This window comes from Solirhodobacter olei, from assembly GCF_004010155.1.
Lineage (GTDB): Bacteria > Pseudomonadota > Alphaproteobacteria > Rhodobacterales > Rhodobacteraceae > Solirhodobacter > Solirhodobacter olei.
In genome coordinates this window covers 1-223,241 of sequence record NZ_RRYH01000005.1, presented here as the reverse complement: position 1 = coordinate 223,241, position 223,241 = coordinate 1, and the positions used below count along the sequence as shown (strand labels likewise).

Below are 223,241 nucleotides of genomic sequence, written 5' to 3'. Positions count from 1 at the left end.
TCCCGGCCCTGGAGTGATCGCGCACGGCGATGATGAAGGGAAAGCCGAACTTCTCCGTATACTCGGCGTTGAGCGTCTCGAACCGCGCGCGTTCGGCATCGGTCAGCGCGTCGAGCCCGGCGGAGGCCTGTTCGGATGTCGAGGCATCAGTCAGCCGCTTCGCCTGGGCGAGTTTGCCGGCGAGATCGGGGTGGGCGGTGAGCACGCCAAGCCGCTCCTCGGGCGTGGCCGAGCGGAAGGCGCGGGCGAGAACGGAATGGACCCCGATCGCGGTGTCGTGCGCCGGGCTGAGCTCCAGCTCCCAGGCGCGTTCGGCAATCCAGGGGGAATGTTCGAAAACGCCGCCGAAACGCTCGACGAAGCGCTCGCGGGTCATCCGGGAGGGACGCTCGAAGCGCTGCGGCGGATGGGTTTCGGCCCAGTGCCGGGCGATGTCGATGCGGCGGGCGAACCAGACGCCCTCCTGCGCCTTGGCGTATTCGAGGAAGCGCTTGAGACCCGCCATCTTGCCCGGTCGGCCGATCAGCCGGCAGTGCAGGCCCACCGACATCATCCGCTTCTCGCCGGCCTCGCCCTCGGCCATCAGCGTGTCGAAGGCGTCCTTCAGATACTGGAAGAACTGCTCGCCGGTGATGTAGCCGGGTGCGGTGGCGAAGCGCATGTCATTGGCTTCAAGCGTGTAGGGGATGATCAGCTGGTCACGCTCTCCGACCTCGATCCAGTAGGGCAGGTCGTCGTCATAGGTGTCGGAGATATAGTCGAAGCCGCCCTCCTCGGCGACGAGCCGCACCGTGTTGGCCGAGCATCGCCCGGTGTACCAGCCGGTCGGGCGGGTGCCTGTGACCTCGGTATGAAGCCGCACGGCCTCGGCGATCGCAGCGCGCTCCTCGGCCTCGGGCATGTCCTTGTGCTCGACCCATTTCAGCCCGTGGGAGGCGATCTCCCATCCCGCGTCCTGCATCGCGGCGACCTGTTCCGGGGCGCGGGCCAGCGCCGTTGCGACGCCGTAGATCGTCACCGGCACGTCCATTGCGGTGAAGAGCCGGTGCAGCCGCCAGAACCCGGCGCGCGCGCCGTATTCGTAAATCGATTCCATGTTCCAGTGCCGTTGGCCTGGCCATTGGGCGGCTCCGGCGATGTCGGAGAGGAACGCCTCGGAAGCGGCATCGCCATGCAGTATGCAGTTCTCGCCGCCTTCCTCGTAGTTCAGCACGATCTGCACGGCCACTTTCGCGTCGCCGGGCCAGCGCGGGTCGGGGGCCTTCGGGCCGTAGCCCAGCATGTTGCGCGGATAGCGGTTCATGGTCCCTCCGGTTCTGCTGTCCTGTCCTTGATAGGGCAGGAGAAAGCCCGGGAGTTTCAAGTTTTTCCTGAAAGACCTGTCTCGACGATCGGCCATCGCTTTGCCGCGCGGCTTTCGGCACTATCGGGGCTGCAGACCGAGACCGGAGGAACGGACAGTGACGCAAGGTGCAGGATACCTGTCGACGCATGTGCTCGATACGGCGCGCGGGGTGCCGGCGGAGGGGCTGCGGATCGACCTCTTCCGGATCGAGGGCGCGGGGCGGGCGCATCTTCACTCGACGATCACCAATGCCGACGGGCGCACCGATGCGCCGATCCTGCCGCAGGGGCAGTTCGCGCCCGGGATCTACGAGCTGGTCTTCCACGCCGGCGCCTACCTGGACGCGACCGGTGCCGCGCCGGAGGCGCCGCGGTTCCTCGACGTGATCCCGATCCGCTTCGGCATCTCCGACGGCGAGAGCCATTACCACGTGCCGTTGCTCCTCTCGCCCTTCGGGTACTCGACTTACCGGGGGAGCTGAGGCTCAGGCGTCGGTCACCGCGGCCTTGCAGCGGGCGATCATGAAATCGACGAAGAGCCGGGTCTTCGGGTCGCGAAGCCTGCGGTGCGGCGTCAGGCAGGAGAGCTGGACGGGCAGCGGCGGCGTCGCCTCCGCCACGGGGACGAGGCGGCCCGTCTTCAGATGCTCGGCCACCTCGAAGCGGGGCTTCAGCACGATGCCGCGACCGTCGAGCGCCCAGAGCGTCAGCACGTCGCCATCGTCCGATTCGAACGGGCCGGTGATCTCGAACCGACGCGGGCCTTCCGGTGTCTCCAGCGTCCACTGGAATTCCTTGGCGCCGGGGAAGCGCAGGTTCAGGCAATCGTGGTTGTCGCGCAGCAGCGCCTCGCCATCAGCCGGCATCCCCCGCCGCTCGATATAGGAGGGCGCCGCGCAGAGGAGGCGCGGGCAATCCGCGATGGCGCGGATCTTCAGCCCGCTGTCCTCGAGGATGCCAAGGTGGAAGGCAACATCCAGCCCCTCGGCCGTCACGTCGATGATCCGGTCTGAAAGCCGCAGACGCACGTCGATCTGCGGGTATTCGTCCTTGAAAACAGGGACCTGTGGCGCGATCAGCCGACGCCCGATCCCCAGTGGGGCAGCGACGAAAATCGTGCCGCGCGGGTTGTGGGTGGCGTCGATCACCGTCGCCTCGGCCTCGTCGATCGCCTCGAGGATCTTGCGCGCACCCTCGTAGAACAGCCGCCCGTTCTCCGTCGCCTTGAGCGAGCGCGTGGTGCGGTTGAAGAGCCGCACGCCAAGATGCTTCTCCAGTTCCAGAACGCGCGCCGAGGCAACGGCTGGAGAGGTGCGCTGGTCCCGCGCGGCCGCACTCATGCTGCCCAATTCATAGACACGCACGAACATCTTGATGTTGTTCACATAGGCCATTCGATTATCCGGCAGGCTTTGAAAGTCCTCAGCTATTTGACGGATTAACAAAAAGGTGTGAGCCAGTATAGCGTCGAGACGTCAGCTGGAGAGGCAAGATGTACGACTGGACGGTGATCGGATCCTGGATTGAATTCGCGGTGCGCTGGACGCATGTGATCACCGCCATCGCCTGGATCGGGTCTTCCTTCTACTTCATCGCTCTGGACCTTGGCCTGCACCGGGATCGCAATCTCGAGAGCGGGGCGGATGGCGAGGAGTGGCAGGTCCACGGGGGCGGCTTCTACCATATCCAGAAATACCTCGTGGCGCCGGAGCGGATGCCCGAGGACCTGATCTGGTTCAAGTTCGAGAGCTATTTCACATGGCTGTCCGGCTTCGCCCTGCTGATCCTGGTCTATTACACCGGGGCGCATCTCTTCCTGATCGACCCGGCGGTGATGAAACTCACAGTGCCCGAGGCGATCGCGATCTCCGCGGGATCGCTGATCTTCGGCTGGATCGCCTACGATTTCATCTGCAAGACCAAGTTCGGCGACGACAACACGCGGCTGATGATCCTCCTCTACGTGCTGCTGGTCTGCATGGCCTGGGGCTATACCCATGTCTTCTCGGGGCGGGCGGCGCTGCTGCACCTCGGCGCGTTCACCGGCACGATCATGGTCGGCAACGTCTTCTTCGTCATCATCCCGAACCAGAAGATCGTGGTGGCGGACCTGATCGCGGGCCGCGTGCCGGACCCGAAATACGGCAAGATCGCCAAGCAGCGGTCGACGCATAACAACTACCTGACGCTGCCCGTCCTGTTCCTGATGCTGTCGAACCACTACCCGCTGGCCTTCGCCACGAAGTACAACTGGATCATTGCCAGCCTCGTCTTCCTGATGGGCGTGACGATCCGGCACTACTTCAACTCCCGCCACTCCCGGAAGGGCAACCCGACCTGGACCTGGCTCGTCACCGCGCTGATCTTCGTCGTCATCGCCTGGCTCTCGACCGCGCCCTTGTTCTTCCGAAACATCAAGACCGGCGACATCGTGCCCGCCAAGGCCGAGCAGCGCTTTGCCCAGGCACCGGGGTTCAAGGATGTGGTGGAGATCGTGCAGGCCCGCTGCTCGATGTGCCATGCGGCCGAGCCCGGCTACCCGGGCATCCTCTGGCCGCCGAAGGGCGTGCGGCTGGAAACGCCGGCCGAGGTCGCCCATGAGGCGAAGATGATCTACCTCGAGGCCGGAGTGACTGATGCGATGCCGCCGGCCAATGTCTCCATGGTCGAGGCTTCCGAGCGGGCCAAGATCGTCGCCTGGTACCGCGCGGCGGTGGGCGAGGGGCCGAAGACGGGCTCCTGATCCCGCGCTCCCCCGGGGCGACCGATTGCGCACTCGCCCGGGCTGTCCGTTCGTGTTAGCACGAATCTGACGGTCTAGGAGACGCATATGGATCCGCACGCGAGGCCCTGGCGCTCGGTTCTCTACATCCCGGCCTCGCGACAGCGCGCGCTCGAAAAGGCGCAGATGCTGGCCTGCGACGGGATCATCTTCGACCTGGAAGATGCCGTGGCGCCGGAGGAGAAGGCCTCTGCCCGCGCCTTTCTCGCCGATGCGCTGCCGCAGATGGATTTCGGCCGCCGCGCGCGGATCGTGCGGATCAACGGCTTCGACACCGAGTGGGGCGCGGCGGATGCAGCGTTGATGGCCCGCGCCGCGCCCGACGCGGTGCTGATCCCCAAGGTCGGCTCCGCGGCCGATGTTCAGGCGGTGGCCGAGGTTCTGCCGAAGGTCCCGCTCTGGGCGATGATCGAGACCCCGAAGGGCGTTCTGAACGCGGCCGAGATCGCCGCCCATCCCCGGATGCAGGGCTTTGTGCTTGGCACCAACGACCTGACCAAGGACCTCGGCTGTCGCGCTCGGCCCGACCGGATGCCCCTGATGACCAGCCTGCAACTGGCGCTTCTTGCCGCGCGGGCGGAGGGGCGGATCTGCCTCGATGGGGTCTACAACGCCTTCAAGGACGACGCCGGCACCGCGGCCGAATGCGCTCAAGGGCGCGACATGGGCTTCGACGGCAAGACCGTGATCCACCCGCGCCAGATCGAGATCGCCAACCGCGCCTTCGCGCCCGGCGCGGAGGAGCTGGACCTCGCCCGCCGCCAGATCGCAGCCTTCGAGGCGGCCCGGGCGGCGGGTCAGGGCGTTGCGGTGCTTGACGGGCGGATCGTGGAAAATCTCCATGTCGCAACGGCCGAGCGGCTTCTGGCCCGGGCCGAGGCGATCGCCGCGATGGAGGCGGCGGTGGCGGAACAGGTACTCAAGGCATCCTGAGGGAGGGATAATGGAGCTTCTCATTCTCGGCGTGGCACTCTGGTGGCTCGCGCATCTCTTCAAGCGGTTCGCGCCGGGGGCGCGGGCGGCGATGGGCGGGGCCGGGCGCGGCGTGGTGGCGCTCGCGCTTCTGGTCGCACTGGTGCTGATGGTGCTGGGCTACTGGCAGACCGGGGGCATGGCGAGCCTCGTCGTGATCCCGGGTGGGGGACATCTGAACAACCTGATCATGCTGATCGCCGTCGTGGTCTTCGGCGCGGGCATGTCGAAGGGGGTTCTGTGGACGAAGATCCGCCATCCGATGCTCTGGGGCACGGTGCTCTGGGCGGTCGCGCATCTGATCGTGCATAACGACTGGGCCTCAATCGTGCTTTTCGGCGGTATCGGCCTCTGGGCCGTGGTCGAGATGGCGTCGATCAACCGCGCCGGGCCCTGGGTTCGGCCGGCCCCCGGCGGGATCAAGCGGGATCTCGTCCTCGTCGTGATCGCGCTGGTGATGTACGGGCTGATCACCAAGATCCACATGATGCTGGGCCTCAACCCGTTCACCGGAACTTATGGGTGACACGATGAAGACCGGCGCGGGCCGTTTCTTCGAGGACTACCGCCTGGGCGAGGTGATCGCCCATGCCGTGCCGCGCACCGTCTCGGGCGGGGAAAGGGCACTTTACCACGCGCTCTACCCTGCGCGGGGGGCACTTTATTCCTCCGACGAATTCGCGCGGGCCTGTGGTCTCAAGGCCTCGCCGATCGACGATCTCGCGGCCTTCCACCTGGTCTTCGGCAAGACTGTTCCGGACATCTCGCTGAACGCGGTGGCCAATCTCGGCTATGCCGAGGGCCGCTGGCTGCACCCGGTCTGGCCGGGTGACACGCTGCGCGCAAGGTCCGAGGTGATCGGGCTCAGGGAGACCTCCGGCGGCGCGGCCGGTGTGGTCTGGGTGCGCACGACCGGGCTGAACCAGCACGGCGAGGCGGTGCTGGAATACGTCCGCTGGGTGCTGGTGAAAAAGCGCGGCAGCGGACCCGCGGCCGAGCCGGTGGTGCCTGAACTGGCGAAAGCGGTCCCGGCGGAGGCGCTGGTGGTGTCCGAGGGGCTGCGTTTCGAGGGCTACGACTTCTCGCTTGCGGGCGAGCCGCACCGCTGGGGCGATTATGCCGTGGGCGAGACCATCGACCATGTCGACGGCGTGACGGTGGAGGAGGCCGAGCACATGCTCGCCACCCGCCTCTGGCAGAACACGGCCAAGGTGCATTTCGACGCCACCCGGCGGCCCGACGGGCGGCGGCTGATCTACGGCGGCCATGTCATCAGCCTTGCCCGCGCGCTGAGCTTCAACGGGCTCGCAAACGCCCAGATGATCGTGGCGCTTAACGGCGGCACCCACGCCAATCCCTGTTTCGCGGGCGACACGGTGCGTGCCTGGTCGGAGGTGCTCGACAAGGCCGAGACCGGGGTGCCGAGCGTCGGTGCGCTGCGGCTGCGGCTGGTGGCGGTGAAGGAGGGCGCGGCGCCCTTCGCGCTCAGGGGGGCGGAGGGCAAATACTTGCCCGAGGTGCTGCTGGACCTCGACTACTGGGTCCTGATCCCGCGGTAGCCGGGTTTTCTGCGATCTTGTGATCACAACGATCCGGCGCGTGATCACGTCCGGTGATTTTTCTGCATTTGCAGCCTCAATTTGGCGTTCCGTCCCGCCTCGGGACGTGACTTGGGCGAAAAAACCTCTATTGATCGGGTCGGAGACCTCGACCGGGCGCCGCTCCCGGCCGGTTGCAAGAGAGAGGAATCGCCATGGCAGAGGCAAAAGCGCCGCAACGGCCGTTGTCGCCGTTCATGCTCGGGCCGTATTACAGGCCTCAGATCACGTCCGTCACCTCGATCATCACTCGAATCACAGGCAATGCGCTGATCGTGGCCGCGGTGCTGATCGTCTGGTGGCTTCTGGCCGCGGCGACTTCGCAGTCGTACTTCAATGTTGCCAACTTTGTGATCACAAGCTGGATCGGCCAGCTCGTCATGTTCCTGTCGCTCTGGGCCGTCTGGTACCATTTCCTCGCCGGGCTGCGGCACCTGTGGTGGGACTCGGGCCGCGGGCTGGAGATCGAGATGGCGACGAAGCTCGGCTGGGGCGTCATAATCGGCTCGGTCGTGCTGACGATCCTGACCGCGATCGTGATCTGAGGGGGCGAGCGATGCAATATCTGACCGACCGCAAGCGCGCGACGGGCCTCGGGGCCGCCCATACCGGGACGCATCACCACTGGTCGATGCAGGTGAGCGCGGTGGCGCTTGTGATCCTGGTGCCGCTCTTCATCTTCACCTTCGGCCATATCCTCGGCCACAGCTACGCCGAGGTCACCGCCTATTACGCCCGGCCCTTCCCGGCGATAGTGGCGGGGCTGACGGTCATCACCGCCCTGCATCACCTGAAGATGGGCGCGCAGATGATGATCGAGGACTACTGGCACGGCGTGACGCGCAAGGCGCTGATCATCGCGGTGACCTGCATAACCTATGCCGCGATGGCGACGGGCATCCTGGCCCTCGTCCGCCTCGCGCTGAGCCACGGAGCCTGACGCATGGCAGCCTACGAATATGAAACCCATGACTATGACGTCGTCGTGGTGGGCGCCGGTGGCGCGGGGCTGCGCGCGACGCTGGGCATGGCCGAGCAGGGGCTGCGCACAGCCTGCGTGACCAAGGTCTTCCCGACTCGCTCGCACACGGTCGCGGCGCAGGGCGGCATCGCCGCGAGCCTTTCGAACATGGGGCCCGACAACTGGCAGTGGCACCTCTACGACACGATCAAGGGCTCTGACTGGCTCGGCGACACCGACGCGATGGAATACATGGTCCGCGCCGCCCCGGCCGCGGTCTACGAGCTGGAACATTACGGCGTGCCCTTCTCGCGCACAGAAGAGGGCAAGATCTACCAGCGCCCCTTCGGCGGCCACACCACCGAGTTCGGCGAGGGCCCGCCCGTGCAGCGCACCTGCGCCGCGGCCGACCGGACCGGCCACGCGATCCTGCACACGCTCTACGGCCAGTCTCTGAAGCAAAAGGCCGAGTTCTTCATCGAATATTTCGCCATCGACCTGGTCATCACCGATGGCGCCTGCACCGGCATCGTGGCCTGGAAGCTCGATGACGGCACGATCCATGTCTTCAACGCCAAGACCGTGGTGCTGGCCACCGGCGGCTATGGCCGGGCCTATTTCTCCGCCACCTCGGCGCATACCTGCACCGGCGACGGCGGCGGCATGGTGGCGCGCGCGGGCCTCGCGCTGCAGGACATGGAATTCGTGCAGTTCCACCCCACCGGGATCTACGGCTCCGGCTGCCTGATCACGGAAGGCGCGCGTGGCGAGGGCGGGTATCTGACGAACTCCGAGGGCGAGCGGTTCATGGAACGCTACGCGCCCCACTACAAGGATCTCGCCAGCCGCGACGTCGTCTCGCGCTGCATGACGATGGAGATCCGCGAGGGCCGCGGCGTGGGCGAGGAGAAGGACCACATCTTCCTCAACCTTTCCCACATCCCGGCCGAGACGCTGCAGGAACGACTGCCGGGCATCTCGGAAAGCGCCCGCATCTTCGCCGGTGTCGATGTGACCAAGCAGCCGATCCCGGTCCTGCCGACGGTGCATTACAACATGGGCGGCATCCCGACGAACTACTGGGGCGAGGTGCTGAACCCGACGACCGAGAGTCCGGACCAGATCTTCCCCGGCCTGATGGCGGTGGGCGAGGCGGGCTGCGCCTCGGTTCATGGCGCGAACCGGCTTGGCTCCAACTCGCTGATCGACCTTGTGGTCTTCGGCCGCGCGGCGGCGATCCGGGCAGGGCAGGTGATCGACAAGGACGCATCGGTTCCGGCGACGAACAAAGCGGCGGTGGACGATATCCTCGCCCGGTTCGACGGGCTGCGCTACGCCAAGGGCGCGGTGCCGACGGCGAATCTGCGGCTCGAGATGCAGCGCACCATGCAGGCCGATGCAGCCGTCTTCCGTACCGACAAGACGCTCGCCGAGGGCGTCAAGAAGATGGACGCGGTGGCGGCGAAGCTTTCCGACATCTCGGTGACCGACCGGTCGCTGTTCTGGAACTCCGACCTGATGGAGACGCTGGAGCTGACGAACCTCATGCCCAACGCGCTGGCCACGATCACTGGCGCCGAGGCGCGCAAGGAAAGCCGCGGCGCCCATGCGCACGAGGATTACCCCGAGCGCGACGACACCAACTGGCGCAAGCACACGCTGGCGAAGATCGACGGTACCAAGGTGACGCTCGACTACCGCCCGGTGCATGTAGATCCGCTGACTGCCGAGGCCGATGGCGGGATCGAGCTGAAGCGGATCGCGCCGAAGAAGCGGGTCTATTGATCATGCGTCCGGCCCCGGCCTGCGCCCTGTCGCTGGCGGCCCTTGCGGCCGCCTGCGGCCCGGTGCCGGTCGAACAGGCCGAGGCCGACTGCTTCCGCCAGGCGCAGCTTGCCAGCCATCCGCGCGGCACCCTGGGCTTCGGCTTCGGCACCGGCGGGGCGCGCTTCGCCCAGGGCGATGTCGAGATCAGCTCCGATTGGCTGACGGGTCGCGACCCGTCGCAAGTCTATGCCTCCTGCGTTCAGCGGGAATCCGGCCAGCCCCCGCGGCGGCCGCTTTATGACCGACCCGACTGGAAGGGATGACAGATGGTCCAGCTCACACTTCCCAAGAACTCGAAGATCCGCACCGGCAAGACCTGGCCTAAGCCGGAAGGTGCGAAGAACGTCCGCAAGTTTCTGATCTACCGCTGGACGCCGGATGACGGCGAGAACCCGCGGGTCGACACCTATTTCGTCGACATGGACAAATGCGGGCCCATGGTTCTCGACGCGCTGATCAAGATCAAGAACGAGATCGATCCGACGCTGACCTTCCGGCGCTCCTGCCGCGAGGGGATCTGCGGCTCCTGCGCGATGAACATCGACGGGGCGAACCACCTTGCCTGCATTTACGGTCTCGACGAGATCAAAGGCGATGTCCGCATCTACCCGCTGCCGCATATGGCGGTCGTGCGCGATCTGGTGCCGGATCTGACGCATTTCTACGCCCAGCACGCCTCGATCATGCCCTGGCTCGAGACCAAGACGAACGCGCCGCAGAAGGAATGGCGCCAGTCGATCGAGGATCGCAAGAAGCTCGACGGGCTCTATGAATGCGTCATGTGCGCGTCCTGCTCCACCGCTTGCCCGAGCTACTGGTGGAACTCGGACCGCTACCTTGGCCCGGCGGCTCTGCTTCATGCCTACCGCTGGATCATTGACTCGCGCGACGAGGCGACGGGTGAGCGGCTGGACGATCTGGAGGATCCGTTCAAGCTCTACCGCTGCCATACGATCATGAACTGCGCCAAGACCTGCCCGAAGGGGCTGAACCCGGCCAAGGCGATCGCGGAGATCAAGCACATGATGGTGGAGCGGGTGGTCTGAGGGCAAAAGCGTGGCCCTCTTCCCGATCGTCATCATCGCCATCTTCTTCGGCATGTGGTGGATGCGGCGCGGTTCGACTCTCACCCGCGCCTGCCGCTGGCGCGAGGATCGTTCCGTCGCGCCGGGGCATTTCCGCTGCGCCGCCTGCGGGGCAGAGATGGACCTCGACCCCGGCAAGCGGCCCCGCGACTGCCTGCGTGACCGGGCGGCTTGACGCTGGCGGGCGGCACCCCCATCGTGCCGCCAAAAGCCCGAGGAGCCGCGATGAAACTCTCCCACCCGGAAACCGCCGCCCCCGCTGATGCGGCCACCCGCCGGGCCATCGCGCCCGTCGTGGCCTATCCGCCGGAAACCCTGCCCGCGCCCGATCTCGCCCTTTACCGCGCCGCCCGCGGGGGGGCAGAAAAGGTGGCCGAAATCGTGATCGCCCCGCGCGACGCCGGATGTTTCGAGGTGCCGGCCGGCAGCTTCTTCCGTATAACCTGCATCGAGGGGCCCCAGGTGGGCGACCTCAACCTCTGGAACGCCGCGAACCTGTCCGAGCGGTTCTACTCCGGAAAGACCCGCGCACTGCACGGCACGCATCTGTCGACGGGGGATCGAATGTGGTCCTCCTTACCCTGGATGCGGCCTATTGCGACGATTACGGCCGATACGCTCGACTGGTACGGCTTCGACAGCTTCGGGGGATCGGTTCATGACGTGATCGGCACCCGCTGCGACCCCTACACGAACCGGCTTCTGGCGGGTGGCACCTACCATCACTGCTGCCATTCCAACCTCACCCGCGCCCTGGCCGAGGCCCGCAACCTCGCCCCGGCGGAGGCCGAGGCGCTGGTGCATGACGTCCTGAACGTCTTCATGTGTACGGGTTTCGTGCCCGAGACCGGGCAGTACTTCATGAAGGCCTCGCCAGTCCGCCCCGGCGATTACCTGGAGATGTTCGCCGAGATCGACCTTCTGGGCAGCCTCTCTGCCTGTCCGGGCGGCGACTGCTCGACCGAGCATTCAAGCGACACGGCCGCCTGCCATCCGATGCTGGTGGAGGTCTTCCGTCCCGCCGCGGGTGCCCTCGCCGGCTGGCACAGCCCCGAGCCGAACTCTTACGACCGGAGCCACGGCCTCTAGCCGGCCTCACCCGCTTCACCCTGGTCCGGGTATTCCCGCCAGACGCGCCTCACGGTCAGGCCGCGCGCCTCCGGCGGGAGTATTTCGGCCAGGAAAAAATCAGCCGTAGACCTCGACGCCGAAGTACTGCGCGTAGCTGTAGCGCGGGCCGTGGGCGAAGCCGAGCGGCAGGAGGCGGGCGATTTCGGCGCGGTCATCGTCGGTGAAGGAGATGTCGTCGGCGGTGGCGAGTTCGCGCAGGTGGGCCGCGCTGCGGGTGCCGGGGATCGGGATCACGTGCGGACCCTGGTCAAGGGTCCAGGCGAGCGCCGCGGCGGGAACCGACCAGCCGCGGGAGCGGGCGAAGGTCTTGAAACCCTCGATTGCGGCGCAGTTGGCGCTGAAGTTCGGTTCCATGAAACGCGGGTTGCTGCGGCGGAAGTCGGCCTCGCCGAAGCGCGTGGGGTCGGGGAATGTCTCGCCGAAGATGCCGCGTCCGAGGGGGGAGAAGGGCACGAAGGCCACGCCCAGCTCGGCGCAGGCCTGCACCATCCCGAGATCGGGCTGGCGGGTCCAGAGCGAGTATTCATTCTGCACCGCCCGGCAGGGATGTTCCGCATGGGCCCGGCGGAGCGTCGTGGGCGCGACCTCGGACAGGCCATAGCCGCCGATCTTGCCCTCGTCGATCAGCGCCTTCAGCGTGCCCACGACCTCCTCGATCGGGCGGTCGGCCTCGCGCCGGTGGACGTAGAAGAGATCGACGTGATCCACGCCAAGCCGCTTCAGCGAGCCTTCGAGCTCGCTCCGCAGGTGCTGTTCGGAATTGTCGAAGCGGCGCTCCGGACGGGGCACGATCCCGGCCTTGGTGGCGATCACCACATTTGGTTTACGCGTGGCGAGCCAGCTGCCGATCACGTTCTCCGAACGGCCCATTCCGTAGATGTTGGAGGTGTCGAGGAAATCGACCCCAAGCTCTACGGCGGCATCGAGGCAGGCATGGCCCTCCGCCTCGTCGGTTTCGCCGTAGAAGCCCGCGAAGCTCATGCAGCCGAGGCCGACCGCGCCCACCAGAGGGCCGCCCGCCCCGAGTTGCCGTTTCTTCATTGTATTGTCCCTGTCCTGTGCCCGGGGAAACTTGTCCCCCCGGGCCGGAAGGTCAAGGGCGCTCAGGCGAAGGCGGCCTCAAGCGCGATCTCCACCATGTCCCCGAAGCTCCGCTCGCGGTCCGAGGCGGGGAGTGCCTCATGCGTCAGCAGGTGGTCGGAGATCGTCAGAACCGAAAGCGCCCGGGCGCCGTGGCGGGCGGCAAGCGTGTAGAGCTCGGCTGTCTCCATCTCGACGCAGAGCACGCCGTGGCGGGTCATCTGCTCGTTCAGGTCGGGCCGCTCGTCGTAGAAGACGTCGGAGGAATAGATCCCGCCAGCATGGATCGGGATCCCCTTCTCCTTTGCGGCGGCATGGGCGGCGGCGAGCAGCGCGTAATCCGCGGTGGGGGCGAAGTTCAGTTCGCGGAAGATTCCGCGCGAGGGGGTGGAAAGAGTAGAGGCGCTCATCGCCAGCACCACGTCGCGCACCTTCACCTGCGGCTGCATGGCGCCGGCAGACCCGATGCGGATCAGGGTCTTGGCACCGAAGTCGCGGATCATCTCGTTCACGTAGATCGAGAGCGAGGGCATCCCCATGCCGGTGCCGTGGATCGTCACGTCATGCCCGCGCCAGGTGCCGGTGAAGCCCAGCATCCCGCGCACCTCGTTGATGAGACGCGGGTTCTCAAGAAAGTTCTCCGCCGCCCAGCGGGCACGGTAGGGATCACCTGGCAGAAGCACTGTTTCGGCGATCTCGCCAGATTTCGCGCCGATATGGGTGGTCATGGGGCCTCCGGAATAACGATCCGCCCAGCCTAGCCGGGCGGGCTGTGGCGTCCAGAGGCATTCGGCCGGATCAGTCCTCGCGGAGGGCGAGGTAATCGGCGTGGTTCGGGCAGAAGCCGGCCGCCGTGGGTCCGCGGCTCTCGTCGGCGAGATACTCGGCGCATTTCCCGGCGGCATCGCAATGCGCGCAGACGTCGAGGAGATGGACATAGTCCTGCCTCAGGTCCTCCAGCCGGGTCCGGTCGAGGCCGTGGCGTGCCGCCATCGCCGCCATGCGCTCGCGGACCTCGGCGGAGACGGTGATGACCTCCCGCAGCTCTGCACGGGTTAGGCCGAGCTCCTCGATGTCGCGATCATCGAGCGCGTCGATTTCCTGCAATTGGCGGCGCCGGTCATGGGCCGCCTTCAGGTGGTCATGGACATCTTTCAGGGCGTGCAACATGGCTCAATCCCTCCAATCGGGTGAGCGGAGATTACAGCGGCGCGGAGCCCTGCGGATTGATCTGGCGCAAATGGCGAAGGGGTCGGGGTGCCTTTGTGGCCGTTGCACCGGCGAGGGCGACGATCTCCAGCATGATGCGGTTCAGCTCGAAATCCTTCGGCGTGTAGACCGCTGCCACGCCGAGGGCGCGGAGGCTGGCGATGTCGCTCTCCGGGATGATGCCGCCGACGATGACGGGCACATGGGCGAGGCCCGCCGCCGCAAGCCGCGCCATAACATCGGCAACCAGGGGCAGGTGGCTGCCGGAGAGGATGGAGAGGCCGATGACATGGGCGGACTTCTCCTCCGCCGCGGCGACGATCTCGGCCGGGGTAAGGCGGATGCCGTCGTAGCTGATCTCCATGCCGCAGTCGCGGGCGCGGGCGGCGATCTGCTCGGCGCCATTGGAGTGGCCATCGAGCCCCGGCTTGCCGAGGAGAAGCGAGAGCCTGCGGCCAAGCCGGGCGGAGAGCACGTCGACCGCCTCCCGGATCTCCTCCAGCCCCTCGGTGCGGTTGGAGGGGGCGGGGGAGACGCCGGTCGGCGCGCGGTATTCGCCGAAGGCCTGGCGCAGAACGCCAGCCCATTCGCCCGTGGTCGCGCCAGCCTTTGCTGCGGCGATCGAGGGCGGCATGATGTTCGCTCCCGAAAGGGCCGCCTCGCGGAGTGCTGCGAGGCTGGCGAGCACCTCCACGGGATCGCGCGCGGCGCGCCAGGCCTTCAACCGTGCGACCTGGTCGCGCTCGGCCGTCGGGTCGACCACGAGGAAGGCGCCGTCGCCGGCGGTGAGCGGGCCTCCCTCCGTCTCCCGCCAGCGGTTGACGCCGACGACCGTGGTCTCGCCGCTCTCGATCCGGGCAAGGCGCTCGGCGTTGGCTTCGACCAGACGACCCTTCATGTAGGCGATGGCAGAGACCGCGCCGCCCATGCCGTCGATCTGCGCAAGCTCGGCCAGCGCGCCTTCCTTCAGCGCCGCGACCTTGGCGGCAATGGCCGGGTTGCCGTCGAAAAGATCCTCGTATTCCAGCAGGTCCGTCTCATAGGCCAGAATCTGCTGCATGCGGAGGGACCATTGCTGGTCCCAGGGGCGGGGCAGTCCCAGCGCCTCGTTCCAGGCGGGAAGCTGCACCGCCCGGGCGCGGGCGGATTTGGACAGCGTCACCGCCAGCATCTCGATCAGGATGCGGTGGGTGTTGTTCTCCGGCTGCTGCTCGGTCAGGCCGAGCGAGTTCACCTGCACACCGTAGCGGAAACGGCGGTGGCGGGCGTCGTCGATCCCGTATCGCGTCTGGCAGAGCTCGTCCCATAGCTCGGTGAACGCGCGCATCTTGCAGAGTTCGGTGACGAAGCGGATGCCCGCGTTCACGAAGAAGGAGATGCGGCCGACCATGGCGGGGAAGGCCTCTGCCGCGACCTTGGTGCGCAGGTCGTCGAGCACGGCGCATGCGGTGGCGAGTGCAAAGGCCAGTTCCTGATCCGGCGTCGCGCCCGCCTCCTGCAGGTGGTAGGAACAGACGTTCATCGGGTTCCATTTCGGCATCGCCTTGGCGGTGAACGCAGCCACGTCGGTGATCATCCGCAGCGAGGGCGCGGGCGGGTAGATATAGGTGCCGCGGGAGAGGTATTCCTTGATGATGTCGTTCTGCACCGTGCCTTGGAGGCCGGCGACGTCCGCTCCCTGTTCTTCCGCCACCGCGATGTAGAGCGCCAGCAGCCAGGGCGCGGTGGCGTTGATCGTCATCGAGGTGTTCATCTGCCCAAGCGGGATTCCCTCGAAGAGCGCGCGCATGTCGCCGAGATGGCAGACCGGCACGCCCACCTTTCCAACCTCGCCCCGGGCGCGTTGATCGTCGGCGTCGTAACCGGTCTGGGTCGGCAGGTCGAAGGCCACGGAAAGACCGGTCTGCCCCTTGGCGAGATTGGCCCGGAAGAGCGCATTCGAGGCCGCAGCCGTGGAATGGCCGGCATAGGTGCGGAACAGCCAGGGTTTGTCCTTCGAGGGCATGCTCAGACCTTATGGTAACTTTATGTCATAAAAGTATTCGTAGATGGAAGAATGTATCTCTGTCAATTGCCGCGTTGCGGCGCCGGAGCGGTTCGGAAAATGTCAATGATTTCAACGGATGAAAATTATATGAGACACAAAATTACAAATTTGTTATGAATTATATTGCAAAGTTACTCACTCTTTTGCCATCCTGACCCACAGCTAGACTGCGATTCTGCGATGCGGCGTGATGATGGAGACGAGAATGGCCCTCGATACCGCCCCGGGCATCATCCCCTACGAGGCCCCGGTGAAGGACCTTTACGAGCTGGGCGAAATGCCGCCCCTCGGCCATGTGCCGGCCAAGATGTACGCCTGGGCGATCCGGCGCGAGCGGCATGGAGAGCCGGAGACTGCGATGCAGGTCGAGGTGGTCGACACCTGGACCATCGACAGTCACGAGGTCCTGGTTCTCGTCATGGCGGCGGGGGTGAATTACAACGGCGTCTGGGCCGCGCTCGGCCTGCCGATCAGCCCCTTCGACGGACATCGCATGCCCTATCACATCGCGGGCTCCGACGCCTCGGGCATCGTCTGGGCGGTCGGCAGCAAGGTGACGCGCTGGAAGGTGGGGGACGAGGTCGTCGTCCACTGCAACCAGGACGACGGGGACGACGAGGAATGCAACGGCGGCGACCCGATGTTCTCGCCCTCCCAGCGGATCTGGGGCTACGAGACGCCTGACGGCTCCTTTGCGCAGTTCACGCGCGTGCAGGCGCAGCAGCTGATGCCGCGCCCGCGCCACCTGACCTGGGAGGAGAGCGCCTGTTACACGTTGACGCTCGCCACCGCCTACCGGATGCTGTTTGGCCACAAGCCGCATGTCCTGAACCCGGGCGACAACGTGCTGATCTGGGGCGCTTCGGGCGGCCTCGGCTCCTACGCGATCCAGCTGGTGAATACCGGGGGCGGCAATGCGATCGGCGTGATCTCGGAAGAGGACAAGCGCGACTTCGTCCTTGGCCTCGGGGCGAAGGGCGTGATCAACCGCAAGGAGTTCGACTGCTGGGGCCAGATGCCCAAGGTCAACACGCCGGAGTACAAGGCCTGGTTCGCCGAGGCGCGGAAGTTCGGCAAGGCCATCTGGGACATCACCGGCAAGGGCGTGAATGTCGACATGGTCTTCGAGCATCCGGGCGAGGCGACCTTCCCCGTCTCGGTTTTCCTGGTGAAGCGGGGGGGCATGGTGGTGATCTGCGCCGGGACCACCGGTTACAATCTCACCCTCGATGCTCGCTACCTCTGGATGCATCAGAAGCGGGTGCAGGGCAGCCATTTCGCCAACCTCAAGCAGGCGAGCGCGGCCAACAAGCTGATGATCGAACGCCGGCTCGATCCGGCGATGTCGGAGGTGTTTCCCTGGGCGGAGATTCCGGCGGCGCATATGAAGATGCGCCGGAACCAGCACAAGCCGGGCAACATGGCGGTGCTGGTGCAGGCGCCGCGCCCAGGGCTTCGGACCTTCGAGGATACACTGGAAGCGGCCCGCGCCTGAGGTCGCGCCGCATCGCCATGGTCCGATTTAATGCTTCCGACCGCCGAATTAGGCATTTGTTAATGAAACTGGCCTGTCCTGCAGGCGTAACGCGGGGCGGGCCATGGCATATGAGTGGATCATAGACGTGCTGACGGACCTGGGCACCTTTGCCCGGGTGAACGGCCTGGCCGAGCTGGCCGGCAAGGCGGATGAGGCGCTGGACGCGGCCCGCCGCGACATCGGCGAGCGGCGCGGGCGCGAAGCCGCCCCCCTTCACCACCACCCGCCGGCCGATCGGCATTGAGCGGCCGGCCTTGCCGCTGGCGTCCCGCCGCGGGCTCGACTAGGGTCCGCGCATGGCTCTGCCCGCAATAGAATTTTCTGAAGATCAGGCAGAGGCCTGGGACCGGCTCGCCGAGGTGCTGCGCGCCGCCGGCGTCGATCCGGACGAGGGCAGCCTCAGCCCCGAGGCGCCCGGCAAACCGAGCGTTCTGGCCGTGGTCGGCAAGGCCGGATCGGGCAAGACGATGCTGCTCGCCAGCCTCTACAAGGCCCTGGTCGAGGCGGGGGTGGAGGTCGTGTCCGGAGATTACGAGGGTCGCAAGCGCAAGGACCGGCGCACCCTGGCGATCCTCGCGCCCACCAACAAGGCGGCGAGCGTGCTGCGCAACCGCGGCGTGCCGGCGACGACGATCCACCGCATCCTCTACACCCCGGTCTACGACCCGCAATACGAGCGCATCGCCGAATGGCTGGCCGGCCAGGGCGAGCGGCCGGAGGTCGAGGGGCTGACCGACACCGCTCTCGACCGTGCCAAGGCCTTCTACGACGTGGTGAAATCGATCCCCGGGGCGCTGGCCGCGGCGGGGCTGCGCGGCTCGGATTTCATCAAGGGCTGGAAGCGTCGGGAGGAGCCGCTGGACATCGGCTTCGTCGACGAAAGCTCCATGCTCGACGAACGCCAGTTCGAGGATCTGAAGGAGATATTCCCGACGCTGGTCATGTTCGGCGATCCGGCACAGCTGGCCCCCGTGGGGCAGTCGGGAGAGATGGTCTTCGACAAGCTATCCGAAGGCCGGCGGCTGGTGCTGCACCGCATCCACCGGCAGGCGGATGACAACCCGATCCTCGACCTCGCCCATGCGCTGGCCGATCCCGATCTGACCTTCCCGGATTTCGAGCGGATGGTGGAAGACGCCGCGCGGCGCGACGACCGGGTGCAGATGGCGCAGCGGGTGGAGGCCGGGCTGATGGCCCGCAGCCCCGTCCTCGTCTGGCGCAACGTCACGCGGATCAAGCTGATCCAGGCCTTCCGTTCTGCCTATGGCGCGCCGCCCGATGCGCTGCTGCCGGGGGAGCCGCTGATCTGCGACGGGATCGAGCTGCCGCTGAAGCATCGCAAGAAGCGCATCGACCTGGAGGCGCGGGGCCTGATCAAGGGCGCGCAGGTGATCTACCTCGGCCCCGGAAACAAGCCCGGGTTTTCAAAGCTCTATGTCATCGGGGCGGAAGAGCCGAGGCTTTCCGCCGCCTCGATCATCAAGATCGAGATGCCGGGCGAAGAGGAGCCCTTCATCCCCTCCGCCGCGCGCATGGGGGCGGCTTTCCTGCATGGCGCGGCCGTGACTATCCACAAGGCGCAGGGCTCCCAATGGCCGACGGTGCAGGTCTTCGCCCCAGACCTCTGGGTGGCGGCGCAGATGGGTCGGATGGAGGCGGGGCTGCCGCTCTGGAAACGTCTCGCCTATGTCGCGATCACCCGGGCCGAGCACCGGCTGCTCTGGGTGGTCCGCAACCGCCTTGGCCGCCCGACGGAGCCGCTGGGCGTGGAGGACCTTTCCACCGGCACGGCGCCGCTTGCGCTCGAGGCTGAGTAGGTCCCCCCCTTTTCATCCTGTTGAAGGTAGCCCGGGGGCATGGGGGGCATGGCCCCCGTTTCCATTGCCGGAAAACCGCTCTAGTCTCGGCCGCAACGAAAAGGGAGGCCCCGCATGCAATGCGTCTTCGTCCAGTTCCGCTGCACCCCCGGCAAGACCTATGAGGTGGCCGACGCGATCTACGACCGCGAGGTGGTCAGCGAGCTTTACTCGACATCCGGCGATTACGACCTGATCGCCAAGGTCTATATCCCCGACGATGCCGATGTCGGGCATTTTCTGGCGGAAAACCTGTTCGAGATCCCGGGGATACAGCGGACGCTGACCACCATGACTTTCAAGGCGTTCTGAGATGACCAAGGTCATTCTGGTCACCGGCGCAAGCTCTGGCATCGGCCGGGCGACGGCGCAGAGGTTCCTCGAGGCGGGCTGGCGGGTCGGGCTAATCGCGCGGCGGGCGGAGCCGCTGGAGGAGGTCGCGGCGGCGCATCCGGGGGCGGCGGCCTTGCCCTGCGACGTGGCGGATCCGGCGGCGGTGGAGACCACTTTCGCTGCGGCGGCGGAGCGGTTCGGACGGATCGACGCGCTGTTCAACAACGCGGGCATCTTCCGGCCGGCGGCGCTGATCGACGAGATGCCGGTACAGGACTGGCTCGACACCGTGCAGGTGAACCTCAACGGCATGTTCTTCTGCGCCCGCGCGGCCTTCGGCCATATGCGGCGGCAGTCGCCTCAGGGCGGGCGGATCATCAACAACGGGTCGATCTCCGCCCATGCGCCGCGGCCGGGCTCGGTCGGATATACCGCGACAAAACATGCGGTTACGGGGCTGACCAAGACGCTGTCGCTTGACGGGCGGCCGTTCGACATCGCCTGCGGGCAGATCGATATTGGCAATGCGGCGACCGAGATGGCGGCGCCACAGGCCAAGGGTGTGCCGCAGGCCGACGGCTCGATCAGGCCGGAGGCGATGATGGGCGTGGGCGAGGTCGCCGACGCGGTGCTGCATATGGCGAGCCTGCCCCTGTCGACCAACGTGCAGTTCATGACGATCATGGCGACGAAGATGCCCTTCGTCGGGCGCGGGTGAGGGGCGCCCGGGCAAGGGGCTGAAAAGGCTGGTAAATCGGGGTACCGATTCAACACAGCTTTAGCACCGCTTTCGCACCGTACCGTACCGTATTTCGGGACGGTGGGCGAACGCCGCGTTAAGGGCTTCCCGCGGGTCCGGGGCGGGGCAGGGCGGGGGGATGGTGCGCAATGAATGCGCACCCTACGGGCCTACCGCCGGAAGGCGCGGAAGGCGGCGGAGGCGAGCCAGCCGGCCACGATGGCGATCACCAGCGACAGGAGGCCGTAAAGCGCCGGCTGGTTCTGGGCGAGCTGGTAGAGCCAGCGCTCCACCCCGGTCTTGCGCACGCGGACGTCGGTCTTCTGGCTTGCCACCACCTTGCCGTCGCGCGTCAGGAACATCCGCGCGGTATAAAGCCCCTCGGTCAGGTTCGCGGGCAGGTTCAGCCGGGCGCGGAACAGGGTCGACTGGTCGATGGTCACCGCGCCCTCGTCGAGCTTGTAGAGCCCGTCGCGCTCGCGGATGCGGATCAGCGCGTCGAGGAAGGCGCGCGGCTCGCTCACCTGGCTCGCCACGCCGGTCTCGCGGATCGCAAGCGGGATCGAGATGCGGTAGCGCAGGTCGTCGGTGTGCGACAGGATCTGGGCGAGCGGCGCCGAGGTGGCGATGGCGTAATAGGCCGGGGCCTCGGTCACCTTGGCGGAGGCGGTGTTGATCCAGAGCCCGAAGACATCGCCCTTGCGGCTGACCTGCACCGGCGTGCGCGGCCCCTGGAGGGTGACGATCACCTGAAGGGGCGGCTGCGCCGGCGGCGCATCGCGCTTGACCGCGCCGAAGATCAGGATCGAGGAGCCCGAGAAGCTCGCCGTGATGGAGATCTGTTCCTGCGAGAGGCCGGCGACGATCTGCTCGGACGGGGCGGCCGCATCGGCCGCCGGCGCGGCAAGGGGCGTGAGCATCGCCAGGCAGAGCGCGAGGAGGGGGAGAAGCCGCCTCATCATGGATGGCCTATCGAGCGCACGGAGTAGAGCTCGGCCGGGCGGATCACCAGGTCGAGGCCGATCTTCACCGCCACGGCAAGGACGAGGAGGGCGAGCAGGATCCGCAGCTGCTCTGCCTTCAGCCGCATGCCGATCATCGTTCCGATCTGCGCGCCGACGACGCCGCCGACGATGAGCAGGACCGCCAGCGCCATGTCGACCGACTGGCTGGCGATGGCATGGGCCATCACCGCGTAGGCCGTCACGAAGATCACCTGAAAGAGCGAGGTGCCGACAACGACGCGGGTGTTCATGCCGAGGATGTAGATCATCGCCGGGACGACGATGAAGCCGCCGCCGATGCCCATCGCGGCGGAGAGCACGCCAACGCAGACGCCGATCAGGAAGGGCGGGATGACGCTGATGTAAAGGCCCGAGGTGCGGAACTTCATCTTCAGCGGCCAGCGCTGCACCCAGTTGTGGCGGTGCATCTGCGGCCGCCGTGGCGCGGCGCCGGGCCCGGCCCTGGCGGCGCCGCGGGCGCGGCGGATGGCGCGGAAGCTTTCCTGGAACATCATCAGGCCGATGGTGCCCATCAGGAAGACGTAGGAGAACTGCACGAAGAGCTCGGTCTGACCGGCGCGCTTCATCAGCTCGAAAACCAGGATGCCGATGTTCGAGCCGAAGAAGCCCCCGACCAGAAGCACCGTGCCCATCTTGAAATCGACCGTCCGCCGGCGGATGTGGACCATCAGGCCGGAGACCGAGGCCGCCACCACCTGGTTCGCGCCGGTGGCCACTGCGACGCCGGGCGGAATGCCGATGAACATCAGAAGCGGCGTGATCAGGAAGCCGCCCCCGACGCCGAAGATGCCCGAAAGCAGCCCGACCCCGCCGCCGATCCCCAGCAGCAGGAAGGCGTTTACGGAAACCTCGGCGATGGGCAGGTAAATCTGCAAGACGGGCGATCCGGGCGTCTGGCCTTGCTCCGGGGGCGGGCGCCGCGGGTTCAGGCGGGGTGGTTCCCAGAGCTAACACATATTCCAATTCCTGCAAATATGCTCTGCCCGGGTGGGCCGACTTTGCCGCAGGTCCATGGCGGGATGTGCCGGCTTTGCCATAGCGCCGGCCCGGAAAGGGCCGGCGCGGCGGGGGTCAGCGTTCCTTCACGTAGGGCTCGCCGCCCGCGCGCGGCGGGATCGCCTTTCCGACGAAGCCGGCGAGGATGACGACGGTCAGGATGAAGGGCACGGCGCTCATGAACTGGTTCGGGATGTGCAGCATGCCGATGTCGATGGTCTGGTAGCGGTTCGACACCGCGTCGAGCAGGCCGAAGAGCATGGTCGCGCCAAGCGCGTACCAGGGCCGCCACTTGGCGAAGATCAGCGCCGCCAGCGCGATGTAGCCGCGCCCCGCCGTCATCTCGCGCCCGAAGCCGGCGGCGAGCGAGCAGGACAGGTACGTCCCCGCGATGCCGCAGAGGATACCGGCGATGGCGATGGCCGAATAGCGGAGCGCCACGACCGAGACGCCAGCGGTGTCGACGGCGGCCGGGTTCTCGCCCACCGCGCGCAGGCGCAGGCCGAAGCGGGTCTTGAAGAGCACCCACCAGGTGGCCGGCACGCAGAGGAAGCCGACGTAGACCAGCACCGAATGGCCGGAGATCAGCTGGTCGTAGACGAGGCCGAGATAGGGCACGCCCTTCAGCGCCTGCGCGAAGGGCAGGGCCACGTCCTGGAACCGCGCACCGCCCGACAGCGCCGGGGTGATGCCGCCGAGGTGGAACCAGTGCTGGCCGATCAGCACGGTGATGCCGGAGGCCAGCATGTTGATCGCCACCCCCGAGATCAGCTGGTTGCCCCGGAAGGTGATCGAGGCCAGCCCGTGGATGAAGGCGAAGACCATCGACGAGGCGATCCCCGCCAGAAGCCCCAGCCAGGCGTTGCCGGTGACATAGGCGACCGCGGCCGAAAAGAAGGCCGCGACCAGCATCTTGCCCTCGAGCCCGATGTCGAAGATCCCCGAGCGTTCCGAGAAGAGCCCGGCGAGGCAGGCCAGCAGCAGCGGCGTGCCGAGGCGGATGGTGCTGTCGAGGATGGAGACGATGGTGTCGAAGCTCATCGGTCAGCCCCTCCGCTTGCCGAGACGGTGGAACACGGCCTCGACCGGCATTCGCACCATGTTGTCGAGCGCGCCGGTGAAGAGGATCACCAGCGCCTGGATGACGAGGATCAGCTGCGGCGGGATCGTGGTCCACATCGCGAGCTCCGCGCCGCCCTGGTAGAGGAAGCCGAAGAGGATCGAGGCGAGCAGGATCCCCAGCGGGTGCGAGCGGCCCATCAGCGCCACGGCGATGCCGATGAAGCCCGCGCCTTCCGAGGAGTTCAGCACCAGTCTGCCGCTTTCACCCATCACGTTGTTGATCGACATCAGGCCCGCGAGCGCGCCGGAGATCAGCATGGCGTACATGGTGATCTTCACTGGGCTGATCCCGGCGTAGCGGGCGGCGGGTTCGGACTTGCCGAAGGCGCGCAGTGCGAAGCCGAAGCGGGTATGCCAGATCAAGAGCCACACCAGGAGGCAGGCGAGCAGCGCGATCAGGAAGGTCACGTTCGCCGGCGTCTGGTTCGAGAACGGGATGCCGACGAGGCCGAGGATGCTCGACAGGTTCGGCAGAGTGGTGGCCTTGGGGAAGTTCGCCGTCGCCGGGTCCATCGACCCCACCGGGCGGAACACGTTCACCAGCAGGTAGTTCAGGAGGGCCGAACCGATGAAGTTGAACATGATCGTGGTGATGACGATATGGCTGCCGCGCTTGGCCTGCAGCCAGGCCGGGATCGCCGCCCAGGCCGCGCCGAAGAGCGCGGCCGCCGCCGAGGCCCCGAAGAGCGCCAGCCACCAGTTCGGCCAGGGGATGTAGAGCGCGGCCATCGCGACGCCGAGCCCCCCGAGCTGGGCCTGCCCGTCGCCGCCGATGTTGAAGAGCGTCGCGTGGAAGGCCACGGCCACCGCGAGGCCGGTGAACATGAAATTCGTCGCGTAATAGAGCGTGTAGCCCCAGCCGTAGGTGGAGCCGAGGCCGCCGCTGATCATGATCCCCATCGCGTTGATCGGGTTTTCGCCGATGCCGAGGATGACGATGGCCGAGATGGCAAAGGCGATGACGATGGAAAGGACGGGCACGAGGATCGCGTCGGCCCAGGTCGGAAGTCTGTCCATTACGCGGCCTTTCCCTTCATGCCGGCCATCAGCAGGCCCAGCTCGCGTTCGTCTGTCTCTTCCGGCAGACGTTCGCCCATGATGCGGCCGTCGAACATCACCGCGATGCGGTCGGCGAGCGACATGATCTCGTCCAGCTCCACCGACACGAGCAGGATCGCCTTGCCGGCGTCGCGCAGGCGGACGATCTGCTGGTGGATGAACTCGATCGCGCCGATATCGACCCCGCGCGTCGGCTGGCCGATGAGCAGCAGGTCGGGGTTACGCTCGATCTCGCGGGCGAGGACCAGCTTCTGCTGGTTGCCGCCGGAGAAGTTCTTGGCCGCGAGCTTCGGGTCCGGCGGGCGCACGTCGAAGCGCTGCATCTTCGCGGCCGTCTCGCGGACCAGCGCGGCATTGTCCATCAGGAAGCCGTTGCGCTGGTAGGCGGGATCGTTGTGATAGCCGAAGGCGACGTTCTCCCAGGCCGCGAAATCCATGATGAGGCCGAGGTGCTGGCGGTCCTCCGGCACGTGGGAGATGCCGTCATGCCGCCGGGTCTGGCCGTCGGAATGGCGGCCCGACACGTCGAGTTCCCGCCCGTTCATGCGCAGATGACCGGTGGCCGCGGTGAAACCGCCGAGGACCTCCAGCAGCTCCGACTGGCCGTTGCCAGCGACGCCGGCGATGCCGACGATCTCGCCCGCCTTCACATTCAGCGAGACGCCCTTCAGGCGCTCGACGCCGAAGCGGTCGACCACCTTGAGGTTCTCGACCTCCAGCACGGTCTTGCCGGGTGTCGCGGGCTTCTTCTCGACCCGCAGGAGGACCTTGCGGCCGACCATCAGCTCGGCCAGCTGCTCGGGGCTGGTCTCTGACGTCTTCACCGTTGCGGTCATCTGGCCGCGGCGCATCACGCTCACCGTGTCGGTGATCTCCATGATCTCCCTGAGCTTGTGGGTGATCAGGATGATCGTCTTCCCCTCGCGCTTCAGGTTGGCGAGGATGCGGAAGAGGTGATCGGCCTCGGCCGGGGTCAGCACGCCCGTCGGCTCGTCCAGGATCAGGATGTCGGCCTGGCGGTAGAGCGCCTTGAGGATCTCGACCCGCTGCTGGTGGCCGACGGAGAGGTTCTCGATTGTCTGGTCGGGGTCGACGTTCAGCTCGTATTCCTCGGCGAGGCTCTTCAGAAGCTTGCGCGCCTTGGAGAGCGACGGGCCGAGCAGCGCGCCGTCCTCGGCGCCCAGCACGATGTTCTCGAGGACCGTGAAATTGTGGACCAGCTTGAAATGCTGGAAGACCATGCCGATGCCCGCGCGGATCGCGGCCTGGCTGTCATGGATCGGGGTCGGCTGGCCGCCGACGAGAATCTCGCCCTCGTCGGCCTTGTAGAAGCCGTAGAGGATCGACATCAGGGTGGACTTGCCGGCGCCGTTCTCGCCGATGATGCCGTGGATCGTGCCGCGCTTCACGGCGAGCGAGATGTCCTTGTTGGCCTGCACGGGCCCGAAGGCCTTGGAGATGCCGCGAAGCTCGATCGCCGGCGCGGAGCCGGATGCGGTGGGGGCGGCAGTTGCCTGCCGCCCCGAGGTTTCAGCCGTGGCCATCCCTGTGGCTCACTCGACCGGGCACTTGTTGTCGGTCGTGTAGTCGTGGACCTTGATGGAGCCGTCTTCGATGCCCTTGGTCGCCTTGTCGACGGCGGCCTTCATCGCCGGGGTGACGAGCTTGGCGTTGTACTTGTCCATCGCCGGGGCGACGCCGCCGGCCTTGAGGTCCATCACCTTCACGCCCGGCTTCAGGTTCGCGCCGGCCTTGAAGACGTTGTAGATCGCGTTGTCGACGCGCTTGGTCATCGAGGTCAGGACCTGGCCCGGGTGCAGGTAGTTCTGGTCGCTGTCGACGCCGATCGACAGGATCTTGCCGTCGGCGGCCGCCTGCAGCACGCCCACGCCGGTGCCGCCAGCGGCGGCGTAGATCACGTCGGCGCCCTGGCTGATCTGGCCCTTGGCGAGCTCGGAGCCCTTCACCGGGTCATTCCAGGCGGCCGGGGTGGTGCCGGTGTAGTTGACGATCACCTTGTCCTTCGCGTTCACCGACTTCACGCCCTGGGCGTAGCCGCACTCGAACTTGTGAATGAGCGGAATGTCCATGCCGCCGATGAAGCCCACGGTGCCGGTCTTCGAGGCCATCGCGGCCATGATGCCGACGAGGTAGGAGCCCTGCTCCTCTGTGAAGACGATGGACTGGACGTTGGGCTGCTTCACGACCGAGTCGACGATGGCGAACTTGGTCTTCGGGAATTCCGGGGCGACCTTGTTCAGCACGTCGGCGAAGGCGAAGCCGGTCATCGCGATCGGGTTGGCGCCGGATTGCGCGAGCCGCTTGAGGACCTGCTCGCGCTGCGCTTCGGACTGGATTTCGACCTCGCGGAACTTCTTGCCGCTTTCCTTGGCCCAGCGCTGCGCGCCGTGCCAGGCGGCCTCGTTGAAGGATTTGTCGTACTTGCCGCCGAGGTCGTAGATGATGGCGGGTTCGGCCGCGGCGACGCCGGCGGTGAACGCCAGCACGGCGCCAGCGCCGAGGAATTTCGTGATGCAGCTCATGGAATGGCTCTCCCGGTTGTGGTTGTGGCCCGCCGCCGCAGCGGCATCCGGGCCGGGTTACGTGCCGATCTCTCGCGGATCATTGGCGAATAAGGCCGCAGGGCGAGGAAGGGGTCAAGCGCGATCTTGCATGGCCGGGGTGATCTATTGACCATTTGATAAAAATCCGGGTGCCGCGCCGGGGCTTTGCCCGTCAGAGCGGCTTGGCCAGGATCAGTGCATCGATTCGCCCCCCCTCCGGGGCGCGGTAATAGCCCGGGCGGCGGCCGGTTTGAAGCCAGCCTGCGCCCTGGTAGAGCGCCCGGGCCGCGACGTTTTCGGCCGACACTTCGAGGAAGGCGCGGGTGGCGCCGCGGGCGCGGGCTTCGGCCTCGAATGCCGCCAGGAGCCGGCTGCCGAGACCCTGCCGGCGGGCCCCCGGCGCAACCGCGATGGTCAGCAGTTCCGCCTCGTCAAGCGTGGTCTGGCCAAGGGCGAACCCCGTGGCGTCGCCGGTCAGGAAGGTGCCGGGAAGGGCAAGGAGGGTGGTGATCTCTGCCGCGGTCCAGGGGCGGGGCGTTGTGAAGGTCGCGGCGTGGAGCGCGGCGAGCGCGGCGGGGTCGGGGGGCGGACCGGCGCTCACGGCAGCAGGACCGGCGGCGGATCGGAGGGCGGCGCGGCATCGGCCGCGCGCAGGTAGAGCGGCGCGGGCCGAGGCTGCGGCGTGCCGGTGCGGCGGGCAGCGATGCGGGCGATGGCCTCGGCCAGCGGCATGGCCGGGGTGAGGACGGGCCCGCCGGGCACGAGCGAGGCGGCGGAGCCGGTGCGGGCGATGGTGCGGAGATCGGGCAGGGCGCCGGGCTGGACAAGCTCGGGCGGCCCGTCGGGGCCGAAAAGCTGCAGGTAGACAGCGCCGCGTCGGGCATCCTCGATCACGGCGAGGGGGCGGGGCAGGCCCTCGGCCAGCGCCTCCAGCCGGGAGACCCCGATGGCCGGACGGCCCAAGGACAGGGCCAGCCCGCGCGCGGCGGAGACGGAGAGCCGGGTGCCGGTGAAATTGCCCGGGCCGATGCCGCAGGCGAGCGCGTCGAGGTCGCGCCAGCCGAGGCCGGCCTCAGCGAGGAGTTCCTCAAGCAGTGGAAACAGCCGTTCGGCCTGGCCGGTCGCCATCGGCTCCTCGGCGCGTGCGAGAATCCGGTCCCCGGAAAGCACCGCGGCCGCGCAGGCGGCGGCCGAGGTGTCGAAGGCGATGAGGGTCGTCACGCGAGGAGCGTCAGGCGGCGACCGCCCGCACCTCGGTCACTTCCGGGATGTAGTGGCGCAGCAGGTTCTCGATCCCCATGCGCAGCGTCATGGTGGAGGAGGGGCAGCCCGCGCAGGCGCCCTTCATGTAGAGATAGACGATGCCGCGCTCGAAGCCGCGGAAGGTGATGTCGCCGCCGTCATTGGCGACCGCCGGGCGGACGCGGGTGTCCAGCAGTTCCTTGATCTGGGCGACGATCTCGGCATCCGGGCCGTCCTGCTCGTCATGGGCCGCGGCCACGGGGCCTTCGATCGCGGCCTCGCCGGACTGGAAATGCTCCATGATTGCGCCGAGGATCGCGGGCTTCACATGCGCCCATTCGAGCCCCTCTTCCTTCGTCACGGAAACGAAGTCGCGCCCCAGGAACACGCCCGCGACGCCACCGGCGGCGAAGACGCGGCGGGCGAGGGGCGAGGCGCCGGCGGTGTCGGGCGAGGGGAAGTCGGCGGTGCCGGTCTCCATCACCGCCTGACCGGGCAGGAACATCAGCGTCGCCGGGTTCGGCGTGGATTCGGTCTGGATGAACATGGGCAGCCTCCGGGGGAAGATCTCTGACTGTTATGGTCGGATATGCGCTTCGCCCGGGGCGAAGTCAACATTTGGAACCGTTCCAAAGCGCGTCACGTCCGCGCGGCCCGGGCTTTTTCCTGGCCAAAATACTCCCCCGCAGGAGGCGCGCCGCGTCTGCCACGAGGCACCGCCGTCAGGTGATCGACTCAAGCCGTTCCTTCGACATCTCGCCCGGAACGATGGTGATCGGGATCGGCAGGGTGCCGGAGGTCTTCGAAAGCTGCGAGACCAGCGTGCCCGGCCCGCTCTTGTCCGTGCCCGCGCCCAGCACCAGCACCCCGATCTCCGGGTCCGCCCTGATCTGGGCGAGGATCTCTGCCACCGGCTCCCCCTCGCGGATCACCAGCTCCGGATCCACCTTGTGGCCGGTGCGCATCCATTTGGCGAAGACCTCGAAATGCGCCTCGATCCGCTCCTGCGCTTCGGCGCGCATGATGTCGGCCACACCGCCCCAATAGGTGAATTCCTCGGGCGGGATGACGGCGAGAATCTCGACCCCGCCCTGGGTCTTTGCAGCCCTGAGCGCGGCGAAGCGCATGGCGTTCAGGCATTCGCGGCTGTCGTCCAGAACGACCAGGAATTTGCGCATATCGCTCCCCAAGGCAATCGCGGGATCATCGCCGATCCGGGCCGGATTCGGCAAGCCCGCGTGGCGGGGAGGGGAAATCCCGCCGGTTCGGCGAGCGCCGCCTGCCGCCACCCGGGTGGTCAGGCCCCTGCGGAGAGCGCCCAGTCCCAGTACATCTCGCGGATGCGGCGGGTCATGGGGCCGTGCTGGTAGCGGGCCTCCTCGAACGCCGTGACCGGGGTGACCTTCGACATGTTGCCGGAGAGGAAGACCTCATCGGCGGCGCGGACATCGTCGAAGCTCAGCACGGTCTCGTGGACCGGCACGCCCTCGGCCCTGAGGTTCGAGATATGGCGGGCGCGGGTGATGCCGGAGAGGAAGCAGCCGTTGGCGATGGGAGTGAAGACCTCGCCATCCTTCACGATGAAGACATTTGCGGTGGCGCTTTCGGCGACATTGCCGACGGCATCGGCGACCAGCGCATTGGCGAAGCCGCGGGCGCGGGCCTCGGCCAGCATGCGGGCGTTGTTGGGGTAGAGGCAGCCGGCCTTGGCGTTCACCACGTTGTCGGCCAGTACCGGGCGGCGGAAGGAGGTGAGGCCGAGCGTCGTCGTCTTCTCTGCCGGGGCCATCGGGATCTCTTCCAGGCAGATGGCGAAGCCGGTGGCCTCCGGCAGGGGCACGATCCCGGTCTCGTCGCCGTTGATGCCCCAGTACATCGGGCGGATGTAGACGGGTGTGCCCTTGGGGTAGCGGGCGAGGCCCTCCTTGACGATCTCGACCATCTTCTCGGCGGCAACGGTGGGGGTGAGCATCAGCGCCCTGGCCGAGCGGTTGATGCGGGCGCAATGGGCTTCGAGGTCCGGGGTGACGCCCTCGAAGAGCCGGGCGCCGTCGAAGACGGTGGTGCCGAGCCATGCGCCATGATCGGCGGCGCGGATGACGGGGACGTCGCCCTCGTGCCAGGTGCCGTCGAAATAGGTTCGGATGTTGGTTCCGGTCGTCATGAGCCCCTCCCGTCGTCGCCGGCGGCACTTAAGCACCGCCGGCGGGGAGGGTCCAGAGCGGGCGGGGGGCGGTGCGGTGAGATGCGCAATGAATGCGCACCCTACGGGTTTCGTGGTGTGGAGGGGCAGGGACCGTCCGCCGTCACGCCGGAGGCGTGCCGATGTTTAGTGGCGCACCTAAGGTGCGACGGGGCGGACGGGCGCTGGCCCGGCGGGCCGCGCCCGCTGTTTCGGGCCGGGGGCGAGGGCAGGGGGGTTCGTTTCCGGAACCGGCCGCGCGGCAAAAAAGAACCCCCGGCGCGGGGGCCGGGGGCGGGCGGGACCTCGCCGGGGTCGGGCGGGCCCGCCTCGGCGGGGCATGCGGGGCGCAGCGGGACGATGCGCCGCCGGCGGGGAAGGACGGCTTCACGACGCCCCGCCTGGCGAATGGATACACCAGTCCCGAGGATAGCGGGCCGAAGACTCCGCAAGGTGACGGTTCTGAATCCGGAACATGACAATTCGCCCCGACAGCGGCGTGCGGGTGCTGCAGGTGCAAGAAGGTGTGACTTGCGTTCCGCCGCGAGCCGGGCGACTGTCGACGGTAAAACATGCCAGACGGAGAATATATTATGGCGGGCAGGACAATCGGGCGGCGCGGGTTTCTGAGCCTCGGTGCGGCGGCAGCCGGCCTCGCGGTTCCGGCGATCGCGCGGGCGGCGGAGACCGGGGCAAGCGCGGCGGCAGGCGCGGCGGCGGGCGCCCCGCCGGTGAACGCGGAGGTTCGCCACAACATCTCCAGCTTCGTGGCGCTGGACTGGCAGCCTTATTTCCCGAACCTGAAGAACGGCGCGATCCTGGCCGACACGACCTCGCGCTGCGTGCGCTTCTGGTCCGAGGACCAGAGCGTGAAGCTGCTCTATCCCTGCTCGGTCCCGACGGCGCCCGAGCTGACCCGCAAGGGCATGACCCGCGTGGTGGAGAAGGTGGTGGGGCCGACCTGGCACCCGACGCCCTCGATGCTGAAGCGCATGCCCTGGCTGCCCCATGTCGTGGGTCCCGGGCCGGAAAACCCCTTGGGTCCCTATGCGCTCTACCTCTCCTGGCAGTACTACCGGGTGCATGGGACGCAGGACACCCGCAAGATCGGCCGCCGCTCGTCGGACGGCTGCATCGGGCTTTACAACGAGGATATCACCGTGCTGTTCCACCATGCGAAGGTGGGGACGCAGGTGCGGATCATCTGAGGGGAAGGGCGGGGGCGCTTCCCTCCCCGCCCGGCGCATTCGTGCGACACTGAGATGGAGGAGGGGGCCACTGCGGCCCCCTTCGTCTTTCAGCGGCGCGAGCGCAGCATGCCGACGATGTCGAAGGTCCTGTCAAGGATCGGCTGGGCGATGGCCGCCGCCTTGTCGGCGCCCTGGCCGAGGATGCGGTCGATCTCGGCCGGGTCGGACATCAGCCGCGTCATCTCGGCCGAGATCGGCGAGAGCTTTTCCACCGCCAGCTCCGCCAGGGCGGGCTTGAAGGTGCCGAACCCCTTGCCGGCGTAATCGGCCAGAACCTCCTCCACCGTCCGGTCCGCCAGGGCGGCGAAGATGTTGACGAGGTTGCGCGCCTCGGGGCGGTCCTTCAGACCCTCGGGCGTGTCGGGCAGAAGCTCGGCATCGGTGCGCGCCTTGCGGAACTTCGAGGCGATGGTGTCGGCGTCGTCGGTCAGGTTGATCCGGCTCTGGTCCGACGGGTCCGACTTCGACATCTTCTTCGAGCCGTCGCGGAGCGACATGACGCGGGTCGCCGTGCCCTCGATCACCGGCTCGGTCAGCGGGAAGAAGTCCTGCTTGTAGTCATGGTTGAACTTCGCCGCGATGTCGCGGGTCAGCTCCACATGCTGCTTCTGGTCCTCGCCCACGGGCACATGGGTGGCGTGGTAGACGAGGATGTCCGCCGCCATCAGCGCCGGGTAGGCGAAGAGGCCGAGCGAGGAGTTCTCGGCGTTCTTGCCCGCCGTCTTGTCCTTCCACTGCGTCATCCGGTTCATCCAGCCCATGCGCGCCACGCAGTTGAAGATCCACGCCAACTCGGCGTGGGCGGCGACCTGGGACTGGTTGAAGAGGATCGAGCTTGCGGGATCGATGCCGGCGGCCATGAAGCCCGCGGCCGCCTCGCGCGTCTGCTGGCGCAGGCGCTCGGGGTCCTGCCACTTGTCGGTGATCGCGTGGAGGTCGACGAGGCAGTAGATCGTCTCCATCCGGCCCTGCATCTCGGCGAAACGCTTCAGCGCGCCGAGGTAGTTGCCTAGCGTCAGGCCGCCCGAGGGCTGGATGCCCGAAAAGACGCGCGGGGTGAATTTCGCGTGACCCGGGTGGAGCGTCTGGACCGCCTCCGCCATGTTCTTCTCCGACTGGAAATTACCGACACTTGCGCTTATCGCTGGCGTCGGGAGCCGTCAACCGAAGGGGATGGAATGGATCTCGATCACAATGCGCACCCGCTGCAGCCGATCCCGGGCGTGGTCTGGCTGCTGGCGCTTCCGATCGCACTGGTCGAGATCGGGCTGAGCCTTGGGGGTTACGGGCTGATCGGCGGTCCGGAGGCGGTGGGATGGCGGCTGCAGGCGTTGCAGAACTTCGCCTTCTCGGGGCCGGTCTTCCAGTGGATGGTGGCCAATTCCTACTATCCGCCGATGCAGCTGATCCGCTTCGTCAGCTACATGTTCATCCATTTCAACGCCACCCACGCGATCTTCGTCGTGGTCTTCATCCTCGCGCTCGGCAAATACGTCAGCGAGGTGTTCCGGCCCTGGGCGGTGGTGGTGATCTTCTTCGTTTCCGGGATCTTCGGGGCGCTGTGCTACGGGACGCTGGCGCGGACCGGGATGCCGCTGGTCGGGGGCTATCCGCCCGTCTACGGGCTGATCGGTGCGTTCTCCTTCATCCTGTGGACGCGGCTGGGCGAGAAGGGAGAGAACCGGATGGGGGCCTTCAGCCTGATCGGCTTCTTCCTGGGCTTCCAGCTGATCTTCGCGCTGGTCTTCGGCGGCAGCCAGGAATGGATCGCCGATCTGGGCGGGTTCATCGCCGGTTTCGCGATGTCCTTCCTCGTCTGCCCCGGTGGCGTGACCCGGGCGATCGGGGCCTTCCGGCGGCGCTAGGGCGCCCGGGCGCTGCGGTGGCGGTCCCCTGATCCGCCGCCGCCCGATCCGCGGTCGAATCCCCCCTTGCGCCGGGGCGGAAAACTTGCAGGATGCCCGCGTTCTCAGGGCGGGGCGAAATTCCCCACCGGCGGTATGCGGAAGATCCGCGAGCCCGCGAGCGCCTTCCCTGCGGGAAGGGTCAGCAGATCAGGTGAGAGGCCTGAGCCGACGGTCACAGTCCGGATGGAAGAGAACGTGCGTCGTGCCGCCGGACCCCGGGGGCGCGGGCGCATGTGATCGCCTTGGGTGACGTGTCGTTGCAAAAGGGAGATCACAGATGACACCCACCCGTTATGCCTTCATCAAGGCGAACTGGCATGCCGAGGTCGTGAGCCAGGCGCTCGCCGGCTTCCTGCAGGCCGTCCCCGAGGAGGCGGTCGATGTCTTCGACGTGCCGGGGGCCTTCGAGATGCCGCTTCTGGCCAAGAAGCTCGCCCGCACCGGGCGTTATGCCGCCGTCGCGGCGGCGGCGCTGGTCGTCGATGGTGGGATCTACCGGCATGACTTCGTCGCGCAGGCCGTGGTCGACGGGCTGATGCGCGCGGGGATGGAGACCGATGTGCCGGTGCTCTCGGTCTCGCTGACGCCGCATCACTACCAGGAGGGCGAGCATCACCGCCGGATCTTCGAGGCGCATTTCGTGCAGAAGGGCCGCGAGGCGGGCGAGGCGGCGCTGGCGGCGGCACGGCTGCATGCGGAGATCGCCTGAGGGGGCGGCGGGTGGGGTGCGCGATGAATGCGCACCCTACACTTGGAAGCTGAGCCAGGCTCGGTTTCGCCCGGTGCGCGCTGAAAGCGCAGGGCGGGCGCTGGCCCGGCCGGCTACGCCGGCTGTTTCGGGCCTGGGGCTACCTGCCCAGCGAGGACTTGAGGTCCTTCAGGCGCACGCCTCCGGTCAGAACCGCGGCGAGCGCGTAGCTTGCGCCGCCGATCAGCACGAGCAGGGCTAGGGCGGCGTAGCGCTGGAGGGGTTCGTGGAGCATCGGGCCGAGCGCCCGTGCGGCGAACCAGAGGACCACGCCCATCAGCACCGCGGAGAGCAGGAGCCGGGGGACGCGGTTCTTCAGGCGCTCGTCGAAGGTCGCGGCCTCGCCCATGTGGTGCTTGCCCCACCAGAGCTGCGTCGTCATCGTCCAGCCGGCGAGCGTTGTGCCGAGGGCCGCCGCGATGAAGCCGATGACGGGGGCGAGCAGGATCGCCACGCCCGCGTTCACCGCCATCGCGTGAAGCGCGTAGCGGAAGGGCGTGCGCGTATCCTCGCGCGCGAAATAGAGGGGTTGCAGCACCTTCTGCAGCACGAAGGCCGGCAGCCCCGCTCCGTAGACGGCGAGCGTCAGCGCGGTGTTCATCGTGTCGGTGTGCGAGAAGGCCCCGCGCTGGAACAGGACCGAGATCAGCGGGACCGGGATCACCATCAACGCCACCGCGGCGGGCAGCGTGAGCAGAAGCGAGAACTCGGTGGCGCGGTTATAGGCGTAGCGGCCGCCGACCGTGTCGTTCGCCTTCAGCCGGCGCGAGATGTCGGGCAGCAGGACCACGCCGATGGCGATGCCGACGACGCCGAGCGGCAGCTGGTAGAGCCGGTCGGCGTAGGAGAGCCAGGCGATCGCGCCGTCGAAGAAGGACCCCACCTGGCGGCCGACGAGCAGGTTCACCTGCACCACGCCCGCCGCCATCACGGCGGGAAAGGCAATGCGCACCAGACGCCGCATCTCCGGCGTCAGCCGGGGGCGGCGGATGCGGAGGGGATAGCCCATCCGGGCGCAGGCGATCCAGACCAGCGACATCTGCAGAAAGCCGGTGATCGGCGTCGCCCAGGCCAGCGTCAGCCCCATCCGCCAGCCGAGGTGATGCGCCACCAGCATCGCGCCCACAAAGACCACGTTCAGGATAACCGGCGCCGCCGCCGCCGCGATGAAGCGTCCGGCGGCGTTCAGCACGCCCGAAAAGAGCGCCGCGGCTGACATGAAGAGGATATAGGGGAAGGTGATCCGCCCGAAGCTGACCGCGAGGCCGAAGCGCTCGTCGCCCGCGAAGCCGGAGGCCATGGCATAGACCAGGACCGGCATGGCGACGATCGACACGACCGAGGTCGCCAGCACCGTGAAGGCGAGGCCGGAGAGCGCATCCTCGGCGAAGCCCTTCGCGTCCTCCCCGGCCTCCAGCTTCTTCGAGAAGAGCGGCACGAAGGCGGTGTTGAAGGCGCCCTCGGCGAAGAAGCGACGGAAGGTGTTGGGCAGCGAGAAGGCGATCAGGAACGCCTGCGCCACCGGCCCCGAGCCGAGATAGGCGGCGATCAGCACGTCACGGGCGAAGCCCACCACGCGCGACAGCAGCGTCCAGGAGCCGACGGTCAGGAAGCCGCGGACGAGGCGGATCGGTTTCATGCGCGCCCCTCCGCCGCCCTAGCCCTGCGCCCGCTGGGCACCGGCCTCGATTGCCTGGCGCAGCTTCTTCTCCAGCGCCTCCTGCTTGCCCTTGGCGTGGAGCTTCAGGCCGAACATGTCCTTTACATAGAAGCTGTCGACGACCTGCGCGCCATAGGTCGCGATCAGCGCCGAGGCGATGTAGATATTCGCGTTCGCCAGCGTCCGGGTCAGATCGTAAAGCAGGCCCGGGCGGTCGCGGGTGTCGACCTCGATGATTGTGTAGATGTCGGAGCCCTCGTTGTTGAAGCTGATCGAGGTCGGGAAGTTGAACCGCCGCTCGCGCTTCTTCAGCTTGTCGCGGTCGCGGTCGGCCAGCGCGTCGCGGGCGACGACCTCTCCCTTCAGTGTCTTGCCGATCATCTGCTTTAGGCGGGGCAGGCGGGAGGCCTCGTAGGGGTGGCCCTCGCCGTCCTGGATCCAGAAGACGGCCGTGGCGTAGCCGTCCTTGGAGGTATAGGTGCGTGCGTCCACCACGTTGGCGCCGACCAGCGCGAGCGCCCCGGCAAGCCGCGAGAAGATGCCCGGGTGGTCGACCAGCGCGAAGCAGGCGCGGGTCGCGTCGTGATCGGTGTCGGGGTGCAGGTCGACGCGGATCTCGTCATCGGCGAGGCCGCGCAGGAGGCCGGCGAAGACGGCATGGGTCTCGGCCGAGAGGCCCTGCCAGTAGGGGCCGTAATGGCGCGCGGTCTCGGCCCTGAGCTCGGCCTTGTCCCAGTCGGAGAGCGTGGCGCGGAGGTGGCGCTTGGCCTCGGCCTCGCGGCGCTCGCGGTTGATGTCCTCAAGCCCCGTCTCCAGCGCCGTCGCCGTGTCGCGGTGGAGCTGGCGCAGCAGCATGGCCTTCCAGTTGTTCCAGGTGTTCGGGCCGACGCCGCGGATGTCGCAGACCGTCAGCACGGTCAGGAGGTCCAGCCGCTTGCGGGTCTTCACCAGCTTGGCGAAGTCCCGCACCGTGCGGGGGTCGGAGATGTCGCGCTTCTGCGCCATATCGGACATCAGCAGGTGATAGCGGACGAGCCATTCGACCGTCTCGCTGTCCTCCGCGCTCAGCCCGAAACGGGGCGCGAGCCTGCGGGCGATCCGGGCGCCGATGACGGAGTGATCCTCCGGCCGGCCCTTGCCGAGGTCATGGAGCAGCAGCGCGACATAGAGGACCCGGCGGTTGATGCCCTCCTTCAGGATCGAGGAGGAGATCGGCAGCGCCTCGACCAGCTCTCCGCGCTCGATCTGGGCGAGGACGGAGATGCATTGGATCGTGTGCTCGTCCACCGTGTAATGGTGGTAGACGTTGAACTGCATCATCGCCACGACGCGCCCGAATTCGGGGATGAAGGCGCCGAGAACGCCCAGCTCGTTCATCAGGCGGAGCGCGCGTTCCGGGTTGCCGTGCTTCAAGAGCAGGTCGAGGAAGATGCGGTTCGCCTCGGGGCTTTCGCGGACCTCGTCGTCGATCATGTCGAGATGGGCGGCGATGAGGCGCATCGCGTCGGGGTGGAAGTAGTGGCCGGTGCGCAGGCCCTCCTCGAAGATCCGCAGCAGGTTCAGGTTGTCGGCGAGGAAGGCCTTGGGATCGGCCACGGTGATCCGGTTCTGCGCGATCACCATGCCGTCGTGAAGCTTGGTGCGCCGGCGCAGGAGCCGGGTCAGCGCCGGTTCCTTCTTGACGTGCTGCGCCTCAAGCGCGGTGAGGAAGATCCGCGTCAGCTCCCCGACGGTCGTGGCGTGGCGGAAGTAGTCCTGCATGAACTTCTCGACCCCGCGGCGGCCGGCGGTATCGGCATAGCCCATGCGTTCTGCCACCTCGACCTGCAGGTCGAAGGCGAGCTGGTCGGTGGCGCGGCCTGTGATGTAATGGAGGTGGCAGCGCGCGGCCCAGAGGAAGGTCTCCGCCGCGCGGAAGGCCTCGTATTCGTCGCGGGAGAAGACGCCGAGGGCGACGAGCTCTTCCGCCTTCTCGACCCGGTGGATGTATTTCGCGATCCAGTAGAGGGTCTGCAGGTCGCGAAGGCCGCCCTTCGCCTCCTTCACGTTGGGTTCCAGCACGTAGCGCTGGCCGCCCTGGCGCTTGTGGCGCTCGACACGCTCGACGAGCTTGGCCTCGATGAATTCGGCCTCGGTGCCGCGGAACAGATCGCTCCAGAGCTTTTCCTTGAGCTCGGCGGCCAGCGCGGCATCCCCGGCGAGGTAGCGATGCTCCAGAAGCGCGGTGCGGATGGTGATGTCCTTGCGCCCCAGCCGGATGCAATCGGCTACAGTCCGGGTGGCGTGGCCCACCTTCAGCCGCAGGTCCCAGAGCATGTAGAGCATGGATTCGACCACGCTCTCGGCCCAGGCGGTGGTCTTCCACGGGGTGAGGAAGAGAAGGTCCACGTCCGAGAACGGCGCCATCTCGGCCCGGCCGTAGCCGCCGACGGCGACCAGCGCGATGCGCTCGGCCTCGGTCGGCAGCGCCAGCGGGTGCAGCGCCTCGGTCGCGGTGCGGAAGACGGCGTTGACGAGGCCGTCGGTCAGGAAGGCCTGGCTTGCCACCAGCTCGCGCGCGGCATGGGGGCGGGCGGTGAAGGCGGCCTCCAGCGCGGCATTGCCGCGGCGGCGGGCCTCGGCCAGAACCTCCACCGCGGCTGAGCGGCGTTCACGGGCGTCCGGCACCGCTGCCATGGCGTCGGCAAGCGCCATCTCCACGGCGGAGGCGTCGAAGATCGCCTCGTCCGGGCAGATCAGGCCGCCCGGGGGGGCTGCGGGAAGGTCGGGTTGGGGCGGCGGCTCAGAAGCCGGCGCCGCCGAAGCTTGTCGGGGCGGGGTCAATCACGGATACCTGCTTGTCGAGGATCTGGGCGATCGCCAGGCCCCTCTCGGTCGTGCCGTCGGCCCGGAAGCGGAAGATGCCGTCGACGCCCACGAAGCCGGAGGGCTGGGTGAGGGAGGAGGCGCTCAGCGGTGCGGGGCCGCCGCGTTTCACCAGCGCGCCGATGGCGGCGATGCCGTCATAGGCGAGGCTGGCGATCGGCAGCGGGTTGGTGCCGTAGGCGGTGTTGTAGCGGGCGGAGAACTGCTGCGCGAGCGCCGGGTCGGGCAGCGCGAACCAGCCATGCTGGACCCCGGGCAGCGCCAGCGTGGTCGACGGGATGTCCCAGCGGGTGAGGCCGATGTACTGGGTCACTGCCGGGTCGACGCCGTTCTCGCTCATCAGCTGGGTGGTCAGCGGCAGGGCGCCGGCCGTGTTGGCAGTGAAGATCACCGCCTGGGCACCCGAGGAGGTCACCTGCTTGGCGATGTCGGGGATCGCCTGGACGATGCCCTGCTGCGAGAACGGGTAGGTCGCGTCGGTCGCCAGCGTCGCGCCGGAGGACTGGATCGCGGCGGTGGCGGCGGCGTTGCCCAGCATACCCTCGGCATTCTGGCTGTGGACCACGGCGATGGAGCCCTTGCCCTGCGAGACGGCATAGCTGACCAGCCGCCGTGCGGTGTCGGCGAAGGTCTGGCCGAGGATGAAGACGTTGCCGCCGGCGACCGCGGGCGTGTTCGAGAAGGCGAGCACGTTGACGCCGCGGCCCGCGACGGCGGCGCCCGCCGCCTTGGCGGAGGCGGCGAAGACCGGGCCGAGGATCACCTGCGCCCCCTCGTTCACCGCTTGCGAGGCGACCTGCGAGGCGGTCTGCGCGTTGCCCTGGGTGGAATAGACCTTGAGGTTCACCTTCACCCCGTCGAGATCCGAGATCGCGAGCCGGGCGGCGTTTTCGAGGTTCTGGGCCAGGAGGTCGTCGCCCGAGCGTGGCGAGCCCGAGGGCACCAGCAGCGCCACGTTCACCGTGCCGCCAGAGCCGCCGCTGATCGGGGCTGCGCCGCAGCCTGCGAGGGCAAGGAGACCGGCCAAAGCGAGGGCGCGGGCCGCCGTGAGGCGCGCGCGTGACAGAATCGGCAACATGAAAAAATCCTCGCTCCCGGAAAGGCATGCGTGTAGGCGGAGCCTATGCGTTTCATTCTGCATTGGCAACTTGTGCCGGGGGGGCGGGGGGATGGCCGGAGCTGAGGCGAGGCTGGGCCCGGGGCTCTATTTCGTCGCGACCCCGATCGGGGCGGCGCGCGACATCACGCTGCGCACGCTGGACATCCTGGGCCAGGCCGAGGTGCTGGCGGCGGAGGACACCCGCAGCCTCCGTCACCTGATGGAGATACATGGCGTGGCGCTGGGCGGGCGGCCTCTCCTGGCCTATCACGACCACAACGGCGCCGCGATGCGGCCGCGGATCCTGCGCGCCCTGGAGGAGGGCCGCTCGGTCGCCTATGCCTCCGAGGCCGGCACGCCGCTGGTCGCCGATCCCGGCTACCAGCTCGCGCGCGCCGCGATCGGGGCGGGCCACAAGGTGATCTCCGCCCCCGGCCCCTCGGCGGTGCTTGCGGCGCTCACCGTCTCCGGCCTGCCGACCGACCGTTTCCTGTTTGCCGGCTTCCCGCCCGCCGCCGCAGGCGCCCGCAAACGGTTCTGGGCGGAGCTCGCCGCAGTGCCGGCGACGCTGGTGATCTACGAATCGCCCAAGCGCATTAGCCGAACATTAATCGAACTGTGCGAGTCTCTGGGGGCTTTGCGTCAGGCGGCCGTGTGCCGGGAGCTGACCAAGCGGTTCGAGGAGGTCTCTCGCGGGACGCTGGCGGAACTGGCCGAAGCCTTCGCCGCGCGCGACGTCAAGGGCGAGATCGTGCTGGTCGTTGACCGCGCGGGAGAGGTGGTGCCCGAGGCGGGCGCGCTGGAGGCCGCGCTGCGCGAGGCGCTCGGCCGGGCCTCGGTGAAGGATGCGGCGGCCGAGGTCGCCGCGGCGCTGGGCCTGCCCCGGCGGGAGGTCTACCAGGCCGCGCTGAAGCTCGGCGAGGCGGAGTGACGCGGAGGGCCATGAGGGGCCGCTGCGGTGTGTTTGAAGCGCGGGAGGTTGCGATGGCGGGTTCGGTGATGGCGGGTTCGGCGAACGTGGGGCCTACGGTGGCGGGACCGGCGTTGACGGGACCGGTGATGGCGGGCCTGGCGAAGGCGGCGGCGCCCTGGTTCGGGGGCAGCAGGGATGTCGCAGAGACCGGCGCGCTCCGGGCGCGGCGGCGGCGCGGGGCGCGGGCCTATCTTTCGGGGCTTTCGGCCGAGGAGGCTGCAGCGCGGCATTACGAGCGGTCCGGGCATCCGGTCGCGGCGCGGCGCTGGCGGGGCCAGGGCGGCGAGGTCGACCTGATCGCGCGCGAAGGCGAAGCCGTCATTTTCATCGAGGTGAAGCAGGCGCGGAGCTTCGAGGTCGCCGCCGAACGGCTGTCGGCGCAGCAGATGGGCCGGATTTCCGCTGCGGCGGCGGAGTTCCTCGCCGGAGAGCCGCGCGGACAGGCAACCGAGGCGCGCTTTGACGTGGCGCTGGTCGACGGTGCCGGCCGGATCCGGATCCTCGAGAATGCCTTCGAGGACTGCGCCTGCGCCGCCTGAAGCCGGGCCGGCGCCGGGGGCGGCGGGGTGATCGGGCCGAGGGGCTGGCGTGCCCTGATCGGCGATTGCATCCGCCTTGTGGCTGCGCCATCTAGGGCTTCTTAGCACGGGAGAAGCGGATGGGCCTCAAAGTCGCCTTGCAGATGGACCCGATCGGGGCCGTGAACATCGATGCGGACAGCACGTTCCGCGTCGCGCTGGAGGCCCAGGCGCGGGGGCATGAGCTGTTCTATTACCCGCCCGAGCAGCTTTCGTTCCGTGAGGGGCGGGTGATGGCGCGGGGCCGGCCGGTGGAACTGCGCGCGGTCAAGGGCGATCATGTGAGCTACGGGCCGGAGACCGAGCTGGACCTGGCGGAGTTCGATGTCGTCTGGCTGCGCCAGGATCCGCCCTTCGACATGTTCTACATCACCACGACGCATCTGCTGGACATGATCCACCCGAAGGTGCTGGTGGTGAACGACCCGTTCTGGGTCCGGAATTCGCCCGAAAAACTGCTGGTTCTGCAATTCCCCGAGCTGATCCCGCCGACCTTGATCGCGCGCGATCTCGCCTCGATCCGGGCCTTCAAGGCCGAGCATGGCGACATCATCCTCAAGCCGCTCTACGGCAACGGCGGCGCCGGGGTGTTCCGGCTCGATCCGAACGACCGCAACCTGTCGTCGCTGCACGAACTCTTCACCTCCTTCAGCCGCGAGCCGCTGATCGCGCAGAAATTCCTGCCCGACGTCGCCAAGGGCGACAAGCGCGTCATCCTCGTCGACGGCGAGCCGGTGGGCGCGATCAACCGGGTGCCGCAGGCGGGCGAGACCCGCTCGAACATGCACGTCGGCGGGCGGCCGGAGCCGGTCGGCCTGACCGCGAGGGACCGCGAGATCTGCGCCGCCATCGGCCCGGTCCTGAAGGAGAAGGGCCAGGTCTTCGTCGGCATCGACGTGATCGGCGACTACCTGACAGAGATCAACGTGACCTCCCCCACCGGCATCCAGGAGCTGGAGCGGTTCGACGGGGTGAACGCTGCCGAGCGCATCTGGCAGGTGATCGAAGCCAAGCGGCGCGCTGCGGCGGGCTGAGACCCCAATACGCGCGAATCGGCCCGGGACCGGGGCCGGACGGGACCCGGCAGGGCGCCCGGCCGGAGGCGCGTCCCGCGCCGCCCGGGGCACCCGCCGCGCGCGCCTGTCCGCTCGGCGCGGGCCGAGCGGTGCCGCGCGCGTGCGGGCAGTGGTCAATTCGGGGGCAGGCGCGTCTCAGAGCGACGGAATTCCAAGCACTCCGACAAAATTGGTAAAGTATCGTTCAATCAAAGTGTTGCAGCGCCCACACTGACAAGTCGGTTGCAATTCTGAAAGCGTTCCGATTTACTCTTGCTCAACAACTGCGGCCTGACCGTGGAGCGAAGAAGACGGGGAGATAACGTGGACGCACCATCCAAAGGTAGCGGATTCGTCGAATTCGATCGCGTGCAGAAGAGTTACGACGGGGAAAGCCTCGTCGTGAAGGATCTGAACCTCTCGATCGGCAAGGGCGAGTTCCTGACCATGCTGGGGCCGTCGGGCTCCGGCAAGACCACCTGCCTGATGATGCTGGCCGGTTTCGAGACCGCCACCCATGGCGACATCCGGCTCGAGGGGAGCCCGATCAACGCCGTGCCGCCGCACAAGCGCGGCATCGGCATGGTCTTCCAGAACTACGCGCTGTTCCCGCACATGACGGTGGCGGAGAACCTCTCCTTCCCGCTCGAAGTGCGCGGCATGGGCAAGTCGGAGCGCGAGGGCAAGATCAAGCGCGCGCTCGACATGGTCCAGATGGGCGCCTTCGGCAACCGCCGCCCGGCGCAGCTTTCGGGCGGCCAGCAGCAGCGGATCGCGCTGGCCCGCGCGCTGGTGTTCGAGCCGAAGCTGGTCCTGATGGACGAACCGCTCGGCGCGCTCGACAAGCAGCTGCGCGAGCACATGCAGTTCGAGATCAAGGCGCTGCACGAGGCGCTGGGCATCACCGTGGTCTACGTCACCCACGACCAGGGCGAGGCGCTGACCATGTCGGACCGCATCGCCGTCTTCAACGATGGCCGGATCCAGCAGCTGGCCTCGCCCTCCGAGCTTTACGAGGCGCCGGAGAACAGCTTCGTCGCCCAGTTCATCGGCGAGAACAACAAGCTGGCCGGTACGGTCGAGGAAATCGCCGACGGCCGCGCCATGGTGCGCCTGCCCACCGGCGAGATCATCGACGCGACGCCGGTCAACGTCGGCGGCAAGGGCGAGAAGACGCTTGTCTCGATCCGGCCGGAGCGTGTCGAGTACCGCGCCGAGATGCTGCCCGAAGGGGCGCATACGATCGAGGCGGAAGTGCTGGAATTCATCTACATGGGCGACATTTTCCGTACCCGGCTGCGTGTGGCCGGAACGGACGATTTCGTGATCAAGAACCGCAACACGCTCGACCAGCGCCGCCTGGCGCCGGGTGAGAAAGTGCGGATCGGCTGGGCGCCGCAGGATGCGCGAGCGCTCGATCCGCTCTGAGCTCCGGCCCTCCGGGACCGGATATCGGAGTACGTAACGGGCGCTGAAGACGCCCCTTAACACGGAGGATTAGCAACATGAAAAAGGACGATGAAAACGGGAGCGTCCCGGTTTCCCGGCGCGACCTGCTCGCCCTCGGCGCCTCGACCGCCGGCCTGGTCTCTCTCTCGGCGCTCGGTTCGCTGGTGGGGGCCCGCCGCGCGATGGCCGCTGGCACCAAGATGAACCTCACCTCCTGGGGTGGCGCCTATCAGATGAGCCAGATCGAGGCTTACGAGAAGCCCTACACCAAGAAGACCGGCATCGACTTCAACAACATCGAGAAGTCCGGCAACGGCCCGGCGCTGCTGACCGCTCAAGAGCAGAGCGGCAACATCAGCTGGGACATCGTCGACATGCTGCAGGCCGACGCCGACCGTCTCTACCAGCAGGGCATGCTGCAGGAGATCGTCTGGAACAAGGACCTTGACAACGCCCCCGACGGCACCCCCGCCTGGGACGACTTTACCCGGGGCTCGCTTTCGGGCGGTGACGACAAGTCGGGTGGCTACGTCTCGACGATCTCGTACAACACCATGTTCGGCTACAACAAGAAGGCCTTCCCGAACGGCGGCCCGCAGACGATCAAGGACGTCTACGACTTCGAGAAGTTCCCGGGCAAGCGCGGGCTGGAGAAGATCCCGGCCGGCAACCTGGAGTGGGCGCTTTATGCCGACGGCGTGGCCAAGGACAAGATCTATGACGTGCTGGCGACCCCGGCCGGCGTGGATCAGGCGTTCAAGAAGCTCGACACGATGAAGCCGCATGCGCTGTGGTGGAGTGCCGGCGCGCAGCCGCCGCAGATGCTGGCGCAGGGCGACGTGACCATCGCCTCGGCCTATAACGGGCGGATCTTCAACGCGATCGCGGCCGACGGCCAGCCCTTCGACTTCGTCTGGGACGGCGGTCTTTACGAATGGGACGGCTGGGTCGTTCCGGCGGGCCTGCCGGCCGACCGGCTGAAGACCGCGATGGACTTCCTGCGCTTCTCGACCTCGACCAAGAGCCTTGTCGAGCAAGCGCGCTACATCGCCTACTCGCCGGCGCGGAAGTCGTCCTTCGCGCAGATGGGCAATCTGACCTACTACAAGAACGACAAGATCAAGATGATGCCGTACATGCCGACATCGCCGGATCACCTGAAGGACTCGATCGCCAAGAGCGCATCCTTCTGGACCAACTACGGCCCGCAGCTGAGCCAGCGCTTCGCCGCCTGGCTTGCGAGCTGACGTCAGCGCATGTGTGCTGAGGTGACAACATCAGCCAAAGGGGTGCCGGCCGAAGCCGGCACCCCGGGCCTGAAAGCGAGCCTGCGCCGTGCCGAACGCCGGAAGCGCCGAGGCGCGTTCCTGCTGACGCTGCCGCTTTTGCTATTCATAACCGTGATGTTTCTCATTCCGCTCTGCGGGATGATCTGGTTGAGCGTCGCGAACACGACCGTTCCCACCTACATGCCGAAGACCGTGGCCGCGCTGTCGCATTGGAACGGCAAGGACCTGCCGTCCGAGGATGCCTATGCCGCCGTCGCAGCGGACCTGGGCGTGGCCTTCAAGAACCATACCTTCGGCCGGATCGCCAAGCGGCTGAACGAGGAGATGCCCGGCAGCTTCGGGCTGATCAACAAGACCACTTTCCGTTCGGCACGGGTCAAGGAAGCGCCGGCGTCCTGGAAGGCGGAGCTGGAGAAGATCGACGGGGCCTGGGGCAAGCGGCCGATCTGGACGCTGCTGAAGCGTGAAAGCTCTCCCGTCACGGCGGACTTCTACATCGCCGCGATCGACATGCAGTATTCTGCGCAGGGCGTGCTGGAGCGGGTGCCGAGCTACGAGCGGATCTATCTGCCACTGTTCTGGCGTACCGGCTGGATGAGTATCCTGATCACCGTGCTGACGCTGGTGCTGGGGTATCCGCTGGCCTACTGGATCTCGCGGCTGCCGGAATCCAAGGCGAACCTGATGATGATCGCCGTGCTGCTGCCGTTCTGGACATCGCTTCTGGTGCGGATCACGGCCTGGATCGTGCTGCTGCAGTCGCATGGCGTGGTGAACTCGATCCTGGTCGGAAGCGGGGCCGTGTCGGATAACGCGCGACCTATGCTGATGAACAACGCCTTCGGCACGGTCGTCGTGATGACGCAGGTGCTGCTGCCCTTCATGGTGCTGCCGCTCTATTCGGTGATGAAGGCGATCCCCGACAGCTATGTCCGGGCCGCCGTCTCGATGGGCGCGCATCCCTGGCGGGCGTTCTGGCGGGTCTTCGCGCCGCTGACCCTGCCCGGCGTGGGGGCTGGTGTGCTCCTCGTCTTCATCCTGTCGATCGGCTACTACATCACGCCGGAACTCGTCGGCGGGCAGAACGGCCAGTTCATCTCCAACCGGATCGCCTACAACGTTCAGGAATCGCTGAACTGGGGCCTGGCTGCCGCGCTGGGGACCATCCTGACCGTGGTGACCATGATCCTGTTCGTGCTCTACGGCTACATCTCGGGCAACAAGAAGGTGTCGATCGCATGAGGCGGAGAAAGCTTCCCGGATACCTCAGCCCGGCCGAGCGCGGATGGTTCTACGTCTTCCGCTTCTACGGGCTGGTGGTGCTGTTCTTCCTGGTGGTGCCGCTGGTGGTCATCGTGCCGCTGTCGTTCAACGCATCGCCCTACTTCACCTTCACGCGGAAGATGCTGGAGCTGCAGCCGTCGGGCTATTCGCTGAGCTGGTACAAGCAGTTCTTCACCGATCCGGCCTGGACCCATGCGCTGAAGAACAGCTTCATCATCGCGCCGATCGCCACGATCTGCGCGACGGTGCTGGGCACCCTGGCCTCGCTGGGGCTGACGCGGCCGCACATGCCGTACCGCTCTGCGATCACGGCGGTCCTGGTGCTGCCGATGATCGTGCCACTGATCATCACCGCGACGGCGCTGTTCTTCTACTTCTCCTATCTGCATATCGTCGACAGCTACCTGGGCGTGGTCATCGCCCACACCATCCTGGGCACGCCCTTCGTGGTGATCACGGTGACGGCGACGCTGGAGGGGCTGGACCCGCAGTTCTACCGTGCGGCGCTGAGCCTCGGGGCCTCGCCCAGCCGGTCGTTCTTCAAGGTGGTGATGCCGCTGGTGCTGCCGGGGATCATCTCGGGCGCGCTGTTCGCCTTCATGACCTCGTTCGACGAGGTGGTGATCGTGCTGTTCATCGCCGGGCCGCAGCAGAAGACGCTGCCGCTGCAGATGTGGACGAACCTGCGATATACGATCGACCCGACGATCCTCGCCGTGGCCACGCTGATCCTGCTGCTGGCGGTGGTGCTGCTGGGCGGGCTGGAACTGTTCCGGCGCAGGTCGGAGAAGCTGCGCGGCATCAAGGTCTGACCCGCCCCCGCGGCGGATGGAATTGGGCCCGGGCCGGGGGATCGGCCCGGGCCTTTTCATTAGCTCATGCCCCGGCCCGAAACAGCGGCACGCAGTGCCGCCGGGCCAGCGCCCGTCCGCCCCCAAAGGCGGGCGCTTCTGGTGAGCTTTGTTCTCGGCGCGGCGAAGGGGGCCATGAAACCATAAACGGACAGATCTCATCTGCCGCCAGCGCCCACCCGCGGACAGGCGCTGACCCTCCTCCGTCCTCAGGGCCCTCAGGGCAGGATGGTGAGCCAGAGCCAGGCGGTGATGATGAGCGAGCCAGTGGCGATCAGCACAGTCGAGGCGGTCACGCGCTTGCCGACACCGTACATGTCGGCGAAGAGATAGGCGTTGACGCCGGGCGCCATGGCCGCCGTCAGCACCGCCGAGCGGAAGCCGGCCTTCGGAAGGTGGAAGGCGGTGCCGAGTCCGTAGGTGATCGCCGGATGCAGAACCAGCGAGATCGCGCAGAGCATGGCGATGATTCTGAAGTCCCCGTCCGGCCGGTAACGGAAGAGCGTGGCGCCGAGCCCGAACAGCGCCGCCGGCAGTGCCGCGCGCACCATCAGGTCGACCGCGTCGGTGAAGACCTTGGGCAGGGGGATGTGGCCGAGGTTCACCAGGAAGCCTAGGCCAATGCCCAGCACCAGCGAGTTGCGGAACATGGCGAGGACCACCCGGCGCAGCGTCGATCCCCAGCCGCCGCCGCGATGGCGTGCGACCTCCATTATAGTGATCCCGAAGCCGTAGCAGAACGGCGCGTGGAAGGCGATGATCGCGTAGTTCCCGGCCAGCGCGCCCGTGCCATAGGCGCGTTCGGTGATCGGCAGGCCCAGCAGGAGCGTGTTGGAGAAGAGGCCGACGAAGCCGAAGGCCACGCTGTCCTCCAGCGGCCGGCCGAAGGCGTAGCGGGCACCGAGGAAGGCGACAAGGAAGCAGGTCACTGCGCCGGTATAGAAGCTCGCCAGCAGCCAGGGATTGAAGTCCTGCGCGAGGTTCAGCGTCGAGATGGCGCGGAACAGCAGGCAGGGCAGGGCGAAGCCCTGGGTGAACTTCATCAGGCCTGCCACGTGGTCGTCGGTGAGCAGCCGCCGCCAGCGCGCGACATAGCCGAAGCCGAGGACGAAGAAGATCGGCAGGATGACCTCGACCAGGGCTTCCATCCGGTCAGACCGCGTAGTGCAGGGTCATGCCGTCATAAGCCGGGGTGACGTGGTCGGGTGTCTCGGCCTCGAGCGTGTCGTAGTCGAGGTCGATATGCATGTTGGTCAGTACCGCGCGGCGGGGGCGGAGCCGTTCGATCCACTCCAGCGCCTGCGCCAGGTGGGCATGGGTCGGGTGCGGCTTGCGTCTGAGCGCGTCGATCACGAGGCAGTCGAGGCCCTCGAGCACGGGCCAGCTCTGGTCGTCGATGGTCAGCACGTCGGGCAGATAGGCCAGCCCCCCGACGCGGTAGCCGAGCGCGTCGATCGCGCCGTGGTTCACCCGGAACGGCGTCAGTGCGATCTCTCCGCCCGGGCCGGAGACGGCGAAGGGTCCCTTGATCGTGTGCAGGTCCAGGATTGGGGGATAAGGGCTGTCCTCCGGCTGGACAAAGGCGTAGCCGAAGCGGGAGAGCAGCGCCTCCTGCGTGTCGCCATCGGCCCAGACCGGCAGGCGGCGACGGATATTGAAGACGATCTGGCGCAAGTCGTCGATGCCGTGGACGTGGTCGGCGTGGGCATGGGTATAGACGACGGCGTCCAGTTCCCCCACGCCGGCGTCGAGAAGCTGGTCGCGCATGTCGGGCGTGGTGTCCACGAGGACGCGGGTGGTGCCTTCAGCCCCCTCGCGCTCGATCAGAAGCGAGCAGCGGCGGCGGCGGTTCTTCGGGTTGGCCGGATCGCAGTCGCCCCAATGGCCGCCGAGGCGCGGGACGCCCCCGGAGGAGCCGCAGCCGAGGATGGTGAAGCGGAGCCGCGCCATTAGGCGGCCCCGCCCGGCGCGCCGCCCGGCACCCAGGCGGCGGCCTTGGCGAAGAGCCGGTCGAAATTGGCGGAGGTCGCGCGGGCGAAATCCTCGTAGGAGAGGCCGAAGACCTCTGCGCCCACCGTCGCGGTGTGGGCGGTATAGGCGGGTTCGTTCCGCTTGCCGCGATGCGGCGGCGGGGCGAGGTAGGGGCTGTCGGTCTCGACCAGGATCCGCTCGAGCGGGGCCTGAGCGAAGATCGCGCGCAGGTCGCCCGATTTCGGGAAGGCGGCGATGCCGGACATCGAAAGGAAGAAGCCGAGGTCGAGCGCGGCCTCTGCCAGCGCGGCGCTGGACGAGAAGCAGTGCATGACGCAGGAATAGGCGCCGGCGCGATGCTCCTCGGCAAGGATACGGGCCATGTCGGCGTCGGCGTCGCGGGAATGGATGATCAGGGGCAGGCCGGTGCGGCGGCAGGCCTCGATATGTAGCCGCAGGCTTTCCTGCTGCTGGTCCTTGCTTTCGGCGGAGTAGTGGTAGTCCAGCCCGGTCTCGCCGATGCCGACGAATTTCGGGTGGCGGGCGAGGGCTTCCAGCGCCTCGACCGCGACGAGGGGCTCCTCTCCCGCGCGCATCGGGTGGGTGCCGGCGGCCCAGAAGACCCCCTCATGCGCCTCGGCGATGGCCTGGACGCGGGGGGCGGTGGCAAGCCGGGTGCAGATCGTGACCATACGGGTGACGCCGGCGTCCCGCGCGCGGGCGATGACGGCATCTTCCTCGCCCTCGAAATCGGGGAAGTCGAGGTGGCAGTGGCTGTCTACGATCTCGGCTGTCATGGTCTCGCCGTCGGGCCTTAGCGGGGGGCGAGCGCGCCCGCCGTTTCGTCGATCCTGAGAACCATATCAAGGAGAAGCGCGGCAGGGTCAAGGTTGACCGCCCGGCCCTGACGGGCGCGGGCGCCGAGGCTTTGGGCGAGGTCGGCCCAGCCCCGCCCGGCGCGGGCGTCGGGCGAGAGGCGGGCGAGAAGCTGGGCCTCGTCGGGCACCGCCTCGGGCGGCGGCGCTCCGGTGGCGCCGGTGCGGGCGAGGCGGGCGAGGAAGGCGTCGAAGAGTGTGAGCGTCAGGTCGAAGCGTGTCTCCGCCCCGCGCTGGCCGGCGGTTTCGGCGAGCGCGATGGCCTTGACGCGGTCGAGGCGGGGCAGGCCCGAGAAGAGCCCGATCATCGCGGCGTAGGTGGCGGTGCCGTCGAGATTGGCGAGACGGATCGCCTCGCCCACCGAGCCGCCGGCAAGCTCTGCCAGCGCCGCGGCCTCGGCGCCTTCTGTCCCGGCGGCGGCCAGCGCCGTGGCTATGTCTTCGGGCCCCAGCGGGGTCAGGCGCAGCTCGCGGCAGCGCGACCGGATCGTGGGCAGAAGCCGCCAGGGCTGGTGCGCCACCAGCAGGATCGTCGCGCCCTTCGGCGGCTCCTCCAGCTCCTTCAGGAGCGCGTTGGCGGCGGAGGGGTTCATATCGTCAGCGGCATCGACGATGACGACGCGGCGGCCGCCGTCGGCGGCGGAGAGGTGGAAGAAGCTCTTGAGGTCGCGCACGTCCTCGACCGAGATGACCGAGCGCAGGCGGCCGGTATCGCCCAGCGAGCGGCGGATCAGCTTCAGCCGCGGTTCGGAGAGGGCGGCGATGCGGCGGGCGCTGGGGTCATCGGGCGAAACGTCGAGCGTTTCGGGCGGGGGCGGGGCACCGAAGAGGCCGGCGTCGGCGGGCTGTTCGGCCAGAAGGAACCGGGCGATGCGCCAGGCCAGCGTCGCCTTGCCGGTGCCGCGCGGGCCGGTGATGAGCCAGCCGTGGTGCAGGCGCCCGGCGTTGAAGGCGTCGAGAAAGGCGGCCTCGGCGGCGCCCTGGCCCAGAAGCCGGGCGGTGGCGCGCGGATGGGGCGCGCCTTCGACGCGGTCGGGTTCGGGGGTCTCGCTCATGGCCCTGGCCCTTCGGCGTGGTGGTTCTGGGCGAGACGCGTCTGGGCGAGGGCGGCAATGTCGGCCGCGACGGCCTCTACCGGGCGGGCGCCGTCGATGACCACGCAGCGGCCTGCGTATTCCTTCGCGAGGTCAAGGAAGCCCTGCCGCATGCGGGCCTGCAGCTCTTCGCCGAAGCTTTCGAATCGCTCCTCGGTTCCCTTCCGGGAGAGCGCGCGGGCAAGGCCGATGGCCGGGTCCATGTCGACGACAAAGGTCAGGTCCGGTTCCGTCCCGATCATCAGGGCATGAAGGCTGTCGACGGTCTCGCGCAGCCCCTCGGCGCGCGCGCCCTGGTAGAGCCGGGTGCTGTCGGCGAAGCGGTCGGTGATGACGATCTTTCCGGCGGCGAGCGCGGGGCGGATGGTCTTTTCAAGGTGGTCGCGGCGGGCGGCGGTGAAGAGGAGGATCTCCGTCTCTGCCGACCAGCGGTCCTTGTGGCCTTCGAGGACGAGGCGGCGGATCTCCTCCGCGCCGGGCGAGCCGCCGGGTTCGCGGGTCAGCACGACGTCGCGGCCGGCGGCCCGGAGCGTTTCGGCCAGCAGACGGGCCTGGGTGGATTTGCCCGAGCCGTCGATGCCCTCGAAACTGATGAAGCTGCCGCGGCCGGCGCCGGTCACGAGCCCTGCGCCCCCTTGAAGTCGCGGTAAAGCACGCGCGCCGCCGTCATCACCCGGCCAAGGAAGCCGCCGCGCGGGACCGCCGTGGCGGTGACGAGCGGGATCCGGGCGGGGGCGAGTTCAGGCCGGTCGATGACCAGCTCGCCCACCTTCTGGCCGGCCTTCAGGGGCGCCTTCAGCGGCCCGGTGTAGACCACCTTGGCGTCGAGCTTGTTGCCGGCGGTCACCGGCAGCAGAATGCGGGCGTCTCCCTCCGGCACAAGCGCGACCTTGCTCTTGGCGCCGAGCCAGACCGGCGCCTCGGCCACCACGGTGCCCTTGGTCACGGCGGTCTTCTCGATGAACTGGCGCAGGCCCCAGTTGATCAGCTTCTGGCCCTCGCTCGCCCGGGCGGCGGAGGAGGGCAGGCCGTTCATCACTACCAGCACCCGCCGGCCGGCCTGCTTGGCGGTGCCGACGAGGCCGTAGCCCGAGGCCTCGGTATGGCCGGTCTTCATCCCGTCCGCGCCGGGCACGACGCCAAGGAGCGGGTCGCGGTTGTTCTCGTTCGCGGGCGCCCGGCCGTCGTAGGCGAAGGTCTGTTCCGAGAAGAAATGGTAGTATTCCGGGTAGGTCTTGATGAGGTGCATGGCCAGCGTGGCGAGGTCATGCATGCTCATCAGCTGGCCCGGGTTGGGCCAGCCGGAAGCGTTCGCGTAATGCGAATGGGTCAGGCCCAGCTTCTTCGCCTCGGCGTTCATCTGGGCGACGAAGGCGTCCTGGGTTCCGGCCAGCCCCTCGGCCACCGTCACGCAGGCGTCGTTGCCCGAAAGCACGATGATGCCCTGGATCAGCTGGCGCACCGTCGGATGGTCGCGGGTGTTGAGGAACATCGTCGAGCCGCCCATCGCCTGCGCCTCGGGCGAGACGGAGAACTTGGTGTCGAGCGTCACCCGCCCGTCCTTCAGCGCCTGGAACAACAGGTCGATGGTCATCAGCTTCGACATCGAAGCCGGCGGCATCGGCGTGTCGCCGTCCTTGTTCATCAGCACCGTGCCGGAGCCGACGTCGACGACATAGGCGGCGGTGGCGATCGTGTCGAAGGCCTGCGCCGCCGGGGCGGCGAGCAGGGCCATGACGGCGAGGGGGGCGATCAGGCGTTTCATGGGGTCTGGGGGTCCGGTCCTCGGTTATCTCTCAACAACATAGGCATCCTCGAAGCCAAGCGACTTCATCTTGGCGAGCATCTTGTCGCGGTTGGCAGAGGTCACCGGGCCGACGAGAACGCGCGAATAGGTCTTGCCGTGGCTTTCCTCCTTCAGGACTGCCACCGGGACATGCTTGGACTGCATCAGCCTGGAGGCGCGCTGCGCGTTGGCCTCGACCGCGAAGATGCCGATCTGCACGTAGTCGCGGCCGAGCAGCGCCTGCTTCGGCTTCGCCGCATGGGTCGCGGCAGGGGTATGGGTGGCAGCGGCCGTGTGAGTGGTGGAGGCGGGCGCGGCCTTCGGGCGCGGCACCGGCTTCACCCGCGCCTCGGCCGCGGCTGATTTGGCCGTGGCGTTCATGGCTGTCTTGGCGGTGGACTTGGCCGTCGTCCTGGCTGCCGCCTTGTCGATCGCGGCGGCGGCGGAGGCGCGGATATCCGCGATCGGCTTGGTCTTGATCGCCTCGTTGCTGGAGAGCGCCGGCTCCTTCGGATTGGTCTTGGGCGCAGGGGCGGGCTGCTCGACCCGCTTCAGCGCGGTCACGTCCACCGTCGCGGGCTGGCCGGCCAGCATGCCGAGCGCCTCGGCCGCGTCGGAGGACAGCTGCAGCTTCGGCCCCGGCGCGCCCTGCTCGCGGTGGAACAGCGCGCCGATGACGAATTTGCCGTTCTTCGGGTTGCGGATGATGACGCGCTGCGGCTCCTTCACGTTCACCGCCGCGATCCAGACCCCGCCGAGCGAGGGACGCCCGTCCCAGAGCGCCTTTGCCTTGGCGTGGTAGATGTCGGGCGCCTCGACGTCGCGGTCGACCAGCTTCACCGAGCTTGCGTCAGCCGGGGCGGCAGTGCTTGCCGCAGCCGTGCCGGCGGCGGCCGGTTTGGCCTTCAGAAAGGCGAAGGGCTGGTCCGCCTGGCAGCCCGCCAGGCCCAGCCCCAGAGTCATCGCCAGGGAAATTCTGCCGATCGTCGGTCCCGTCATACTTGCCCCCATCCCGCGCGATCGTCCTGCCGCGCTCTGCCGGTGCTGCCACCGGCCCTGCCCCATGTCGTCGCCGCACTGCTCGGCCCGGCGTATCGCGGTCGCATCCTAGCCCGGGTTGGCGTGCAAGAAAAGTCCGCCGGCCGGTTTCGGCGGTTTTCGCGCGAGACATTGCGGAAGCGTGATTTGGCGCCGTCAGCAGCTTGTCAGTGGCCCGTCAGCCTGCGGGCAAAGGCGCGGGCATCGGCCTTGAACGCGGGCAGGGTGAGCCGGCCGCGGACCTCGGACAGGCGGAAGACATGGTAGAGCGCCCAGCCGGTGTAGGCGCTCAGAAGCGCGCCGAAGATCACGTCGGAGAGGAAGTGCCGCCCCATGGCGACGCGCAGACCCGCCGTGGCGATCACGAAGGCCGCGAGCAGCGCGACCATCCCGCCCCGTCCGCGCCGCGTCAGCCCGGGCCAGAGCAGCACGCCGATCACGATGGCCGCGCCCATCGCGCCCGCCGCCTCGCCCGAGACGAAAGAGCAGCCCCAGCTGCATTGGTCGGCGATCCGGAACACCGGGGTGAAGTGATGCGCGCCGCCGAAGAGCGCGTCATTGGCCGGCCGCGCCCGGCCCCAGAGCGGCTTCAGGATCAGGTTCACCGCCACCCCGGGGCCAAGCGCCATCGTGGCGAAGCCGTAGCCCCAGAGCCGCGCGGGGACCTGCCGCCCCGGCCCGATCGCCAGCGAGGCCAGCAGCAGAAGGCCCGAGGCATAGCCCACGGCGTTGGCCGAATGTCGGAAAAGCTGCCGGAGGTTCTGGAAGTCGGGCTGCCCCGCCATCCAGAAGCCGTGGCCGGGCAGGTAGAACGTGCGCGAGACAAGCAGGTCCAGGTGCGGCGCCAGCAGGAACAGCACGACGGCGGCGGCGAAGCTCAGATGGATCAGGGACGCGTGACGCATGAGGGCCGCGTAGCTTCGCTCGCGCGCCCTGTCCAGTACGAAGCGCGGCTCAACGCTTCCGAGCCTCGAAGTGGCGGCGCAGAAGCCGCCATTCGTGCCAGACGAGCACCATGACGAAAAGGTCGAAGGCAGTAAGCACCAGAAGCCCCGGCGCGTGGGTGAAGCTGTAGCGGTAGAGCTGGTAGAGGATGAAGAGCCCGAGCGCGGCGAGCGACAGCGGATAGGCAAGGATCTTCTCCCGCAGCAGCCCCGCCACGAGCACGACCTTTATCACCCCGTGCAGGAGCAGGTAGAGCGCGTAGAAATGCTGCGCGCCCGGGCTCAGCTGCTGCGCCGCATGGTAAAGGGCGGTGGCGATCCGGTCGCGCGGATCCTCGGCCAGCTCGCCCTGCGTGGCGAGGTTCACCCAATGGACCAGCGTCGCGGAACTGACCACCCAGAGAAGCAGCCCGCCCGCGCATTCGACAAGCGCGTGCAGGCCCTTTAGGATCACGCTGACGCGGAAGATCTGGTGGATGCGGTGTTCGTTGATCTGCATGGCGGGCCGGTCATGGGGCTTTCCCTGCAGATAACCCCTGCGCCGCCCGGCCGGTACCCCCACCGCCCCGCGAAGGCGGAGTTGAAATCGGCCGGCGAAGCGGTGATATCGGCTCAAAGCGAAGGAGATGACCTTGCCCGCCCAGAACCAGCCTGCCGCCAACCAGCCCGCCCTCGATTTCCTCCTCGGCCGCCGGTCGCATCCGGCAAGGACGCTGCGGGGCCCGGCGCCCGACCGTGCTGCGCTGGCGCCGATACTGGAGGCCGGGCTGCGGGTGCCCGACCACGGCAAGCTGGAGCCCTGGCGGCTGATCGTGCTGGAGCGCGCGGCGCTCGACCGGCTCGCCGGCGTTGCCGAGGCGCGCGCCGAGGCGCTGGGGATGGCGCCCGAGGCCGCCGCCAAGGCGATCTCGCAGTTTCGCGAGGCGCCGCTCTGCATCGCCGTGATCTCCGCGCCCGTGCCGTCGGAAAAGGCGCCGGCGCAGGAACAGCTTCTGTCCGCGGGGGCCGTGGCGCTTTCGCTGGTCAATGCCGCGCTGGCGGCAGGCTGGGGCGCGGCCTGGCTGACCGGCTGGCCGGCCTATGACCGTGGCTTCATGGCCGAAGGGCTGGGCCTTGCCGAGGGTGAGAGCGTGGTGGGCTTCGTCCATGTCGGCACGCCCTCCGGCCAGCCGCCGGAGCGGCCGCGCCCGGATCCTGCGGCACGGGTCGCCTGGGTTTCCGCGTGATCGCGGGCGACCTCTGGAAGGCGCTGGCGCAGTTCGGCGACCGGCGCTTCCAGTGGGTGCTCTGGCGCGGGATCGGGCTGACGCTGATCCTGTTCGCCGCGCTTACGGTGCTTGCGGTCTGGGGTGTCGACCGGCTGGTGCCAGGCCACCTGACCCTGCCGGTCTTCGGTGCGGTGGGTGGTGTTCACTGGCTGGCCGGCGGGATGGCGGCGCTGGGGGTGCTGCTGCTCTCCGGCTTCCTGATGGTGCCGGTGGCGGCGCTTTTCACCGGGCTTTTCCTCGACGAGGTGGCCGAGGCGGTTGAGGCGCGGCATTACCCCGGCCTGCCGCCCGCCCGCCCGCAGGGCCTTGGAGAGCTCGCCGGCGAGGGGTTGCGGCTGGCCGGGCTGAGCCTGGTCGTCAACCTCTTGGCGCTGGTCTTCTACCTGCTCTCAGGGCCCTTCGCGCCGTTCCTGTTCTGGGCGGTAAACGGCTTCCTTCTGGGGCGCGAATATGCGCAGGGCGCGGCCGCGCGGCGGCTGGCGGGGCGCGAGGCGCGGGCGATGGTGCGCGCCAATATCGGCCAGGTCTGGCTGCTCGGCACGCTGCTGGCCGTACCGCTGACGATCCCGCTGGTGAACCTCGCCGTGCCGGTGCTTGCCGCGGCGGCCTTCAGCCACCTGACGGTTCGGTTGCCGGCACCGTCACGTCGCCCGTCATCGGGCCGTGGGTGAGGTCGAGCTCGATCACCGCCCAGGTGCACAGGAACAGCACCGCGGCCACGGCGGTGGTGAAGCGCGCGCGCCGTGCGAGGTTCACCCGAGCGGGCGCGGAACTGGGCGTGCCGGGCACGACGTCGCCGCTTTCGCCCTGGGTCGGGAAGGGGATCGCCAGCGCGACCATGAAGACCAGCGCCCAGATCATCAGGAACAGGAGGAGGCCATCGGCCAGCGTCATCACTGCTCCTCCAGCTCGATGAGGCAGCCGTTGAAATCCTTCGGATGCAGGAACAGGACCGGCTTGCCATGCGCACCGGTCTTGGGTTCGCCATCGCCGAGCACGCGCGCGCCCTCGGCCTTCAGCCGGTCGCGGGCGGCGCGGATGTCCGCGACCTCGTAGCAGAGGTGGTGGATGCCGCCGGCGGGGTTCTTCGCCAGGAAAGCCGTGATGGGGGAGGCGTCGCCCAGCGGGTGCAGCAGCTCGATCTTGGTGTTCGGCAGGTCGATGAAGACAACCGTGACGCCGTGGTCGGGCTCGTCCTGCGGATCGCCGACGCTGGCGCCGAGCGTGTCGCGATACTGCGCAGCGGCCCTCGCGAGGTCCGGTACGGCAATGGCGACATGGTTCAAGCGGCCGATCATTTTGACACACTCCTCACGATCTCGTTATCCGCTCGGGTGTGGAGGCGCAAGGGGGCGTTGGGGCGGTGCGATCACATCCGCGCGTTTACCGGCCGTTAGCCACTCTGGCGCTTCAATGGGAGTCGGGCGGCCGGGCGAAGCCCCGGCGCCTGCCCTGCGCCCGATCGGGGCCCCGCTGGAGGATCAGCCCAAAGGAGGACCTGCCATGCCCGACACGATTGCCTTCCCCCCGCTGCAGCGCCCGACCGCGGAGCATCCGCTGGCCGGGCTGACGGTTCTGGTGGTGGAGGACAGCCGCTATGCCTGCGAGGCGATGCGGCTGCTCTGCCAGCACAGCGGCGCCCGGCTGAGGCGGGCGGACAGCCTGGCCGCGGCCGCGCGGCACCTGCGGGTCTACCGGCCGGACGTGCTGATCGTCGATCTGGGTCTGCCGGACGGGCCGGGCGAGGCGCTGATCGCGGATCTGGTGCAGCATTCGGCGCGGCCGGCGGTGATCCTCGGCACCTCGGGGGACCCGCTGCTGGCGCCGGCCGCGCTCGCTGCCGGGGCGGACGGTTTCCTTGACAAGCCCTTGCCGGGGCTCGCCGGGTTCCAGGCCGCGCTTCTGGCCTATCTGCCGGAGCAGGCGCGGCTGGTCGGCCCGGTGGAGGAGCCGCGCGAGGAGCCACCGCTGGCGCCCGACCCGATCGCGCTCAGGGACGATCTCGCGCTGGCCGAGGACATCCTTGCCAGCGGACCGGACGGGCCTGCGGGCGACTACGTCTCGCGCTTCCTGTCGGGCCTGGCGCGGAGCGCGCATGACCGCCAGCTTGAACATGCCGCCGTGCGGCTGGCGCACGACCTGCGGGCGGAGCGCGGCGCGGGCGCCGGGCCGCCCGCGACCCGGCGCGAGGCGGCGCTGCGCCGGGTGGCCGGGCTGCTGCGCGACCGCCTTGCCGCTGGCGCCCCGCTCTGGACCGAAAGCCCGCATCCGGGCTCCGGCCCCTGAGGGCGCAGTGGCGGCGCGGCACCCGTCAGCCCGGGAAGGCCGGGTCGGTCGCGGCGAGATGCGGGCGGGTGAGCGTGGAAAGGCTCTGGCGCTGGCGGCCATCGGCGTCGAAGTTCTCCGGCGCGAGCCAGGTCTCGAAAGCGGTGCGGAGGCCCGGCCATTCCTTGTCGATCGCCGCGAACCAGGCTGTGTCGCGGTTGCGGCCCTTGTAGACCGTCGCCTGGCGGAAGATCCCCTCGTAGGACAGGCCGAGGCGCTGCGCGGCCCGGCGCGATGGCATGTTCAGCGAGTCGCATTTCCATTCGTAGCGACGGTAGCCCGCCTCGAAGGCCCAGCCCATCATCAGGTACATCGCCTCGGTGGCGGCGGGCGTGCGCTGCAGGGCCGGCGAGAAGTTGATATGGCCGACCTCGATCGAGCCCGAGGCGGGCGCGATGCGCAGGAAGCTTGCCACCCCGCAGGCCCGCCCGCTGGCGCGATCGCGGATGGCGTAGAAATACGGGTCTGCCAGCTGGGCCATCTCGCGGGCCCAGGCCTCGTATTCGGCGACGGTGGTGAAGGGGCCGTAGGGCAGGTAATCCCAGATCGCGTCGGAGGCGGCGTTGGCGGCGTGGAGATCGGCCGCATGGGCCGCGGGGTCGAGCCGTTCGAGCCGGACGTAGCGGCCCTCGATCACGGACGGGCCGGGGGCGGGGGGCGGCGTCCAATTCACAACCGGCGCGCCGTATTCGCGTTGCTCTGTCATGGTCCGTCCTCCCGATCCGCTCTTTGCGCCCGCTCCTTGTCGACTGCCGCGCGGGTCCTGTCCAGCCCGAGCGGCGCTGGCCCTCTTCAGGGGGTAATGGGGCAAAGGCGCAGGGGGAGGGGGCGCGCGGCCCCCGCCGGGATCACTCGCGTGGGACGACGCGGAGGCCGAGTTCGCGCAGCTGGGTGTTGGTGGGTTCGGAGGGGGCGCCCATCAGCAGGTCCTCGGCGCGCTGGTTCATCGGGAACATGATGACCTCGCGAATGTTCATCTCGTCGGCGAGGAGCATCACGATCCGGTCGATCCCGGCCGCGCAGCCGCCGTGCGGAGGCGCGCCATAGCGGAACGCCTTCACCATGCCGCCGAAGCGCTTCTCTACTTCCGACTTCGGGTAGCCCGCGATCTCGAAGGCCTTGAACATGATTTCCGGCCGGTGGTTCCGGATCGCGCCCGAGATGATCTCGTAGCCGTTGCAGGCGAGGTCGTACTGGTAGCCCTTCACCGACAGCGGGTCGCCCGAGAGCGCCTCTAGCCCGCCCTGCGGCATCGAGAACGGGTTGTGGGAGAAGTCGATCCCGCCCTCGTCCGTCTTCTCGTACATCGGGAAATCGACGATCCAGGCGAAGCGGAAGCAGTTTTCCTCGGTCAGGCCCAGCTCGCGGCCGATCTCGTTGCGGGCCTTGGCGGCGACCGACTCGAAGGTTTCGGGCTTGCCGGCGAGGAAGAAGGCGGCGTCGCCGGCTTTCAGGCCGAGCTGGGCGCGGATCGCCTCGGTCCTTTCCGGGCCGATGTTCTTGGCGATCGGGCCGGCGCCGGTCGTTTCGCCGTTTTCCTCGCGCCAGAAGATATAGCCCATGCCGGGCAGGCCCTGGGCTTGGGCGAAGGCGTTCATCCGGTCGCAGAAGGCGCGGCTGCCGCCGGTGGGCGCCGGGATGGCGCGGATCTGGGTGCCGTCCTGCTCCAGGAGCTTGGCGAAAAGGCCGAAGCCGCCGCCGCGGAAGTGGTCGGAGACCACCTGCATCTCGATCGGGTTGCGGAGGTCCGGCTTGTCGGAGCCGTATTTCAGCATCGCCTCTGCGAAGGGAATGCGCGGCCAATCGGCGTGGACGGTCTTGCCCTGGCCGAATTCCTCGAAGAGGCCCTGGAGGACCGGCTGGACCGTGGCGAAGACGTCCTCCTGCTCGACGAAGCTCATCTCGAGGTCGAGCTGGTAGAAGTCGGTTGGGCTACGGTCGGCGCGCGGGTCTTCGTCGCGAAAGCAGGGGGCGATCTGGAAGTAGCGGTCGAAGCCAGCCACCATGATCAGCTGCTTGAACTGCTGAGGCGCCTGCGGCAGCGCGTAGAACTTGCCGGGGTGGAGCCGCGAGGGCACCAGGAAGTCGCGCGCGCCCTCGGGCGAGGAGGCGGTGATGATCGGGGTCTGGAACTCGTTGAAGCCGGCGTCCCACATCCGGTTGCGGATGGAGCGGACGACGTTCGAGCGCAGGATCATCTTGTCGTGCAGCCCCTCGCGGCGGAGGTCGAGGAAGCGGTAGGTGAGGCGCGTTTCCTCCGGGTATTCGGTCTCGCCGAAGACGGGGAGCGGCAGTTCGTCGGCCGGGCCGAGCACGTCGAGCGCGCGGATGTAGACCTCGATCTCGCCCGTCGGCAGCTTCGGGTTGACGAGCGAGGCGTCGCGGGCCTTCACCTCGCCCTCGATCCGGATGACCCATTCGGCGCGGACCTTCTCGACATCCTTGAAGGCGGGGCTGTCGGGGTCGGCGAGGACCTGGGTGATGCCGTAGTGGTCGCGCAGGTCGACGAACAGGATGCCGCCGTGGTCGCGCACGCGGTGGACCCAGCCGGACAGGCGCACGGACTGGCCGACGTGGCTGGTGTTGAGATCCGCGCAGGTGTGGCTGCGGTAGGCGTTCATAATCGTCCCCTTCGGGCGGCACATGTTTTCGCGCCGATACACACGTGGCGGGCGGGGAAGTCAAGCCGCGCGGGCGCCGCGGACCCCGGGGCCGCGCGCGGATGGCCCGGCCTACTTGGCCGGACGAAGCCGGTAGACGCCCTCGGGCAGGTTGAGCGCGGCGCGCAGGTCGCGCAGCTGAGTCATCGAGAAGGTGAGCTTGACCACCTCGTCTCGCCGGGCGTCGTATTGCTCCACCGTCACGCAATCCTCGAAGGCCTGCACGATGATGTCTTCCTGCAGCGGCAGGCTGCCCTCGTCGACGAGGGTGATGACGGTCGCGTCGAAATCGTGTTCGATGGTAAACATAACTGCAGTCTAGCGCGGCCCGCCCGCGCGCGGAAGCGGGCGCGGGAGGGTGAATGTTCTCGGTCTGGAAATGGCGGCTTGTGGCCTTCTCCCGGAAACTCTGGGTGCGGGCCTCGCTCTACGCGCTTCTCGGCGTGGTGACGGCGCTGGTCGCGGCCGGGGTGCAGGGCTTTCTGCCGAGTGGCGCGGGCAAGAGCTTCGGCGCGGGGTCGGTGGATGCGATCCTGACCATCCTCGCCTCCTCGATGCTGGCGGTAACGACGTTCTCGCTGGGGATCATGGTCTCTGCCCTTTCGGGCGCCGCGCAGGCGGCGACGCCGCGGGCGGTGGTGCTGCTAATGCAGGACGGCACGACCCAGAACGTGCTGGCGACCTTCCTCGGCACCTTCCTGTTCAGCCTGGTCGGGATCATCGCGCTGAAGGCGGGGCTTTACGGCGCGGGCGGGCGGCTCGTTCTGTTCATCGTGACGCTGGTGATGGTGGCGGTGATCGTTCTGACCATGCTGCGATGGATCGCGCATCTGAGCGAATTCGGCCGGATGCGCGACGTGCTGAGCCGGGTGGAGCGGGCGGCGGAGGCGGCACTGGCCGCACGGCTGGCGGCGCCCTACCTCGGCGGCCATCCCCGCCGCGGCCCGCTGCCCGACGGGGCGCATCCGGTCTTTCCTGATCGGATCGGCTATGTCCAGCACCTCGACACCGGCGCGCTGGAGTCGGTGGCCGAGGGTGCCGGCGTGCAGGTCCATGTCGCGGCCCTTCCCGGCGCCTTCGTGGACCCGTCCCGCCCGCTCGCCCATGTCGTGGGGCCCGCCGAGACGGGGGTGAAGGATCGCATCGCGGCGGCCTTTACCATCGGCCAGGCGCGCAGTTTCGAGCAGGATCCCCGCTTCGGGCTGCAGGTGCTGGCCGAAGTCGCCTCGCGTGCGCTGTCGCCGGCCGTGAACGATCCCGGCACGGCGATCGACGTGCTGGGGCGCGCGGTCCGGCTGATCGCGCTTTGGGGGGCACCCGGGGAAGCGCTGCTGAAACATCCGCATATCTGGGTGCCGGAGATTGCGGCGCGAGAGCTGTTCGAGGATGTCTTCCGCCCGATCGCCCGCGACGGCGCGAGCCTGGTCGAGGTGCAGATCCGCCTGCAGAAGGCGCTCGCGACGCTGGCCCGGCTCGATCGTGCCGATTTCGGGCACGCGGCGGCGCGCCAGTCGGATGACGCGCTGGCGCGGGCCGAGGCGGCGCTTGCGGTGGAGGCGGACCGCGAGATCCTGCGCGATCTCAACGTCGCGGTGCGCACGGCCGCCGGCGTGCCGGACGAGGCTTGATCTGGGTCATGGCCGGCGCGGTCCCCGGGGTCGAAGCTGGGGGTCCCACCGGGCCGGTCGGAGTGGCCCGGACGCGACGGAGGCGGGGATGAGAGACGATGGCGATCTGACCGTGATCCGGCCCTTCTGGCTGGCGCGTGGCATGGCACGGGCGCTGGGGTTTAGCCTTGCCGAGGCCCTTTCCACCGGTGCGCTCAGCCGCGAGGGGCTGGAGGCCATGATGCGCGATTGCGGCGCCTGTCCGCGGCAGGCGGAGTGCCTCGACTGGCTGGGCCGCACCACCGGGCGGGCCGAGCATCTGCCGGAGTTCTGCGCCTGCCGCGCGCCGCTGGAGGGCGCGCGGAAACGGATGCCGCGGCGCTCCAGACTGATGCCGGCGACGGCCTTCTGACGCGCGCTCCGGGGCGCCGGTCGGGGATCGGAGGCCTCAGAGGCCCTTGTGGGTGCCGTCGCAGAACGGCGCGTTGGCCGAATGCTTGCAGCCGCAGAGCCAGGCGGACTTGCCCTCCTCCGCCTGCAGCTTCACGGGGGTGAAGCCCGTGCCCTTGTGGCTGCCGTCGCAGAAGGGCTGGTTCTTGCTTTGCCCGCAGGCGCACCAGAAATAGGTCTTGCCGGCTTCCAGCTCGACCCTGAAGGGGGCCTTCTGGGCGATGGTCGGGGCGGACGTATCGGTCATGGAATCCTCCTTGTGGTTGTGGCGATGCTGGCGCGGGCCGGGGCGTGCGGTCAAGCCGGCGGCTCGGGCCGCGGTGCAGGGCCGCTGTGCGTTGACGCGGCATCACGTCTGGGAGAGGGGCGCCCGAATCGCGCCGTGCAAGGCGTTGCCGCGGTGCCGGATCGGCAGGCTTCCGCTTGCGGCCGAATCAGCGATGCCGTACAATAGGCAGCGCCCGCAGAGGCGACAACGACAAGAAATTGAGGTTCGAGCAATGATCTCCTTCGCCCGCGCGGCGCTGCCGCTGGCCCTTGCCGCATCGCTTCTGGCGCCGCTGCCGGCGCTTGCGACCGGCAAGACGAGTCTGGTTCTTGGCATCGGCATGAGCTTCGGCCACCGCGTGACGCCGGAGCTTTACACCGGCCTCGAGCATTCCAACACCAATGCCGACGGCAAGGTGAGCGGCGCGAAGGCGCTGTTCTACTGGGATTTCGCCCAAAGCCTCGCGCCATCGAAGTTCAAGGTGATGGGGATCATCGGCGGCAAGACGAACTGGCAGCCGGAGATCGGCGCCGGCTACTCGTTCGAGAATCGCAACGGCCTGTTCTCGGCCGGTGTGAACAGCCATCACGTGGCCGGAGGGGTCGACTTCAGCCCGACGACGGGCCTTGCCCCCTACGTCCAGATCCATACCGGCGGGGATTACTGAACCGACGGGATGACGGGGCCATAAGACCTGGCCCTGACCGGCCGCGCGGATCGTGCGCCCCCGCGCGGCCGGATACACGAGAAAAAAAGGGGCCCGTCCGGCGGGCCCCTTTTTCGTTTCTTCCGGGATGTTCGCCAAGTCGCCCCGGAGGGCGCGCGCGTCAGTCCTTCGCGCGCTCGACGTAGGTGTTCTCGGCGATGTTGATGACGATCCGGGTGCCGGCGTCGATATGCGGCGGCACCATGACGCGTACACCGATATCCGTCATCGCGGGCTTGTAGGATGAGGAGGCCGTCTGCCCCTTCACGACCGGCTCGGTCTCGGTGATCTCCACGGTCATCTTCTGCGGCAGCTCGATCGCGATGGCGACGTTGTTGTGGATCTGCAGGAAGACCTTCATGCCGTCCTGAAGATAGGCCTTCTGATCGCCGATCACGTCGGGCGAGACGGTGACCTGTTCATAGGTTTCCGGCTCCATGAAGTGGTAGCCTTCGCCGTCCTCGTAGAGGAAATCGTATTCCCGCTCGTCGACATGGGCGCGCTCGACCTGGTCGGTGGTCTTCCAGCGTTCCGACACCTTCACGCCGTCGGAGATGCGGCGCATGTCGACCGAGGTCGTGGGCGTGCCCTTGCCGGGGTGGAAGTTGGTGGCCTGGAGGACGACGTAGAGCCGCTCGTCGATCTCGACGACATTGCCCTTGCGAAGGCTGGATGCGATGACTTTCATTGTCTTTCCTTGTGACTGCGGGGCGCCTTGCGCTATCAGGCGCGCGATCTGACGCCCGCCCCTAGCGCATCTTTGTCCCTTTCGCCAGAGTCTAGCCGCGATGAGCCCTGCCGAGACCCCCTGGTGGTCCCCCGACCGCCACGCCGACCGCCGCCCGCTTCTGCTGGCGCGGAACCGCATCCAGGCCGCGCTTCGGGACCGGCTGGCCGGCGAGGGCTTCACCGAGGTCGACGTGGCCGCCCTGCAGGTCTCGCCCGGGAACGAGGCGCATCTGCACGGCTTCGCCACCGAGGCGGTGGGCAACGATGGCACGGGCCGGCGGATGTACCTGCACACCTCGCCCGAATTCGCGATGAAGAAGCTGCTGGCGGCGGGCGAGCGCCGGATCGCCACCTTCGCCCATGTCTGGCGGAACCGCGAGCGGGGCGTGCTGCACGAGCCGGAATTCACCATGCTCGAATGGTATCGCGCGGGCGAGGGTTACGAAGTGCTGATGGCCGATTGCGCTGCGATGCTGCGGTTGGCGGCGGAGGCGGCCGGGGCGACCCTCCTGCGCTTCCGCGACGCGACCTGCGATCCCTTCGCGGAGCCGGAGCGGCTTTCCGTGGCGGAGGCCTTTGCGCGCCATGCCGGGATCGACCTTCTGGCCAGCGTCGACGCCGAGGGGCGACCGGATCTCACCCGCCTCGCGCCGCAGGTTGCGGCGGCGGGCATCGCGGTCAGGGAGGGCGACAGCTGGTCGGATCTTGTGAGCCGGGTGCTGGTCGCGAAGGTGGAGCCGCATCTGGGCCATGGCCGCGCGACGATCCTCGACCGATACCCGGCGGCGGAGGCGGCGCTGGCGCGGCGCGCGCCGGACGACCGGCGGGTGGCGGAGCGGTTCGAGCTTTATGCCTGCGGGGTGGAGCTGGCCAACGGGTTCGGCGAGCTGACCGACCCGACGGAGCAGCGCGCGCGCTTCGAGGCGGAGATGGACGAGAAGGCCCGCGTCTACGGCGAGCGCTATCCGCTGGATGAGGATTTCCTCGCCGCCCTCGCCGCCATGCCGGAGGCAAGCGGTATCGCGTTGGGCTTCGACCGGCTGGTGATGCTGGCAACGGCCGCGCCGAGGATCAGCGATGTGATGTGGGTGCCGGCGGGCTGACCCGCCGGCGCCGTCCGGCGGCCCTCAGCCGTTCCGGAGGAGGTTCCAGCCGAAGCAGAGGATGCCGAGCAGGATCATCAGCTCTGCGATCGGGGCGATGGGGACCATTCCGGCTTCGGTGATCCGTGCCGAAAGAAGCAGGAAGAGCATCACCAGAAGCACGGCCGCGCCCAATGCGTGAAGCCAGAAATGCACCCGCGCGAGGTTGCTTTCGGCCATGTCCGGGACGACCCGATAGACCAAGCCGAAGACCGTCATCAGAACGAAGCCCAGAAGGTTCAGGTGGGCATGCAGCGGCGCCAGCGCGACATTGCCGGAGGCGCTCATGTACATGCCGATCGGAATGCCGACCAGCAGGAACAGCAAGCCCACGATCATGAAATTCCGCGAAACGTTTGTCATTTTGCTTCCCCTTTTTACCGCGCGTTCTTCGCGCGTTCCCGTAGGGCAAGAATACACGGGTTTGTGTTTGCTCCGTGATGGATTTGGCGGGTGCTGAAATTTTGGGCGCGGCTGGGGTTTTGGCGCACCGGGGTCGTCGGTCCCCGGGGCCGACCTTACCCGCGAACCGGAACGCCCCACAGATCGTACTCACCCGCTTCATCCACGTCGACGGTGTGAAGATCGCTGGGCTTCAGGTTCCGAAGTCCGCGGTCAGGAGAACGCGATCTCGTCGAGCTTCGATGAATTGGTGATGCAGATGCTCCGTGGGTCTTCGGTGAGACGGATATGTCGGTGGCAGCGTCCTTGCGGTGTTAAGTGCGTAACATGCATACGCGTCAGTCGTCGGCTCAATCCCCAAATTCACGCTGGATTGTCGCCAAAACGTCACCGAACGTCTCTTTGATATTCCCCTTGGAGAACCTTATTTGTTGGATTCCAAATAGGTTAGAGAACTCTTGGCAGCCCTCCTCAAGTAGAACGATTGCCCGAGCGAATCCTAATGTCCCTTGAAATAGACCAGTCTCATGAATAACGTTTGGTCGCGCCTGAAAATCACCTGTGGTGAGCTCGTCTTCTGCCGTTAGCACCAAGAAGGCGATATCGCTGCTCTCGGACATATCTCCAATAATATCGCGAATTGTATGGCCGGCTCGTGCGCCGGTTTCGTAGGCTTCTATTTTATAATGATGTTGATCAGATAGATGGTCTTTTAGATCGCGCCATATGTTATTGCGGCCGTGCCCGATGAATATCCTGGGTTTTTGCTCTCTGGCCGGCCTTTGTATCGTATACTTTTCCTTTTCCGACTCCAGTGTGTCAAATATTTCTTGCGTAAGAGCCAGGTCGTTCGCCTCGACTTCGACTGTCGTTTCATGAGCCCCAGGGAAGAAGGTGATATTCAAAATTAATTCTTTTAATGCTCGCGCGGGGTCGCGAAATTTCCAGCGGCAATTATAATACCCATCCGAGTCTTTTGATAGATAGTCAAAAAATTCTGCTTCATCGTGATCAAGGCCGTCAAATCTATATTCGCGCGCCCCAATACGGATATTTCCGTGAAAGAATACCGAATTTTGGCTTTTGGAGGTCTTGGAGTAATCAATGATTTTCGATCGAGCCCTTCGCAAGGCTGCCGGCCCAAAACGAACGCTGTCAAAAGTCTCTTTGATCGAGGTAACCATTGCCTACACCCTCCGCCCCCACAAATCATACTCACCCGCTTCATCCACCTCGACGGTGACGAGATCGCCGGGTTTCAGCCCTTCGAAACCCTCGTCGATGAAGAGGTTGCCGTCGATCTCGGGGGCGTCGGCCTTCGTGCGGCAGGTGGCGCCCTCCTCGTCGACCTCGTCGACAAGCACCTCGATCCGGCTGCCGACGCGGGCGGCGAGCTTGGCCTCGGAAATCGCCTGAGCCTTCTCCATGAAGCGTTCCCAGCGGTCCTGCTTCACCTCCTCTGGCACCTGGCCGGGCAGGGCGTTGGCGCGGGCGCCGGCGACGTTTTCGTATTTGAAGCAGCCGGTGCGGTCGAGCTGCGCCTCGTCGAGCCAGTCGAGGAGCACCTGGAACTCCGCCTCCGTCTCGCCGGGGTAGCCGACGATGAAGGTGGAGCGGAGCGCGATCTCGGGGCAGGTGGCGCGCCAGGCGGCGATCTCGTCCAGGGTGCGCGCCGCCGCGGCGGGGCGGGCCATGCGCTTCAGAGTGTCGGGATGGGCATGCTGGAACGGGATGTCGAGATAGGGCAGCACCAGCCCCTCTGCCATCAGCGGGATCAGGTCGCGCACATGCGGGTAGGGATAGATGTAATGCAGCCGTACCCAGGCGCCGAGGCTGCCGAGGTCGCGGGCGAGATCGGTGATATGCGCACGGTGGCCGTTCTTCTCGGCATGCTTGAGGTCGACGCCGTAGGCCGAGGTGTCCTGGCTGATGACCAGAAGTTCCTTCACCCCGGCATCGACCAGCTTCTCCGCCTCGCGCATCACCGCATGGGCGGGGCGCGAGACGAGGCGGCCGCGCATGTCGGGGATGATGCAGAACTTGCAGTGGTGATTGCAGCCCTCGGAGATCTTCAGATAGCTGTAGTGCCGCGGGGTCAACTTTACCCCGGTCGCGGGCACGAGGTCGATGAACGGGTCGGGCCGCGGCGGGACGGCGGAATGGACCGCGTCCATCACCTGCTCGTAGGCCTCCGGGCCGGTAACTGCCAGAACCTTCGGATGCGCGCCGGTGATGTAGCCGGGCTCGGCGCCGAGACAGCCTGTGACGATCACCTTGCCGTTCTCGGCCAGCGCCTCGCCGATCGCCTCGAGGCTTTCGGCCTTGGCGCTGTCGAGGAAGCCGCAGGTGTTCACGATCACCGCGTCCGCGCCGGTGTAGTCGGGCGAGATCGCGTAGCCTTCGGCGCGCAGGCGCGTGAGGATGCGCTCGCTGTCGACCAGCGCCTTCGGGCAGCCGAGCGATACCATGCCGAGCGTCGGCTGGCCGGGGCGGCGGGCATCAGTCCCGGTTTCCGGGATGCGGGCGCGGGCGAGGTCGGGGCGGAGGTTGGGCGGGTTCTCGGTCATGCGCCCTCATAGCGCAGGGCGCGGGCGCCGGGAAGCGGGGCTGTGGTCGTGCCGTGGCGGGGAGCCGCGCGGGCGTCGCGGCGGCCGGTTTCAGTCTGTGCGCTAAAATATGTTACATGCGGAATATTTCATGCAATAGTGATGAGGCCGGCCCGGCGGAAGCGCTGTGCAGGCCCTGGCAGGGAGGTGCCGGGTGATCATGCGCGGAGGCGAGGAGGATTTCATGCCGGGACGTGTATTCAGAAAGGGTGGCCGTCTGGCCAGTGCAATCGCAGCGGGGACCGTCGTGGGGCTCGGGCTGTCGGCCGCGGGGCCGGCCTGGGCGACGGAGGGTTATTTTGCGCTCGGCTACAGCCCCGAGCAGATCGCCCAGGGCGGCGCGGGCGTGGCCAATGGCGACGAGGCGATGTCGGCTGCGGTCAACCCGGCCGGGGTGGCCAGCGTCGGCAACGAATATTCCATGGGGCTCGAGCTTTTCTCGCCGAGCCGTCAGTTCACCGGCACTGGCACACAGTTCGTGCCGCAGGGCACGGTGAAAAGCGGGCACAGCACCTTCTTGATCCCGAATTTTGCCATCAACAAGGTGCTGGCGAACGGCGCGCGGCTGAATTTCGCGGCCTATGGCAATGGCGGGATGAACACCAGCTATCCGGATGTCGCAAACCCGGCCTGCGCGAGCTTCGGCGGCGGCAGCGGCGTCTTCTGCGGCGGCAAGGCAGGGGTGAACCTCAACCAGCTTTTCCTGTCGCTGACCTATGCCCAGAAGGTCGGCAACCTGTCCTTCGGGATCTCGCCCACGCTTGCGCTGCAGGACTTCTCTGCCCGGGGCATCGGGGCTTTCGCCAGGTCCTCGGTCGATGGCAGCCACCTGTCGGACCAGGGCGGCGACTGGTCGCACGGCTTCGGGCTGAAGGCGGGGGTGGAATACGAGGCCGCGCCCAATCTGCGCTTCGGTCTGGCGCTGCAGACCAAGATCAAGATGTCGAAGTTCAAGAAATACGCGGGCCTCTTCGCGGATGGCGGCGCGTTTGACATCCCGGCTTCGGCCACGCTGGGCCTTGCCTGGGACGCCCGCCCGGATCTGACCGTCATGCTCGACTACCAGCGGATCTGGTATTCCGGGGTGCCCGCCGTCGCCAATCCCTTCCCGAACGGCTCGGCGGCGCTGGGTTCGGCGAACGGGCCGGGTTTCGGCTGGAGGGATGTCGACGTGATCAAGCTCGGCGCCGCCTGGAAGGCCAGCCCGGCGATGACCTGGCGCGTGGGCTATGCCTATTCGACCAATCCGGTGCCCCCGGGGCAGGTGACGCTGAACATCCTCGCCCCCGGCGTGGTGCGGAGCCATTTCAGCGCGGGTGGGTCGTGGAAGATGAATGCCGCCGACACGCTGGATTTCGCGGTGGAATACGTGCCGCGGAGCAGCGTCAGCGGCGGCGAGGTGACGACCGCGGGCGCGACGCCGGGCACCATCCGCCTGTCGATGAGCCAGGTGGCGCTGGCGGTGGGCTACACGCATCGCTTCTGATCCGCAGACCGCAAGCAGAGGCGGTGGCGCAGGCGGTTGAGACCCGGCGCGATTGCAGGCAGAGTTGGCGCGTGGTTTTTTCCGGGAGGTTTCCATGCGCTGGCTTTTCCGCCTTCTGGGCCTGATCGTGCTTCTGGCGGCGCTGGCCGTCGCCGGGCTGTTCCTGATCCCCGCCGACCGAATCGCGGGCCTCGCCGCCGCGCAGTTCGAGGCCGCGACCGGCCGGCAGATGGTGATCTCCGGTGGGGTCCACCCGACGCTCTGGCCTGAGCTTGGTGTTCGGGCGGGGCATGTGGAGATCGCCAACGCCTCTTGGTCGAAGGCGGGGCCGATGGTGACTGCCGACGGGCTGGTGGTGGGGGTCGATCCGCTGGCGCTGCTGGGCGGTTCGGTGAAGGTGGGCCGGGTCGAGCTCGACGCGCCGAAGATCCTGCTGGAAACCGGCAAGGACGGGCACGGCAACTGGGAGCTGACGCCGCTGAAGCCCGCGGCCCCGGCGAAGGGCGCGCCTGCGGCGGGCGGCAGCGGGGCGCCCGGGATCCCTGAGATCACGATCGGAAAGGCCGTGATCACCAAGGGCTCCGTCACCTATCTTGATGATACGACGGGGAAAAAGCAGACGGTGAGCGGGATAGACGCCACTTTCCGACTGCCCAAGGCTTCCGGCCCCGCCGATCTGAATCTGAAGGCCACTGTGAACGGCCAGCCGGTGACGCTGAGTGCCGAGGCCGGCAAGGCGGCGCAGGCGCTGGCGGGACTCGCGACGCCGGTGAAGCTGAAGCTCACGGCCGGGTCGTCCACCGTCGGCTTCGATGGCAGCGCCGATCCGGGCAAGGGTGCGGTGAAGGGTGCGCTCGACGCCGCGATCACGGATCTGCCGGCCCTCTTCAAGGCCGCGGGGATGACGGCGCCCGCGCTGCCGCAGGGGCTGGGGGCGAAGAAGATCCTGCTGAAGGGCAATCTCAGCGCCGCCGCCGCAGGGACGGTCGCGCTCGACCAGGCGCAGGTGACGCTTGACGGCAACGCGCTTAAGGGCCGGGTGGCCGTGTCGCTCGCCGGTGCCCGACCGAAGCTGAACGCGATCCTTTCGGCCGGCAAGCTCGACCTCTCCGCGCTGGGCGGCGGGGCCGCGCCGGCGCAGGCGGCCTCCGGCGGTGGCAAGCCTGCCGCGGGCGGGGCGGCGGCGGAAACCGGCTGGTCGAAGGCGCCGATCGACGCCTCTGCGCTGAAGCTCGCCGATGCCGACGTGACGCTGGGGGCCGACGGACTGGACCTCGGCACGCTGAAGCTGGGGCGGACGGATGTGACGCTGACGCTCAAGGACGGGCGCGCGGTGGTGGGGCTGAAGCAGGTGGTCGCCTATCAGGGCGACATCACGGGCCAGGTCACGGCCGATGCCGGCAAGGGGCTGAGCGTGGCGGCGGACATCAACGCCGCCCATGTCGCGCTGCAGCCGCTGCTGACCGATTTCGCCGATTACAAGCGGCTGATCGGGACCGGCACGCTGAACGCCAAGCTGCACGCCTCGGGCGGGTCGATGGATGCGCTGATGCATGCGCTCTCTGGCTCCGGCTCGATGGATCTCGGCAAGGGCGAACTGCAGGGCTTCGACCTTGCGGGCATGCTGACGCATCTCAACGCCAACTACCTCGGGCCGGGGGCGAAGACGATCTTCAACTCGGTCAAGGCCACCTACACGATCAAGGGCGGGGTGCTGACGAACAACGACCTCGCCTTCGCCTCGCCCATCCTCGACGCCTCGGGCAAGGGGACGGTGGGGATCGGCGACAAGACGCTGGATTACGTTGTCACGCCCGTCGCCTTCCGGGGACTGACCAACGGCAAGGGGGTCTCCGTGCCGCTGAAGATCTCCGGCAGCTGGGCCAAGCCCCGTTTCGGCCTCGATATGGGATCGGCGCTGGGACAGAAGATCCAGACCGAGCGCCAGAAGCTCAAGGACAAGGCAAAATCGGCGGTGGAGAAGGGCATCCTGAACCTGCTGAAATAGGCCCCGGGGCGCCATCCGGGGCCGGAGGGCGCGCGCTGCGCCGCAGCATGGGGCGTTGACATTTACCGCCAAAGCGCTCATGTGAGCGGCGGGATGTCTGCTGCCGCGTGAGCAGGCCCGGGCCGGAAAGGCCCGATGACAACGGACAGCCCGCCTCCTGGTTCCCCAACACGCAGGGGCCGCCGCGACGACGGCCAAAGGGCAATCCGGCCCCGGTCAGCGTGTCGCGCCCCCCATCGCGACCCCGCTCATGTCGAGCGGAGGCGCATCTGATTCAGGCAGCCGCCCGCGGGGCGCTGCCCAATGGGACTGATATATGACCTTTGAACTCATGGGGCTTCGCCCCAACCTCGTCGCCAACCTCAAGAAGGCCGGCATTACCGAGCCGACGCCGATCCAGACCCGGGCCATCCCGGTGGCGCTGGACGGGCGTGACCTGATGGGCCTGGCCCAGACCGGCACCGGCAAGACCGCCGCGTTCGGCCTGCCGATTGCCAATGCGCTTCTCGGCCTCGGCAAGACGGCCGATCCGAAGACGGTGAGCGGGTTGATCCTGGCGCCGACGCGCGAGCTGGCCACCCAGATCCGCGACAACCTGACGACCTATCTGAAGGGCACGCATCTGCGCGTCGGCGTGGTCGTCGGCGGCGCCGGGATCGGGCCGCAGATCAACCGGCTCGCGCGCGGGACCGACCTGCTGATCGCCACGCCCGGCCGCCTGCTGGACCTGATCGAGCGCAATGCCGTGCGGCTGGACAAGACCCAGTACCTCGTCCTCGACGAGGCCGACCAGATGCTGGACCTGGGCTTCATCCACGCGCTGCGCAAGATCGCCAAGCTCCTGCCGAAGGAGCGCCAGACGCTGCTCTTCTCCGCCACCATGCCGAAGCAGATGGCCGAGATCGCAAGCGCCTACCTGACCGACCCGGTGCGGATCGAGGTGAACCCGCCCGGAAAGCCGGCCGACAAGATCGAGCAGAGCGTCCACCATGTCGACCAGTCGGCCAAGGCGCCGCTGCTGGCGGAGCTGCTGGACGCCCACCGGGACGAGCTGGCGCTGGTGTTCACCCGCACCAAGCATGGCGCCGACCGGCTGGCTCGCGGGCTGGAACAGCAGGGCTTCGCCGTCGCCGCGATCCACGGCAACAAGAGCCAGGGCCAGCGGACGCGGGCGCTGCAGGCGTTCCGGGATGCCAAGCTGCGCATTCTCGTCGCGACCGACGTGGCGGCGCGGGGGCTCGACATCCCGCAGGTGCGCCATGTCTACAACTACGACCTGCCGACGGTGCCGGACAACTACGTCCACCGCATCGGCCGCACGGCGCGGGCCGGGCGCGCGGGCAACGCGGTGGCGTTCTGCGCGCCGGCCGAGCTTGCCGATCTGCGCGCGATCGAGAAGGTGATGGGCCGCAAGATCCCGGCCGTGGGCGATGTCCCGGCTGCCGCGGCGGCCGAGCCTTCCGCTGCGCCGAAGGGGGCCGCCCACAAGCGTCGCCCGCAGCAGCGCCGCCGCAACAACCGCCAGCGCGCGGCCGCCTGAAGGCCAGAAGAACTCAGGAGCGCCCGGCGAAAGCTGCCGGGCGCTTCCCTTCCGGGCCTCAGACCCCGAGGCACCAGCGCACGATCGCCTTCTGGGCGTGCAGCCGGTTCTCTGCCTCGTCGAAGATCACCGAATGCGGGCCGTCCATGACGGCCGAGGTCGCCTCGTCGTCGCGATGCGCGGGCAGGCAATGCATGAAGAGCGCGTCGGGTTTGGCGTGGCTCATCAGCTGCTCATTCACCTGGTAGGGGCGCAGCTGGTTGTGGCGCCGCTCCTTCGAGGACTGGCTGTCGTGCATCGAGACCCAGGTGTCGGCGATCACGACGTCTGCCCCGGTGACGGCCTTCGCCGGGTCGCGCTCGATCACCACATTGGCGCCCTTCTTGCGGGCGAGGCCGATGAATTCCTCCTCCGGATCCAGCGTCGGCGGGCCAGTGAAGGTCATGTCGAAGCCGAACTGCCCTGCGGCGTGCAGCCAGGAGGCGCAGACGTTGTTGCCGTCGCCGCACCAGACCGCCTTCCTGCCGGCGATCGGGCCGCGATGCTCCTCGAAGGTCATCACGTCGGCCATGATCTGGCAGGGATGGGTGCGGTTCGTCAGCCCGTTGATCACCGGCACATCGGCGTATTCGGCCATCTCGAGCAGCGTCTGCTCCTCGAAGGTACGGATCATGATGAGATCCACGTAGCGCGAGAGCACGCGGGCGGTGTCGGCGATGGTCTCGCCATGGCCGAGCTGCATGTCGGCGCCCGAGAGCACCATGGTCTGCCCGCCCATCTGGCGGATGCCGACGTCGAAGGAGATGCGGGTCCGGGTCGAGGGCTTCTCGAAGATCAGCGCGACCATGCGGCCGGCAAGCGGCTGCTCGGCGTCGGGCGTGCCCTTGGGGCGGCCGGCGCGGGCATTCTTCATGCTGCGGGCATTGTCGATCATGCCCCGGAGGGCGGCGGCGTCGGTCTTGTGGATATCGAGGAAGTGGTTCATTCGGTTCGACTTTTCACTGTGGCGGTGCCGGGGGCTGTCTGCCCCCGGACCCCCGAGGATATATGCGGACAGAAGAAGATCAGGCCGGGACCAGCGTGGTGGCGGCGCGGTCGAGGCGGGCGACCGCCTCGGCGATCTCGTCCTCGGTGATGTTGAGGGCGGGCAGGACGCGCACGACATTGTCGGCGGCGCCGACGGTGAGGATGTGCTCGGCATAGCCCGCCTTGACCACGTCGGTGTTCGGCAGGCGGCATTTCAGGCCCAGCATCAGGCCTTGGCCGCGGATGCCCTCGAAGACATCGGGGTGCGCGGCGACGAGGCCTTCGAGACGCTGGCGCAGGAGCGCGGCCTTGCGGCTCACCTCGGCCAGAAACGCCTGATCTGCAACGATTTCCATCACCCGGGCGCCGACCGCGCAGCCGAGCGGGTTGCCACCGTAAGTGGAGCCGTGGGTGCCTGCGGTCATGCCCGATGCGGCCTCTTCCGTGGCCAGCACCGCGCCGAGCGGGAAGCCACCGCCGATGCCCTTGGCGATCATCATGATGTCCGGAGTGATGCCGGCCCATTCATGGGCGAAGAGGCGGCCGGTGCGGCCCATGCCGCATTGCACCTCGTCGAGGATCAGGAGCGTGCCGGTGCTGTCGCAGAGGTCGCGCAGGCCCTTGAGGCATGCGTCCGGCAGCGGGCGGATGCCGCCTTCGCCCTGGATCGGCTCGATCAGGACGGCGGCGGTCTTGTCGGTGACGGCCTTCTGCACCGCCTCGTGGTCGCCGAAGGGGAGATGGACGAAGCCCGGCAGCAGCGGGCCGAAGCCCTTGGTCATCTTCTCCGACCCCGCGGCGGCGATGGCCGCGGAGGAGCGGCCGTGGAAGGCGCCCTCGAAGGTGATGATCTCGACCCGCTCGGGCTGGCCCTTCTCGTACCAGTATTTGCGGGCCATCTTGATCGCCAGCTCGGCCGCCTCGGTGCCGGAATTGGTGAAGAAGGCGGTGTCGGCGAAGGTGTGCTCGACCAGCAGATCCGCCAGCCGCTGCTGGTTCGGGATCTGGTAGAGGTTCGAGGTGTGCCAGAGCTTTTCCGCCTGCGCTGTCAGGGCCTTGACCAGTTCCGGATTGGCATGGCCGAGGGCCGTGACGCCGATGCCGGCGCCGAGGTCGAGGTAGCGGGTGCCGTCCGCGGTGATCAGCCAGCTGCCTTCGCCGCGCTCGAAGGCGAAGGGCGCGCGGTTGTAGGTGGGTAGAACGGACGGGATCATGGCAGGGTCCTTTCAGCGAAGCCCTAGAGGTGCCAAACGGGCGGGGGTTCGTCAACGTATCGATGATGTTGGGGGGCGCCGCGAGGGGCGCGCGATCGCGGGGCGTCAGCCGAGGCGGCGACGTCGGGTGCAGGCGGCAAGTGCGGCGGTGCGTGCGATCATGGCAGGGTCCTTAGCGCGGGAGGGGACGGGCTGTCCAGCGGAATTGCCGGAGCCCGGTGACGCCGCGGCCGGACGCGGGTGACGGGAAAGACGGCGCCGGTTCGGCGAGGGCGGGGTCCGGGGCGGCAAGTGGTTCTGGCGGCTGGAAAATCGGCCCACCGATTCAACACAGCTTTTGCACCGCTTTCGCACCGTAAGTGTACCGCATTTCGGGACGGTGGTCGGCCCCTTCGCGCAACGGCTGCGGCACAGAACCATTTTCAGAAGGCGCGTTCCGCATTAGGCTGGGCGGATGGCGCTTTCGCTCTATGGGTACCATTATTCGGTTTATGTCCGCGCCGTGCGGCTTGCACTGGCGGAGAAAGAGCTGCGCTGCGAGCAGATCGAGGTGGATCCGTTCTCGCCCCTGCCAGAGGGCTACCTGGATCTGCATCCCTTCGGCCGGGTGCCGGTGCTGCGGCACGGACGGCTGATGCTGTACGAAACCCAGGCGATCCTGCGCTACCTCGACGAGCGCTTCCCCGGCCCGCCGCTGCAACCCGACGGCGCGGCGGCGCGGGCGCGGATGATGCAGGTGATGGGGATCGCCGACGCCTATGCCTACCGGCCGCTGGTGCGGCAGGTCTATTCCCATGCCGTCTTCCGGCCGGCCGCGGGGGAGGCGTCGGACCCGCGCGAGGTGGCGATGGGCATGGTGGCCGCGGCGCGGGTCCTTGGCGCGCTGGAGGTGCTGGCGGAGGAGGGGCTGGTGCTTTCCGGCGCCGTGACGCTGGCGGACCTGCACCTGGCGCCGATGATCGCGGCCTTCGCGCAGGCGGCGGAGGGGGCGGCGGCGGTGGCGCGCCATCCCGCGCTTGCCGCCTGGTGGCAGGGGATGCGCGGGCGCGAGAGCATGGCGGAGACGGATCCCGGGCTGCCGGAGGGGCGGCTGCGCTGAGGCGGAGGCGGAACCGCCACGCCGGCCGTGCGGCGCAGGCCCGGCGAAGGCCGGGCGGGGGCCTCAGGAAAGGCCCCACATCCTGGCCTCGCCAATCTCCACCGAATTGCCCGCGGGGTCGCGGACGTAAAGCGATCGGGCACCGCCGGGCCAGGTGTGGACGGCCTCGATCGGGACGCCGCGGGCCTGGAAGCGCTCGTACCAGTCCGGGAAGGCCTGCGGCGCGACGCGGAAGCAGACATGGCCCGGCCCGGCCGCGCCGTGGCGGGGAATGGGCGAGGGTGGCTCTGCCGCGCTGGTGGCCGCCGGGTTGAAGATCAGGAGCATCCCCGACCCGCAGCGGAAGAACACATGCCGGCCTTCCGAGCGGGTGACGCGTTCGAGCCCGAAGACCTCGCGGTAGAAGGATTCCGCCGCGGCGAGGTCGTCGGCGTAGAGGCAGGTCTCGAGAATGGCTTCGGGTTGCATCGCGGCCTCCGGTTGCCCCCGGCGGACCGGGAGGATTGGGCGGCGGGACGGGGCGGACGTCAGGCGATGATGTCGGGGGTCAAGAGGTCCGACAGGCGGGCGATCTCGTCCTTCATGGCAAGCTTCTGCTTCTTCAGCCGCCTGAGCGCGAGCTGGTCGCCACGGCCGGAGGTTTCCAGCACATGGATCGCGTCGTCGAGGTCGCGGTGCTCCTGCCGGAGTGCCTCCAGCCGGATCCGCATCACCTCTTCGCTGTTCAGTTCCATCGCTGCGTTCATCGTCTGCCCGGAAATGAGTCGCCTCCAAGAACCGAGCCACTATAGCCCCGCGGCGGGGCTTGCGGGAAGAAATCTTGGACCATTCGGGCCGCGTGGGCCGGCCCGTGATCACAGCGGCGCGGCAGGACTTGCGGTGTCCGTGGGCGCGACCCATATTTTGCCCATGGGCTGCCGCAACGGGGCCCTGACCTGATGTCGCTTCGTGCAAGGACAGTCCAGATGACCAAACTGACGTTCGGATCTCATCCGTTCCTCCTCGGGTTCGAGCAGCTTGACCGGCTGGTCGAGCGGACCGCGAAGACCGCGACCGAGGGCTACCCGCCGTTCAATATCGAGCAGTCCTCCGACAACGCCTATCGCATCACGCTTGCGGTGGCGGGGTTCCGCGAGGGCGATCTGGCAATCACGGTGGAGGACCGGCAGCTGGTGATCCGCGGCCGCCAGGAGGACGACGGCGAGGGCCGCGTGTTCCTGCATCGCGGCATCGCCGCCCGCGCGTTCCAGCGCAGTTTCGTGCTGGCCGAGGGCGTCGAGGTGGCCGGGGCGAAGCTGGAAAACGGGCTGCTGCACGTGGATCTGGTCCGCGCGACGCCCGAGCCTGTGGTGCAAACGATCCGCATAACGAAAGCCTGAGGAGGTTTCGATGGATACGCGATATGAATTCGGGCCGGAGATCGAGGGCGAGGCGCCCATCGTCTACGTCCGGCCGATCCCGGTGGCCGAGCTGCCGGAAGAGGTGCGCGCGGAGGTCCGGGCGCAGATCGGCGATCAGCCGATGCTTTACGCCGTCCACGGCGCCGATGGCGAGCGCCTGGCGCTGGTGCGCGACCGCAAGATGGCCTTCCTGCTTGCCCGGCAGAACGACATGGCGCCCGTGAACGTCCACTAGGGCACTAGGGAACGTTCACCAGGGTACGCCGACCAGGGCGCGCGGCCCGGCCCCGTGCCGGGCCCGTCCTGCCCCAGGCTTGGCCCCGGATCGTGTCGCCGGGGCCGCATTGTCCGCCGGATCTGGCCCGGAAGGGAGCGGGGATCCGGGGCAAATGTTTCTCCGTCAGCGCGCCTGTGTTACCCATGGGGCAACAATAACGGTTCAGGCTTCGCGGCCGAGGGCCTTGATTGGTGGGGCAGGCATGATGACGGGCTATCGCGGCACGTTTGTCATCTCTTGGGGGCAGACCGAGGTGGACGGGCTTCGGCCCGCGCCGCTCGAGGCGCTGCAGGTCGGCGTCAGCTGGCGCTGGCAGGGCCAGGCGATCCGGGTCGACGGGCCGCAGGGGCTTCTGGTTCTGCGCGGTGATGTGGCGGGCGCGGAGCTGCGCCGCCATGCCGCGCGCGGGGTGCGGCGGCTGATCGGGGCGGCGCTTGACGGGCGGGCGGCGGCGCCCGAGGGGCCAGATACGGCAGAGGATCCGGCCGTGGACGGGGAGATGCCCGACCGCGGCTTTTTGCTGACCGACGGGCGGCGGAGCTTCGCGGTGACGCTGATCGAGGCCGACACGGGCGCGTGGCTTCTGATGTTTCTGGGCGAGATGCCGGAGGCGGGGGCCGAGCTCTGGGTCGTGCGGGCCTCGGTCTCCGGCAGGGTGGGGTTCGACGACAATCCGCTGGCGGGCGGCGTGATCTGCTTTGCCGCCGGCACGCTGATCCGGACGGAGAGCGGCGCGCGGCCGGTCGAGACGCTGATGCCGGGCGACCGGGTGCTGACGCGGGACGACGGCCCGCAGGAGGTGCTGTGGACCGGGGACCGCCGGATGACCGGCGCGCGGCTTTACGCCATGCCGCAGCTGAGGCCGATCCGGTTGAGGGCCGGGGCGCTGGGCGCGGACCGGCCGGAGGTGGATCTGCTCGTCTCGCCGCAGCACCGGGTGCTGGTGCGAGGGCCGGCGGCGCGGGCGCTGTTCGGCGAGGCCGAGGTGCTGGTGGCGGCGAAGGATCTGGTGGACGAGCGCGGCGTGGTGGTCGACAGCGCGCTGCGCGAGGTGCGCTATGTCCACGTGCTGTTGCCGCGGCATGAGGTGATCTGGGCCAACGGGCTGGAGACGGAGAGCTTTCACCCCTCCAACACCTCGCTGGAGACGGTGAACCCGGCGCAGCGCGAGGCGCTCTTGTCGATCCTGCCGGGGATTGACAGGGAGCCGGAGAGCTATGGCGGGTTTGCCCGGCGGAACCTGACGGGGTCGGAGGCGGCGATCCTGCGGTATGGGGCGGCTTGAGGCGGGGCGTTTCGGGGGCGGCGGTGAACGGTGCGCAATGAATGCGCACCCTACGCGGTGAGGAGGGGCAGGGCTCGTCCGCGGGGGGGCGCTGGCTGAGACTCGGGTCTGTCCGTTTATGGTTTAATCGCCCCCTTCGGTCTTCTCCTGTGATGAGCTCCAAGAAGCGCCCGCCCTTGGGGGCGGCCGGGCGCTGGCCCGGCGGGCTGCGCCCGCTGTTTCGGGCCGGGGTAAGGGCGAGAGGCGGGATCTGTCGCCTGCCTTGACGCGGGGCATTGCCTTGGCGCCCGGGCTGGGCAACATGGCGGGATGCGTGTCGTCCTGCTCGTCGCCCTTACCATGGTCGCCTTTGCCGCCAATTCGGTGCTGAACCGGATGGCGATGGTGGGCGGCGGGATCGGGCCTTCCGCCTTCGCGGCGATCCGGCTTCTCTCTGGCGCGCTGGCGCTGGCGGCGATGGTGCGGGTCCGGGGGGCGCCGCTGCCGCTGACCACTCGGGCGCGGCGGCTGGGTGTGCCGTCACTGGCGGTCTACATGCTCGGCTTTTCCTTCGCATATCTCAGCCTCGACGCCGGGATCGGCGCGCTGATCCTGTTCGGCGCGGTGCAGATCACCATGTTCGCGGGCGCCGTCCTTGCCGGGGAGCCGGTGCCGGGACGGCGCTGGATCGGGGCAGCGGTGGCCTTCGCGGGGCTGGCCTGGCTTCTGTGGCCCGAGGGGGCCTCTGCCCCGCCGCCGGTCGGGGCGGTGCTGATGGCGGCGGCGGGGATCGGCTGGGGGCTTTACTCGCTGAACGGGCGCGGCGCGGCCGATCCGCAGGCCGAGACGGCGGCGAATTTCCTGCTGGCTGCGCCGGTGGCGCTGATCCTTTGGGCGCTGGTGCCGGGCACCGTGGCGCTCGCGCCGCGCGGGGTGGGGTTGGCTGTTCTGTCGGGGGTCGTGACCTCGGGCCTTGGCTATGCGCTCTGGTACGCGGTGCTGCCGCGGATCGCGGCCTCTGCGGCGGCGGTCGCGCAGCTGACCGTGCCGCTGATCGCCATGGCGGGCGGCATGGTCTTTCTGGCCGAGGCGCCGAGCCTGCGGTTCATCGGTGCGGCGGTGCTGGTTCTGGGCGGCGTCGGGCTGTCGCTGGTCAGGCGCCGCCGAGCGTCTTGACCATCCGGCAGGCGGTCTGCGTTCTGCTCCCGAGCGTCACGCTGCGGCCGGCCTCGTGCAGGCGGAAGCCCTCGCGTTCCCAGAAGGCGCGGCCGCGCGGATTGGCGTCGAGCACGGCGACGTAGAGGCGGGGCGCGCCCCGTGCGCGGGCCATCCGCTCGACCTCGCGCAGGAAATGGGGCCCGAGCCCGCGCCCGCGGGCGGAGGCGGCGAGAAAGAGCATGCCGAGATAGGCGTCCTGCGGCTCCGGATAGCCGAAGGCGAGTTCCACGACCCCGCAGAGCGCCCCCCCGTCGAAAAGGCCGAGGCGCGGGACGTCCACCGGGTCCAGCCCCGGCGGGGCGGCGGTGAAGAATTGCCCGGTCAGGACCTCCGGCGCGGTGGGCTCGCCGCGCTCGATCAGGATGTAGTCGGCGATCTCGGGCCAGAAGGCGTCGACGAGGGCGCGGTCGGCCGTCGCGTCGAGGCGGCGGATGGTCAGGGCCATGCGGCGGCCCGGATCGAGAGGACTTCCAGCTCTACCGCCCCGGCGGGGCGCGCCCAGGTGACGCTGTCGCCCGGCACCGCACCGATCAGCGCGCGGGCGAGCGGCGCGTGCAGTGAGATCCAGCCTTTCGCGGCATCGGCCTCGTCCTCGCCAGTGATGCGGTAGCGGCGCTCGGCGCCGTCCTCGTCCGCCACGGTGATCTCGGTTGCGAAGGCGACCTCGGTCGGCGTGTCGGGCGGTGTCACGAGCGTCGCGGTGGCGAGGCGGGCCTCGAGATAGCGGATGTCGCGCTCGGCCGCGGCCTCTGGCAGCTTGTCCAGCCGGTCGGGGCGGGCGCGGAGCGTGGCGAGGCGCGCCTGCGTCTCGGCCAGCCGCGCGCGCAGGCTTGCGAGGCCGGAGGCGGTGACCCAGTTCGGATGCTGGCTGACGGGGATGTCGGGCAGCGGGTCGAGGTCTCCGGTGCCCTCCTTGACGAAGGCGCGGCTCATTTCACGATGACCTCCAGCGGATCGTAGAGGGTGACCGCGCCCCAGGCCGCGGCGGCGAGGCTGTCGGGCTTGTGGCGAAGCCCAGCGAGTTCCTGTCGGCTGACGTAGCGGCGCTCGGTGACCACGCCCTCCGGGTCGCGCCATGTGGCGGGCAGCGGCGAAAGGGGTCGGCAGTGGAAGTAGATGTCGACCTGGTGGAAGCCGGTCTCGGGGTCGTGGAACTCGTTGACGAGGCCGGGGGCGCCGACCTCGATCTCGATCCCGCATTCCTCGGCGATCTCGCGGGCGAGGTTCTCGGGCAGCGAGCTTCCGGCGTGCACGCCGCCGCCGGGCGCGCACCAGAGGCCGAGGCGGTGGCCCGGGTAGGCGTTGACCAGAAGAAGCCGGTCCTCGTGGAGGATCAGCGCCCGGGCGGCAAGGCGGGGGGAGCGCGGTTTCATGGCCGGGAGTCTGGCGCGTCCCGACAGGCTTGTCCATCGCGGTCGCGGAGGCTTTTGCCCGCGCGTCCCCGGCGCCTGTGCGCGCCGGGGGCGGGGAGGGCCGCATTCAGCGCAGGATGTCGCCGAAAAGCTGGTTGGCGTCCTGCTGGTTGGTCAGCATGGCCGTCTGGCCATGGACCTGGGCGTAGTTGTAAAGCGCGTTCTGCGTCGCCGGGCCCCAGAGGCCGTCGAGCGTGGAGTTGTAGAAGCCCGCCTGCATCAGCCTGTACTGGATCGAGACGCGGAGGCGCTGATCCTGGCTGTTGAAGGCCTGCGAGAGCGGCGAACTGGGCAGAGGCGCGACGTAGCTGGTCTGCGGCACATAGGAATAGGCCGGCGCCGCGTAGCTGTAGGACGGCGCTGCGTAGCCGTAGGACGGGGTGTCGTAGCTTTCGTAGTAGCTGCGATGGCGCGGGTAGCTGCGGTAGACGTAGGTGTTGCTACGTCCGCGGCCCCAGTTGTCCTGCGCCATCTGGTTCAGGATGACGCCGCCGGCGAGGCCCATGAGCACGCCGCGGGTGATGTCGCCCCCCTCGGCCCGGGCGGGTTGCGTTGTCGCGGCGAGCGCGAGCGACAGCGCTGTGGCGCCGGCGAGGATGGGACGGGCAGGGGTGAATGAGCCGAGGTTCATGGCTCCTCTCCTTTCTGGACAGCAACAGGCCCCCCTCTCGATGGGAGGGCACCAAACCCTGTTACGTCAGTTGGGGCAGAATCCGTCGCGCGCCAAGTCTGCACGGCGGCAGGCGCGGCGGATCGGCTTGGAATGGCCGAGCCTGCCGGGGCGGCCGGGCGGCTGTTCGCCGGCCCGCGTCAAATCCCGGTGGTTCAGGTGATCCGGTTGACGTGACCCATCTTGCGGCCGGGCCGTGCTTCGGCCTTGCCGTAGAGGTGGAGCGCGGTGCCGGATTCGCGGGCGAGGCGGGGCACGTCGGCCACGTCGTCGCCGATCAGGTTCAGCATCGTCACGTCGGAATGCCGCGATCCGTCGCCGAGCGGCCAGCCGGTGACGGCGCGGATGTGCTGTTCGAACTGGTCCACCGCGCAGCCGTTCTGGGTCCAGTGCCCGGAGTTGTGGACACGCGGCGCGATCTCGTTGACCAGAAGCCCGCCGGGCGTGACGAAAAGCTCCACGCCGAGGACGCCGACGTAGTCGAGCGCGTTGAGGATCCTTGCCGCCAGCAGCACCGCGTCGGTGCGCTGGGCGGGGGTGATCCTGGCGGGGACGGTCGTGGTGTGCAGAATGCCGGAGCGGTGGACGTTCTCGCCCGGGTCGTAGGCCGCGACCTCTCCGGTCAGGCCACGGGCGGCGATCACGGAGATCTCGCGCTCGAAATTCACGAAGCCCTCGAGCACCGCGGGCGCGCCGGACATGGCGGTGAGTGCGGCCGGGGCGTCGGCGGGCGAGGCGAGGCGGGCCTGGCCCTTGCCGTCATAGCCGAGCCGCGTCGTCTTCAGGATCGAGGGGGTGCCGATCTCGGCCACGGCGGCCTCGAGATCCGCCGCCGAGGTCACGGCGCGGTAGGGCGCCGTGGCGAGGCCGAGGGAGGTCAGGAAGTCCTTTTCCGCGATGCGGTCCTGGCTGACGGCCAGCGCGCGGCGGTTGGGGCGGATCGGGCGCGCCGCCTCGATCAGGTCCAGGGCGGAGGTGGGCACGTTCTCGAATTCGTAGGTCACCACGTCGACCGAGGCTGCGAAGGCGCGGAGCGCCTCGGCATCCTCGTAGGGGGCCGTGGTGCAGCGCCAGGCGACCTGCGCCGCGGGCGGCTCTGCCCCCGGCTCGTAGATATGGCAGCGGTAGCCGAGACGGGCGGCGGCGACCGAGAGCATGCGGCCGAGCTGGCCGCCGCCGAGGATGCCGATCACCGATCCGGGGGGCAGCGGGCCGGGCGATTGGGCGTCAGTCATTGGCGGGTTCTTCCGGGATCGAGGCGGAGAGCGCCTCGCGCCAGGCCTCCAGCCTCTGGGCCAGCGCCGGGTCGGAGAGCGCGAGGATTCCGGCGGCCATCAGCCCGGCATTGGCCGCGCCCGCGGCGCCGATCGCCATGGTGGCGACGGGGAAGCCCTTGGGCATCTGGACGATGGAATAGAGGCTGTCGACGCCTGACAGCGCGCGAGTCTGGACCGGCACGCCGATCACCGGCAGGCGGGTCTTCGATGCCATCATCCCGGGCAGGTGGGCGGCGCCGCCGGCGCCGGCGATGATCACCTTCAGCCCGCGGTCCACCGCTGACTTGCCGTAGTCCCAGAGCCGGTCGGGGGTGCGGTGGGCGGAGACGATCTTGGCCTCGTAGGAGACGCCGAGCTCGTCGAGGAGCGTCGCGGCCTCGCGCAAGGTCGGCCAATCCGACTGGCTGCCCATGATGATGCCGACGTCCGCCATGCCTGCCCCCTGAAAACGCGGGCCGACTATAGCCGCGACGGGGGCGGGGGCAAGGTGTTGCGGGCCGAGCGGCCCGGCCGGCCGGCCGCCGCGTCTTTCAAGGGGCCGCGCGCGGGGCGTGGCTTGAACTTGGCCGGGGTTGCTTGTATCTCGGCGTGTCCCGGCTAGAATGGGGCCAAGCCTAGAGTTTAAGCCCGCAGGCCGTGAGCCGCGGGCGTTTTCCGGACCGGAGGTCGCCAATGTCCTGGACCGACGAGCGCGTCGAGCTGCTGAAGAAGATGTGGGCGGAGGGCCAGAGCGCCAGCCAGATCGCCAAGGAGCTTGGCGGCGTGACCCGCAACGCGGTGATCGGAAAGGTGCATCGGCTGGGTCTGTCGAACCGCGTCGGCGGCGGCGGGAGCGAGACCGAGGCGGAGACCGAGGCAACGGCGGCCCCGTCCCCGAAACCCGCGCCGCAGCGCGCCGCGGCAGAGCCCGCGCGCCCGGCCGCGGCTGCGGCCCCCTCGGCGGCGCCGGCGGATTCGGACCCCAAGCCCGCGCCGCAGGCCTCGGCCCCCGCGGTTCGCAAGCCGATCATCCCGGCCGGCCAGCCGCTGCCGCCGCAGCCCTCGGCCAACGAGATCAGCCCGGAGGCGCTGGCCTCGGTGCGCGAGGTCGAGAAGAAGGCCCGCAAGCTGACGCTGATGGAACTGACCGAGCGGACCTGCAAATGGCCGATCGGCGATCCGGCGACGGATGATTTCTGGTTCTGCGGCCTCTCGGCCCAACCCGGAAAGCCCTATTGCGAGGCCCATGTCGGCGTCGCCTTCCAGCCGATGTCGGCCCGCCGCGACCGTCGGCGGTAGGGGCGAGGCCTCTTTCACGATCCGGGCCCGATCCGGGGCGGTGCGCAATGAATGCCCACCCTACCGGCGGGGCGGCGCGCCCTTCACGATCCGGGCGTGACGCTGCGTTCGGCCGCGCGACGGCTTGCACGGCGGACAAAAAGCGCTGAACCTCCGGCGCAGCTGCCATGCGGCCGAGGGGAGGATCCATGACAAGTTTCGCGTCGCTCGCGGACCGCAATGCCATCGAGGCGGAAGCGCCCTGGGAGGCGCGCGCGCTGCCGACCTCGGTCCATGCGCTGCTCACGGACACCGCCGCGCGTTACGGCGACCGCCCCGCCTTCAGCTTCCAGCTGACCTCCGGGCCGACGGACCCGGCCGAGACGCTGAGCTGGGCCGATCTCCTTGCCCGGGTGACGCAGGCGGCGAACCTCTTCCGGTCCCTCGGCATCGGGCAGGACGACGTGGTGGCGCTGGTGATGCCGAACTGCACCGAGACCGCCGTGGCGCTGCTGGGGGCGGCCGTCGCGGGCATCGTGAACCCGATCAACCCGCTTCTCGACGCCGAGCAGATCGCCGGCATAATGCGCGAGAGCGGGGCGAAGATCGTCGTCACGCTGAAGGCCTTTCCCAAGACCGACATCGCCGCCAAGGTCGCCGATGCGGTGGCGCTGGCGCCCGAGGTCCGCCAGGTGCTGGAGGTGGACCTGAACCGCTACCTCGGCGTGCCCAAACGCTGGATCGTGCCGCTGATCCGGCCGAAGCACGCGGTGCGCCACCGCGCGCGGATTGCCGATTTCGCCAAGGCCGCCGCCGCGCAGCCCGCGGGCGGGCTGACCTTCGAGGACCTGCCGGGCGACCGCATCGCCGCCTATTTCCACACCGGCGGCACCACCGGCATGCCGAAGCTGGCCCAGCACCGCGTTTCGGGCATGATCTACAACGGCTGGGTCGGTGCGCGGCTTCTTTTCACCTCCGAGGCGGTGGTGATCTGCCCGCTGCCGCTGTTCCATGTCTTCGCGGTCTACCCGATCCTCTTCTCTGCGCTGACCAGCGGGGCGCATGTCGTCTTCCCCACGCCGGCGGGCTATCGCGGCGAGGGGGTGATGGACAATTTCTGGAAGCTGGTCGAACGCTGGCGCGTGACCTTCATGATCACCGTGCCCACCGCCGTCTCGGCGCTGATGCAGCGGCCGGTGAACGCCGATGTTTCCTCTCTCGAATGCGCGCTTTCCGGCTCTGCCGCGATGCCGGTGGAGCTGTTCCGGCGCTTCGAGACGGCGACGGGCGTCTCCATCGTCGAGGGGTACGGGCTGACCGAGGCGACCTGCCTCGTCTCCTGCAACCCGCCGGGGGGAACGAAGAAGATCGGCTCTGTCGGCATCCCGTTCCCGCATACCCATGTCCGGATCCTGCATTGCGATGCCGAGGGCCGGGTGCTGAAGGACTGCGGGACCGACGAGGTGGGCGAGATCTGCGTCGCCAATCCCGGCGTTTTCCCGGGGCAGACCTATCGCGAAGCGTCGCGCAATACCGGCCTTTTCGCTGACGAGTTCTACCTTCGGACCGGCGACCTCGGGCGGATCGACGCGGAGGGCTATCTTTTCATCACCGGCCGGGCGAAGGACCTGATCATCCGGGGCGGGCACAACATCGACCCGGCGGAGATCGAGGAAGCGATCCTGACCCACCCCGCGGTGGCCTTTGCCGGCGCCATCGGCCAGCCCGACGCGGTGGCCGGCGAACTGCCCTGCGTCTATGTCGAGCTGGTCACGGGGGCGGATGTGACGCCCGAGGTGCTGCTGGCCCACACCCGCGAGAACATCCACGAGCGCGCCGCCGTGCCGAAGCATGTCGAGATCCTCGACGAGCTGCCGAAGACCGCTGTCGGCAAGGTCTTCAAGCCGGACCTGCGCAAGCGGGCGATCCGGCGGGTCTATGACGCAGCGCTGGCAGAGGCCGGGGTGGAGGCGCGGGTGGCAGAGGTCGTCGAGGACAAGAAGCGCGGCCTGGTGGCGGAGATCGTCCACACCGGCCAGGCGAGCGAAGCGGCGGTGGAGCGCGTGCTTGGCACCTTTACGAGGCCGTGGGAATGGCGGCGGGACTGAGCGCCCCCCTTGCGCGGCTGGCGCTGGCCGCGGCGCTGGCGCTGGCGGCGGCGGGCGGCGCCGTGGCGCAGACGCGGGCCCCGATGCAACAGTCAGGGCAGGCGCAACAGCAAGGGCAGGCGCAAGGCCACGGTCAGGGGGCGTCGCAGCTGCTTTTCAAGCGCGGGGCCTGGGAGGTGCGCGCCGTGCATTGGGCCGATGGCGCGGGCGCCTGCCTGGCCGAGGTGCGGGAGGAGCGCGAGGTCTTCTCGATCTTCGCCGACCACCGCAACCCGGTGCGGCTGCAGTTCTATTCGGCGAAGTGGACGTTCGGCGACCGGCCGCGGCGCGGGAATCTGGCCATCGCGGTCGACGGAGGCGGGACGCTGAAGGTGCGCGGGGCGAGCCTGCTGCGCCAGTCGCTGCTGTTCGATCTGCCGGGCGGCCCGGCGGGGCAGAAGCTGCTGGACCGGATCGCCTCGGGCCACGTCCTGCAGCTGATAGATGCGCGGGGGCAGGTGGTGCGGCGCTACAGCCTGTTCGGGGCCGCCGCCTCGATGCAGGCGCTGGGGCGCTGTCTGAAGGATCTCGGCTGAGCCGGAGGGGCGCGGCACCCGTTTGACGGGTGTGGCAATTCTGTCCAAATCGGCGGCTTCCTGCTCACAAACACTTGATCGGATGAGCGAGAGCTTATCTAGAGGCGGAGAAACGGCGCTCTCGTGGCGGTCCGCGTGGGGCGGGGGCAGATGGCGCGTGGAATGAGTGCGGGAATTCGGGCCTATGTCTCGTAGAATGCCGGGTCACCGGATCGCAGCGATCATCGTTCTGATCGGGGCCGCCGCCTGGGTGGTCACCGGCAAGTTCGCCTCGGTTGGAAGCGAGCAGGCGGCGGCGGCGCAGCCGGCGCCGCAGGACGCGCAGACGTCGGCGAAACAGGGCGAGGCAAAGCCGCAGCTGCCGACGGTCGCGGCGATCGTGCCGCGCTTCGAGGACCATTCCCGCCCGATCCTGCTGACCGGCGAGACCCAGGCCGACAAATCCGTGCAGCTTGCGGCGCGGACCTCCGGCATCATCGGCCAGCTCGAGGTGAAGGAGGGCCAGCAGGTCGCCGCCGGGGCCGTCATCCTGCGGCTTGAGGGCGAGGACCTGAAGGCCGCGGTGGAGACGGCGCAGGCGGCGCTGGCGCAGCGCACGCAGGAGTTGAGGGCCGACGAGCAGCTGGCGAAATCGGGCCATATGGCGGATCTGCAACTGCTTGGCGTGCGGTCGGCCGAGGCGGCGGCGAAGGCGGCGCTGGCGCAGGCGCAGGCGGCGGCGGACAAGCTGATCCTGCGCGCGCCCTTCGCAGGCGTGGTAGACAGCACCGCTGTCGAGCAGGGCCAGTGGGTCCAGCCCGGCACGCCGGTGGCCGAGCTTCTGGCGCTTGACCCGATCGTGGTGCGCGCGGCGGTGAACGAGCAGGACGTGAGCGATGTCTCGGTCGGTTCGAAGGCCAAGGTGAGCCTTGTCGACGGGCGGACCTTCACCGGCACGGTGCGCTATGTCTCGCGTCTCGGTCAGAAGGTGACGCGGACCTATCCGGTGGAGATCGCGCTGGCCAACCCCGATGGCAGGATCCCGGCGGGCATGACCGCGCAGGTGACGCTGTTTGCGCCGCCGGTCAAGGCGGTGACGGTGCCGCGTTCGGCCATCACGCTGTCGGAGAACGGCGCGCTGGGCCTGCGCACGGTGGGCGCGGATGACGTGGCGCAGTTCACGCCGGTGAAGCTGGTCGACGACACCCCGGGCGGGCTGATCCTTTCCGGGGTTCCGGCCGGGGTGCGGATCATCGTCTCTGGCCAGGACCTGGTGCGGGACGGGCAGAAGGTCGACGTGGTGGCGCCGCCGAAGGGCGGGCCGGTGCTCGGCAGTTCCACCGTGGTGCTGGACGCCGCCGGGGCCAATCCATGAAGCTCGTCGAACTGGCGATCCGCAACACCCGGCTGACGCTGTCGGTGCTGCTGGCGCTGATCGTTGCGGGTGCGATCGCCTATTCCACGGTGCCGAAGGAGGCCGAGCCGGATATCCAGATCCCGATCATGTACGTCCAGATGACGTATAACGGGATCTCTCCGGAGGACAGCGAGCGGCTGCTGCTGCGCCCGATGGAGACGCAGGTCAAGACCATCGCCGGGATCAAGAAGATGACCTCCACCGCCTATGAGGGCGGGGGATCGGTGCTGATCGAGTTCCAGGCCGGGGCGAACCTGGCCAAGGCCCTGCAGGACGTCCGTGCCGCCGTGTCGGATGCCAGGGCCAATCTGCCGGACGGGATGACCCAGGACCCGACGGTGCACGAGGTCAACATCTCGGAATTCCCGGTGCTGGTGGTCACGCTGTCGGGCGACGTGCCCGAGCGCGCGCTGACCGCGGCCGCGCGGGACCTGCGCGACCGGATCGGCGACGTTCACGGCGTCCTTGACGCGACGCTGCAGGGCGTGCGCGACGACGTGGTGGACGTGACGATCGACCCGGACAAGCTCGTCTCCTACGGGTTGCGTCCGGACCAGCTGATCGGCGGCGCGGTGGCGAACAACCAGCTTGTCGCCGCCGGCGCGATGCAGGGCGACCAGGGCCGCTACGCGATCAAGGTGCCGGCGCTGATCGAGACCCCTCAGGACGTGGCGAACCTGCCGATCGTGGCGACACCGAACGCGGTCGTCCGCGCCAAGGATATCGCCACCATCACCGCGACCCAGAAGGAGCCGACGACGATCACGCGGCTGAACGGCAAGCCCGCGATCGCGATTGCCGTCTCCAAACGCTCGGGCGCGAACCTGATCGAGACGGTGGACGCGGTGAAGGCCGTCACCGCCGCTTTCGAGAAGCAGCTGCCGAAGGGCGCGGTCGTCAGCTATTCGCAGGACAAGTCCACCAACATCCGCCAGCTGCTGTCGGACCTGCAGAACTCGGTGCTGACGGCGGTTATCCTCGTCTTCATCGTCATCCTCTTCTCGCTTTCGGCGCGCGCCTCGCTTCTGATCGGGCTGGCCATCCCGGCCTCGTTCCTGATGGGGATCCTGGGGCTGTCGCTGGCGGGGCTGACCGTCAACATCGTGGTGCTCTTCAGCCTGATCCTCGCCGTGGGAATGCTGGTCGACGACGCGATCATCGTCACCGAATTCGCCGAGCGGCGGATGGCGGAGGGGATGGACCGGAAGGAGGCCTTCGCCATGGCCTCTCACCGCATGGCGGGGCCGGTGATCGCGGCGACGATGACGCGGGTGGCGGCGTTCTCGCCCCTGCTGTTCTGGCCCGGCATCGTCGGGCAGTTCATGATGTACCTGCCGCTGACGCTGATCGCGACGCTCTCGGCTTCGATGCTTTACGCGCTGATTTTCGCCCCGACGCTGGGGGCCTTGATCGCGCGGAAGTCGCCGGAGGGGGAGACGCGGCGCGACAGCCTTTACATGCGCTTTGTCCGCCGCGCGATCCGCCATCCGTGGATCGTGGTGATCGCCGCCGTCGCGGCGCTGGTCGCGGTGCCCGTGGCCTACGGCAAATACGGCGCGGGGGTGGAGTTCTTCCCGAATGTCGAGCCGGATTACGGCCTTCTCTACGTCCATGCCCGCGGCAACCTCTCCATCGACGAGATGGACGCGCTGACCCGGCAGGCGGAGGTGCGGCTGCTGGGCTGGCCCGGGATCAAGACGGTCTATACCTGCGCCGGGCAGGCGCGGGACTGCAGCCCGAGCGCCAGCGTCGCGGCCGACGTGGTGGGCGTGATCCAGTATGAATTCGTCGACTGGCGGCACCGGCCGGCAGCGAACGAGATCCTCGCGAACCTCCGGAAGGCCATGGTCGGCCTGCCCGGTGTCGAGGTCGAGGTTTCGGTGCCGCAGGCGGGCCCGCCCTCGGGCAAGCCGATCCAGATCCAGCTATCGCAGGTCGACCCGAAGGGGCTTGACGGCGAGGCGCGTCTGGTCGCGGCGGCGCTGAAGAAGAACATCCCCGAGGCGGTCGACATCGCCGACGGGCTGCCGCCACCGGGCGTGACTTGGGAGCTGCAGGTGGACCGGGCGGATGCGGCCAAGGCGGGCGTGCAGCCGGGCACGATCGGCGCCATGGTCCAGCTGGTCACCGGCGGGCTGAAGCTGACCGACTACCGCCCGCCGGGGCAGGACAACCCCGTGGATATCCGCCTGCGCCTGCCGGCCAAGGATCGCACGCTCTCCATGCTCGACGAGCTTCGGGTGCCGACGGCGAACGGGCCGGTGCCGCTGTCGAACTTCGTCCACCGCGTGGCCGCGCCCTCCACCGGCACGCTGACGCGGATCGACGGGGTGCGCACCGTCACCGTCTCTGCCAACGTGCGCGAGGGGGCGCAGATCTCGGCCGTTCAGGCGGAGGTGACGCGGATGATGCAGTCCATGAACCTTGATCAGAAGGGCGTGCGCTGGAAGCTCGCCGGTTCCGATCAGGACCAGAAGGATTCCGCGGCCTTCCTGTCGAAGGCGGCGCTGGCGGCGGTGTTCCTGATCTTCACGGTGCTTCTGGCCCAGTTCAACAAGTTCACCTCTGTCTGGCTGGTGCTTTCGGCCGTGGTGATGTCGACCATCGGGGTCTTCCTCGGCCTCATCATCATGCATCAGCCCTTCGGGGTGGTGATGACCGGGATCGGCATCATTGCTCTGGCGGGCGTGGTGGTGAACAACAACATCGTGCTGATCGACACGTTCGACAAGCTGCGCGAGGAGGGGATGGGCAAGGTCGACGCCATCCTGGAGACCTGCCACGAGCGCGCCCGGCCGGTGGTGCTGACCGCCGTCACCGCGATCCTCGGCGTGCTGCCGATCGCCTTCGGGCTGAACCTCGAACTGCTGAGCCATGAGACCACGATGAACGCGCCGTCCACGCAGTGGTGGATCTCGCTGTCCTCGGCCATCGTCTTCGGGCTGGCCTTCGCCACGGTGCTGACGCTGATCGTGACGCCGTCGCTCTTGATGCTCGTCACCCGCGACGGCAAGCGGCAATGGCGCTGGTTCGGCTGGTTCCGCCGGCGGCGGCGTCGCGGCGGCGAGGTGGCGGCGGAGTAGCGCCGCCCGCGCGCCGGGGGAGCGGGCCGTTCAGGCCCGGCCTTCCGAGCTGCGGCGGCTGAGGAGCTGACCGCCGGCATCGGGCGAGAGCCGCAGGAACCAGATCACCGAGGCGATCGAGACGCCCGCGATCATCCAGAACACCGGCGGGAAGCTGGCGGCGGTGATCTGAGCCGTGTCGCGATAGCTTTGCACCCCTTGCAACGCGAAGGCCGCGACCGTGATCCCGATGGAGCGGGAGAGCTGCTGCAGGACGGAGTTGAAGCTGGTGGCGCTGCTCATCCGGTCCGATGTGATCTCGGAATAGGCGATGGCGCTGATCGAGGTGAACTCCAGCGAACGGCAGATCCCGCCGATGAACAGGACGCCGACCATCGCGGCATAGGGCGTGGCGGCGGTGAAGCTGGCGGGCGCCAGCAGGAAGAGCGATCCGAGCACCGCGTTGACGATCAGGATGCGGCGGAAACCGAAGCGGTTCAGGATCCGCTGGGCCCCGAATTTCAGCGTCAGCGCGCCGGCGCCGGTGGCCAGCGTCACCAGGCCCGACTGGAACGGCGAATAGCCGAAGCCGAGCTGCAGCATCAGGGGCAGCAGGAAGGGCTGCGCGCCGCCGCCGATGCGGAAGAGGCTGCCGCCGAGGGCCGCCGCGCGGAACGTCGGCAGCGAGAAAAGCGTGAGGTCCACGAGCGGCGCCTCCACCCGCCCGGCATGGCGGATGTAGAGCAGCACCAGCGCGAGGCCTCCGAAGGTCAGCCCCAGCATCACCGCCATGGACGAGAGGCCGAGGCCGGCCATCGTCACCCCGGTCAGGAAGGCGGCGAGGCCGGGGCCGACGAGCAGGAACCCCAGCGCGTCGAAGGCGCGGGTGGCCTCGGCCCTCACGCGGGGGATGAAGAGGGTGACGAGGGTGACGCCGAGGGCCGCGATCGGGATGTTGATCCAGAAGATCCAGCGCCAGTCGAAATAGGTGGTGATGAAGCCGCCGAGCGGCGGGCCCATGACCGGGCCGAGGAGCGCGGGCATGGTCAGCCAGGCCAGCGCGTCGACCAGCGCCGACTTCGGCGTGGTGCGCAGCACGATCAGCCGGCCCACCGGCACCATCATCGAGCCGCCGATCCCCTGCAGCACCCGCGCGCAGACCAGCCAGAAGAGCGAGGAGGAGGCGCCGCAGGCGATCGAGCCGGTGGCGAAGACCAGGATGGCGAGGCGGAAGACGCTGCGCGCCCCGAAGCGGTCGGCCATCCAGCCCGAAGCCGGGATAAAGATCGCCAGCGCCAGCAGGTAGGAGGTCAGCGCCAGTTTCAGGTGGATCGGGCTGGTGCCCAGATCCTGCGCGATCTTCGGCAGCGAGGTGGCGATGACGGTGCTGTCGAGGTTCTCCATGAATAGCGCGGTGGCCACGATCAGCGGGATGGCGCGGGACTTGATCATGGACAGGGCGGTGGCGCGGGTCACGGGGCGGGTCCTTCGGTGCGGGGCGCAGCGCCCGGGATGCGCGGCGCGTCTGCGGGCGCGGGAGAGGGGCGGAAAATATGTCGCACCGCGGCGACGGAAAGGGAAGGCGGGTGCGTTAAAGCCTGATCGACTACGACCGCAAGGCGCTGAGATGGCTTTATCATTCGCTTGGATTTCTTCTCTATCACGCGTAGATGAAAGCTACACTTACGCATTTTCTTCGACCAAGGCGGGTCCTAGTGTTCGTCCGGTTGCGCCCGGGGCATTGCCCGGCGCAGGGAGCTCTGAGCAATGAAGAAATACGCCCTCCTCGTGGTCCTGGCCGTGGTCGCGGCGGGATACTTCTACCGGCGTGAGCTGGTCGCGGTCTCCCCCGCCTGGGTGAAGACGGCGGTGGCGAAGATCGATCCCTCGCTCGCGGCGGGGGCTTCCGGGGCCAAGGCCGGGGCGGGGGCTGCGGCCCAGGGCCAGGGCGGGCATCATGCCGGGCCGGTTGCGGTCAACGTGGCCGTGGCCAAGGCGGGCACGCTGCCGGTGCTGCGCAGCGCGCTGGGCACCGTGACCGCCACCCAGTCGACGGCGCTTTCGCCCGAGACGGCGGGCACCATCGCCAAGGTGCTGGTCGCCGACGGGGCCGAGGTGAAGGCCGGCGACCTGCTGGTGCAGCTCGACGACCGGGCGATCCGCGCCCAGATCGCCAAGGACAAGGCGCAGATCGACAAGGACCAGGCGACGCTCGACAACGCGCAGTCGACCTATACCCGCACCCAGCACCTTGTGCAGACCGGGGTCTCGACCGCGCAGTCGGGCGACGATGCGCTGGCGGCGGTGAAGGTGGCGAAGGGCACGCTCGCGGTCGACAAGGCGGCCTATGCCGTCGACCAGGTGACGCTTGCCAACACCCAGATCCGGGCGCCCTTCGACGGCAAGGTGGGCGCGGTGCAATTTTCCACCGGCGCCTTCGTTCCGGCGGGCACCAAGATCCTGCAGATCATCAAGATGAAGCCGGTGCTGGTGCAGTTCAGCCTGCCGGTCGAGGACCTGCCGCTGCTGCGCCGGACCCAGAAGGCCGGGGTGCTGACGGTCACGGTCTCGCCCGAGTTGAGCGACGCCGCCTCCGGCCCGCAGGCCAAGGGGGCCGTGACCTTCATCGACAACGCGGTCGACCCGGCTTCGGCCACCGTGACGCTTCGGGCGAGCCTTGCCAATGACGACGAGATGCTCTGGCCCGACCAGCCGGTGAACGTGACGGTGCAGGCCGGCACGACCGGGGAGCTGGTGCTGGTGCCGGGCGTGGCGGTGATGCCGCATGTCAACGGCTCGGCGGTCTTCGTGGTCACCGACAAGGGCACGGTGGAAAGCCGCATCGTGCAGGTCGCGCTGCGCGAGAACGGGCTGGCGGGGATCAGCTCCGGCCTCAAGGCGGGCGACAGGGTGGTGACCGAGGGCCAGGCGGCGCTGACGAACGGCGCCGCGATCCGGATCGTTCCGCCCAAGGCGGAAGCGGGGGCCTCTGGGGCCGCGGGCAACAAGCACGGCCAGGCGGACCTGTCGGCCTCCGACGCGGCGGCGGTCAGCAAGTCATGAGCATCTCGGCCTTCTTCATCCGCCGGCCGGTGGCCACGATCCTGATGATGATCGGGATCATCTTTGCGGGATATGCCGGCTACACCAACCTGCCCGTCGCCGCCCTGCCGCAGGCCGACCTGCCCACGATCCAGGTGTCGGCCGATCTCGCGGGGGCGTCGCCCGACACGATGGCGACCTCTGTCGCCACGCCGCTGATCAAGCAGTTCGAGACGATCGAGGGGATCGACTCGATCTCCGCGACGTCGACGCTCGGCTCCACCGACATCACCATCCAGTTCGCGCTGTCGCGCAACATCGACGCGGCCGCCGCGGACGTGCAGGCGGCGATCAGCCGGGCCTCGCGCAAGCTGCCGTCGAACATGACGCAGACGCCGAGTTACCGGAAGGTCAACCCTGCCTCCGCGCCGATCATCATGCTGGCGCTGACCTCGGACGCGGCGCCGCTGACGCAGGTTGACGATATCGCGGAGAACGTGATCTCGCCCATGCTGTCGACGCTGCCGGGCGTGGCGCAGGCGCTTGTGTTCGGCTCGCGCACCTATGCGGTCCGGGTCGACGTGTCGCCGAAGAAGCTGCATGCGCGCAACCTGTCGATGAACGACGTGGCCAGCGCGCTGAAGGCCGCGAACGACCAGACGCCGGTCGGCGAAATCCAGAACTCCAGCCAGCAGCTGACGATCTCTGCCGATACCCAGCGCACCAGTGCCGCGGCGTTCCGGACGCTCATCATCGCGAAGCCGGACGGGAATTTCGTCCGCCTCGGCGATGTCGCGAATGTCTATGACAGCGTGAACAGCCTCAACAGCGGGGCGCGTTTCGACGGCCAGCGCGGCATCATCCTGGCCGTCCAGCGCCAGCCCGACGCAAACACCGTGGCCGTGGTCGATGCGATCCGCGCCAAGCTGCCCGAGATCCGCGCGGCGCTGCCCGCGGGCACGACCATCCGCGTGGTCAACGATGCCGCCGCGCCCATCAAGGCCGCCGTGCATGACGTTCAGGGCACGCTGGCCATCACCATCGGGCTTGTGGTGCTGGTGATCTACATCTTCCTCAACCGGCTGACCGCGACGATGATCCCGGCCATCGCGGTGCCGCTGTCGCTGATCGCGACGCTGGGGCTGATGTATTTCCTCGGCTATTCGATCGACAACATCTCGCTGATGGGGATGACGCTCTCTGTCGGGCTGGTGGTCGACGACGCCATCGTGATGCTGGAGAACATCGTCCGACGAACCGAGCTGGGCGAGCCGCCGATGCATGCGGCGCTCGAGGGCTCGCGCGAGGTCACGAGCACCATCATCTCGATGTCGCTGTCGCTGGTCGCCGTGTTCCTGCCGATCCTGCTGATGGGCGGCGTCGTGGGCCGGATCCTGAACGAGTTCGGGGTGGTGGTCACGATCGCGATCCTGAGTTCGGCCGTGGTGTCGCTTACGGCGACGCCGATGATGGCGGCGCGGCTTCCCGTCGTGCATCACGCCGGCGCCGCCAAGCGGACACTGTCCCACCGGATCACGGACGGGTACGAGCGCTCGGTCGCATGGTGCCTGCGGCATCAGGGGATGATCCTGATGCTGTTCTTCGCCACGGCGGTGTCCTCGTTCTACCTGTTCACCACGATCCAGCGGAGCTTCTTTCCGCCGGAGGACCTGGGAACGCTGATCGTGTCCACCACGGCGCGGCAGGACATCTCCTACGCCGCGATGGAGAAGCTGCAGGGCGAGGCGGCGGCCGCGGTGAAGAAGAACCCGGCGGTGGCGCATGTCGCCTCTGTCATCCGGTCGAGCCAGACCAACCGCGGCTTCATGTATGTCCAGCTGAAGGACAAGAAGACGCGCCCGCCGATCCAGGTGACGCTGGGCCAGCTGCGGCGCACGCTGGGCGGCATCCCCGGCATCCGGGCCTTCGTCAGCCCGACCCAGTCGATCCGCTTCGGCGGGCGGGCGACGGATTCGACCTACCAGATCGTCCTGCAGTCCATCGACGCCAGCGTCGGCCGGCTCTGGGCCCAGAAGCTGGAAGACGCGATGCGCAGCGACCCGGCGCATTTCGTGGATGTCGCCTCGGATTACGAGGACAATGCCCTGCAGGCGAAGGTCGTCGTCGACCAGAACGCGGCAAGCCGGCTTGGGGTGACGGCCCAGTCGCTTCGCACGACGCTGGAAGCGGGCTTCGGATCGGACGTGGCGACGCAGATCCAGACCACCGGATCGAGCTATGACGTGATCCTGGAATACAATCCGAACTTCCAGTGGACGGAATCCTCGCTTCAGTCGCTGATGATTCCGACGAGTTCGGGCAAGCTGGTGCCGCTGGCCTCCTTCGCGAAGGTGGTGCGCAGCGCCGGGCCGGTCTCGGTGAACCAGACCGGGCAGCTGACGGCCGTGACGCTGTCGTTCAACCTGCCTGCCGGGGTGTCCCTCGGTACCGCGACGGAGCGGATCAGCCAGCTGAAGGCGCAGATGGGGATGCCGGCGACGGTGCTGACCTCCTACGCCGGCGCGGCGAAGCTGTTCCAGCAGGCGAGCGGGAACACCGGGCTTCTGATCGGGGCGGCGGTGCTGACGATCTACATCGTGCTGGGGGTGCTCTACGAGAGCTTCATCCATCCGATCACCATCCTGTCGGGCCTGCCTTCGGCGGCGCTGGGGTCGCTTCTGGCGCTGCAGGTCACCGGGTTCGACCTGTCGATCATCGCGCTTATCGGGCTTCTGATGCTGATCGGGATCGTGAAGAAGAACGCGATCATGATGATCGACGTGGCGCTGGTCTTGCGACGAGAGGAGGCGATGAGCGCGGTGGACGCGATCCGCATCGCTGCGGCAAGGCGGTTCCGGCCGATCATGATGACGACCTTCTGCGCGATGCTGGGTGTGCTGCCGATCGCGCTGGGCACGGGCGCAAGCTCGGAGCTGCGCCAGCCGCTGGGGGTCGCGGTGGTCGGTGGCCTTCTGGTGAGCCAGGCGCTGACGCTTTACATCACGCCAGTGATCTTCGTGCAGATGGAGAAGCTTTCGGGCTTCACGCTGCGCCTGGTGAAGGGCGGGTGGCGCAAGCGGCAGCGCAAGGGCGGCGAGGGCGCGAACCAGCCGGTGGTGGCGGAGTAAGCGCGGCCGGGGCGGATCCTTCGCGACCGTTGGCCCTCTCCCCGCAAGGGGGGAGGGTTTTGCATTCGGGGGGAAGCCCGACCCGAAACGGCGTAGGGTGCGCATTCGCTGCGCACCTTCGGGCCTCAGACGGTGAGGGCGGGTTCGCGCCTTGCCCCGGCCGCCTGCCAGGCGGCCAGGATGTGGTCATGGGTGGCCACGACCTCGGGCGTCGTGCCTTCGGTCCCGGTGCGCAGAAGGCCCCGCGCGCCGGGGCGGGAGGTCCAGGCGATCAGCAGCGGCGCGGCCATCATCGGCAGCGACACCGGCAGGAGCCACAGCACCAGCTCCGGCGCCAGCGCCCAGGAGGCCCCCAAAAGGAGCAGACCCGTCGCCACGATCCAGCGCGAGGCGATCCAGGCGTCGGACAGCGAGAGCGTGCCGTCGCCGCGGTTGTTGGGCGGCCATCCGGCGTCGATCCGCATCAGCACCTGCAGCACCGAGCGCGTCGTGAACATCAGCATCACCGGCGCGATCAGCGAGGAGAGCGCCAGCTCCCACAGCGTCGAGACCGCCCCGCGCAATCCGCCGCCGAAGGGGCGGGCACGGCCGGTCATGGCGGCCTCGGCCGCGATCATCAGCTTCGGCAGAAGCAGCAGCCCGAAGACGCCGAAGGCGAGCCCCATCGCCTTAGATGTCTCGTTCGAGGGAAAGACCGGGAAGAGCAGGTAGGGTTCCGGAAAATAGTTCGGCGCGGCGACGAAGAGCGGCGCGGCGATCGAGGCGAGGATGAAGCCCAGCCAGAGGAGCGGCGCGACATAGGCAAGGATGCCCTGCAGGAAGACGAAGCGGCTCCACGGCCGCAGCCCGGGCGCATCCAGAAGGCGGCCGTGCTGCAGGTTGCCCTGGCACCAGCGCCGGTCGCGCTTGGCGAAATCGACGATGTTCTCCGGGCCCTCCTCGAAGGAGCCCTCCAGATCCGGGTCGAGCCGCACCAGCCAGCCAGCGCGGGCCAGCAGCGCCGCCTCGACGTAATCGTGGCTGAGGATATGGCCGCCGAAGGGCGGCTGGCCGGAGAGCGCGGGCAGGCCACAGGCGCTGGCGAAGGCCTGGGTGCGGACAAGCGCGTTATGGCCCCAGAACGGGCCGGTGCGCCCGGCCATCAGCGCCAGCCCGCGGGCGAAGATCGGCGAGAAGAAGCTGGCGGAGAACTGCTGCGCGCGCCCGAAGCGCGACCGCGCGCGGATGATCTTCGGCAGGGTCTGGAGAAGGCCCAGATCCGGCACTGCCTCCATCCGCCGGACCATCTCGACGATCGTGGCGCCTTCCATCAGGCTGTCGGCGTCGAGGATCAGCGCGTAGTCATAGGCGCCGCCGGAGGTGGTGATGAAATCCTCGACATTGCCGGCCTTCTTGCCGGTGTTGCGGGCGCGGCGGCGGTAGAAGATCCGCCCCTCGGCCCCGCGCGCGTCGAGCAGGTGCAGGAACCAGTGCTGCTCTGCCTCGGCCACCGCCTCGTCGCGGGTATCGGAGAGGATGGCGAAGTCGAAGAGCGCGCCCTGGCCGGTGGCCGCGAGGCTTTCGTCCATCGCCGCGATGCGGGCGAAGGTGACGACGGGGTCCTCGTTATAGACCGGCACAAGGATGGCGGTGCGGCCGGTGATCGGCCCCTCGACGCGGGGCAGGGCGGGGGCGCGCCAGGCGAGCCCCGCAAGCCCCTGCACCGCCCCCCAGGCCAGCCAGAAGGTGGAGCCGAAGATCAGCACCGAACGGACCACGTCCATCAGGTCGAACCCGTCGGCGAGGCCGAATTGCAGAAAAAGCAGGCCCGCGCCCGCAGCGAGCGCGAGGCTCAGGCCGAGGGCGGCCGTGCGCCGCAGCTCGAGCGCCGCGTCGCGCCTGGCGTCACGCTCCAAAACTCAGTTCCCAAGCACATGGGCCCTGAGCCAGCCGTCCCAGACAAGGCGGAGCCGGGCCAGGCGGCCCATGGGGTGCTCCAGCACCTGGCGCGGCATGGCAAGCGGTGCCTTCGGCAGGGCGCCGACGGGCTCGGCGCGGATCACTTCGGAATCGCCCGGAATGTAAAGGTCCTTGGGCATCAGTCTCTCATCCATTGATAGAGCCAGATCTCGGTAAGCTTCCTGCCATAGCCTGCAATGTGCGCGGTCAATTCTACGATGCTGCCGCTTTGCGCCGACACGTTCAGAACGAGCCGCCATATGTTCTCGCCGGTGACTTTGAACAAGGTCTGATCGACGATTTTGCCATGCGATACGGTAATGACGGGTTTGACATCCGCGTCACCCGGCATGCGGGCGAGGATGCCGCCCTTGAAGTCGATCACGAACTTGCGGGTATTGGGGTCCGGCTTGGCCCCCGAGATGCCGCCATGGCCCGCGCGCGTCTGTTCGACATAGGCGCGTTCGCCCTTGCCGTTCGGGGGCAGGTCGCCCCAGACCAGGCGGTAGCGGAACTCCAGCGCCTGGCCGGCCTGCACCGGGGCGGCGGGGATCCAGAAGGCGACGATGTTGTCGTTCACCTCGAGCTGGGAGGGGATCTCCACCAGCCGAACGGCGCCGTCACCCCAGTCCCCGATCGGCTCGACGTTGATCGAGGGGCGGGTTTCGTAATGGGCGCCCGCGTCCTGGTAGTCGTCGAAGTTGCGGTCCCGCTGGTGCAGGCCGAAGCTGACAGGGGATTTCACGGTGAAGACCGAGCTGCCCAGCCGCGGCGGGTTGGCGAGCTGGCGCCACATCACGTCGCCATCGGCGCGGCGGATCATCAGCCCGTCGGAATCGTGGACCTGCGGGCGGTAATCGTCGAAGCCCTCGCGGTTCACGGCTGAGTAGAGGAACATCGAGGTCAGCGGCGCGATGCCGAGCTGCTGGACCGCGGCGCGGAAGAAGAGCCGCGCGGTCACCTCCATCACGGTGTTCTCGCCGGGGGTGATGACGAACCGGTAGGCGCCGGTGCAGGAGGGGCTTTCGAGTGCTGCGTTGACCACCACCGACTGCGCGCCCGGGGCCGGCTTCTCGAGGTAGAAATCCGAGAAGCGGGGGAATTCCTCGGCCCCCGAGAGGCCGGTGTTGATGGCGAGGCCCCGGGCGGAAAGGCCGTAGGTGTTGCCTTCGCCAAGCGCCCGGAAATAGGAGGCGCCGATGAAGGCCACCAACTCGTCGAAGATGTCGGCGCGGTTCAGCGGGTAGCGCAGCCGGAAGCCGGCCACGCCCTTCAGCTGCGCGTCCTTGGGCACCCGCGCGGCGAGATCGCCGTGGTAGAGGAAGTCGTCCGTGGTGAAGACGAAGGGTTTCGCCGTTCCGCCCTCGACCTGGTAGAGGCCGACCGGCATGTCGAAGAGCCAGCCGAGGTGGAAGGCGTCGACCCGGAAGAAGCTGTCCGCACCGCTCCAGCGCGATTGCTTGGGATTGTACTGGATCTTCTGGTAATCGTCGTACTTGAGCTGGCCGAGGATGCTGGTGACCTTCTTCGGCGCGACATAGGACGCCTTGGCCCGGGCGCGCATCTGCTCGGTCAGGATGTCGAAGGAGAATTTCTGCGGCGCGGCATCGGGGCCGGGCTTGGCGGGGGCCGACTGCGCCCGGACGATGCGCGGCAGGGCGGTGCCACCCAGCAGAAACGCCGAAAGCGGCAGCGTCGCGATGAGGCGACGGCGCGTGGAGGAGGTCGGCTGGGCCGGGGTCTGGTCGAACATCGAAGTATCTGATTCGCGGCAGCTATTTCGCTGATTGAAATCACTTTCCGGGCCAGTTCGCTACAGGGCGATCACGAATGGGCGGCAACCGGCCCGGGCATCGGCGCAGGCGAAGGACCGGCATCGGCAATTATCCGCCGGTTGGCCGCGGAATTGGCTGCTCCTGCAGCATTTTGCGCATCCCTGACGGTGCGCGCGCCGCCCGGCGGGGGCGGAAAATCTGCTTTGTTCATCGGGGTATCCGAATTCCGGGCGGGTCCGGGCCGGCCGCAAGCGGGCTGGGCGGGTTTCCCCGGCACGCGACCGGCGGGACCCCGCCGATCCGCCTCCCCTCGTCACGCCACCTGCCGCCGATCCGGGCCCGGCCGCGGGCCACCTCGCGCAGGGGTGAAGGGGACTCGACGTAATCAATCGTTTGATTTAATGTCCGGTTAGTTAAAGCCGGGGTCGCGCCGATGCCGTCGCCAGATGCCGAGATGCCCACCCGTGCCGCGCTGATCGAGGCGGCGCTGCATCTCTTCGGCCGCAAGGGGTTCGACGGCGCCTCGACCCGCGAGATCGCCGCCCGTGCCGGGGCCAACGTAGCCGCCATCGCCTATCATTTCGGCGGCAAGGCGGGCCTGCGGCTGGCCTGCGTCGAGGCGATCGCCGCCGAGATCGATACCATCCTGCCCGCCGACGGCGCCGCCCTTCTGCCGGAGCGGGCGGAGGAGGCCGCGGCCGTGCTGGAGCGGTTGCTGCATGCGGCCGTGCGCTTCATGGCCGGCCCCGGGCCGGCGCAGGATTTCGCCGTCTTCCTGCTGCGCGAGATCACCATGGCCGGCCCGCTGGTCGACCCGATCTACGAACGCATCATCGGGCCGCGACACCGGATGCTCTGCCGGCTCTGGGGCCGCGCAACGGGGCTCGATCCCGAAAGCGAGGGCGTGCGGCTCGCCGTTTTCGCGATGATCGGGCAGGTGATCTATTTCCGCGTCGGCCAGCCGATGGTGCTGCGCCGACTTGGCTGGGACGCGATCGGGCCGGAGCGGGCCGCGGTGATCGCGGATCTTCTGGCCGGGAACCTCCACGGGGCGCTTGCCGCCAGCAAGGACGCGGCGCGTGCCGCAGGTGAAAGGACCGATCGATGAGCTTTCTCTGTGCCGTGCCGATCCTGAGCGCCTTCTTCAACGCCTGCATCCCGGCGCCGCCGCTGGCCACCGGCTATGTCGAGGGCGACTATGACCTGATCGCCCCGGTTGCGGTCGCGCAGGTGAAGACGCTGGAGGTGGCGCGCGGCGATCATGTGAAGGCGGGCGCGGTGATCGTGCGGATGGAACAGCGCGACGCCTATATCACCCTCGCCAAGGCGCGGGCGGCGCTGGCGCAGGCGGAAAGCCAGCTGGCCGACCTCAAGCAGGGCCGCCGGCCGGAGGAGATCAAGGTGCTGGAAGCCGCGCTCGCCTCGGCAAAGGCGCAGGAGGAGAATGCCGGCAAGGAGCTGGCGCGGGCCCAGAGCCTGAACGACCGGGGCGTGGCCCCGCAGGCGAACCTCGATACCGCGCGCACCCAGCTCGATGTGGCGCAGGCCGCGGTGGCGCAGGCAAGCGCCAATCTGGCGGTCGCCAAGCTGCCCGCCCGGCCCGACCAGATCGCCGCGGCCACCGCGGCGGTGGCGCAGGCGCGCGCGGCGCGGGACGCGGCAGCCTGGGAGCTGGGCCAGCGGACGCTGATCGCCCCGGCATCCGGCGAGATCACCGAGGTGCTGCGCCATCCGGGCGAGATCGCGGGGCCCTCGGCGCCCGTTCTGACCTTCCTGCCGGAGGGCGCCGTGAAGCTGATGCTCTACCTGCCGGAAGACTCTCTCAGCCATGTCCATGTCGGAACCCGGCTCGACGTCCGCTGCGACGGCTGCGGATCGGATGAACATGCGACCATCACCTATATCGCCGACCAGCCGGAGTTCACTCCGCCGGTGATCTACTCGCTGCAGAACCGCCAGAAGCTGGTCTACCTGATCGAGGCGCGGCCGGATCCGGGCGCAGTGCGGCTGAAGCCGGGCCAGATCGTCGACGTCGACCTGCCGCGCGGGGCCGGAAAGTGACCGAACCCGCCATAGATGTGCGCGGCCTCGTCAAGCGCTACGGCGACAAGACGGTGGTCGACGACGTGACGATCACCGTCGAGAAGGGCGAGATCGCGGGCTTTCTCGGCCCGAACGGATCGGGCAAGACCACCACCATCCGGATCATGTGCGGCCTTCTGAAGCCCGATGCCGGCACCGGCCGGGTGCTGGGGATGGACCTTGCCCGCGACGCGCTGAAGATCAAGCGCGAGGTCGGATACATGACGCAGCGGTTCTCGTTCTACGAGGATCTCTCGATCGCGGAGAACCTCGATTTCGTGGCCGGTCTCTACCGCATCGCGCCGCGCCGGAAGGTGGTGGACCGCACGCTGGAGGAGCTGGGCCTCGCCTCGCGCCGGAACCAGCTGGCCGGGCGCCTTTCGGGCGGCTGGAAGCAGCGGCTGGCGCTGGCCGCCTGCACCATGCACCAGCCGAGGCTGCTGCTTCTGGACGAGCCCACCGCCGGGGTCGACCCGAAGGCGCGGCGCGAGTTCTGGGACGAGATCCACCGGCTGGCGGGGCAGGGGATCACCGTGCTCGTCTCTACCCATTACATGGACGAGGCGGAGCGCTGCCATCGGATCAACTACATCTCCTACGGCAAGCTGATCGCCAAGGGGACGGTGGCCGAGGTGGTGGCGGGCGCGGGGCTGACGACCTTCCTGGTGAACGGCGACCATGGCGGCCAGATGCTGCGGGTGGCGCAGGACCTGCGCGCCGCGCCCGGCGTCGACCAGGTCGCGCCCTTCGGCACGACGCTGCATGTCGTCGGCCGCGACGGGGCGGCGCTGGAGGCCTCCGTCAGAAAGATCGCCGAAGGGGCGGGCGTGCGCTGGGCCCCTGCGGAGACGAGCCTCGAAGATACGTTCATCCAGCTCATGGGCGCCTCGCGGGACAATATGGCATGAACGCGGTCTTCTCCCTCACCCGCCTGCGCGCGATGCTGGCGAAGGAATTCATCCAGATGCGCCGCGACCGGGTGACCTTCGCGATGATGCTGGGCGTGCCCTTGATGCTGCTTGTCCTCTTCGGCTTCGCGATCAACACCAACCCCAAGCACCTGCCGGCGGCGCTGGTGACCGCGCATCAGGGTCCCTATGAGCGCGCCATCGTCGCGGCGCTGGAGGCGACGGGCTACTACCACTTCACACATGTCGGCATCTCCGCGACCGAGGGCGACGCGCTGCTGGCGCGCGGCGATGTCTCCTTCGTCGTCACCATCCCCGCGGATTTCGACCGGCGGGTGGACCGGGGCGATCATCCGACGCTTCTGATCGAGGCGGATGCGACCGACCCCTCGGCCTCTTCCGGTGCGGTCTCGACCCTCGGGACGGTCGCGCAGGAGGCGCTGCAGCACGAGGAGGGGACCGAGGCCCAGGCCGCCGCGCAGAAGGCGAGCCAGGTCGAGGTCGTCACTCATCTGCGCTACAACCCCGAGGGCGTCACCCAGTACAACATCGTGCCGGGCCTGCTGGGGGTCATCCTGCAGATGACCATGGTGATGATGACTTCGATGGCGCTGACGCGGGAGACCGAGCGGGGCACGATGGAGAACCTCCTCGCCATGCCGGCGAGCCCGCTGGAGATCATGCTGGGCAAGGTGCTGCCGTTCTTCGCGGTGGGCGCGGTGCAGCTGACGGTGATCCTCGTCGCCGCCAAGGTCCTGTTCCAGGTGCCCTTCGTGGGCAGCCTTTGGCTGCTGCTCTCCGGCGTGCTGATCTTCGTCATGGCGCTCGTGCTTCTGGGCTACACGATCTCCACCCTGTCGCGGACGCAGATGCAGGCGATGCAGCTGACATTCTTCTTCTTCCTGCCGTCGATCCTGCTTTCGGGCTTCATGTTCCCGTTCCAGGGGATGCCGCTCTGGGCGCAGGACCTGGGCGAGGCGCTGCCGCTGACGCATTTCCTGCGGCTGGTGCGGGCGGTGATGCTGAAGGGCGCGGGCTTCACCGATGTGCGCCCGACGCTGGCCGCGCTGATCGCCTTCGTGGTGATCTTCGCGGTGCTGGCGCTGACGCGGTTCCGCCGCACGCTGGACTGAGCGCGAAGTTGATGCCGGTCAAGGTCCGGGCGGGGCGCCCGGGCTAGGAGGGGCCATGAGCATAGGTGATCTTCAGAAGGCGCTGCGGCCCGGCCTCATCGCCTGGGGCGCGGGCGGGCTTGTCCTTGGCCTTGTGCTGCGCTGGGCCGGGACGGGCGGCGCGGCGACGGTCTGGACCGGGGCGACGCTGCCGGTACTGGCGATGCTGCTGGTCGAGATCGTGACCACGCTTCGCCGCGGCGAGTTCGGGCTGGACCTGGTGGCGGCGCTTTCGATGACCGCCGCGCTGGTCTTCGGCGAGACGCTTGCCGCCGCCGTCGTCGCGCTGATGTATGCGGGCGGGCAGGCGCTGGAGGCCTTTGCCGAGCGCCGCGCGCGATCCGAGATGACGGCGCTGCTGACCCGGGTGCCGCGCAAGGCGATCCGCCACCGCGGCGCGGCGCTGGAGGAGGTTGACCTGGACGCCGTCCGCCCCGGCGACCGGCTGCTGATCCGGCGCGGCGATGTGCTGCCGGTGGATGGCGCGCTTGCCTCTGATATCGCGCATCTCGACCTGTCGGCGCTGACCGGAGAGCCGCTGCCGCAGCGCTTCGAGGGCGGGGCGGAGCTGATGAGCGGGGCGACGAATGCGGGCGACCCGTTCGACCTTCTGGCGCGCCGCGTGGCGGCGGAAAGCACCTTTGCCGGTATCGTCCGCCTGGTGCAGCAGGCGCAGGCGGTGCGGGCACCGATGGCGCGTCTCGCGGACCGCTACGCGCTGGGCTTCCTGGTCCTGACGCTGGCGCTGGCGGGCGCGGCCTGGGGGCTAAGTGGGGATCCGGTCCGCGCCGTCGCGGTCCTCGTCGTCGCCACGCCCTGCCCGCTGATCCTCGCCGTGCCGGTGGCGCTGGTGGCGGGGCTCAGCCAGGCGGCCAAGCAGGGGATCCTGATCAAGTCCGGCCGGGCGCTGGAGGCGCTGGCAGGGATCTCGGCGCTGGTGCTGGACAAGACCGGGACGCTGACCTCCGGCCAGCCCGGGCTGATCGAGATCCGAGAGGCGGGCGAGGTCCCGGCGGAGGAGCTGCTGCGCCTTGCCGCGGCGCTGGAGCAGGCCTCGCCCCACACGATCGCCGAGATGCTGGTGGCCGAGGCGCGGCGGCGGCATCTGGACCTGCCGAAGCCCGAGGCGGTGCGCGAGACGGCGGGCGAGGGCGTGGAGGGGCGGATCGACGGGCGCGCGGTGCTCCTTGGCGGGCGGGGCTTCGTCGCGGCGCAGCTAGGTCTGGCGGCCCCGCCGAAGGATGGCGCCGGGCCGGGCGAGGTGACGGTGGCCGTCGCCGTCGACGGGCGCTGGGCGGGGGAGCTGGTGCTGGCCGACACGCTGCGCGAGGGGATCGAGGGGCTATTCGCGGCGCTCCGCGCGGCCGGCATCGCGCGGATCGTGCTGGCCACCGGCGACCGGCCTGACGTGGCCGAGGCGGTCGTGGACGGTCTCGGCTTCGAGGCGGTCCATGCGGGGCTCGCCCCCGCCGACAAGATCGGCGTGGTGCTGGCAGAGCGCAAGGCGGGCCGGGTGATGATGGTCGGTGACGGGGTGAACGACGCGCCCGCGCTGGCGGCGGCGGATGTCGGCGTCGCGATGGGCGCGCGGGGGGCGGCGGCGAGCGCGGAGGCGGCCGACGTGGTGCTGCTGGTCGACCGGCTCGACCGTGTACTGCCCGCGCTCGCCATCGCCCGCCGCACCCGGCGGATCGCGCTTCAAAGCGTGGTCGCGGGAATCGGGCTTTCCGTCCTGGGCATGCTGGCGGCCGCGCTGGGCCTGATCGTCCCCGTGGAGGGCGCGCTGTTGCAGGAGCTGATCGACGTGGCGGTGGTGCTGAACGCGCTGCGGGCCCTGCGCGGCTGAGCGTGGTTGCCGGGGCGCTGCGGGAACAGGGGCAGGGAGGGAACAGGGGCCCGCAACCCCGGGCCTGGAAGTGGGGTTGCGGGCCCGACCCCAAGGCTTGGGACGCCGGGATCAGGCGTGTGGGAACGCCTGAGGCCATCTTCGGCACCGGGCCTGACACCAGCCTGACAGATCCTGCCGAACCCTCGCGGATCCCGCCGGATCAGGTGCGCGGTAGGGGTGCCTCTGGCAGATGCAGCGTCACGTCGAGCCCGGGCCCCGGCGTGCGGTTGGCGAGGTTCAGCCCCCCGCCCGCGGCCGTCAGGATCTCGGCCGCGATGGAGAGGCCCAGCCCGTGCCCGGGTCCGGCGCTGTCGAGCCGCGCGCCACGTGCCATCAGCGCCTCCAGCCGGTCGGGCGGGATGCCGGGCCCGTCGTCCGAGATCGTCAGGGACAGCGCCCGATCGTGCCGCGCCGCACGGATCGCGACGCGCCTGCGGGCATGGCGGGAGGCGTTCTCGATCAGCGCGCCCACCGCCTCGGTCAGGTCGCCGGGGTCGATCCGCGCGACCAGCGCGGGGGGGACCTCCACCCGCCAGTCGACCCGCTTGCCCTCCGGCGTGCGGCGGATGACCGACAGCACCCGCTCCACCACCCCGGCCATCTCGGCATGGGCGGCCGGCGCCGAGGCGGCGATGCGGGCGCGGGTCAGCTCGCGGTTCACATGGGCCTGCATCGCCGCTGCGATCTCCTCGATGGCGGCGGCGGCCTCATCGTTCTGCTGGTCGCGCAGGCGACCGGCCTCGCCATAGAGCGCCTGCAGCGGCGTCTTCAGGCCGTGGGCGAGGTCGCCCGCCCGGGCGCGGGCCTTGGCGATATCGGCCTCGCGCGCGGCGATGAGCTGGTCGACCTCGGAGGCGAGGGGGCGGACCTCGGAGGGGAAATCATCGCCCAGCCGCGCGCTTTCGCCGGAGCGGATGGCGGCGACGCGGGCCCCGACGGTGGCGAGCGGGCGCAGGCCCACGGCCACCTGCAGCCAGCCCGCCGCGATCAGGAAGAGCGCGAGCAGCGCCAGGTAGGGCGTCATGTCGGTGACGAAGCTGCGGCCCTCGGCGACGAGCTGGGCGCGGTTCATCGCCACGGCCAGCAGCACGGTCTTGCCGCCCAGCCGCGCGGGCAGGCGGACGTGGCGGACGACGGCAAGCACGCTGCCCCCCGCCGGGCCGGGAAGCCTGTGCAGATGCACCACCCCGTCGACCGGATCGTTCTGCGGCAGCGGCAGCGTGTCGTCCCAGAGCGAGCGCGAGCGGATCGTCGTCTCGGGCCCCGTGACCTGCCAGTAGAGGCCCCCCAGCGGGCGCTTGAAGCGGGGATCGCCGGGCGGTTCGGGCAGGATGAGCCGGCCCTGCGAGTCAAGCGCGAGGCCCGCGAGGACCTGGTCGAGCTGCAGCGAAAGATCGGCCACCGCGCGGCGCTCGACATGCGCGTTGAAGAGAAGCGAGAGCCCGAGCGCGGCCAGCGCCAGGGCTGCGATCACGGAAGCCGCGCCGGCGGCGAAGAGCCTGAGGTGAAGCGACCAGCGCCTCAAGACCCGCCGCCCTCGAGGAAATACCCGAAGCCACGCCGCGTGCCGATCACCCCCGGGCCAAGCTTGCGGCGCAGGCGCGCCACCAGCGCCTCCAGCGCGTTGGCCTCGCGCGAATCCTCGTCGCCGTAGAGGTGTTCCAGAAGCTCGCCCACCGGCAGCACCCGGTCACGGTGCAGCATCAGGTAGGACAGCAGCCTGTATTCCAGCGCGGAGACCGAGACCGGCTTGCCGGAGACGGAGACTTCCATCCGCGCGGGGTCGAGGCTCAGCTTGCCCTGCACCTGGACCGGGTTGCCGCGCCCGGCGGAGCGGCGGATCAGCGCGCGGGCGCGGGCGACCAGCTCCTCCATCCGGAACGGCTTGGGCAGGTAGTCGTCGGCGCCGGCGTCGATTCCCTCGACCCGCTCGCTCCAGGCGCCGCGAGCGGTCAGCACCAGGACCGGCACCTCGCAGCCGCCGGCGCGCCAGCGTTTCAGCACCGTCAGCCCGTCGAGCTTCGGCAGCCCGAGGTCAAGCACGATCAGGTCGTAGGACTCGGTATCGCCGCGGAACCAGGCCTCCTCGCCATCGGCGCAGGTCTCCACCAGGAAGCCCGCCCGGCTCAGCGCCGACGTCAGGTCAGCAGCGATCCTCGGATCGTCCTCCACAGCCAGCACACGCATCAGTCTTCTCCCGCTTCGGCACCGATCACTTTACCGGTCGCCGCATCGACGTCGACCTCTACCACCTGACCCTTCGGGTTGACGATCTCGAACTCGTAGATGTGGCGGTGGGCCAGCTCCTCGTATTCGATGTTCACCACGTTGCCGGGGTAGGATTTCCTGACCGAGGCAAGGATGCCGGACAGCGGCAGGATCTCGTGCCGTTCATAGGCCTCGCGCGCCCGGTTCTGGTCGTCGCTGTCGGCCCGCGCGGCCAGGGCGGCCGGCAGGGTGAGGGCGAGGATCAGGATGGCTGCGCGTATCTTCATGGGCACCGGCTTTCGCATCGGGGGGCTGACGGGAGGCTGACATAGGCCTGACGTCCAGCCTAGGCCGGATTGCCCGGCGCGGCCATGTCCCGGGCGGGCGCGTTTCGGTGAGGACGGGCGCCACCGGCGGGAGGTTTCGGGCCAGGAAGAAACCGGCCTGTCTTCTTCTGTCCCCAGGCATCCCCGGAAGCGAAAGGAGCGTCAGCGACGAACGCCTGCCCGCGCCGGCTGGCGCGGCCCCAGGGCGAGGCTCAGAGATCGAGCCAGATCGTCACCGGCCCGTCGTTGACCAGGCTCACCGCCATCTCCGCCCCGAAGATGCCGGTTGCGGTCTCGAACCCCTCCGCGCGCATTGCCGCGGCGAAGGCTTCGTAGAGGCGGCGGCCCTCCTCGGGCGGGGCCGCAGTCGAGAAGCCGGGGCGGTTGCCGCGCGAGGTATCGGCGGCGAGCGTGAACTGGCTGACCACCAGCGCCGCGCCCCCGCTGTCGCGCAGGCTGCGGTTCATCTTGCCCGCCTCGTCGCGGAAGATGCGCAGCTTGGCGATGCGTGCGGCAAGCTGGGCGGGCTTCTCGTCGCCGTCGCCCTGCATGGCGCAGACGAGGATCAGAAGGCCGGGGCCGATCTCTCCCACCACCGTGCCGTCGACCGCGACGGAGGCGGAGGTGACGCGCTGCAGAAGCGCCCGCATCAGTCGATCTCGCGCGCCCAGGGCGGGTTGGCGCCGGCACGGCTGACCGTGACGGCCGAGGCCTTCACCCCAAGGGTCAGCATGTGTTCCAGCATCGGCTTGTCGGCGGCGGCGACGGCGGCCTTGGTCAGCTTGCCCTGGCGGTGGAGCGAGGCCAGCATCGCCGCGTTGAACGTGTCGCCCGCGCCGACCGTATCCGCGACCTCGACCTTGCGCGAGGGCACGAAGAGCTTGTCGCGCGCGGTATAGGCGGTGGCGCCGGTCGCGCCCTCGGTGATGCAGACGATCTTCGGGCCACGCGACAGCAGGCCGGCGGCGAGGTCCGCGCTGTCGCCCTTGCCTTCCAGCCAGTGCAGGTCTTCGTCGGAGAGCTTGACGATATCGGCGAGCTTCATCATTCGGGCCACCCGGGCGCGGTAGCTCTTCTCGTCGGTCACGAAGCTCGCGCGGATGTTCGGGTCGAACATGATCAGCCGGGTGGGCGCCTCGCGGGCGCAGAGCGCCTCGTAGGTGGAGGCGGCGGGATCGTTCACCAGGCTGATCGAGCCGAAGTAGAGCGCGTCGACCGCGGCGGGCAGGTCGGGCAGGTCGGCCTCGGCCAGCATCCGGCCGGCGGTGTTCTCGTCGTAGAAATCGTAGCTGGCCTGGCCGTCCTTCAGGTGAACGAAGGCGAGCGTGGCCGGCCGGTCGCTGCGGATGGCATAGGAGGTGTCGACCCCGGAGGCGGCCAGCGCCTCTGCCAGCTGGCGGCCGAAGAGGTCGTTCGAGAGACCCGAGAAGAATCCCGCCGGCGCGCCAAGCCGGCCGAGCGCGATCGCCGTGTTGAAGACGGCGCCGCCGGAATGGGGCGCGAAGCAGCCCTCACCCTCGGCCGTCTTTCGCGGCAACATGTCGATCAGGGCTTCGCCGCAGCACAGGATCATCGGGGCCTCCGTTCTTTGCTGGGCTTCTGATTAGAGGGCTGGGGCGCGGGGGGCAACGGATTTGAGGGCCCGGGGGCGGCGGATCGCCAGAGGATCGCAGGCGGATCGCCGCAGGATCAGCCGCCGAGCGGGTCGAAGACCGCGCCGATGAAAGGGGCGTAGCGCCGCCAGGCCTCGTTGCTGCCGCGGTAGATCGGTTGGCGGATCTGCGCCTGCGAGGAGGTGGCGACCGCGCGCCGGTTCTCCTGCGGCGAAAGGCAGGCGTCTTCCCAGCCCAGGCCAAGATGGGCGACGAGCTTGCGGGTCTCGCCCTCGGGATCCTCGGTGAGCCGCGCGTAGTCGAGCTGGTAGATCCGGTCGCCGTGGCGTTCGGCCCAGAAATCCATGAGGGCTTCGTAATGGCGCCAATAGGCCACGACATCCTCCAGCCCGCAGGTGAAGCCGAGCCCCATGCCGTTGAAGTAATTGCTGAAGTTCGACCAGCAGACGGCGCGCGGGTCGCGGTTGACGTGGATGATCTTCGCCTCTGGCAGCGCCTTGGCGATCAGGCCGAGGAAGCGGAAGTTGTCGGGCATCTTGTCGGTCACGTAGGGGCGGCCCTGCGACAGCCGTTCGATCCGCCCGAGGTAGCGGCTGCGCAGGGTGGCCAGGGCCTCTGGCGTCGGCTCGGCCTCGCCGAGGGCGAGGGGGGCGCCGTAGATCGACACATGCGGCAGCTCGCCCGCGCCGTGGACCCCGGAATGGCTGGATAGGATCTGCTCGACCAGCGTGGTGCCCGAGCGCGGCATGCCGAGGATGAAGATCGGTGTCACCCTGGCGGGTTCGGTGGCGGCGAGCGCGGGGATGCGGTCCGCGGTCTCGCGGAGTTTCGCGAACATTCGGGCGTCGGCCTCTGAGGAGTGGCCGAGAAGGCGCTTCCGGGTGGCGTTGCCCTCGGCCAGCGCCGCGAAGGCCTTGGCGTCTTCGCCGATCCCCTCATAGGCCTTGTAGAGTGCGAAGCAGACCTGGCAGCGGGCGTCGGTGCCGGGGGCGGAGGCCGCGCGCAGCCGCTCCATCTGCGCGAATTCCGGGGCCCCGGGGGGGAGTTTCGTCACCGCCGTGAGGTAGCGGAAGGCCTCGGCATTCTGCGGATCGAGCATGAGGGCGCGCCGGTAGGCGACCTCAGCCTCCGCGAAGCGGCCGAGGTCGGCCAGCGCGAGGCCGAGGTTTCTCAGCAGCGCGACGTGATCGGGGCGAAGCTCCAGCGCACGGCGAAGGCACGCCTCGGCGCCTTCGACATCGCCCATGTCCTTTAGCGCGTTGGAAAGGTTGATGCGGGCGTCGATATAGTCCGGGCGGCGGGCAAAGGCGCGGCGGTAGGCCTCGGCGGCGGCCTCGGGTTCGCCGTCCTGTCGCAGAGCGTTGCCGAGGTTGTTGGAGGCCTCGGGGAAGTCGGGGCGGATCTCAAGCGCCTTGCGGTGGCTCTCGATCGCCTCGGCGGTGCGGCCCTGCTGCTGCAAGGTGTTGCCGAGGTTGCTGAGCGCGTCGGCATCGGCGGGGTTGAGCGTGGCGGCCGCGCGGAACCCGGCCTCGGCGCCGGCGAGGTCGCCCACCGTGGCAGAGGCCATGCCGAGGATCGTCTGCAGCGTCGCCGAGCGCGGGAAGCTCTGGACAAGGCCGCGGGCCTGGGCCGCCGCGGCCTCGACCCGGCCCTGCTGGAGGAGGCCGACCAGCCCGGCGATCACGTTCTGCGCGGGCTCCTGCGCCGATTGCCCGGCGGGTGCGGGGGCCTGCATTCGCTCCAGCGCCTGACGCGCACGGGCATTTGCGGGGAAGCGGGCGAGGATCCCTTCGTAGATCTCCCGCGCCTCGGCCATGCGGCCCTTGCTCTCGAGCTTGCGGGCGCGGAGGAGGAGGTCATTGGCCGTGGGCATCGTGTCGCGTCACCTCGCGGGCGGGAGCCATGGCTTTCGGGTATCCAGTCGGGCCCGGATTGGCAAGGCGCGCGGGGCAGGGGCGGCGCGCCCTCAGACCTGCCCGCCCGCGATTTCGATCGCCTGTCCGTTCACGCTCTCCGCCCCCGGCTCGCAGAGCCAGAGCGCTGCGGCGCCGACCTCGGCCGGGTCGATCAGCCGGCCGTGGCGGTTGGCGGAGATCATCAGCTCGCGCGCCGCATCCGGGCTGATGCCGGCGCGGGCTGCGATGCTTTCGGTGTTCTGCAGCACGATGTCGGTGTCGGTATAGCCCGGGCAGAGCGCGTTGAAGGTGATGTCGGTGCCGAGGTAATCCTCGCTCAGCCCCCGGATCAGCCCGACGAGGCCATGCTTCGATGCGGTGTAGGCCGGCGCGCCCTTCAGCCCGCGCAGCCCCGCGACGGAGGCGACGGCGATGACCCGGCCCCAGCCCTCGGTCTGCATGCCCTGCAGGCATTCCCGGATGGTCAGGAACGCCCCGTCGAGGTTGGTCTGCATGATCCGGCGCCAGAAGCTGAGTTCCGTCTTCTGCAGCGCGCGGCCCTCGGCGATGCCGGCATTGGCGACGCAGATGGTGATCGGGCCATGCGCCCGCGTCGCCCGCTGCACCGCGTCGATGATCGAGCTTTCGACGGTCACGTCCATCATTACCGGGTTGAGGCCGTGGATATCCCCCGCCTCGCCCAGGACATTGGCCCGCCGCCCGGTGATCGTGACGGTCGCGCCTGCCGTCGCCAGCGCCCGCGCGATGGCGAGGCCGATCCCCGTCCCCCCTCCGGTGACGAGCGCGTGGCGGCCTTCAAGGCTCATGGTTCCGCACCTCCCGTTTGCCGGGAGACGTTAGCTTTTTGTTCCGCCCCGTCAACGCTCAGCGCACCGGCGGATGCCAGCCGTCCGTCAGGGTATGCAGGAATGCCACGACATCGGCGATCTCGGCCGCGTCGAGCGCGGGTTTCTCGCCCAGATGCCGGTCAAGCGGCGCGTCGATCCGGTCGATGTTTCCCCAGTATTTCCTCGGCAGATCGTTGTAGAGCGCGGGCTTTCCGTCCGGCCCCTTGGGGTAGATCTTCTGCGGCTCGGTATCACGCTCGACATAGAAGCGGACGACGTCGGTCAGCGAGTGGTAGATGCCGTTGTGAAAGAAGAACGGCCGGCTGGCGACGTTCCTGAGCGTCGGCGTCTTGAAGAGCCCGCAATTGGCCGCCTGATGCGCCGCGGCATCAGTGCGGAGCGGTCCGCAGATGCCGAGGTCGTGGTAGGCGGGGTCGCCGTTCGCCGGGATCGCCGGGTTGCGGGGCACGGCCAGCGCCTCGAACTCGTAATCGGTGAACATCGGCGGCGCGCCGTTCGCGCCGGGCGTGTCGAGGTGGCAGGCGGCGCAGTTGCCCTTCTTCGGATCGTTGAAGAGCTTCAGCCCGCGCGCCTCGGCCGGGGTCAGCTTCGCCTTGCCGGCGAGATAGGCGTCGTATTTGGAGGTGAACGGGTGGAAGGAGGGATCCTCGATCTCGAAGCGGGCGATGGCATATGCGGCCTCGTCCACGGTCATGGTGGGGTCCTTCAGGATCTGCGCGCCGAAGAGCTGGCCGATCTCCTTGCCGTAGCCCGCCTTGACCGCGCGGGCGAGGCTCGGGATGTCGGTGTTCGCCATCTCGAAGGGTGACAGCAGGGGCCCGAGCGCCTGGTCCTGAAGTGTGCCGGCGCGACCGTCCCAGAACAGGCCGCCGCGGGCCACCATGTTGGCCGAGGTGTTGCCGGCCTTGGCCTGTTTCGGCGCCCGGTTGGCCACCACCAGCTTGGCGAAGGCGTTGGTGGCGGAGAAGGGCACGAGGTCGCTGGTTTCGGCCACCGCCATCGGCGCGGCCTCGGCGGCCTCGCTCTCGGGGTTTGAAGGACCGATGGTGAAGGGCGGCGTCAGCTCCTTGTAGGTGAGCGTCGGAACGGTGCGCAGGCCGGGCCGGTCCAGTTTCGGCCCGCCGTAGACCACCGGCGTGTCGGCCCCGGGGCGGGGGCCGTAATGGTTCGCCGGGTCGTGGCAGAAGGCGCAGGACATCGCGCCGGAGCCGGAAAGCGAGGGGTCGAAGAACATCCGCTTGCCGAGGCTGGCGACGGCGCTGAGCGGCCTTGTGGTCGACGGGCCGGGCGCCGGGTCGCCGGCCCGGGAAAGCGAAGGCAGCGTGCCCGCGAGGAGGATCCCCGCGAGCACGGCCGCCGATGCGACAGGAAGTGCCGGTCTTTGCATCGGCGGTCTCTTACCCGGGTCAGGACTTCGAGGGCTCGCCCGTCGCCGGATCGAGGATCAGCTTGCCCGCGGCGGGCTTGGCCCAGTTGAACATGCCGTCGATCGTGCCGGAGATGGCATCGAACGAGCCGCCGCCGAGGCGGGCGCCGCTCAGCCAGTTGTCCTCGATGAAGCGCATCACGCTCGACTGGTCGGTGACGGTGTGGTCCACGAAGTTCACCTTGGCGTAGGGCGAGATGACCACGAAGGGCTGGCGGGTGCCGTAGCCGCAGCGGCCCTGGACCGGAAGCCCGTTCACGCCCGGCAGCGGCGTGCCGCTTTCGCAGGTGTTCCCGGTCAGGACGTCATAGCCCTTCAGCGGGATGTCGGAGGCGTTGATGACGTGATGGGCGTGGTCGTACCAGCCGTCCGAGTCGTCGTAGAGGACGATGATCGCCGTGTCCTTCCAGAACTTCGACTTCTGGATCTCGTTCACGGCCTTGGTGATGAATTCCTGTCCGTCGAACGGGTCGGAATAGCCGGCATGGCCGTCTTCGTAGCCCGCGGCCTTCAGGAAACTGACCGCCGGCAGGTTGCCCGCGGCCATCGCGTCATACCAGTCGTGAATGTCGTACTGGTGGTTCGCGCCGCCGTCCGCCGAGGTGCCGATCGCCGCGACCGAGGAGGGGCGCAGGTGCTTGGGGTTCGCGGTCGAGGGGTAGTACTGGAACGGCTCGTGGTGCGGAATGTAGTCAGACGACTTCACGTTGATGATCGAGGAGGTCGTCGAGCGCTTGCAGCCGGTCGTGCCGTTGGCGTTCTTCATGCCGAGGTCGAAGCCGCCCTCGAACCAGCCCCAGGTGATGTGCCGGGCGTTCAGCATGTCGCCGATGTTCTTGCCGGTCATCAGAGCGGTCGGATATTTCGGGTTCGAGCAGACATCGCCGGTGGGGTCGAGGTCCGAGATCATCGTCCAGCCGCCCTGGCCGTCGGGAACGACCCGGCCGCCGTCGTAGCTGCCGTCCTTGGCGAGCGTGTAGCCCGGCGGCAGGAAGACGCCGTTGGTCTGGCCGGAGACGAGGTTGATCGCGCCCGGGGTCGACGGCCCGAAGGTGGTGGAGAAGGACGCGTCGTTCATCGCGTAATGCTGAGCGTAGTTCCAGAGCGCGGTGACGGTGTTGCCGTCATAATAGCCCATCACCTGGCCCTTGGTGCCGAAGGCGCCCGCGCCGTCCTTGGTGCCCTTCCCGGTGTGCTTGGGGAAGAGATCCATCTTGAAGCCGTCGTAGGCGGCCTGTTCGGCGGTATAGCCGTGGTTCTGGTCGGCGGTGCCGGCCTGGGTCCGGTCAAGCCTGAACGGGCCCGCGGCATCGGCGCCGTTGGCGGCACCGGCGTTCGGGTTCTTGTCCAGAAGCCCGGCATGGGCCAGCGTGTCGATATCCTTCGGGGTGTCGGCGGCGGCATGGAAGGCGGGCTCGCCCGCCGGGTTCGCGGCCTTCGGATAGGTGCCGAAGTAATGGTCGAAGGAGACGTTCTCCTGGAAGATCACCACCAGGTGCTTGATCGGCGTGGCGGTGTTGGCGGCAAGCGCCGGGGCGGCCTGCACGGCGCTCAGCGCCAGGGCGCTGGCGGCGGCACGCCGGAGGATACGGGGGAAGTGCATCGAGGACTCCTTCCTGCGGAGGGGTTGCTGCATCGGACGCTCCGCATATCCGTCAGGAGTGTGACAGCCCGATCTTCACGGCGGCTCACGTTTCCAACACGGACAATCACGGGTGCGTGACAGGCTGTCCGGCGGGCTGGCTCAGGAGGAGCCGCCGTCCTGCGCCTTGGTCAGGTGGTAGCTGACCAGCCCCAGCTCCCGCGCGGTTCCCAGCGCAAGGATCGTGCTGTCGAGCCCGAGCTGGTCCTGGTAGCGGCGCAGCGCGGCCCGGGTCGGCCGGTCCATCACCCCGGTCAGCGCGCCCCGGTAATAGCCCCGCGCCAGCAGCGCCCGCTGCAGCGAGCCGATGAAATCCGGCGTCATCTCGGCCGGGCAGGGGGTGCGGAACCAGACCTTCTCGCGATCCTTCACGATGCGCTGGCGCACGATGGTCTGGAACTCCGCCGGTTCCGCCGGATGGCCGTCGCGGGCCGGGCGGGCGGCTCGGACCTGCTGGTGCTCGGTATCGGTTTCATAGATCGCCGGGGTCACGGCATCGGCCCAGCATTGCCCGGCCTTGGAGGAGGGCGGCGTGTTGGCGTCGGAGCGGATCAGCTCGGGGGCGAGAGAGCGCGTCCCCAGCGCGTCGGGTTTCAGCAGCGGGTCCTGCGACGCGGCGGAGCCGCAGCCGGCCAGGAGCGGCAGCAGGGCGAGGAGGGGAAGGAGGGTGCGCATCTGTCTGCCCGGGCTCCGGTTTTCGCGCTACGATAACGGCTCGCCCCCGACCGGGGAAGCACATAAGCGCGTGAAGGGGCGGGGTCGGAGGTCAGCCGCGCGGGGACCTGCCCAGGTGTTCAGCCGGCGTGTTCCGGCGGGGGCTCAGGCAGAGGGCGCGGGGCGCGGCCCGCCTGATCCGCCGCCTCGATCCGTTCGGCAAAGCCGGGGTTCAGCAGCTCGTCGAGCAGATGCGACAGATCCTCGATCCGCTCGGCCACCAGATGCACCACCCCGGCCTCGCGCTGTAGCCGGCCGGTGACGCGCAAGAGCCGGCCCGCGATCACCGCGCGGCGGAACCGCTCGAACATCTTGGCCCAGACCACGACATTGCAGACCCCGGTCTCGTCCTCCAGCGTCAGGAAGACCACGCCCTTGGACGTGCCCGGCCGCTGCCGCACCAGGACCAGCCCGGCGACGGCGACCCGCGCGCCGTTCGGCGGCTCGCCCAGCCGCCCGGCGGGCAGGCAGGAGGGCGGGCGCGGCCAGCGCCCCGGCGGAGGCGAGGTGGAATCAAGCGGCTGCATGAGAACAATTATAGAACATGCGCGCCGCCGGGCAAGCCTCAGCCCCGCCAGCCTCCTACCCGCCAGCCTCCTACACGTTAGCCTCAGCGCGCCGGGATACGGGCGTTGAAGACCTCGGTGGTATTGGCATGCGGATAGGGCACATCGGGCACCGGCACGCCGAGATGGGCACAGAGCGATCCCCAGCCGTCGCCCAGCCTATGCACGAGGAGGCGGCCCGGCGGCACCTCGGCCATCACCGCCTCGACATTCGCGCGGTAGGTGGCGATGGCATGCTCGCGGTCGTCCGGCCGGCCGCCGAACACCTGCCGCGCGATCAGCATCCGGCCCAGCGTGTCGGGGTCCCCCTCGCCGGTCAGATGCTTCAGGATGGTGCCCGAGAAGCTCCGCCACCAGCTCTCCGGATCGCGCCAGGTCAGGATCACCCGGGCCTCGGGATAGGTCGCCACGATCTCGCGCCAGTAAAAGGCCGAGGGCCAGTCGACGCAGGAGACGTAGCCTTCGAAGAGATGCTCCCAATCCGGCGTCCCGCCCGCGGCAAGCGCCCGCCAGCGGTCGCGCTGCGTCTCATGCGCGATGATCTCCAGCATGTGATGGCAGGGGCCGAAGCCGAGGATCCCCAGCGCCTCGCGCATCGAATCCGTTCCCGTCCGTCCGAATCCCGTTCCGATCACCTTCAGCGCCATGCCAGCCTCCCTCGCTTTCGTAACATTCTGCCACCTCCGCCGTCTTTCCAACAGAGGGGTGGCGGGGCCGGGGAAGCTGGGCTAGATAGCCGTCCGGACCACGGGTATTGAGGCAGACGATGGCGAAGATCACCTATGTCGAGTTTGGCGGGGCCGAGCATGTCGTGGACGTGCCGAACGGGCTGACCGTGATGGAAGGCGCCCGCGACAACGGCATTCCGGGGATCGAGGCCGACTGCGGCGGCGCCTGCGCCTGCTCGACCTGCCATGTCTATGTCGATCCCGCCTGGGTTGATCGGCTGCCGCCGAAGGACCCGATGGAAGAGGACATGCTCGACTTCGCCTACGAGCCCGACCCGGCCCGCTCGCGCCTGACCTGCCAGCTTAAGGTCTCCGATGCGCTCGACGGGCTGAAGGTCTTCATGCCCGAAAAGCAGATCTGAGACCGTCCCCCCGGGATCACGGGCCGAAGACGTAGGGCCAGAAGACCACCGCGCCGGTGCAGGCCGCGCCGATGGAGCAGATCAGCACGGAGGCCGCGGCGAGATCCTTTGCGTCGCGTGCGAGCGCGCTCCATTCGGGGCTCGCCAGGTCGACGACGCGCTCCAGCGCGGTGTTCATGGCCTCCGCCGCAAGAACCAGTGTCATGGCAAGGATCAGGGCGATCCAGTCGCCCGGCGTGACCCGGTATGCCGCGGCAAGGCTGATGACGATTGCGGCGGCGCACAGGTGAATGATCGCATTCGGCTGGCGGACAAGAACCGCCAGGCCGCGCCCGGCGAAGCGGAAAGAGGCGATCCTTGCCCGCAGCTTTCCCATCCGCGCGTCAGAAGTGCTGGGTGAAGGTCACCGCAGCACCATCCGCCGTCGGCGCAACCGTGACCTGGGCGTCCTGCGACGTCGTGAAATATCGCGCCAGCACCCATCCGAGCGCGGCCCCGGCGACCACGTCCTGCGCATAATGCTTCTTCGCCTCGACCCGGGCGACGCCGGTCAGCGCCGCCGCGCCGTATACCCAGGGCACGTACTGCGGATATTCGTGGCCGTAGCGGATATTGAAATAGGTCGCGGCCGCGAATGCCATCGACGTGTGTCCGGAAGGGAAGCTGTCGTTGCCCGAACCATCCGGCCGCTGCTCCTTGATCGCCGCCTTCAGGGCCTCTGTCGCAAGGAACGTGGACCCGATCGTATAGGCCAGCTGCCAGGCGCCGGGGGCGTCCGACTTCGCCAGCGTACTCCCGGCGGCCAGCGCGCCAAGGCCGAGCGCCAAGGCGGTCGAGCCGTGGTCCCAGGCCTTCCTGTTGGCCGCCTGGGCAGGAAGCGGGGTCAGCGCGCTTGCGGACATCAGGGCGATCAGGCCCGCGGTGGCCAGGGTGGTACGTGTCATTGATTTGTCTCCTAACGCCGCAACGGACGGCAACTCTACGTCTCGACCGCGGTCGTCCTACAAACCAACGCGCGATACACTCTCACCCAGGCCCGGGCAGAATGTCGCCAAATCTACTCATCGGCAAACATGCGCCGAGGCTAGCCGACAATCCCTGCCGCGGAAAGACGGTTTGGCTGGGGCCCTGAAGGGCTCATCGCCCGTTATCACGACGGCACAAGGCCCTGGGCCGGGGCGCGGTTAAGCAGCCATACACGAAATGACGATAGGACGGGGTCCAGCGGGCGCCGGCCGGTCCCGCCGTCCCTTCGTGGTGGAGATCATGACGTTCAACCGTAACTCGCTCGCTGTGCGCATCCCCTTTCTCAGCGCACTTGTGGTGATCATCGTATCGGCCGTGATCGCCCTCTTCAGTTACGAAGGCGCGAGCAGGTCGCTTCGCGCCGAGGCGGGGCAGCGCCTCGCCCTGGTCGCGCAGGTGCGGGCAGAGGCGGTGCAGGCGCTCTTTCGACGGGTCGCTGCCAACCTGACGCTGACGGCGGGCGACCCGTCCACCGTTCAGGCGCTGCTGCAGTTTCAGGCCGGCTGGAACGCCATCCCGGGCGATCCGGTCAGCTATCTGCAGCAGCATTACCCGCCCACATTGCCCGCGGGCGCGGCCGGCGCGGGCAAGACCGACAATGCCGGCGACGGGTCGCAGTGGTCGCAGGCGCATCAGCGCTTCAATGGGCATTTCCGCGACCTGGCGGCGGTCCGCGGCTATCACGACGTGATCCTCGCCGATGCCAAGGGAAACGTGGTCTATGCCCTCACGAAGGAGAAGGACTTCGCCACCAACCTGCGCACCGGCCCCTGGGCGCAATCCGGGCTGGGTCAGGCCTTCCGCAGGGCGATGCAATCAAGCGACGGCAAGCCGGTCTTCATCGATTTCAGCCATTTCGAGCCCACGGGCGGCGCGGCCGTGGCCTTCCTCGCGACCCCGGTGAAGGCGGAAAACGGCACCCTGCTGGGGGTGCTGGCGATCGAGCTTTCGGCCGACCGCGTCAACGCCATCGTCGCCAACCTTGTCGGTCTGGGACGGACCGGTCAGCTTGTGCTGATCGGGGCGGACGGGCTGCGCCGCAGCGGATCCCCGATGCTGGCCACGGTCGACGCGATGCTGAACCCGATGCCGAAGGACCCCGACGTGGGACGGGCCGCCGCCGGCAAGACCGGGCTCGACCTCGACGGCCGCGGCTTCATCGACGGCGCGCCCTCCGTGGTCGCCTACCGGTCCTTCGATCTTTTCGGCAATCACTGGGCCGTTGTCGCTGCAGAGGACCGGGCCGAACTGCTCGCCGATGTGACGCGACTGCGCACGCACAGCCTGGCCATGATGGCCGTGGCGGCGCTGGCAGCGGTGCTGATCGGCCTTGCCATCGCGCGCAGCATCGTCCGGCCACTGGTGACGGTGGGCCAGGCGATGGACCGGATCGCGGCGAAGGACTACGATTTCGACGTGCCCTATATCGGGCGGCGCGACGAGACGGGCGCCATCGCCCGAAACCTCGAGGCGTTCCGAACCAAGCTGAAGGAGAACGAGGCTGCGGCGCAGATGGCGCTTTTCAAGGCGCGCGCCTTCACCACCTCCTCGGCGGCGATGATGCTGGTCGACCGCGAGCGCGGTATCGTCGATTACAACACCGAGCTGAAACAGATCTTCCGCGACAACATAGACGCGATGCGCGCAAACTGGCCCGACTTCGACCCCGAGCGGCTGATCGGCCAGTCGGTCGACCGCTTCCGTATCGATGCCGACCGGCAGGAACGCCTGTTCTCGGATCCGGCGAACCTGCCCTGTGTCGCCGACATAGCGCTGGGCGAATCGCGGCTGCAGGTCTCGATCCAGGCGATCCTCGACGACGATGGCAACTACATCGGCGCCTCGCTGCACTGGCTGGATGTCCGCGAGGCCCGGATCAACGCCTCGATCATGGAGGCGATCCGCCGCAACCAGGCGATGCTCGAATACGATTCCGAGTTCCGCCTGATCAAGGCCAATGACAAGTTCACCGAGATCTTCTGCTGGGGGCAGGAGGCCAGGGGCCGCACCTTCGAGCAGCTCTTCGGTCCGAACGAGGATACACGGATCGGCATGCAGCGCCTGAAGGGCGGGCTGACGGTGAACCGCAAGGTGGTGCGCCCCACCAAGGCGGGTGGCGAGGTCATTGTCGAGGTGGCGATGAACCCGATCTTCAGCCATCAGGGCAAGCTCGACCGGATCGTCGAGATCGGCACCGACGTCACCCGGATCGAGGCCGCGCGCAAGGCCGCGGAGGCCGAGACGCTGGAGCGCGCCGAGGCGCAGCGGCTCGTGGTCGAGGACCTGAGCCGAGGCCTCTCGGCGCTCGCCGAGGGCGATCTGACGACCGAGCTCGATCGGCCCTTCGGTGCCGAATACGAACAGGTCCGCCACGATTTCAACTCCGCTCGCGCGAAGCTGCATGGCGTCGTCACCCAGTTGCGAATGGCGGTCGCGCACATCAACGACGGTGCCATGCGCATCGCCAAGGCTTCCGACGATCTCTCGCGCCGCACCGAAAACCAGGCTGCGACGCTGGAGGAGACCAGCGCCGCGCTGGAGGAGCTTTCCACCAGTGTCCGCACCACCGCCGCCGGCGCCAACGAGGCTGATCAGGCCGTACGCGGCGCCCAGGGCGAGGCGGAGGCCTCGGGCAGGGTGATGTCGCAGGCCGTCGACGCGATGGGCGAGATCCAGAAATCCTCCAGCCAGATCGTCCGCATCGTCGGGCTGATCGACAACATCGCATTCCAGACCAACCTCCTTGCGCTCAACGCCGGGGTCGAGGCCGCCCGCGCGGGCGAGGCTGGCCGCGGCTTCGCGGTCGTCGCCTCAGAGGTCCGCGACCTCGCGCAGCGCTCCTCCGAAGCCGCCAAGGAGATCGAGACGCTGATCTCGACCTCCTCCGGCCATGTCGATCACGGCGTGCGGCTGGTCGGCGAGGCCGGCGAGGCGCTGCAGAGCATCCTCTCCTCGGCGTCGCATATCTCCACCCTGGTCTCCGGCATCGCCTCGGCCCAGGACGAGCAATCGACCGGCATCTCCGAGATCAGCACCGGTGCGAATGCGCTGGCGGAGGTCACCCAGCAGAACGCCGCCATGGTCGATCAGGCCACGGCCGACGGCCACGCGCTGCGCCAGGAAGCGGAGGGCCTCTCTACCCTGGTCGCCCGCTTCCGCCTCGGCAACGATGCGGAGGAGGGCGGGCAGCCTGCCGGCAGCCGCGTCGCCGGCCGGCCGCCCGCCCGGGCAATGCGTGCCTGACGGCGGCCTCCTCGGCGGCAGAACTGCGGTGGTCCAATGGCCGTGAGTGGGGCCGAACGGTGGGCCGGGGCCGAACCGTGGGCTGCGTACGGAGTGGGACGGACGCGCCGCCGGACAGTGCGCCATGCAGAGCAGGAGGGGCGCGCGACGCCGTCAGCCGTGCCGAAGGGGCGCCCCGGGCGCGGCCGGCGGTTGTCCCTTCAGAGCGCGCGCCAGCCGATATCGCGGCGGCAGAAACCCTCTGGCCAGTCGATGGCGTCGATCATCGCATAGGCCTCTGTCCGCGCGTCGGCGAGGCTCGCCGCCCGGGCGGTGACGTTGAGAACGCGCCCGCCATTGGCGGTGATCCGGCCCCCGCGCAGCGCGGTCCCGGCGTGGAACACCATGTGGGCACTGTCCTCGGGCAGAGCCTCCAGCCCGCGGATCTCGCTGCCCTTGGCATAGGCGCCGGGATACCCCTCGGCCGCCATCACCACGGTCAGCGCATGATCCGCCGCCCAGTTCACCTCCGCCCCCTCCAGCCGGCCTTCGGCGCAGGCCAGCAGCAGGTCCAGCACCTGGGCGCCCATCCGCATCATCAGCACCTGCGCCTCCGGATCGCCGAACCGGACGTTGTATTCCACCAGCCGCGCCCGGCCGCCCTCGATCATCAGCCCGGCGTAAAGAACGCCCTTATAGGGCATGCCGCGCCGGGCCATCTCGGCCACCGTCGGGCGGATGATCTCTTCCAGCGCCTGGGCCTGGATCGCCGGGGTGAGAACCGGCGCCGGGGAATAGGCTCCCATACCGCCGGTGTTCGGGCCGGTGTCGCCTTCGCCGACGCGCTTGTGGTCCTGCGCCGTGCCGACGGGCACCACCGCCGTGCCGTCGCAAAGGACGAAGAAGCTCGCCTCCTCGCCCGCCATGAACTCCTCGATCACGACGGAGGCGCCGGCCGAGCCGAGCGATCCGGCGAACATCTCCTCCACCGCCGCGACGGCCTCCTCCACGCTCGTCGCGACGACCACGCCCTTGCCCGCGGCAAGCCCGTCGGCCTTCACCACGATCGGCGCGCCCTGGGCGCGGATGTAGGCGGCGGCGGCCCCGGCATCGGTGAAGCGCGCCCAGGCGGCGGTCGGCGCGCCGCAGGCGTCGCAGATCTCCTTGGTAAAGGTCTTCGAGGCCTCGAGCTGAGCCGCCGCGGCCGACGGGCCGAAGCAGAGTATGCCCGCGGCGTCCAGCGCATCGGCCACGCCGGCGGCGAGCGGCGCCTCCGGCCCGATCACCACGAAATCCACCGCGCGGGCGACGCAGAAGTCCACCGCCGCCGCGCCGTCGAGGATGTCGAGTTCCGCGCATTCGGCCAGCGCCGCGATCCCGGCGTTGCCAGGTGCCACGATCAGCCGGTCGCATTTCGGGTTCTGCGCAATCGCCCAGGCCAGCGCGTGTTCCCGCCCGCCGCCGCCCAGCACCAGGATGTTCATCGCCCGAACCCTTTCCCTCGCGTTTGGCGCGTTCTAAGGTCTCGGCCAGCGGATCACAAGCGAGCGACATGTCCGACCTCATCGAAACCGACGCCCCCGGCAATACGCCCGAATTCACCGTTTCGGAGCTCTCCGGCGCGGTGAAGCGCATGATCGAGGGCGAGTTCGGCTTCGTCCGCGTCCGGGGCGAGATCGGGCGCGTCTCGCGCCCCGCTTCGGGCCATCTCTATTTCGACCTGAAGGACGAGCGCGCGGTGCTGGCCGCGATCGCCTGGAAGGGCCAGGCCGCGCGGCTGACGACCCGGCCCGAGGAGGGCATGGAGGTCATCGCTACCGGGCGGATGACGACCTTCCCGGGCCAGTCGAAATACCAGATGATCGTGGAGGATCTGGTGCCCGCCGGCGCAGGTGCGCTGATGGCGATGCTGGAGAAGCGCAAGGCCCAGCTCGCGGCGGAAGGGCTGTTCGACAGCGCCCGAAAGAAACCGATCCCCTATCTGCCGGAGGTGATCGGCGTCATCACCTCCCCCTCCGGTGCGGTGATCCGCGACATCCTGCACCGGCTGCGCGACCGCTTCCCGCGCCGGGTGCTGATCTGGCCGGTGGCGGTGCAGGGCGAGCGCTGCGCCCCCGAGGTCGCCGCCGCCATCGCCGGTTTCAATGCCATCGCGCCCGGCGGGCCGGTGCCGCGGCCGGACGTGCTGATCGTCGCGCGCGGCGGCGGCAGCCTGGAAGATCTCTGGGGCTTCAACGAAGAGGTTGTCGCCCGCGCCGCCGCGGCCTCGGCCATCCCGCTGATCTCCGCCGTCGGGCACGAAACCGACACCACGCTGATCGACTATGCCGCGGACCTGCGCGCGCCGACGCCGACTGCGGCGGCCGAGCTTGCGGTGCCGGTGCGCGCCGAGCTTGCCGCGACGCTCGACCAGCTCGGCGCGCGGCGCTCGCATGCCCTGGTGCAGGCGCTGGGCCGGCGAGGCCAGCGCCTGAGCGATCTTTCCCGCGCCCTGCCGCGGCCCGAGGCGCTGACCGCCGGCGCCAACCAGAAGCTTGACCTGCTGGCGGAGCGGCTGCCGAACGCGCTGGCCCAGGCCGCGGCGCGTAAGCGCGCGCTCTATGCCGAGCATGCGGCCCATATCCGGCCGCGGCTGCTTTCAGAGCTGGTGACGCGGCTTTCCGAGCGCCTTGCCGCCCGGGCGGACCGCCTCCGCCCGGAGGCGCTCCTGCGTGAGAGTGCGCGCCGTCGCGAGCGGCTCGACTGGCTGTCGCAGCGGCTTTCCCGCGCGGCCTCGGCCCAGACCGAGGGCTGGCGCGCGCGGCTCGACGGGCTCGACCGGATGCGCCAGACGCTGGGCTATACCGAGACGCTGAAGCGCGGCTTCGCCGTGGTGCGGGGCGAGGGGGGCGTGCTGACCACCAAGGCCGCGGCCGAGACGGCCCAGGCGCTGGAGATCGAGTTCCAGGACGGCCGCCTCAGCCTCGGCGCCCGCCCCCCGCGCAAGTCCACCCCCGGAAAGCCGCCCGAGCAGGGCAGCCTGTTCTGAGCGGTTCGCGCCGAAACGCTCAGCCTTTCGGGCGCGATGCGGGACCAAGCGAACATTCCCTGACATGGCTTCTGGGGGCATTTCGGCCTTTTCCTAAAGGCTTTCCTGTAGGTTGCGAAAAAAAATATGGAACAACCGTTACAAAAGCTACACAAAACGAAAACACTCCTGTAACGTCCCGGTCCTAAGCGTGGCCGCGTTCACGCTCCAGACGGGAGGAAGGAAATGTTCCGCAAAATGATGCTCGCCGGTCTCGTGGCCGGCGCTTCGGCTATGGCCATGGGCTCTGCCGCAGAAGCCACCACCACCATCACCTGGTGGCACGCCATGGGGGGGGAGCTTGGCCAGAAGCTCGACCAGATCGTGGCCAACTACAACAAGAGCCAGGACAAGTATAAGGTCGTCGCGACCTACAAGGGTTCCTATTCCGAAACGATGACCTCGGCCATCGCGGCGTTCCGGGCGCACAAGCAGCCCGACATCGTCCAGGTCTTCGAAGTCGGCACCGGCACGATGATGGCCGCCAAGGGCGCGATCTACCCGGTCTACAAGCTGATGAAGGACATGGGCGAGCCGTTCGATCCGAAGGGCTTCCTGCCGGCGGTCGTGGGCTACTACACCGACACCCACGGCAACATGCTGTCCTTCCCGTTCAACTCCTCCACGCCGATCCTTTATTACAACAAGGACGAGTTCAAGAAGGCCGGGATCGACGGTCCGCCGAAGACCTGGGGCGAACTGGAAGCCGATTCGAAGAAGCTGATGGATGCCGGCATCTCCAAGTGCGGCTTCACCTCGGGCTGGATCTCCTGGGTGCAGACCGAGAACTTCTCGGCCTGGCATAACCAGCCGATCGGCACGATGGAGAACGGCTTCGGCGGCCTCGGCGCCCGGCTGGTCTTCGGCAAGGACAAGCCGCTCGTGAACCACTGGGCCAACATGGCCAAGTGGCAGAAGGACGGCGTCTTCAAGTACGGCGGCCCGGGCGGCGGCAACGATGCCCCGCCGATGTTCTATTCGGGCGACTGCGCCATGTACATGAACTCCTCCGCCTCGCGCGCGGGCGTTCTGGCCAACACCAAGGGCAAGTTCGACGTGGGCTACGGCATGCTGCCCTACTACGCAGACGTGAAGGGCGCGCCGCAGAACACCATTATCGGTGGTGCGACCCTCTGGGTCCTGCAGGGTCACGACAAGGCCCATTACAAGGCCGTGGCGAACTTCCTGCACTACATGTCCTCGCCGGCGGTGCAGGCAGACTGGTCGCAGTTCTCGGGCTACCTGCCGATCACCAAGGCGGCCTATGATCTGGGTCAGAAGCAGGGCTACTACGCCAATAACCCGGGCTCCGACGTCGGCATCAAGGAGATCACGCTCCACGCTCCGACCGCGAACTCCAAGGGTCTGCGCTTCGGCAACTACGTCCAGGTGCGCGACATCATCGACGAGGAGTTCCAGAAGATGCTCGGCGGCAAGGAAACCGCCCAGCAGGCGCTCGACAACGTCGACAGCCGCGGCAACAAGCTGATCGCCCAGTTCCAGGCGGCCAACAAGTAAGGGGCCAAGCCCCGGGAAGGCCCGCGCCGAGCGCGCGGGCCTTCCGTATTCGACCGAGCCGCGAGGGCCGATGAAGCGCACAACGTTCAATCAGAGGGCCCTGGCCTATCTGCTGATCGCCCCCCAGATGGCGGTGACGATCGTCTTCTTCCTCTGGCCCACCGGCCAGGCCATCGTGCAGAGCTTCCAGCAGGAAGACGCCTTCGGGCTGCACACCAACTGGGTGGGCTTTGCCAATTACCAGGCGCTGTTCGCCGACCCGAGCTACATCCAGTCGCTCGAGGTCACGGTGATCTTCACCGTCGCCGTCACCTTCTCCTCGCTGATCGTGGCGCTTCTGCTGGCGCTTGCCGTCGACCGGACGGTGAAGGCGGGGCCGACCTATACGACGCTCCTCGTCTGGCCCTATGCCGTGGCGCCAGCCGTGGTGGGCGTGCTCTGGTGGTTCCTCTTCAACCCGACGATCGGCCCCTTGCCCTATGTGCTGGGGCAGATGGGCTACAACTGGGACCATTCGCTGCACGGGCAGGACGCGATGATCCTCGTCGTCATCGCCGCCGCCTGGCCGCAGGTCAGCTACAATTTCCTGTTCTTCGTCGCGGGGTTGCAGTCGATCCCCGCCTCGCTGCGCGAGGCTGCCGCGATCGACGGCGCCGGGCCGGTGAAGCGCTTCTTCACCATCACCCTGCCGCTTCTGTCGCCGACGACGTTCTTCCTGATGGTCGTGAACCTCGTCTACGCGATGTTCAACACCTTCCCCGTGATCCATGCCACCACCCAGGGCGGGCCGGCCGGATCGACCGACATCCTCGTCTTCAAGGTTTACGAGGACGGGTTCGTCGGGCTGAACCTCGGCTCTTCCGCGGCGCAATCCGTGGTGCTTCTGGTCATCGTCATCGCGCTTACCGCGGTCCAGTTCGGCTGGGTCGAGCGGCGCGTGCAATATTGAGGGCCGACGCATGGTCGAAAACCGCCCCGTTCTGAACTTCCTCGCCCATCTGGTGCTGATCATCGGCGTGGCGATCGTCGCCTTCCCGATCTACGTGGCCTTCATCGCCTCCACCCATGGCCCGACCGACTTCCTGTCGGGCCTGATCCCGATGACGCCGGGCCACAACATCTGGCACACCTACGGCACCATGCTGACCGACGGGATGAAATCCTCCGGCATGCCGCCCCTGTCGCTGCAGATGGGCAACTCGCTCATCATGGCGCTGACCATCGCCATCGGGAAGATCGCGATCTCGATCATCTCGGCCTACGCGATCGTCTATTTCAAGTTCCCCGGCCGGGGCATCGCCTTCTGGCTGATCTTCATCACGCTGATGATGCCGGTCGAGGTGCGGATCCTGCCGACCTACAAGGTGGTGGCCGAGCTCGGCATGCTGAACACCTACGCCGGCCTGACGATCCCGCTGATCGCCTCGGCCACGGCGACCTTCCTCTTCCGGCAGGTCTTCCTGACCATCCCGGACGAGCTGATGGAGGCCGCGCGGATCGACGGCGCGGGCCCGCTGAAGTTCTTCTGGGACATCCTGCTGCCGATGTCGCGCAACAACATCGCGGCGCTCTTCGTGATCCTCTTCATCTACGGCTGGAACCAGTATCTCTGGCCGCTCATCGTGACCACCGACACCTCGCATTACACCATCGTCATGGGCATCAAGCGCATGGCCGACGTGACCGACGCGCAGCCGCAGTGGAACTACATCATGGCCACCGCGATCCTCGCGATGCTGCCGCCGGTACTGGTGGTGATCTTCATGCAGAAGCTCTTCGTGAAGGGCCTGATCGAGACGGAGAAATAACGAATGGCCGCAATCACGCTCGAGGCGGTGGGCAAGACCTATACGGGCGGCGTCACCGCCGTTCATTCCATTGACCTCGATATCGCCGATGGCGAGTTCCTCGTCCTCGTCGGGCCTTCGGGCTGCGGCAAGTCCACGCTCCTGCGCATGGTCGCGGGGCTGGAGACGATCACCTCGGGCTCGGTGACGATCGCCGGCCGCAAGGTCAACGAGGTCGAGCCCGCCGACCGCGACATCGCCATGGTCTTCCAGAACTACGCGCTCTACCCCCACATGACGGTGCGCCAGAACCTCGCCTACGGGCTGAAGAACCGGAAGATGGCGAAGGCGGAGATCGACCGCCGCGTCGACGAGGCCGCGAAGATCCTCGAGATCGGCGCCTTCCTCGACCGCAAGCCGCGCGCGCTTTCGGGCGGTCAGCGCCAGCGCGTCGCCATGGGCCGCGCCATCGTGCGCGAGCCCGCGGCCTTCCTGTTCGACGAGCCGCTCTCCAACCTCGACGCCAAGCTGCGCGTGCAGATGCGCGGCGAGATCAAGCAGCTTCAGTCCCGCCTCGGCACCACCTCGATCTACGTCACCCATGACCAGCTGGAGGCGATGACGCTGGCCCACCGCCTGGTCGTGCTGAATGGCGGCGCGATCGAGCAGGTCGGCACCCCGATCGAGGTCTATCGCAAGCCCGCCTCGACCTTCGTCGCGGCCTTCATCGGCTCGCCCGCGATGAACCTGGTTCAGGCGCAGGTGGAGGGCAGCACCGCCCGCCTCGGCTCGGCCGTCCTGCCGCTGCCCGAGGGCGTGACACCGGGGCCGAAGGTGACCATCGGCATGCGCCCGGAATCGGTGAAGCCGGTCGCGCCGGGGACCGAGGGCGCCCTGATCCTGAAGACCGCCTATGTCGAGGAGCTGGGCGCTCATCGCCTCGTCCACGGCCAGGTCGAGGGGCAGAACTTCGTCTGCGCGCTCGACCCGGAGGGCGAGGTCGGGGACACGCTGACGCTGATGCCCGAACCCGGCGCGGTCCACGCCTTCTCGGCCGAGACCGGCAAGCGCCTCGGCTGAGGCCGCACCGGCCTTTGCCACGCGCCACGGCGCTCATAGGCCGCGACCGCCCGCTCATCTGCCCGGCGCGGCGGGAATTACCGCCCGCCGCTCTGGCCTTTGCCCGGGTGCCGCACTAGTTTTCGCCCCGACAGAACGAGGAGAGACCCATGCCCTGGACCCCGGCGGACAACCGCTACGACACCATGATCTACAACCGCTGCGGCAATTCGGGCCTGAAGCTTCCGGCGATCTCCCTCGGCCTCTGGCACAACTTCGGCCACGACACCCCGCACGGGACCAAGCAGGCGATCTGCCGCACGGCCTTCGACGCGGGCATCACCCATTTCGACCTCGCCAACAACTACGGCCCGCCCCCCGGCTCGGCCGAGGAAGCCTTCGGCGAGATCCTGAAGACTGACTTCAAGCACCACCGCGACGAGCTGGTCGTCTCCTCCAAGGCCGGCTACCTGATGTGGCCGGGGCCCTATGGCGAATGGGGCAGCCGGAAATACCTGATCTCCTCCTGCGACCAGTCGCTGAAGCGGCTCGGCGTCGATTACGTGGACATCTTCTATTCGCACCGCGTCGACCCGGACACGCCGCTGGAAGAGACGATGATGGCGCTTGACCACATCGTCCGCTCGGGCCGTGCGCTCTATGTCGGGATCTCCTCCTACAATTCGGAGCGCACCCGGCAGGCCGCCGCGATCCTGAAGGAGCTCGGCACCCCCTGCCTGATCCACCAGCCGTCCTATTCGATCATCAACCGCTGGATCGAGGAAGACGGGCTGAAGGACACGCTGACCGAGCTTGGCATCGGCTCCATCGTCTTCTCGCCGCTGGCGCAGGGGATGCTGACGAACAAGTACCTCAAGGGCATCCCCGAGGACAGCCGCGCCGCGCAGGAGAAGTCGCTGAACGCCGGCTGGCTGAACGAGAAGGCGCTCACCAACATCCGCGAGCTGAACAAGATCGCCGAGGCCCGCGGCCAGACGCTGGCACAGATGGCAATCGCCTGGGTGCTGCGCGATGGCGGCATCACCACCGCCCTGATCGGCGCCTCGCGGCCCGAGCAGGTGACCGACTGCGTCGGCGCGCTTGGCAACCTGGAGTTCTCGGCCGAGGAACGCGCCGCGATCGACAAGTGGTCGGACACCGGCAACGTCAACATCTGGAAGCGGTCTTCGGACGCATAAGCAGGGAGGGGCCAATGGCAACCGCGAAGACCGTCATCATCGAGGAAACCGGCGGCCCCGAGAAGCTGAAGATCGTGGATCGCCCGCTCGGCACCCCCGGGCCGGGCGAGATCCTGATCCGCCACAATGCGATCGGCCTCAACTTCATCGAGGTCTACCAGCGCACCGGCCTCTACAAGAACCCGCTGCCCCTGACCATGGGGATGGAGGCATCGGGCGTGGTCGAGGCGGTGGGCGAAGGCGTCACCCATCTCAAGCCCGGCGACCGCGCGGCCTATGCCGCCAACCCGCCGGGCGCCTATTGCGAGGCGCGGGTAATGCCGGCGGTCCATGTCATGCCGCTGCCCGACGCGATCTCCTTCGAAGAAGGGGCCGCGATGATGCTGAAGGGGCTGACGGTCGTCTATCTCTTCGAGCGGATCACGCCGATCGCCAGGGGCGAGGTGGTGCTGATGCAGGCCGCCGCCGGCGGCGTCGGGCTGATCGGCTGCCAATGGGCGCGCTCGGAGGGGATCACGCTGATCGGCACCGCCGGCTCGAAGGAGAAGTGCGACCTGGCGCTCGCCAATGGCGCGGCCCATGCGATCAACTACCGGACCGAGGATTTCGCCGCCCGGGTGCGCGAGATCACCGGCGGCGAAGGCGTCCACGTGGTGATGGACTCGGTCGGCCGCGACACGTTCGACGGCTCGCTCTCCTGCCTGCGCCCCTTCGGCTTCATGATGCTCTTCGGCGCCTCCTCGGGCCCCGTGCCGCTTTTCGACCTCGGCCGCCTCGCGGCGGGTGGCTCGCTGAAGATCACCCGGCCCTCGCTCTTCAATTACATCGCCAGGCACGAAGACTGCATGTCGATGTCGCAACGCCTGTTCGAGAAGGTCGCCTCCGGCCAGGTGAAGATCGACATCGGCCAGAGCTTCCCGCTGGAAGAAGTGGCCGAGGCGCACCGCGCGCTCGAGGCGCGGGCGACGACCGGCTCGACCATCCTGACGCTTTAGGGGCATCCTGACGCTTTAGGGGAAGGCTCGCGCGCGCGGGCTTGCCTCCGGCGGGAGTATTTGGGCCAGGAAAAGGCGGGCCCGCATTTCCTTGGCAAAATACTCTCCGGGGGTCCGGGGGTGGAAAACCCCCGGCGCCGCGCTGCCCGTCAGCGCGCCTTCAGGGGCATCCTAAGGATATGCTGCGGCCCCGCCCGCCCGCCGAGGAAAAGTGTGCCGGTATCGACGAAGCCTGCCCGCAGGTAGACCGCCAGCGCGCCCGGGTTCTGCCGGTTTACCGTCAGAACGAGGCTGCGCGCCTGCGGGTATTCCGCCTGCATCAGCGCCGGAAGCGCCTCCATCGCTGCTGTGCCGATGCCCTCGCCCTGACGGGCCGCGTCGATCAGGACGGAGCGCAGGCCCGGCTCACCGGAGCGGGCGAAGTCGTACTGGCTGGAATAGTAGCGGTCGATGATCAGGAACCCGGCCAGCACGTCGTCCCACAGAACGCCCCAGGGGTCCTCCCCCGGCCGCAGCGCGGCAAGGCGCTGCGCGGGGACCGCGGTGAACTGGTCCTGCCCGGGGCGGAGCGTCAGATGCGCGACGCGGGGGGCGTCTTCCGCCCCGAGCCGCTCGTAGCCGAGGTTCACTCCTCCATCGCCTCGAGCTCGTCGATGAAGCCCGCGATCATCGAAAGGCCCTTGTCCCAGAAGGCCGGATCGGTGAGGTCCAGCCCGAAGGGCGCCAGAAGTTCCTTGTGATGCATCGAGCCGCCGGCGCGGAGCATGTCGAAGTACTTCTCCTGAAAGCCCGGCGCGCCCTCGGCGTAGACGGCATAGAGCGCGTTCACCAGCCCGTCGCCGAAGGCATAGGCGTAGACGTAGAAGGGCGAATGGATGAAATGCGGTATGTAGGACCAGAAGGTCTCGTACCCATCCATGTATTCGAAGACCGGCCCGAGGCTTTCCGCCTGCACCGACATCCAGAGCGCGTTGATGTCTTCCGGCATCAGCTCGCCCTGCCGCCGCGCGGCGTGCAGCTTGCACTCGAAATCGTAAAACGCGATCTGGCGGACGACGGTGTTGATCATGTCCTCCACCTTGCCGGCCAGCAGCGTCTTGCGCTCCGTCGGCGTCTTCGCCTGGTCGAGGAGGCGGCGGAAGGTCAGCATTTCGCCGAAGACGCTCGCGGTTTCCGCCAGCGTCAGCGGGGTGGAGGCCAGAAGCTCCCCCTGGCCCGCGGCCAGAACCTGGTGGACGCCATGGCCCAGTTCATGCGCCAGCGTCATCACGTCGCGCGGCTTGCCGAGGTAGTTCAAGAGCACATAGGGGTGCGCGGTGGTGACGGTCGGATGCGCGAAGGCGCCGGGCGCCTTGCCGGGCTTCACGCCGGCGTCGATCCAGCCCTTGTCGAAGAACGGCTGCGCGATCTCCGCCATCTTGGGCGAGAAGGCACCGTAGGCGCCGAGCACGGTGGCCTTCGCCTCTTCCCAGCCCACCGTCCGCGGCGGCTCGATCGGCAGCGGCGCGTTCCGGTCCCAGACCTGCAGCGTGTCGAGGCCCATCCATTTCGCCTTCAGCGCATAGTAGCGGTGCGAGAGCTTGGGATAGGCGGCGACCACGGCGTTGCGAAGCGCCTCGACCACTTCCGGCTCGACATCGTTCGACAGGTGCCGGCTGGTCTGGGCCGAGGGCATCTTGCGCCAGCGGTCCTCGATCTCCTTCTCCTTGGCGAGCGTGTTGTGAACCCGCGCGAAGAGCTTGACGTTCTTGCCGAAAACCTCGGCCAGCGCCCTCGCGCCGGCCTCGCGCCGGTCGCGGACCGGATCGGTCAACAGGTCCAGCGTCGCCTCCAGGCTCAGCGGCTCCTCCTCGTCCGCGACGGTGAATTCGAGGCCAGCCATGGTCTCGTCGAAAAGCTTGTTCCATGCCGAGGCGCCGACGGCAGACTGGTCGTGCAGCAGCCGCTCCATCTCGTCGGAAAGCTGGTGCGGCCGCATCGCCCGCATCCGCCGGAACATCGAGGCATAGCGCGCGAGATCGGCATGCGCGGTCAGCAGAGCCTGCAGATGCGCCTCCTCAAGGCGGTTGAACTCCAGCGTGAAGAAGACCAGCGGCGTGGTGGCATCGGTGATCGCCTCCTGCGCGTCGCCCAGAACCTTGGCGCGCGTCGCGTCGAGCGTGTTCTGGTAATAGCGCAGCCCGGCGTAAGACATGATCCGCCCGGCGGTCACCTCGATCGCCTCGTAGCGGCGGATGCATTCCAGCATCCCGGCGGCGTCGAGCGTGGCAAGCTTGCCCTCGTAATCCTTCGCGAAGCCCTGGCAGGCCTCGGCGACCCAGGCGAGGTCGCGCTTGAACTCCGGCGCATCGGGCGCGGTATAGAGGTCGGTCAGATCCCAGTCGGGCAGCTTGCCCAGATCCTTGCCGCCTTTGGCATCGGCATCGAAGACGGGGCGGGGCAGGGGGATCGTCATGGGCAACCTCATCAGCTTTTGCCCCCATCTAGGCCTTCGCCCCCCCCGGGTGCAAGGCGAGCCTAGGCCGGCACCTTCGCCGCCACCCGCAGCAGCGCCCCGCCCCGTGCCGGCCCGGGTGCGGCCTTCATCCGGTAGAGCGCGCGGTCTGCCTCGGCCAGAAGATCCCTCGGCATCGCCGCCCCACTGCCCCGGAGCGCGGCCAGCCCGTAGCTGATCGTCACCTCGCCGCCGAGCGCCTCGCCGATCCGGGCGCGAAGCCGCTCGCAGGCGGCAGTGGCCTCGCGTCGGCCGGTCATCGGCAGGATCAGGCAGAATTCGTCGCCGCCGATGCGGAAGGCGAAATCGGCCGACCGCCGCGCCGCGGCGATGACCTGGCCGACAACCTGGATGACGCGGTCGCCTTCCAGGTGGCCCTTGCTGTCGTTGATCCGCTTGAAACCGTCGAGGTCGAGCACCGCGATGGTCAGGTCCACGCCGGTGGCAAGCGCGATCTCCCATTCCCGGGCGAAGACGGCCTCGAACCCCCGCCGGCTGCGCAGGCCGGAAAGCGGATCGGTATCGGCATCGCGCAGCGCCTCCGCCATGCGTTCCTCGAAGGCGCGTTCGAGCGCCTGGGAATGGTGGCGGATCTCGTCGCGGGTACGGGCAAGTTCGCCGCTGAGGCCGTGGACATAGGCGTCGAAGGCGAATTGCAGGTCGAGCAGGAAGAGCTTGTGCAGCGCAGGGCAAGGGGTCTTGCCGATCCGCTCCTCCACCAGAGACTCCAGCATATGCAGCGCCGCGATGTAGAGGTTGGGGGCCACCCCGAGCCGGGCATGGACCTGCCCGACGCGGAGGCGGGAGTTGGCATAGCCGATGTCATAGCTGCCCTCGAACATCCTCAGCACATAGGCCCGCATCGCCGCGCCAAGGCGCAGGATCGTGTCGCGGTCGCCGATCAGCGCGCGGATCGCCGGGACGGCAAGCTGGCGGCGACAGAATTCTTCGACCAACCCGTCGACCTCGGCGAGCGCGATGGCGCGCAGCCCGGCGAGCGATTCGGCATGGGCGGGGGTGAAGCCCAGAAGCTCCTTACGGTGTCGCAACTCGGCCGCTGATATCCCCATTTGCTGGGCCAGGTTCGGCAGCCCCGCGGCCAATGCCCCGTCCGGATCTGATCGCACAATTCCACCATATCTTTGTATGCACCCCGATCTCGACGCTACGGATTGTGTATTAATGCTCCGTTACCACAGGCAGGATGCGGGGTGCCGCGGCCGATTTCTCGCCCTGCTGTCGCCCGCATGGGGACAGGGTGGCGCGACGGGCGTGACTGTCGCCGATCGCGTCCGTGTCGGAGGCGCGTGGCGGCCGGGCTGATTCTCTCGGCGGGAGAGTGGCAATCGGCCAGCGTGCGGGGCCGCTGGGCCAGCGTGCGAGCCGTGCCACATTTTTCAGCAAAGTGGGGAGCGGGCGATTCTTTTGTGTCTTCTTGATCCGGGCCTACAGCATATAGGGCTCGCCACGGTTGCAGCCGGGATGATTGGTTTCAATCTAGGGCATGTGATCGCTTCGGTACAACGAAACATGGCAAAAATAGGACACGGGAAACGTTCGTGTTGAAACCGTCATACTGATCGCCTAGCGTCATCGTTGATTGGGAGTGGGACTTGGCAGGGCTGTCGAATTCGGAGGGGTAGACCCCTGTCCGGCGCGGCCTTTGCACGTTGTTTTTCCCAGTTATGGGCCGTTTTGGGCGGCCTCGGTTGTCTCCTCAGGGTTGCGCCTGATGGATCGGGGGACGTGAACAGTAATCGCCTCCAGGGTGGGGGCCGTGCGGTGCGTGAGAATGCCGGCCCTGTTTTGCCGGCTGGTTTGTTTTTGGCCGGCAGTTAGCCGGTGCGCACCGAGTGGGAGTCTTTATTGATGTCTATGCTGCCGCCATTTGTTGCATTCGCGGGTTCATTGATCACCTGCTGGCTTCTTGTTCGAACCTGCCACCTTCACGGGCACCTGACGCTGGACGGCGTACAGGGGGCCCAGAAGATCCATCAAGGCGCTGTGCCCCGCGTCGGCGGGCTCGGCCTGGCCGGCGGGCTGCTTCTCGGGGGCGCGCTGCTCACCCACGGCGGGCCGCTCTGGTGGTTCGTGGTGCTGGGGGCGCTGCCCGCCTTCACCGCTGGCCTGTGGGAGGACCTGACCAAGAAGGTCGGCGTCCGCGCCCGCTTCCTCGCCACCATCTTCGCCGGCGCCCTCTTCGCAGAGCTGACCGGCTATTCGCTGCATCACCTCGACCTCTGGCCGGTGGACGTGCTCCTTGGCGTGCCGGCAGTCGCGGTGCTGTTCACCGGCTTCGCCATCGGCGGCGTGGCCAATGCGATGAACATCATCGACGGTTGCAACGGGCTTGCCGCGGGCACCGCGATGATCCTGCTCGGCGCCTTTGCCGCCATCGCCGGGATCGAGGGCGATTACGCCCTGCTCTCCATCGTCCTTCTCAGCATGGCCGGCGTCGGCGGCTTCTTCCTGATCAACTTCCCGCGCGGCTATATCTTCCTCGGCGATGCCGGCGCCTATTCCATGGGCTTCCTGATCGCGGCCTTTGCCGTGGCACTGCCGGCACGGCACGCCGATATCTCGCCCGTCATCGGCCTTCTGGTGGTCATCTACCCGGTCAGCGAGACGCTCTATTCCATCGTCCGGCGGATGGGGAAGGGCGGCGGCGCGGTTGGGCAGCCCGACCGGCTGCATCTGCACAGCCTGACCTTCAAGGCGCTGGAAGGGCGGGTGGCCGATCCGGTCCTGCGCAACTCGCTTTCGAGCGTGCTGCTGTGGTCGCTGCCCCTGATCTCCTCCGTGATGGCCGTCCTTCTGGCCTGGCAGAGCCCGGCGCTGGTTCTGATCGCTGCGGCCGCCAACCTCGTCCTCTACCGCCTCGCCTACGGTCTGGTCGCCCGCAAGGCCCGGGGGCAGACCCGGCCCGAGCCTCGCGTCGCGCCGCAGCCTGCCCCCGCGCCGGAGCCCGCAGAAGGGCACGCGCCGGAACCCGTGATGGTGGTGGAACCCGAGATGTCTGAACCCGTTCTGCAAGATGCCACCCGCTGATCGCATGACCCAGACCGCCAGGACGCAGACCAACGAGGACCGGCCGGACGACGATGCCCCCTGGTATGTCGCCCAGCTGCGGCCGAACATGCTCCATATGGCGCTGCGCGGGTTGAACCGTCAGGGGTTCGACGTGTTCCTTCCGAAGTTGCCCTCGAACCCGCGCCGGACCTCCGGGGTGGACCTGCCCTGGGTCCCGCTCTTTCCCGGCTATGTCTTCGTCAGCTTCGATCCCGCCCGTCCGGGCTGGCGCGCGATCAACTCGACCCGCGGCGTCACCCGGCTCGTGGGTTTCGGCACCGAAGGCCCGCGCCCCGTTCCGCCCGGGCTGATCAAGGACCTCCAGCTGCGCTGCAACGAGAACGGCCTTCTGACCCCGCCCGAGACGCTCGGGCCCGGCGACCGCGTCCGCCTGCTGCGCGGCCCCTTCGCCGATTTCGTGGCCACGATCGAGGCCGTCACCCCCGACCGCCGGGTCTGGTTCCTGCTCGACCTCCTCGGCCGCCGCACCCGCGTCGGCGTCGTGCCGGAGGATCTGGTCAGGGCCTGAGTGGGGGACGCGGGCGAGGCCCATGCCGCCCCGGCTCCAAAGGCGATGACAAGGCCGCGCCGCTCCGCTAAGCCGCAGCCATGAGCGAAGCTTCCGCCCCTGATCGCGTCACCATCGTCTCCGTCTGCTACAACAGCATGGCGGTGATCCCTCAGATGCTGGCCTCGCTGCCGCCCTCGTCGCCGGTGGTCCTGGTCGACAACGCGTCCTCTGATGCCGCCGCGCTGGAGGCCGCCGCCGCCCGCCACGGCGCCCGGCTGATCCGCAACCCGGAGAACCGCGGCTTCGGTGTCGCCTGCAACCAGGGCGCGGCCCTCGCGACAACCGAGTATCTGCTTTTCCTCAACCCCGATGCCACCCTCGCCCCTGGCGCTCTGGAGGCGCTGGTCGCCGCCACGGGGCGCTACCCCGGGGCGTCGGGCTTCAATCCCCGCATCGAGGAGGCCGACGGCAGCGCCTATTTCAAGCGCGGATCGGTGCTGCTGCCCCGCGCCGCACGCCTGCCCCGAGGCTGGCCGGAGGCGGATCGCGAAGTCCCTGTCCTCTCCGGGGCCGCGCTCTTCCTGCGCCGCGCCGATTTTGAGGCGGTGGGCGGCTTCGATCCGTTGATCTTCCTCTACCACGAGGACGACGACCTGAGCCTGCGCCTGAAGGCGGAACGTGGCCCTCTCATGTTCATCCGCTCCGCGGTCGTGCGGCACCAGGGCGGCCGATCGAGCGTGCGGAACGCCGAGGTCGCGGCGCTTAAGGCCTGGCACATGGGGCGCAGCCGGGTCTACGCCGCCCGCAAGCACGGCCAGCCCCTCGCCGCCGCCCGCGCCCTTCTTTCCGCTACGACGCAACTCCTCTCGCCGCTGGTCCTGCTGTCGCGGCGCAAGCGGGCCAAGCAGCTGGGCTTCTTCCGGGGGGTGTTGTCGGGGACGCTGGGCAGTTAGGGGCCGACGGGATGAGTGCGCCCTCCACCTGGAAAGTGCTACGCGAACTGGCGCGCCTGGGCCGCCAGATCCGGTGCGCGGCTCGCTAACGCGCTTCGGACAACCCTGTCACGTCCTCGTCCCATCTCGGAAGATCCGGCGCTCCGCGGGGGGGGGGGGGCGTCGTCGTCTCCGGTCAGATTGTCATCTGTCTTGCCTTTCCCCTCGACGCTGACCTCGGACTTCATCGCGAGGCGTTTGCCGCCCTTCGCGCTTTCGGTCATGCCCCGCTCATAGTCTCGAACCTGTTGGTGCCGAAGGCGGATCGGGCCAAGTCGAGGAGACGTTGCCGCGCCTGGCCGGAACGGCCGTATTGTGGCTACGACTTCGGCATGGATCGGCCAGCAACCTCGAAACGACTGAGCCGATGGCTTGAAGGATCCGGAAAGGGCGGAGGAACTTCCGTGGCACCCCCGTCGCGAACAGCACCGCCAATCCGATTCTGCGCAACCGTGCGGCCCGAAGCGTCCGGGCGCATTTTCGGTTGGCCGATTAGACGAATCTAACCCTGCGCCGTGGCGAGGTAGGACCTTCGCACCGTGTGCGTACGCCTGACCACAGCCACGTCACGCGGGTTGATCAGGCGGGTTACTATGCTGAGTTGTGTGAACGAGTACGGGCGAACCCGATCCAAACTTCGCGCAAGGGGTGCTGATCGCGAATCCCCGGCGGAAAACAACGGGTAGTTGGAACAGTACCCAGAAGCGGGTACACCAGCCGAACCGGTCTACACGGATTTGCAATCCGCTGCGTAACCTCTCCGCCAACTCGCCTCGGGCGGCGACCCACGTATACCATGTGTTTATGCCACGCAAGCCATTCCGCGCCGCCGGACGTGGTTGCCGAGGCCGATCTTATGTGGCAATAGTCGGCAAGGAAACTAGACCGACGAGTTCAGACATGCCCGACTTCGCCGCCCGCCGCACCGTCATGGTCGATACCCAGGTCCGTCCCTCCGACGTGACGAAGTTCCCGATCATAGAAGCCATGCTGACCGTGCCGCGGGAGGCCTTCGTTCCGGAAGCCCGGCGCGAGGCCGCCTATGCGGGCGAGAACTTCGCCCTCGGCAACGGCCGGGTGATGCTGGAGCCCCGGACGCTGGCCAAGATGCTCGACGGGCTCGACCTGCAGCAGGGCGAGCGGGTGCTCGATCTCGGCTGCGGCCTCGGCTATTCCGCTGCGCTGATCGCGCATCTGGCGGGCGAGGTCGTCTCGGTCGAGGAGGGCGCGCTGGCGGAGGCCGCGCAGGCCGCGCTCGCCTCCGTGCCGAATGTCACGCTGGTTTCGGGCGCGCCCGCCGCGGGCGCCCCGCAGCAGGGACCCTACGACGCCATCGTCGTCGAAGGTGCGATCGAGGTGCTGCCCGAGGCGATCGCCGCGCAGCTGAAGGAGGGCGGCCGTATCGCCGCGCTCTTCGCCGAGGGCGCGCTGGGCATCTGCCGGATCGGCCACAAGATCGATGGCGCCATCACTTGGCGTTTCTCCTTCAATGCAAATGCCCCGGTCATGCCGGGGTTCGAAAAGGTGCGGGCCTTCGCCCTCTAGGCTGGCGCACGACGAGCAGGAGTGAGGCTGATGCGTAAAGTGACCTTCGGGCGGTTCCTGGCCGCCCTTTCTGCGGCGGCCGTCCTGGCGCCGCAGGTGCAGGCGGAAACGCTGACCGATGCGCTGGTGATGGCCTACCGCCATTCCCACCTTCTGGAAGAGAACCGCGCCGTCCTGCGTGCCGCCGACGAGGGCGTGGCCCAATCGGTTTCCGCTCTGCGCCCGGTGCTCAACTTCGTCGCCCAGGGCAAGGTGCAGACGCCGGCCACGGCCGCGACCTACTACAACAATCTTTACGGCACGCTGGCGCTCTCGGCCTCGATGACGCTTTACGATTTCGGCCGCACCCGCGCCGGGATCAACGCCGCCAAGGAAACCGTCCTGGCGACCCGTGAGGCGCTGGTGGGGGTCGAACAGCAGGTGCTGCTCTCCGCCGTCTCGGCCTATCTCGGCGTGCTGCAGAACAGCCAGACCGTCTCGCTCCAGCAGAACAACGTGAACGTGCTGAAGCAGGAGCTGAAGGCGACGCAGGACAAGTTCGACGTGGGCGAGGTCACCAAGACCGACGTCGCCCAGGCCCAGGCCGCGCTGGCCCAGGCCAGCGCCGGGCTGGTCGCCGCCCGCGGCAATTACGAGGTCGCGCGCGAGGCTTTCAAGGCCGCCACCGGCAGCTACCCGACGAAGCTGAGCCCGCCGCCGACGGCGCCCGCCACGGCCAAGAACCTCGCCGCCGCCCAGGCCATCGCGGTGCGCGAGCATCCGTCCGTCCTGCAGGCCCAGCACCAGGTCGAGGCCGCCAAGTGGAACGTCGAGCGTGCCAAGGACGGCACCCGCCCGAACCTCTCGGCCACCGCCGAGGCCGGCATCGACAACAAGAGCAACAGCGGCAACACGCTGAGCGTTACGCTGACCCAGCCGATCTATGCCGGCGGCAAGATCTCCTCGGCCTACCGTCAGGCCGTCGCCAACAGCGACCAGGCCATGGCCGCGCTGATGCAGACCACGGTGGGTGTGCAGCAGAACGTCGACAACGCCTGGTCGCAGCTCTCCGTCGCGCGCTCCTCCATCGTGGCCAACCGCGAGCAGGTCCGCGCCGCACAGGTCGCCTTCGAGGGCGTCCGGGAAGAGGCCAAGCTCGGCTCGCGCACCACGCTCGACGTGCTGACGGCGGAACAGACGCTGCTGAACGCCAAGGTCTCGCTCGTCAATGCCGAGACGACGCAGGAGCAGGCCGTCTATTCGCTTCTGGCCTCGATGGGCCTTCTGACCGCCGATCACCTGAAGCTCGGCGTGCCCAGCTACGACCCGGCCGCCTATTACAATGCCGTGCGGCACGCGCCCGCCTCCGGGCTCAGCTCGCAGGCCAAGGCGCTCGACCGCATCATGAAGCGGATTGCGGGGCAGTAACCGCCACCCGTTGTTGTATCCCGACCCCTTCGGCGGTAGAGTTCCATCGGGGGCAGTAGGGATGCAGGCATGTCGGATCGCATGACGAATACCGAGATCGAGGATGTCCTCTCCTCGATCCGTCGGCTGGTCTCGGAGGAGCAGCGCTACCCGTTCCGTTCGGAACGCGGCGCCCGCACGGAAACGCCCGCGCCGGCGACGTCGGGGGAACCGGTTGATAAACTGGTGCTTACCCCGGCCTTCCGGATCCCCCAGGATCCGCCCGCAGCCTCCCCGGCGCCGCAGTCGGCCGCCAATGACGACGCGGCCGAAAGCCCTGAGCCCGCCGCCCCGGCGCTGCATGACCGCATCGCGGTGCTCGAAGCGACCGTGACCAGCGCCACGGGCGAGTTCGAGCCTGACGGCTCCGAGGTCGCGCCTTCTGCCTATCTCTCCGAACCGCTGCCCGAGCCGCAGGACGAGGACGAGGCCGCCGAGGCCCCGATGGCCGTCTCTGCCGAGGAGGAGCCCCCCGAGCCGCCGCTGGCCTTCACCGCCCGCAGCCGCGCCTATCGCGACGAAGCGGAGGATACGGCGCCCGAAGCCGCCCCCGCTGCGCCCGCGGCCCCCGGGCCGGCGACCGCCGGCTGGCAGAAGAAGCCCGAGCCGGTACCGCAGTTTGCCCATCACCGCTCGGCGGGCGAGGGCCCCGAAGCCGCGCCCCCCGAAGCCACGCCCGTCTTTGGGGAGACCGAGCCGGAAGAGCTGGACGAGGAGGCGCTGCGCGAGATCATCCGCTCGGTGATCCGCGAGGAACTTCAGGGCACGCTCGGCGAACGGATGACCCGCAACCTGCGCAAGCTGATCCGGGCCGAGATCAAGCTCGCTCTGGCGGGCCAGCAGTTCGGCGGCGAGTGACCCGCCGGGGCCGGCTGGCCCCGTTCCGTATCCCGCGTGACCGTCAAAAGGGCAGGGGGCCCGCAGGCCCCACTGTGGCGCTCGCAGCCCCGTCGCTCATGCAGCGCTGTCGCTTGTACTCCCGGCACTGCCCAGCCCGAACCTCAACCCGCCGCCCGAAATGCAAAACGCGCCCCGGAGGGGCGCGCACTGCCTTGGCCGGATTGGCCCGGTGGTTCAGGCGGCTTCCGCCTGCTCCAGCTCGGCCGCGTGGCGGCGTTCGCTTTCCTCGCGCGACAGCGCGACGGAGGTCCGCACGCCCTTGGCCACGAATTCCATCAGGCCCTTCACCACGCGCTCGTTCGGGTCGATCCCGGCGCAGGAGAGCACTTCACGGCCGTCCCGCGACCGCGCCCAGCGGGCGATCTGGTCCGGGCCGTTGCCGTACTTCTTGTCGTCGGCAATCGCATCGTCCAACGCCGCGAGCACAACGGCGGCGAACAGCTTGCGCGCCCGCTGGCCTTGCTCGTGGTTGAACGCGGTGCCGTCAACGAGATCGAACATCATATCGTCCTTTATTCTTGCTCTTGCGTCTGCCGGGTGTCCGGCGAATATGGCGGTTTCGGCCCGATTCGGTATCCCCACAAGGGAATGTCAGATATGCGTCAGCGGCATATCTTGGGTGCCTTACCACAGCATTTCGTCTGAATGCCCCCTGGAGACCGTCCATATATAGCGCGCAGCCCCTTTCCATCAAGCATTTGATGAAGAATCTGCGACATCGGCGAAGCCTCGCCGTGAAGTCCACGCCAAGGCCCCGTTTTCGCCCGGTTTTGTCACGCCGGATGCGGGTTTGGACCCGTCTTCCGCCGCAGCCTCAGCCGACTCGGCGCAGCCGCGCCGCGCCCGCCGTCATCTCGCCCTCGGCCCGGTCGAAGCGCAGATGCGCCAAGGCCTTGCCGCCGGCCTGGGTAAACAGCGTGCCGGCCTCCTTCTCTCCCGCGAGGATCGCCGTGCCCGGTGCTGCCGCGCCCTCGATCTCGACCTGGGCGAGACCCTTGCGCAGCTCGGTCTTGTGCTTCATCCGCGCCGTGACTTCCTGGCCGACATAGCAGCCCTTCCGAAAGTCGACGCCGTGCAGCCGCTCGAACCCCACCTCCAGGATATAGGTGTCATCCGGGATCAATTCGACCCCTGTCTCGGGGATCATCTCGGCCACGCGTAGCGCATCCCAGTCGACCGGCTCCTCCGGCCCCGGATCCGCGGCGTAGAGCCGCCAGCCGAGCGCCGGATGGCGCGGGTCCGCCACTGCGCCCTCCGGCGGCGTGCCAAGGCCCCGGCGCACGCTCAGCCCGCTCTCCGCGATCTGCACATCGGCGCGCAGCTTGTACATCGTCAGCCGGCGCACAAGCGCATCGGCAAGATCGGCCTTCACATCGAGAAGGACCGACTCGCCGTCAGGGATCAGCAGAAAATCGGCAAGGTACTTGCCCTGCACCGTCAGCAGCGCGGCATAGACCGGCCCCTCCGCAAGGCGGCGGACGTCATTCGTCACCAATCCCTGCAGGAATGTTTCCCGATCCTTGCCCGTCAGGCGCAGGATGCGGCGATCGTTCGGGCCGGCTGACATTTTTTTCTCCCCATGGCACGTCCCCGACATATAGGATCACAACCGCAAGGGAACAGGGAGAAGGCGATGCGCGCGCCCGTGTCGGTGGTGATCGCGGTGACGAATGGCGAAGCGATGCTGGCCCGTCAGTTCTCCGTTCTTGGCGAGGCGCTGGCCGACGGGCTGATCCGCGAGGTCATCGTGGTCGACGGCGGTTCGAAGGACGGCACGCTGGAGCTGGCCGAGGCCGCGGGCGCGGTGATCCTGAAGGACTCGCCCGTGCGGGCGGAGGCCTTGCAGCGCGGGATCGCCGGGGCCTCCGGCGAATGGCTGCTGATCCCCGCGCCGGACACGCTGCCCGCCCCGGGCTGGACCGAGGGCCTGCTGCGCCACCTCGAAACCGCCGCCGGAACCCTGGGCCGGCTGCCCGCCCGCCCCGCCGGCGGCGGGCTCTGGAACCGGCTGCGGCCGGGGCGGCCGTGGCTGCTGATGCCGCAGGCCCTGGCCTCCGGGCCGGCGGCGGCGATGGGGCGCGGGGTGCGGCTGAAGTGAGCGAAGGCCGGGGGCGCTGCCCCCGGACCCCCGGAGTATTTCCGCCAGGAAAAAGCGGGCGTTGCGCCGCAGGGCAGGGCACCGTCCCGATTTGCGGTATTTTACGGTGCGAAAGCTGTGCGAAAACGGTGCTGAATCGGTAGCCGGATTTCTCAGCGTTTCCAGGCTTTTGCGGGCGGTCAGGTGACGTCGGTCATCTTCAGCGGCATGTCGTCATGCACCGGCACCGTCTGCCGCTCGATCATCCGATGCACCCTCGGGCGTGCCTCGCCCTTGTGCATCGCCCAGATCCGCTCGGCCACGTCGGCATCCGCCTGCACCCGCCGCTCCTGATGTCGGACATAGTCCGTCCAGGTCGGGACATGGTAGCTTTCAGTCCAGAGCTCGGGGTTTTCGAGATCCCGCAAAAGCGCCCATTGCCGCGCCCCGTCGCGGATGCGGATGCGGCGGCGCTGGCGCATAAGGCCCAGGAATTCCTCGACATCTTCCTGCGCGATCTCGTAGTCGATCATCACCATGACCGGGCCGGAGCGGCCGCGCAGGTCCAGCTTCAGCGCCGGTTCGCGCCAGGCGCCGACGGGGTCGAGGTTGAGGTTGTCGAACTCCGCCATCCCCATCCAGCGCCCGGCGAAGACCCCCGCCAGCAGCACCGCGCCGGAAACAGAGAGCGACCAGACCGGCCCGTGCAGGTCCGACAGCGCGCCCCAGAGCCAGCTGCCCGCCGCCATGCCGCCGAAGGTGGCCGTCTGGTAGAACGACAGCGCCCGCGCCACCACCCAACGCGGCGTCGAAAGCTGCACCGTCACGTTGAAAAGCGACAGCGCCAGCACCCAGGCAGCCCCGCAGATCATCAGCGCCGGAACGCTGGTGATCAGCATCCGGGAAGCCGCCAACCCCTCGACTCCAATGGCAAATCCCAGGAAAGCCAGGCGCACCATCGCCTCGTTCCTGAGCCGGGCGGAGAGCCGGCTGGAGGCCAAAACCCCGCCGATTGCCCCCACCCCGAAGGCGCCCAGCAGGATCCCGTAGGTCAGCGCCGTGCCCTTCAGCACATCCGCGGCCACCACCGGCAGCAGCGCCAGCACCGAGGAGGCCGCCAGCCCGAAAAGCGCGCCCCGCGCCATCACCCGCATCAGCGCCGGCGACATCGAGACATAGCGCAGCCCCGAGCTCAGCGCGGTCCCCAGCGCCTCGCGCGGCAGGTGCTTGTCGCGCGGCGGCGCCTTCCAGCGCATCAGCGCCGTGATCAGGGCCGAATAACTCACTGTATTGACGGCAAAAGCCGCGCCCGCGCCGAAGGCTGCGACGATCACGCCCCCCAGCGCCGGCCCGACGGAGCGCATCAGGTTGAACCCCATGGAGTTCAGAGAAACCGCCCCGCGCACCAGATTCCGCGGCACGATATCGCCCACCGAGGCCTGCCAGGCGGGGCTGTAGAGCGCGGTGCCGCAGCCGGTGAGGAAGGTCAGCGCAAGCACGATCCAGGGCGTCACCATCCCGGTATAGACCAGCAGGGCCAGCACGCCAGAGACGACCAGCATGAAGACCTGCGCCGACACCAGGATCGTCCGGCGGTCGAAATTATCCGCAAGCGCCCCGGCAAGAATGGAAAAAGCCATCAGCGGCAGGACGTTGGCCGCCTGCACCAGGGCCACCATGCCGTTCGAGGCGGCGAGCTGCGTCATCAGCCAACCGGAGCCGACGGTCTGGATCAGCGTGCCGAGGTTTGAGACGTTGGACCCGATCCACAGTTCCCGGTAGCTCCGGTTCGCCAACGGCGCAAACACCGGTTGGCGGGTCTGTCCTCTCAACTCCTGGTCCATCTGGCCCCTCCGCTGCGCTGATATGACGCCTCTGCGGCGGGAAGCTCAACCCCCCACCGGGCGCAGCGAGCCGCTTGCCGCACTGCCGGAAATCCGCTTCAGTGCCGCCATGACAGGACCCCGCTTCACCCCCCTGGCCGAGAGCCTTCCCGCCACCGTCCCCTTCGTCGGGCCGGAGACCCAGGAACGCGCCTCTGGCCGCCCCTTCACCGCCCGGATCGGGGCCAACGAATCGGTCTTCGGTCCCTCGCCGAAGGCCATCGCCGCGATGCAGGCTGCGGCCGCCGACTGCTGGATGTACGGCGACCCGGAGAACCACGACCTTCGTCACGCGCTTGCCGCGCATCATGGCGTGGCGCCGGAAAACATCATGGTGGGCGAGGGGATAGACGGTCTTCTGGGCTATCTCGTCCGCCTCCTGGTTGGCCCCGGCGACCCGGTCGTGACCTCTGACGGCGCCTACCCGACCTTCAACTTTCACGTCGCGGGCTATGGCGGCACGCTCCACAAGGTGCCCTACCGCGACGATGCCGAGGATCCGGAGGCGCTGATCGCGCTCGCCCGCGAGGTCCACCCCAAGCTCATCTACCTCGCCAACCCCGACAACCCGATGGGCGGCGCCCATGGCGCGGCGCGGATCCAGTCTATGATCGGCGCGGTGCCGGAGGGCAGCCTCCTCGTGCTCGACGAGGCCTATATCGACCTCGCCCCCGAAGGCACCGCGCCGCCGATCGACCCAGGCGATCTGCGGGTGATCCGCATGCGCACCTTCTCAAAGGGCTACGGCATGGCAGGCGCGCGGGTGGGCTATGCCATCGGCGCGCCGGGAGTGATCTCTGCCTTCGACAAGATCCGCAACCATTTCGGGATGAGCCGGATCAGCCAGGCCGGCGCGCTCGCCGCGCTGGCGGACCAGGGCTATCTCGCCGGGGTGAAGACCAAGGTCGCCCAGGCCCGCGACCGGATCGGCGCGATCGCAAAGCAGAACGGGTTGGTGCCGCTGCCCTCGGCCACGAATTTCGTGACCATCGACTGCGGGCGGGACGGCGCCTTCGCCCGGCGCGTGCTCGATGGGCTGGTGGCGCGCGGGATTTTCGTGCGCATGCCCTTCGTCGCGCCGCAGAACCGTTGCATCCGGGTGAGCTGTGGTACCGATCCGATGCTCGATGCCCTCGCCGGGGCCCTGCCAGAGGCGCTCGTCGCGGCCCGCCAGGGCTAGAACAGCGCCTGGAACAGCCGCAGCGGCAGCAGCGGGCCGGCGCGGAAGATCAGCGCAAACGGGTAGGGGAACGAGGTCGCGAAGCGCCGGCGCCGGATTGCGCGATGGACCCGCTCGGCCGCCGCCTCGGGCGACATGATCGAGGGCATGCGGAAGCTGTTCTGCTTGGTCAGCCGCGTGTCGATAAAGCCCGGGTTTACCACCTGCACCGATACGCCCGTGCCGCGCAGGTCGGCGCGCATGTTCTCGGCCAGGTGCATCAGCGCGGCCTTGCTCGCGCCGTAGCCGATGGAACCGGGCAAGCCCCGGAACCCTGCAAGCGAGCCGATCAGAATGACGCGCCCCGCCCCCCGCGCGCAAAACCCCGGCACCACCGCGCCCAGAACCCGCAGCGCGCCGATGAAATTCGCCTCCGCCACGGCGACAGAGGCCTCCGCCTGCCACTCCCGCGCCGACATGGGCGTGTAGAGGCCGACACAATAGATGATCCCGTCGACCGGCCGCGCCTCCGCCACCGCCGCGCCGACGGAGGCCGGGTCGGTCACGTCCATCACCACCGCGCGGGCGTCGCGCAACTCGGCCGCCAGCGCCTCCAGCCGCTCGGCATTGCGGGCCGAGAGGATCAGAGAGGCGCCCTCGGCGTCGAGCCGCTTCGCCAAGGCCCGGCCGAGCCCCTCGCTCGCGCCGACGATCCACCAGCAGGCGGCCCGGGTCGGGCCGGGAGCGGGGGCCTCAGGCATGGGCCAGCTCCACCTGCACCACGTCGGCACGGCCAAGCGCGAAGCTCGCGGCGCAGATGTGCAGGTAGTAGCGCCAGCTGCGCAGGAAGCCCTCGCCCCGGCCGAGGGCGCGGATGCGCGGGGCGGCGGCCTCCAGCCGCTCCACCCAGGCGCGGCAGGTGTCGGCGTAATGGCTGCCGAAGGCGAAGTTGTCGGTGACCTTCATGCCCGCCAGGCGAGCCTGTTCGGCGATGCTCGCGTCTGAAAGCAGCATGCCCCCCGGGAAGGTGTGATGGCGGATGTAGTCCGAGCGGCGGGAGTAGCCCTCGAAATTGGCATCCGGCACGGTGATCGCCTGCAGCACGGCCCGGCCGCCGGGGGCGAGGCGCTCGCGCAGCATGGCGAAATAGGTCGGCCAGTAGCGCAGGCCCACCGCCTCCACCATCTCGATCGAGACGACGGCGTCGAACCGCCCGCCCGCGTCGCGGTAGTCCTGCAGCCGGATCTCCGCCCGCCCGTCGAGCCGCGCATCGGCATAGCCCTTCTGGGCGGGAGAGATCGTGAGGCCGGTGACATGTCGCCCGCTCTCGGCGGCGCGCTCGGCGAAACCGCCCCAGCCGCAGCCGACCTCCAGCACCCGTTCCACCGAGGGGCCGATGCGGTCGAGGATGCGGTCGTACTTGCGCGCCTGCGCCCGCTCCAGGTCGTCGCCCGGCGCGTAGAGGGCGGAGGAATAGGTCATCGTCCGGTCGAGCCAGAGCTGGTAGAACTCGTTGCCCACGTCGTAATGCGCCCGGATGTTGCGCGAGGCGCCGCGGCGGGAATTGGCGCGCAGCACCCGGTCGATCGCGCGCAGCTTCAGCCGCTGGAACGCCCCGGGGGACGCGGCGGGACCGAGGCGGGAGAGGTTCGTCAGCGCCAGCGAGGCTACCCCCTCGATCGAGGGGGCGTCCCAGAGGCCGGCGACATAGGCCTCGCCGAAGCCGATATCGCCCCGCGCAGCGACGGCGCTTGCCACGGCCCAGTCGTTGATGTGGATCTCGGCCTCCGGCCCGGCGCTGCCGAAGTCATGGCGTTCCCCCTCCGGGGTGATCAGCCGAAGCCGGCCTTCCGAAAGGCAGGCGCAGGCGTCGAGGAAATCGCGTTTCAGGCGGCGGGTGGCGAAGGGGATCATCGGCTGACCTCATGTGCGGGCGGAAGCGGCCGCGCGCGGTAGGCCGCGCCCTTGGCGCGCAGGCGCAGCGCATTCAAGTAGATGAGCGCGAGCGTGCGCAGCGGGCCGAAAGGACGGCGCAGCGCCGCGGCAAGGATCGCGCGGTTGGTGAGCGGCGCGCGCGGGCCGGTGAGCGTGGCGATCACGCCCTCGGGCCCGTCAGACAGTGCTATGCGGATGGCGATCCGCGCCGCGGTGATGTCGAAGGCGAAGCTGTAGCCGCCTGCGACGTCCTGAAAGGGCGAGACATGGAACACCTTCCGCGCGGCCAGCCGATCGGCCGGGCCGATGGGCTCGAACCCCTCGCGCGCGCAGAGATAGGAGTGGCGCTCGCCGAAGGTGTTCGACACCTCCGCGATCACGGCGCGCAGCGCCGCGCCCTCGAAGGCCAGCCAGAAGCTCACCGGGCAGAACCAGACGCCAAGGAAACGCGGCTGGGTGAGGAGACGGAGCGACAGCCCCTCCGGCGCGCCCGCCTCGGTCAGAGCGCGGCGCGCCCAGGCGGCGCCTTCGCCTGCACCGCGGACCCCGCCATGGCAGCGGTCATCGACCGAAGCGAGGTTCACCGCGTTCCGCGAGAAGAGCCAGGGTCCCTGCCGCGTCTCGGGGTCGATCAGCACGTAATCGGTGCGGTATCGGAAGGCATGTGCGATGGACCCGCGCCGCGCGTGGGTGGTCTCGCCCGCCACATGTTCGGGCCAGGCGCTCATGCCTGCACCTGAGCCATCGCCCGGGCAATGCGGTGGGCCGAGGCAAAGCCGTCCTCGTGGAAACCGAAGCGCAGCCAGGCCCCGGCATACCAGGTGCCCTGCGCGCCGTTCATGGCCGAGATCGCCTCCTGCGCCGCCAGTGCCGCGCGGTCAAAGACCGGATGGGCGAACGTCACCTCGTTATAGATCAGCCGCGGGTCGATCGGGCGCTGCGGGTTCAAGGTGACGAAAAGCGGATCGTTCTCGGGGATGTTCTGGAGCCGGTTCATCCAGTAGGTCACGCCGACGCCCGCGTTCTCGCCCCGCCGCTCCGACTGGTAGACCCAGGAGGACCAGCAGGCCCGGCGGCGCGGCATCTGGCCGGGGTCGGCATGAAGGACGGCGCGGTTCGGCCGGTAGGCCACCGCCGATAGCGCCGAAAGCTCGGCCGCCGATGGATCGCGCAGCAGGTGGAGCGCCTGGTCCGAATGGCAGGCCATGACGACCGCGTCGAACCGTTCGGGCAGGCCGCCTTCGGCACGGATCGTCACGCCGGTCTCGTCGCGGCTGACGCTGCGGACGGGGCAGGAGGTGCGGATCTCGACCCCGATCATCTTAAGTCGGGCGGATAGGCGGCGGACATATTCGACGCTTCCGCCGGAAACGGTCCACCACTGGTGCTGGCCCTTGGGTGAAAGAAGAGCGTGGTTGCGGAAGAAGCGCAGCAGGCTTTTCGCCGGGAACGCCCCCACCTCCGCCGCCGGCGTCGACCAGATCGCACCGCAGATCGGCATCAGGTAATTGCGCCGGAACGCCTCTCCCAGGCCGAGGGCTCGGGTCAGTTCCGCCACCGTCATCTCGGGCCGGCTCTCGGCCAGCGCCTCGGCCTCGGCGTTGAAGCGCAGGATATCGCGCAGCATGGCGAGGAAGCCCGGCCGGAGGAGGTTGCGCCTCTGGGCGAAAAGCGCGGGGAGACTTCGGAGCGCATATTCCAGCCGCCCGCCGTCGAGGCTGGCGCCGAAGCTCATGTCGCTCTTCTCGACCGGCACGTCGAGTTCGGCGAACAGGCGGGTCAGATGGGGGTAATTGGCATAGTTGAAGACGATGAAACCCGTATCGACCGCCTGGTCGCCGCGCTTGCCGGCCACGACCGTGCGGGCATGACCGCCAAGCCGCGGCTCGGCCTCCATCAGCGTCACCTGACGCCCGGGCGCCAGCAGAAGCGCCGTCGCCATCCCCGATATGCCGCCGCCGATAACGGCGACGCGGCGGGGCACTGGGCCATTGAGATCTGGCGGGGCATCGAAGGACATCAGGTCTTCCTTGGATCGCTTGGACTTTTCATCAGGAGATTACGATTTTGTCGAGCCGACGGATCACCGGTGATCCAACCATTGGCCCTGAGCGTAGAAGGGCTATGCTGAGCGGGATAGACATCCAGAAGGGGCAGGGCCCAAGCGCCGTCTTCGGACGGAGAGGGGGGGCTGTGCCGCGCAGGCAGGGCGCGCACATGGAGCCGGAAGCGATCGCGGGGGCACTCTCTCCGCCAACCGAATGGCTGATCGCCGTACGCGATCGCCGCGACCGCGCGGCGTTTGGGAAGCTCTTTGACCATTTCGCGCCGCGTCTGACGGCGATGATGCTGAAATCAGGCATGACCCGGGCCATGGCCGACGACCTGGTTCAGGACGTGCTGCTGACCGCCTGGACCAAGGCCGGGCAGTTCGATCCGAGCCGGGCCCAGGCCTCGGCCTGGATCTACCGCATCGCCCGTAACCGCCAGATCGACCACCTGCGGCGCGAGCGCCGGCCCCTGCCGGACGCGCTTGCCCTGCCAGAGGAGGCGGACGAGACCGATGCCGCCCAGACCCTCGCCCTCGACCAGGAGGCCCGCGCATTGCGCGCGGCACTCGAGAAGCTGGCGCCCGAACAGCGCCAGATGATCGAGCAGTCCTTCCTGGGCGATCTGACCCACACAGAGATCCGCGAGCGCACGGGCGTGCCGCTCGGGACCATCAAATCGCGCATCCGGCTGGGGTTGGAGCGGTTGCGCCATGAGCTGAAGGAACTTCGCTGACCATGCCGCCGGTTCAACATCATATCCCGGAGGATATCGTCCAGGCCTACGTGTCCGGCCGTCTGCCCCATGCCTTCGCCGTTGTCGTGGCCGCGCATCTGTCGCTATGCGATGCCTGCCGCGCGACGGCCGAGGCGCAGGAGGCGCTTGCGGGCGCGGCGCTTGACGCGCTGCCATCCGATGCGGCGCCCGATGCCGATCTCCGTGCCCGCACCCTGGCCGCGCTCGACTCCGTCGAGGCTCTTCCACGCGAGGCGATGCCCATCCCCGCACCCGCCGGGATCTATCCGTCCGCAGTGATGGCCGAACTGGGCGGCCGCCCGCCGCGCTGGAAAAGCCTCGGCGCCGGGATCCGCCAGACCATCCTGACCGCGGGGCCGGAGGGGTCGGTGCGGCTTCTCTACATCCCCGGCGGCAAGGCGGTTCCGGATCACGGCCACAACGGGCTGGAGATGACGATGGTCCTGCAGGGTGCCTTTCAGGACATCACCGGCAAATACGCGCGCGGCGACGTGCAGGTGGGCGATCCGGATCTGGAACATACGCCGATCGCGATGGAGGGAGAGGCCTGCATCTGCCTCGCCGCGACCGACGCGCCGCTGCGCTTTAACGCCCTCGTGCCGCGGCTGCTCCAGCGCGTCTTCCGTATCTGACCGGGCTGCCCGGCCGGCCGGCGTCTCAGGGGATGCCACCGGCCATGCTGCCCGCCGCTCACCCAACGCCGTGCCGTCTTGTCCCGCCTGCTGTGATCCATCCGGCGCGCTGCCGCGTAGGGGATGCGAAAGGAGACACCATGCAGATCCTCGTCCTCTATCTGGTGACCGCCGGCATCTTTCTCGCGCTCGATGCGGTTATGCTGAAGCTGGTCATGCGCCCGATCTTCGAGGCCCAGATCGGCCCGCTGATGGCCGATCCGCTGCGTCTCGGCGCGGCGGCGGTGTTCTACCTCGGCTATGTCGCGGGGCTGTTGTGGCTGGTTTCGCTCCCGGCCCTGCGCGCGGGCTCGCCGGGCCAGGCGCTGGTCGCAGGCGCGGTTCTGGGGGCGATGGCCTACGGGACCTATGAATTCACGAGCTACGCAATCATGCGGGACTGGTCGCCGCGGATGGTGGCGGTCGATGTGACCTGGGGCGCCGTGCTGACCGCCATCTCCGCCTGGGCAGGGGTGGCGGCGCTGCGTGCTCTGCAGGTGGGCTGAACGGACCGCTCCCGAGCGGCTGGGGCGCGGGGGCCTCAGGCCTCCGCCACCACGGCCGCCGCTGCTTCCAGCGCGCCCTTGCCATGCGGCACGCCGAGGCTCTTCAGCCCGGCATCCATCACCGCAAGGGCGCCCAGCGTCATATGGGCGTTCACATGCCCCATGTGCGCGACCCGCAGGAAGCCGTGGTAGGCGGTCTCGTTCGGCTCGGCCATACCAAGGCCGATCCCAAGCGTGACGCCTGCCTGCTGCTCGCACCAGTTCCGCAGATTCGTGCCGAAGGGCGCGCCGATCCGCGCGGCTGTCACCGAATGGCCGCGATAGGCGGGATCGGCGACGTTGAGCGCGATGTCCGGATTGCCTGCGTTCCAGGCCCCGAAGGCCGCCCAGACCGCACGGGCGAGGCGGGCATGACGGGCCCAGGCGGCCTCCAGCCCCTCCTCGTGGACCAGCATGGTCAGCGCCTCGGCGAGGCCGAAAAGATGATGCGTCGGCGCGGTGCCGCAGAAATGCTGGTAATAGCCATCGGGCGCGGCGCGCGGGCCCCAGTCCCAGTAGGGCGTGGCGAGATCGCCGCCGCGGCAGCGCTCCCGCGCCTTGTCGGAGAACCACACAAAGCCGAGGCCGGGGGGCGTCATCAGCCCCTTCTGGCTCGCCGCAACCAGCACGTCGACGCCCCAGGCATCCATCCGCATCTCGTCGCAGCCGAGCGATGCGATGGCATCGACCGCCAGCAGCGCCGGGTGGCCGGTCGCGTCGATTGCCTTGCGGATCGCCACGATGTCGTTGCGCACCGAGCTTGCGGTGTCGGTCTGGGTGGTCAGCACCACCTTTATCTCGTGACCCGCATCGGCCCGAAGCGCGGCCTCCAGCCGGGCCAGATCCACCGTCGACGAGCGGCCGAAGTCGAGCACGTCGACCTCCACCCCCATCCGCCGCGCGGCATCGGCCCAGCCGATCCCGAAGCGCCCGGTGGCGAGCGACAGCGCCTTCTCGCCGCGCGAGAAAAGGTTGGCGATCGCGCCTTCCCAGGCTCCGTGGCCATTGGCGATGTAGATGGCCACATTGGCCTTCGTGCCCGCCACGGTCTTCAGGTCCGCGACGATCCGGGCCGTCTTCTCGATCAGATCGCCCTCGTAGATGTTCGGCGCCGGGCGGTGCATCGCGGCAAGCACGCGATCGGGCACCACCGAGGGGCCGGGGATGGCAAGATAGGGACGACCGTTGGCGAGGTTCATGTCTGGGCTCCGTAGCGCGGCCCGACAGAGCTAGATCGGGGCCGCACCGGCGTCAATGCAGCTCGGGCCGCGGAGCGGGTGAAGGCGGGCGCTGCCCCCGCCTGCGGCACCCACCGGGATATTTTCGAGCAGAAGAAAGACGATAGCCCGCCCTCTGCCCGAAAACACCGCGTGGGTGCACGCGGCCGCGCTCAGCCGAGCTCGGCCAGCCGCTTCAGTGCGGCGGAGAGCTTCTCCGCCTCGTCTTCGCCCTGTTCGAGCTTGGCGCGGGTCTCGTCCACCACGTCTTCCGGGGCGCTCTCGACGAACTTCGGGTTGCCCAGCCGCCCGCGCAGCCCGCCGAGATCCTTCTGAAGCTTCTCCAGCGTCTTGGCGAGACGCGCGCGCTCTTCGGCGATGTCGATGATGCCGGCAAGCGGGATCGCGAAGGCGCCGCCCTCGACCGCGATGGTCAGCGCCCCCTTGGGCGCCTCGGCGGCTTCCGAGATGCCCTCGATCCGGGCGAGGCGCTTGAGCAGCGCCTCGTTCCGGCCGAGCGCGCCGCGGCCGGCCTCGTCGAGCGACAGCTGGACCATGTCGAGCTTGAGGCCGACCGGCACATGCACCTGGGCCCGAGCGGACCGGATCTCCTCGATCAGCCCCACGACCCAGTTCATCTCACGGTCCGCGGCGGCGTCGATCATCTCGGAGCCGTAGGTGGGCCATTCGGCGTGAACCAGCGGCTTCGCGCGGGTGCCGGTGGTGGCCCAGAGCTCCTCGGTGATGAAGGGCATGATCGGATGCAGCAGGATCATGCACTGGTCGAGAACCCAGGCCATCGTCTCGCGCGTCTCGCCCGCCGTCTCCGGATCGTCGAAAAGCGGTTTGGCGAATTCCACGTACCAGTCGCAGACCTTGCCCCTGGTGAAGGCATAAAGCGCGTTGGCCGCCGCGTCGAAGCGGAAGCCGTTGAGCGCCTCGTCCACGGCCTCGCGGACCCGCGCGGTCTCGCCCAGGATCCAGCGGTTGACGGTGGCTTTCGGTTCAGGCGGGGCGGTGCGCGTGGCGTGGCCTTCCCAGACGCCGTTCATCTCGGCGAAGCGGCAGGCGTTCCAGAGCTTCGTGGTGAAGTTCCGGTAGCCGGCGACCCGCTGGGTGGACAGCTTCAGGTCGCGCCCCATGGCGGCCATAGCGGTCAGCGTGAACCGGACGGCGTCGGCGCCGTATTCATCGATCAGCTCCAGCGGATCGAGGACGTTGCCCAGCGACTTCGACATCTTCTTGCCCTTCTCGTCGCGGACGAGGGCATGGACATAGACGGTGTGGAAGGGGATCTGATCGACCACGGCGAGCTGCATCATCATCATCCGGGCGACCCAGAAGAAGATGATGTCGAAGCCGGTGACGAGGACCGAGGTCGGGAAGTATTTCTGCAGCTCCGGCGTCTCTTCCGGCCAGCCCAGCGTACCGATCGGCCAGAGGCCGGAGGAGAACCAGGTGTCAAGGACGTCCGGCTCGCGCCAGAGCGAGACCGAGGACTCCGAATTGCTGAAGCTTTCGAGCTGGTCCTCGAGCGCGGCAGAGAAATCGGCCTTCTCGTGGACGGTCCCGACGCCGTAGAACTTGCGCGCCTGTGCGGCGACTTCTTCGAAGCTGGCCCCGCAGAAGACCTTCTGGTTCTCGGCCGAATAGTCGGCCGTGCCGTCCTTTTCGACGCCGGGCCCGTACCAGACCGGGATCTGGTGCCCCCACCAGAGCTGGCGGGAAATGCACCAGGGCTCGATGTTCTCCAGCCAGTGGTAATAGGTCTTGGCGTCGCGCTCCGGCAGGATGCGGGTGTAGCCGGCGGTCTCGTCGAACTGGCCCGCCTCCTGCGCTGCCATGCCGCGGCGGACGGCGTCGAGCGCCGGTTCCACGATCTTGGCGGTGTCGACGAACCACTGGTCGGTCAGGAAGGGTTCGATCGCGACCTTGGAACGGTCGCCATGGGGGACCATGTGGCGCTCGGCGTCGATGCCGTCGAGCCAGCCCTCGTCGCCGGCCAGCGTGACAAGCGCCTCGCGCGCCTCGTAGCGGTCGCGGCCGTCGAACATCTCGATGGCGGCGGCGATCTGGTCTTCCGGACAACCTTCGGCGAAATCGGCGTTGCCCTGCAGCGCGATGGCGGCGCGGGTGTCCATGATGTTGATGACCCGCAGGCCCGTGCGCTGGCCCACGCCCCAGTCGTTGAAATCATGCGCGGGGGTGATCTTGACGCAGCCGGTGCCCTTGTCGGGGTCGGCATAGGCATCGCCCACGATCGGCACGCGGCGGCCGGTGATCGGCAGAACGACATGCTTGCCGATCAGGTGCTCGTAGCGAATGTCGTCGGGATGGACGGCAACACCGGTGTCGCCCAGCATCGTCTCCGGCCGGGTGGTGGCGACGACGAGGTAGTCGCGCGTTTCCCATTCCGTCGCGCGGCCATCTTCGTCGAAGGCCACGGGATGTTCGTAGGTCGCCCCGTCGGCCAGCGGGTAGCGCAGGCGCCAAAGGTTGCCGTTCAGCTCGACCTGTTCGACCTCGAGATCCGATATCGCGGTTTCGAAATGCGGATCCCAGTTCACCAGCCGCTTGCCGCGGTAGATCAGGCCCTTGTTGTAGAGCTCGACGAAGACCTTGATGACCGCGTCGTGGAAGTTGCCCTTGTCGGTCGCCGGTGCGCCGGGCGCGCCGGACATGGTGAAAGCGTTGCGCGACCAGTCGCAGGAGGCGCCGAGGCGCTTGAGCTGCTCGACGATGCGGCCGCCGGACTGTGCCTTCCACTCCCAGACCTTCTCGAGGAAAGCCTCGCGGCCCATCTCGCGGCGCGACGGTTGCTGGCTGCGCGCCAGCTCGCGCTCGACGACCATCTGGGTGGCGATGCCGGCATGGTCCTGCCCGGGCTGCCAGAGCACGTCATGCCCGCGCATCCGGTGCCAGCGGGTCAGGATGTCCTGCAGCGTGTTGTTGAACGCGTGGCCCATGTGGAGCGAGCCGGTCACATTCGGAGGCGGGATCATGATGCAGAAGGGCTCGGCGCCCGGCTTGGCATTGGCGCCTGCTGCGAAGGCGCCGGCCTGATCCCAGGCGGCATAGAGGCGGGCTTCCGCCTCGGCGGCGTCGAAGGTCTTTTCCATCGGCATCGTCAGTTCCTCGGTTCTCGCGCCCTGATAGCCTTGGACGGGCGAAAGGCCAAGGGGACTGACGGATTGCGGTGCTCCGTGGGTAGGAAAGCGGTCGTGCTAGCTGCCCGCGATCGCCGCCTCGATCGCCGCGATGTCGATCTTGCCCATCGTCATCATAGCCTCCATCGCGCGCTTGGCGGCGGCGCGGTCGGGATTGCCGATCGCCTCCATCAGCACCCGGGGGGTGATCTGCCAGTGCAACCCGAACCGGTCGCTGCACCAGCCGCAGGCGCTTTCCTTGCCGCCATTGCCGGTGATCGCGGCCCAGTAGCGGTCCGTCTCCTCCTGCGTATCGGTGAGAACCTGGAACGAGACCGCCTCGTTGAACTTGAAATTCGGCCCGCCGTTCAGGCCGAGGAAGGGACGGCCGAGGATTGTGAAGTTGACCGTGATCTCCTCGCCCTCCCGCGTGCCAGGATTGTCGGCGGGGGACGCGAAGCCCTGGCCGACGTGGCTGTCGGGGAAGGTGTCGGCGTAGAATTCGGCCGCCTCCCGCGCCGTGCCGTCGAACCAGAGGCAGGTGACGAGGTCGTTGGGCATCTGTCTGTCTCCCTCTCTCACTTCGGGCCGACGACGGCGAAATGCGCCCCCTGCGGATCGGTTCCCTGGACGACATAGGCGCCGCCCGGCACCTCCATCATCCCGCGGGTAACGCTGCCGCCCGCTGCCGGGATGGCGGCTGCCGCGGCCTCTGCCCCCGGAACGCCGAAATACGGCAGCCAATGCGGCGGCACGCCTTCGCCGGGATTGAACACACCGCCGATGTCGGCGCCATCGTGGTGGAGGATGTGGTAGAAGCCCATCGGCCCCATATCCATCCGCCGGCTCTCGGTCCAGCCGAAGAGCTTGCCGTAGAAGGCCAGCGCCCCTTCTGGATCCGGGGTGTAGAGCTCGTGCCAGTTGCCGTGGCCCGTCTTCGCCTGGTTGAAGGCGCTGCCCTCGCTGCCGGGTGTGGGCTGCAGCAGCGCGAAGACCGCGCCCTGCGGATCGGCAAGCACGGCGAAGCGGCCGACACCGGGAATATCCTCCGGCGCCTTGAAGATCTTGCCCCCCGCCATCTTTGCGGCCTGCGCTGTCGCATCGCAATCGGGCGTGGCGAAATAAAGTGTCCAGCAGGGCGGTATGTCGGGCAGAGACATCAGCCCCGCCACCATTGAGCCGTCGATCTGGCCGAGGCGATAGTCGAACCCGTCCATCCCGGCGCTGCCGACGCTCCAGCCGATGATCCTGCCGTAGAAGGCCTCCGCCGCATCCAGATCGGGCGTGTTGAGCTCGTACCAGCAGGGCGCGCCAAGCTGTGTTCCGGTCATCTGTGGCTCCTTTCCTCGGATGGGCGGGCGATTCCCGCACCCCCCAAGGCTGCCCTTGATAGTTACATTAAACAACCATTATGTTGCGAAACATGAGTAGAGCGAGCGAGACACCGCGCAGGAGCTATGACGAGGGCTGTCTCGTCTCCCATGCGCTCGACCTCATCGGCGACCGCTGGGCCCTTCTGGTGGTGCGCGAGTTGCTGCTTGGCCCGAAGCGCTTCGCCGGGCTGCGTGCCGGGCTGCCGGGGCTTTCTGCCAATATCCTCACCCGGCGTCTGGCGGAGCTGGAGGAGGCGGGTGTGCTGACGCGCGGTAAGCTGCCGCCACCGGCCTCGGTCCAGGTCTATGCCCTGACGGAGGCTGGGGAGGCGCTCTGGCCGGTGCTGCGCTCCTTCTGCCGCTGGGCCGCGACCATGCCGGGGCACGACCCGCGGCTTTTCATCTCGCCCACCGCGCTGATGCTTTCCATGCGCGCGATGGTGGCGCCAAGGGGCGGGCCGGAGCTGACGGCGGGCTTCGGGATGGCGGGCGAGACGTTCCTTGCCCGCATGGGGCAGGGCTCCTATTCCGTTGCCCGGGCCGACGCTCTGACTGGCGATTTGCGTTTCGAGGGCGCCTCCAACGCCATGGCCGCCGTGGTCTATGGCCCCTCGTCGCTGGAGGCATCCGTCGTCGCCGGGCTGGTGCGGTTCGAGGGCGACCCGGTGCTCGGCCAGGCCTTTCTCGATCGCTTCAGCCTGCGGCGCTGAGGGGCTCAGACCGCCCGGTCGATCCGGGTCGAGAGGTGGATCAGGCTTTCGGAGGAGCGCACGCCGGGAATTGCGCCGATCTGGTCCAGCACCTCGTCCAACGCCTGGGTCGTTTCCGCAGCGAGCTGCAGAATCAGGTCGAACCGCCCGGTGGTGGTATGGGCGATCTCGACCTCGGTTGTGCTCTTCAGTCGTTGCAGGACCGTTGGCGCGCTGCGTGGTTCGATCTGCAAGAGCACCGTCGCCCGGATCCGCCGCGACAGCACTGCCGAGCCGAGCTTCACGGTGTAGCCGGCAATCACGCCCGAGCGTTCCAGCCGCTCGATCCGGGCCTGTACGGTGGAGCGCGCCACCTTGAAACGCCGCGCCAGGCGCGAGGTAGAGGTGCTCGAATCCGACGCCAGGGCCGCCAGAAGTTTCTCGTCGAGGTCGTCCATCGTTCTGCCAATCCTTTTCGTCAATTTGCCCGCAATTTCGGACAAATCAACCCTTTTCATCGGTGAACTTGTCGGCCATATGCAGCACACTCGTTTTCAGGAAAAGGGCGGCTCATACGCACCTGGCCTGGTTTGGTTGAACGCGAAAGCGGCTCCGAACTGGTATCGCCAGGGCAGGGTCGCATGCACTTTCGAGGCAGAGAAGGGGCAGGCCGATGGGGCTCTCGAAAACGATCTGGACCAACCCGTCCGAATTCCTTGCGCGCAGTATGCCGGATGCACCGGTGATGTTCTTCTCGCCGGCGGTGCTTCAGGCCACCGCGCGGCGATTCCTTGATGGTTTCCCGGGGTTTGTCACCTATGCGGTGAAGTCGAACCCCGACCGTATAGTGGTCGAGAACCTCGCCGCCGCCGGCATCCGCGGCTTCGATGTCGCCTCGCCCGAGGAGATCCGTCTGATCCGCCAACTCGTCCCCGATGCGGCGCTTCATTACAACAACCCGGTGCGCTCGCGCGCAGAGATCGCGGTAGCCGTCGAACTGGGCGTGAAGAGCTATTCCGTTGACAGCCACAGCGAGCTCGCCAAGCTGGCGGAGCTGGTGCCGGCCGAGGGCACCGAGATATCTGTCCGCTTCAAGCTGCCGGTGCAGGGCGCGGCCTACAACTTCGGCGCTAAGTTCGGTGCCACGGTGGAGCTGGCCGTCGAACTCCTGCGCGAGGCGGCGGGCCATGGTTTCATCCCATCGCTCACCTTCCACCCGGGCACGCAATGCACCGACCCTGCAGCATGGGAGACCTATATTCTCACCGCTGCGGAGATCGCCCGCGACGCCGGCGTCACCATCGCTCGGCTGAACGTCGGCGGCGGCTTCCCGTCGCATCGCCTGAACGACGTGATGCCGCGGATCGAATCGACCTTCGCGATGATCGACCTCGCCGCCACCGCCGCCTTTGGCGAGAACCGCCCGCAGCTCGTCTGCGAGCCGGGCCGCGGCCTCTGTGCCGAGGCCTTCGTTCTGGCCGCCCGGGTGAAGGCGATCCGCGACGGGGCGCATGTGTTCCTCAACGACGGCGTCTACGGCGCGCTGGCGGAGCTGCCGATGATCGGCGTGATCGACCGTATCGAGGTGCGCTCGGAGACCGGCGCGCTGCGCACCGGCGAGGGTGTGTCGCGGATCTGCTTCGGTCCGACCTGTGACTCGGTTGACCGGCTGCCGGGCGAGATCACGTTCCCCGAGGATATGGAGGAAGGCGACTATGTGCTGTTCCGTGGCCTCGGCGCTTATTCGATGGCGACCAATACCCGCTTCAACGGCTTTGGTGACCTGACGCTCGCCACCGTTCTGGCGCTGCGCGGCTGACCCGCAGCGCGGGGAGGCGATGACAGGTGAGGGGCGGCTACGCGGCCGCCCCTTCTCTTTGGTCCCGGCCACAGCGTGGCGAAAAACCACGAGATCAGGGCGGTTTGGGTCAATGTTTTGACAAATCCCGGGCGCTATCATCGGCGGTAGGGGCCGAAGAATCGGCCCTGATGCGCCGCGTTGTCGCTCAGGGGAGCCGGAAATGTGACGAGTGATGTTCCGTGTGCAAATGGCAGGCCCGCCAGTTGCGCCCATCCGAATCGGGGAAAAGCCGCCGGGCCGGCGGATTTCACGGCTTCGTTCATGGATTGCGCGCCGGTGCAGGCACAGGATGTTCACATGATCGCCATTTACGCCGTGCCGGTGCCCGTGGCGGCCGGTCCCTCAGGGACGGCCCACCCCGGCGCGCATCGTCAGGCCCGGGCGGGAGGTCGGGCGCATGGGGATCATTGAGCGCATAAGGGCCTGGGCCAGTCCGCCCCGCATCCAGTCGCACAGCCCTGAGGCCACGCGGATGCGCGGGCCGGTGGACCATGTCGTGATCCTCGACGGCACGATGTCCTCGCTTGCGCCGGGGGAGGAGACCAACGCCGGCCTCGCCTACCGGCTTCTCTGCGAACTCACGCCTTCCTCCCGTCTCTCTGTCTATTACGAGGCCGGGATCCAGTGGAGCAGCTGGCGCCAGGCCAAGGACGTGCTGGAGGGCCGGGGCCTGAACCGGCAGATCCGCCGTGCCTATGGATTTCTCGCCTCGCGTTACCATCCGGGGGACCGGATCTTCCTGCTCGGCTATTCGCGCGGCGCCTTCGCCGTGCGTTCCCTTGCCGGCGTGATCGACAGTGTCGGCCTGCTGACCGCCGAACACGCCACCGTCCGCAATGTCGTGCTGGCCTATCGCCACTACCAGCTTACTCCCTCGGGCGAGGCGGCGGAAGCGTTCCGCCGGCTCTATTGCCATCCGCGAGTGGAGATCGAAATGGTCGGCGTCTGGGATACGGTGAAGGCGCTTGGCCTGCCCTTCCCGGTCGTCCGGCGCTTCTCGCAGCCGAAATACGATTTCCACAACTACGAGCTTGGCCCGGCAATCCGCCGCGGCTTCCAGGCGCTGGCGCTGGATGAAACCCGCGTGGCTTTCGAGCCGGTGCTCTGGCAGACGCCGGAGGATTTCAGCGGGCGGGTGGAACAGGTCTGGTTCCGCGGCGCGCATGGCGATGTCGGCGGCATGATCGGCGATTTCACCCCGGCGCGTCCGCTGGCCAATATCCCGCTGGTCTGGATGCTCGACCGGGCCGAGCATTGCGGGCTGATGCTGCCACCCGGCTGGCGGGCGCGTTTCCCCTGCGATCCCGATGCGCCCTCGGTCGGCACCTGGCACGGCATCGGACGGCTGTTTTGGAAGCGTCGCGCCCGGGTCGTCGGCCGCGACCGGTCGGAGGCCGTCCACCCCAGCGCGGCGGACTGGTACCAGGCCCAGGCCACGCGGCGCTGGTTCCATACGTTCAGGACCGCCGAGGATGGCGCGCTGCCGCTCAGCCCGCCATGAGGGAGGCGGCGGCGAAGGCGTAGGGTGGCCGCTCCGCGCGATTGCCCTCACCCCGGGTAGCGGTGCTGTGGATAAAGAATGGGCCGGGCCGCCAGAGCGGGACCGGCCCAAGAGCTACCCGCGGGCGACCGGAAGGGTCGGACCCGGGGCAGGGAGATCCGTATCAGGCAACCTTTTCGAGCACGACCTCCGGCAGCAGGCCGAGCGCGTGGCACACGTCGCGCGTCAGCTGGGCGCGGTTGAGCGTGTAGAAGTGCAGGTGCTCCACCCCCTCGGTCAGCAGCGCGTCGCAAAGCTCGGTGCAGATCGCCGTCGCCAAGAGCTCTTCGCGTCCGTCGCGCTTGGCATGGGCGAAGGCGTCCTGCAGCCAGGCCGGCACGGTCGCGCCGCAGCGCGCGGCGAAGCGGCGCGCGCCGTCCCAGTTCTCGATCGGCAGGATGCCGGGCAGGATCGGCGCGGTGATGCCCGCCGCCACGCAGGCGTCGCGGAAGCGCAGGAAGGTCTCTGCCTCGAAGAAGAACTGGGTGATCGCGGCAGAGGCGCCGGCGTCGAGCTTGCGCTTCAGCCAGTCGATGTCGGCCTTGGCGTCTGCGGCCTCGGGGTGCCGCTCGGGATAGGCGCCGACGCGGAGGGTGAACTTGCCCGTCTCCGCCAGCGCGCCGATCAGCTCCACCGTATCGGAAAAGCCCTCGGGATGGGGCGCGAAGCGACCGGTGCCGCCCGGCGCGTCGCCGCGCAGGGCGACGATATCGGTGATCCCGGCGGCGGCATAGCTTTCGGCGATCGTCATCGTCTCGGCCCTGGTGGCGTCGACGCAGGTCAGGTGCGCCGCGACATTGAGGCCAGTGGTCTTGCCGATGGTCGTCACCGCTTCATGCGTCAGTTTCCGGGTGGTCCCACCTGCGCCGTAGGTGACGGAGACGAACTCCGGCCGGAGCGGCGCAAGCATGTTCACCGTGTCCCAGAGCCGGAACGAGGCTTCTAGCGATTGCGGCGGGAAGAATTCGAAGGACACGGATGGGGCGGGCATTTGAAACTCCTGTTTGAGCCCTTGTGGCAGAGTGACTTGCGTGAGACAAATTCATAATCTTCAAGATCAACATGAGGCGCACAGCAAGATGCATCTGGAACTCCGCCATTTCCGCTCCATTCGGGCGATCCATGCGGCGGGCGGGTTGGCCCGTGCGGCGGACATGATGAACATGACGCAATCGGCGCTGTCCCATCAGATCAAGGGGCTGGAAGAGCAGGTGGGGGTGGAACTGTTCGTGCGCCGCTCTAAGCCGCTGAAGCTCTCCGCCGCAGGCCAGCGCCTGTTGCGCGTGGCCGAGCGGATCCTTCCGGAGGTCGATGCCCTGGGCGAGGAGTTCCGGGCGCTACACGAGGGCAAATCCGGCCGGCTTCACATTGCCATCGAATGCCATGCCTGTTTCGACTGGCTCCTGCCGGTGTTGGAGAAGTTCCGCCACGCCTGGCCCGATGTCGATGTCGATATCCGCCCCGGCCTTGCCTTCGGGGCGCTCCCGGCGCTGGTGCGGGAGGAGGTGGATCTGGTGATATCCTCCGACCCGGAGGATCTGCCCGGCGTCACCTTCCATCCGCTCTTCGACTATGCGCCGGTGCTGGTTGCCTCTGCCCAGAACCCGCTGGCGGCGAAGTCCTTCGTCGTGGCAGAGGATTTCCGCGAGCAGCTTCTGCTGACCTACCCGATGGAGCGCGCGAGGCTCGACGCCTTCACCGAGCTTCTGACCCCGGCCAAGGTGGAGCCGCGCGCCGTGCGGCAAGTGGAACTGACCGCGGTGATCCTGATGCTTGTCGGCTCCAACCGCGGTGTGGCGGTGTTGCCGGACTGGGTGGCGCGCGATCTGAGGGACAATCCGGATTACGCCGTCCTGCCGCTGAGCGAGACGGGGCTGACCCGGCGGCTTTACGCGGCTGTGCGCGAGGCGGATGCGACCAAGCCCTACATGGCGCATGTGCTTCGGCTCGGGCGGAGCGAGCCGGTGAAACTGCAGAGGTGAGGGCGGGGCGCTGCCCGCCGCGCAACTTTCTCCTTCCTTCAGGGTCAGGCCTGGCCGTGGCGGAGGCCGCGAACCGGCTCCACATGCGGGCGTGGCTCGGTGTTGACCTGACGGTAGGCGCTATCCGCCATCAGCTTGCGGTGGCAGGCCTCCAGGTGCTGGCTGGGCACCTGCGGGAACAGGTGATGGACAAGGTGGAAGCAGTCGTTGCGTGGGAAGAGGATCGCGCGCAGCGCCTTCGGCACGACCATGTTGCGCGAGCTTTCGAGTTCCGAGCCGTTTTCGAACAGCCCGCCATGGTCGATGCAGTCGGTCCAGTAGTTAATTGCCGGGAACATCCAGAAGATCGGCAGCCAGAAGAGCACCAGCGCCGCCAGCGGATTTAAGGCGAGAAACAGCACCCCGCCCGCGAGGATCGCGAACTTCAGCACCAGGAACGCCCTCCCATCCCGCGACGAGAGGTTGATCTTGAGGTAATAGGGCAGGTTCAGCCCCACGATAGGCGTCAGCACATGGCGCAGCACCGTTGCCGGGGTCAGCGGATCCTCTAGGTGCAGCCGCCGGATCGCGCGCAGGTCCTCGTCCCGGTCGAGATCGCCCAGATGGGCATGATGCGTCATGTGGCCGTCGCGGTAATCGGCGAAGCAGCCCAGCGTCATCGAGGCGCAGAAGGCGCCGAGGAGCCGGTTGTCGCCCCGCGCCTCGGTGAAGCTCGCGTGCGAGCACTCATGCACGATATTGTTGAAGCCGCGCAGCCGGGTGCCGAGGAAGAACACCACCACGGCCACCCCGGCGAACGTCAGCGGGGTGCCCGGCAGTTCGAGCAGCCAGCTACCGGCAAGGATCGCCGCGAAGACCTGCAGCACATAGCCCGCCACGATGGCGATGGCAGCCGCGCGCCCCTGCCGCCCGAGCGTCTTGAAATCCCGCATGTGGTCGCGGCGCAAACGATGATCCGTCATGATAACCCCCCAAGGTTGATCTCTTTGGCGATACCTGCAGCCCTACGGGGACTCGAATGAAAAATGCAGGCATTTGGTAAGTATTGCTAATATCGATATTAGATCTCCTACTCGCCATTTCGCGGTTCGATGCTTGCGCAGGCCTGGATGCGTGGTCTGGACGCTGGGGGGGGCGGAGAGGCGACACGCTGTGGCGGAGTTGACGCCTCTATGGCCCAGGGGTGGGCGACACTGGCCGGTCTTGGGATTTTTCGTGTATTAACCATTCTAATGACGCCGCAGCGCAGCAAATCTGGCTTCTTTGCCGCGAAAGACCCCGCGATCCGAGGCGCCTTTGAGGCAGGCTGCCCTTCCCTTTGACGCCCATCCCGCCTATAGGCTCGCGCTGACCGTTTCAGGAGTGCCCGATGCAAGGCAGCGCCAACCTCAACCTGATGATCAAGGCCGCCCGCAAGGCCGGCCGCAGCCTCGTGAAGGACTTCCGCGAGGTCGAGAACCTGCAGGTCTCCGCCAAGGGGCCGGGCGACTTCGTCTCGCGCGCGGATCTCGCGGCGGAGAAGATCATCCGCGAGGAGTTGATGACGGGCCGCCCCTCCTATGGCTGGCTGGCCGAGGAATCCGGCGGCGCCGAAGGCAAGGACCCGACCCGTCGCTGGATCGTGGACCCGCTCGACGGGACGACGAACTTCCTGCACGGCCTGCCGCACTGGGCGGTCTCCATCGCGCTGGAGCATAAGGGCGAGATCGTCTCCGCCGTCGTCTTCGACGCTGCGAAGGACGAACTCTACTGGGCCGAGAAGGGGGCCGGCGCCTGGATGAACGAAAGCCGCCTGCGCGTATCCGGCCGTGCCCGGATGATCGAGAGCATCTTCGCCACCGGCATTCCCTTCGGCGGGCGCACCGGGCTTCCGGCCTCGATCCAGGATCTGGCGCGATTGATGCCGGCCTGTGCCGGGGTGCGGCGCTGGGGGGCGGCTGCGCTCGATCTCGCTTACGTCGCGGCGGGCCGATACGAAGGGTACTGGGAACGCGGCCTCAACGCCTGGGACGTCGCCGCCGGTGTGCTTCTGGTCCGCGAGGCGGGTGGCCTGGTGGGCCCGATCCGCGAGGGCGTGGATGTGATCGAGGGCGGCTCGATCATCGCCGCCAACGCCGAGATGTTCGGCCCGCTGGCGAAGACCCTGCGCGACGCGTGATCCGGGGGGCTCTAACCCGCGGCGAGGCCTTCGGCTGTCTGGTCGCGCAGCTGGCGCAGCTCCTCGATGGTGGCTTCCAGCTCCGCCCTTTGGCCGGCCAGGACGTCAAGCTGGCGGTCGGCCAGCTCCACCCAGGCCTCCATTTGCGGCTTGGTGCCCTTCTGGCAGTAAAGCTCCAGCCACTGGCGGATCTCCTCCAGGCTGAAGCCGAACCGGCGCCCACGCAGGATCAGCGTCAGCCGCGCCACCTCGCGCGGCCCGTAGAACCGCGCGCGGCCCTCCTTCCGGGGTGCGAGCAGTTCGAGGTATTCGTAATAGCGCAGGGTCCGAGGAGTGACCTCGAACTTCGCGCACATCTCCTTGAAGCTGATCCAGCCGTCGCTCATCGTCGCCTCCCGCGCGGAGGTTAGTCGCTCGTCCCGGCCCGTGCAATCCGATGGAAGCCTTGCAGCGCCCGGAAGATGGGCGAATAACTGCGGCAGGGCGGGGAGATGCGGGCCGGGATGGAAGAGCAGAGACAGCGGATCGCGCGGCAATTTGTGGAGGCGGTGCCTCACGCGATGGCACTCGGCATGCGGCTGGAGGCCGTTGGCGAGGGCTGGGCCGAACTCTCCATGCCCTATGACGCGCGCTTCGTGGGCGAGCCGGCGACGGGCGTGATCCACGGCGGCGCGGTCTTCGCGCTGATGGACACATGCTCCGGTGCGGCCGTGCTGAACCTGACCGGCGCGAAGGTCGTCTCCACTGCCACGCTGGACCTCAGGATCGACTACATGCGCCCGGCCACGCCCGGCCAGCGCATCCGCGCGCGGGCGGAATGCCATCATTTGACCCGCACCGTGGCCTTCATCCGCGCGACGGCGACAGATGACGATGCCGCCCGCCCTGTTGCCACTGCCACTGGCGCCTTTACGGTGGAGCGCGCGAAATGAGCCGGCCGCCGCCCGAACCCGTCCAGGTCGTCAAGCAGAGGCGCGATGCGGCGCTCTCCACGCTGGTCGCCGCAGTGCCCTATATCGGTTTTCTCGGTGTCGGCTTCGATCGGCGCGGGGATGAGCTGACCGCCATCCTGCCCTTCTCCGACCGGCTGATCGGCAATCCGGCGCTGCCGGCGCTGCACGGTGGGGCAACCGCGGCCTTCCTCGAGATCACCGCCATCGTCGAACTCGCCTGGGCCCAGCTCTGGGAGGAGATGGAGGCCGGGCGTCTCGACCCCGGCACGCTCTCGGGCCGGATCCCGCTCTTGCCGAAGACCATCGATCTGACCGTCGACTATCTGCGCGCCGGTCTGCCGCGTGATGCCTATGCGCGGGCGCATATCACCCGCTCCGGCCGCCGTTATGCCAGCGTCCGGGTCGAGGCCTGGCAGGACAACCGCGCCCGCCCCTTCGCCCAGGCGAGCGGGCATTTCCTGATGCCAGGCGAAGAGGGCTGAGATGGCGCGCGAGCTGACCCACCGCCGCGTGCTGGCGATCGCGCTGCCGATCGTGCTGTCGAACGCCACGGTGCCGCTTCTGGGCGCGGTCGATACCGGGGTCGTGGGCCAGATGGGGCAGGCGGCGCCGATCGGTGCGGTGGGGGTCGGCGCGGTGGTGCTGGCCTCGATCTACTGGATCTTCGGTTTCCTTCGCATGGGCACATCTGGCATGGTCGCCCAGGCCCGGGGGGCGGGTGATGCAGCGGAGACAGGCGCGATCCTCACCCGTGCGCTGCTCATCGGGGGTGCCGCCGGCGCTGCAGCGATCCTGCTTCAGGTGCCGCTATTCTGGGCCGCCTTCCGCCTTGCACCGGCCTCCGCGGATGTCGAGCGTCTCTCGCGGCTATACCTCTCGATCCGGATCTGGGGCGCACCGGCCGCGATCTCGATCTACGCCGTCACCGGCTGGCTGATCGCAATGGAGCGGACGCGGGGGGTGCTGATCCTCCAGCTCTGGATGAACGCGCTGAACATCGGGCTGGACCTGTGGTTCGTCCTTGGCCTCGGCTGGGGCGTGCCGGGGGTGGCGGTGGCGACGCTGATCTCGGAATGGACGGGCGTCCTGCTCGGCCTCTGGCTTTGCCGGGCGGCCTTCGGGGGGGCGCAATGGCACGACTGGGGGCGGATCTTCAATCGCGAGCGCTTGAGGCGGATGGTCTCGGTCAACGCCGATATCATGGTGCGCTCGATGCTGCTGCAAGGGGCTTTCACCGCCTTCACCTTCATCGGCGCGCGCTTCGGGGACCGGACGCTGGCGGCGAACCAGGTGCTGATGCAGTTCATCGAGATCACGGCCTACGCGCTTGACGGCTTCGCCTTCGCCGCCGAGTCGCTGGTCGGTCAGGCCATGGGTGCGCGGGCGCCGCTGACGCTCAGGCGCGCGGCGATCCTGACCTCGCAATGGGGTGCAGCGGGCTCCGTCGCGCTGGCGCTGGCCTTCGCCGTCCTCGGCCCGCATCTGATCGACCTGATGGCGACCGACCCCGGCGTCCGGGAGACCGCGCGGCACTATCTGCCCTGGGTCGTGGCCGCGCCCATCGTCGGTGTCGCATCCTGGATGTTCGACGGGATCTTCATCGGGGCGACGATGACCCGGGCGATGGTGCAGGCGATGGCGGTCTCTGTCGCGCTCTATGCGGTCTCGCTTTTCACGCTGCTGCCCCTCTGGGGCAATACCGGCCTCTGGGCCGCGCTCATGATCCTGAACACCGCCCGCGGTCTGACCATGGCCGCCTGGTACCCCGCGATCGAGCGTCGGGCGGCTTGATCCTCTGGCGCCAAAGGACAACCGCCCGTCCTTTGGGGGCGGATGGGCGGTTGCCTAGCGTCACTGCGCAATGCTGTTTCGGGCCGGAGGGCGCGCTAGGCCGATCCTCCCGAGAACCTTTCCCGCACGATGGCGAGCAGGCGCCGATGCACATGCCCGGGCCGGTTCTTCACATGCATCGCAGCATAAACCGGCTGGGCGATCGGCGCCACGTCGCGCACCGCTTTCACCCGCCCCTCCGCGATCAGGCGCGACGCCGTCTCCTCCAGCAGGAAGGCGGAGCCACCCATCGCCAGCAGCAGTTCCGCCACGACCGCGCTTTGCCCGCTCGCAAGCGGCGGATCGGCGAATCCGGGCAACGCGAGGTCATGGAGCCGCCCCAGCGCCGGCGAATATTCCGAACGGATATGGGTCTCGGGCGTCAGCCCTTCGCGGCTCTCCGTCTCGGTCGAGACGAGGCGGTAGGTCAGCTCACCCAGCGTTTCGAAATGCAGGTCCGGCTGCGCCTGGGGCGTGAAGATCACCCCGAGGTCCAGCACGCCCGCGACGATATCGGCGCAGATCTGCACCGAGAAATCGAGCTCGATATAGAACGAGGTCTGCGGCAGCGCCTGCCTGAACGCTGGCACCCATCGGCCCAGATGCAGGGCCGCCACGTCCTGGGGCATCCCGATCCGAAGGCTCAGGGCGCTCGCCGCCGTCAAGCGCACCGCACGCAGCGACTCGCGCCATTCCCGGCGCAGGCTGCGGGCATGCGGTTCGAACTTCAGCCCCTCGGTCGTCAGGCTCGTGCCCGAACGTGAACGGATGAAAAGCCGCCGCCCCAGAGCCGTCTCCAGGCTGTGGATCCGCGCCGAGACAGTGGATTGCGTGACGCCCAGCCGTTCCGCCGTACGATGGAAACTGCGCGTTTCGAGAAGGTCGAGAAACGTGTCCAGAAGCTCGATCTGCATGTCTGCCTGACCCTGATCGGATTTCCCGATCAATATCGCCGGCAGAGGTGAATTGAAAGCGCCCGAAGCCCGCCGGATAGTCGGCGCCGAAGGGGAGAAGAGAATGACGGAATTTCCAAGCCAGGCGCGGGTCGTGATCATCGGGGGGGGCGCGGTCGGCGCCTCAGCCCTCTACCATCTGGCGAAGGCCGGCTGGACCGACGCAGTGCTGCTGGAGAAGAACGAACTGACGGCGGGCTCGACCTGGCACGCGGCCGGTAACGTGCCGACCTTCTCGGCAAGCTGGTCGATCATGAACATGCAGCGCTATTCGGCCGAGCTCTACCGCGGCCTCGGGCAGGCGGTCGACTATCCGATGAACTACCACGTCACGGGCTCCGTCCGCCTCGGACACAGCCCGGAGCGGCTGATGGAGTTCCGCCGCGTTGCCGGCATGGGCCGCTACCAGGGCATGGATCTCGACGTGCTGGGGCCGGAGGAAATCCGCGCGAAGTACCCGTTCCTCGAAACACACGACCTGACCGGCGCGCTCTACGATCCCTATGACGGCGACATCGACCCGGCGCAGCTGACCCAGGCGCTGGCCAAGGGCGCGCGGTCGATGGGCGCGCGGATCGAACGCTTCTGCCCCGCCACCGGTGTGCGCCGGGAGGGGGGTGACTGGGTCATCGAAACCCCTAAGGGTGAGATCCGCTGCGAGATCGTGATCAACGCCGCTGGCTACTACGCCCGCGAGGTTGGCAAATGGTTCGGCCGCGACGTCCCCATGGCGACGATGAGCCATCAATACATGCTCTTCGATACGATCCCCGAGCTCGAGGCCTGGTCGAAGGAAAGTGGCCACAAGCTGCCGCTTCTGCGCGACGTCGACAGCTCCTATTACCTCCGGCAGGAGAAGATGGGCTTCAACCTCGGCCCTTACGAGCGCGGCTGTCGGGCGCATTGGACGACGCCCGAAGATCCGATGCCGGAGGATTTCTCGTTCCAGCTCTTTCCGGACGATCTCGACCGGCTCGAATGGTACATTACCGACGCGATGGAGAGGGTGCCGCTCCTGGGCGAGGCGCGGCTGTCCAAGGTGATCAACGGCCCGATCCCCTATACGCCCGACGGCAATCCGCTGATCGGCCCGATGCCGGGCGTACCGAACGCCTTCGAAGCTTGTGTCTTCACCTTCGGCATCTGCCAGGCCGGCGGCGCGGGCAAGGTTCTGGCCGAATGGGTGACCGAGGGCGCGACCGAATGGGACATGTGGTCCTGCGATCCGCGCCGCTTCACCGGTTTCGAGGATGCCGAATACTGCAAGGCCAAGGCGATGGAGGTCTATGGCCACGAATACGCCATGCACTTTCCGCATCACTCCTGGCCCGCCGGGCGCGGAAAGAAGCTCTCGGCGATCCATGATCGCACCAAGGCGCTTGGCGCGGTCTACGGGGCGATGAACGGCTGGGAGCGGCCGCTCTGGTACGCAAGACCGGGCGACGATACTTCCGAGGCCGCACAGCAGACCTGGAAGCGCGAGGGGCCGTGGTTCGGCGCGATGCAGGACGAATGCCTCGCCGTGCGCGACGCGGCGGGAATTCTCGACCTGCCCGGTTTCTCGCGCTTCCGGCTCTCCGGGCCGGGCGCTGCGGACTGGCTCTCGGCCCAGATCACCGGGCGTCTGCCCGCCGTCGGCCGGCTTGGCCTGGGTTATTTCGCCGACGAGAAGGGCCGCATCGTCACAGAGATGTCGATCTGCCGGTTCGGGCCGGACGAGTTCTGGCTGATCACCGCCGCAACCGCCCAGTCGCACGACCGCGAATGGCTGGAGCGGCACCTCGCCCCCGGGCTGGGTCTCGTCGACGAGACCGATGACTGGTCCTGCCAGATCCTTACCGGCCCCGGGTCCCGCGCGATCCTAAGCGAGGTGGCGGAGGCCGATCTCGGCCGGCCCTGGCTCACATGGCAGGCGGCCGTGATCGCGGGGCGGCCGGTGAGGCTCCTGCGCGTCTCCTTCGCTGGTGAACTCGGCTGGGAGATTCACAGCAAGGTCGCGGACACGCCGGCCGTCTTCGACGCGGTCATGGCGGCGGGCGCCGGGCACGGCCTGAGGCCCTTCGGGATGTTCGCGCTCGACAGCCTGCGGCTGGAAAAGGGCTACCGGGCGTGGAAGGGCGATCTTTCGACCGACTACACCGTGCTGCAGGGCGGGCTGGATCGGTTCATCGACTGGTCTAAACCCGAATTCCGCGGCAAGTCTGCGCTGGCGGCGGAGAAGCAGGCGGGGTCTGCAAAACGCTTCGTCATCCTCGAGGTTGCGGCCGGCGAGACCGACCCGCCTTACATGTCCACGCTCTGGCTGGGCGACGCGGTGGTCGGAGAGACGACTTCCGCCGGCTGGGGCTTCCGCGTGGGCAAGGGTCTCGCGCTCGGGATGGTGCGGGCGGATCTCGCGGCGCCGGGGACGGCGTTGGAGGTCGAGGTCTTCGGCGAACGGCGGGCTGCGGTGGTCCTCGACGGGCCGGCCTGGGATGCAGGGAACGAGCGGTTGCGCGGGTAGGCGGGGGCACGAGTGGGGCGCTGCCCCGCCCCCCGGGACATTTGGATCAAGATGAAGAAGGATCGGGGATGAGCGATATCCCTTCGAAGGCGCGGGCGGTCATCATCGGGGGCGGGGTTTCCGGCTGCTCTCTGGCCTACCACCTGGGCAAGCTCGGCTGGAAGGACGTGGTTCTTCTGGAGCGTCGGCAGCTGACCTGCGGTACGACTTGGCATGCCGCCGGGCTGATCGGGCAGCTCCGCGCGAGCCAGAACATGACGCGGCTCGCGAAATATTCCGCCGATCTCTACGTCCGGCTGGAGGAAGAGACCGGGGTGGCCACCGGCATGCGGCAGGTCGGGTCCATCTCTGTCGCGCTGAACGCGGGAAGGCACGAGGAATTGCTGCGCCAGGCCACGCTGGCGCGCGCCTTCGACGTCGACGTGCGCGAGATCGGGCCGGGCGAGGTGAAGGCGATGTATCCCCACCTTGAGGTGGGCGATGTGGTCGGCGCTGTGCATTTGCCGCTCGACGGGCAATGCGACCCTGCCAATATCGCCATGGCGCTGGCCAAGGGTGCGCGGATGCGGGGTGTGGCGATCCATGAGGGTGTGAAGGTGGCGGCGGTCACCGACGACGGCCGCCGCGTGACCGGCGTCGATTGGGAGGCGGGGACCGAGAAGGGCCATATCGCGGCCGATATCGTCATTAACTGCGGCGGGATGTGGGGGCGGGATCTCGCGGCGCGCTCGGGCGTGGCGCTGCCGCTGCATGCCTGCGAGCATTTCTACCTGGTCACCGAACCGATCGAGGGCCTTGGCCATCTGCCGGTCCTGCGGGTGCCGGACGAATGCGCCTATTACAAGTCCGACGCCGGCAAGATGATGCTGGGTGCCTTCGAGCCGAAGGCCAAGCCCTGGGGGATGGCGGGCATCCCGGAGGACTTCTGCTTCGACGCGCTGCCCGAGGATTTTGACCATTTCCAACCGATCCTCGAGGCTGCCATGTACCGCATGCCGCTGTTCGAGACCGCGGGCATCCATACCTTTTTCAACGGTCCCGAGAGCTTCACGCCGGACGACCGCTACTACCTGGGAGAGGCACCGGAGCTTGCCGGCTACTGGATGGCGGCGGGCTACAATTCGATCGGCATCGTTTCCTCCGGCGGCGCGGGGATGGCGCTGGCGCAATGGCTCGAGGATGGCGAACCGCCCTTCGATCTGTGGGAGGTCGACATCCGGCGCGCCCAGCCGTTCCAGCGCAACCGCCGCTACCTTAAGGAGCGGGTGAGCGAGACGCTGGGCCTCCTTTACGCCGACCACTGGCCCTATCGCCAGCCCGCCACCGCCCGCGGCATCCGCCGCTCGCCGCTCCACGCAGCGCTTGCCGAGCGCGGTGCGGTCTTCGGCGAGATGGCCGGCTGGGAACGCGCCAACTGGTTCGCCGCGCCCGGGCAAGAGCGGGAATACCGCTACGACTGGGGCCGCCAGAACTGGTTCGAGAACCAGAAGGCGGAGCACATGGCCGTGCGAGAAGCCGCGGGGCTTTTCGACATGACCTCCTTCGGCAAGATACGCGTGGAGGGCCGCGATGCGCTGTCTTTCCTGCAGCGGCTCTGCGCCAACGACCTCGACGTGGCGTCCGGCCGCATCATCTACACCCAGATGCTGAATGCGCGCGGCGGGATCGAGAACGATCTGACCGTCACGCGGCTAAGCGAGACCTGTTTCCTCCTCGTCGTACCCGGCGCGACCCTGCGGCGTGATCTCGCCTGGCTGACCCGGAATCTGGTCGACGAGTTCGTCGTCATCACTGACGTGACCGCGTCGGAGGCCGTCCTCTGTCTCATGGGCCCGAAGGCGCGAGAGATACTTGGCAGGGTCAGCCCCGACGACCTTTCAAACACCGCCCATCCCTTCGGCACGGCGCGGGAGATCGAGATCGGAATGGGACTCGCCCGGGCCCATCGCGTGACCTATGTCGGCGAGCTTGGATGGGAGCTCTACGTCTCCACCGACCAGGCGGCGCATGTCTTCGAGGCGCTCGCCGAGGCCGCGCCGGAGCTGAAGCTCTGCGGCCTCCACGCGCTCGATTCCTGCCGGATCGAGAAGGCCTTCCGCCATTTCGGCCACGACATTACCGACGAGGACCACGTGCTGGAAGCCGGTCTCGGCTTTGCGGTGAAACCGGACAAGGGCACCTTCATCGGCCGCGACGCGGTTCTGCGGAAGCGCGAGGAGGGTCTCTCCCGCCGGCTGGTGCAGTTCCGGCTGGAGGATCCAGAGCCGATGCTCTTTCACAACGAGGCGGTGGTGCGGGACGGCCAGATCGTCTCCATCGTGACCTCGGCGAACTACGGCCATGCGCTCGGCGGCGCGGTGGGGCTGGGCTATGTGCCCTGCCGAGGAGAGAGCGCGGAGGACGTGCTGGCCTCGCGCTACGAGATCGAGATCGCGGGACGGCGGGTGGCGGCGCGTGCCAGCCTGAAGCCGATGTACGACCCGAAGGCAGAGCGCGTGCGGATGTGATTGGCGCCTGGGGGGCAAGCGCCCCCCGGGACCGCAGACGGAAATGTGCGGACAGGAAATGGAGGGTGGTGGGATGGAAACGGTAGAACCGGGATGCGCACCCGAACGGGCGCGGCGGGCAGGGGGACGGGCGGCGCGGGTGAGCCTTCGGGCTGCACCGCTCGCGGAGGAGTTGCGGCCGGTTCGTGCCGGATTGCAGGGCGGGCAGTACAAGCCCCTGACCAACGAGGGCATGGCCCGGATCCACGAGGCGGCACTCGAGGCGCTGGAGGTGATCGGATTTGCGAATGCGCCCAAATCGGGGGTGGAGATCCTTGCCGGTGCGGGGGCGGTCCAGGGCGAGGACGGGCGTATCCGCTTTCCCCGCGCGCTGGTCGAGGACATGCTTTCCAAGGCCGCGCGCAACATCACGCTTTACGGCCGCGATCCGAAGCATGACCTGCATCTCGAGGGCACGCGGGTACATTTCGGCACGGCGGGCGCGGCGGTCCATATCGTCGATCTCGAAAAGAACGAATACCGCGACTCGACGGCGGCCGATCTCTACGCCGCGGCGCGGCTGACGCAGAACCTCGACAACGTGCATTTCTTCCAGCGCGCCATGGTCTGCCGCGACATCGCCGACAATTACGAGATGGACGTGAACACGCTTTACGCCTGTTGTGCCGGCACGATGAAACACGTCGGTACCTCCTTCTCCGACCCGGCGCATGTGAAGGGGTGCTTCGAACTGCTCCACATGATTGCCGGCGGCGAGAAGGCCTGGCGCGAACGGCCGTTCGTCTCGAACTCCAACTGCTTCGTCGTGCCGCCGATGAAATTCGCCGAGGAAAGTTGCATCACGATGGAGCATTGCGTGCGCGGTGGCATGCCGGTGTTGCTGCTCTCGGCCGGTCAGGCCGGGGCGACGGCGCCTGCGCCGATCGCGCTGGCCGTGGTGCAGGCGGTGGCGGAATGCCTGGCAGGTCTCGTCTACGTCAACGCCATGGCGCCGGGCCATACCTGCATCTTTGGCACCTGGCCCTTCGTTTCGGATCTGCGCACCGGCGCCATGTCCGGCGGTTCGGCGGAACAGGCGCTGCTGACGGCGGGCTGCGCCCAGATGCACCACTTCTACGGTTTGCCGGGGGGGGCGGCCTCCGGCATCTCCGATTCGAAGCTTCCGGACATGCAGGCGGGATGGGAGCAGGGGATCACCAACGTGCTGGCCGGTCTCTCCGGCCTCAACATGGCGTACGAGGCCGTGGGCATGCATGCCTCGCTCCTCGGATTCTGCCTTGAGAGCCTCGTTCTGGGCGACGACATCCTCGGCCAGGTCTTGCGCTGCGTGCGGGGCATCGAGGTGACCGAGGACAAGGTCTCGATCGAGGCGATGAAGCAGGTATGTCTTGGTGGCCCCGGCCATTACCTGGGTTCCGAACAGACGCTGAGCCTGATGCAGACGGAATACATCTATCCGGCCGTCGGTAACCGGATGAGTCCAAAGGAATGGGTCGAGGCCGGTAAGCCGGAGCTCCTTGATAAGGCCATCGCGCGGAAAAATGCGATCCTTGCCAAGGCGGGCAACCTCATAGACCCTGCGACCGACGCGGCGATCCGTGCCGCTTTCCGCATTCACGTTCAAAAGTGAAGCGGGCGCAGAAGAAGAGGGAGGTACATATGCGCTACGGGTACATCGGGCTTGGCCATCTTGGCGGGCATCTGGCGGCGAGCCTCATTCGCGCGGGCTACGAGCTCACGGTCTACGACCGCGATCCGGCGCTTGCGGAGCGGCACCGCGCCATGGGCGCCACGGTGGCGGGCTCGGCGGCCGAACTTGCCGGGCAGGTCGACCATGTCTTCACCTGCCTGCCCTCGCCCCAGGTGAGCGAGGCGGTCCTGGCGGAGGTGCTGACCACGCTGAAGGAGGGGGCGACCTGGATCGAGAATTCCACCCTCGGGCGTGACGACGTGGTCCGCTTGGGCGGTCTCGCCAAGGGATCGGGGGTGGAGATGCTGGAAGCGCCCGTGACAGGCGGCGTCCACCTCGCCGCCAAGGGGGCGATCACCGTGCTTGTCGGCGGGCCAGAGGCGCTTTTCACCCGCCACCGCCCGGCGCTGGAGGCGATCGGCACGCGGATTTTCCACATGGGGCCGCTCGGTTCGGCAGCGGTGATCAAGGTGATTACCAACATGCTCGCCTTCATCCACCTTGTCGCCGACGGCGAAGCCCTGATGCTGGCCAAGCGCGGCGGGCTGGATCTGAAGAAGTCCTGGGAGGCAATCGCGGCCTCCTCCGGCACCAGCTTCGTGCACGAGACGGAAGGGCAGCTGATCCTCAATGGCTCCTATGATGTGGGCTTCAGTATGGACCTGGCGCTGAAGGATCTCGGCTTCGCCATGGGCTTCGGGCGCGAGTTCGGCGTGCCGCTCGACCTTGCAGCGCAGGTCCAGCAGACCTTCCTGCGTGGTCGGGCAGCCTATGGCGGCACGGCGCAATCGACCCAGATTGTGAAGCTGCTGGAGGACGTGCTCGGTACCGACCTCCGCGCCGAGGGGTTTCCTGAGCGTCTGGAATAGACGCCTGCGGCGGAGATATTTGGCCTGGGGTTGGAGGCGACTCTCACGTTCCCCGGTGGAACATCCCCGGGGGGCGGGGGAAAACCTGCGGAACTGCGGCGTCAGCGCATCAGCACGTAGTCCCCGGGCGCATCCGGCAAGCCCGCGGTCTTCGCCATCTTCGGCGGCGCGGCCATGGGCCCGGCATGGTGCGAGAGCCATTCCACCCAGGCCGGCCACCAGGAGCCATCTACGGGCGCATGCGCGGCGACCCAGTCTTCCGGCCCGGCATAGGCCTCGCCCTCGGCCCGCGTGGCGATGCGGTAATGGCGGTGCTTGTGACCCGGTTCGCTGATGATCCCGGCGTTGTGGCCGCCGGAGGTCAGCAGGAACGTGACCTCCGTGTCCGACAGAAGCCCAATCTTGTAGACCGAGCGCCAGGGCGCCACGTGATCCGTCTCCGCCCCAACGGCGAAGATCGGCACACGGATGTCGGTCAGCGCGATGGGCTTGCCTGCAACTTCGTAATGCCCCTCTGCCAGCGCGTTGGTCAGGAACAGGTCGCGCAGGTATTCCGAATGCATCTGGTACGGCATCCGTGTCGCATCGGCGTTCCAGGCCATCAGGTCCGTCATCGGCGCCCGCTCGCCCATCAGGTAGTCATGGACCACCCGGCTCCAGATCAGGTCGTTGGAGCGGAGAAGCTGGAACGCCCCTGCCATCTGCGAGGTGTCGAGGTAGCCCTTGTCCCACATCATGTCCTCCAGGAACGCGACCTGGGACTGGTCGATGAAGAGCATGATCTCGCCGGCCTCGGTGAAATCGGTCTGCGCGGCGAAGAGCGTCACCGAGGCAAGCCTGTCGTCCCCATCCCGCCCCATCGCGGCGGCGGCGATGGCCAGCAGAGTGCCGCCGAGGCAATAACCCACTGCCTGCACCTTCTGCCCGGGTACGACACGCCCAATCTCCTCCAGCGCCGCCATGACGCCAAGCCCGAGGTAATCCGCCATGCCGCGGCCGCGGTCCTCCTCTCCCGGGTTCTTCCAGGAGAGGATGAAGACAGTATGGCCTTGATCCAGAAGGTATTTCACCAATGAATTTCGCGGCGAGAGGTCGAGGATGTAGTATTTCATGATCCAGGCCGGGACGATCAGCACCGGACGGGCATGGGTCTTGGGCGTCGTCGGGGCATACTGGATCAGCTCCATCAGATCGTTGCGGAAGATCACCTTGCCCGGGGTTACGGCAACTTCGTGTCCGGGCCGAAACGCCTCCGCTCCTGCCGGGCGCTTGCCCTGCACCGCGCGCTGCCAGTCCTCGACGAAATTGGCCCAGCCCTGGACGAAATTCGCCCCGCCGCTGCGGACCGTCGCGTCGAGCACTTCCGGGTTCGTCACCGGGAAATTGGCGGGCGAGACGGTGTCGAGGATCTGTCGCGCAACGAAGGCCGCCACCTCGGAATGGTGCCGCGAGACGCCCTCGACGTTCTTCGCCGCCTGGTGCCACCATTGCTGGGTCAGAAGGAAGGCCTGCGCCATGGCCGCATAGGGCTGCCGTGACCAAGCCGGCGCCGCGAAGCGGCGGTCTTGGGGCAGCGGTTCGATGACCGGCTCTGCCGCACCACTGGCCGCGCGTGCGAGATAGGCCGCGAAGCTTGCCGACTTGCGCGCGGCGCGCTCGATCAGTTCGGCCTGCTTGCCCGGCGAATTCGCCAGATGCGCCACCAGGTCGAGCCAGGCCGAAGTAAGCGAGGCGGGAGAGATCCCGCCGGTCAGCGCGGCCTCGCGCGCGTGGAGCGCGCGGTCGAGCGCGGGGATCGGCGCGGCATCTGGGGCGGAGGGCATGGGCGGTCTCCTCGGCGGCTCTCATCCTTTTTTGCGGGGCGCGGGCGGGGCCTGCCATGAGATGGATCAAGCCCGGTGTGGGCCGGCCTATCCCTTCTGGTACGAGCCGATAACGTTCTTGGCATGGCGGTCCGGCTCCTCCGTCGCGCTCTCGGCCAGGCCGGTGCGGTAGAGCCGGGCATGGACCGCCTGCTCGACGGAGCGGAAGACGCGCTCTTCGCCGAAGGCCTCGAGCAGCCCGGTGCGGCGGGCGGCGATCTCGGCGCGTTCGTTCTCCAGCCGGGCGAGGGCGAGGTCGAAGCCCCGGGCGCGGAGGCCCACAACCGTCTCGGCCAGGATGCGCGCGCCGGTGAAGTCGATGCCGATCACGCCCTGCGCCTCGATCACGATCAGCCGCAGTTCGGGCCGGGCCCGGGCCACAGCTTCCTCGAGGCGGGAGGAGATCAGCCGGGCGTTCAGGAAGCTCAGCGGCGCGCCGAGGGCGAAGACCAGCGCGCCCGGCTCTGTCTCGCCCAGTTCGCCAGGGCCAAGGGCCCACCAGATCGTCGTGCCCGGCACGCGACGGAGCTCTGTGCAAGTAGGCCGCGCGATCAGGTAGAGCGCATGGGCGAGCGAAAGGAGGATGGCGAGCCAGACGCCCTGGTTGACCGGCAGCAGGATCACCAGCAGCGCCGCCGCGGCGACGAGCGACAGTTCCGCGGGGCTCTGCCGCGCGATCCGGCGGATCGTGCCGGGGTGGAGGAGGTGCAGCCCCACCATCAGCAGCACCCCCGAGAGCGCCGCCTGCGGCAGCAGCGCGAAGGCCCCGGCGCCGCCAGCGACAAGCGCCACGGTCAGTGCCACCGCGATCAACCCGGAAAGCTGCGAGCGGGCGCCCGCGGCCTGCAGTGCCGCGCTGCGGGGCGGACTGGAGTTGACCGCGAAGCTCCCCAGCAGCGCGGAGAGGATGGAGCCCACGCCGATGGCGGCGAAGTCGCGCCCGGGCTCGCCGCCGCCTCCACGCAGGGATTGGCGCACCGCCGCCGTCTGCATCATCACCACCAGCGCGATGACGCCGGAGAGCGGCAGCAGCGCCTGCACCTCGGCAAGGTTGGGCAGCCGCAGCACCGGGCCGGGGACGTTGCGGGGCAGGGCCTCCAGCATCGGCACGCGGAGCTGGAGAAGCGGCACCGCTGCGGCGGAGAGCGCCAGCGCGATCAACGGTGCTGGCAGGTGGCGGCGAAGGCGCATCGTGGCAAGGCTGAAGGCCGCCGTGCCAAGCCCGAGCGCGGCGGTGGCGGGGTCGGCCTTCGGCAGCTCGACGGCGATCTGCAGCAGCCGGCGGGGCAGCGCCTCGGTCGTGACGGGGATGCTCAGGATCGTCGGCAGCGCGCTCGCCATGATGTGGACGGAGATCCCGGCGAGAAAGCCGGTTGTCACCGGCACGGAGAGGAGGTCGGCGATCCAGCCCAGCCTCAGCGGCCGCGAAAGGATCAGCGCGAGGCCGGTCAACGTTGCCAGCATCCCGGCCAGGGCGGCGTAATGGGCAGATCCCGGCACTGCCAGCGTGGCGAGCGTCGCGGCCATGATCGGCGCGATGGTGGAATCCGCCCCGACCGAAAGGGCGCGGGTCATCCCGAATGCGGCGAAGGCCAGCGTGCCGGCGGCGAAGGCGACCAGGCCCGTGATTGGCGGCAGCCCCATCAGGCGCGCGGTGGCGAGCTGTTCCGGTACCGCGATCGCCAGCAGCATCAGCGCGGCCACGACCTCTCCCGGCAGGCTGGCCAGCGTCAGGCGGCGCAGCGTTGGGAAGATCAGGCGTGCCGGCGTCGTGGCCGGGGCAGGTCGGTCGGTGACGGTCATCGGGCTCCCGTCGGCTGGGACAAGCGATGCTACGCGGTTTTCAGGCCTCTGGGAATTGGCTGAGTGGCGCGGCGTACAGTTCCGGACCGAAACAGCGGGCGCCGGCCATCTTTACTCCAAGTGATGGATTCCCTGCGCACCTGAGCTGCCGCCGTCCCCGTACCCCGCTCAGAGCTCGACGCTCTGGTGCATGCGCGGGATGATGACCTTCGTGCCCTTCAACTTCGCGGCCAGCGCGCTGGTGGCCTTCTCCTCTCCATGCACAAGGAAGGTCGTCTTCGCCCCGGCCCCCTTCGCCCAATCCAGCAGTTCCTGCTGGCCGGCGTGAGCGGAAAAGCCATTGATCGTATGGATCCTGGCGCGCACCGGCACCTCGTTGCCGAAGAGCCGGATGGTTTTCGCCCCATCGACGATGATCCGCGCCAGGGTGCCCTGCGCGGCATAACCGACGAAGAGGATCGCGCTATCCTTGCGGGAGAGATTATGCGCGAGGTGATGCCGGATCCGGCCCCCGGTACACATGCCCGACCCGGCCAGGATCACCGCGCCCGAGACACGGTTCAGCCGGGCCGAGCCCTTGGTGTCATGGACCAGTTGCAACCCATCGGGTTCCAGCGGCTCGCGATTGGCGGCGAACATGGCGCGCAGTTCGTCCCGGAAGCCCTCGGGGTGGCTCTCGTAGATCTCCGTCGCGGTAATCGCCATCGGGCTGTCGAGGTAGACCGGCAGGCCGCGCGGCAGTTCTCCCGACCGCTCGCCCTGATGCAGGAAGAACAGGATCTCCTGCGCGCGGTCGAGTGCGAATGTCGGGATCACGGCATTCCCGCCATGGCGGATGGTGTTGCGGATTGCGGCGTAGAGCTCCTCGATTGACGCGTCCAGGGCGCGGTGGTCCCGGTCGCCGTAGGTGGTCTCCATCACGATCGCATCGGAGGGCGGCGCGGGGACCGGGTCGGGCAGAAGCGGCCGGCCGGGCGAGCCGAGATCACCCGAGAAGGTGATCGACCGGCGCTTGGCGCCTTCCTCCAGCTCCAGCCGGATCCAGGCGGAGCCGAGGATATGGCCGGCCTCGCCAAAAGTCGCGGTGATGCCGGGGGCGATCTCGATCGGCTTGCCGATCTTCGCGGTGCGACCGAAGCGGTCGAAGGCGGCCATCGCGTCCATAGTGCCGTAGACTGAGGGCGGGTGGCGGCGGCCGGGGTGGCGGGCGGCGCGGTCCGCCTCTTCCTCCTGCAACTTGGCGGAATCCATCATCACCAGCCGGGCGAGATCCCGGGTGGCGGCGGTGGTGACGATCTCTCCCCGGAAGCCGCGCTTGGCCAGAAGCGGGATCCGGCCGCAATGGTCGAGATGGGCATGGGTCAGCAAGAGCGTATCGATCGCTGCGGCGTCGAAGCCGAAGGGATCGGCGTTGTCCTCCTCCAGCTCGCGCGAGCCCTGGAAGAGGCCGCAGTCGATGAGCACCCGCCGGCCGGCGCATTCGATCAGATGGCAGGAGCCCGTCACGCCCCCGGCCGCACCGTGAAAGGATATCCGCATCGGCTTCTCCCTGTCCTGCCTGCCCTGCCTGTCGCCCGTCCGGCTCCGCCTGCTATCCGCCCGAAGCAGGATCGCTCCGCGCCCGCTCGGTGATGCCGAATGGGTCGGAATGGCCGCGGCGGGTGGGGAGCGTGATGTCGGTTGGACTCATGCTCTGGCGCCTCCTCCGGAGTGGAGTTGCCGCGAGCCTAGCGCGTTTACCAGAAGCTGGGAAGCGGTGCGACCCGGTGTCGCCCTAGGTCCGAAACAGCGGGCGAAGCCCGCCGGGCCAGCGCCCGTCCACCCGAACGGATGGGCGCTTCTGGCGAGTCAGCGCCCGGCGCACCGAAGGGGTTCTTTACGCCATAAACGGACAGATATTCATCGCCACAAGCGCCCACCCGTGGACCGGCGCTGGCCCTCCTCTGCAAGGGGGGCCAGCGGGTGCGCATTCATTGCGCGCCTTGTCGGGGTCGTCCCTCAGGCCCACTCGCCCTTGCGGAAGACCGGGGTGTGGGTGCCGTCCTCGGCAATCCCGTCGATGTCGATCTCGTCCGAACCGATCATCCAGTCGATGTGGATGACCGAGGAGTTGCCACCCTTCGCCGCAACCTCCTCCGGCGACAACTTGGCGCCATCGACGAAGCATTTCGAATAGCACTGGCCGAGCGCGATATGGCAGGCAGCGTTCTCGTCGAAGAGCGTGTTGTAGAAGAGAAGCCCCGATTGCGAGATCGGCGAGGAATGCGGCACCAGCGCCACCTCCCCCAGCCGCCGAGCGCCCTCGTCGCTGTCGAGCACCTTGAGGAGGACCTTTTCGCCCTTCGAAGCAGAGGCCTCGACGATCCGGCCGCCCTCGAAACGCACGGCGATGTCCTCGATCAGGGTGCCCTGGTGCGACAGCGGCTTGGTTGCGCGCACGGTGCCTTCCACCCGACGGGCATGGGGGGTGGTGAAGACTTCCTCGGTCGGGATGTTCGGGTTGCAGATCACGCCGTTCTGTGCCGGTGCGGCACCGCCGTTCCACTCGTGCCCATCGGCCAGGCCGACGGTCAGATCGGTGCCCGGGCCGGTGAAATGCAGGGCCGAGAAGCGGTGCCCGTTCAGCCAGTCGGTGCGCTTCCTGAGCTCCGCGTTATGCGCGGCCCAATCGGCGACCGGATCTTCTCCGGTAATGCGCGAGGCGGCGAAGATCGCCTCGGCGAGGCGGCGAGTCGCCTCCGCTTGGGGCAGGTCGGGAAAGACGAGCTGGGCCCAGGCCGGGTTCGGATAGGCGGTGAGGTTCCAGTTGATCTTGAACGTCACGATCTTTTCCATCGCGGGCCGGTAGGCGAGCGAATTGGCCTTGTTGGCGCGGGCGACCTTCTCCGGGTCCTCGGCCGAAAGCATCATCGGGTTGTCACCGACCACAGCCATCCGGGCGGCGTTGGCGCCGAAGGCTTCCGCCATGCCGTTGTAAAGCCATCCGGCAGCGCGGTCGAAGCTGGCATCCGATCCTTCGCGGAACCGGGCGAGCGTAACCGCCTCGTCCGAGATCAGTGGGGTCACCAGCCCGGCCCCGGCGCGATAGGCATGATGCGCGATGCGGCGGACGAAGGGCAGCGCGCTGGAGGGCGCGGTCATCACCAGGTCCTGCCCCTCCTGCAGGTTGAGACCGACGCGGACGGCGACCTCGGCGAGGCGGTCGAGCATTTCGGGGTTGATCGGGTCGGTGGTCATGGGGGCCTCGCTCCTTGATTTGCTGCGGAGCTTAACGGGCCGAAGGGCGAGGTCAATGCGGGCCCCGGGGGCGCAGCAGATGGGCGGCTGCCCCAGCGCAGCGGGCTTCCCCGGGATATTGGGGACAAGGCAAATGGAGCGTCGGGGTCAGGTGCCTCTGGGCTTGGCGCGGGTGGTGGGGTCGGCCCGGGTCGGATCCTCGGGCCAGGGGTGGCGGGGGTAGCGGCCGCGCATGTCCTTCCTGACATCGGCATAGCTCGAGGCCCAGAAGCCGGGCAGGTCCATCGTCGTCTGAACCGGCTTCTGGCCGGGGGAGAGGAGCGTGATGCGCAAGGGCAGGCGCCGCGGGCCGATGGTCGGATGGCTGGTGACGCCGAAAAGCTCCTGCAGGCGGAGCGTGATCGAAGGGGCCTCGCCATCGTAGTCGATCGGGACACGGCGGCCGAGCGGGGTTTCGAAATGCGCCGGCGCAAGGCGGTCCAGGGCTTGCTGCTGGTCCCAGTCGAGCCGTGCGCGAAGCGGGTCGAGAAGGTCGATCCGGGCGAGGTCCGCGGCGCTACGGCAGGTGGTGAGATGGGGGGCGAGCCAGTCCTCCAGCGTGGCGAGGAGGCCCGCGTCAGAGCAGTCGGGCAGCGTTGTGCCCTCGGAGCGCAGAAGCTCGATCCGGGCGCGGAGGCGGCGCGCGGCGGGCGAGAAATTCAGCGCCTCGAGGCCCAGATCGCGGACGCCCTCAATAGCTGCCCGGGCGATGGCTTCGGGCGGGGCCTCGGGCCAGGTTCGGTCGTCGAGCGCGATGGCGCCCAGGACCTCCTGACGCCGGGCCGTCACGCGGCGCTCGCGCTTTGACCACTCGCAGATCTCGCGGCCGTGGATCAGCGGCGCGAAGAGGGCGCGGAGGGCGGCTTCGGTGATCGGGATCGCCTGGCGGATGCGGGCCTCGCGCGGATCGCCATCAAGATCGGTCGCGACGATCAGGCGGCTACCGGCCAGCGGGTCGGCGGCGTCGAAGACCGCTCCCTTGCCGCCCGAAAGAAGGTAGCGCGGCGCCTCGCCCGGGCGGCGCAGGCCGATGCGGTCGGGGTAGGCAAGGGCCGCCATCTCGGCGGGCTCATGGGCGGGCGCGGATCTCGGCGCGAGTGCGGCAAGGCGGCGGGCCTCGGTTCGGATTCGCTCTAGCGCGTCGCGATCCGGCTCCCACGGGTGGCGGGCCGCGTAGCGCTTCGGATCGGCCAGGGCCTCGAGCCGGAGCGTGAGGTCGGAGGGCGCCGCGCGGGGCAGGGGATCGCGGTCGGCCAGAAGGGCTGCGAGCGGGGCGGCGGCGGGGCCGGCGGTGATCAGCATATGGCCGAGGCGGGGGTGAAGCGGCAGGGCCGCGAGCGCCCGGCCATGCGCTGTGATCGCCCCGGCCGCGTCGAGCGCGCCGAGCTCCGTCAGTAGCGCCCGCGCCTCGGCGAAGGCCCCGGGATTGGGCGCTGTGAGGAAGGCGAGGCCCTCGGCCTCCCGCGCGCCCCAAAGTGCGAGCTCCAGCGCGAAGCCCGTGAGGTCGGCGGTTTCGATCTCTGCCGGGGGGAAGGCGGCGAGTGCGCCCTCCTCGCCCTTGGTCCAAAGCCGGTAGCAGAGGCCTGGCGCGGTGCGGCCAGCGCGGCCACGGCGCTGGTCTGCCTCAGCGCGCGTCACGCGCTCGGTCACCAGCCGCGTCATGCCGGAGGCGGGCGAGAAGCGGGCACGACGGGCGCGGCCGGCATCGACGACCACCGTGACGCCGTCGATGGTCAGCGAGGTCTCGGCGATCGAGGTGGCGAGCACGACCTTGCGCCCCTCTGCGGCCGGAGAGATGGCGGCACGCTGGTCGGCGAACGCCATCGCGCCGTAGAGCGGGCGGAGCGTGCAATCGGCCGGCAGGCGATCCTTCAGCAGCGCCTCGGTGCGACGAATCTCGCCCTCGCCGGGGAGGAAGGCGAGAAGGGAGCCTTCGGTTTCGGCGAGCGCGCGGAGGATCAGCTCGGCCACGTCCGGCTCCAGCCGGGCCCCTGGGCGCAGGGGCGCGTCGAGCCAGCGCGTCTCTACCGGGAAGGCGCGACCCTCCGAGGTGACGGTTGGTGCGCCGATCAGGGCCGCGGCGGGTGCAGCGTCGAGCGTCGCGGACATCACAATCAGCAGCAGGTCGGGTCGCAGTGCGCCGCGGATCTCCTGCGTCAGGGCGAGGCCGAGGTCGGCATTCAGCGAGCGTTCGTGGAATTCGTCGAAGATCACGGCGCCGATGCCGTCGAGTCCGGGATCGGACTGGATCATCCGGGTCAGGATGCCTTCGGTCGCGACCTCGATCCGCGTGGCGGCGGAGGTGCGCGCCTCTCCCCGGATGCGGTAGCCGACGGTCTGGCCCGTCTTTTCGCCAAGGGTTTCGGCCATCCGCTCGGCTGCGGCGCGGGCGGCGAGGCGCCGAGGCTCCAGCATAACGATCCGGCCGGGGGCGAGGTTCGCGTCGAGAATCGCAAGCGGCACCCGCGTGGTCTTGCCGGCGCCTGGCGGGGCCTGCAGCACTGCCGTGCCGCCCGCCCGAAGGGCCTCGATCAGCTCGGGCAGGGCCGCGTCGATCGGCAAGGGGGTGGGCGCGCTCGCCACCGGCCTAGCGCCGCTTCAGGCTGGCCGCGCCGTAGATCGAGGACATGTCGATCTCCTTCACCTCCACCTTGCCCCCGCCGGTCCGGTCGTAGCTCATCCGGAACGGGAAGACGGGGTGTTTCATGTCATCGGCGGAATAGCCCGCGACCCGGCGGTACTCGCCGCCGCAGGCCAGCGTGCCGTCTGGCCCGTCCGCCGGCCAGAGGGTGAGGCGGGCGCGGCGGACGCCGTCGTAGATCACGGTGGAGCCCTTGCAGGCCTCCACCACCGGCATCTTGCGCAGCGTGGCGTAGATCGCCGTTAGCGTGTCGACACTGCCGACCTGCTTGGCCGGGTTCACCGCAAGCGAGCTGAGCTCATGTTTGGGAACCTGCACCGGCGCCGAGGGGACGCCGTTCGCGAAGGTGATGGTCTGCACCTTCTGGTGCCTGCCGGGATTTGTGGTCAGCACGTAGCGCTCGGGCCGAAAACGGCCGCCTTTCACGGTGCCGCTTACGGTCGCGTCATACTCGACATGGCGCACAAGCGCGGCCAGCCCGGCGCTCCGGAACCGGCCGTTGACGGCGTAGTAGTCGCCCGCCTCCACCCCGGCGAAGACCAGCACGCCGACGCGGAAGCCCTTGACGTAGAAGTCGTAGACCGCCTCGTCCCGCCGCTCCTGCGTCGGGGCGGCCAGCACCTGGCCCGCTGCGAGGCAGGCAAGCGAGGCCAGGATCAGGGAACGGCGAAGCGGCATCGGCGGGCACGGGCTTGGGATGGGTCGGGCTGGACATACACTGCCTGCGCGGGGCAAGAAAGCCCGGGCGCGGAGCGCCGGACTGACAATCCCGTCAGGCCATCAGCAGATCCGCGCCGGTGGGCCGGGAGTGGGCGATGAATCTGGGCGAGTTGGCCAAGGGGCTGCGGGCCGGGGACCGGCGGGCGCTTGCGCGCGCCATTACGCTGATCGAAAGCGGCCGGGCCGACCACCGCGCGCAGGCGCTGGACCTGCTCGCCCGGCTCGGGCCTCAGGGCGGCGCGCTCAGGATCGGGCTTTCGGGCACGCCCGGTGTCGGCAAGTCGAGCTTCATCGAGAGCTTCGGGACAATGCTCACCGGGCAGGGCCATCGTGTGGCGGTGCTGGCGGTCGATCCCTCTTCAAGTCGTTCAGGCGGCTCGATCCTGGGGGACAAGACGCGCATGGAGCGGTTGGCGCGCGATCCGAAGGCCTTCATTCGGCCCTCGCCAAGCCAGGCGCAGATGGGCGGTGTCGCCAGGCGCACGCGCGAGGTGATCCAGCTCTGCGAGGCGGCGGGCTTCGACCTCGTCATCGTCGAGACCGTGGGCGTCGGCCAGTCCGAGGTCATGGTGGCGGGGATGACCGATCTCTTCACCCTCCTTCTTGCGCCGGCGGGGGGCGACGAGTTGCAGGGCGTCAAGCGCGGTATCATGGAGATGGCGGACCTCATCCTCGTGAATAAGGCTGACGGCGACCTGAAGGCGGCGGCAATCCGGACCTGCGCCGATTATGCGGGCGCACTGCGCCTGTTGCGCCGGCGACCGCAGGATCCGGAGGGATTTCCGAAGGCGCTCACGGTCTCTGCCCTGGCTGGCGAGGGGCTGCAGGCCGCATGGGAGGCGATGGAGGATCTTGCCGAGGGGCGGCGCGCTTCGGGGGCGCTGACGGCGCAGCGGGCCGAGCAGGCCCGCGGCTGGTTCGAGGAGGAGGTGCGCCAGGGCCTTCTTGCCCGGCTGGAGCGCGACGCCGGTCTGAAGGCGCGGCTTGCCGCGCTCGGGGCGGAGGTCGCGGCCGGGCGGGCCAGCCCCTCGGCCGCAGCGGCCGAGGTGCTGGCGCAGCTCGACTGATCAGTCGGGCAGGCCGATGTCGCGCCGCAGGTAGGGCGGCATTGAGGCGAGGTACCGCGCGATCCGGCGGGCCTTGGGATCGATCAGCCAACGCCAGAGCGCGGGATGGGTGGCGGCCTGTGCGGCTTCGGCCCGTTCGGGGCGGTCATCCAGGCTGGGACGCGGCAGGATTGGGGCGGAGCAGTCGGTCCGGCGAAGGGCGATGGTCATTTCAGCCTCCTTTCGGGCTGTGCCTCGGGGAGAGGTCGGGAGTGCGTGAACCCGGCTGGCGCCGGGGATCAAAGATCGCGCAGGATCTCATGGCGCAGATCCTCGGGCAGACGGGCGAGCGCCCGCCCCACCGCCGGATCGTCGCGGTCACGCGGGCCTGCGGCGCGGCGCGGCGCGGGCGAGGGATGGCGCAGATGCAGGCGCTGCCATAAGGGAAGCTGCGGTGCGGTGTAGGCGATTGCGGTGCGGGTCATCGGGGTTCTCCTGGAAGAATTTCTGCAATATATTTAGCAAATGGGCCTCCCCCGGACCAATCGAACCTCGCATCAAGGCATAAGCTGAATTTATCAATGGCACGCCAACCGCTTCCCCCGCTCGCCGCCGTCCGCGCCTTCGAGGCTGCGGCCCGACATGGCAGTTTCACCCGCGCCGGTGAGGAGTTGGGGATGACCCAGGCCGCCGTCTCCTACCAGATCCGGCTGTTGGAAGAGCGGGTCGGCGGCCCCCTCTTTAAGCGCCGCGCGCGGGGGGTGAGCCTGACGGCGGAGGGCGCGCGCCTGGCGGCGCGGGCGGGCGAGGCGATGGACATCCTGCGAGAGGCATTCGCCGAGGCCCGCAAGGTTTCGGACGAGGTGCTGGCGATCTCCTCCATCGCCTCCTTCGCGATCCTGATGCTGGCACCGCGGCTGGGGAAGTTCCAGCTCGGCCATCCGGGGATCGGGGTTCGGGTGGATATCGACCACCGCAGCGTCGATCTGCTGGCCGGCGAGGCGAGTATCGGCATCCGGGCCGGCCGGGGGAATTGGCCGGGGCTCAGGGCCGATGTGCTGATGCCCTCCATGCTGACGGTGATGATGAGCCCGCGCTTTGCGGCAGAGCATGGGCCGTTCGAGGCGCCGGCCGATCTCCTCCGCGTGCCGCGGATCGATCCGGACGACCCGGGCTGGGGTTTCTGGTTCGCCGCCGCGGGGCTGTCCGAGGCGCCTTCAAAGGGGCGGGTCCTGTCCTCGCTCGGGACCCAGGCCCTGACGGTGGAGGCTGCGCGGGCAGGGCAGGGGGCCTGCCTGCTGACGCCGCTTTACTTCCGGGACGCCCTGGAACGGGGCGAGCTGGTGCAGCCCTTTGACATCCTTGCGGCCGAGGATATGTCGATCTGGCTGGTCTATCCCGAACGCCGACACAACGCGCCGGCCATCCGTGCCTTCCGGACTTGGCTGCTGGGCGAGATGGCTGCGCTCGGCGCGGGCGTCGACACTGCGCCCGATCCGGGGGCGGAAGGGGCACAGGGTGCTTGACCTCTGCCGGGAATCCCCCTACACGGCGCCGATGGAATTCGGCGCGCCGCCCTTAGCGGTGCCCTCTCGCGTTTGAAGAACAAGGAAGAGCACGATGTCGCGCGTCTGCGAACTCAGCGGTAAGGGCCCGGCGACGGGGAACAACGTCAGCCACGCCCACAACAAGACCCGGCGGCGGTTTCTGCCGAACCTGAACGATGTGACGCTGAGCTCCGACGTGCTCGGCCAGTCGTTCAAGCTGCGGATCTCGGCCTCGGCCCTGCGCACGGTGGACCACCGTGGCGGGCTGGACGCCTACCTCGCCAAGGCGAAGGACGAAGAGCTTTCGCCCAAGGCGCTGAAGATCAAGAAGGAAATTGCAAAGGCCCAGGCCGCCGCCTGATCGGCAGCCCTTGGCAATGGGAAGGCCCCGCCCCGGCGGGGTCTTTTGTTTTGGATGCTAGGGTATGCCCCTTGCCCGGATGGGCGGGCGCTTCCGTCCGTCGCGTGACGAGATACGCCACCGACATCGCGGTCGCGAACAGGCGCGCGGAACTCCGCACCCTGCGCCATCAGGCGGCGTGGTTCCGGAGTGTCCCATCCTGCTCGCCCCATATGCGATTGCCGACGCCTTCAGCCAGACCGATTGCGCCCGCATCCTTGCGCTGGCCGCCGAGGCACCGTCACGCGCGGGCGGCCTCGTCGGAGGGGTGGCGAATGCCGACCTGCGGCGCGCAGAGCTTGTCTGGCTCGACGATTGCGCCGGGGCCGAATGGGTCTCCGACCGGCTCGCCCAGATCGTCGCCCAAGCCAACCGCGAGCACTTCGGCTTCCAGATCGAGGATTTCGCCGAAAGCGCCCAGCTTGCCCGCTACGGGGCGGAGGCTCTGGGCCATTTCTCGTGGCATTCAGACATCGGCGCGGGACCGGTGGCGCAGCGGCGCAAGCTGACGCTGGTGGTGCAGCTCTCCGCGCCGCAGCACTACGACGGCGGCGGGCTGGAGATCTGGCCTGATGGAAGCCGGCAAGAGGCCGCCAGAACGCTTGGCGCGGCGGTCGTCTTCCCGTCGTTTACGCTGCATCGGGTGACGCCGGTCACCCGCGGGATGCGACAGTCGCTGACGATCTGGGCGCATGGGCCGGCCTTCCGCTAGCCGACGCTGCCCGGATCAGCCGCCGCAGTAATGCTCGGCCGCGCTGCCGAAATTCGTGTAGCGCTGCCAGAAGGAGTTGTCCGCCGCCGAGTCGGAGGCGCGCACGTCCTGCGCCCGCTGCGGATTGGCGAAGAACCGCGCCGCGCGGCGCTGGTCAGAGCCGGCCAGAGTCATGTCCGCAACCCGCTGGATGCACCCGCAGAGCGCCGCAGAGCCATTGCCGGTATCGGACCGCAGACAGGCCCGCTCGATCGGCCCGGCATGCGCGAGGGTCGTGGATACGATGGCCAGGACCACCGCCGTAAGGATGGATTTCATTGCCGCCTCGTGTTTCGCCGCGGGGTGAGCCCCGCTGTTGCTGCTTCGATGCGGCGAGTGTGCCAGAATCAGCCCTGTTTTTCAACGTGGGCAGGGCGGATTCCGGCTGCGGCGCCCCGTCTCGGGGCGCCGGTCTCATGCGTCCGGGGTCAGGCGGGCTGGGCCGGATAACCTTCCTCGGCCAGGGCTGCGATCAGGGCCGCTGCGGGCGCCGTGCTTTCGACCGAGACCGTGCGCGCCTCCAGATCGACCGCCACCTTGGCGCCCGCATCCTGCGCAGCGATCGTCTTTTCCACAACGGCCTTGCAATGGCCGCAGCTCATGTCGGGAACCGAGAGTTTCAGCGTCTGGGTCATGGCCTGTCCTTTCCAAATGACGGGTCCGAGGGTTTGGTGTGGATATGGGGCTTCCAGCAAGGGGAAGGTCAAGCCCCGCCGGCACGGCCCGCCTCACCAGACGATGCGGAACCCCGACAGCCCCAGCGGCGTCTCTACCGCCTCGGCCGCGACATCAGAGACCCTGGCATGGGGCGGCCCCTCTGCCAGCTGCGCCCGGAACCGCTCCAGCGTCGCCTCCGGCCCATGGGCCAGCGCAAGGACCGCGCCATCGGCCTCGTTTTTCACCCAGCCCGCAAGGCCCAGCCCCCGCGCGGCCTCGCAGGTCCAGGCGCGGTAGCCCACGCCCTGCACGCGGCCCGTGATGCGAAGGCGCACCGTCCGGCTTTCCCGATCACTGTCCATGCCGGAACTCTATCGCAATCCGTGCCGAAGCGGTAAGGAAAGCGCGATGGGCCGGGCGCGACAGCGGCCCCCATTGACCGGCCCGTAAAACCTGCCATAGAGCGCGCCATGACCGAGCTTGCACAGATCCGCAATTTCTCCATCGTGGCGCATATCGACCACGGCAAGTCGACGCTGGCCGATCGGCTGATCCAGCTTACCGGCACCGTGGCCGAGCGGGACATGAAGGCCCAGCTTCTCGACGCCATGGATATCGAGCGCGAGCGCGGCATCACCATCAAGGCCAACACCGTGCGGATCGAGTATCCGGCGAAGGACGGCAAGACCTACGTCCTGAATCTGATCGACACGCCCGGCCACGTCGACTTCGGCTACGAGGTCTCCCGCTCCATGCGCGCGGTGGAGGGTTCACTGCTGGTCGTCGATGCCTCACAGGGCGTCGAGGCGCAGACGCTGGCTAATGTGTATCAGGCGATCGACGCAGATCATGAGATCGTGCCGGTCTTGAACAAAATCGACCTTCCGGCGGCGGAGCCGGATCGGGTGAAGGAGCAGATCGAGGACGTGATCGGCATCGACGCCTCCCAGGCGATCCCGATCTCGGCCAAGTCCGGCCTGGGCATCCCCGACGTGCTGGAGGCGATCGTGACCCGCCTGCCGGCGCCGAAGGGCGAGCGTGACGCGCCGCTGAAGGCGATGCTGGTCGACAGCTGGTACGACCCCTACCTGGGCGTCGTGGTCATGGTGCGGGTGATCGATGGCGTCCTAAGGAAGGGCGACCGGATCCGGATGATGCAGACCGGCGCGCTCTACGGCGTCGAAAAGCTCTCTGTGCTGAAGCCCGCCATGGTCGATATCGCCGAGCTGGGGCCGGGCGAGATCGGGGTGCTGACCGCCTCGATCAAGCAGGTGCGCGATACGCGGGTGGGTGACACGATCACCCATGAAAAGAAGGGCTGCGAGAAGCCGCTGCCGGGCTTCAAGCCCGCCCAGCAGGTGGTGTTCTGCGGCCTTTTTCCGGTCGATGCCGCCGATTTCGAGGACCTGCGCGAGGCGATCGAGAAGCTGGCGCTCAACGACGCCTCCTTCAGCTTCGAGATGGAGACCTCGGCCGCGCTGGGCTTCGGCTTCCGGTGCGGCTTCCTGGGGCTTCTGCATCTGGAGGTCATTCGCGACCGGCTGGAGCGGGAATACGATCTCGACCTGATCACCACGGCGCCTTCGGTGGTCTATCACCTGCATATGAAGGACGGGGAGGTGCGCGAGCTGCACAACCCGGCCGATATGCCGGACCTCACCTATGTCGACCATATCGAGGAGCCGCGGATCAAGGCGACGATCCTGGTCCCGGACGAATTCCTCGGCGATGTGCTGAAGCTCTGCCAGGACCGGCGGGGGATCCAGCTCGACCTGTCCTACGCCGGCTCGCGCGCCATGGTGGTCTATGACCTGCCGCTGAACGAGGTGGTCTTCGACTTCTACGACCGCCTGAAGTCGGTGACCAAGGGCTACGCCAGCTTCGACTACCAGATCATCGGCTATCGCACGGATATGCTTGTGAAAATGTCCATCCTCGTCAATGACGAGCCGGTCGACGCGCTGTCCATGATGGTGCATCGTGACCGGGCCGAGATGCGGGGACGGGCGATGGTGGAGAAGCTCAAGGAGCTGATCCCCCGGCACATGTTCAAGATCCCCATCCAGGCGGCCATCGGCGGGCGGGTGATCGCGCGCGAGACGCTTTCGGCGCTCCGCAAGGACGTGACCGCGAAATGCTACGGCGGCGACGCCACGCGGAAGCGGAAGCTGCTGGACAAGCAGAAGGCCGGCAAGAAGAAGATGCGCCAGTTCGGGCGCGTCGAGATCCCGCAGGAAGCCTTCATCAGCGCGCTGAAGATGGACAACTGACCGAGGCGGGCGCGAAGCGCCTGTCCCGGGCGGATTCTGCACTTTTGCAACCTTTTTGACCGAACGATCAAATACCGCTTTTGCACCGTAATTGCACCGATTCAGCACCGCCTTCTACCGGCGTTGGAGCGGGCGTGCGGCCCCGGCCCGAAACGTGGTGCGCAGCACCACCGGGCAGCGCCCGACCGCCCGGACGGGCGGGCGCTCCTTCACCGTCGCGGCGGAGAATGGCGTAGGGGGAGCTTCGCCGTAAACGGACAGACCGGCGGCGTCGTCTGCGCTCACCCGCGGTCGGACGCTGCCCTCTGTCGGGCTGGATCAGAGACGGAAAAGGGTGCGCGGCGATTGCGCACCCTGGGGGGCCTTGGCCCGCTTACATCTTCTGCTGGGTCTGCTTGGCCGAGCTGGTCAGCGCGTTGCCGGCCTTCGAGATGTCCTTGCCGGCACCGGCCATCGTGTCGCAGGCGGCGAGGCTGAGCAGGGCGAGCAGGGCGACGGCGGCGGTGACGGGGCGGCGGATGGTCATCGGGAACTCCTCTGTGCTGTTTGGCCTTAGCTTGCCCGGAGATCCCGCCAAGTCAATCACTTGTGCTCTCGCCCGGGCCCATTTCAAGGTTTCGTTAACTCCGTTCCGGGAAGGATGGAGTCGGAGGTTCCGATGCGTCTTTCCCTGCTTCTGCTCTGCCTGGCGCTGGCCGGCTGCGACTCTGCCTCCCCCCGGATGGCGGGGGGAGGGGAGGTGCGGCTGACGCGCGACGGGCGAAACTACGCGGTCCATGTGAAGGGCCGCGCGGTAGAGGTGATCCGTTTCGGCTGGGCCCCGCGGGCCGAGCAGGGCGTGATCCGGGCCCAGATGGTGGCCCTGATCCCGGAGGCGACCGGCTGCCTGCCGTGGCGGGGCAGCGTCACCGGTGACAGCGGGGTGATCCGGGGCCGGCTCCGCTGCCCTCGCGGGAAGATTCCGGTGCCGCCGGGGCTGCGCTGAGCGCTCAGGCGAGGAAGGCGGCGACGGCGGCCTCGAACTCCCGCGGCTTGTCGGCGTGCAGCCAGTGTCCGGCGCCGGGGATTTTTGCGAAGCGGGCGGCGGGGAAGAGGGCGCGGATGGCCTCTCGATACTCTGGGCGGACGTAATCGGAGAGCGCGCCGGAGAGGAAAAGCGTCGGGCCGTCGAAACGCCCCTCGGGTGCGGGCCAGCCGGTGATGCGGGGCATCTCGGCCTCCAGTACGTCGAGGTTCAGCCTCCAGCGCGGCGGGTCTGCCTTCAGGTCCAGCGATTGTAGCAGGAAGGCGCGGGTGCCGGGATCCTCGACCGTCGCGGCGAGGCGGCGATCGGCCTCGCTGCGCGAGGTGAGGCCGGTGAGGTCGAGCCCGCGCATGGCTGCGATCAGGTGGTTCTGGCTGTGGCTGTAGGCCACCGGCGCGATGTCGGCGACGACCAGGCGGTTGACGCGGGCGGGCTCGGTCAGCGCCAGCATCATCGCGGCCTTGCCGCCCATGGAATGCCCGAGGACATCGGCCTGGCCGAGCTCTGCCGCGATCAGTTCGGCCAGGTCGCGGGCGAGGTCGTCATAGCCGTGGCTGGGCGCCCAGAAGGAGCCGGCATGGTTGCGCATGTCGACGGCCAGGACGCGGCGCGTCTCGGCCAGCCTGCGCGCGATCACGCCCCAGTTGCGGCCCGAGCCGAAGAGGCCGTGGACGATGACCAGGGGCGGGTGCGAGGTAGACTCGCCATGGGCGGTGAAGCTGAGCATGGCCCCGGGATAGCGCGGCCGAAGGCCCGGCGCCAGAGGGCGCCGGGCGGGGGCTCGGATCAGAGCTTGGGGTAGAGCGGGAACCGGGCGCAGAGCGCCGCGACCTTGGCCCTCACGGCTTCTTCGACCGCGGCGTTGCCGTCCTCGCCATTCGCGGCAAGGCCATCGACGACTTCAACGATCCAGTCGGCGATCTGGCGGAATTCGGCCTCGCCGAAGCCACGGGTTGTGCCGGCGGGTGTGCCGAGGCGGATGCCCGAGGTCACGAAGGGCTTTTCCGGATCGAAGGGCACGCCGTTCTTGTTGGCGGTGATATGGGCGCGGCCGAGCGCGGCCTCGGCGGCCTTGCCGGTGACCTTCTTCGGCCGCAGGTCGGCCAGCATGAGGTGGTTGTCCGTGCCGCCGGAGACGATGTTGATCCCGCCCTTCATCAGCTGGTCGGCCATGGCGCGGGCATTGGTGACGACCTGGGCGGCATAGGCCTTGAACTCCGGCCGCAGCGCCTCGCCGAAGGCCACGGCCTTGGCGGCGATGACATGCATCAGCGGTCCGCCCTGCAGGCCGGGGAAGACGGCGGAGTTCACCTTCTTGGCGATCTCGGCGTCATTCGTCAGGATCATCCCGCCGCGCGGGCCGCGCAGCGACTTGTGGGTGGTGGTGGTCACGACATGGGCATGCGGCAGCGGCGAGGGGTGCTGGCCGCCGGCCACGAGGCCCGCGATATGGGCCATGTCGACCATCAGGTAGGCGCCGATCTCGTCGGCGATGGCGCGGAAGGCGGCCCAGTCCCAGGTGCGGGAATAGGCGGTGCCGCCGGCGAGGATCAGCTTCGGGCGATGCTCCAGCGCCTTCTCGCGCACGGCGTCCATGTCCAGCCGCTCGTCCTGCTGGCGCACGCCGTAGGAGACGACGTTGAACCACTTGCCCGACATGTTGACCGGCGAGCCGTGGGTGAGGTGGCCGCCGGAGTTGAGATCGAGGCCCATGAAGGTGTCGCCCGGCTGCAGCAGCGCGAGGAACACGGCCTGGTTCATCTGGCTGCCGGAGTTGGGCTGCACGTTGGCGAAGTTGCAGCCGAAGAGCTCCTTCGCGCGCTCGATCGCCAGCGTCTCGGCCACGTCGACGAACTGGCAGCCGCCGTAGTAGCGCTTGCCGGGGTAGCCCTCGGCGTATTTGTTGGTCAGGACCGAGCCCTGCGCCTCCAGCACGGCGGCGGAGACGATGTTTTCGGACGCGATCAGCTCGATCTCCTCGCGCTGGCGGCCGAGCTCGGCGCGGATGGCGCCGAAAAGCTCGGGGTCGCGGCTTTCGAGGGGCTCGGTGAAGAAGCCGGCATCGCGGACAGTGGCGGGGGCGGGGGCGTTCATGCGGTCCTCCGGGGCCAGGGGTTTGGCGGCTTTTATCCCAAGGGGCGGCAGGCCGGAAGCGTGGAATCCGACGCTTTCGCGCGCGGAGGCGAAACACCGGGCGCGGATCGGAAACAGGCGGCAGGATCGGCGCGATGGCGCCGGGGGGCCATCGGCCCCCAGGGACCCTGCCCGAGGATAGTGATCGACGGAAAGTGACAGCGCCCGGATCGCCACTTTCCATCAGGGAAATATCCCCGACGGAAGCCGGGGCCGCGGGTCGCGATCCCGTTTGGGGGCTTGAGTTCCCCGGGCCGGGCGGCGAGGGTGGGCGGGTCGCCTTGGGGGAGGGCAGGATGAGCGAACGTCTGGACATACGGGCCTGCTTCATGGCCAGTCCCGCGCCCGAGGCACAGGCGGCGCTGGACGAGCTGACCAAGCGCTACGGACAGCGCGGGCCCGAGGACGCCGAGGTGATCGTCGCGCTTGGCGGCGACGGCTTCATGCTGCAGACGCTGCATGCGACCGACGAGCTGGACATGCCGGTCTATGGCATGAACTGCGGGACCATCGGCTTCCTGATGAACGAATATTCCGCCGATGGCCTGGTCGGCCGGCTGCAGGCTGCGGAGGAGGCGGTGATCAACCCGCTGGCCATGCGCGCGGTCGACACCGCCGGCGAGGTCCACGAGGCCCTGGCGATCAACGAGGTCTCGCTTTTGCGCGCCGGGCCGCAGGCGGCTCGGCTGAAGATCCTCGTCGACGGGCGGGTGCGGATGGAGACGCTGATCTGCGATGGCGCGCTTCTGTGCACCCCGGCGGGATCCACGGCCTACAACTATTCCGCCCACGGACCGATCCTGCCGATCGGGTCGGGCGTTCTGGCGCTGACCGCCGTCGCTGCCTACCGGCCGCGGCGCTGGCGCGGCGCGATCCTGCCGAAGCGCGCCGTGGTCCGCTTCGAGGTGACCGACCCGGTGAAGCGGCCGGTGATGGCCGAGGGCGACGGCCAGTCGGTGCGCGATGTCGTCTCCGTCGAGATCCGCAGTGAGGAGCGCATCCGCCACCGCATCCTGTTCGATCCGGGCCACGGCCTGGAGGAGCGGCTGATCCGCGAGCAGTTCATCTGATCCGGAGCCTATTCGGCGGCGTCGCCGTTCTTCGCCCAGGCTTCCCGCTTGCGGTAGAGCGTGGAGGGGGAGACCCCCAGGACCCGCGCCGCGCGTGGCAGCGAGCCGCCTTCGCGGGCGATCGTCGCCTCGATCACGCGCTGCTCGATCTCGGCCAGGGTCAGGCCGATCAGGCTGTCGAGGCCGGTTGCGGCCGTCCCTTCCGTCTCCGGTTGCGGCGCCAAGGCCGCGGCATTGGCGGGTGCCGGGGACGCGCCCGTGGGCCGCAGTTCGGGCGGGAGCATGGCGGGGGTGACGACCTCGCCCTCGTTCAGCACCACGACATTGCGCAGCACGTTCAGAAGCTGGCGCACGTTGCCGGGCCAGGGCAGGTTGCGGAAGCGCTCTGCCACCTCGGGGGCGAGACGGCGGAATGCGCGGCCTTCCTCGGCCGAGAACCGGGCGAGCGCGGCCTCGGCCAGCGCCACGATGTCGTCGCCGCGCTCGCGCAGCGGCGGCATGTGGATCGGCACGACATAGAGCCGGTAGTACAGATCCTCGCGGAAGCGGCCGTTGCGGACCTCCTCCATCGGGTCGCGGTTGGTGGCGCAGACGATGCGGACATTGACCTTGCGCGGCCGCGTGGCGCCGACCGGCTGGACGCTGGAGGTTTCCAGGAACCGCAGCAGTTTCGTCTGCAGCGCGAGGTCCATCTCGCAGATCTCGTCAAGAAAGAGCGTGCCGCCGTCCGCAGCCGCCGCCGCGCCGATCTTGTCGGAGATTGCGCCGGTGAAGGAGCCCTTGAGATGGCCGAAGACCTCGGATTCCAGCAGGTCCGGCGGGATCGCGCCGCAGTTCAGCGCGATGAAGGGCCCGTTCGCGCGGGGCGAGCCGTCGTGGATCGCCTGGGCGCAGAGCTCCTTGCCGGTGCCGCTTTCGCCGGTGATGAAGACCGTGGCCATCGAGCGCGCGACCGAGCGGATGCGGGAGAAGACCTCCTGCATCACGGGCGAGGTTCCGGTGAGGCTGCCGGGCGGCGCGGCCTGCGCAGCGGGGCGCGGCCCGGGGCGACTGCGGCCGGCGTTGGCGACCGTGGCGAGGAAGCGCTGCTCGTCGAAGGGTTTGACGAGGAATTCATAGGCGCCCGCGCGCATCGCCTCCACCGCCTTGTTGATCGAGCCATGGGCGGTGATCACGATGATCTGCGTGTCCGGGCGCAGCCGCAGCAGTTCCGACATCAGGTCTATCCCGTCCCGGTCCGGCAGCATGATGTCGAGCAGAACGATGGCGGGCGAGATCTCCTTGAACGCGCGCAGGCCCTCTTCCGCCGTCCCGGCGGAGCGAACCTTGTGCCCGGCGCCCTTCAACAGCGTTTCATAGACGAGCCGGAGCGAGGGTGTGTCTTCAATCAGCAGCAGGGGAACGGTCATCTTGCCTCCGAGTGTGGAGGTACGTGGCCGGAGACGAAATGGATCAGATCATCGAGCAGCGCGAGGGTTTCCGGGGCGACCGCCTTGACCGCATCGGCGTCGCGGGTGCGGCCTGCGGCGTTGAGGCTTTCGGCCGATTTCATCAGCCGTTCGGCGCCGACCGCGCCGGCGACGGCGATCAGCACATGGGTCTGCGAGCGGATCAGCGCGTGATCGGGTTCCGAGCAGCCCAGGACCAGTCCGCGCTCGACCGAGCGCAGGTCGCTGAGGAGCCGGGTCAGCAGCTCAGCCCGGCTTTCCGGCCCGGCCATCTCCAGCAGCGCTTCGAAGCGCCCGGTGTCGAGCGCGCGCGGCTCGCGCGGCTGCGCGGGGTGCGGCTCGGCCGGGCGGGAGCGGTCGAAGAGCGTGGCCATTGCGGCGCCGAAGGCCTCCAGCCCGCCGAGCGGCTTGGCGAGGATGGAATCGGCACCGGCGGCATAGATCGCCTCGCGGTTGGCGCGCAGCACGTAGGCCGTGACCGCCATGATCGGGATATCGGCATGGCGCCCGCCGCCCGAGCGGATGGCGCGCATCACCTCTATGCCCGAGAGCCGCGGCATCTCGATGTCGATCAGGGCCGCGTCGAAGCCCTCGCGGTCGAGCCGGCCGAGCGCCTCGACCCCGTCGGAGGCCATCTCTGCCTCGGCCCCGAGCGCGGCGAGCATGTGGCGCATGAGAAGCTGGTTGGTCTCGCTGTCCTCGGCGACGAGGATCTTCAGGCCGCGCAGGTCGGGCAGGGCGGCGGCGCCGGGCTCTGCCTCGGCCGGGCCGGTGGGGGGCTGCCAGGCGGTCTGGGGAATGGTCAGCGTCACCAGCGCGCCGCCGGCGGGGCGGTTTCCGGTGGCCAGCGTGCCGCCGAGGCGGGTGGCCATCTCCTGCGCGATCTTCAGCCCGAGGCCGCTGCCGGCACGCGGCGGGTGGTGGCTGGCCTGGCCCGCATCGGGGAAGCCGGGGCCGTCGTCCTCGACCCGGAACACCAGCGCCGCGTCGGGGGCGAGCGCGAGGGAGACGCGGATCTCGCCCGAGTCGGTGTATTTCACCGCGTTGGAGATCAGGTTCGACAGGATCCGTTCCAGCGCGATGCGGTCGAGCCGCACGACGCGGGGCAGGTCCGGGGCCAGCGCCATGACGAAGCCCACGCCCTTTTCGCGGGCGCGGCCGGACCAGCGCAGCTCGACATCGCGCAGGAGCCGGGCGAGTGGCAGGCTGGCCGGCGCGTTGCCGGTGGTGCCGCCCTCGTCGATCATCGGGGCGAGCGCGTCCTCCAGCAATCGGGCGAGCACCTCGCTGGCGGCGCGCACACGCTCCAGTTGCAGACGCGGCGCGTCGTCCAGGCGGCCCGCGTCGATCAGCCGGAGGCCGCCGATGATGTCGGAGACCGCCGCGCGCAGGTCATGGCCAAGCAAAGCCAGCCGCGAGGCGTCGGAGCCTTCCGGCCCGGCCGCGGACATCATCAGGGAAGCGGGTGCCGCCTGGGGGGCGGTCCGGTCATTCGGCACGGGCTCAGCCTCTATCCGGGGTTGCATCCGGGTTCAGTCTACTGAACCCGAACGCAATCGCCAATAGCACCGGTTGGCGCGGCCCGCCGCAGCCGGCGGGTCTTAGCCGCCAGCATAGCCGAGGCCGCGCAGCGCCAGGGCGATCTCGTCCAGGATCGCGGGATCATCGATCGTCGCCGGGGTCTTGAAGGCCGTGCCGTCGGCGATCTTCGCCATGGTGGCGCGCAGGATCTTTCCCGAGCGGGTCTTCGGCAGCCTCTCGACCACGCAGGCGCGCTTGAAGGCCGCGACCGGGCCGATCTGATCGCGCACCAGCGCCACGACCTCGGCCACCACCGCCTCGCGCGGGCGGTTGCAGCCCTTGTTGAGGCAGAGGAAGCCGAGCGGAAGCTGCCCCTTCAGCGCGTCCGTCACCCCGATCACCGCGCATTCGGCCACATCGGGGTGCGAGGCCAGCACCTCCTCCATCGCGCCGGTGGAAAGGCGGTGGCCCGCGACGTTGATGACGTCGTCGGTGCGGGCCATGATGTAGATGTAGCCGTCCTCGTCGATGAACCCCGCGTCGCCGGTCTCGTAATAGCCGGGGAAATGGCTGAGATAGGCCTTCCGGAACCGGTCCTCGGCATTCCAGAGCGTGGGCAGCGTGCCGGGCGGCAGGGGCAGCTTCACCGCGATGGCACCCAGCGTGCCGGGAGGCACGGGATGGCCGCCCTCGTCCAGCGCCTGCACGTCCCAGCCCGGCATCGCGACGGAGGGGGAGCCGATCTTCACCGGCAGCGCCTCGATCCCCAGCGGGTTGGCGGCGATGGGCCAGCCGGTCTCGGTCTGCCACCAATGGTCGATGACGGGAACCTTCAGCTTCTCCTGCGCCCATTCGATCGTCGCGGGATCGGCGCGTTCGCCGGCAAGAAAGAGCGCGCGGAGAGACTTGAGGTCGTAGTCCGCCAGCAGCCGGCCTTCCGGGTCCTCGCGCTTGATGGCGCGGAAGGCGGTGGGGGCGGTGAAGAAGCTCGCCACCTTGTGGTCGCGGATCACCCGCCAGAAGGTACCGGCGTCGGGGGTGCCGACGGGCTTGCCCTCGAAGACCACGGTGGTGTTGCCATGCACCAGCGGCGCGTAGCAGATGTAGCTGTGGCCGACGACCCAGCCGACGTCGGAGGCGGCCCAGAACACCTCTCCCGGATCGACGCCGTAGATGTTCTTCATCGACCAGTGGAGCGCCACCAGATGCCCGGCGGTGGGGCGCACGACACCCTTCGGCTGGCCCGTGGTGCCGGAGGTGTAAAGGATATAGGCCGGGTGATCGCCCTCCACCGGCACGCAGTCGGCCTGGGGCGCGCCGTACTGGAAGCTGTGCCAGCCGAAGTCCCGGCCCTCGACCATCCTGGCCACTTCCATCTCGCGCTGGAGGATGACGCAGAAATCGGGCTTGTGGTGCGCGATCTCGATGGCCTCGTCCAGAAGCGGCTTGTAGTGGACATAGCGGCCCGGCTCGATCCCGCAGGAGGCGGCGAGGATCGCCTTGGGCTTGGCGTCGTCGATCCGCACGGCCAGTTCATGCGCCGCGAAGCCGCCGAAGACCACGGAATGGATCGCGCCGAGCCGGGCGCAGGCGAGCATCGCCTCCAGCGCCTCGGGCACCATCGGCATGTAGATGATGACGCGGTCGCCCTTCTCCACCCCCTTCGCACGCAGCGCGCCTGCAAGGCTGGCGACGCGGTTCCGGAGCTCGGAATAGGTGATCTTGTGGGTGCGGCCGGTCACCGGGCTGTCGTGGATGATCGCGTATTGCGGGCCGCGCCCGGCAAGGACGTGGCGGTCGACCGCGTTCCAGCAGGCGTTGACCAGCCCATCCTTGAACCATTCGTAAAGCGGCGCGTTATCGGCAAAAAGCGCGCGGCTGGGCTTTTTCACCCAGTCGATTGCCTCGGCGGCCTGCATCCAGAACGCCTCTGGATCGCGCTGCCAGCTGGCGTAGGTTTCGGCATAGCTCATCGTGGCCTCCCGCACTGCCATTGCGTTCTGTTACGCCGGAGGGGGCGGCTTGCGCAATGTTGTTGCGTGGGGATGCGACAAAAGGCGGAGAGGCCCCGCCTTTCACCCTGGCCCGGATCTGCCTGCCGGCGGCGCGCCCAACGGGGGCGCCCCACTCAGCTGTACTTGGCGACCGGCGTGCCCGCGATGGCGGCGACGTTGAGAAGCCCGCGCGCCGTGATCGCCGGGGTGACGATATGGGCGCGGTTGCCCATGCCCATCAGGATCGGCCCCACCTCCAGCCCGCCTGCACGGGCCTTGAGGATGTTGCGCACCCCGCTTGCCGCGTCGGTATTGGCGAAGATCAGGACGTTCGCCTGACCGTCGAACCGCCCGTTGGGGAAGACGCGGGCGCGCTGTTCGGGGTCGAGCGCAGAGTCGATCGGCATCTCGCCGTCATAGGCGAAATCGGGATCCATCAGGTCGAGGAGTTCCATGGCCGAGCGCATCCGCTGACCGGAGGAATTCTCGAGGTTGCCGAACTGGGAATGCGAGCAGAGCGCGACCTTGGGGGTGACCCCGAAGCGGCGGACATGGCGGGCGGCGCCGATGACGGAGTCGGCGATCTGCTCCGGCGTCGGTTCGGAGTTGATCTGGGTGTCGGCGATGAAGAGCGGCCCGTCCTCCATGATCATGAGCGAGAGCGCGCCGACGGGCCGGAGCCCGCCGCGGGCGAGGATCTGGCGGACGTAGTTCAGGTGCCAGAGGTACTGGCCGAAGGTGCCGCAGATCATCGAATCCGCCTCGTCGCGATGGACCATGACGGCGGCGATGGCGGTGGCATTGGTCCGCATCACCGCGCGGGCGATGTCCGGCGTCACGCCGCGGCGCTGCATCAGGCCGTGATAGGTCTCCCAGTAGTCGCGGTAGCGGGGATCGTTCTCCGGGTTGACGATGGCGAAGTCGCGGCCCGGCCGGATCGGCAGGCCGGCGCGTTCGCAACGCTTCTCCACCACCTCGGGCCGGCCGATCAGGATCGGCACGGTGGAGGTTTCCTCCAGCATCGCGTTGGCGGCGCGCAGGACGCGTTCGTCCTCGCCCTCGGCGAAGACGATGCGGCGCTGGGCGCTGTGGGAGGCCTCGAACACCGGGCGCATCATCAGCGCGGAGCGGAAGACGGACCCGTCGAGCTGGGCCTTGTAGGCGGCCAGATCCTCGATCGGCCGCGTTGCGACGCCGGTTTCCATCGCGGCCTTGGCCACCGCGCCGGCGACGACGCCCATCAGGCGCGGGTCGAAGGGCTTGGGGATCAGGTAATCGGCGCCGAAGCTCATCTGTTCGCCGCGATAGGCGGCCGCGGCCTCGGCCGAGGTGGTGGCGCGGGCGAGCGCCGCGATGCCCTCGATGCAGGCGATCTTCATCTCGTCGTTGATCGTGGTCGCCCCGACGTCGAGCGCGCCGCGGAAGATGAAGGGGAAGCAGAGGACGTTGTTGACCTGGTTGGGATAGTCGGACCGGCCGGTGGCGATGATCGCGTCGGGCGCGACATCACGCGCATCGGCGGGCATGATCTCGGGCGTCGGGTTGGCGAGCGCGAAGATGATCGGGCGCTTGGCCATGCGCGAGACCATCTCGGGCTTCAGCACGCCCGGGCCGGAAAGGCCGAGGAAGAGGTCGGCATCGTCAATCACTTCCGAGAGTTCGCGCTTGTCGGTCGCCTGGGCGAAGGCGGCCTTGAGCGGGTTCATGTCCTCCTCGCGGCCCTCGTAGACGACGCCGTTGATGTCGCAGAGCCAGACGTTCTCGCGCTTGACGCCGAGCTTGAGCAGCATGTTGAGGCAGGCGATCCCGGCCGCGCCACCACCGGTGGAGACGACCTTGATCTCTTCGAATTTCTTGTTCGCGACGCGCAGCGCGTTGGTGGCCGCGGCGCCGACGACGATGGCGGTGCCGTGCTGGTCGTCGTGGAAGACCGGGATGTTCATCCGCTCGCGGCAGAGCTTCTCGACGATGAAGCAGTCGGGGGCCTTGATGTCCTCGAGGTTGATGGCGCCGAAGGTGGGTTCCAGTGCGCAGACCAGGTCGGCCAGCTTCTCGGGGTCCTTCTCGGCCAGCTCGATGTCGAAGCAGTCGATATTGGCGAATTTCTTGAAGAGGACGGCCTTGCCCTCCATCACCGGCTTCGCCGCCAGCGCGCCGATATTGCCGAGGCCGAGCACCGCCGAGCCGTTGGTGACGACGCCGACGAGGTTGCCGCGCGAGGTGTAGCGGTGGGCGGTGGCGGGATCCGCCTTGATCTCCAGGCAGGCCTCGGCCACGCCGGGGGAATAGGCGCGGGCCAGGTCGCGGCCGTTGGCCAGCGGCTTCGTCGCCCGGATCTCGAGCTTCCCGGGCTTGGGGAACTCGTGGTAGTCGAGCGCGGCCTGCCGCGCGTTGTCCTGCCGGGCCTCTTCCATGCTCCGCCCTCTCCCCCGCGAATTGTTTAACGTTAAACTATCGGACGTCCGACCGGAATAGCGCCCCGCGCGCGGCTGTTTCAAGCGGAACTTGCAAATCGGGCCGCGGCGTCCGCAGTTTCGCGCCGCGCGCCGGGGGGTGCAAGATGGCGCGTGGGGGCGGCAGGCGGCGATGCGCCGGTATACCCCTCACGACGCTGTGAGGAGGGCCGCCGGCCGCTGCATCGGGCGGCGGGGGCGAGCCGGGCATTATTTCGAGATTGAAATAGTTTCGGGCGCGCGCTAGCCAAAACATCAAGGCCAGAAGGCCGCCATGCCAGCGGGAGTGGAAAGATGCAGAACATCCGGGCCGAAGTGCGGCTGCCGACAGGCGACCTCGTGGGCGATATCGGCTTCTTCACCAAGCGTCTGGGGATGCGGATGGACCGGATCTGGCCCGCCGACAACCCGAGCCATGCCTGCTTCTCCGGCCACGGCCTGCGGCTGCGGCTGGAGGCGGGGCAGGGCGCGCCGGGCCGCCTGGCCATCCTTGCCGACGATCCGGTGCTGATCGCGGGCGGCGAGACCCACCTGACCGCGCCGGGCGGAACCGAGGTGGTGATCGAACCGCTTGACCCGCCGGTGGTGATGCCGCCGACGCAGCATGAATTCGTCGTGCGCCGGCTGGCCGACAAGGCGCCCTGGATCGTCGGCCGCGCCGGGATGCAGTACCGCGACCTGATCCCCTCGCGCCTTGGCGGCTCGATCATCGCCAGCCACATCCGCATCCCGGACGGCGGGCCGGTGCCGGACATCGTGCATTTCCACAAGGTCGGGTTCCAGCTGATCTTCTGCTACAAGGGCTGGGTCGACGTGGTCTACGAGGACCAGGGCCCGAAGCGGCGGCTGACCGCCGGGGACTGCTTCATCCAGCCGCCGGAGATCCGGCACCGGGTGCTGGAGGCTTCTGACGGGATCGAGGTGATCGAGATCGGCGTGCCGGCCGAGCATGTGACCGAGATCGAGCATGTCATCACCCTGCCGACCCCCGATTTCCGGCCGGAGCGGGAATGGGAGGGCCAGCGGTTCGTCCACAACCTGGCCAAGGGCGCGGACTGGGCGCCGTTCCGGGTGCCGGGCTTCGTCGCGCGCGACACGACCATCAACGCCAACACCCGGGGCGTGGCCGGGGTGCAGGTCGTTCGCCCGGGAGAGGGCGCGGCGCCCTGGACGAAGCACGACGCCGATATCCTTTTCAGCTTCGTCATGGGCGGTTCGATGCTGCTGGAGGGCGAGGGCAAGGACCCGCAGCGCCTGACCGAGGGCGATGCCTTCGTGATCCCGCCGGGGATGGCGACCCGCTATGCCGAGCCCTCGGCGGATTTCGAGCTGCTGGAGGTCTCGCTGCCCGGGGCGTTCCGAACCGAAGCGGTGTAGGCAGGGCGAGCGCCTGCCCGCGGGGTGGCGCGTCCTGCCGTTCGAGCTTCGCCATTTGTGGTGGCCACGTCCTGCCTGAGCCGGAGCTTTGCGGGGGTGTCAAAGCGCCAGCCCGTCCGGGCGGGCAGGCGCTCGCCCTGCGCCTGCGGCGCGTATCGGGCGATGGATCGCATGGCCAGAGGCCCCCTTGCCCCCGCTCGCCCCGCGCATCACACTCGCCCGAAACGCCGGAGGACCGATGACCCTGCTCGATGCTGCGACCAAGGTGCGCGAGAACGCCCATGCCCCCTATTCCCGCTTCAAGGTGGGGGCCGCGCTGCGCTCTGCCGAGGGTCATGTGCATGTCGGCTGCAATGTCGAGAACGTGGCCTATCCCGAGGGCACCTGCGCCGAGGCGGGTGCGATCGCGGCCATGGTGGCGGCGGGCGATAGGCGGATCGCCGAGATCCTGGTGATCGCCGACAGCCCGGACCCGGTGCCGCCCTGCGGCGGCTGCCGTCAGAAGATCGCCGAATTCGCGGCGGGCGACGTGGCGGTGACGCTCTGCACCACCGACGGCAAGAGCCTGAAGACCACCGTCGCGGCACTTCTGCCCGGGGCTTTCGGCGCGACCCACATGGACCGCGCCTGAAATGGATGCGCGCGCGCTGATCGCCGGGCTCCGCCAGGGGCGGCCGCCGTCGGCGGAGGCGCTGGCCTGGTTCGCACGCGGTCTCGCCTCCGGCGAGGTCAGCGACGCGCAGGCTGGGGCCTTCGCCATGGCCGTCTGCCTCAAGGGGCTGGGCGAGGCTGGGCGCGTGGCGCTGACCCGGGCGATGCGGGATTCGGGCGCGGTCCTTGAATGGGACCTGCCGGGCCCCGTGCTCGACAAGCATTCGACGGGCGGGATCGGCGATTGCGTCTCGCTGCTGCTCGCCCCGGCGCTGGCGGCCTGCGGGGCCTATGTGCCGATGATCTCGGGCCGCGGCCTCGGCCACACCGGGGGCACGCTCGACAAGCTGGAGGCGATCCCCGGGTTCCGCGCCGATGTCCCGACGGAGCGGCTCTGCGAGATCGTGGAGGAGATCGGCTGCGCCATCGTCGCCGCCAACGGCGACGTGGCCCCGGCGGACCGGCGGCTTTACGCGATCCGCGATGTCACCGGGACGGTGGAGTCGATCGACCTGATCACCGCCTCGATCCTGTCGAAGAAGCTCGCCGCCGGGCTGGAGGGGCTGGTCCTTGACGTCAAGCTCGGCTCCGGCGCGTTCATGAAGACGCGGGGCGAAGCCGAGGCGCTGGCCCGTGCGCTTGTTGCCACCGCGCAGGGGGCGGGCTGCATGACCCGCGCGCTGGTGACGGATATGAGCCAGCCGCTGGCCGCCGCCGCCGGCAATGCGCTGGAGGTGATCGAGGTGATGGAGACGCTGACCGGCACCTCGGTCAACGCCGCGCTGTGGGACCTGACGGTGGCCCTGGGCGGAGAGGCGCTGGCGCTGGGCGGGCTGGCGCAGGACGCGGAGGACGGCGAGGGCCGGATCATGCGGGCGCTGGAGACCGGACGCGCGGCGGAGATCTTCGGCGAGATGGTCGCGGCACTCGGTGGCCCGCTCGATTTCGTCGAGCGCTGGCCCGATCGCCTGCCCGCCGCGCCCGTGGTGCGCGAGGTGGCGGCGGAGCGCGAGGGTTACGTCGCGACGATCGATGGCGAGGCCCTGGGGCTGGCCGTCGTCGGCCTCGGCGGCGGGCGGCAGCGCGAGGGCGACCGGATCAACCCCTCCGTCGGGCTGGCGGAGATCGCGGGGATCGGCGAGCATGTCTCGCCCGAGCTGCCGCTGGCGCTGATCCATGCGGCGAGCGAGGGGGCGGCGGATGCGGCAGAGGCGCAGGTGCGCGCGGCCTTCACGGTGACGGAGGCGCCGGTCGATGACCCGCCGCTGATATGGCAGAGGATCGGCTGATGGCGCGCGCGTTCTTGATCGTGATGGATTCCGTCGGCTGCGGCGGCGCGCCGGATGCGGGCGCCTTCTTCAACGCGGGCGTGCCGGATACCGGCGCGAACACGCTGGGCCATATCGCCGAGGCCTGCGCGGCGGGCCGGGCGGAGGAGGGGCGGACGGGGCCGCTGCGGATGCCCAATCTCGACGCGCTGGGGCTGGGGGCGGCGATCCGGCTGGCCTCCGGCGCCAAGACGCCGGGGCTTGGCGCGCGGCCCGCCGGGCGCTGGGGGGCGGCGACGGAGGTGTCGAAGGGCAAGGACACGCCCTCGGGCCACTGGGAGCTTGCCGGCGTGCCCGTGCCCTGGGACTGGGCCTATTTTCCGGCGACGGAGCCCGCCTTTCCGGACGCGCTGGTGTCGGAGGTCTGCGCGAAGGCGGGGACAGAGGGGATCCTCGGCAATTGCCACGCCTCGGGCACCGAGATCATCGCGCGGCTGGGCGAGGAGCATCTGCGGACCGGCTGGCCGATCTGCTACACCTCGGCCGACAGCGTGTTCCAGATCGCGGCGCATGAGGAGAGCTTCGGGCTGGAGCGGCTCGTCGCGCTTTGCGAGGCGCTGGCGCCGACGCTGCACGCGATGAAGGTCGGCCGCGTCATCGCGCGGCCCTTCGTCGGCGCGCCCGGCAATTTCACCCGCACCGCGAACCGCCGCGACTTCGCCATCGCGCCGCCCGCGCCGACGCTGCTCGACTGGGTGGCGGAGGCGGGCTTTGCGACCCATGCGGTGGGCAAGATCGGCGATATCTTCTCCATGCGGGGGATCGGAAAGCTGCATAAGGGCAAATCCGATGCTGACCTTTTCGAACAATTGATGGGGCTCGCTGGCAGCGCGGAGCCCGGGTCCTTTACGTTTGCCAACTTTGTCGAGTTCGACAGTATCTACGGCCACCGGCGCGACATCTCGGGCTACGCCGGGGCGCTGGAATGGTTCGATGAACGCGCCGGAGCCTTCCTGAAGCGGCTTCGGCCCGGGGACCTGGCGATCTTCACTGCCGATCATGGCAACGACCCGTCCTGGAGCGGATCGGACCACACGCGCGAGCGGGTGCCGGTTCTGGTCCATGGGGCGGGCGCGGGCGAGATCGGGCTTGTGGCCTTTGCCGATGTCGGGGCATCTGTCGCCGCGCATCTGGGCGTTGCGCCAAGGGGGCCGGGGCGGAGCTTCCTCGGGCCGGCCGCGAGCCATTGAAACGAGGGACTTATGAGCAAGACGTCACCCAAGGTCGAACTGCACCTGCACCTGGAAGGGGCCGCGCCGCCGGCCTTCATCCGCGGCATGGCGCGGGAGAAGCATGCCGATATCGCGGGCATCTTCGACGAGGCCGGGCATTACAGCTACACCGATTTCTGGCATTTCCTGAAGGTCTATGACGCGGCGACCTCGGTGCTGCGGACGCCGGAGGATTACCACCGTCTGACGCTTGCGGTGCTGGAGGAGAGCGCGGCGAACGGGGTGATCTATTCGGAATGCTTCCTGTCGCCCGATTTCTGCGGCGGGCGGGATGTCTCTGCCTGGCGCGACTACCTGAACGCCATCCGGGAAGCCGCTGAAATCGCAGAGAAACGCGACGGGATCACCTTGCGCGCCATCGTCACCGCCGTCCGTCATATCGGGCCGGAGGCGGCGCGGGAGACCGCGCTTTGCGCGGCCGAGACGGCGGGGGATTTCCTGACCGGCTTCGGACTTGCCGGGGACGAGAAACTGCACAAGCCCAAGGATTTCGCCTGGGCTTTTGATGCGGCCCGCGAGGCCGGGCTGCGGCTGACTGCCCATGCCGGCGAATGGGGCGGGCCGGAGAGCGTGCGCGACGCGCTGGCGGATCTGAAGGTGGAACGGATCGGCCACGGCGTCCGCGCGATCGAGGACCTGGCGCTGGTCGACGAGCTGGCCGAGCAGGGCGTGGTGCTGGAGGTCTGCCCCGGATCGAACGTGGCGCTGGGGCTTTACAAATGGCGCGAGCATCCGATCGCGGAGCTGGACCGGCGCGGGGTGAAGGTGACCATCTCGACCGACGATCCGCCGTTCTTCCACACCACGATGACGCGCGAGCACGAGCGGCTGGCCGAGGCTTTCGACTGGGACGAGGGGCAGTTCCTGCGCCTTCACAAGGTTGCCGCCGAGGCCGCATTCTGCGACGAGGCGACCCGCGCCCGTATTCTGAAACAGCTGGAGACCGCCGCATGACCGAGACCGAGCACCTGACCGTAGTCAGCCACCCGCTGGTGCAGCACAAGCTGACGATCATGCGTGACAAGGAGACCTCGACGGCGAGCTTCCGGCGGCTTCTGCGCGAGATCTCGCAGCTTCTGGCCTATGAGGTGACGCGCGGGCTGCCGATGACGACGCGGCGGATCGAGACGCCGCTTTGCGAGATGGACGCCCCGGCGCTGGAGGGCAAGAAGCTGGTTCTGGTCTCTATCCTGCGCGCCGGGAACGGGCTTCTGGACGGGATTCTGGAGCTGGTGCCGGCGGCACGCGTGGGCTTCGTGGGATTGTACCGTGATCCGGAAACGCTCCAGCCGGTGCAGTATTACTACAAGGTGCCGGCAGAGCTGGACGACCGGATGGTGATCGTGGTCGATCCCATGCTGGCGACGGGCAATTCTTCTGCCGCCGCCGTGGACCTGCTGAAACAGTCGGGAGCGAAGAATATCCGCTTCCTCTGCCTTCTGGCCGCGCCGGAGGGGATCGAACGGATGCGGCAGGCCCATCCGGACGTGCCGATCGTCACAGCGGCTGTGGACGATCACCTGAACGACCACGGATATATTGTCCCTGGTCTAGGGGATGCGGGGGACCGCATGTTCGGCACAAAATAGGGTAGCCCCCTCTTTACCGACTCGTCCGCCTCCGGCAAAATGCACGGGGCTGCCAAAGGGGGTTTTATGCGGTTCAGGCTTGTTGCCATGGTGCTGGCGCTCGGTGTTGGAAGCCCGGTTGTTTCCGGCGCGAGGACAATCGCGCAGGTCGGGCCGCCGACGAACCCGCCGCCGGCGAGTTTCACCGGGCGGCAATTCGTCGACAGCCGTGGCTGCGTCTACATGCGCGCGGGCTATGACGGGCATGTGACCTGGGTGCCGCGGATCGACAATGCCAAGCAGGTGCTCTGCGGCTATCGGCCGACGGTGATCCGGGCGGCGACGGTACGCGCGTCCGCCCCGGGCCGGGCCGTGATGCAGGCGCAGGTGCCCGCCGGCGGGCAGGCGCGGACGCAGACGGGGCAGAGATCAGGGCAGGCGGGGGCCGACGGCACGGCCCTTTCGGCGGCGATGGTCGTGCCCCGCGGTTACCGGTTCGCCTGGACCGATGGGCGGCTGAACCCGGGGCGGGGGCCCCAGGAAAAGGCCGGGACAGAGGCGATGTTCAAGATCTGGACCCGGACGGTGCCGATGCGGCTCCGGGCCGGCAACTGAGGCGCCCTCAGCGGACACAGATCCCCTGCAGCGCCACCCAGTCGTCGTCGCTCATCAGCGGCTGCGGCTCCGGCCCCTTGGCGAAGGGATCGTCGGTCACCAGCGGGTCGAGATCGCCCTCGGCGGGGGCGGCGGCCTTGGCATAGGGGGTGCTTGGCACGCCGGCGGCGCGGAAGATCGGCGCCAGCTCGGAGGCGGTGACCGGGATCGGCGTACGGCTGAGAAGCGCCTCGCCATAGCCCTTCATCGCCCCGTCGGGCAGGTTGCCGGTGGTCAGAAGCGTGAAGCTCGCCCGTAATCCGGCCCAGCGCAGGAGCGGCAGAAGCGGGTCCTCGTCGCGGGCGCGGGCGGCCTCTGCCAGCAGGTAGCCGGCGAGCACGTCCGGGCCCTCGTGATCCTCGATCAGCTTGTGGTTCACGAGGAGGATCCCGCCGGGCAGATGCGCGGCGGAGACGGGCAGCTGGCGCATCACCTCGATCAGCGGCGCGGCATTGCCGAAGAGGCGGGTGGCGAATTTCGTCAGGATCCGGTTGGCGGGCGCGGCCTCGCAGGGGGTGCCGGAGATGTGTTCGATATTGGCCAGAAGGTCGTGGCCGATCTGCTGGCGCTTGGCCCAGGGAACGACCTGCGCGGTATGGCTGATCAGCGCGCCGGGCATCCAGAAGATCAGCACCGCCGCGACGGCGAGAAGCGCGCCGCCGAGAAGCCAGCCGCGCATCCGGCCGGGGCGGGGCTGCCAGGCCTCCACCGCCGCGCTTACCGTGGTCAGCGCGCCGATCATGTCGCTGTCGTCGATTTCCAGCGTCTCGTCGGAGTCGGCGCCGGGGCGGAAGATCGCGGGCATCGCACCGGGGTTGGCGCGTTCGACCGCTGGCAGCGACCAATGGCTGAGCGGGATGTCGGAGCGGCTGTCGGAGATGATCAGCGTGGCGTCGCGGAACGAGACGATGACGTCACGCCGCTGCGCCTCCGGCGCATCGCGCCAGAGCCCCGAACATTCCAGCCTTTGGTATTTCTGCAGCGCCGTCATTCGCGGCCCTGGTTCCTGCTTCTGCCTCTGAAAACGACCTTAGACCAGCGAGGCCGCGGCCACAAACGAAAGAGGCGCCCCGGGGACCCCGTATCGGGGCCGCCCGCAGGGGTGCTGCGTCAGGGACGCCGGGCGAGATAGTCCTGGGCGAGGGCGTCGACGATGGGGCCGGCCTGCCGCGCCGTCATGCCGGGGGCGAGGCGGGGATCGTAGAGCATCCTCAGGATCAGCGCGTCCTGCGTCGTCAGATAGGCGAATTCCTGGTCGTCGTTGAAGATCGAGGGCCGCGCCTCGGGGCTGTCGTTCGAGGGGCCGAGGCCCTGGGCCAGTTCCTCCTCGTAACAGCCGTCGCGCGTCAGCTGCGGATGCTCGGCGCGGATCACGGCGACGGCCTGGGTGTCGACGTAACGCCCCGGGGGCGAGAAGGCGAAGACGAGGCAATAGGTGCTGAGCGGCATCGTCTCGATCGTCCGGACGGTGTGGCGGTCGATGCCGGGGATCAGGGTGCGGAGCGTGGGGCCGATGGCCCGGCGTTCGTCCTCATTGAGGACCAGCACGTGGAAATTGCCGGGTTCGGCGCCGACGCTGATCGGCAGGCCGGTGAGGCGGGAGAGCCGCGCGGCGTAGCGGGTGACGAAGGCGGTGTCGCGGCTCTGCTCCTCTGCCGGGACAGTGGCGCCGAAGGTGAGGGCCATGTGGACCGGCTCCTCCCACCGGCGGATGCGGTCGGGGGTGACGTGGCCGTCGTCGGGGCCGTCGCCGGGGCGGTATTCGTCGAAAAGCGCGATGGCCTTGAAATTGCGGGCCAGAAGCCGTGCGTCATAGGGCGTGTCCGGTCCGCCGCCGTCGGTGCGCAAAAGGCCGCGGGCCAGCATGCGCCTTTGGGAGTCCGCATAATAGGCGGCGACCCTGGCGCTGAGCTCGGACGGCTCCGGTGGCGGCACGGGCGAAGCCACGGGCGCGGGCGCGGAGGAGGGCCCCGGCGCGACCTGCGGCGCGCAGGCCGAGAGCGCCGCGAGAAAGAGCGCGGCCCCGGCCCGAAGGCCGAGGCGGAAAGGCGGGCGGCGGTGGATCAGGCCTTGGCCCCCCCGTCCGGCGCCGGCTTCGCGGGCGTCCTGGCGGCGGCGAGGGCGCCGCGCAGGTCGGCCTCCATCTTCGCCAGCTGCGCCTCGGCCGCCGCGCGCTTGGCCTTGCCGTCGTCGGCGATCTTCAGGCTTTCGGCGATCGTTGCGATCAGCGCGTCATTGGCCTTCTGCACCGCCTCCACGTCGAAGACGCCGCGTTCCATCTGGGTGCGGGTCTCGCGGTTGGCGTTCTGCAGCATCTCGGCATTCTCGGTCAGAAGGGTGTTGGTCAGGTCGTTTGCTTCGCGGATCGCCGACGCCGCCTGCTGGCTCCGCTGCACCGTCACCGCCTGTGCCAGCTGACTTTGCCAGAGCGGAACGGTGTTGACGAGAGTGGAGCCGATCTTTGTCACGAGGCTCTTGTCGTTCTCCTGCACCAGCCGGATGGAGGGCAGGGATTGCATCGTCACCTGGCGGGTGAGCCGCAGGTCATGCACCCGGCGGTCGAGGTCGTCGCGCGCCGCGCGGAGGTCGCGCAGGGCCTGGGCCTTGAGCATCTTCTCCGTCTCCGGGGCGGTTTCTGCGGCGGTCTGCGCGGCGGGGATGCTGGCCGTGTCGAGTTCGCCCAGCTTCGCCTCGCCCGCCGCGATATAAAGCGCGAGCTCGTCATAGAAGCCGAGCGCCTTCTGGTAGAGAAGATCCAGCGCCTTGATATCGATCAGCAATTTATGCTCGTGGCGGTCGAGATCCTCGGTGATGCGGTCGATCTGGCCCTGGACCTCCTCGAACTTCTCCATGAAGCGGGCGAGCGAGGTGCCGGAGCCGGTCAGCCGCTCCCACCAGCTGCGCTTGCGGCCGGGCTCCAGCTCCTTGACGGAGAAGCCGCGGATCGTGGCCACGATGTCGCGCAGGCTGTCGCCCGCCGGGCCGAGGTCCTTGTTCTTGACGCCCTCGAGCATGGAGGCGGAGATGGCGGTCAGCTCGCCCTGCGCGGCTGCGCCGAAATGGATGATGGACTGGCTGTTGGCCATGTCGATCTCGCCCATGCGCTTCGCGATCTTGGCGGCGACATCCGGGGCGGCCTCGGCCAGGGGGGGGACTTCGGGGGCGGGCTCGGGCAGGGGGGCGAGGGCGTCCTGGCCCGGTTTTGCGGTGTCCTCGGTCATCGTCTCTCCTTTCAAGGCGCGCGCCCGGGATCAGCCCGGGCGGACCCCTTCCTGTTGCAGGCGCTCCCTGAGCACGTCGATCTGGATGTCGAGATTGGTCTTGTCGTTGGTCAGAAGTGCCCGGGTCTGGGCGCGGAAATTGGTTTCGAGGTCAGAAAGCAGGGCCTCGTAGCTCTCGCGGGCCGCAGGGTCGCGGTGGCGGGCGTAGATCGTGGCGAAGCTCTCGGTCGCGTCGCGGGCGCCCATCAGGTAGACGCCGAGGTAGCGGCGCGCGGCGGCGAGGTCGGCGGGATCGGCCTCGATTGTGCGGAACATCTCGCGTGCGGCGGCGCTGAAGCGGGCGACGTGGTCGGTGAGCCGGCGGTCGCCGGTGCGGCGGATCGCGGCGTCCATGGCGCTGAGATAGGCCTCTGCGCCGTCCACGGCGCGGGCGACGCGGTCCGTCTCTGCCCGGTCGATGCCTTCGGCGCCCTTGTCGGAGAGCGGATCGGGGCCGAAGGCCGCGAAGTGGAGGCCCGCGCCGAGCAACGCGAAGATCAGCGGGGGCAGGAGGCCGCCGCCGGGGTGGACACCGCCGAGCGCGAGGCCGAGGCCGGTCAGCACGGAGCCGATCATCTTGCGCGGCAGGGCCGGGCGGCGGGCCACCGTGCGGGCCTCATAGGCGTCTTCGGCCAGAAGCCCCTCGCGCGTGAGCCAGGCCGCGGCGAGGAGCGTGGCGCAGGCGGCGAGCGAGAGGGCGAGGCCCGTGGGGCTGCGGGTGAAGGCGAGGACGGCGAAGATCAGCGGCGCGAGGAAGAGCGCGTTGACCCGCCCGCCGGCGCGGCTGGGCCTGCGGCCGTGAAAGGGGCTTTGCGGCGCGGTGCCCTCACCCTCCGGCGGCCGGGCGTTTTCCGGGGAATAGCGGCCGCCATAGCGCTGGGCCATCAGGCGCCCCCCGCGACGGCGACATAGACCATGAGGCCGATGAGCAGGAAAAAGGCGAGCTTGCGCAACCCGTTGCCGGACATCTCAGCCACCTCTCCTAGGACCGGTCATCGCGGTCAATATAGGCGAGGGGGCGGCTGACCGGAAGCCTTGGGGGCAGGAAAGCCCTCGGCCGGGGCCCCTAGCCGTCGCGGCGCGGGCCGCGCGGCCTGGACCCGCCGGAGGGGCCGCGGCCGGGCCCCTTGCCCGGACCGGGGCCGCGCCGCGGGCCGCCGGGCTTGCCTCCGCCGGCACCACCGTCTTCGCGCTTCCCACCCTCGCGCCCGGGACCGCGCGGGCCGCCCGGGCGGGGG

General features: G+C 68.6%; 211 protein-coding genes and 1 riboswitch (1 of these 212 running past the window's edge). Of the genes, 100 read left to right on the top strand and 111 right to left on the bottom strand.

The window, feature by feature from the left end; translation table 11 throughout:
- A protein-coding gene (gene puuE / locus EIP85_RS05220; protein WP_127901104.1) for an allantoinase PuuE crosses the window boundary here: on the bottom strand, positions 1 to 1,303 show its 5' portion. The gene continues 113 nt to the left of window position 1, outside the view; 1,303 of the gene's 1,416 nt are visible here — the first part of the coding sequence; the start codon lies at positions 1,301 to 1,303; its stop codon lies off the left edge, out of view.
- 157 nt (positions 1,304 to 1,460) lie between these two features.
- Between puuE and uraH the strand changes: the two genes are divergently transcribed.
- On the top strand, positions 1,461 to 1,826 hold the full coding sequence (uraH, locus tag EIP85_RS05215; RefSeq protein WP_127901103.1) for a hydroxyisourate hydrolase: 366 nt from the start codon (positions 1,461 to 1,463) through the stop codon (positions 1,824 to 1,826).
- Positions 1,827 to 1,829: 3 nt separating this feature from the next.
- Here the strand turns inward: uraH and EIP85_RS05210 are convergent, their stop codons facing one another.
- The gene (locus EIP85_RS05210; protein WP_127901102.1) at positions 1,830 to 2,738 is read right to left on the bottom strand and encodes a LysR family transcriptional regulator; all 909 of its coding nucleotides are present in this window, start codon (positions 2,736 to 2,738) and stop codon (positions 1,830 to 1,832) included.
- A gap of 98 nt (positions 2,739 to 2,836) precedes the next feature.
- On the opposite strand from EIP85_RS05210, the gene EIP85_RS05205 reads away from it, so the two are divergent.
- From EIP85_RS05205 to EIP85_RS05155, 11 genes are all read left to right on the top strand, one after another.
- Positions 2,837 to 4,087 carry a urate hydroxylase PuuD gene (locus EIP85_RS05205; RefSeq protein WP_127901101.1) on the top strand — a complete coding sequence of 417 codons (1,251 nt, stop codon included), beginning with the start codon at positions 2,837 to 2,839 and terminating at the stop codon, positions 4,085 to 4,087.
- Between the two features lie 87 nt (positions 4,088 to 4,174).
- A complete protein-coding gene (locus EIP85_RS05200) occupies positions 4,175 to 5,059 on the top strand; it encodes an HpcH/HpaI aldolase/citrate lyase family protein (protein ID WP_127901100.1) in 885 nt (294 codons plus the stop codon).
- 10 nt (positions 5,060 to 5,069) lie between these two features.
- Positions 5,070 to 5,624, top strand: a complete 555-nt coding sequence (locus EIP85_RS05195; protein WP_127901099.1) for an NnrU family protein — start codon at positions 5,070 to 5,072, stop codon at positions 5,622 to 5,624.
- 4 nt (positions 5,625 to 5,628) lie between these two features.
- Positions 5,629 to 6,657 (top strand): MaoC family dehydratase, encoded by a 1,029-nt coding sequence (locus EIP85_RS05190; protein ID WP_127901098.1) that lies wholly within the window; start codon positions 5,629 to 5,631, stop codon positions 6,655 to 6,657.
- A gap of 194 nt (positions 6,658 to 6,851) precedes the next feature.
- Positions 6,852 to 7,241, top strand: coding sequence for a succinate dehydrogenase, cytochrome b556 subunit (sdhC, locus tag EIP85_RS05185; protein ID WP_127901097.1), 390 nt, complete (start codon positions 6,852 to 6,854; stop codon positions 7,239 to 7,241).
- Between the two features lie 11 nt (positions 7,242 to 7,252).
- Positions 7,253 to 7,636, top strand: a complete 384-nt coding sequence (gene sdhD / locus EIP85_RS05180) for a succinate dehydrogenase, hydrophobic membrane anchor protein (protein WP_127901096.1) — start codon at positions 7,253 to 7,255, stop codon at positions 7,634 to 7,636.
- A gap of 3 nt (positions 7,637 to 7,639) precedes the next feature.
- Entirely contained in the window at positions 7,640 to 9,442 is a 1,803-nt protein-coding gene (gene sdhA / locus EIP85_RS05175; RefSeq protein ID WP_127901095.1) for a succinate dehydrogenase flavoprotein subunit, read from the top strand.
- Positions 9,443 to 9,444: 2 nt separating this feature from the next.
- Positions 9,445 to 9,747: a hypothetical protein gene (locus EIP85_RS05170; RefSeq protein ID WP_127901178.1), complete on the top strand. Its 303-nt coding sequence runs from the start codon at positions 9,445 to 9,447 to the stop codon at positions 9,745 to 9,747.
- 3 nt (positions 9,748 to 9,750) lie between these two features.
- Complete coding sequence (locus EIP85_RS05165; RefSeq protein ID WP_127901094.1) at positions 9,751 to 10,530, top strand: succinate dehydrogenase iron-sulfur subunit; 780 nt, start codon at positions 9,751 to 9,753, stop codon at positions 10,528 to 10,530.
- Between the two features lie 10 nt (positions 10,531 to 10,540).
- Positions 10,541 to 10,744 (top strand): hypothetical protein, encoded by a 204-nt coding sequence (locus EIP85_RS05160; RefSeq protein ID WP_127901093.1) that lies wholly within the window; start codon positions 10,541 to 10,543, stop codon positions 10,742 to 10,744.
- A gap of 50 nt (positions 10,745 to 10,794) precedes the next feature.
- Positions 10,795 to 11,658, top strand: a complete 864-nt coding sequence (locus tag EIP85_RS05155; RefSeq protein WP_127901092.1) for an urea carboxylase-associated family protein — start codon at positions 10,795 to 10,797, stop codon at positions 11,656 to 11,658.
- A gap of 99 nt (positions 11,659 to 11,757) precedes the next feature.
- Here EIP85_RS05155 and EIP85_RS05150 read toward each other — a convergent pair whose 3' ends face one another.
- From EIP85_RS05150 to EIP85_RS05135, 4 genes are all read right to left on the bottom strand, one after another.
- Positions 11,758 to 12,741, bottom strand: a complete 984-nt coding sequence (locus EIP85_RS05150) for an aldo/keto reductase (RefSeq protein WP_127901091.1) — start codon at positions 12,739 to 12,741, stop codon at positions 11,758 to 11,760.
- Between the two features lie 62 nt (positions 12,742 to 12,803).
- Complete coding sequence (deoD, locus tag EIP85_RS05145) at positions 12,804 to 13,508, bottom strand: purine-nucleoside phosphorylase (RefSeq protein WP_127901090.1); 705 nt, start codon at positions 13,506 to 13,508, stop codon at positions 12,804 to 12,806.
- Positions 13,509 to 13,578: 70 nt separating this feature from the next.
- The gene (locus tag EIP85_RS05140; protein ID WP_127901089.1) at positions 13,579 to 13,950 is read right to left on the bottom strand and encodes a DUF6455 family protein; all 372 of its coding nucleotides are present in this window, start codon (positions 13,948 to 13,950) and stop codon (positions 13,579 to 13,581) included.
- 31 nt (positions 13,951 to 13,981) lie between these two features.
- On the bottom strand, positions 13,982 to 15,994 hold the full coding sequence (locus tag EIP85_RS05135) for a methylmalonyl-CoA mutase family protein (RefSeq protein ID WP_127901088.1): 2,013 nt from the start codon (positions 15,992 to 15,994) through the stop codon (positions 13,982 to 13,984).
- Between the two features lie 247 nt (positions 15,995 to 16,241).
- On the opposite strand from EIP85_RS05135, the gene ccrA reads away from it, so the two are divergent.
- The 5 genes from ccrA to EIP85_RS05110 all read left to right on the top strand — a co-directional run bounded on the left by ccrA (position 16,242) and on the right by EIP85_RS05110 (position 20,480).
- Positions 16,242 to 17,531 carry a crotonyl-CoA carboxylase/reductase gene (gene ccrA, locus EIP85_RS05130; RefSeq protein ID WP_127901087.1) on the top strand — a complete coding sequence of 430 codons (1,290 nt, stop codon included), beginning with the start codon at positions 16,242 to 16,244 and terminating at the stop codon, positions 17,529 to 17,531.
- A gap of 103 nt (positions 17,532 to 17,634) precedes the next feature.
- Positions 17,635 to 17,817, top strand: a complete 183-nt coding sequence (locus tag EIP85_RS05125; protein WP_127901086.1) for a hypothetical protein — start codon at positions 17,635 to 17,637, stop codon at positions 17,815 to 17,817.
- A 52-nt stretch (positions 17,818 to 17,869) separates the two neighbouring features.
- Positions 17,870 to 19,390, top strand: a complete 1,521-nt coding sequence (locus EIP85_RS05120) for an ATP-dependent DNA helicase (RefSeq protein ID WP_164871644.1) — start codon at positions 17,870 to 17,872, stop codon at positions 19,388 to 19,390.
- 114 nt (positions 19,391 to 19,504) lie between these two features.
- Positions 19,505 to 19,741, top strand: coding sequence for an Lrp/AsnC family transcriptional regulator (locus EIP85_RS05115; protein ID WP_127901085.1), 237 nt, complete (start codon positions 19,505 to 19,507; stop codon positions 19,739 to 19,741).
- Position 19,742: 1 nt separating this feature from the next.
- A complete protein-coding gene (locus EIP85_RS05110) occupies positions 19,743 to 20,480 on the top strand; it encodes an SDR family oxidoreductase (RefSeq protein ID WP_127901084.1) in 738 nt (245 codons plus the stop codon).
- Between the two features lie 191 nt (positions 20,481 to 20,671).
- On the opposite strand, the gene EIP85_RS05105 is transcribed toward EIP85_RS05110, so the two are convergent.
- The 11 genes from EIP85_RS05105 to EIP85_RS05055 all read right to left on the bottom strand — a co-directional run bounded on the left by EIP85_RS05105 (position 20,672) and on the right by EIP85_RS05055 (position 30,673).
- The gene (locus EIP85_RS05105) at positions 20,672 to 21,460 is read right to left on the bottom strand and encodes a TIGR02186 family protein (protein WP_127901083.1); all 789 of its coding nucleotides are present in this window, start codon (positions 21,458 to 21,460) and stop codon (positions 20,672 to 20,674) included.
- Positions 21,460 to 22,401, bottom strand: coding sequence for a sulfite exporter TauE/SafE family protein (locus tag EIP85_RS05100; protein ID WP_127901082.1), 942 nt, complete (start codon positions 22,399 to 22,401; stop codon positions 21,460 to 21,462). Before EIP85_RS05100 ends, EIP85_RS05105 begins: the two co-directional genes overlap by 1 nt.
- Before the next feature lie 196 nt (positions 22,402 to 22,597).
- Positions 22,598 to 23,563 carry an ABC transporter permease gene (locus tag EIP85_RS05095; RefSeq protein ID WP_127901081.1) on the bottom strand — a complete coding sequence of 322 codons (966 nt, stop codon included), beginning with the start codon at positions 23,561 to 23,563 and terminating at the stop codon, positions 22,598 to 22,600.
- Positions 23,564 to 23,566: 3 nt separating this feature from the next.
- Positions 23,567 to 24,661: an ABC transporter permease gene (locus EIP85_RS05090; protein ID WP_127901080.1), complete on the bottom strand. Its 1,095-nt coding sequence runs from the start codon at positions 24,659 to 24,661 to the stop codon at positions 23,567 to 23,569.
- A complete protein-coding gene (locus tag EIP85_RS05085) occupies positions 24,661 to 26,247 on the bottom strand; it encodes an ABC transporter ATP-binding protein (protein ID WP_127901079.1) in 1,587 nt (528 codons plus the stop codon). Before EIP85_RS05085 ends, EIP85_RS05090 begins: the two co-directional genes overlap by 1 nt.
- A gap of 9 nt (positions 26,248 to 26,256) precedes the next feature.
- Positions 26,257 to 27,246, bottom strand: a complete 990-nt coding sequence (locus tag EIP85_RS05080; protein WP_127901078.1) for a BMP family lipoprotein — start codon at positions 27,244 to 27,246, stop codon at positions 26,257 to 26,259.
- Positions 27,247 to 27,439: 193 nt separating this feature from the next.
- On the bottom strand, positions 27,440 to 27,868 hold the full coding sequence (locus tag EIP85_RS05075; protein ID WP_127901077.1) for a GNAT family N-acetyltransferase: 429 nt from the start codon (positions 27,866 to 27,868) through the stop codon (positions 27,440 to 27,442).
- On the bottom strand, positions 27,865 to 28,488 hold the full coding sequence (gene tsaB, locus EIP85_RS05070; protein ID WP_127901076.1) for a tRNA (adenosine(37)-N6)-threonylcarbamoyltransferase complex dimerization subunit type 1 TsaB: 624 nt from the start codon (positions 28,486 to 28,488) through the stop codon (positions 27,865 to 27,867). The genes EIP85_RS05075 and tsaB overlap by 4 nt, the downstream gene beginning before the upstream one ends.
- 10 nt (positions 28,489 to 28,498) lie before the next feature.
- Positions 28,499 to 29,056 (bottom strand): NifU family protein, encoded by a 558-nt coding sequence (locus tag EIP85_RS05065; RefSeq protein WP_127901075.1) that lies wholly within the window; start codon positions 29,054 to 29,056, stop codon positions 28,499 to 28,501.
- Positions 29,057 to 29,231: 175 nt separating this feature from the next.
- A complete protein-coding gene (locus tag EIP85_RS05060) occupies positions 29,232 to 29,687 on the bottom strand; it encodes a universal stress protein (protein ID WP_127901074.1) in 456 nt (151 codons plus the stop codon).
- A 119-nt stretch (positions 29,688 to 29,806) separates the two neighbouring features.
- On the bottom strand, positions 29,807 to 30,673 hold the full coding sequence (locus EIP85_RS05055) for a branched-chain amino acid aminotransferase (protein ID WP_127901073.1): 867 nt from the start codon (positions 30,671 to 30,673) through the stop codon (positions 29,807 to 29,809).
- Between the two features lie 611 nt (positions 30,674 to 31,284).
- Between EIP85_RS05055 and EIP85_RS05050 the strand changes: the two genes are divergently transcribed.
- On the top strand, positions 31,285 to 31,899 hold the full coding sequence (locus EIP85_RS05050) for a L,D-transpeptidase (RefSeq protein ID WP_127901072.1): 615 nt from the start codon (positions 31,285 to 31,287) through the stop codon (positions 31,897 to 31,899).
- An 89-nt stretch (positions 31,900 to 31,988) separates the two neighbouring features.
- Here the strand turns inward: EIP85_RS05050 and trpS are convergent, their stop codons facing one another.
- A complete protein-coding gene (gene trpS, locus EIP85_RS05045; protein ID WP_127901071.1) occupies positions 31,989 to 33,044 on the bottom strand; it encodes a tryptophan--tRNA ligase in 1,056 nt (351 codons plus the stop codon).
- 75 nt (positions 33,045 to 33,119) lie between these two features.
- Here trpS and EIP85_RS05040 point away from each other — a divergent pair, with 75 nt between their 5' ends.
- On the top strand, positions 33,120 to 33,806 hold the full coding sequence (locus tag EIP85_RS05040) for a rhomboid family intramembrane serine protease (RefSeq protein ID WP_127901070.1): 687 nt from the start codon (positions 33,120 to 33,122) through the stop codon (positions 33,804 to 33,806).
- Between the two features lie 96 nt (positions 33,807 to 33,902).
- Positions 33,903 to 34,047: riboswitch (FMN riboswitch) on the top strand.
- A gap of 78 nt (positions 34,048 to 34,125) precedes the next feature.
- Positions 34,126 to 34,557 (top strand): 6,7-dimethyl-8-ribityllumazine synthase, encoded by a 432-nt coding sequence (locus EIP85_RS05035; protein WP_127901069.1) that lies wholly within the window; start codon positions 34,126 to 34,128, stop codon positions 34,555 to 34,557.
- Between the two features lie 139 nt (positions 34,558 to 34,696).
- Here the strand turns inward: EIP85_RS05035 and murJ are convergent, their stop codons facing one another.
- From murJ to EIP85_RS05020, 3 genes are read right to left on the bottom strand one after another with little or no spacing between them, the layout of a single operon-like run.
- Positions 34,697 to 36,235, bottom strand: coding sequence for a murein biosynthesis integral membrane protein MurJ (murJ, locus tag EIP85_RS05030; protein ID WP_127901068.1), 1,539 nt, complete (start codon positions 36,233 to 36,235; stop codon positions 34,697 to 34,699).
- An 18-nt stretch (positions 36,236 to 36,253) separates the two neighbouring features.
- On the bottom strand, positions 36,254 to 39,079 hold the full coding sequence (locus EIP85_RS05025) for a [protein-PII] uridylyltransferase (RefSeq protein ID WP_127901067.1): 2,826 nt from the start codon (positions 39,077 to 39,079) through the stop codon (positions 36,254 to 36,256).
- Positions 39,039 to 40,199, bottom strand: coding sequence for a penicillin-binding protein activator (locus tag EIP85_RS05020; protein WP_127901066.1), 1,161 nt, complete (start codon positions 40,197 to 40,199; stop codon positions 39,039 to 39,041). The genes EIP85_RS05025 and EIP85_RS05020 overlap by 41 nt, the downstream gene beginning before the upstream one ends.
- Positions 40,200 to 40,290: 91 nt before the next feature.
- Between EIP85_RS05020 and rsmI the strand changes: the two genes are divergently transcribed.
- From rsmI to EIP85_RS04985, 7 genes are all read left to right on the top strand, one after another.
- Positions 40,291 to 41,151 (top strand): 16S rRNA (cytidine(1402)-2'-O)-methyltransferase, encoded by an 861-nt coding sequence (gene rsmI, locus EIP85_RS05015; RefSeq protein ID WP_127901065.1) that lies wholly within the window; start codon positions 40,291 to 40,293, stop codon positions 41,149 to 41,151.
- A gap of 128 nt (positions 41,152 to 41,279) precedes the next feature.
- Positions 41,280 to 41,732 carry a YraN family protein gene (locus tag EIP85_RS05010; RefSeq protein WP_127901176.1) on the top strand — a complete coding sequence of 151 codons (453 nt, stop codon included), beginning with the start codon at positions 41,280 to 41,282 and terminating at the stop codon, positions 41,730 to 41,732.
- Positions 41,733 to 41,851: 119 nt separating this feature from the next.
- Complete coding sequence (gene gshB, locus EIP85_RS05005) at positions 41,852 to 42,805, top strand: glutathione synthase (protein ID WP_127901064.1); 954 nt, start codon at positions 41,852 to 41,854, stop codon at positions 42,803 to 42,805.
- A 345-nt stretch (positions 42,806 to 43,150) separates the two neighbouring features.
- Positions 43,151 to 44,254 (top strand): ABC transporter ATP-binding protein, encoded by a 1,104-nt coding sequence (locus EIP85_RS05000; RefSeq protein WP_127901063.1) that lies wholly within the window; start codon positions 43,151 to 43,153, stop codon positions 44,252 to 44,254.
- A gap of 77 nt (positions 44,255 to 44,331) precedes the next feature.
- Positions 44,332 to 45,522, top strand: coding sequence for an extracellular solute-binding protein (locus EIP85_RS04995; protein WP_127901062.1), 1,191 nt, complete (start codon positions 44,332 to 44,334; stop codon positions 45,520 to 45,522).
- Between the two features lie 21 nt (positions 45,523 to 45,543).
- Positions 45,544 to 46,806: an ABC transporter permease gene (locus EIP85_RS04990; protein ID WP_241559892.1), complete on the top strand. Its 1,263-nt coding sequence runs from the start codon at positions 45,544 to 45,546 to the stop codon at positions 46,804 to 46,806.
- Positions 46,803 to 47,660 carry an ABC transporter permease gene (locus tag EIP85_RS04985; RefSeq protein WP_127901060.1) on the top strand — a complete coding sequence of 286 codons (858 nt, stop codon included), beginning with the start codon at positions 46,803 to 46,805 and terminating at the stop codon, positions 47,658 to 47,660. Before EIP85_RS04990 ends, EIP85_RS04985 begins: the two co-directional genes overlap by 4 nt.
- Before the next feature lie 257 nt (positions 47,661 to 47,917).
- On the opposite strand, the gene EIP85_RS04980 is transcribed toward EIP85_RS04985, so the two are convergent.
- From EIP85_RS04980 to EIP85_RS04940, 9 genes are all read right to left on the bottom strand, one after another.
- Positions 47,918 to 48,847, bottom strand: coding sequence for an AEC family transporter (locus EIP85_RS04980; RefSeq protein WP_127901059.1), 930 nt, complete (start codon positions 48,845 to 48,847; stop codon positions 47,918 to 47,920).
- A 4-nt stretch (positions 48,848 to 48,851) separates the two neighbouring features.
- The gene (locus EIP85_RS04975) at positions 48,852 to 49,649 is read right to left on the bottom strand and encodes an MBL fold metallo-hydrolase (RefSeq protein WP_127901058.1); all 798 of its coding nucleotides are present in this window, start codon (positions 49,647 to 49,649) and stop codon (positions 48,852 to 48,854) included.
- Complete coding sequence (locus EIP85_RS04970; protein WP_127901057.1) at positions 49,649 to 50,467, bottom strand: TatD family hydrolase; 819 nt, start codon at positions 50,465 to 50,467, stop codon at positions 49,649 to 49,651. Before EIP85_RS04970 ends, EIP85_RS04975 begins: the two co-directional genes overlap by 1 nt.
- 17 nt (positions 50,468 to 50,484) lie before the next feature.
- Positions 50,485 to 51,600, bottom strand: a complete 1,116-nt coding sequence (locus tag EIP85_RS04965; protein WP_127901056.1) for a DNA polymerase III subunit delta' — start codon at positions 51,598 to 51,600, stop codon at positions 50,485 to 50,487.
- A complete protein-coding gene (gene tmk / locus EIP85_RS04960) occupies positions 51,597 to 52,259 on the bottom strand; it encodes a dTMP kinase (protein ID WP_127901055.1) in 663 nt (220 codons plus the stop codon). The genes EIP85_RS04965 and tmk overlap by 4 nt, the downstream gene beginning before the upstream one ends.
- Positions 52,256 to 53,404: a D-alanyl-D-alanine carboxypeptidase family protein gene (locus tag EIP85_RS04955; protein WP_127901054.1), complete on the bottom strand. Its 1,149-nt coding sequence runs from the start codon at positions 53,402 to 53,404 to the stop codon at positions 52,256 to 52,258. The genes tmk and EIP85_RS04955 overlap by 4 nt, the downstream gene beginning before the upstream one ends.
- Before the next feature lie 24 nt (positions 53,405 to 53,428).
- A complete protein-coding gene (locus tag EIP85_RS04950; RefSeq protein ID WP_127901053.1) occupies positions 53,429 to 54,424 on the bottom strand; it encodes an SPOR domain-containing protein in 996 nt (331 codons plus the stop codon).
- A 206-nt stretch (positions 54,425 to 54,630) separates the two neighbouring features.
- The gene (locus EIP85_RS04945) at positions 54,631 to 55,368 is read right to left on the bottom strand and encodes a phosphatase PAP2 family protein (RefSeq protein ID WP_127901052.1); all 738 of its coding nucleotides are present in this window, start codon (positions 55,366 to 55,368) and stop codon (positions 54,631 to 54,633) included.
- 49 nt (positions 55,369 to 55,417) lie between these two features.
- Positions 55,418 to 55,906, bottom strand: coding sequence for a DUF2127 domain-containing protein (locus tag EIP85_RS04940; protein ID WP_206615460.1), 489 nt, complete (start codon positions 55,904 to 55,906; stop codon positions 55,418 to 55,420).
- 133 nt (positions 55,907 to 56,039) lie between these two features.
- On the opposite strand from EIP85_RS04940, the gene EIP85_RS04935 reads away from it, so the two are divergent.
- Positions 56,040 to 56,633 carry a nitroreductase family protein gene (locus EIP85_RS04935; RefSeq protein ID WP_241559891.1) on the top strand — a complete coding sequence of 198 codons (594 nt, stop codon included), beginning with the start codon at positions 56,040 to 56,042 and terminating at the stop codon, positions 56,631 to 56,633.
- Complete coding sequence (locus EIP85_RS04930; protein ID WP_127901050.1) at positions 56,630 to 57,346, top strand: EI24 domain-containing protein; 717 nt, start codon at positions 56,630 to 56,632, stop codon at positions 57,344 to 57,346. Before EIP85_RS04935 ends, EIP85_RS04930 begins: the two co-directional genes overlap by 4 nt.
- Here EIP85_RS04930 and EIP85_RS04925 read toward each other — a convergent pair.
- Positions 57,285 to 57,569, bottom strand: coding sequence for a DUF1467 family protein (locus EIP85_RS04925; RefSeq protein WP_127901049.1), 285 nt, complete (start codon positions 57,567 to 57,569; stop codon positions 57,285 to 57,287). The two genes, EIP85_RS04930 and EIP85_RS04925, sit on opposite strands and share 62 nt — an antisense overlap.
- Positions 57,569 to 57,973, bottom strand: a complete 405-nt coding sequence (gene mce / locus EIP85_RS04920; RefSeq protein WP_127901048.1) for a methylmalonyl-CoA epimerase — start codon at positions 57,971 to 57,973, stop codon at positions 57,569 to 57,571. The genes EIP85_RS04925 and mce overlap by 1 nt, the downstream gene beginning before the upstream one ends.
- A gap of 205 nt (positions 57,974 to 58,178) precedes the next feature.
- Here mce and EIP85_RS04915 point away from each other — a divergent pair, with 205 nt between their 5' ends.
- Entirely contained in the window at positions 58,179 to 58,961 is a 783-nt protein-coding gene (locus tag EIP85_RS04915; RefSeq protein WP_127901047.1) for a response regulator, read from the top strand.
- A 25-nt stretch (positions 58,962 to 58,986) separates the two neighbouring features.
- On the opposite strand, the gene EIP85_RS04910 is transcribed toward EIP85_RS04915, so the two are convergent.
- The 3 genes from EIP85_RS04910 to EIP85_RS04900 all read right to left on the bottom strand — a co-directional run bounded on the left by EIP85_RS04910 (position 58,987) and on the right by EIP85_RS04900 (position 61,969).
- Positions 58,987 to 59,706, bottom strand: a complete 720-nt coding sequence (locus tag EIP85_RS04910; protein WP_127901046.1) for a GNAT family N-acetyltransferase — start codon at positions 59,704 to 59,706, stop codon at positions 58,987 to 58,989.
- Positions 59,707 to 59,848: 142 nt separating this feature from the next.
- Positions 59,849 to 61,621 (bottom strand): aspartate--tRNA ligase, encoded by a 1,773-nt coding sequence (gene aspS, locus EIP85_RS04905; RefSeq protein WP_127901045.1) that lies wholly within the window; start codon positions 61,619 to 61,621, stop codon positions 59,849 to 59,851.
- A 111-nt stretch (positions 61,622 to 61,732) separates the two neighbouring features.
- Positions 61,733 to 61,969: a hypothetical protein gene (locus tag EIP85_RS04900; protein ID WP_127901044.1), complete on the bottom strand. Its 237-nt coding sequence runs from the start codon at positions 61,967 to 61,969 to the stop codon at positions 61,733 to 61,735.
- A 53-nt stretch (positions 61,970 to 62,022) separates the two neighbouring features.
- On the opposite strand from EIP85_RS04900, the gene EIP85_RS04895 reads away from it, so the two are divergent.
- Together EIP85_RS04895 and EIP85_RS04890 are read left to right on the top strand one after the other, a co-directional pair.
- Positions 62,023 to 63,288 carry a DUF2254 domain-containing protein gene (locus tag EIP85_RS04895; RefSeq protein WP_127901043.1) on the top strand — a complete coding sequence of 422 codons (1,266 nt, stop codon included), beginning with the start codon at positions 62,023 to 62,025 and terminating at the stop codon, positions 63,286 to 63,288.
- 88 nt (positions 63,289 to 63,376) lie between these two features.
- A complete protein-coding gene (locus EIP85_RS04890) occupies positions 63,377 to 63,679 on the top strand; it encodes a DUF6455 family protein (RefSeq protein ID WP_127901042.1) in 303 nt (100 codons plus the stop codon).
- A gap of 36 nt (positions 63,680 to 63,715) precedes the next feature.
- On the opposite strand, the gene EIP85_RS04885 is transcribed toward EIP85_RS04890, so the two are convergent.
- Entirely contained in the window at positions 63,716 to 63,964 is a 249-nt protein-coding gene (locus EIP85_RS04885) for a CDGSH iron-sulfur domain-containing protein (protein WP_127901041.1), read from the bottom strand.
- Between the two features lie 253 nt (positions 63,965 to 64,217).
- On the opposite strand from EIP85_RS04885, the gene EIP85_RS04880 reads away from it, so the two are divergent.
- Positions 64,218 to 64,652 (top strand): hypothetical protein, encoded by a 435-nt coding sequence (locus EIP85_RS04880; protein ID WP_127901040.1) that lies wholly within the window; start codon positions 64,218 to 64,220, stop codon positions 64,650 to 64,652.
- 160 nt (positions 64,653 to 64,812) lie between these two features.
- Here the strand turns inward: EIP85_RS04880 and efp are convergent, their stop codons facing one another.
- Complete coding sequence (efp, locus tag EIP85_RS04875) at positions 64,813 to 65,379, bottom strand: elongation factor P (RefSeq protein WP_127901039.1); 567 nt, start codon at positions 65,377 to 65,379, stop codon at positions 64,813 to 64,815.
- A 100-nt stretch (positions 65,380 to 65,479) separates the two neighbouring features.
- Between efp and epmA the strand changes: the two genes are divergently transcribed.
- Positions 65,480 to 66,523 (top strand): EF-P lysine aminoacylase EpmA, encoded by a 1,044-nt coding sequence (epmA, locus tag EIP85_RS04870; RefSeq protein WP_127901038.1) that lies wholly within the window; start codon positions 65,480 to 65,482, stop codon positions 66,521 to 66,523.
- Between the two features lie 24 nt (positions 66,524 to 66,547).
- Here the strand turns inward: epmA and EIP85_RS04865 are convergent, their stop codons facing one another.
- The 3 genes from EIP85_RS04865 to rimO form a co-directional block, all read right to left on the bottom strand.
- Positions 66,548 to 66,925 (bottom strand): hypothetical protein, encoded by a 378-nt coding sequence (locus EIP85_RS04865; RefSeq protein WP_127901037.1) that lies wholly within the window; start codon positions 66,923 to 66,925, stop codon positions 66,548 to 66,550.
- Positions 66,926 to 67,314: 389 nt separating this feature from the next.
- Positions 67,315 to 68,148: a TIR domain-containing protein gene (locus EIP85_RS04860; protein WP_127901036.1), complete on the bottom strand. Its 834-nt coding sequence runs from the start codon at positions 68,146 to 68,148 to the stop codon at positions 67,315 to 67,317.
- 3 nt (positions 68,149 to 68,151) lie between these two features.
- Positions 68,152 to 69,531: a 30S ribosomal protein S12 methylthiotransferase RimO gene (gene rimO / locus EIP85_RS04855; RefSeq protein WP_127901035.1), complete on the bottom strand. Its 1,380-nt coding sequence runs from the start codon at positions 69,529 to 69,531 to the stop codon at positions 68,152 to 68,154.
- Positions 69,532 to 69,754: 223 nt separating this feature from the next.
- On the opposite strand from rimO, the gene EIP85_RS04850 reads away from it, so the two are divergent.
- From EIP85_RS04850 to EIP85_RS04840, 3 genes are all read left to right on the top strand, one after another.
- Entirely contained in the window at positions 69,755 to 71,056 is a 1,302-nt protein-coding gene (locus EIP85_RS04850) for an OmpP1/FadL family transporter (RefSeq protein ID WP_127901034.1), read from the top strand.
- 94 nt (positions 71,057 to 71,150) lie between these two features.
- A complete protein-coding gene (locus EIP85_RS04845; RefSeq protein WP_127901033.1) occupies positions 71,151 to 73,064 on the top strand; it encodes an AsmA family protein in 1,914 nt (637 codons plus the stop codon).
- A 316-nt stretch (positions 73,065 to 73,380) separates the two neighbouring features.
- Positions 73,381 to 74,604 (top strand): DEAD/DEAH box helicase, encoded by a 1,224-nt coding sequence (locus EIP85_RS04840; protein ID WP_127901032.1) that lies wholly within the window; start codon positions 73,381 to 73,383, stop codon positions 74,602 to 74,604.
- 58 nt (positions 74,605 to 74,662) lie between these two features.
- Here EIP85_RS04840 and argF read toward each other — a convergent pair whose 3' ends face one another.
- Complete coding sequence (gene argF / locus EIP85_RS04835) at positions 74,663 to 75,589, bottom strand: ornithine carbamoyltransferase (protein WP_127901031.1); 927 nt, start codon at positions 75,587 to 75,589, stop codon at positions 74,663 to 74,665.
- A gap of 79 nt (positions 75,590 to 75,668) precedes the next feature.
- The gene (locus EIP85_RS04830) at positions 75,669 to 76,844 is read right to left on the bottom strand and encodes an aspartate aminotransferase family protein (RefSeq protein WP_127901030.1); all 1,176 of its coding nucleotides are present in this window, start codon (positions 76,842 to 76,844) and stop codon (positions 75,669 to 75,671) included.
- 454 nt (positions 76,845 to 77,298) lie between these two features.
- On the opposite strand from EIP85_RS04830, the gene EIP85_RS23385 reads away from it, so the two are divergent.
- The gene (locus EIP85_RS23385) at positions 77,299 to 77,943 is read left to right on the top strand and encodes a glutathione S-transferase family protein (RefSeq protein WP_127901029.1); all 645 of its coding nucleotides are present in this window, start codon (positions 77,299 to 77,301) and stop codon (positions 77,941 to 77,943) included.
- 63 nt (positions 77,944 to 78,006) lie between these two features.
- Here EIP85_RS23385 and EIP85_RS04820 read toward each other — a convergent pair whose 3' ends face one another.
- Both EIP85_RS04820 and EIP85_RS04815 read right to left on the bottom strand, forming a co-directional pair.
- A complete protein-coding gene (locus tag EIP85_RS04820) occupies positions 78,007 to 78,411 on the bottom strand; it encodes a VOC family protein (RefSeq protein ID WP_127901028.1) in 405 nt (134 codons plus the stop codon).
- Between the two features lie 59 nt (positions 78,412 to 78,470).
- Positions 78,471 to 78,689 carry a YdcH family protein gene (locus EIP85_RS04815; protein ID WP_127901027.1) on the bottom strand — a complete coding sequence of 73 codons (219 nt, stop codon included), beginning with the start codon at positions 78,687 to 78,689 and terminating at the stop codon, positions 78,471 to 78,473.
- Between the two features lie 219 nt (positions 78,690 to 78,908).
- Here EIP85_RS04815 and EIP85_RS04810 point away from each other — a divergent pair, with 219 nt between their 5' ends.
- The 4 genes from EIP85_RS04810 (at position 78,909) to EIP85_RS04795 (ending at position 82,060) form a co-directional block, all read left to right on the top strand.
- The gene (locus EIP85_RS04810; protein WP_127901026.1) at positions 78,909 to 79,322 is read left to right on the top strand and encodes an Hsp20 family protein; all 414 of its coding nucleotides are present in this window, start codon (positions 78,909 to 78,911) and stop codon (positions 79,320 to 79,322) included.
- A 10-nt stretch (positions 79,323 to 79,332) separates the two neighbouring features.
- Positions 79,333 to 79,578, top strand: a complete 246-nt coding sequence (locus EIP85_RS04805; protein WP_127901025.1) for a DUF1150 family protein — start codon at positions 79,333 to 79,335, stop codon at positions 79,576 to 79,578.
- A gap of 247 nt (positions 79,579 to 79,825) precedes the next feature.
- Positions 79,826 to 80,905, top strand: coding sequence for a Hint domain-containing protein (locus EIP85_RS04800; RefSeq protein ID WP_338325337.1), 1,080 nt, complete (start codon positions 79,826 to 79,828; stop codon positions 80,903 to 80,905).
- A 309-nt stretch (positions 80,906 to 81,214) separates the two neighbouring features.
- Positions 81,215 to 82,060 (top strand): DMT family transporter, encoded by an 846-nt coding sequence (locus EIP85_RS04795; protein ID WP_127901023.1) that lies wholly within the window; start codon positions 81,215 to 81,217, stop codon positions 82,058 to 82,060.
- On the opposite strand, the gene EIP85_RS04790 is transcribed toward EIP85_RS04795, so the two are convergent.
- From EIP85_RS04790 to purE, 6 genes are all read right to left on the bottom strand, one after another.
- The gene (locus tag EIP85_RS04790) at positions 82,038 to 82,547 is read right to left on the bottom strand and encodes a GNAT family N-acetyltransferase (RefSeq protein ID WP_127901022.1); all 510 of its coding nucleotides are present in this window, start codon (positions 82,545 to 82,547) and stop codon (positions 82,038 to 82,040) included. The genes EIP85_RS04795 and EIP85_RS04790 overlap by 23 nt on opposite strands.
- A complete protein-coding gene (locus EIP85_RS04785; RefSeq protein WP_127901021.1) occupies positions 82,538 to 83,035 on the bottom strand; it encodes a GreA/GreB family elongation factor in 498 nt (165 codons plus the stop codon). Before EIP85_RS04785 ends, EIP85_RS04790 begins: the two co-directional genes overlap by 10 nt.
- On the bottom strand, positions 83,032 to 83,475 hold the full coding sequence (locus EIP85_RS04780) for an NUDIX domain-containing protein (protein WP_127901020.1): 444 nt from the start codon (positions 83,473 to 83,475) through the stop codon (positions 83,032 to 83,034). Before EIP85_RS04780 ends, EIP85_RS04785 begins: the two co-directional genes overlap by 4 nt.
- A 106-nt stretch (positions 83,476 to 83,581) precedes the next feature.
- Entirely contained in the window at positions 83,582 to 84,145 is a 564-nt protein-coding gene (locus EIP85_RS04775) for a peptidoglycan-binding domain-containing protein (protein ID WP_127901019.1), read from the bottom strand.
- Between the two features lie 194 nt (positions 84,146 to 84,339).
- Positions 84,340 to 85,419: a 5-(carboxyamino)imidazole ribonucleotide synthase gene (locus tag EIP85_RS04770; protein WP_127901018.1), complete on the bottom strand. Its 1,080-nt coding sequence runs from the start codon at positions 85,417 to 85,419 to the stop codon at positions 84,340 to 84,342.
- The gene (purE, locus tag EIP85_RS04765) at positions 85,412 to 85,894 is read right to left on the bottom strand and encodes a 5-(carboxyamino)imidazole ribonucleotide mutase (protein WP_127901017.1); all 483 of its coding nucleotides are present in this window, start codon (positions 85,892 to 85,894) and stop codon (positions 85,412 to 85,414) included. The genes EIP85_RS04770 and purE overlap by 8 nt, the downstream gene beginning before the upstream one ends.
- A gap of 239 nt (positions 85,895 to 86,133) precedes the next feature.
- On the opposite strand from purE, the gene EIP85_RS04760 reads away from it, so the two are divergent.
- The 5 genes from EIP85_RS04760 to EIP85_RS04740 all read left to right on the top strand — a co-directional run bounded on the left by EIP85_RS04760 (position 86,134) and on the right by EIP85_RS04740 (position 93,880).
- The gene (locus tag EIP85_RS04760; protein WP_127901016.1) at positions 86,134 to 86,739 is read left to right on the top strand and encodes a GcrA family cell cycle regulator; all 606 of its coding nucleotides are present in this window, start codon (positions 86,134 to 86,136) and stop codon (positions 86,737 to 86,739) included.
- Positions 86,740 to 86,927: 188 nt separating this feature from the next.
- Complete coding sequence (locus EIP85_RS04755; RefSeq protein ID WP_127901015.1) at positions 86,928 to 88,826, top strand: acyl-CoA synthetase; 1,899 nt, start codon at positions 86,928 to 86,930, stop codon at positions 88,824 to 88,826.
- Positions 88,811 to 89,401, top strand: a complete 591-nt coding sequence (locus EIP85_RS04750) for a hypothetical protein (RefSeq protein WP_127901014.1) — start codon at positions 88,811 to 88,813, stop codon at positions 89,399 to 89,401. The genes EIP85_RS04755 and EIP85_RS04750 overlap by 16 nt, the downstream gene beginning before the upstream one ends.
- Positions 89,402 to 89,585: 184 nt before the next feature.
- On the top strand, positions 89,586 to 90,755 hold the full coding sequence (locus EIP85_RS04745; protein WP_127901013.1) for an efflux RND transporter periplasmic adaptor subunit: 1,170 nt from the start codon (positions 89,586 to 89,588) through the stop codon (positions 90,753 to 90,755).
- Positions 90,752 to 93,880 (top strand): efflux RND transporter permease subunit, encoded by a 3,129-nt coding sequence (locus EIP85_RS04740; protein ID WP_127901012.1) that lies wholly within the window; start codon positions 90,752 to 90,754, stop codon positions 93,878 to 93,880. The genes EIP85_RS04745 and EIP85_RS04740 overlap by 4 nt, the downstream gene beginning before the upstream one ends.
- Positions 93,881 to 93,910: 30 nt before the next feature.
- Here the strand turns inward: EIP85_RS04740 and EIP85_RS04735 are convergent, their stop codons facing one another.
- Positions 93,911 to 95,335, bottom strand: coding sequence for a DHA2 family efflux MFS transporter permease subunit (locus tag EIP85_RS04735; protein ID WP_241559890.1), 1,425 nt, complete (start codon positions 95,333 to 95,335; stop codon positions 93,911 to 93,913).
- Between the two features lie 291 nt (positions 95,336 to 95,626).
- On the opposite strand from EIP85_RS04735, the gene EIP85_RS04730 reads away from it, so the two are divergent.
- Positions 95,627 to 96,922 (top strand): efflux RND transporter periplasmic adaptor subunit, encoded by a 1,296-nt coding sequence (locus tag EIP85_RS04730; protein WP_127901011.1) that lies wholly within the window; start codon positions 95,627 to 95,629, stop codon positions 96,920 to 96,922.
- Positions 96,919 to 100,029, top strand: a complete 3,111-nt coding sequence (locus tag EIP85_RS04725) for an efflux RND transporter permease subunit (protein WP_127901010.1) — start codon at positions 96,919 to 96,921, stop codon at positions 100,027 to 100,029. The genes EIP85_RS04730 and EIP85_RS04725 overlap by 4 nt, the downstream gene beginning before the upstream one ends.
- A 125-nt stretch (positions 100,030 to 100,154) precedes the next feature.
- Here the strand turns inward: EIP85_RS04725 and mdoH are convergent, their stop codons facing one another.
- The 4 genes from mdoH to EIP85_RS22735 form a co-directional block, all read right to left on the bottom strand.
- Positions 100,155 to 101,924, bottom strand: a complete 1,770-nt coding sequence (mdoH, locus tag EIP85_RS04720; protein WP_127901009.1) for a glucans biosynthesis glucosyltransferase MdoH — start codon at positions 101,922 to 101,924, stop codon at positions 100,155 to 100,157.
- A gap of 3 nt (positions 101,925 to 101,927) precedes the next feature.
- A complete protein-coding gene (locus EIP85_RS04715) occupies positions 101,928 to 102,107 on the bottom strand; it encodes a hypothetical protein (RefSeq protein WP_127901008.1) in 180 nt (59 codons plus the stop codon).
- Complete coding sequence (locus tag EIP85_RS04710) at positions 102,107 to 103,720, bottom strand: OpgD/OpgG family glucan biosynthesis protein (RefSeq protein ID WP_127901007.1); 1,614 nt, start codon at positions 103,718 to 103,720, stop codon at positions 102,107 to 102,109. The genes EIP85_RS04715 and EIP85_RS04710 overlap by 1 nt, the downstream gene beginning before the upstream one ends.
- Before the next feature lie 71 nt (positions 103,721 to 103,791).
- Complete coding sequence (locus EIP85_RS22735; protein WP_164871643.1) at positions 103,792 to 103,953, bottom strand: hypothetical protein; 162 nt, start codon at positions 103,951 to 103,953, stop codon at positions 103,792 to 103,794.
- Between the two features lie 243 nt (positions 103,954 to 104,196).
- On the opposite strand from EIP85_RS22735, the gene EIP85_RS04705 reads away from it, so the two are divergent.
- Genes EIP85_RS04705 through EIP85_RS04685 form a run of 5 tightly spaced genes read left to right on the top strand, consistent with a single transcriptional unit; the run spans position 104,197 to position 109,750 of the window.
- On the top strand, positions 104,197 to 104,850 hold the full coding sequence (locus tag EIP85_RS04705) for a CerR family C-terminal domain-containing protein (RefSeq protein WP_206615458.1): 654 nt from the start codon (positions 104,197 to 104,199) through the stop codon (positions 104,848 to 104,850).
- Positions 104,847 to 105,803 (top strand): HlyD family secretion protein, encoded by a 957-nt coding sequence (locus tag EIP85_RS04700; protein ID WP_127901005.1) that lies wholly within the window; start codon positions 104,847 to 104,849, stop codon positions 105,801 to 105,803. The genes EIP85_RS04705 and EIP85_RS04700 overlap by 4 nt, the downstream gene beginning before the upstream one ends.
- Positions 105,800 to 106,732, top strand: coding sequence for an ABC transporter ATP-binding protein (locus EIP85_RS04695; protein ID WP_127901004.1), 933 nt, complete (start codon positions 105,800 to 105,802; stop codon positions 106,730 to 106,732). Before EIP85_RS04700 ends, EIP85_RS04695 begins: the two co-directional genes overlap by 4 nt.
- Positions 106,729 to 107,865 (top strand): ABC transporter permease, encoded by a 1,137-nt coding sequence (locus EIP85_RS04690; RefSeq protein ID WP_127901003.1) that lies wholly within the window; start codon positions 106,729 to 106,731, stop codon positions 107,863 to 107,865. Before EIP85_RS04695 ends, EIP85_RS04690 begins: the two co-directional genes overlap by 4 nt.
- A gap of 55 nt (positions 107,866 to 107,920) precedes the next feature.
- Positions 107,921 to 109,750, top strand: a complete 1,830-nt coding sequence (locus EIP85_RS04685) for a heavy metal translocating P-type ATPase (RefSeq protein WP_127901002.1) — start codon at positions 107,921 to 107,923, stop codon at positions 109,748 to 109,750.
- Positions 109,751 to 109,952: 202 nt separating this feature from the next.
- Here the strand turns inward: EIP85_RS04685 and EIP85_RS04680 are convergent, their stop codons facing one another.
- From EIP85_RS04680 to EIP85_RS04625, 12 genes are all read right to left on the bottom strand, one after another.
- Positions 109,953 to 111,317, bottom strand: coding sequence for a sensor histidine kinase (locus tag EIP85_RS04680; protein ID WP_127901001.1), 1,365 nt, complete (start codon positions 111,315 to 111,317; stop codon positions 109,953 to 109,955).
- Complete coding sequence (locus tag EIP85_RS04675; protein WP_127901000.1) at positions 111,314 to 111,979, bottom strand: response regulator transcription factor; 666 nt, start codon at positions 111,977 to 111,979, stop codon at positions 111,314 to 111,316. Before EIP85_RS04675 ends, EIP85_RS04680 begins: the two co-directional genes overlap by 4 nt.
- Positions 111,979 to 112,287, bottom strand: coding sequence for a PepSY domain-containing protein (locus EIP85_RS04670; protein WP_164871642.1), 309 nt, complete (start codon positions 112,285 to 112,287; stop codon positions 111,979 to 111,981). Before EIP85_RS04670 ends, EIP85_RS04675 begins: the two co-directional genes overlap by 1 nt.
- A 251-nt stretch (positions 112,288 to 112,538) precedes the next feature.
- Entirely contained in the window at positions 112,539 to 112,976 is a 438-nt protein-coding gene (dtd, locus tag EIP85_RS04665; RefSeq protein ID WP_127900998.1) for a D-aminoacyl-tRNA deacylase, read from the bottom strand.
- The gene (locus EIP85_RS04660) at positions 112,976 to 113,899 is read right to left on the bottom strand and encodes a carbohydrate kinase family protein (RefSeq protein WP_127900997.1); all 924 of its coding nucleotides are present in this window, start codon (positions 113,897 to 113,899) and stop codon (positions 112,976 to 112,978) included. The genes dtd and EIP85_RS04660 overlap by 1 nt, the downstream gene beginning before the upstream one ends.
- Before the next feature lie 116 nt (positions 113,900 to 114,015).
- Positions 114,016 to 115,812: a tetratricopeptide repeat-containing sulfotransferase family protein gene (locus EIP85_RS04655; protein WP_127900996.1), complete on the bottom strand. Its 1,797-nt coding sequence runs from the start codon at positions 115,810 to 115,812 to the stop codon at positions 114,016 to 114,018.
- A gap of 93 nt (positions 115,813 to 115,905) precedes the next feature.
- Positions 115,906 to 116,661, bottom strand: a complete 756-nt coding sequence (locus EIP85_RS04650; RefSeq protein ID WP_127900995.1) for an SDR family NAD(P)-dependent oxidoreductase — start codon at positions 116,659 to 116,661, stop codon at positions 115,906 to 115,908.
- Positions 116,662 to 116,719: 58 nt separating this feature from the next.
- Positions 116,720 to 118,090, bottom strand: a complete 1,371-nt coding sequence (locus EIP85_RS04645) for a cytochrome-c peroxidase (RefSeq protein ID WP_127900994.1) — start codon at positions 118,088 to 118,090, stop codon at positions 116,720 to 116,722.
- Positions 118,091 to 118,109: 19 nt separating this feature from the next.
- On the bottom strand, positions 118,110 to 119,732 hold the full coding sequence (locus tag EIP85_RS04640; RefSeq protein ID WP_127900993.1) for a phospholipase C: 1,623 nt from the start codon (positions 119,730 to 119,732) through the stop codon (positions 118,110 to 118,112).
- A 141-nt stretch (positions 119,733 to 119,873) separates the two neighbouring features.
- A complete protein-coding gene (locus EIP85_RS04635) occupies positions 119,874 to 120,446 on the bottom strand; it encodes a peptidoglycan-binding domain-containing protein (protein ID WP_127900992.1) in 573 nt (190 codons plus the stop codon).
- A gap of 119 nt (positions 120,447 to 120,565) precedes the next feature.
- Positions 120,566 to 121,012 carry an OB-fold nucleic acid binding domain-containing protein gene (locus tag EIP85_RS04630; protein ID WP_127900991.1) on the bottom strand — a complete coding sequence of 149 codons (447 nt, stop codon included), beginning with the start codon at positions 121,010 to 121,012 and terminating at the stop codon, positions 120,566 to 120,568.
- Between the two features lie 83 nt (positions 121,013 to 121,095).
- Positions 121,096 to 121,698 (bottom strand): sulfotransferase family protein, encoded by a 603-nt coding sequence (locus EIP85_RS04625; protein WP_127900990.1) that lies wholly within the window; start codon positions 121,696 to 121,698, stop codon positions 121,096 to 121,098.
- Positions 121,699 to 121,817: 119 nt separating this feature from the next.
- Here EIP85_RS04625 and EIP85_RS04620 point away from each other — a divergent pair, with 119 nt between their 5' ends.
- The gene (locus EIP85_RS04620; protein WP_127900989.1) at positions 121,818 to 122,141 is read left to right on the top strand and encodes a 2Fe-2S iron-sulfur cluster-binding protein; all 324 of its coding nucleotides are present in this window, start codon (positions 121,818 to 121,820) and stop codon (positions 122,139 to 122,141) included.
- Between the two features lie 16 nt (positions 122,142 to 122,157).
- Here the strand turns inward: EIP85_RS04620 and EIP85_RS04615 are convergent, their stop codons facing one another.
- Both EIP85_RS04615 and EIP85_RS04610 read right to left on the bottom strand, forming a co-directional pair.
- Positions 122,158 to 122,517 carry a diacylglycerol kinase family protein gene (locus EIP85_RS04615; protein ID WP_127900988.1) on the bottom strand — a complete coding sequence of 120 codons (360 nt, stop codon included), beginning with the start codon at positions 122,515 to 122,517 and terminating at the stop codon, positions 122,158 to 122,160.
- A 7-nt stretch (positions 122,518 to 122,524) separates the two neighbouring features.
- The gene (locus EIP85_RS04610) at positions 122,525 to 123,085 is read right to left on the bottom strand and encodes a phosphatase PAP2 family protein (protein WP_206615457.1); all 561 of its coding nucleotides are present in this window, start codon (positions 123,083 to 123,085) and stop codon (positions 122,525 to 122,527) included.
- Positions 123,086 to 123,407: 322 nt separating this feature from the next.
- Between EIP85_RS04610 and EIP85_RS04605 the strand changes: the two genes are divergently transcribed.
- On the top strand, positions 123,408 to 126,410 hold the full coding sequence (locus EIP85_RS04605) for a methyl-accepting chemotaxis protein (protein ID WP_164871641.1): 3,003 nt from the start codon (positions 123,408 to 123,410) through the stop codon (positions 126,408 to 126,410).
- Between the two features lie 200 nt (positions 126,411 to 126,610).
- On the opposite strand, the gene purD is transcribed toward EIP85_RS04605, so the two are convergent.
- Positions 126,611 to 127,873, bottom strand: coding sequence for a phosphoribosylamine--glycine ligase (gene purD, locus EIP85_RS04600; protein WP_127900986.1), 1,263 nt, complete (start codon positions 127,871 to 127,873; stop codon positions 126,611 to 126,613).
- 68 nt (positions 127,874 to 127,941) lie between these two features.
- On the opposite strand from purD, the gene xseA reads away from it, so the two are divergent.
- The 7 genes from xseA to EIP85_RS04565 all read left to right on the top strand — a co-directional run bounded on the left by xseA (position 127,942) and on the right by EIP85_RS04565 (position 136,014).
- Positions 127,942 to 129,417: an exodeoxyribonuclease VII large subunit gene (gene xseA / locus EIP85_RS04595; RefSeq protein ID WP_127900985.1), complete on the top strand. Its 1,476-nt coding sequence runs from the start codon at positions 127,942 to 127,944 to the stop codon at positions 129,415 to 129,417.
- 225 nt (positions 129,418 to 129,642) lie between these two features.
- On the top strand, positions 129,643 to 130,974 hold the full coding sequence (gene ugpB, locus EIP85_RS04590) for a sn-glycerol-3-phosphate ABC transporter substrate-binding protein UgpB (protein WP_127900984.1): 1,332 nt from the start codon (positions 129,643 to 129,645) through the stop codon (positions 130,972 to 130,974).
- A gap of 70 nt (positions 130,975 to 131,044) precedes the next feature.
- Positions 131,045 to 131,923 (top strand): sn-glycerol-3-phosphate ABC transporter permease UgpA, encoded by an 879-nt coding sequence (ugpA, locus tag EIP85_RS04585; RefSeq protein WP_127900983.1) that lies wholly within the window; start codon positions 131,045 to 131,047, stop codon positions 131,921 to 131,923.
- Between the two features lie 10 nt (positions 131,924 to 131,933).
- Positions 131,934 to 132,782 (top strand): sn-glycerol-3-phosphate ABC transporter permease UgpE, encoded by an 849-nt coding sequence (ugpE, locus tag EIP85_RS04580; protein ID WP_127900982.1) that lies wholly within the window; start codon positions 131,934 to 131,936, stop codon positions 132,780 to 132,782.
- 3 nt (positions 132,783 to 132,785) lie between these two features.
- Positions 132,786 to 133,841, top strand: coding sequence for a sn-glycerol-3-phosphate import ATP-binding protein UgpC (locus EIP85_RS04575; RefSeq protein ID WP_127900981.1), 1,056 nt, complete (start codon positions 132,786 to 132,788; stop codon positions 133,839 to 133,841).
- Positions 133,842 to 133,990: 149 nt separating this feature from the next.
- Positions 133,991 to 135,019 (top strand): L-glyceraldehyde 3-phosphate reductase, encoded by a 1,029-nt coding sequence (gene mgrA, locus EIP85_RS04570; protein WP_127900980.1) that lies wholly within the window; start codon positions 133,991 to 133,993, stop codon positions 135,017 to 135,019.
- Between the two features lie 14 nt (positions 135,020 to 135,033).
- Positions 135,034 to 136,014, top strand: a complete 981-nt coding sequence (locus EIP85_RS04565; protein WP_127900979.1) for a quinone oxidoreductase family protein — start codon at positions 135,034 to 135,036, stop codon at positions 136,012 to 136,014.
- Between the two features lie 149 nt (positions 136,015 to 136,163).
- Here the strand turns inward: EIP85_RS04565 and EIP85_RS04560 are convergent, their stop codons facing one another.
- From EIP85_RS04560 to EIP85_RS04550, 3 genes are all read right to left on the bottom strand, one after another.
- Positions 136,164 to 136,643 carry a GNAT family N-acetyltransferase gene (locus EIP85_RS04560; protein WP_164871640.1) on the bottom strand — a complete coding sequence of 160 codons (480 nt, stop codon included), beginning with the start codon at positions 136,641 to 136,643 and terminating at the stop codon, positions 136,164 to 136,166.
- Positions 136,640 to 138,469, bottom strand: coding sequence for a M3 family oligoendopeptidase (locus EIP85_RS04555; RefSeq protein WP_127900978.1), 1,830 nt, complete (start codon positions 138,467 to 138,469; stop codon positions 136,640 to 136,642). Before EIP85_RS04555 ends, EIP85_RS04560 begins: the two co-directional genes overlap by 4 nt.
- Before the next feature lie 62 nt (positions 138,470 to 138,531).
- A complete protein-coding gene (locus tag EIP85_RS04550) occupies positions 138,532 to 139,557 on the bottom strand; it encodes a GGDEF domain-containing protein (protein ID WP_164871639.1) in 1,026 nt (341 codons plus the stop codon).
- A gap of 820 nt (positions 139,558 to 140,377) precedes the next feature.
- Here EIP85_RS04550 and EIP85_RS04545 point away from each other — a divergent pair.
- From EIP85_RS04545 to EIP85_RS04520, 6 genes are all read left to right on the top strand, one after another.
- On the top strand, positions 140,378 to 141,556 hold the full coding sequence (locus EIP85_RS04545; protein ID WP_127900976.1) for an MraY family glycosyltransferase: 1,179 nt from the start codon (positions 140,378 to 140,380) through the stop codon (positions 141,554 to 141,556).
- Between the two features lie 4 nt (positions 141,557 to 141,560).
- Positions 141,561 to 142,106 (top strand): transcription termination/antitermination protein NusG, encoded by a 546-nt coding sequence (nusG, locus tag EIP85_RS04540; RefSeq protein WP_127900975.1) that lies wholly within the window; start codon positions 141,561 to 141,563, stop codon positions 142,104 to 142,106.
- An 80-nt stretch (positions 142,107 to 142,186) separates the two neighbouring features.
- Positions 142,187 to 143,041 carry a glycosyltransferase family 2 protein gene (locus tag EIP85_RS04535; RefSeq protein WP_127900974.1) on the top strand — a complete coding sequence of 285 codons (855 nt, stop codon included), beginning with the start codon at positions 142,187 to 142,189 and terminating at the stop codon, positions 143,039 to 143,041.
- A 939-nt stretch (positions 143,042 to 143,980) separates the two neighbouring features.
- Positions 143,981 to 144,625: a protein-L-isoaspartate O-methyltransferase family protein gene (locus tag EIP85_RS04530; RefSeq protein WP_127900973.1), complete on the top strand. Its 645-nt coding sequence runs from the start codon at positions 143,981 to 143,983 to the stop codon at positions 144,623 to 144,625.
- Between the two features lie 30 nt (positions 144,626 to 144,655).
- Entirely contained in the window at positions 144,656 to 146,032 is a 1,377-nt protein-coding gene (locus EIP85_RS04525; RefSeq protein WP_127900972.1) for a TolC family outer membrane protein, read from the top strand.
- A gap of 69 nt (positions 146,033 to 146,101) precedes the next feature.
- Complete coding sequence (locus EIP85_RS04520; protein WP_127900971.1) at positions 146,102 to 146,929, top strand: hypothetical protein; 828 nt, start codon at positions 146,102 to 146,104, stop codon at positions 146,927 to 146,929.
- 216 nt (positions 146,930 to 147,145) lie between these two features.
- Here the strand turns inward: EIP85_RS04520 and EIP85_RS04515 are convergent, their stop codons facing one another.
- Both EIP85_RS04515 and ygfZ read right to left on the bottom strand, forming a co-directional pair.
- Positions 147,146 to 147,472: a DUF6280 family protein gene (locus EIP85_RS04515; RefSeq protein ID WP_127900970.1), complete on the bottom strand. Its 327-nt coding sequence runs from the start codon at positions 147,470 to 147,472 to the stop codon at positions 147,146 to 147,148.
- Between the two features lie 313 nt (positions 147,473 to 147,785).
- Positions 147,786 to 148,538: a CAF17-like 4Fe-4S cluster assembly/insertion protein YgfZ gene (gene ygfZ / locus EIP85_RS04510; RefSeq protein WP_127900969.1), complete on the bottom strand. Its 753-nt coding sequence runs from the start codon at positions 148,536 to 148,538 to the stop codon at positions 147,786 to 147,788.
- A gap of 66 nt (positions 148,539 to 148,604) precedes the next feature.
- Here ygfZ and EIP85_RS04505 point away from each other — a divergent pair, with 66 nt between their 5' ends.
- Entirely contained in the window at positions 148,605 to 149,069 is a 465-nt protein-coding gene (locus tag EIP85_RS04505) for a glycosyltransferase (RefSeq protein ID WP_164871638.1), read from the top strand.
- A 179-nt stretch (positions 149,070 to 149,248) separates the two neighbouring features.
- Here the strand turns inward: EIP85_RS04505 and EIP85_RS04500 are convergent, their stop codons facing one another.
- A complete protein-coding gene (locus EIP85_RS04500; RefSeq protein WP_127900967.1) occupies positions 149,249 to 150,892 on the bottom strand; it encodes an MFS transporter in 1,644 nt (547 codons plus the stop codon).
- Positions 150,893 to 151,001: 109 nt separating this feature from the next.
- On the opposite strand from EIP85_RS04500, the gene EIP85_RS04495 reads away from it, so the two are divergent.
- Complete coding sequence (locus tag EIP85_RS04495) at positions 151,002 to 152,111, top strand: pyridoxal phosphate-dependent aminotransferase (RefSeq protein ID WP_127900966.1); 1,110 nt, start codon at positions 151,002 to 151,004, stop codon at positions 152,109 to 152,111.
- Here EIP85_RS04495 and EIP85_RS04490 read toward each other — a convergent pair.
- The 4 genes from EIP85_RS04490 to EIP85_RS04475 are packed head-to-tail and all read right to left on the bottom strand — an operon-like array spanning position 152,108 to position 156,045.
- The gene (locus tag EIP85_RS04490) at positions 152,108 to 152,851 is read right to left on the bottom strand and encodes an SDR family NAD(P)-dependent oxidoreductase (RefSeq protein ID WP_127900965.1); all 744 of its coding nucleotides are present in this window, start codon (positions 152,849 to 152,851) and stop codon (positions 152,108 to 152,110) included. The two genes, EIP85_RS04495 and EIP85_RS04490, sit on opposite strands and share 4 nt — an antisense overlap.
- Positions 152,844 to 154,001: an SAM-dependent methyltransferase gene (locus EIP85_RS04485; RefSeq protein WP_127901171.1), complete on the bottom strand. Its 1,158-nt coding sequence runs from the start codon at positions 153,999 to 154,001 to the stop codon at positions 152,844 to 152,846. Before EIP85_RS04485 ends, EIP85_RS04490 begins: the two co-directional genes overlap by 8 nt.
- The gene (locus EIP85_RS04480; protein WP_127900964.1) at positions 154,001 to 154,753 is read right to left on the bottom strand and encodes a DUF1365 domain-containing protein; all 753 of its coding nucleotides are present in this window, start codon (positions 154,751 to 154,753) and stop codon (positions 154,001 to 154,003) included. Before EIP85_RS04480 ends, EIP85_RS04485 begins: the two co-directional genes overlap by 1 nt.
- Positions 154,750 to 156,045 carry an NAD(P)/FAD-dependent oxidoreductase gene (locus EIP85_RS04475; RefSeq protein ID WP_127900963.1) on the bottom strand — a complete coding sequence of 432 codons (1,296 nt, stop codon included), beginning with the start codon at positions 156,043 to 156,045 and terminating at the stop codon, positions 154,750 to 154,752. Before EIP85_RS04475 ends, EIP85_RS04480 begins: the two co-directional genes overlap by 4 nt.
- Before the next feature lie 197 nt (positions 156,046 to 156,242).
- Between EIP85_RS04475 and EIP85_RS04470 the strand changes: the two genes are divergently transcribed.
- The 3 genes from EIP85_RS04470 to EIP85_RS04460 all read left to right on the top strand — a co-directional run bounded on the left by EIP85_RS04470 (position 156,243) and on the right by EIP85_RS04460 (position 158,007).
- On the top strand, positions 156,243 to 156,809 hold the full coding sequence (locus EIP85_RS04470) for a sigma-70 family RNA polymerase sigma factor (protein ID WP_241559889.1): 567 nt from the start codon (positions 156,243 to 156,245) through the stop codon (positions 156,807 to 156,809).
- Positions 156,810 to 156,811: 2 nt separating this feature from the next.
- On the top strand, positions 156,812 to 157,462 hold the full coding sequence (locus tag EIP85_RS04465) for a ChrR family anti-sigma-E factor (protein WP_127900961.1): 651 nt from the start codon (positions 156,812 to 156,814) through the stop codon (positions 157,460 to 157,462).
- A 140-nt stretch (positions 157,463 to 157,602) separates the two neighbouring features.
- Positions 157,603 to 158,007, top strand: coding sequence for a DUF2177 family protein (locus EIP85_RS04460; protein ID WP_127900960.1), 405 nt, complete (start codon positions 157,603 to 157,605; stop codon positions 158,005 to 158,007).
- A gap of 35 nt (positions 158,008 to 158,042) precedes the next feature.
- Here EIP85_RS04460 and EIP85_RS04455 read toward each other — a convergent pair whose 3' ends face one another.
- From EIP85_RS04455 to EIP85_RS04440, 4 genes are all read right to left on the bottom strand, one after another.
- The gene (locus EIP85_RS04455) at positions 158,043 to 159,245 is read right to left on the bottom strand and encodes a pyridoxal-phosphate-dependent aminotransferase family protein (protein ID WP_127900959.1); all 1,203 of its coding nucleotides are present in this window, start codon (positions 159,243 to 159,245) and stop codon (positions 158,043 to 158,045) included.
- Between the two features lie 191 nt (positions 159,246 to 159,436).
- A complete protein-coding gene (locus EIP85_RS04450) occupies positions 159,437 to 162,388 on the bottom strand; it encodes a valine--tRNA ligase (protein WP_127900958.1) in 2,952 nt (983 codons plus the stop codon).
- A gap of 99 nt (positions 162,389 to 162,487) precedes the next feature.
- Positions 162,488 to 162,970: a VOC family protein gene (locus EIP85_RS04445; protein WP_127900957.1), complete on the bottom strand. Its 483-nt coding sequence runs from the start codon at positions 162,968 to 162,970 to the stop codon at positions 162,488 to 162,490.
- A gap of 17 nt (positions 162,971 to 162,987) precedes the next feature.
- Positions 162,988 to 163,740 carry a VOC family protein gene (locus EIP85_RS04440; protein ID WP_127900956.1) on the bottom strand — a complete coding sequence of 251 codons (753 nt, stop codon included), beginning with the start codon at positions 163,738 to 163,740 and terminating at the stop codon, positions 162,988 to 162,990.
- A gap of 92 nt (positions 163,741 to 163,832) precedes the next feature.
- Between EIP85_RS04440 and EIP85_RS04435 the strand changes: the two genes are divergently transcribed.
- Positions 163,833 to 164,492, top strand: coding sequence for a winged helix-turn-helix transcriptional regulator (locus EIP85_RS04435; protein WP_127900955.1), 660 nt, complete (start codon positions 163,833 to 163,835; stop codon positions 164,490 to 164,492).
- Positions 164,493 to 164,497: 5 nt separating this feature from the next.
- On the opposite strand, the gene EIP85_RS04430 is transcribed toward EIP85_RS04435, so the two are convergent.
- Positions 164,498 to 164,929 carry an Lrp/AsnC family transcriptional regulator gene (locus EIP85_RS04430; protein ID WP_127900954.1) on the bottom strand — a complete coding sequence of 144 codons (432 nt, stop codon included), beginning with the start codon at positions 164,927 to 164,929 and terminating at the stop codon, positions 164,498 to 164,500.
- A 215-nt stretch (positions 164,930 to 165,144) separates the two neighbouring features.
- Between EIP85_RS04430 and EIP85_RS04425 the strand changes: the two genes are divergently transcribed.
- On the top strand, positions 165,145 to 166,290 hold the full coding sequence (locus tag EIP85_RS04425) for a type III PLP-dependent enzyme (protein WP_127900953.1): 1,146 nt from the start codon (positions 165,145 to 165,147) through the stop codon (positions 166,288 to 166,290).
- 439 nt (positions 166,291 to 166,729) lie between these two features.
- Positions 166,730 to 167,833, top strand: a complete 1,104-nt coding sequence (locus EIP85_RS04420; protein WP_127900952.1) for a DUF2235 domain-containing protein — start codon at positions 166,730 to 166,732, stop codon at positions 167,831 to 167,833.
- Between the two features lie 163 nt (positions 167,834 to 167,996).
- Here EIP85_RS04420 and metF read toward each other — a convergent pair whose 3' ends face one another.
- Positions 167,997 to 168,863: a methylenetetrahydrofolate reductase [NAD(P)H] gene (gene metF, locus EIP85_RS04415; RefSeq protein WP_127900951.1), complete on the bottom strand. Its 867-nt coding sequence runs from the start codon at positions 168,861 to 168,863 to the stop codon at positions 167,997 to 167,999.
- Positions 168,864 to 168,951: 88 nt separating this feature from the next.
- On the opposite strand from metF, the gene EIP85_RS04410 reads away from it, so the two are divergent.
- Positions 168,952 to 169,854, top strand: a complete 903-nt coding sequence (locus EIP85_RS04410) for a LysR family transcriptional regulator (protein WP_127900950.1) — start codon at positions 168,952 to 168,954, stop codon at positions 169,852 to 169,854.
- A gap of 44 nt (positions 169,855 to 169,898) precedes the next feature.
- On the opposite strand, the gene EIP85_RS04405 is transcribed toward EIP85_RS04410, so the two are convergent.
- The gene (locus EIP85_RS04405) at positions 169,899 to 170,816 is read right to left on the bottom strand and encodes a fatty acid desaturase family protein (protein WP_127900949.1); all 918 of its coding nucleotides are present in this window, start codon (positions 170,814 to 170,816) and stop codon (positions 169,899 to 169,901) included.
- Between the two features lie 407 nt (positions 170,817 to 171,223).
- Here EIP85_RS04405 and EIP85_RS04400 point away from each other — a divergent pair, with 407 nt between their 5' ends.
- Positions 171,224 to 172,012, top strand: a complete 789-nt coding sequence (locus EIP85_RS04400; protein WP_127900948.1) for an inositol monophosphatase family protein — start codon at positions 171,224 to 171,226, stop codon at positions 172,010 to 172,012.
- An 11-nt stretch (positions 172,013 to 172,023) separates the two neighbouring features.
- Here the strand turns inward: EIP85_RS04400 and EIP85_RS04395 are convergent, their stop codons facing one another.
- The gene (locus EIP85_RS04395) at positions 172,024 to 172,398 is read right to left on the bottom strand and encodes a MerR family transcriptional regulator (protein WP_127900947.1); all 375 of its coding nucleotides are present in this window, start codon (positions 172,396 to 172,398) and stop codon (positions 172,024 to 172,026) included.
- Between the two features lie 117 nt (positions 172,399 to 172,515).
- Between EIP85_RS04395 and EIP85_RS04390 the strand changes: the two genes are divergently transcribed.
- From EIP85_RS04390 to EIP85_RS04380, 3 genes are read left to right on the top strand one after another with little or no spacing between them, the layout of a single operon-like run.
- Complete coding sequence (locus EIP85_RS04390; RefSeq protein ID WP_127900946.1) at positions 172,516 to 172,944, top strand: PaaI family thioesterase; 429 nt, start codon at positions 172,516 to 172,518, stop codon at positions 172,942 to 172,944.
- Entirely contained in the window at positions 172,941 to 173,447 is a 507-nt protein-coding gene (locus EIP85_RS04385; RefSeq protein ID WP_127900945.1) for a PaaI family thioesterase, read from the top strand. Before EIP85_RS04390 ends, EIP85_RS04385 begins: the two co-directional genes overlap by 4 nt.
- Before the next feature lies 1 nt (position 173,448).
- Entirely contained in the window at positions 173,449 to 174,756 is a 1,308-nt protein-coding gene (locus EIP85_RS04380) for an MATE family efflux transporter (RefSeq protein WP_127900944.1), read from the top strand.
- Between the two features lie 95 nt (positions 174,757 to 174,851).
- On the opposite strand, the gene EIP85_RS04375 is transcribed toward EIP85_RS04380, so the two are convergent.
- Complete coding sequence (locus EIP85_RS04375; RefSeq protein ID WP_127900943.1) at positions 174,852 to 175,709, bottom strand: LysR family transcriptional regulator; 858 nt, start codon at positions 175,707 to 175,709, stop codon at positions 174,852 to 174,854.
- 103 nt (positions 175,710 to 175,812) lie between these two features.
- On the opposite strand from EIP85_RS04375, the gene EIP85_RS04370 reads away from it, so the two are divergent.
- The 4 genes from EIP85_RS04370 to EIP85_RS04355 all read left to right on the top strand — a co-directional run bounded on the left by EIP85_RS04370 (position 175,813) and on the right by EIP85_RS04355 (position 183,317).
- Positions 175,813 to 178,251, top strand: coding sequence for a GcvT family protein (locus tag EIP85_RS04370; RefSeq protein WP_127900942.1), 2,439 nt, complete (start codon positions 175,813 to 175,815; stop codon positions 178,249 to 178,251).
- A 68-nt stretch (positions 178,252 to 178,319) separates the two neighbouring features.
- On the top strand, positions 178,320 to 180,758 hold the full coding sequence (locus EIP85_RS04365; RefSeq protein WP_127900941.1) for a GcvT family protein: 2,439 nt from the start codon (positions 178,320 to 178,322) through the stop codon (positions 180,756 to 180,758).
- A gap of 73 nt (positions 180,759 to 180,831) precedes the next feature.
- On the top strand, positions 180,832 to 182,388 hold the full coding sequence (locus tag EIP85_RS04360) for a trimethylamine methyltransferase family protein (protein ID WP_127900940.1): 1,557 nt from the start codon (positions 180,832 to 180,834) through the stop codon (positions 182,386 to 182,388).
- Positions 182,385 to 183,317, top strand: a complete 933-nt coding sequence (locus tag EIP85_RS04355) for an NAD(P)-dependent oxidoreductase (RefSeq protein WP_479681299.1) — start codon at positions 182,385 to 182,387, stop codon at positions 183,315 to 183,317. The genes EIP85_RS04360 and EIP85_RS04355 overlap by 4 nt, the downstream gene beginning before the upstream one ends.
- A 101-nt stretch (positions 183,318 to 183,418) precedes the next feature.
- On the opposite strand, the gene EIP85_RS04350 is transcribed toward EIP85_RS04355, so the two are convergent.
- From EIP85_RS04350 to EIP85_RS04325, 6 genes are all read right to left on the bottom strand, one after another.
- Entirely contained in the window at positions 183,419 to 185,140 is a 1,722-nt protein-coding gene (locus tag EIP85_RS04350; RefSeq protein WP_127900938.1) for a PHA/PHB synthase family protein, read from the bottom strand.
- Positions 185,141 to 185,227: 87 nt separating this feature from the next.
- Positions 185,228 to 186,982: a SulP family inorganic anion transporter gene (locus EIP85_RS04345; RefSeq protein ID WP_127900937.1), complete on the bottom strand. Its 1,755-nt coding sequence runs from the start codon at positions 186,980 to 186,982 to the stop codon at positions 185,228 to 185,230.
- Between the two features lie 168 nt (positions 186,983 to 187,150).
- Positions 187,151 to 188,521, bottom strand: coding sequence for an MBL fold metallo-hydrolase RNA specificity domain-containing protein (locus EIP85_RS04340; protein WP_127900936.1), 1,371 nt, complete (start codon positions 188,519 to 188,521; stop codon positions 187,151 to 187,153).
- A 459-nt stretch (positions 188,522 to 188,980) separates the two neighbouring features.
- A complete protein-coding gene (locus EIP85_RS04335; RefSeq protein ID WP_127900935.1) occupies positions 188,981 to 190,219 on the bottom strand; it encodes an aminopeptidase in 1,239 nt (412 codons plus the stop codon).
- 147 nt (positions 190,220 to 190,366) lie between these two features.
- Complete coding sequence (hrpB, locus tag EIP85_RS04330) at positions 190,367 to 192,841, bottom strand: ATP-dependent helicase HrpB (RefSeq protein ID WP_127900934.1); 2,475 nt, start codon at positions 192,839 to 192,841, stop codon at positions 190,367 to 190,369.
- A gap of 4 nt (positions 192,842 to 192,845) precedes the next feature.
- Complete coding sequence (locus EIP85_RS04325) at positions 192,846 to 193,577, bottom strand: DUF3108 domain-containing protein (protein ID WP_127900933.1); 732 nt, start codon at positions 193,575 to 193,577, stop codon at positions 192,846 to 192,848.
- A gap of 137 nt (positions 193,578 to 193,714) precedes the next feature.
- Here EIP85_RS04325 and meaB point away from each other — a divergent pair, with 137 nt between their 5' ends.
- Positions 193,715 to 194,686: a methylmalonyl Co-A mutase-associated GTPase MeaB gene (gene meaB / locus EIP85_RS04320; protein ID WP_127900932.1), complete on the top strand. Its 972-nt coding sequence runs from the start codon at positions 193,715 to 193,717 to the stop codon at positions 194,684 to 194,686.
- Here the strand turns inward: meaB and EIP85_RS04315 are convergent, their stop codons facing one another.
- A complete protein-coding gene (locus EIP85_RS04315; protein WP_127900931.1) occupies positions 194,687 to 194,896 on the bottom strand; it encodes a hypothetical protein in 210 nt (69 codons plus the stop codon).
- A 68-nt stretch (positions 194,897 to 194,964) separates the two neighbouring features.
- Positions 194,965 to 195,150: a hypothetical protein gene (locus EIP85_RS04310; protein WP_127900930.1), complete on the bottom strand. Its 186-nt coding sequence runs from the start codon at positions 195,148 to 195,150 to the stop codon at positions 194,965 to 194,967.
- A gap of 96 nt (positions 195,151 to 195,246) precedes the next feature.
- Between EIP85_RS04310 and EIP85_RS04305 the strand changes: the two genes are divergently transcribed.
- The 3 genes from EIP85_RS04305 (at position 195,247) to EIP85_RS04295 (ending at position 197,324) form a co-directional block, all read left to right on the top strand.
- Positions 195,247 to 196,191, top strand: a complete 945-nt coding sequence (locus tag EIP85_RS04305) for a LysR substrate-binding domain-containing protein (protein ID WP_127900929.1) — start codon at positions 195,247 to 195,249, stop codon at positions 196,189 to 196,191.
- Positions 196,192 to 196,285: 94 nt separating this feature from the next.
- Positions 196,286 to 196,573, top strand: a complete 288-nt coding sequence (rpmB, locus tag EIP85_RS04300) for a 50S ribosomal protein L28 (RefSeq protein ID WP_127900928.1) — start codon at positions 196,286 to 196,288, stop codon at positions 196,571 to 196,573.
- Between the two features lie 178 nt (positions 196,574 to 196,751).
- Complete coding sequence (locus tag EIP85_RS04295) at positions 196,752 to 197,324, top strand: 2OG-Fe(II) oxygenase (RefSeq protein ID WP_241559888.1); 573 nt, start codon at positions 196,752 to 196,754, stop codon at positions 197,322 to 197,324.
- A 15-nt stretch (positions 197,325 to 197,339) separates the two neighbouring features.
- Here the strand turns inward: EIP85_RS04295 and EIP85_RS04290 are convergent, their stop codons facing one another.
- The 3 genes from EIP85_RS04290 to EIP85_RS04280 form a co-directional block, all read right to left on the bottom strand.
- A complete protein-coding gene (locus EIP85_RS04290; protein WP_127900927.1) occupies positions 197,340 to 197,642 on the bottom strand; it encodes a hypothetical protein in 303 nt (100 codons plus the stop codon).
- A 149-nt stretch (positions 197,643 to 197,791) separates the two neighbouring features.
- On the bottom strand, positions 197,792 to 197,998 hold the full coding sequence (locus EIP85_RS04285) for a heavy-metal-associated domain-containing protein (protein ID WP_127900926.1): 207 nt from the start codon (positions 197,996 to 197,998) through the stop codon (positions 197,792 to 197,794).
- A 93-nt stretch (positions 197,999 to 198,091) separates the two neighbouring features.
- Entirely contained in the window at positions 198,092 to 198,382 is a 291-nt protein-coding gene (locus tag EIP85_RS04280; protein ID WP_127900925.1) for an acylphosphatase, read from the bottom strand.
- 108 nt (positions 198,383 to 198,490) lie between these two features.
- Between EIP85_RS04280 and lepA the strand changes: the two genes are divergently transcribed.
- Positions 198,491 to 200,290, top strand: coding sequence for a translation elongation factor 4 (gene lepA, locus EIP85_RS04275; protein ID WP_127900924.1), 1,800 nt, complete (start codon positions 198,491 to 198,493; stop codon positions 200,288 to 200,290).
- 373 nt (positions 200,291 to 200,663) lie between these two features.
- Here lepA and EIP85_RS04270 read toward each other — a convergent pair whose 3' ends face one another.
- A complete protein-coding gene (locus EIP85_RS04270; RefSeq protein ID WP_127900923.1) occupies positions 200,664 to 200,816 on the bottom strand; it encodes an entericidin A/B family lipoprotein in 153 nt (50 codons plus the stop codon).
- 132 nt (positions 200,817 to 200,948) lie between these two features.
- Between EIP85_RS04270 and EIP85_RS04265 the strand changes: the two genes are divergently transcribed.
- Complete coding sequence (locus EIP85_RS04265) at positions 200,949 to 201,275, top strand: hypothetical protein (protein WP_127900922.1); 327 nt, start codon at positions 200,949 to 200,951, stop codon at positions 201,273 to 201,275.
- A 4-nt stretch (positions 201,276 to 201,279) separates the two neighbouring features.
- On the opposite strand, the gene EIP85_RS04260 is transcribed toward EIP85_RS04265, so the two are convergent.
- Together EIP85_RS04260 and glyA are read right to left on the bottom strand one after the other, a co-directional pair.
- The gene (locus tag EIP85_RS04260) at positions 201,280 to 202,041 is read right to left on the bottom strand and encodes an alpha/beta fold hydrolase (protein WP_127900921.1); all 762 of its coding nucleotides are present in this window, start codon (positions 202,039 to 202,041) and stop codon (positions 201,280 to 201,282) included.
- Between the two features lie 59 nt (positions 202,042 to 202,100).
- The gene (gene glyA / locus EIP85_RS04255) at positions 202,101 to 203,408 is read right to left on the bottom strand and encodes a serine hydroxymethyltransferase (RefSeq protein ID WP_127900920.1); all 1,308 of its coding nucleotides are present in this window, start codon (positions 203,406 to 203,408) and stop codon (positions 202,101 to 202,103) included.
- 335 nt (positions 203,409 to 203,743) lie between these two features.
- On the opposite strand from glyA, the gene EIP85_RS04250 reads away from it, so the two are divergent.
- Positions 203,744 to 204,517, top strand: a complete 774-nt coding sequence (locus EIP85_RS04250; protein ID WP_241559887.1) for an NAD kinase — start codon at positions 203,744 to 203,746, stop codon at positions 204,515 to 204,517.
- Between the two features lie 8 nt (positions 204,518 to 204,525).
- Here the strand turns inward: EIP85_RS04250 and EIP85_RS04245 are convergent, their stop codons facing one another.
- The 4 genes from EIP85_RS04245 to EIP85_RS04230 all read right to left on the bottom strand — a co-directional run bounded on the left by EIP85_RS04245 (position 204,526) and on the right by EIP85_RS04230 (position 211,894).
- On the bottom strand, positions 204,526 to 205,926 hold the full coding sequence (locus EIP85_RS04245; RefSeq protein WP_127900919.1) for a sigma-54-dependent transcriptional regulator: 1,401 nt from the start codon (positions 205,924 to 205,926) through the stop codon (positions 204,526 to 204,528).
- The gene (locus EIP85_RS04240; protein ID WP_164871637.1) at positions 205,923 to 207,419 is read right to left on the bottom strand and encodes an ATP-binding protein; all 1,497 of its coding nucleotides are present in this window, start codon (positions 207,417 to 207,419) and stop codon (positions 205,923 to 205,925) included. The genes EIP85_RS04245 and EIP85_RS04240 overlap by 4 nt, the downstream gene beginning before the upstream one ends.
- A 147-nt stretch (positions 207,420 to 207,566) precedes the next feature.
- Complete coding sequence (locus EIP85_RS04235) at positions 207,567 to 209,459, bottom strand: propionyl-CoA synthetase (RefSeq protein ID WP_127900917.1); 1,893 nt, start codon at positions 209,457 to 209,459, stop codon at positions 207,567 to 207,569.
- A gap of 155 nt (positions 209,460 to 209,614) precedes the next feature.
- Entirely contained in the window at positions 209,615 to 211,894 is a 2,280-nt protein-coding gene (locus EIP85_RS04230; RefSeq protein ID WP_127900916.1) for an NADP-dependent malic enzyme, read from the bottom strand.
- Between the two features lie 333 nt (positions 211,895 to 212,227).
- On the opposite strand from EIP85_RS04230, the gene EIP85_RS04225 reads away from it, so the two are divergent.
- From EIP85_RS04225 to EIP85_RS04195, 7 genes are all read left to right on the top strand, one after another.
- Entirely contained in the window at positions 212,228 to 213,310 is a 1,083-nt protein-coding gene (locus EIP85_RS04225) for a cupin domain-containing protein (RefSeq protein ID WP_127900915.1), read from the top strand.
- A gap of 238 nt (positions 213,311 to 213,548) precedes the next feature.
- Positions 213,549 to 213,941 carry a cytidine deaminase gene (locus EIP85_RS04220; RefSeq protein ID WP_127900914.1) on the top strand — a complete coding sequence of 131 codons (393 nt, stop codon included), beginning with the start codon at positions 213,549 to 213,551 and terminating at the stop codon, positions 213,939 to 213,941.
- A 1-nt stretch (position 213,942) separates the two neighbouring features.
- Entirely contained in the window at positions 213,943 to 215,250 is a 1,308-nt protein-coding gene (locus EIP85_RS04215) for a thymidine phosphorylase (RefSeq protein WP_127900913.1), read from the top strand.
- On the top strand, positions 215,250 to 216,479 hold the full coding sequence (locus tag EIP85_RS04210; protein ID WP_127900912.1) for a phosphopentomutase: 1,230 nt from the start codon (positions 215,250 to 215,252) through the stop codon (positions 216,477 to 216,479). Before EIP85_RS04215 ends, EIP85_RS04210 begins: the two co-directional genes overlap by 1 nt.
- 12 nt (positions 216,480 to 216,491) lie before the next feature.
- Positions 216,492 to 217,475 carry an adenosine deaminase gene (locus tag EIP85_RS04205; protein ID WP_127900911.1) on the top strand — a complete coding sequence of 328 codons (984 nt, stop codon included), beginning with the start codon at positions 216,492 to 216,494 and terminating at the stop codon, positions 217,473 to 217,475.
- Entirely contained in the window at positions 217,472 to 218,110 is a 639-nt protein-coding gene (gene upp, locus EIP85_RS04200) for a uracil phosphoribosyltransferase (RefSeq protein ID WP_127900910.1), read from the top strand. Before EIP85_RS04205 ends, upp begins: the two co-directional genes overlap by 4 nt.
- A 66-nt stretch (positions 218,111 to 218,176) precedes the next feature.
- The gene (locus tag EIP85_RS04195) at positions 218,177 to 218,704 is read left to right on the top strand and encodes a hypothetical protein (protein ID WP_127900909.1); all 528 of its coding nucleotides are present in this window, start codon (positions 218,177 to 218,179) and stop codon (positions 218,702 to 218,704) included.
- Between the two features lie 7 nt (positions 218,705 to 218,711).
- Here EIP85_RS04195 and EIP85_RS04190 read toward each other — a convergent pair whose 3' ends face one another.
- The 4 genes from EIP85_RS04190 to EIP85_RS04175 form a co-directional block, all read right to left on the bottom strand.
- Positions 218,712 to 219,734 carry a hypothetical protein gene (locus tag EIP85_RS04190; protein WP_127900908.1) on the bottom strand — a complete coding sequence of 341 codons (1,023 nt, stop codon included), beginning with the start codon at positions 219,732 to 219,734 and terminating at the stop codon, positions 218,712 to 218,714.
- 119 nt (positions 219,735 to 219,853) lie between these two features.
- Positions 219,854 to 220,609 carry a DUF2927 domain-containing protein gene (locus tag EIP85_RS04185; RefSeq protein WP_241559886.1) on the bottom strand — a complete coding sequence of 252 codons (756 nt, stop codon included), beginning with the start codon at positions 220,607 to 220,609 and terminating at the stop codon, positions 219,854 to 219,856.
- Positions 220,610 to 220,806: 197 nt separating this feature from the next.
- Entirely contained in the window at positions 220,807 to 221,964 is a 1,158-nt protein-coding gene (locus tag EIP85_RS04180; RefSeq protein ID WP_127900906.1) for a toxic anion resistance protein, read from the bottom strand.
- A 30-nt stretch (positions 221,965 to 221,994) separates the two neighbouring features.
- Positions 221,995 to 222,888 (bottom strand): 5-bromo-4-chloroindolyl phosphate hydrolysis family protein, encoded by an 894-nt coding sequence (locus EIP85_RS04175; RefSeq protein WP_127900905.1) that lies wholly within the window; start codon positions 222,886 to 222,888, stop codon positions 221,995 to 221,997.
- Positions 222,889 to 223,241: the final 353 nt, after the last annotated feature.

Coding starts and splice junctions, on each gene's coding strand:
- EIP85_RS05210 (WP_127901102.1), bottom strand. CDS start 2,738: ATGGCCTATGTGAACAACATCAAGATGTTCGTGCGTGTCTATGAATTG.
- EIP85_RS05205 (WP_127901101.1), top strand. CDS start 2,837: ATGTACGACTGGACGGTGATCGGATCCTGGATTGAATTCGCGGTGCGC.
- EIP85_RS05200 (WP_127901100.1), top strand. CDS start 4,175: ATGGATCCGCACGCGAGGCCCTGGCGCTCGGTTCTCTACATCCCGGCC.
- EIP85_RS05195 (WP_127901099.1), top strand. CDS start 5,070: ATGGAGCTTCTCATTCTCGGCGTGGCACTCTGGTGGCTCGCGCATCTC.
- EIP85_RS05190 (WP_127901098.1), top strand. CDS start 5,629: ATGAAGACCGGCGCGGGCCGTTTCTTCGAGGACTACCGCCTGGGCGAG.
- sdhC (WP_127901097.1), top strand. CDS start 6,852: ATGGCAGAGGCAAAAGCGCCGCAACGGCCGTTGTCGCCGTTCATGCTC.
- sdhD (WP_127901096.1), top strand. CDS start 7,253: ATGCAATATCTGACCGACCGCAAGCGCGCGACGGGCCTCGGGGCCGCC.
- sdhA (WP_127901095.1), top strand. CDS start 7,640: ATGGCAGCCTACGAATATGAAACCCATGACTATGACGTCGTCGTGGTG.
- EIP85_RS05170 (WP_127901178.1), top strand. CDS start 9,445: ATGCGTCCGGCCCCGGCCTGCGCCCTGTCGCTGGCGGCCCTTGCGGCC.
- EIP85_RS05165 (WP_127901094.1), top strand. CDS start 9,751: ATGGTCCAGCTCACACTTCCCAAGAACTCGAAGATCCGCACCGGCAAG.
- EIP85_RS05155 (WP_127901092.1), top strand. CDS start 10,795: ATGAAACTCTCCCACCCGGAAACCGCCGCCCCCGCTGATGCGGCCACC.
- EIP85_RS05150 (WP_127901091.1), bottom strand. CDS start 12,741: ATGAAGAAACGGCAACTCGGGGCGGGCGGCCCTCTGGTGGGCGCGGTC.
- deoD (WP_127901090.1), bottom strand. CDS start 13,508: ATGACCACCCATATCGGCGCGAAATCTGGCGAGATCGCCGAAACAGTG.
- EIP85_RS05140 (WP_127901089.1), bottom strand. CDS start 13,950: ATGTTGCACGCCCTGAAAGATGTCCATGACCACCTGAAGGCGGCCCAT.
- EIP85_RS05135 (WP_127901088.1), bottom strand. CDS start 15,994: ATGCCCTCGAAGGACAAACCCTGGCTGTTCCGCACCTATGCCGGCCAT.
- ccrA (WP_127901087.1), top strand. CDS start 16,242: ATGGCCCTCGATACCGCCCCGGGCATCATCCCCTACGAGGCCCCGGTG.
- EIP85_RS05125 (WP_127901086.1), top strand. CDS start 17,635: ATGGCATATGAGTGGATCATAGACGTGCTGACGGACCTGGGCACCTTT.
- EIP85_RS05120 (WP_164871644.1), top strand. CDS start 17,870: ATGGCTCTGCCCGCAATAGAATTTTCTGAAGATCAGGCAGAGGCCTGG.
- EIP85_RS05115 (WP_127901085.1), top strand. CDS start 19,505: ATGCAATGCGTCTTCGTCCAGTTCCGCTGCACCCCCGGCAAGACCTAT.
- EIP85_RS05110 (WP_127901084.1), top strand. CDS start 19,743: ATGACCAAGGTCATTCTGGTCACCGGCGCAAGCTCTGGCATCGGCCGG.
- EIP85_RS05105 (WP_127901083.1), bottom strand. CDS start 21,460: ATGAGGCGGCTTCTCCCCCTCCTCGCGCTCTGCCTGGCGATGCTCACG.
- EIP85_RS05095 (WP_127901081.1), bottom strand. CDS start 23,563: ATGAGCTTCGACACCATCGTCTCCATCCTCGACAGCACCATCCGCCTC.
- EIP85_RS05090 (WP_127901080.1), bottom strand. CDS start 24,661: ATGGACAGACTTCCGACCTGGGCCGACGCGATCCTCGTGCCCGTCCTT.
- EIP85_RS05085 (WP_127901079.1), bottom strand. CDS start 26,247: ATGGCCACGGCTGAAACCTCGGGGCGGCAGGCAACTGCCGCCCCCACC.
- EIP85_RS05080 (WP_127901078.1), bottom strand. CDS start 27,246: ATGAGCTGCATCACGAAATTCCTCGGCGCTGGCGCCGTGCTGGCGTTC.
- EIP85_RS05065 (WP_127901075.1), bottom strand. CDS start 29,056: ATGTTCATCCAGACCGAATCCACGCCGAACCCGGCGACGCTGATGTTC.
- EIP85_RS05060 (WP_127901074.1), bottom strand. CDS start 29,687: ATGCGCAAATTCCTGGTCGTTCTGGACGACAGCCGCGAATGCCTGAAC.
- EIP85_RS05055 (WP_127901073.1), bottom strand. CDS start 30,673: ATGACGACCGGAACCAACATCCGAACCTATTTCGACGGCACCTGGCAC.
- EIP85_RS05050 (WP_127901072.1), top strand. CDS start 31,285: ATGGCGGGCAGGACAATCGGGCGGCGCGGGTTTCTGAGCCTCGGTGCG.
- trpS (WP_127901071.1), bottom strand. CDS start 33,044: ATGGCGGAGGCGGTCCAGACGCTCCACCCGGGTCACGCGAAATTCACC.
- EIP85_RS05040 (WP_127901070.1), top strand. CDS start 33,120: ATGGATCTCGATCACAATGCGCACCCGCTGCAGCCGATCCCGGGCGTG.
- EIP85_RS05035 (WP_127901069.1), top strand. CDS start 34,126: ATGACACCCACCCGTTATGCCTTCATCAAGGCGAACTGGCATGCCGAG.
- murJ (WP_127901068.1), bottom strand. CDS start 36,235: ATGAAACCGATCCGCCTCGTCCGCGGCTTCCTGACCGTCGGCTCCTGG.
- EIP85_RS05020 (WP_127901066.1), bottom strand. CDS start 40,199: ATGTTGCCGATTCTGTCACGCGCGCGCCTCACGGCGGCCCGCGCCCTC.
- rsmI (WP_127901065.1), top strand. CDS start 40,291: ATGGCCGGAGCTGAGGCGAGGCTGGGCCCGGGGCTCTATTTCGTCGCG.
- EIP85_RS05010 (WP_127901176.1), top strand. CDS start 41,280: ATGGCGGGCCTGGCGAAGGCGGCGGCGCCCTGGTTCGGGGGCAGCAGG.
- gshB (WP_127901064.1), top strand. CDS start 41,852: ATGGGCCTCAAAGTCGCCTTGCAGATGGACCCGATCGGGGCCGTGAAC.
- EIP85_RS04995 (WP_127901062.1), top strand. CDS start 44,332: ATGAAAAAGGACGATGAAAACGGGAGCGTCCCGGTTTCCCGGCGCGAC.
- EIP85_RS04985 (WP_127901060.1), top strand. CDS start 46,803: ATGAGGCGGAGAAAGCTTCCCGGATACCTCAGCCCGGCCGAGCGCGGA.
- EIP85_RS04980 (WP_127901059.1), bottom strand. CDS start 48,847: ATGGAAGCCCTGGTCGAGGTCATCCTGCCGATCTTCTTCGTCCTCGGC.
- EIP85_RS04975 (WP_127901058.1), bottom strand. CDS start 49,649: ATGGCGCGGCTCCGCTTCACCATCCTCGGCTGCGGCTCCTCCGGGGGC.
- EIP85_RS04970 (WP_127901057.1), bottom strand. CDS start 50,467: ATGACAGCCGAGATCGTAGACAGCCACTGCCACCTCGACTTCCCCGAT.
- EIP85_RS04965 (WP_127901056.1), bottom strand. CDS start 51,600: ATGAGCGAGACCCCCGAACCCGACCGCGTCGAAGGCGCGCCCCATCCG.
- EIP85_RS04955 (WP_127901054.1), bottom strand. CDS start 53,404: ATGAAACGCCTGATCGCCCCCCTCGCCGTCATGGCCCTGCTCGCCGCC.
- EIP85_RS04950 (WP_127901053.1), bottom strand. CDS start 54,424: ATGACGGGACCGACGATCGGCAGAATTTCCCTGGCGATGACTCTGGGG.
- EIP85_RS04945 (WP_127901052.1), bottom strand. CDS start 55,368: ATGCGTCACGCGTCCCTGATCCATCTGAGCTTCGCCGCCGCCGTCGTG.
- EIP85_RS04940 (WP_206615460.1), bottom strand. CDS start 55,906: ATGCAGATCAACGAACACCGCATCCACCAGATCTTCCGCGTCAGCGTG.
- EIP85_RS04925 (WP_127901049.1), bottom strand. CDS start 57,569: ATGACGCTGGCCGATGGCCTCCTCCTGTTCCTGATGATCTGGGCGCTG.
- mce (WP_127901048.1), bottom strand. CDS start 57,973: ATGATCGGCCGCTTGAACCATGTCGCCATTGCCGTACCGGACCTCGCG.
- EIP85_RS04915 (WP_127901047.1), top strand. CDS start 58,179: ATGCCCGACACGATTGCCTTCCCCCCGCTGCAGCGCCCGACCGCGGAG.
- EIP85_RS04910 (WP_127901046.1), bottom strand. CDS start 59,706: ATGACAGAGCAACGCGAATACGGCGCGCCGGTTGTGAATTGGACGCCG.
- aspS (WP_127901045.1), bottom strand. CDS start 61,621: ATGAACGCCTACCGCAGCCACACCTGCGCGGATCTCAACACCAGCCAC.
- EIP85_RS04900 (WP_127901044.1), bottom strand. CDS start 61,969: ATGTTTACCATCGAACACGATTTCGACGCGACCGTCATCACCCTCGTC.
- EIP85_RS04895 (WP_127901043.1), top strand. CDS start 62,023: ATGTTCTCGGTCTGGAAATGGCGGCTTGTGGCCTTCTCCCGGAAACTC.
- EIP85_RS04890 (WP_127901042.1), top strand. CDS start 63,377: ATGAGAGACGATGGCGATCTGACCGTGATCCGGCCCTTCTGGCTGGCG.
- EIP85_RS04885 (WP_127901041.1), bottom strand. CDS start 63,964: ATGACCGATACGTCCGCCCCGACCATCGCCCAGAAGGCCCCCTTCAGG.
- EIP85_RS04880 (WP_127901040.1), top strand. CDS start 64,218: ATGATCTCCTTCGCCCGCGCGGCGCTGCCGCTGGCCCTTGCCGCATCG.
- efp (WP_127901039.1), bottom strand. CDS start 65,379: ATGAAAGTCATCGCATCCAGCCTTCGCAAGGGCAATGTCGTCGAGATC.
- epmA (WP_127901038.1), top strand. CDS start 65,480: ATGAGCCCTGCCGAGACCCCCTGGTGGTCCCCCGACCGCCACGCCGAC.
- EIP85_RS04865 (WP_127901037.1), bottom strand. CDS start 66,925: ATGACAAACGTTTCGCGGAATTTCATGATCGTGGGCTTGCTGTTCCTG.
- EIP85_RS04860 (WP_127901036.1), bottom strand. CDS start 68,148: ATGGTTACCTCGATCAAAGAGACTTTTGACAGCGTTCGTTTTGGGCCG.
- rimO (WP_127901035.1), bottom strand. CDS start 69,531: ATGACCGAGAACCCGCCCAACCTCCGCCCCGACCTCGCCCGCGCCCGC.
- EIP85_RS04850 (WP_127901034.1), top strand. CDS start 69,755: ATGCCGGGACGTGTATTCAGAAAGGGTGGCCGTCTGGCCAGTGCAATC.
- EIP85_RS04845 (WP_127901033.1), top strand. CDS start 71,151: ATGCGCTGGCTTTTCCGCCTTCTGGGCCTGATCGTGCTTCTGGCGGCG.
- EIP85_RS04840 (WP_127901032.1), top strand. CDS start 73,381: ATGACCTTTGAACTCATGGGGCTTCGCCCCAACCTCGTCGCCAACCTC.
- argF (WP_127901031.1), bottom strand. CDS start 75,589: ATGAACCACTTCCTCGATATCCACAAGACCGACGCCGCCGCCCTCCGG.
- EIP85_RS04830 (WP_127901030.1), bottom strand. CDS start 76,844: ATGATCCCGTCCGTTCTACCCACCTACAACCGCGCGCCCTTCGCCTTC.
- EIP85_RS23385 (WP_127901029.1), top strand. CDS start 77,299: ATGGCGCTTTCGCTCTATGGGTACCATTATTCGGTTTATGTCCGCGCC.
- EIP85_RS04820 (WP_127901028.1), bottom strand. CDS start 78,411: ATGCAACCCGAAGCCATTCTCGAGACCTGCCTCTACGCCGACGACCTC.
- EIP85_RS04815 (WP_127901027.1), bottom strand. CDS start 78,689: ATGAACGCAGCGATGGAACTGAACAGCGAAGAGGTGATGCGGATCCGG.
- EIP85_RS04810 (WP_127901026.1), top strand. CDS start 78,909: ATGACCAAACTGACGTTCGGATCTCATCCGTTCCTCCTCGGGTTCGAG.
- EIP85_RS04805 (WP_127901025.1), top strand. CDS start 79,333: ATGGATACGCGATATGAATTCGGGCCGGAGATCGAGGGCGAGGCGCCC.
- EIP85_RS04800 (WP_338325337.1), top strand. CDS start 79,826: ATGACGGGCTATCGCGGCACGTTTGTCATCTCTTGGGGGCAGACCGAG.
- EIP85_RS04795 (WP_127901023.1), top strand. CDS start 81,215: ATGCGTGTCGTCCTGCTCGTCGCCCTTACCATGGTCGCCTTTGCCGCC.
- EIP85_RS04790 (WP_127901022.1), bottom strand. CDS start 82,547: ATGGCCCTGACCATCCGCCGCCTCGACGCGACGGCCGACCGCGCCCTC.
- EIP85_RS04785 (WP_127901021.1), bottom strand. CDS start 83,035: ATGAGCCGCGCCTTCGTCAAGGAGGGCACCGGAGACCTCGACCCGCTG.
- EIP85_RS04780 (WP_127901020.1), bottom strand. CDS start 83,475: ATGAAACCGCGCTCCCCCCGCCTTGCCGCCCGGGCGCTGATCCTCCAC.
- EIP85_RS04775 (WP_127901019.1), bottom strand. CDS start 84,145: ATGAACCTCGGCTCATTCACCCCTGCCCGTCCCATCCTCGCCGGCGCC.
- EIP85_RS04770 (WP_127901018.1), bottom strand. CDS start 85,419: ATGACTGACGCCCAATCGCCCGGCCCGCTGCCCCCCGGATCGGTGATC.
- purE (WP_127901017.1), bottom strand. CDS start 85,894: ATGGCGGACGTCGGCATCATCATGGGCAGCCAGTCGGATTGGCCGACC.
- EIP85_RS04760 (WP_127901016.1), top strand. CDS start 86,134: ATGTCCTGGACCGACGAGCGCGTCGAGCTGCTGAAGAAGATGTGGGCG.
- EIP85_RS04755 (WP_127901015.1), top strand. CDS start 86,928: ATGACAAGTTTCGCGTCGCTCGCGGACCGCAATGCCATCGAGGCGGAA.
- EIP85_RS04750 (WP_127901014.1), top strand. CDS start 88,811: ATGGCGGCGGGACTGAGCGCCCCCCTTGCGCGGCTGGCGCTGGCCGCG.
- EIP85_RS04745 (WP_127901013.1), top strand. CDS start 89,586: ATGTCTCGTAGAATGCCGGGTCACCGGATCGCAGCGATCATCGTTCTG.
- EIP85_RS04740 (WP_127901012.1), top strand. CDS start 90,752: ATGAAGCTCGTCGAACTGGCGATCCGCAACACCCGGCTGACGCTGTCG.
- EIP85_RS04730 (WP_127901011.1), top strand. CDS start 95,627: ATGAAGAAATACGCCCTCCTCGTGGTCCTGGCCGTGGTCGCGGCGGGA.
- EIP85_RS04725 (WP_127901010.1), top strand. CDS start 96,919: ATGAGCATCTCGGCCTTCTTCATCCGCCGGCCGGTGGCCACGATCCTG.
- EIP85_RS04715 (WP_127901008.1), bottom strand. CDS start 102,107: ATGCCCAAGGACCTTTACATTCCGGGCGATTCCGAAGTGATCCGCGCC.
- EIP85_RS04710 (WP_127901007.1), bottom strand. CDS start 103,720: ATGTTCGACCAGACCCCGGCCCAGCCGACCTCCTCCACGCGCCGTCGC.
- EIP85_RS22735 (WP_164871643.1), bottom strand. CDS start 103,953: ATGAACAAAGCAGATTTTCCGCCCCCGCCGGGCGGCGCGCGCACCGTC.
- EIP85_RS04705 (WP_206615458.1), top strand. CDS start 104,197: ATGCCCACCCGTGCCGCGCTGATCGAGGCGGCGCTGCATCTCTTCGGC.
- EIP85_RS04700 (WP_127901005.1), top strand. CDS start 104,847: ATGAGCTTTCTCTGTGCCGTGCCGATCCTGAGCGCCTTCTTCAACGCC.
- EIP85_RS04690 (WP_127901003.1), top strand. CDS start 106,729: ATGAACGCGGTCTTCTCCCTCACCCGCCTGCGCGCGATGCTGGCGAAG.
- EIP85_RS04685 (WP_127901002.1), top strand. CDS start 107,921: ATGAGCATAGGTGATCTTCAGAAGGCGCTGCGGCCCGGCCTCATCGCC.
- EIP85_RS04675 (WP_127901000.1), bottom strand. CDS start 111,979: ATGCGTGTGCTGGCTGTGGAGGACGATCCGAGGATCGCTGCTGACCTG.
- EIP85_RS04670 (WP_164871642.1), bottom strand. CDS start 112,287: ATGAAGATACGCGCAGCCATCCTGATCCTCGCCCTCACCCTGCCGGCC.
- dtd (WP_127900998.1), bottom strand. CDS start 112,976: ATGCGGGCGCTTCTGCAGCGCGTCACCTCCGCCTCCGTCGCGGTCGAC.
- EIP85_RS04660 (WP_127900997.1), bottom strand. CDS start 113,899: ATGATCCTGTGCTGCGGCGAAGCCCTGATCGACATGTTGCCGCGAAAG.
- EIP85_RS04655 (WP_127900996.1), bottom strand. CDS start 115,812: ATGCCCACGGCCAATGACCTCCTCCTCCGCGCCCGCAAGCTCGAGAGC.
- EIP85_RS04650 (WP_127900995.1), bottom strand. CDS start 116,661: ATGAGCCTTGAAGGCCGCCACGCGCTCGTCACCGGAGGGGGGACGGGG.
- EIP85_RS04645 (WP_127900994.1), bottom strand. CDS start 118,090: ATGCAAAGACCGGCACTTCCTGTCGCATCGGCGGCCGTGCTCGCGGGG.
- EIP85_RS04640 (WP_127900993.1), bottom strand. CDS start 119,732: ATGCACTTCCCCCGTATCCTCCGGCGTGCCGCCGCCAGCGCCCTGGCG.
- EIP85_RS04635 (WP_127900992.1), bottom strand. CDS start 120,446: ATGCGCACCCTCCTTCCCCTCCTCGCCCTGCTGCCGCTCCTGGCCGGC.
- EIP85_RS04630 (WP_127900991.1), bottom strand. CDS start 121,012: ATGCAGCCGCTTGATTCCACCTCGCCTCCGCCGGGGCGCTGGCCGCGC.
- EIP85_RS04625 (WP_127900990.1), bottom strand. CDS start 121,698: ATGGCGCTGAAGGTGATCGGAACGGGATTCGGACGGACGGGAACGGAT.
- EIP85_RS04620 (WP_127900989.1), top strand. CDS start 121,818: ATGGCGAAGATCACCTATGTCGAGTTTGGCGGGGCCGAGCATGTCGTG.
- EIP85_RS04615 (WP_127900988.1), bottom strand. CDS start 122,517: ATGGGAAAGCTGCGGGCAAGGATCGCCTCTTTCCGCTTCGCCGGGCGC.
- EIP85_RS04610 (WP_206615457.1), bottom strand. CDS start 123,085: ATGACACGTACCACCCTGGCCACCGCGGGCCTGATCGCCCTGATGTCC.
- EIP85_RS04605 (WP_164871641.1), top strand. CDS start 123,408: ATGACGTTCAACCGTAACTCGCTCGCTGTGCGCATCCCCTTTCTCAGC.
- purD (WP_127900986.1), bottom strand. CDS start 127,873: ATGAACATCCTGGTGCTGGGCGGCGGCGGGCGGGAACACGCGCTGGCC.
- xseA (WP_127900985.1), top strand. CDS start 127,942: ATGTCCGACCTCATCGAAACCGACGCCCCCGGCAATACGCCCGAATTC.
- ugpB (WP_127900984.1), top strand. CDS start 129,643: ATGTTCCGCAAAATGATGCTCGCCGGTCTCGTGGCCGGCGCTTCGGCT.
- ugpA (WP_127900983.1), top strand. CDS start 131,045: ATGAAGCGCACAACGTTCAATCAGAGGGCCCTGGCCTATCTGCTGATC.
- ugpE (WP_127900982.1), top strand. CDS start 131,934: ATGGTCGAAAACCGCCCCGTTCTGAACTTCCTCGCCCATCTGGTGCTG.
- EIP85_RS04575 (WP_127900981.1), top strand. CDS start 132,786: ATGGCCGCAATCACGCTCGAGGCGGTGGGCAAGACCTATACGGGCGGC.
- mgrA (WP_127900980.1), top strand. CDS start 133,991: ATGCCCTGGACCCCGGCGGACAACCGCTACGACACCATGATCTACAAC.
- EIP85_RS04565 (WP_127900979.1), top strand. CDS start 135,034: ATGGCAACCGCGAAGACCGTCATCATCGAGGAAACCGGCGGCCCCGAG.
- EIP85_RS04555 (WP_127900978.1), bottom strand. CDS start 138,469: ATGACGATCCCCCTGCCCCGCCCCGTCTTCGATGCCGATGCCAAAGGC.
- EIP85_RS04545 (WP_127900976.1), top strand. CDS start 140,378: ATGTCTATGCTGCCGCCATTTGTTGCATTCGCGGGTTCATTGATCACC.
- nusG (WP_127900975.1), top strand. CDS start 141,561: ATGACCCAGACCGCCAGGACGCAGACCAACGAGGACCGGCCGGACGAC.
- EIP85_RS04535 (WP_127900974.1), top strand. CDS start 142,187: ATGAGCGAAGCTTCCGCCCCTGATCGCGTCACCATCGTCTCCGTCTGC.
- EIP85_RS04530 (WP_127900973.1), top strand. CDS start 143,981: ATGCCCGACTTCGCCGCCCGCCGCACCGTCATGGTCGATACCCAGGTC.
- EIP85_RS04525 (WP_127900972.1), top strand. CDS start 144,656: ATGCGTAAAGTGACCTTCGGGCGGTTCCTGGCCGCCCTTTCTGCGGCG.
- EIP85_RS04520 (WP_127900971.1), top strand. CDS start 146,102: ATGTCGGATCGCATGACGAATACCGAGATCGAGGATGTCCTCTCCTCG.
- EIP85_RS04515 (WP_127900970.1), bottom strand. CDS start 147,472: ATGTTCGATCTCGTTGACGGCACCGCGTTCAACCACGAGCAAGGCCAG.
- ygfZ (WP_127900969.1), bottom strand. CDS start 148,538: ATGTCAGCCGGCCCGAACGATCGCCGCATCCTGCGCCTGACGGGCAAG.
- EIP85_RS04505 (WP_164871638.1), top strand. CDS start 148,605: ATGCGCGCGCCCGTGTCGGTGGTGATCGCGGTGACGAATGGCGAAGCG.
- EIP85_RS04500 (WP_127900967.1), bottom strand. CDS start 150,892: ATGGACCAGGAGTTGAGAGGACAGACCCGCCAACCGGTGTTTGCGCCG.
- EIP85_RS04495 (WP_127900966.1), top strand. CDS start 151,002: ATGACAGGACCCCGCTTCACCCCCCTGGCCGAGAGCCTTCCCGCCACC.
- EIP85_RS04490 (WP_127900965.1), bottom strand. CDS start 152,851: ATGCCTGAGGCCCCCGCTCCCGGCCCGACCCGGGCCGCCTGCTGGTGG.
- EIP85_RS04480 (WP_127900964.1), bottom strand. CDS start 154,753: ATGAGCGCCTGGCCCGAACATGTGGCGGGCGAGACCACCCACGCGCGG.
- EIP85_RS04475 (WP_127900963.1), bottom strand. CDS start 156,045: ATGTCCTTCGATGCCCCGCCAGATCTCAATGGCCCAGTGCCCCGCCGC.
- EIP85_RS04470 (WP_241559889.1), top strand. CDS start 156,243: ATGGAGCCGGAAGCGATCGCGGGGGCACTCTCTCCGCCAACCGAATGG.
- EIP85_RS04465 (WP_127900961.1), top strand. CDS start 156,812: ATGCCGCCGGTTCAACATCATATCCCGGAGGATATCGTCCAGGCCTAC.
- EIP85_RS04460 (WP_127900960.1), top strand. CDS start 157,603: ATGCAGATCCTCGTCCTCTATCTGGTGACCGCCGGCATCTTTCTCGCG.
- EIP85_RS04455 (WP_127900959.1), bottom strand. CDS start 159,245: ATGAACCTCGCCAACGGTCGTCCCTATCTTGCCATCCCCGGCCCCTCG.
- EIP85_RS04450 (WP_127900958.1), bottom strand. CDS start 162,388: ATGCCGATGGAAAAGACCTTCGACGCCGCCGAGGCGGAAGCCCGCCTC.
- EIP85_RS04445 (WP_127900957.1), bottom strand. CDS start 162,970: ATGCCCAACGACCTCGTCACCTGCCTCTGGTTCGACGGCACGGCGCGG.
- EIP85_RS04440 (WP_127900956.1), bottom strand. CDS start 163,740: ATGACCGGAACACAGCTTGGCGCGCCCTGCTGGTACGAGCTCAACACG.
- EIP85_RS04435 (WP_127900955.1), top strand. CDS start 163,833: ATGAGTAGAGCGAGCGAGACACCGCGCAGGAGCTATGACGAGGGCTGT.
- EIP85_RS04430 (WP_127900954.1), bottom strand. CDS start 164,929: ATGGACGACCTCGACGAGAAACTTCTGGCGGCCCTGGCGTCGGATTCG.
- EIP85_RS04425 (WP_127900953.1), top strand. CDS start 165,145: ATGGGGCTCTCGAAAACGATCTGGACCAACCCGTCCGAATTCCTTGCG.
- EIP85_RS04420 (WP_127900952.1), top strand. CDS start 166,730: ATGGGGATCATTGAGCGCATAAGGGCCTGGGCCAGTCCGCCCCGCATC.
- metF (WP_127900951.1), bottom strand. CDS start 168,863: ATGCCCGCCCCATCCGTGTCCTTCGAATTCTTCCCGCCGCAATCGCTA.
- EIP85_RS04410 (WP_127900950.1), top strand. CDS start 168,952: ATGCATCTGGAACTCCGCCATTTCCGCTCCATTCGGGCGATCCATGCG.
- EIP85_RS04405 (WP_127900949.1), bottom strand. CDS start 170,816: ATGACGGATCATCGTTTGCGCCGCGACCACATGCGGGATTTCAAGACG.
- EIP85_RS04400 (WP_127900948.1), top strand. CDS start 171,224: ATGCAAGGCAGCGCCAACCTCAACCTGATGATCAAGGCCGCCCGCAAG.
- EIP85_RS04395 (WP_127900947.1), bottom strand. CDS start 172,398: ATGAGCGACGGCTGGATCAGCTTCAAGGAGATGTGCGCGAAGTTCGAG.
- EIP85_RS04390 (WP_127900946.1), top strand. CDS start 172,516: ATGGAAGAGCAGAGACAGCGGATCGCGCGGCAATTTGTGGAGGCGGTG.
- EIP85_RS04385 (WP_127900945.1), top strand. CDS start 172,941: ATGAGCCGGCCGCCGCCCGAACCCGTCCAGGTCGTCAAGCAGAGGCGC.
- EIP85_RS04380 (WP_127900944.1), top strand. CDS start 173,449: ATGGCGCGCGAGCTGACCCACCGCCGCGTGCTGGCGATCGCGCTGCCG.
- EIP85_RS04375 (WP_127900943.1), bottom strand. CDS start 175,709: ATGCAGATCGAGCTTCTGGACACGTTTCTCGACCTTCTCGAAACGCGC.
- EIP85_RS04370 (WP_127900942.1), top strand. CDS start 175,813: ATGACGGAATTTCCAAGCCAGGCGCGGGTCGTGATCATCGGGGGGGGC.
- EIP85_RS04365 (WP_127900941.1), top strand. CDS start 178,320: ATGAGCGATATCCCTTCGAAGGCGCGGGCGGTCATCATCGGGGGCGGG.
- EIP85_RS04360 (WP_127900940.1), top strand. CDS start 180,832: ATGGAAACGGTAGAACCGGGATGCGCACCCGAACGGGCGCGGCGGGCA.
- EIP85_RS04350 (WP_127900938.1), bottom strand. CDS start 185,140: ATGCCCTCCGCCCCAGATGCCGCGCCGATCCCCGCGCTCGACCGCGCG.
- EIP85_RS04345 (WP_127900937.1), bottom strand. CDS start 186,982: ATGACCGTCACCGACCGACCTGCCCCGGCCACGACGCCGGCACGCCTG.
- EIP85_RS04340 (WP_127900936.1), bottom strand. CDS start 188,521: ATGCGGATATCCTTTCACGGTGCGGCCGGGGGCGTGACGGGCTCCTGC.
- EIP85_RS04335 (WP_127900935.1), bottom strand. CDS start 190,219: ATGACCACCGACCCGATCAACCCCGAAATGCTCGACCGCCTCGCCGAG.
- EIP85_RS04325 (WP_127900933.1), bottom strand. CDS start 193,577: ATGCCGCTTCGCCGTTCCCTGATCCTGGCCTCGCTTGCCTGCCTCGCA.
- meaB (WP_127900932.1), top strand. CDS start 193,715: ATGAATCTGGGCGAGTTGGCCAAGGGGCTGCGGGCCGGGGACCGGCGG.
- EIP85_RS04315 (WP_127900931.1), bottom strand. CDS start 194,896: ATGACCATCGCCCTTCGCCGGACCGACTGCTCCGCCCCAATCCTGCCG.
- EIP85_RS04310 (WP_127900930.1), bottom strand. CDS start 195,150: ATGACCCGCACCGCAATCGCCTACACCGCACCGCAGCTTCCCTTATGG.
- EIP85_RS04305 (WP_127900929.1), top strand. CDS start 195,247: ATGGCACGCCAACCGCTTCCCCCGCTCGCCGCCGTCCGCGCCTTCGAG.
- rpmB (WP_127900928.1), top strand. CDS start 196,286: ATGTCGCGCGTCTGCGAACTCAGCGGTAAGGGCCCGGCGACGGGGAAC.
- EIP85_RS04290 (WP_127900927.1), bottom strand. CDS start 197,642: ATGAAATCCATCCTTACGGCGGTGGTCCTGGCCATCGTATCCACGACC.
- EIP85_RS04285 (WP_127900926.1), bottom strand. CDS start 197,998: ATGACCCAGACGCTGAAACTCTCGGTTCCCGACATGAGCTGCGGCCAT.
- EIP85_RS04280 (WP_127900925.1), bottom strand. CDS start 198,382: ATGGACAGTGATCGGGAAAGCCGGACGGTGCGCCTTCGCATCACGGGC.
- lepA (WP_127900924.1), top strand. CDS start 198,491: ATGACCGAGCTTGCACAGATCCGCAATTTCTCCATCGTGGCGCATATC.
- EIP85_RS04270 (WP_127900923.1), bottom strand. CDS start 200,816: ATGACCATCCGCCGCCCCGTCACCGCCGCCGTCGCCCTGCTCGCCCTG.
- EIP85_RS04265 (WP_127900922.1), top strand. CDS start 200,949: ATGCGTCTTTCCCTGCTTCTGCTCTGCCTGGCGCTGGCCGGCTGCGAC.
- EIP85_RS04260 (WP_127900921.1), bottom strand. CDS start 202,041: ATGCTCAGCTTCACCGCCCATGGCGAGTCTACCTCGCACCCGCCCCTG.
- glyA (WP_127900920.1), bottom strand. CDS start 203,408: ATGAACGCCCCCGCCCCCGCCACTGTCCGCGATGCCGGCTTCTTCACC.
- EIP85_RS04250 (WP_241559887.1), top strand. CDS start 203,744: ATGAGCGAACGTCTGGACATACGGGCCTGCTTCATGGCCAGTCCCGCG.
- EIP85_RS04245 (WP_127900919.1), bottom strand. CDS start 205,926: ATGACCGTTCCCCTGCTGCTGATTGAAGACACACCCTCGCTCCGGCTC.
- EIP85_RS04240 (WP_164871637.1), bottom strand. CDS start 207,419: ATGATGTCCGCGGCCGGGCCGGAAGGCTCCGACGCCTCGCGGCTGGCT.
- EIP85_RS04235 (WP_127900917.1), bottom strand. CDS start 209,459: ATGAGCTATGCCGAAACCTACGCCAGCTGGCAGCGCGATCCAGAGGCG.
- EIP85_RS04230 (WP_127900916.1), bottom strand. CDS start 211,894: ATGGAAGAGGCCCGGCAGGACAACGCGCGGCAGGCCGCGCTCGACTAC.
- EIP85_RS04225 (WP_127900915.1), top strand. CDS start 212,228: ATGCAGAACATCCGGGCCGAAGTGCGGCTGCCGACAGGCGACCTCGTG.
- EIP85_RS04220 (WP_127900914.1), top strand. CDS start 213,549: ATGACCCTGCTCGATGCTGCGACCAAGGTGCGCGAGAACGCCCATGCC.
- EIP85_RS04215 (WP_127900913.1), top strand. CDS start 213,943: ATGGATGCGCGCGCGCTGATCGCCGGGCTCCGCCAGGGGCGGCCGCCG.
- EIP85_RS04210 (WP_127900912.1), top strand. CDS start 215,250: ATGGCGCGCGCGTTCTTGATCGTGATGGATTCCGTCGGCTGCGGCGGC.
- EIP85_RS04205 (WP_127900911.1), top strand. CDS start 216,492: ATGAGCAAGACGTCACCCAAGGTCGAACTGCACCTGCACCTGGAAGGG.
- upp (WP_127900910.1), top strand. CDS start 217,472: ATGACCGAGACCGAGCACCTGACCGTAGTCAGCCACCCGCTGGTGCAG.
- EIP85_RS04195 (WP_127900909.1), top strand. CDS start 218,177: ATGCGGTTCAGGCTTGTTGCCATGGTGCTGGCGCTCGGTGTTGGAAGC.
- EIP85_RS04190 (WP_127900908.1), bottom strand. CDS start 219,734: ATGACGGCGCTGCAGAAATACCAAAGGCTGGAATGTTCGGGGCTCTGG.
- EIP85_RS04185 (WP_241559886.1), bottom strand. CDS start 220,609: ATGCTGGCCCGCGGCCTTTTGCGCACCGACGGCGGCGGACCGGACACG.
- EIP85_RS04180 (WP_127900906.1), bottom strand. CDS start 221,964: ATGACCGAGGACACCGCAAAACCGGGCCAGGACGCCCTCGCCCCCCTG.
- EIP85_RS04175 (WP_127900905.1), bottom strand. CDS start 222,888: ATGGCCCAGCGCTATGGCGGCCGCTATTCCCCGGAAAACGCCCGGCCG.